This window comes from Mesorhizobium monacense (assembly GCF_056781675.1).
In genome coordinates, this window is the sequence record NZ_CM165567.1 from 5,640,229 (window position 1) to 5,861,305 (window position 221,077).

Here is a 221,077-nt window from a genome sequence, read left to right on the forward strand (position 1 = left end):
ATCGCCTCGCCCTCGGTGTCCATCCAGCCGGGCAGGACAGCGTTGCAACGGATGCGATTGGTGCGATAGGCACTGGCGACATTCTTGGTCAGCGTCATCAGCGCGCCCTTGCTGGTCGAATAGGGCGTCAGGAAGGACTGACCGCAATGCGCCGACATCGACAGCACGTTGACGATCGAGCCGGGCGCCTTGCGTTCGAGCAGATGCGCCACCAGGCCCTGCATCAGGAAGAACGGGCCGCGCACATTGGTCGCGAAGATGGTGTCGAAAAGCTCTTCGCTCGTTTCGACCAGCGATCCGCGCGCAGAGGTGGCGGCGGCGTTGACCAGCGCGTTGACAGTGCCGAAATGGGCGATCGCCGTGTCGACGGCGCGCTTGCAGTCGGCAACCTTGGCGACATCGGCGCTGATGAAGATGGCGTCGACGCCGGCCTTCTTGAGCGTGGCGACGGCCTTGTCGCCCTTCTCCTGCGAGCGGCCGATCAGCGCCAAAGCGCGGCAGCCTTCATCGGCCAGGGCCTCTACGACGGCGAAGCCGATGCCTTGCGCGCCGCCGGTGACGATGGCGCGCGTTTCGGAATTGCGACCGGTTGAACCGTTCATCGCTCTGCTCCTTTTCGAAATTCAACAGGCTTAATCGAGGCGGACGGTCTTGCCCGACTTCGCCGATTTCAGCGCCGCGTCGGCCAGCTTCAGTGCCACGAGGCCATCCGCTCCGCTTGGTGCCGCCTTCTTGCCCTTCGTTGCCGCGGCGATGAAGGACGCAATCTCGTTGGCATAGGCGTCGAGGTAGCGGGTCATGAAGAAGTCGTGCAGCGGCGGGCGCGTATAGCCCTTCTCATTGGCCAGTTCGATCGACACCGGCCGCTGGTTCTCGGCCGCGACCATGCCCTTCGAGCCATGCACCTCGATGCGCTGGTCGTAGCCATAGGTGGCGCGGCGCGAGTTGGAGATGACGGCCTGCTTGCCCGACGCGGTCTCGAGGATGACGCTGACCGAGTCGAAATCGCCGGCCTCGCCGATCTTCTTGTCGACCAGCACCGAGGCATGCGCGCTGACGGCAACAGGCTCCTCGCCGAGCAGGAAGCGGGCCATGTCGAAATCGTGGATGGTCATGTCGCGGAAGATGCCGCCCGAGCGGGCGATATAGTCGAGCGGCGGCGCGCCGGGATCGCGCGACGTGATGGTGACCATCTCGACCGTGCCGATGGCACCGTCGTCGATCGCCTTGCGCACGGCGGCGAAATGCGGGTCGAAGCGACGGTTGAAGCCGACCATCAGCGTGGCCTTGGCCTTGTCGACCACGGCCAGGCACTTTTCGACACGCTTCACATTCAGGTCGATCGGCTTCTCGCAGAAGATCGCCTTGCCGGCCTTGGCAAAGCGCTCGATCAGGTCGGCATGGGTGTCGGTCGGCGTGCAGATGATGACCGCGTCGATGTCCTTCGCCTTCTCGATCGCCTCGATGCTGCGCACCTCGGCGCCATAGGCCGACGCCAGATCCGTCGCCGCTTTCTCGAAGGCGTCGGCCACGGCAACCAGTTTTGCCTCAGGGTTGGAGCCGACGGCGCGGGCGTGGACCTTGCCGATACGACCGGCACCGAGAAGAGCGAAGCGGAGAGTCATCTGGTATTTCCTTTGGGGATGGGTTCGACAGGTTTCCGCGCCCATCGGGGCGCGGATGATTTTCGGATTGCAGCGGGCCGCTAGAGGCTACCGCCCGCCGCAAACAATACTAGGCTGCCGCAAGTTCCGCCTCTCCGGTCTTGCTGCCGGTGATGTAGGCGACGATATCGTTGCCGTCGGTGTCCTGCTTGCGCAGGTTGGCGACGATCTTGCCCCGCCGGAAGACGACGATGCGGTCGACGAGATCGAACACCTGGCGCATGTTGTGGCTGATCAGGATCAGCGGCTCGCCGTTTGCCTTCAGCGTGCGGATGATGTTTTCGACCTGCGCCGTCTCCTGCACGCCAAGGGCGGCCGTCGGCTCGTCCATGATGATCAGCTTGGAGGCAAAGGTCGCGGTCCTGGCGATCGCCACGCACTGGCGCTGGCCACCCGACATGTGGCGGATGGTGCTGGACAAATTGGGGATCTTCACCGCCGTGCGCACCAGTGCCGCCTCGGTCGCCTTGCGCATGTATTTGCGATCAAGGATCGAGAAGGGGCCGAGGTTGAACAGCACCTTTTCGCGACCAAGGAACAGGTTCGACGGCACGTCGAGGTCGTCGGCGAGCGCCAGGTTCTGGAAAACCGTCTCGATGCCCGCCTCGCGTGCTTCGATCGGGCCGGCGAAGTTCACTTCCTTGCCGTCGAACCACACCTTGCCGTCGGTGCGCTGCTCGACGCCGGTGATCTGGCGCACGAAGGTCGACTTGCCGGCGCCGTTGTCGCCCATGATGGCGACATGCTCGCCCTTGCGCAGCTCGAAATTGGCGCCTTCGAGCGCATGCACGCCGCCATAGCGTTTGGTCAGGTTTTCGGTCTTCAGAATGATGTCCGACATGGTCAAGCTCCTATCGCGCGGCGACGCTGGCGCCATTGATCGAGAACCACCGCGCCGACAATGATCACGCCCTTGACCATCTCCTGGTAGTAGGCGTCGAGGCGCAGGAAGGTGAAGCCGGAGATGATGACACCGAAGATCAGCGAGCCGATCACCGTGCCGATGATCGAGCCGCGGCCACCCGACAGCGAGACGCCGCCGATGACCGCCATGGCGATGGCGTCGAGTTCGTACATGACGCCCATGCCGGACTGGGCGGTTAGGTTCTTGGAGCACAGCACCACGGCGGCGAGCGAGGCGAGGATGCTGGCGATGACGTAGACGAGTATCTTGTGGTTGGCGATCTTGATGCCCGACATGCGCGCGGCGTCCTCATTGGAGCCGATGGCATAACAGTGCTTGCCGTATTTGGTGTAGGTCAGGATCAGCTGGAACAATATCGCCAGCGAGATGAAGATCACGACCGGCATCAGGCCCTTGCCGATGCCCGCGAAACTCTCGGTCGGAAACGAGATCGGCTGTCCCTTCGACCACCATTTGGCGATGCCGCGCGCGGTCACCATCATGCCGAGCGTGGCGATGAAGGGCGGGATGCGCGTGTAGGCGATCAAGGCGCCATTGACCAGGCCGGCCAGCAGGCCGCAGCCGATGGCGACCAGCACCGGAACGATCACCGGCAGGTCGGTCCAGCCGACGAACATCGCCTTGGGGTTGGGATTGCCGTTGACCGTCGCCACCTGGGCGAAGCTCATGGCAATCATCGCCGTGGCGCCGACGACCGAGCCCGAGGACAGGTCGATGCCGCCGGTGATGATCACCTGCGTCACACCGATGGCGATGATACCGACGATCGACACCTGCAGGATGATGATTTCGAGGCGCTGCTGGTTGAAGATCGCATCGACATTGTCGCGGGTGTTGAACAGGAAACTGTCTCCGAGAAAGACCCGGCCAATCAGTTCGAAAGCGCCGACGAGGATGACGAGCGCCAGGAAAACGTTGAACTCGGCAGGCCATGCACGCTTTTTCGCATCATAGGTGAGGCCACCGATGCCATGAGATGTCTGTGCCACGTCTTTTCCTCCGTCGGCCGCATTCATCCTCCCGCCCGCTGGGGCGGGAGGAAAGTGAGGAGCGGCGCTGTTTTTCTGATTTGATGCGCCGCCCCTTATCGAAGCGCCTGGCTCAGTTCTTCTTCAGGAACTTGTCGATGTTGGCCGGCGTGACGAGCTGGAAGGGGATATAGACCTTCCGTTCGACCTTCTCGCCCTTTGCCAGCTTGAGTGCTGCATCAAGCGCACCGGCACCCTGGCCGGCCGCATCCTGGAACACGGTCGCGTCAAGGTCGCCCGCCTGCATCGCAGCCAGCGCGTCCTGGGTGGCGTCGACGCCGCCGACGACAACCGTCTTCATGTCGATGTTGGCGGCCTTCATCGCCTGGATGGCGCCGATGGCGCTTTCGTCGTTGTTGGCGATGACACCGTCGAACGGCTTGCCGGTCGAGAGCCAGTTGGTCATCAGGTTCTGGGCCTCGTCGCGGTTCCAGTTCGAGGTCTGCTTGTCGATGATCTTGATGAAGCTGCATTCCGGCGTGGCGATCACGTCGTCGATGTCCTTGGTGCGCATCACCGCGGCCTGGTTGGAAAGCTCGCCCATGATCACATAGACATTGGCTTCCTTCTTGCCGGCTTCGGTAAACAGGCGGCAGACTTCCTTGGTCTCGAGCGTGCCGGAATCGGCCTCGTTCGAAGCGACGAAGGCCTGGTTGTCCGGCAGCGTGTCGACATTGACCGGCTCGCGGTTGACGTAGACCAGCGGAACCTTGGCCGCGGCCGCCGCATCCGACATCGCCTGGGTGGCCGAAGTGTCGACCGGGTTGACGATGATGGCGTCGACGCCCGATGCGACGAAGTTCTTGATCTGGTCGAGCTGCTTGGCGACGTCGTTCTGCGCGTCCTCGACCTGCAGCTCAACACCGTCCATGCCCTTGGCCTGCTCGATCATGCCGTTGCGCAGCACGGTCAGGAAGTTGTCGTCGAACTTGGCCATCGACACGCCGACCTTGGCCGCGAATGCCGACGAACTCATCAGCGCCGCAAAGGCGACGCCCAAAATCAGTTTCTTCATTGTATTTCTCCTCCACACATTGGTGTCCGGCTGCACCGATCTCGCCCGGAATCCCCGATCTCCCGAGGAATCTCTCCCACCTGCTCCCCTGCTCCGGATGGCGTTTCCCTGCGATTGGAACGCCAAGCCCTCTGTTTGAAACAGATGTTCCGGAACGAAAGGACCAAAATACCTAGTCAGTGAAATATTTATTCCATTTTGGGTGAGGCCGTCAAGGGCGATTCCAAAAACGGACGCCGGATTTTCGCGGCAGGGCCTTGCAATATTCTATCAGGGTGATGGATCCCATCATTGCGACCGGTTCCGCCGCGCCGGGGCGCCGGCTCACCGCCTAGATGTTTTCCGGCAGATAGATGTCGAAGGGCAGGAAGGTCTGGCCCGGCGCATTGGCAGCGCCGGTTTCGATGGCATGCGCCATCAGGCCGACAAGCTCGCGGCAGAGGGCCGGCAGCGGCGTGGAAATCACCATGGTGAGGATGTTGTCGGCGAGCGCCGCGCGCGATTCGGCGTTGATCTCGTTGCAGACGACCACCGGCATGTTTTCGGGCCTCGCTGCCCTGAGCGCCGAGACCGCGCCTTCCATGCCGCCGCCGGCGACGTAGCAGCCGGCAAGATCCGGATAGCGCGCCAGAAGATCGTTCATCGCATCATGGGTCACCTGGTTGGCTTCCAGGTTGACCAGCGTCTCCATCACCGTGAATTCCGGCGCATGCTCGCGAAAGAATGACCTGAAGCCGATCTCGCGCAGCTCATGGCCATGGAAGCGATGGCTGCCGACGAACAGAGCGACCTTGCCGGGCTTCCTCGCCGCCTTGGCGATCATCCAGGCCGCGCTGCGACCGACCTTGCGGTTGTCGAGGCCGACATAGCCTTCCCGGATGCCGGCGGCAAAGTCGGACAGCAGAGAGAACACCGGTTGCCCCCTCGCCTTCAGCGCCTCGACGGCCGCCGTCAATGTCGGATGGTCCGGGCCGACAACGGCGACAGCCCTGGATTTCGCCGCCAGCTTGCGCATCTGGGCGGCGATCTCGTCGGGGGCCAGCGAACTGGCGAAGTCGATGGTTGCGACACCGCGGAAGCGCTGCGACTGCGACACCGCCAGTTCGAGCTCCCGCGCGAAATCGCTGTAGAAAACATCATTGCCCCTCAGGAGCAGAAAGCCGAGCCGGTATTCCGGCAATTCCTGGCGCATGCGCTGCTTGATCAGCCCGGCGGCGTGATAGCCGATGCCGGTCGCGGCCTCATAGACACGGCGCGCTGTTTCCTCGCGCACCGGCAGGCGGTTGTTCAGCACCCGGTCGACAGTGGCAACGCTGACGCCGGAGATGCGCGCCAGATCGGTGATGGTCGGCCGTTTTGCCATGACTGCCCTCTGATGTGTCGAACCCTTTTACATCATCTTGATGGGAAATGATAGAAACTATCTTTGTGAGATTGATCCTATCATCCAGTGGCGCTATTTTGAATTCCGACGCCTGCGATCATACCCTTGGCATTCGCCGGGACGGGACCGCGAGGCGCTGGTGGAGGTTTCCAATGGCGGCAACGATGTCTGCAAAGCCATCCCGGCGCGACTACAGCCTGGTGGGCCGCGATACGCAGTTGGCCGTCGAGAACGGGCTGGCGGCGGCCGAGTGGTACCACACCGACGTTCCGCGCAAGCAGATGAAGGAGCTGATGCAGCGCTCCGACGGGCCGGCGATGCGCGACACCGTCATCTGGCTCGGCGTGCTCATCCTGAGCGGAGCCGGCGGCGCCTGGTTCTGGGGAACCTGGTGGTGCGTGCCGTTCTTCTTCGTCTACGGCACGCTCTACGGCTCCTCGACCGATTCACGCTGGCATGAATGCGGCCACGGCACCGCCTTCCGCACGCAGTGGATGAACGACGCGATCTATCAGATCGCCTGCTTCATGATCATGCGCAACCCGGTGACCTGGCGCTGGAGCCATACGCGCCATCATACCGACACCATCATCGTCGGCCGCGATCCCGAGATCGCCATCATGCGGCCGCCCGACCTCATCCGCGTCATCCTCGCCTTCGTCGGCGTCCTCGATGCCTGGCACGCTATGAAGGACATGGTCCGCCACGCGGCCGGCATCATCAGCGCCGAGGAAAAGACCTATGTCCCCGAGCAGGAACAGCCGAGGGCGATCTTCTTCGCCCGTATCTGGCTGGCGATCTATGCCGCGACGATCGCGCTGGCGCTCTATATGGGCTCGTTCCTGCCCTTCATGCTGGTCGGGCTGCCCCGCCTCTACGGCGCCTGGCACCATGTGCTGACCGGCATCCTGCAGCATGGCGGGTTGGCCGACAACGTCATCGACCACCGGCTCAACAGCCGCACCGTCTACATCAACCCCATCAGCCGCTTCATCTACTGGAACATGAACTACCATGTGGAACACCACATGTTCCCGATGGTGCCCTATCACGCGCTGCCCAGGCTGCACGAGCTGATCAAGCACGATCTGCCGGCGCCGACGCCGTCGATCCTGGCCGGCTACCGCGAAGTGATCCCGGCCTTCCTGCGCCAGTTGCGCAACGAAGACTATTTCCTCAAGCGCGAGCTGCCGCCAACCGCCAGGCCGTATCGCGAGGAATTGCACAACGACAACGCCGTCGCCGCGGCTGAATGACCGGCCTGACGGGCGTAGAGCAAATCCAATTTTTCCGGAGGAACCAATGAGCGACTGGGTCGAAGCCTGTGACGCCGAAGATATCGATGAAGAGGACGTGATGCGGTTCGACCATGGCGGCCGCACCTTCGCCATCTACCGAAGCCCCGACGACGAGTATTTCGCGACGGACGGGCTTTGCTCGCACGAAAAGGTGCACCTGGCCGACGGGCTGGTGATGGACGACATCGTCGAGTGCCCGAAGCACAATGGCCGCTTCAACTACAAGACCGGGCAGGCCAGGGGCGCGCCGGTCTGCGTCAACCTCAGGACATATCCGGTCAAGGTCGACGCCGGCAAAGTCCTCATTCAGATCGGATGACAGTGATGACAAAGGGAATGGTCATCATCGGCGCCGGCGAATGCGGCGGACGCGCAGCGCTCGCGTTGCGCGATCTCGGCTTCGAGGGCCCGGTGACGCTGGTCGGCGACGAGCCGCATCTGCCCTATGAGCGTCCGCCGCTGTCGAAAGAGGCCATGACCGGCGAGGCGCCCGCGATCAAGGCGATTGCCAGCGATGAAATCCTGGCCGAGCGGTCGATCCGGCATATCCATTCGGTTCAGGCGGTGGCGATCGACCGCGCCGCCCATGTCGTGCGCCTGTCGGATGGCTCGGCGCTGCCGTACGACAAGCTCCTGCTGGCGACCGGCTCGCTGCCGCGCAAGCTGCCGATGCCGGGCCTTGGAGCGCGCTGCGTGTATCTCAGGACCTTCAATGATGCGCAGGCCATCCGCGCCCATCTCAGGGCCGGAAACCGCGTGGCAATCGTCGGCGGCGGCTTCATCGGTCTCGAACTCGCCGCCTCGGCGCGCAAGCTGGGCGCTGCCGTCACCGTCGTCGAGGCGCAGCCGCGCATCCTGATGCGCGGCGTGCCCGCCGAAATCGCCGAAATCATCCACAAGCAGCACGAAGCCGAGGGCGTGACGATCCTCGCCGGCCAGGGCATCTCGGCCATCGCCGATGACGGCGCCGAGGTGCGCATCACGCTTGCCGGCGGCCTGGAGGTCGTTGCCGACCTCGCTATCATCGGCATCGGCGCGATGCCGGTAACAACGCTGGCCGCGGAAGCCGGATTGACCATCGACAACGGCATTGCCGTCGACGCCGAACTTCGCACCGGCGATCCGGACATCTTTGCCGCCGGCGACTGCTGCTCATTTCCGCTTGCCGTCTATGGCGGAAGGCGGGTGCGGCTTGAAGCCTGGCGCAACGCGCAGGAGCAAGGTGCGCTGGCGGCCAGGAACATGCTGGGCGCCGGCGAGGCCCATGCCGCCGTGCCCTGGTTCTGGTCTGATCAATATGGCCTGACCTTGCAGATCGCCGGGCTTTCGGACGAGGGGCGTAGCGTCGTGCGCCGCGACCTCGAAGACGGCGCCTTCATCCTGTTCCATCTGGCTGGGGACGGCCGTCTGGTCGCTGCAAGCGGCATCGGCCCCGGCAATGCGGTCGCCCGCGACATCAGGCTGGCCGAAATGCTAATTGCCAGACGAGCAACGCCGGCGCCGGAGGCGCTCGGCTCACAGACGGTCAAGCTGAAGTCTCTGTTGGCGGCGTGAGCCGCGCCATCCGGAAATCAAGGACATAGAGGGAAGAAGATGCCGCGCACCAGACCGACGGTCGCCGACCTGCAATCGCTGAAGGGCAAGCGGCAGCTTTCCAAGCTCAGGGTCTTCTCTATGGAAGAGGCCGAGGCTGCGGAGCGCGCCGGCATCGATATCATCTCCGTCCCCTATGATTTGATCTTCGACCCGCGCTTTCGCGATGCGGCACCGACCTGCTTTGCCATTCCCGGCGACGAGCAGTCCAAAATGGGCGCGACCACGGACGAGATCTTGCGCACGGCGGTGAAGCTGCGTGCGGCAAGCGCCGACGCGATGTATTGCTCGGCCAGCCTGCAGACGATCCGGCGGCTGCGCGACGAGCACATTCCGGTCTGCGGCCATGTCGGGCTGATCCCGGCGCATGCGACCTGGACGGGCGGGTTCAAGGCGGTGGGCAAGACCGCCGGAAGTGCCGCCTTCGTCTGGAAGCAGGTCAAGGACCTGGAAGCGGCAGGCGCCTTCGCCGCCGAAATCGAGGTGGTGCCGGCCGAAATGGCGAGCGCGATCTCCAGGCGCACGCCAATGATCATGATTTCGATGGGGGCCGGCGCCGGCTGCGATGCCCAGTATCTGTTCTCGGAAGATGTGCTCGGCACCCATCGCGGACACTATCCGCGCCATGCCAAACGCTATCGCGACCTGGCGGCGGAGTTCGACCGCATCCAGAACGAGCGCATTGCCGCGTTCAGTGAATATGCCGACGACATCCAGTCCGGCGCCTATCCAGCACCGCAGCACATGGTCGGGGTGGACGCCGAGGAATTGCGCAAGTTCGAGGCGTTCCTCGAATCCCAGGCCTGAGCGGCTTATTCCTCAGCTCTAAAAGAGTACCTTCAGCTCCGACAATTTGTCGTTGACCAGCCAGCCATAATAATTTTCCTCGGGCAGCTTTTCGGGCTCGCCGGCGGCGCGGCGCTTGTCGTTCTCGGCCTTCAGCGCATCGGCGCGCTGCTCGGGATTGCCGACATTGTAGAGCGTCGCGGTGAGGCCGGGATTGCCCGAAATGTCGAAACCGGCGATGCCCTTGTAGGCGTCGATCGATTTCCTGATCGTCGCCGCGACGTAAGGAAGCGTCAGGTCCGGATCCATGATGGTCTTGTAGACCCCGTTCGGATCGGCGACGTCGAGCTTGGGCAGGCCGGACACCTTGTGCACGAAATCGCTCATCTGCAGCGCGGTCAGCGGATTGAGCTGGCCGAGGCCGAAGGTCTGGCCGGCATAATAGGGCTGGAAGAAGGTGGCGCCGAAACGGTCGTTGGGAAAGCTCTCGCCACCAACACTCTTACCGCGGAAAGAATGGTTCCACACCTGCTCGCGGCACTCCCACAGATCGTAGCTGTCGGTCAGGCCAGCGCATTTCTTGAATTCCGGCCGCTGCACGAAATCCGTGATGTCCTCGCCGTCATAGGCGAAGGAGAGCCTGCTCGACAAATAGGAGATCGCCTTGACGTAGTAGGTCTGCAGCCGGTCGTAGGCGTCGACATTGTAGGTATGCTCGCCAACGATGGCGCCGACGATGTGAATGGGATCGATGCCATAGGCCGCCGCCTGCTGCTTGATCTTGCCGCGAAGATCGGCGTCGTTCTGCAGCAGCGCGTAGACCTTCCGGTACTTGGCCTGGAAGGTGGTGCTGGTGGCCTGGGTGCGGCGGCTCGAGGCGCCCGGTATGTCGGGCTGCTCGGCATTGCGGTTTCCCGGCGGCACCAGCGTCGCCGCATCGGCGGCGGGAACCGCTGCCGCCAGCACCAAGCCGAGAAGGAGAAGTATGCGTTTTTTCATGCGCCGCCGCCTGTGAGTCGCCGGGCAAACTAGGTAAAGCTCAATGGAGAGTCGAGAGAACCGCCTCGTCTCGCCGGACGAAAGCGGCCAGATGCTTCCATTTGGCCACACCCTGGTTCTTGCGCCGGAAGCCTGCCCGACGCCGCTTCTACAGGATGAATCTGGACAAATCCGTGTTCCTGGAAAGGTCGCCGACATGCTTTTGCACATAGGCGGCATCGATGGTGACCGCCGTGCCGTTGCGGTCCGGCGCGTCGTAGGAAATCTCGTCCAGCACCCGCTCCATCACCGTCTGCAGGCGCCTGGCGCCGATGTTCTCGACACTGGCGTTGAGATCGACGGCGATGCCGGCAAGCGAATCGATGGCGTCATCGGTGAAGCTGAGTTCGACGCCCTCGGTTTTCATCAGCGCGATGTACTGCTTGATCAGGCTGGCCTCGGTCTCGGTCAGGATGCGGACAAAATCGTCCTTCTCCAGCGCCCGCAGCTCGACGCGGATCGGCAGGCGGCCCTGCAGCTCCGGCAGCAGGTCCGACGGCTTGGCGACATGGAACGCGCCCGAGGCGATGAACAGGATGTGGTCGGTCTTCACCGGTCCGTATTTGGTCGCCACCGTGGTGCCCTCGACCAGCGGCAACAGGTCGCGCTGCACGCCTTCTCGGGAGACGCCGGCGCCAATGCCGCCTTCGCGCGACGCGATCTTGTCGATCTCGTCGAGGAAGACGATGCCGTCGTTTTCGGTCGATTCGAGCGCCCTGCGCACCACCTCGTCCTGGTCGAGCAGCTTGTCGGACTCGTCGCTGATCAGCAGCGCGTAGGATTCCTTCACCGTCGTCTTGCGTGTCTTGGTCTTGTGGCCGCCCATCGCCTTCGACAGCATGTCGTTGATGTTGAGCACGCCGATATTGCCGCCCGGCATGCCGGGAATCTCGAAGCCGGGCATGCCGCCGGTGCCGGTGTCGGCCACTTCGACCTCGATCTCCTTGTCGTCGAGCTCGCCGTCGCGCAGCTTCTTGCGGAAACTGTCGCGCGTGGCCGGGCTTGCCGTCTTGCCGACGAGCGCCTCAAGCACCCGTTCCTCGGCATTGAGGTGGGCGCGCGCCTTGACGTCCTCGCGCATCTTCTCGCGCACCAGGCCGATGGCGATCTCGACCAGGTCGCGGATGATCTGCTCGACGTCACGGCCGACATAGCCGACCTCGGTGAACTTGGTGGCCTCGACCTTGACGAAGGGCGCACCGGCAAGCCGCGCCAGGCGGCGCGAGATCTCGGTCTTGCCGACACCGGTCGGCCCGATCATCAGGATGTTCTTCGGCATCACCTCTTCGCGCATCTGGCCTTCGAGCTGCTGGCGGCGCCAGCGGTTGCGCAAGGCGATGGCCACGGCGCGCTTGGCGTCCTTCTGGCCGATGATGAAGCGGTCGAGTTCCGAAACGATTTCGCGCGGGGAGAATGTGCTCATATCACTCAAATTCCACTTTGCCACTGCCGGATGGACTCGAACGGATGCAGCAGCATGATCACGTTGAGCGTCAGATTGTCCCGGATGATGTAGCCGGTGCCCAGTTCGAAGATCACGGCAAGGCTGACGATCACCCATATAGGAAGCTTTCGCGCCATCACAAATCCCAGCACCATGGCGAACGTATCCGCCACAGAATTGATGATGCTGTCGCCGTAATAGTCGAGCGAGATGGTGCCGGCGCGATAGCGTTCGATGATGAAGGGGCTGTTCTCGAGCAGTTCCCAACCACCCTCGATGAGGACGGCGAAGGCCAGACGGAGGCCGACCGGCGAGCGCGGGAACAGGAACCGCGCCAGCGCATAGAACAGGAAGCCGTGGATGATGTGCGAAGGCGTGTACCAGTCGGAAATGTGCTGGGAATTTTCCGAGCTCTGGACGACGCCGTGCCACAGTTTGACATAGCCGCAGGTGCAGATCGGCGGATGGCCCATGCCGTAAAGGACACCGGCCTGGAAGATGACCAGGGCCAGCACGAGCATCAGCCCCATCCGCCAGCTGTCTTCATAGGCCGAGAGCGTCTTGTCTTCGCCGGTAGCGTTCATTTGGTCAGTGCCCCTCTTGCGCGTCGCCATCGGCCGCATCAACGGCCATCAGCACGGCGTCCCCATATTCCGATTGCCTGCGGCCGATCGCCCTGAAGCCAGCCTTCTCATAGGCGTGGATCGCGCGCGCGTTCTCCGGATGCGGGTCGATGATGACGCGCGGCACCCCTTCCTCGAAAAGCTGTTCGACGAACTGACGCACGATGGCCGAGCCATGGCCGACGCCGACCAACTCCGGCCTGCCTATGGAGAGATCGATGCCCAGCGTGCCGAACGGCTGGTCGGCATAGGGATGATCGTCCTCCAGATGCGGGTCGTAACTTTGCAGATAGGCGATCGGCTTGCCGTCCAACTCGACGATCAACGGTTCGACCGAAATCGAGTCGATATGCTCACGGATCTCGGCGATCTCTTTTTCGGGGTCGTCCCACCATTCGGCGACATGCGGCTCGGCCAGCCAGCCGGCGATCATCGGCAGGTCCTTTTCGGTAACCGGCCGAAATTCGTATATATCGCCCTGTTTGGCCCGCTCAGGCGGCATCGAGCGTTTCGATGACGAAGTTGTTGTTGGTGTAGACGCAGATGTCGGACGCGATCTGCATCGCCTTGCGGGCGATCTCCTCGGCGTCCTTGTCGGAGTCCATCAGCGCGCGGGCGGCGGCCAGCGCATAATTGCCGCCGGAGCCGATGGCCATGACGCCATGTTCGGGTTCGAGCACGTCGCCGGTGCCGGTCAGCGCCAGCGAGACCGACTTGTCGGCCACCAGCATCATCGCTTCCAGCCGGCGCAGATAGCGGTCGGTGCGCCAGTCCTTGGCGAGTTCGACGCAGGCCCGCGTCAGCTGCTCGGGATATTGTTCGAGCTTGGCTTCAAGCCGCTCCAGAAGGGTGAAGGCATCGGCGGTGGCGCCGGCGAAACCGGCAATGACATTGCCGCCCTTGCCGATGCGGCGCACCTTCTTGGCGTTGCCCTTCATGATGGTCTGGCCAAGGCTGACCTGACCGTCGCCGGCGATCACCACCTTGCTGCCCTTGCGCACCGTCACGATGGTCGTGGCGTGCATGGTCAGTTCATTCGACATTTTCTGCTCCGATCAGCACCGATCCCGATACGGCGATCCGGCGCGTTACGAGTGACTTGATCGGCCATATGTATGCATGGGTCAAGCGATTGCAAAGCGGCCTCCGGCAAGCCTCGATAGCGCCGCGCATGGCAACTGGCAATCGCCGGATCATGCTGCTAGAAGGCTCTCGCTTTCAAGCATGTGACGGCTTGGAAGGCGTGAAACCATGGACAAGGATGAGGTCATGTCGCCCCGTTCCGCCGAAGCAAGCCGCAAGACCAAGGAAACCGATATCTCCGTATCGATCCATGTCGACGGCTCGGGCAAGTCCGACATTGCGACCGGCGTCGGCTTCTTCGACCATATGCTGGACCAGCTGTCGCGCCATTCGCTGATCGACATGACGGTGAAGGCCAAGGGCGATTTGCACATAGACGACCACCACACGGTCGAGGACACCGGCATTGCGCTCGGACAGGCGCTGGCCAAGGCGCTCGGCGAGCGGCGCGGCATCATGCGCTATGCCTCGATCGATCTTGCCATGGACGAGACGCTGACCAGGGCGGCGATCGACGTCTCCGGCCGTCCGTTCCTGGTCTGGAACGTCTCCTTCTCGTCGCCCAAGATCGGCACGTTCGACACCGAGCTGGTGCGCGAGTTCTTCCAGGCGCTGGCGCAGAATGCCGGGATCACGCTGCACGTTACCAATCATTACGGCGCCAACAACCACCACATCGCCGAAACCTGCTTCAAGGCGGTGGCGCGCGCGCTGCGTGCGGCGCTCGAACGCGACCCGCGCCAGCCGGATGCGGTGCCCTCCACCAAGGGATCCCTGAAAGGATAGGCGATGGCCATCTATGTCGTGATGGAACCGCCGGGCCGCAGCGAAAAGGCCGACGTGACCTTTGTCCGCGACGGATTTGCCTGGCTCGGCTTCCTGGCGCCCCCGCTGTGGCTCGCCTGGAACCGGCTGTGGGTCGAGGCCGCACTGGCCTTTGTCGGCATGGCCATCCTGTCGATGCTTGGCGAGAAACTGGGGCTGGCCTGGGCCGGCTCGCTGCTCTCGTTGCTGGTCTCGATCTACATCGGGCTGGAGGGGCAGGCGTTGCGGATCGCAGCACTGCGCCGCCGCGGCTGGCATGAAAGGGGCGTTATCGCGGCCGACAGGCTTTATGACGCCGAGACGCGCGATGCGCTGGAGGCCGAAGCGATGGCGGAAGAGCAGGCGACGATGCAGCGCATCGTTCCGGACGCCGCCCTGGCGCGGCCGCCCCAGACCGGCATTGCATTGGGCCTGACCCACACGCCCGGAAAGCCCTGACATGCGGATAGCGATCATCGATTACGGGTCGGGCAATCTGCGCTCGGCCACCAAGGCCTTCGAGCGCGCGGCGCATGAGGCCGGCATCGCGGCGGCGATCGAACTGACGGCTGATGCCGAACGCGTCCGCACCGCCGACCGCATCGTGCTGCCCGGCGTCGGCGCCTATGCCGACTGCGCGGCCGGCCTCAAGGCTGTCGCCGGTATGTGGGACGCGGTGGAGGAGGTGGCGATCGTCAAGGGCCGGCCCTTCCTCGGCATCTGTGTCGGCATGCAGCTGATGTCGGAACGCGGCCTGGAAAAGACCGTGACCAAGGGTTTTGGCTGGATCGCCGGCGACGTCAAGGAGATCACGCCCACCGATCCGGCGCTGAAGATCCCGCAGATCGGCTGGAACACGATCGAGATGACGCGCAAGCACCCGCTGTTTTCCGGCATCGCCACCGGCGCCAAGGGATTGCACGCCTATTTCGTCCATTCCTACCATCTCGATGCGAAGAAGGCCGAAGAGGTGCTGGCGGTCGCGGACTATGGCGGCCCGGTCACGGCGACGGTCGCGCGCGACAATCTCGTCGGCACGCAGTTCCATCCCGAGAAGAGCCAGGCGCTCGGCCTTGCCCTGATCACCAATTTCCTGCGCTGGAGGCCTTAACCCATGAGCAAGAAGGGCTATTGGATGGTCATGCTCACGGCGACCGATCCCGAGGGCTACCAGCGCTATCGTGACGCCATTGGCGATGCCATTTCCAGCTTCGGAGGCCGCTATCTGGTGCGCGGCGGACAGGTCACAAACCCCGAAGGTTCGGACTTTGGCAGGCATGTGGTGGTCGAGTTCGACAGCTACGAAACGGCGCTGAACTGCTATCGGTCGGAGGCCTATCAGGCGGCGCTCAAGCATCGGCGGGCGGCTTCAACCGGGCATTTCGCCATCGTGGAGGGCGCCTAGATGATCCTGTTTCCGGCCATCGACCTGAAGGACGGCAAATGCGTGCGCCTGAAGCACGGCGATATGGCGACCGCGACGATCTACAATGACGATCCGGCCGCGCAGGCTAGAGCCTTCGAGGAGCAAGGCTTCGAGTGGCTGCACGTCGTCGACCTCAACGGTGCCTTCAAGGGCCAGAGCGTCAACAGCGCGGCGGTCGGCGCCATCCTCAAGGCGACGAAGAACCCGGTGCAACTCGGCGGCGGCATCCGCTCGCTGGCGCAGATCGAGGACTGGCTCGACCGTGGGCTTGCCCGCGTCATCCTCGGCACGGTTGCAGTGCGCGACCCCGACCTGGTCAAGCAGGCCTGCAAGGCGTTCCCGAGCAAGATCGCCGTCGGCATCGACGCCAAGGGCGGCAAGGTGGCGGTCGAAGGCTGGGCCGAGGCGTCGAGCCTGGGCGTCATCGAACTGGCGAAGAAGTTCGAAGGCGCCGGCGTCGCCGCCATCATCTACACCGACATCGACCGCGACGGCGTTTTGACCGGCATCAACTGGGACGCCACCATCGACCTCGCCGAAGCGGTGTCGATCCCGGTGATCGCCTCCGGCGGGCTCGCCTCGATCGCCGACATCGTGCGCATGACCATGCCCGACGCGAGAAGGCTCGAAGGCGCGATCTCGGGCCGCGCGCTCTATGACGGGCGCATCGATCCGGCCGAAGCGCTGGCGATCCTGAACGGCAAGCCGGTGGAGGCAACGCCGTGAACGTATCGATCATCCTGGCGTCCTATGACAGCGGTCACTATCACGGCGGCTGCGGCCAGGGGCCGGACGCGTTGATTGCCGGCGGGCTGACCGAGGCACTCAAGCTTGCCGGGCACGACATCGATGTTCACGACATCGGCAAGATGAGTGGTGAGCAGGAGCGCGAGATCGCTACCGGGTTCGCCGTCTGCAGCGCCGTGTCGGGCGAAGTCCGTATTGCCCGTGACCGTGGCCGGTTTCCCATTGTGCTTGCCGGCAATTGTCTGACCAGCGCCGGCGCGGTGGCCGGCGAAGGCGCCGATGCCATGATCTGGGCCGACCAGCATGGCGACCTCAATACGCCCGATACCTCGACATCGGGTTTTCTCGACGGCATGGCGCTGGCGGCCGTGCTCGGGCTTTGTTGGCGGCCGATGGCGGCACAGATCCTCGGATTCAAGGCAATCGATCCCGCCCGCTGCGTGCTGGTCAACGCGCGCGACCTCGACACGGCGGAAAAGCAATTGCTGGAGACGCTGCCGGTCATCCGGACGGAATGCCCGGACTGGGCCGGTGCAGCGCAGAGGCTGAAGAGCACCGGCGCCGAACGCGTCCATATGCATCTCGATCTCGACGTGCACGACCCGGAGGATCTGCAGGCCAACCGCTACGCCACTCCCGGCGGCCCGGCTCCGGAGCAGTTGCGCCAGGCGATGTGCGGCATGGCGGGCTTGCTGCCGATCTCCGGCCTCACCATCTCCGCCTACGATCCGGCATTCGACGCCAAGGGCGACGTGCCGCCGCTGGTTGGTCAGTTGCTGGTCGATCTGCTCGCGACCTTGGAGAAAAGCTGATGCTGAAGGCCCGCGTCATCCCTTGTCTCGACGTCAAGAGCGGCCGCGTCGTCAAGGGCGTCAATTTCGTCGACCTGGTCGATGCCGGCGATCCGGTCGAGGCGGCCAAGGCCTATGACACGGCCGGCGCCGACGAGCTCTGCTTTCTCGACATCGCCGCGTCGTCGGACAACCGCGAGACCATCTTCGACGTCGTCGCCCGCACCGCCGAACAATGTTTCATGCCGCTGACCGTCGGCGGCGGCGTGCGCCAGGTGGCCGACATCCGCAAGCTGCTTCTGGCCGGCGCCGACAAGGTGTCGATCAACACGGCGGCGGTGAAGAACCCGGATTTCGTCGCGGAAGCCGCCGACAAGTTCGGCAACCAGTGCATCGTCGTTGCCATCGACGCCAAGAAGGTATCCGCGGCCAATGAGGCCGACCGCTGGGAGATCTTCACCCATGGCGGGCGCGAAAAGACCGGCATCGACGCGGTCGAATTCGCTCGGCAGATGGTCGATCGCGGCGCCGGCGAGATCCTTTTGACGTCGATGGACCGCGACGGCACCAAGGCCGGCTACGACCTTGCGCTGACCCGCGCCGTTGCTGACGCGGTGCGTGCGCCGGTCATCGCGTCGGGCGGCGTCGGCACGCTCGACCATCTGGTCGAAGGCATACGCGACGGCCATGCCGGGGCCGTGCTCGCGGCCTCGATCTTCCATTTCGGCACCTACACAATCGCGCAGGCCAAGGCGCATATGGCCGCCGCCGGCTTGCCGATGCGGCTGGACTCCCTGGATAATCGGCTCTAAACGGCGCCCATGGCTGACTTTTCGCTGCCCGATCTGGAAAAAATCATCGGCGAACGCGCCCGGTCCGGTGACCCGGACTCGTGGACGGCAAGGCTGTTCGCGAAGGGCATCGACAAGGCGGCACAGAAGCTCGGCGAAGAGGCGGTCGAGACGGTGATCGCCGCCGTGAAGGGCGACAAGCAGGCCCTCGTTTCGGAAAGTGCTGATCTTATATATCATTGGCTTGTCGTTCTCGGCATCGCGGGGGTTCCGCTGGACGACGTGCTGAGAGAACTCGAGGGCCGCACCGGCCGTTCGGGCGTCGCTGAAAAGGCATCCCGGTCGAAGGGCTGACCGCGAGGAGGGCAGGAAACTCGATGGACCAGCTTGCTCCTACCGAGAAATATTCGCCCTATCGTTTCTTCTCGGCCGAGCAATGGTCACAGTTCCGCGCCGACACGCCGCTGACGCTGACGGAAGACGAGATCAACCGGCTGCGCTCGCTGAACGACCCGGTCAACCTCGAAGAGGTCAAGCGGATCTATCTGTCGCTGTCGCGGCTGCTGTCGGCGCATGTCGAGGCGAGCCAGCTGCTGTTCAGGCAGCGGCAGGCCTTCTTCAATGCCCAGGATGTGGTCAAGACGCCCTTCATCATCGGCATTGCCGGCTCCGTCGCCGTCGGCAAATCGACCACGGCGCGCGTGCTCAAGGAACTTTTGGCGCGCTGGCCGTCGAGCCCCAAGGTCGATCTCATCACAACCGACGGTTTCCTGCTGCCGAACGAGATCCTGCGCCGCGACAATCTGATGGAGCGCAAGGGCTTTCCCGACAGCTACGACGTCGGCGCACTGCTCAGGTTCCTGTCGGGCATCAAATCGGCGCAGCGCAATGTCCGCGCGCCTGTCTATTCGCATTTGACCTACGACGTCATTCCCGGCGAGTTCGTCACCATCGACCGGCCGGACATACTGATCTTCGAAGGCATCAATGTGCTGCAGCCGGGTAAATTGCCGAGGGACGGCAAAATCGTGCCGTTCCTATCCGACTTCTTCGACTTCGCCATCTATATCGATGCCGAGGAGGCGCTGATCCATCAATGGTATATCCAGCGCTTCATGCGGTTGCGCGAAACCGCCTTCCGCAACCCGGACTCCTTCTTCCACCGCTATTCGCAGCTGTCGGAAGATGCGGCGCGCGCCATCGCCGAGGGGTTGTGGGCCAACATCAACCTGAAAAACCTGCGCGAGAACATCCTGCCGACCCGGGCGCGCGCCGATCTCATCCTGCGCAAGGGCGCCAATCATCTGGTCGAGGAAGTGGCTCTCAGGAAGCTGTGAAATCTTGAGGCATTCCTTAAAGTCATCTTAACCGAGCTTTTCTATTGTCGGGGCCTGATCCGCGGGCTTCGGCAGGCAATGAACGCGCCATTCTTTCATATCGATCGACCGGCAACTGCCGGCGAAACGAGCCCGAAGAGCGGGACGGCCACGGTTGCGCTGATCGTGCCGGTGCACAATGAGGAAGCAGCGATCGCTCCGTTCCTGGCGGCTGTGCGTGAAAATACCGACCCGCTGAAGGACGCCGGTGTCGCCTTCGAATTCATCTTCATCAATGACGGCAGCAGCGATGCGACGCTCGAACGGCTGATCGAGGCACAGCGAACCGATCGGCGTATCCAGGTGATCGACCTGTCACGCAATTTCGGCAAGGAAGCCGCGCTCACCGCCGGTCTCGACTGCTGCGATGCCGATGCCGCGATCCCCATGGATGTCGACCTGCAGGACCCGCCGCATGTCATTCCGCTGCTCGTCGAAAAATGGCGCGAGGGCTTCGAGGTCGTGCTCGCCAAGCGCTCCAGCCGATCGAGCGACAGCTTCCTCAAGCAGCGCTCGGCGTCGATGTTCTACCGCGTCCACAACTGGATCGCGCAGCAGAAGATCCCGCACGATGTCGGCGACTTCCGGCTGATCGACCGGCAGGTGATCGAGGCGCTGCGCTCCTTGCCTGAACGGCGCCGCTTCATGAAGGGCCTGTTCGCCTGGGTCGGCTTCCGCACCGCGACCGTCGAATACAAACGCGACCAGCGCATCGCCGGACAATCGAAATTCTCGGGCTGGCGGCTGTGGAATTTCGCGCTGGAAGGCATCACCAGCTTCTCTACCGCGCCGCTCGAGATCTGGACCTATGTCGGCGCGACGATCTCGGCTTTGTCGTTCCTCTACGGCCTGCTGATCATCGCCAAGACGCTGGTGTTCGGCATCGACGTGCCCGGCTATGCCTCGCTGCTGGTCAGCGTCCTCTTCCTCGGCGGCATCCAGTTGCTCGGCATCGGCATCATCGGTCAGTACCTCGGTCGCGTCTATGCCGAGATCAAACAGCGCCCGATCTACATCGTGCGCCGCACATATGAGGGGACGGACTGATGGAGCTCGACGCTTACCGCCAGATGGCGGCCACCGAGGACGAGCATTGGTGGTTCTGCGGGCGGCGCGCCATCGCCGAAGCGGTCATCCGCAGCCTGGGCCTGCCTGGCGACGCCGATATCCTCGAGATCGGTGCCGGCACGGGTGGCAACATCCAGATGCTGGAGCAGTTCGGCGCTGTCACCGCGGTGGAGATGAACGATCTTGCCCGCCAGATCGCCCGCGAGAAGACCGGCCACGACTTCCTTGCCGGGCACCTCCCCGACGGCATGCCCGTCGCGTCGCAGGGTTTCGACCTCATCTGCCTGTTCGACGTGCTGGAGCACGTTGCCGAAGACGAAGCCTCGCTGGCAACGATCCGCCGCATGCTGAAGCCAGGCGGCAAGGTCGTGCTAACGGTTCCCGCCCACCAATGGCTGTGGAGCAAGCACGATGTCGGGCTGCACCATATGCGGCGCTATTCGCGCGAGCTGCTGAAGGCGCGCATCGAACAGGCCGGATACCGGATCGAGAAGCTGAGCTACACCAACGCGGCGCTGTTTCCTGTCGCAGCACTTGCCCGCCTGGCCGATCGCCTGCGCCGCTCGAACACCGCCTCCGGGCAGGCAATGCCGCCGAAGCCGATCAACAGCGCGATGAAGGCGCTGTTTTCGGCGGAAAGCCGGATCGTGCCTAACGCCGAACTGCCTTTCGGCGTGTCGCTGCTGGCCGTGTTCGGCAAGGATGCGGCTTTCGACGCGGCGCCCGAAGGTGGCAGACTGGCGGCCTGACCCCCAAGATGCTGAACATGCCCCGCTATGGCCGGATTTCGCGCTTCGCCGTCATCGGCGGCGCCTCGACGCTGATCTATGGCGCCTGCGCCTTGCTGCTTTCGCGAGGCGGCACCGGGGCGGCCATTTTGCCGGCGACCCTGGCGTCGGCGGTCGCCTATGCGGTCGCCGGGCTGTTCTCCTATGCCGGGCACAAATATTTCACCTTCGTGTCGGCGGGCGCCCACGCCTTCGAATTGCCGCGCTTTCTCCTGCTCAACGCGACAGGCCTGGCGACAGCCATCGCCCTGCCGGTCCTTCTCACCGAGAAACTGGGCATGCCCGTGGCCGTTCCGGTCGTTCTGACCTGCATCGCCGTGCCGCTGGTGAATTATATCGTGCTCGGCCGCTGGGTGTTCCGCAATGTCTAGCGCTGAACCTTTCGACAGGCCCCTGGCGGGGCTCGAGCTGTCGTCGCGACCTGTCTGGCTGACGGTGGTGCCGCTTTTCCTGACATTGGCGACAGCCGCCTACGCCGCATGGCTGGCGATCGCGATCGTGCCGACCAATGTCGATGTGTCGTGGCTGCTGGTCGTCTGCGACCGGCTGCTCGCGGGAGAGCGGCTGAACACGGACATATTGGAGACCAATCCACCTTTTTCGATCTGGCTATACATGCCGTTCATGCTTCTGGAAAAGCTGACCGGCATAGGGGCTGAACTCTGGTTGACGCTCGGGGTCGTCTGTCTCGGTCTGGCCAGCGTGTTCGTTTCCGCTCGAATTCTCATGCGCGTCGACCCGGTCTACCGGCAGCCCGGCGTCCTCTGGGTATTGCCGGCTGCAGTATTCATGATCCTGTGTTTCCTGCCGGACCAGTTTGGTCAACGCGAGCAATTCGCGCTGATAGGCGTCTTGCCCTGGCTGGCGTTGCAGTGCGCACGCCAGCGGACGCCGGATTTCGTCGCCGGAACTCTTGCCGAGCGCATCCTGGCCGGGCTGGGTGCGGGTGTCATGGTCATGGTCAAGCCGCCCCACTTCGCGCTGGCCCTGGTGCTGCCATCGCTGTGCCTTGCATTTCAACGACGCTCCCCAAGACCGGTCTTCGTCACGGAAAACCTCATCGGCGCAGCGATAGCCGTCAGCTATGTCGCCTGCATTGCGATCTTTGACCGCGCCTACTTCACGCAGATCCTGCCCCTTCTCGGGGATGTCTATCTGCCGATCCGTGCTCCGTTCATCAACAATTTGGCGAACTGGCCAAAGGTCGTGCTGCTGCTGTCCGCCGCCATCGTCATCGCCATGGGCGGGACGAGACATGTGCACTGGGACACCAGAATCCTGCTGACGAGCGCGCTCGGCCTGGTCATTGCATTCCTGCTCATGGGCAAGGGCTGGCCGAACCATGCGCTGCCTATGGTGGCGATCACGGTACTCGCGTCAGGCCGCCAACTCCTGCGGTTTGGTGATTTTCACAGGGCAGGGATCGTGCGCAGGGCCGCGCTGGGCTTCGGTTGCGCCCTCGTGCTGCAAACGACGGTCAGAGCGCAGTATATCGCGTTGGCGGCGGACAACGGGCCGATCGAGCGATCGGTCGCCGCAATCCGCGCCACGATCGAGCACCCTACGATCATATCGATCGCCTCCCAGATGCAGGCTGCGCACCCCCTGACCCGGTTGGTCGATGGCAGGTTCATATCGCGCCACCCGGGTGCGTGGATGGTGTCCAAGGCGGAGAAACTTGCGCGCAACGCCGATGATCCCGAACAGAAACAGAGACTGGAGACCATCCGCGATCGGACAATCGGCGAATTCGCCGCCGAGATATCGGCAAGGAAGCCCGATATCCTGCTGTCGGGCCCCGAAGCCGATCCCGCCTGGAATGCGCTCATGCTAAACGACAAGAGGATCGCGGCAGTCTTGAGCGACTATCGTGTGCTGCACACCGAGCCGGCAATCACTGTCTATGTTCGCTCCACCGCGCGTCAGGAGGCCGAGCGACTTCGGCGCAAGACGGCATGGTGAGCCCGGCGATCACCTTGCCGGTCCTTCTCACCGAGAAACCGGGTATGCGCGTGGCCGTTCCGGTCGTTTCGACCGGCATCGCCGTGCCTTTGGCGAACTCCATCGTGCCCGGCCGACGGATGTTCCGCAATGTCTAGGGCGGAACCGTTCGACAAGCCCCTGGCGCGCATGGCGCTGTCGTCGCGGCCCCTCTGGCTGACGGTGGTGCCGCTCTTCCTGACGTTGGCGGTGGCCGCTTACGCCGCATGGCTGGCGATCGCGGTCGTGCCGACCAATGTCGATGTGTCGTGGCTGCTGGTCGTCTGCGATCGGCTGCTCGCGGGAGAGCGGCTGAACGCCGATGTCATGGAGGTCAATCCGCCGTTCTCGATCTGGCTCTACATGCCGTTCATGGTTCTGGAACGGCTGGTCGGCGGCCGCGCCGAACTGTGGCTGGCCCTCGGCGTGATCGGCGCCGGACTGGCCAGCCTTGCCGTCTCCGCCCGCATCCTGGCGCGCGCCGATGCGGCCTATCGCCAGCCCCGCGCGCTTTGGGCGCTGCCGGCCGCACTCTTTGTCCTGCTTTGCTTCCACCCGGGCGAATTCGGCCAACGCGAGCATTTCGCGACGATCGCGATCCTGCCCTGGATCGCGCTTCAATGCGCTCGCCAGCGGGCGCCGGGATTTACCGCCGGCGCGGGTTGGGAACAGGTCGTCGCGGGCGTCTGCGCGGCCATCGTGGTCATGGTCAAGCCGCCGCATTTCGCGCTGGCCTTTGCCTTGCCCGCCATTTGCCTGGCTTTCCAGCGCCGATCCCTGAAACCGCTGTTCGTTGTCGAAAACATCATCGGCGCCGCGATCGTTGCGCTCTACATCGCCTATATCGTGGTTTTCCAGACGACATTCCTGACCGAGATCCTGCCGTTTCTGCGAGATGTCTATCTGCCGGCACGAGTGCCATTGCTCGCTCTGCTCTTGAACTGGCCGCGATTGCTGTTCTTTTTCGCGGCAGCGACGGTTCTTCTGGCCGGCGGTTTCAGGCAGATGCATTGGGACGCCAAAATCCTGCTGCTGGCCGCGCTCGGCTTCGTTCCAGCCTTTCTGATCATGGGCAAGGGCTGGCCAAACCATGCCTTGCCGATGATGGTTCTCGGCATCCTTGCCTTTGGGGTGCAATTGCTGCGCGCGGGCGACAATGGCCGCGTGAAGCCGCTCGGCTGGCTCGCCGCCGCCCTTGGCGGCTTTCTCATATTGCAGACCACAGCCGGCATCCAGCGGCTCTTCCTCACCGCCGACAACGGGGCAATCGAGCGGACCGTGGCCTCAATCCAGCGTATCGGCCCAAAGCCGACGATCACGTCGCTTGCGGCCCGACTGCAGGTAGCTCACCCTCTCGCCAGGCTGGTCCATGGCGACTTCGTCTCGCGCTATCCTGCGGCCTGGGCCGTCTACAACGCCAACCTGCTCGCCGCCAGCACCGATGATCCCGGGCAGCGGCACCGGCTGGAAGCCATCCGCGACGGCATTATCGGGCAATTGGCGTCGGAGATTGCCGCCAAGAAACCGGACATCGTGCTTTACAGCGCCGGGACCGGGCCGCTCTGGGACGAACTCATGCTGCGCGATCCGCGGATCGCGCTTGTACTGCAGCAATACGAGGTCCTGCATCGCGAGCCGACGCTCACCGTGTATCTGCGCAGCAATAGGGTTTCCACCCTCCAGGTCGGTACAGAACACGCTTCAAAGTAAGCGCAGTGCCCGGGCACTGGCTCTGTTGCGATGCCGCTCATAGGTCGCGACGCTGTCTTGACGACGGCGGCGACACTTCCTGCGCCTGCTTCTGGGACATGATTGCCGATACGGTTTAGAGCAATTCCAGGAAAAGTGCGTAGCGGTTTTCCGTCCGGAATTGCGTAAAAACAAATGCTTGGAGCGGGTCGGCGGTTCTATCAAAAACTGAACCGCTCTAGCCGGTCGAGGACGGTTTTGCGCCCGTAAGGCCGCGCTGGACCCATAGGCGCAACGCGCTTCCCGCCACCTGAGTAAGCTCAGCCCGATTCATCGCTCGCCGCACTGCCTGATTCATGCGGCCGCCTGATCGCAAGCCGTCGCCAACTTGCCCTGGCGCGGCGGCGATGGGCCACTCGCAACATGAAGCCATCCCGCCTGTTTTTGCTTCGAGGCGAGTTTCGCCGCGAAGGACTTGCTCTGCTAGTAACGGTCAAGTGAGCATGCACCAACATGGAATCTAACACGGGACCAGTTGCTTTTCATTTCTTGTTAATGGAGTCAGACCAAAACAAATACTTATCAATCATAGTAGATACATAGTACATGTATCTCTAATACAGAAATTTCTAATACAATGATGAGACCGGTAGCTTACAGCGAAGCCAGGCAGGTCCTGATTTGGACTGTAGGACTTTCTTATGTCCTTATGGTGCTTTGCCTTCTCGCCACCAAGGTAAGTCTCGACTATGAGCAGGCAGCTCACGCCTATATGACTGCCATACCCGTTCCGGCCTTGCTCTATGCCTATTGGCGCCGGATACGCCCAATCGATGCGGGCCTCGAGACACTGATCGCGGCTTTTCTCCTGACGATCCCATCGCTGGTGTGGACCTATGCGGGGATGAGCCTTGCCTTGCCGCTGGCCGACGCGAATCTGATTGCGATGGACAAAGCCCTGCACTTCGACTGGTGGAGTTTCATCACCTATGTCGACCACCGCCCGCGCCTTGCCCGCCTGCTTGGCTTTGCCTACGGATCTTTCTCCATTCAATATTTTCTGCTTCCGATGTGGCTCGCAATCTCCGGCAACGGCGTCCGAGCCTGCGCCCTCCTGTTCAGCTACGCACTGTTGTGCCTGTTCTCGAGCATTCTCGGAGCCTGGTATCCGGCGCTTGGCACCTATGTGGCCTATGGCGTCGGAAACGGCGATCTCGCAAACATCAATGCCAAATTCGGCTTCTTCTTCCTCGACCAGTTCCATGCGGTCCGCGACCAACACGAGTTCGTGCTGAGGATCGGCCAGGCCGCGGGTATCGTTACCTTTCCTTCCGTCCATGCCGGCGTGGCCGGCCTTTGCGCCTGGGCAGCCTGGGACAGCCGCGTCCTGCGTTACCCGCTCCTGGTGCTGAATATCCTGATGGCGACCTCGGCGGTCAGCCATGCGAACCACTATCTGGTCGACGTGATCGCCGGCCTCGGCATCGCCGCGCTCACGATCAGTATCGCGACCTCATTGTTCTACCGCCCGCGCGCGGCCGGGTCTTTTGTCAGCGCAGGCGCCGAAAGGTTTCGCCTTGCACTTGCCCGGCAGCGCCGGGCCATGACGCCGGCAGGGTCACCCGCCGCAGTGTCAGATTGATCCGGCCGCCATTTTTGAGCAGCGCCGAGGTCGACGGATAGATCCGGTCGACGCCGTGGAAGCAAAGGCGGCCTTCGCCACCGAGCACGACGACATCGCCGCTCTTCAGCCTGAACGATTTGGTACCGCCGTCGCGCGTCGTCTGGCCGACGCGGAACAGACAGTCGTCGCCCAATGACACCGAGACGACGGGGGCGGAGAAATCCGCCTCGTCGCGATCCTGGTGAAGACTCATTTTGGCGTCCTGCGCATAGAAATTGACGAGGCAAGCCTGCGGCGGATGTGGGTAAGCCGCCACCTCTTGCCACAGTTGCAGCAACGCCTCCGGGATCGGCGGCCACGGCAATCCGGTCACCGGGTGCGTCGGCTGATAGCGATAGCCTTGCTCCTTGTCGGTGACCCAGCCGAGTGCGCCGCAATTGGTCATGCGCACGCTCATCTCCTTGCCGGTGCGCGGCATGGCCGGCACGAACAAAGGTGCGGCCTGCACCACCTTCCTGATCTCCTCGACCAGCGCTTCCTGCGCGGGACGCGGCAGGTGGCCGGGCATATGGCGCACGCCTTTGGGCAGAACCAGCATCAGAGTTTCCGCCTCATTCGGTTTGTCTGGCAGAGAATGCCATCATCAGAAGAAAACGGCGACCCGAAAGCCGCTTTCGCCGGGCAAGGCAACCTCAGTCGTCGCCGACCCGGCCGCGCAGCTTCTTCACGGTGGATCGTCCCGCTTTGGTCTTGAGACGGCGCTCGACGGCGCCCTTCGACGGCCTGGTCTTCTTGCGCGGCGGTGGTGGCGGCTCGGCCGCCTTGGCGACGAGAGCCGTCAGCCTGGCGCGTGCGTCCGACCGGTTCTGCTCCTGCGTGCGGAAGCGTCCGGCCTCGATGACGACGACGCCGTCCTTGGTGGCGCGCTGGCCGGCGAGTTTTATGGTCCTTTCGCGCACGCGCTCCGACAGGCCCTGCGCGTTGGCGGCGTCGAAGCGCAGCTGCACCGCGGTCGCCACCTTGTTGACGTTCTGGCCGCCTGGGCCGGACGAGCGGATGAAATCCTCGTGCAGGTCGCCCGGGTGGATCACGGCGTCGTCGGCAATGATGATCTTGTCGTCGTTGGTCATGCCGCAGTCATGGCGCGGCGAGGCAAAAAAGAAAAGACCCGACCGAAGCCGGGTCTCGATACGCGAGCGGATGCCGAAAGGGCTATTCCGCGGCTTCCTGCAGACGTGGTGCGGCGCCCATGATCGTTGCATCGACATGGGCTTCGAACTTCTCGAAATTGGCGGCGAACATGCCGACCAGCCTTGCCGCTTGCCGATCATAGGCCGGCTTGTCGGCCCAGGTCGAACGAGGATCGAGAATGGCGCTGTCGACGCCGGCAACCGCCACCGGCACCGCGAAGCCGAAATTGGCGTCGGTGCGGAAATCGGCTGATTTCAGCGAGCCGTCGAGTGCGGCTGCGAGCAGCGCCCGCGTCACCTTGATCGGCATGCGGCGGCCGGTGCCATGGGCGCCACCGGTCCAGCCGGTGTTGACCAGCCAGCAATCGGCGCCGTGGCCGGCGATCAGCTCGCGCAGCAGATTGCCGTACTCGGACGGATGGCGCGGCATGAACGGCGCGCCGAAGCAGGTCGAGAACGTCGCTTCCGGTTCGGTGACGCCCTTTTCGGTGCCGGCCACCTTGGCCGTGTAGCCGGAGAGGAAATGGTACATCGCCTGCGCCGGCGTCAGCCTAGCGATCGGCGGCATCACGCCGAAGGCGTCGGCGGTCAGCATGATGATGTTCCTGGGATGGCTGGCGCGGCCCGTCTTGCTGGCATTGGGGATATAGTCGAGCGGGTAGGCGCAGCGCGTGTTTTCGGTCAGGCTGCCGTCATTGAAGTCCGGCACGCGGTCGGCGCCGAGCACGACATTTTCCAGAACGGTGCCAAAACGCTGCGTGGTGGCGAATATCTCCGGCTCGGCTTCGGCCGAAAGCCTGATCGTCTTGGCGTAGCAGCCGCCCTCGAAATTGAAGATGCCGTGCGGACCCCAGCCATGCTCGTCGTCGCCGACGAGCGTGCGCGACGGATCGGCCGACAGTGTCGTCTTGCCGGTGCCCGACAGGCCGAAGAACACCGCCGCGTCGCCGGCCGGCCCTTCATTGGCCGAGCAGTGCATCGGCATCACGCCCTTCGCCGGCAGCAGATAGTTGAGCATGGTGAACACCGACTTCTTCATCTCGCCGGCATAGGAGGTGCCGCCGATCAGCACGATCTTGCGCGTGAGATCGACCGCGATCACCGTTTCGGTGCGGGTGCCGTGGCGGGCCGGATCGGCGCGGAAGGACGGCAGGTCGATGATCGTCATCTGCGGCACGAAATGCTCGAGTTCGGCGCCTTCAGGGCGGATCAGCAGATTGCGGATGAACAGCGAATGCCAGGCGAATTCGGTGATGACCCTGGTCGGCAGCTTCAGCTCCGCATCGGCGCCGCCGACCAGATCCTGGACGTAGAGATCCTTATCCGCCGCATGGGCGCGGAAATCGGCAAGCAGCGTGTCGAACTCAGCCGGAGAAATCGCCTTGTTGTTGTCCCACCAAACATCCGGCGCGGTCGCCGCGTCGCGAACGACGAATTTGTCCTTCGGCGAACGGCCGGTGTGCTGGCCGGTCTCGGCGACGAGCGCGCCATGGGCGGTTAGCCGTGCCTCGCCGCGGCCGATTGCCTTCTCATAGAGCGCGGCGGCGCTAAAATTATAGCGCACCATGCCGGTGGTCTCGAGATCGATCGGGCATGCGGGATTGCGTTTGCCGGCTTCCGACATCAAGTGTCCCTTCAATGATTTGCCGCATCATGGCTGGTGAATTACCTATGCTCCGCGAAGGAGGCTGGGACGGTCAGAACCAGAAAACACGAATGATATCAAATCATTAATCGATTTAAAAATTTTGAAAGTTGTTTAAATCGTTTATATGTGCAAAAAGTCTGATGGTTGCCCAAAGGATTGGCAGTCGTTGATCGTCCAATCCGCGTAGGGGTGCGATTGTGGCCGCCGGCATGCCGTCCGTGACATCGGGCGGAGCCTATGCCACATTTTGTACCTAATTTGTCCTGCAAAAGCCCCTTCTCTACGAAAGAAGGGACAGCTCATGAGGGAGCCGCTTGAAATGGCAACAATCGCGCTTGTCGATGACGACCGCAACATTCTGACTTCGGTGTCGATTGCCCTCGAATCGGAGGGCTACCGCGTCGAGACCTATACGGATGGGGCGTCAGCGCTGGAAGGCCTGGCGGCGCGGCCGCCGAATCTCGCCATCCTCGACATCAAGATGCCGCGCATGGACGGCATGGAGCTGTTGCGCCGGATGCGCCAGAAATCCGACCTGCCGGTGATTTTCCTGACCTCGAAAGACGACGAGATCGACGAGCTGTTCGGCCTCAAGATGGGCGCCGACGACTTCATCCGCAAACCGTTTTCGCAGCGTCTTCTGGTCGAGCGGGTGCGCGCGGTGCTTCGCCGCACCAGCGCCCGCGAGGCGGCAGCCAAGGCGCCCAGCCAGCAGGCCCGCTCGCTGGAACGCGGCCAGCTGGTCATGGACCAGGAGCGGCATACCTGCACCTGGAAGGGCGAGCCGGTGACGCTTACTGTGACGGAGTTCTTGATCCTGCATTCGCTGGCGCAGCGTCCCGGCGTGGTAAAAAGCCGTGATGCGCTGATGGATTCGGCCTATGATGAACAGGTCTATGTCGACGACCGCACCATCGACAGCCACATCAAGCGGCTGCGCAAGAAGTTCAAGGCCGTCGACGATGACTTCGAGATGATCGAAACCCTTTACGGAGTCGGATACCGGTTCCGCGAGGCTTGATTTCAGCGGGAGCTGCTATTCGATGGCAGTGGACGTAGAGCGGAGCAGAAGGGCGGGCGCTGCCAGGCGCCCGTCGAGGATTCTGCCCGCATTCCTGTCGAAGATCACCGTGCCGATGCGCCGGTTCCTCGGCCATCACATCTTTTCCAGCCTGACCCGGCGCATCCTGTTCCTCAACCTTGCCGGCCTCGCCGTCCTGGTCACCGGCATTCTCTACCTCAACACCTTCCGCGACGGGCTGATCGATGCCCGTGTCGAAAGCCTGATGACGCAGGGCGAGATCATCGCCGGCGCGATCGCGGCGTCGGCGACGGTCGAAACCAATTCGATCAGCATCGATCCGGAAAAACTGCTGGAGCTGCAGGCCGGCGAAAGCCTCGGACCCGGCTCCGACCAGCTCGACAATCTGGATTTCCCGATCAATCCGGAGCGCGTCGCGCCGGTGCTGAGAAGGCTGATCTCGCCGACGCGCACGCGCGCCCGCATCTACGACCGCGACGCCAACCTGCTGCTCGATTCGCGCCATCTTTATTCGCGCGGCCAGATCCTGCGCTACGACCTGCCGCCGGTCGAGGAAGAGGAGCCGGACCTCCTTGAGCGGGTGCAGAAATTCGTCTTCGACTTCTTCCGCAACACCGACCTGCCGGTCTACCACGAACAGCCGGGTGGCAATGGTGCGGCTTTCCCCGAAGTGGTCAAGGCGCTGACCGGCAGCCCATCGACCATCGTGCGGATCAGCGAGCAGGGCGAGCAGATCGTTTCGGTGGCCGTGCCGATCCAGCGCTTCCGCGCCGTGCTTGGCGTGCTGATGCTATCGACCGAGGGTGGCGACATCGACAAGATCGTCGCCGCCGAACGCAAGGCGATCCTGCGCGTCTTCGGCATCGCCGCACTCGTCACTGCCATCCTGTCGATGTTGCTCGCCTCGACCATCGCCAATCCGCTGCGGCGGCTGTCGGCCGCCGCCGTCAGGGTGCGGCGCGGCGTCAAGAACCGCGAGGAAATCCCCGACTTTTCCGACCGCCAGGACGAGATCGGCAATCTGTCGATCGCCGTGCGCGACATGACCAATGCGCTCTATGCCCGCATCGAGGCGATCGAGAGTTTCGCGGCCGACGTCTCGCATGAGCTGAAGAACCCGCTGACGTCGCTGCGCAGCGCCGTGGAGACCTTGCCGCTGGCCAAGAACGACAATTCGCGCGGCCGGCTGATGGAGATCATCCAGCACGATGTCCGCCGGCTTGACCGGCTGATCACCGACATTTCCGACGCCTCCCGGCTCGACGCGGAGCTCGCGCGGGAAGACGCGGGAACGGTCGACCTGAAGAAATTCATCACCGATCTCGTTGCCGTGTCGCGTGAGGCGACGCGCAACAAGAAGGCGGTCGAGATCGAGTTCAAGGCTGCCAAGTTGCCGCAGGGCGTCAGAGGCTATTTCGTCACCGGCCACGATCTCAGGATCGGCCAGGTCATCACCAATCTGATCGAGAATGCCCGCTCCTTCGTGCCGGAAGACCATGGCCACATCGCCATTTCGCTGGCGCGCGCCGGCAAGGTCAACATCGTCACCGTCGACGACAACGGCCCCGGTATCCGGGCCGACAACATCGACCGCATCTTCGAACGCTTCTACACCGACCGGCCGGCCGGCGAGGCCTTCGGCCAGAATTCAGGCCTGGGCCTGTCGATCAGCCGGCAGATCGCCGAGGCGCATGGCGGCACGCTGACGGCCGAGAACATCCCGGGCACCAAGCCCGGCGAGATCAAGGGCGCGCGCTTCGTCGTCACCTTGCCGGCCGAAGGCTGATCCGGCCCGAACACGATCATGCTTGATGTCGCCGCGAAGCCTGAAAACATCCACGGAACCGCGATCCTGATCGGCGAGCGCGGCGTCCTCATCACCGGGCCATCCGGCGCCGGCAAGACGACGCTGGCACTGGTGCTCATCGACCATTGCCGGGCGCGCGGACTATTCTCGCGGCTGATCGGCGACGACAGGCTGCTGGCCGCGGCCCACTCCGGGCGGCTGGTCTGTCGCGTGCCGGCGACCATCGCCGGCCTCGCCGAAGTGCCTGGGTTCATGCCGCGCCCGCTGCCATTCGAAGCGGGCGGGGTAATCGACCTGCATGCGCGGCTGGTGCCGAAGGCGGAGATGGCCCGTTTCCAGGAGGAAATCAGCGAGCCGGTCGCAGGCTGCCCGGTGCCGCGTATTGACCTTGCCGAGCGCAACGCCGCCACCGCCTTGCCGGCGGTGATGGCGCGGTTGTCCATCGCGCCTTTTTTATGATCCGGTCCGGATTTTTTGTTGCAATGCGTCAAAATGGCCCGGGCCGGCGCAATTTTGGGCTTGTCAACGCGCCTCGCGTCGACAAGATAGCGCTCCCGCCGCCTGGAATGGCTGGCGAGCATAAAATGCGCCTGTGAAGCGGCGATGACGGGAGCCACCAACGAATGATCGGACTCGTGCTTGTAACGCACGGTCAACTGGCCACCGAGTTCCGACATGCCGTGGAACATGTCGTCGGGCCACAAGACAATTTCGAAACCGTGGCGATCGGTGCCGATGACGATATGGAGCAGCGCCGCCGCGACATCGTCGACGCCGTGGCGCGCGTCGACACCGGGGCTGGCGTCATCGTTTTGACCGACATGTTCGGCGGCACGCCTTCCAACCTTGCCATTTCGGTGATGGAATCCGGCCGCACCGAGGTGATTGCCGGCATGAACCTGCCGATGCTGATCAAGCTTTCCTCGATTCGCAAGGGCGACAACATGGCCGCCGCGCTCGACGAGGCGCAGGCGGCCGGGCGCAAATACATCAACGTGGCCAGTCAGCTCCTGAGCAGCAAATGACCGCGCTGTCGCCGGAGAAAGACCGGGTCGTGCGCGAGTTCCCGATCGTCAACCAGCGCGGCCTGCATGCGCGCGCCTCGGCGAAGTTCGTCCAGGTCGCCAGCGGCTTCGACGCCACGGTCGATGTCGAGAAGGACGGCGTCAAGGTCGGCGGCACTTCGATCATGGGGCTGATGATGCTGGCAGCGAGCCCCGGCTATTCGATCCGCGTCTCCGCCAGCGGGCCGGAAGCCTTGCAGGCGATGGACGCGCTGGAGCAGTTGGTCGCTTCGCGCTTCGGCGAGGAAAGCTGACGGCGCCTTGCCTGGCAGAGCCGACGGCGGCTTTCCTGGAAATGCTGACGCCGCCCCGCAAGGACATGCACGAATAAAGATTTCTTTATATCCCATTGTCGTTTGACGACCGATCTGCTAGTCAGGCCGGCAATTCGCGCCCCTCCATGCGCCTTCCGGCGCGGGCGCGTGCCACTGACATTTCACACCGGAGCACTGCCATGACGGGTAGCAAGGACTATGTGGTCGCCGACATCTCGCTTGCCGGCTGGGGCCGCAAGGAGATCGAGATCGCCGAAACGGAAATGCCGGGCCTGATGGCCTGCCGCGAGGAATTCGGCGACAAGAAGCCGCTCAAGGGCGCGCGCATCACCGGCTCGCTGCACATGACGATCCAGACGGCGGTGCTGATCGAAACGCTGAAGGCGCTGGGCGCCGACATCCGCTGGGCCTCGTGCAACATCTTCTCGACCCAGGACCACGCGGCGGCGGCGATCGCCGAAGCCGGCATTCCGGTGTTCGCCATCAAGGGCGAGACGCTCGAGGATTACTGGGACTACACCGACAGGATCTTCCAGTGGACCGATGGCGGTACCTCCAACATGATTCTCGACGATGGCGGCGACGCCACAATGTACATTCTGATCGGCGCCCGCGCCGAAGCCGGTGAGGACGTGCTGTCCAACCCGGGCAGCGAAGAGGAAGAGATCCTGTTCGCCCAGATCAAGAAGCGGCTGAAGGCCTCGCCGGGCTTCTTCACCAAGCAGAGGGAAGCGATCCGTGGCGTCACCGAAGAGACGACGACCGGCGTCAACCGGCTCTACCAGCTGCAGAAGAAGGGCCTGCTGCCGTTCCCGGCCATCAACGTCAATGATTCCGTGACCAAGTCGAAGTTCGACAACAAGTATGGCTGCAAGGAATCGCTGGTCGACGGCATCCGCCGCGGCACCGACACCATGATGGCCGGCAAGGTCGCGGTCGTCTGCGGCTATGGCGACGTCGGCAAGGGCTCGTCGGCCTCGCTGAAGGGCGCCGGCGCTCGCGTCAAGGTTACCGAGGTCGATCCGATCTGCGCGCTGCAGGCGGCGATGGACGGCTTCGAGGTCGTCACGCTGGAAGACGCCGCCCCCACCGCCGACATCGTCATCACCACCACCGGCAACAAGGATGTCGTCACCCTCGACCACATGCGCTCGATGAAGGACATGGTGATCGTCGGCAACATCGGCCACTTCGACAACGAGATCCAGGTGGCGTCGCTGCGCAACCTGAAATGGACCAACGTCAAGCCGCAGGTCGACATGATCACCTTCCCGGACGGCAAGCGGATGATCCTGTTGTCGGAAGGCAGGCTGCTCAATCTCGGCAACGCGACCGGCCATCCGAGCTTCGTAATGTCGGCCTCGTTCACCAACCAGGTGCTGGCGCAGATCGAGCTCTACAGCAAGCCCGGCCAGTACCAGAACCAGGTCTACGTGCTGCCGAAGCACCTCGACGAAAAGGTCGCGCGCCTGCATCTCGGCAAGCTCGGTGCCCGGCTAACCGAACTGTCTGGCGAACAGGCCGCCTATATCGGCGTGACGCCGCAGGGGCCGTTCAAGCCGGAACACTACCGCTATTAACCAAGGCGAAAATTCCTACCACATATTGAAGCCGGGCGATTGACTTTTCGCCCGGCTTTATTTTTGCGCCGATTGATTCTTCACGCCGATTCCAGCAAGCGCTATGTTGTGATTCGCGGTTCGGGGACGAGGGACGGCGCACGCATCAGGGCGGTCTTGCATTCAGGCGGCGAAGAGGACCACGACATGCCGGGGGAAAACCCGCGTCAGGCGGGACAGGCCGTTTCCGGCGGCCATGACGATTCGACAATGACCGGCCCCGCCGTTGCGGGCGGGCGGTTGTCATGGCGTGCCGGAGCACGCATCAGGGCATTTCTTGCCACCTCGGTGCTTTCCGGTCCGCTGCTTGTATTTGCCGCGCATGCCGAACCCGATGTCGCGCAAAAGGCCGGACTGGGGGTCAGCGCGGTCGAGGTCATGCAAATGGCCATGTTCGCCGGCGTCATGGGCGCGGCACTCGTCTCGGCGATCTTCCTGATCCGCGAAAGAGCCCGCACCTCGGCGCAGAATGCCGAACTCAGGACCCGCATAGCCGACGTCAACGCGGCGCTGCAGCGCTCGGAAGCGCTGCTCAACCTGCGCGACCAGCGCGTTGTCGTCTGGGCCTCGGAGAACAAGAAGCCCGAGCTCCTCGGCACCTTGCCGGTGGACAGCGGCGCCCCCGAGGACCGGGCCGCCTTCCTCGCCTTCGGCCGCTGGCTGATGCCGCGTTCGGCGGCGGCGCTCGAACATGCCGTGGCCGCCTTGCGCGAGCAGGCCAGGGCCTTCGATCTCGTCATCGAAACGCAGGCCGGGGTGCCGCTCGAAGTCTATGGCCGCAAGAGCGCGGCGCATGTGCTGGTGCGTTTCGTCTCGCTGTCGGAAACGCTGCGCAGCCAGGCGAGGCTCAAGATCGAGAACCAGCGGCTCAGCGCCGACTACGACACCATGCTCGGACTGCTCGACGCGCTGAAGATGCCGACATGGCTGCGCGCGGCCGACGGGCGGCTGAAATGGGTCAACCGCGCCTATGCCGAGGCGGTCGAGGCGCCAAACGCCGAAGCCGCGGTTCGCGACGCCAAGGAATTCCTCGGCGGCCAGGCGCGCGAGACGATCGCCGAACAGCACAAATCGCGCCCGATCTTCGAACAGACGCTGTCGACCGTGATCGAGGGCGACCGTCGTGTGTTCGCGGTGACCGACTTCGCCGGCACCGACGGCTCGGCCGGGCTTGCCTGCGACACCAGCGCCACCGAAACCATCCGCGGCGAATATGAACGCACGGTCCGAAGCCACGCCGACACGCTCGACCAGCTCAACACGGCGGTTGCGATCTTCGACACCGACGAGAAGCTGCGCTTCTTCAACCAGGCGTTCCAGAAGTTGTGGAACCTCGACAGCGGCTTCCTGCACAGCGCCCCGGACAACGCCCTGTTGCTCGACCGGCTGCGCAGCGAAGGCAAGATCGCCGAGCAGCCCGAATGGCGGCGCTGGAAGGAGGGCCTGCTCAGCGCCTACCGCGCGGTCGAATCGCAGGAGCATTGGTGGCATCTGCCCGATGGCAAGACGATCCGCGTGGTCGCCAACCCGCAGCCCAAGGGCGGCGTGACCTGGGTGTTCGAGAACCTGACCGAGAAGATGGATCTCGAAAGCCGCTACCAGACGGCGGTGCGGGTCCAGGGCGAGACGCTGGACAACCTCGCCGAAGGCGTGGCGGTGTTCGGACCCGACGGGCGGCTCCGCCTGTCCAATCCGGCCTTCGTCGCGCTGTGGGGGCTGAGCCAGGACGTGGTCAAGCCCAACGTCCACGTCCAGGCGATCCGCGATTTGTGCGACCAGCGCGCCGCGGACAGCCCGTGGGGCGGGTTCGTCGCCGCCATCACCGGCTTCGACGACGAGCGTCGCGACCGCCATGGCCAGACCGAGCTCACCAACGGCACCGTGCTGCGCTATGCCGTCATCCACCTGCCCAACGGCCAGGTGATGATGACCTTCGTCGACGTCACCGACAGCGTCAATGTCGAGCGGGCGCTGAAGGACAAGAACGAGGCGCTGGAGAAATCCGACCAGCTGAAGAACGATTTCGTGCAGCACGTTTCCTACGAGCTGCGCTCGCCGCTGACCAACATCATCGGCTTCACCGAGCTTCTATCGCTGCCGGCGACCGGGCCGCTGACGCCGAAGCAGCGCGAATATGTCGAGCATGTCGGCTCATCCTCCTCGGTGCTGCTCACCATCGTCAACGACATACTCGACCTGGCGACGGTCGACGCCGGCATCATGCAGCTGGACATTTCCGAAGTCAGCGTCGAACGGACCATCGCGGCAGCATCCGAGCTGGTCGCCGAGCGGTTGGAGGAGCATTCGATCAAGCTCAAGGTCGATGCGGCGGCGGCGCCGAAAAGCTTCCACGGCGACGAGACCCGCATCCGCCAGATCCTCTACAACCTCTTGAGCAACGCCGCCAACTACGCACCGGAGGCAAGCACGGTCACGCTTGCCTGCCGCCAGTTGGCAGAGGGCGTGGAATTCTCCGTCCATGACGACGGCCCAGGCATGCCGCCGGACGTGCTCGATTCGGTGTTCCGGCGCTTCGAGCCGAGGACCAATGGCGGGCGCCGGCGCGGTGCAGGCCTTGGCCTGTCGATCGTCAAGAGCTTTGTCGAATTGCATGGCGGCAGCGTCCGCATCCAGACCGGCAGGGACAGCGGCACCACGGTCATCTGCACATTCCCCGACGCGCCTTCGGGCATCCGCGCCGCGGCCGAGTAGCGCGCTTCATGGCAGGGCTGGAGCGCTTTCTCGCCGACGAGGCCGCGACCGCAAGGCTCGGCGAGGATCTCGCCATGGCGCTGCGCCCCGGCGATGTGCTGGCGCTGAAGGGCGATCTCGGCGCCGGCAAGTCGACGCTGGCACGGGCGCTGATAAGGGCGCTGGCCGACAATACGGCCCTCGACGTGCCGAGCCCGACCTTCACGCTGGTGCAGAGCTACAACACGCGCGTACCCGTGCATCATTTCGATCTCTACCGCCTGTCTTCGGCGTCCGAACTCGACGAACTCGGCTTCGACGATGCGCTGGCGCAAGGGGCAGCGCTGGTCGAGTGGCCGGAACGGGCCGAAACCCAGATGCCGGCAAGCACGCTCTGGATCGAACTCGTCCATCAGGGCGAGGGCCGCCGGGCAAGCCTGTCGGGGCAAGGTGCCGCCATCGAGCGCGCGGCACGGTCGATGGCGATGCGCGACTTTCTCGACTCGGCCGGATGGGGTGAGGCGAGCCGCCGTCATTTCGTCGGCGACGCCTCGGCCCGCTCCTACGAAATCGTCTCGCGCGCCGGCCTTGCGCCGCGCGTGCTGATGAATTCGCCACGACTGGTGCTGGGGCCGCCAGTGCGTGACGGCAAGCCCTATGCCGTGATCGCCCATTCCGCGCAATCCGTCACGGCCTTCGTCGCCATCGACAGGGCTTTGCTGGCCGCCGGCGTCTGCGTGCCGGAAATCCATGCCGAGGATCTCGAGCAGGGCTTCTTGCTGCTTGAGCATCTCGGCTCAGAGGGGTTTTTGGGCAGCGACGGCGAGCCGGTCGCCGAGCGCTACGCGGCGGCTGCCGAACTGCTGGCCATGATGCATGGCAAGGCCTGGCCCGAGCGGATGCAGGCAGCGCCCGGCATCTTCCACGACGTGCCGCCCTTCGACCGAGACGCGATGATAATCGAGGCCGATCTGTTGGTCGACTGGTATGTGCCGATGGTCACCGGCGGCCCGGCAAGCGAGGCCCTGCGGGCCGGCTACACCAGGGAATGGAACGCGGTTCTCGACCGGCTCGCGGCCAGCGAGTACACGCTGATGCTGCGCGACTTCCATTCACCTAACATCATCTGGCGCGGCGAGCGGTCCGGGCACGACCGCCTCGGCATCGTCGACATCCAGGACGCGCTGATCGGCCCGTCCGCCTATGACGTCGCCTCGCTGGCCATGGATGCCCGCGTCACAGTATCGCCCGAGATCGAGAAGCGGACGCTCGACGCCTATATCGCGGCGCGCCACACCGCCGGCGCTTTCGACGAAGCGGCCTTCAGGGAGGCCTATGCCATCATGGCGGCGCAGCGCAATTCGAAGATCCTCGGCATTTTCGTGCGGCTCGAGAAGCGCGACGGCAAGCCATTCTACCTCAAGCACCTGCCGCGCATCCGCGACTATCTAGGGCGGGCACTGGCGCATCCGGCACTTGCCGGGTTACACGCCTTCTATGTCGCCCATGGCCTGCTGGAAGAACGACCGCTGTGACCACTAACCCCAAGACCGCGATGGTGCTTGCCGCGGGGCTTGGAAAGCGCATGCGGCCGATCACCGACACGATGCCGAAGCCGCTGGTGAAAGTCGCCGGTAAGACACTGCTCGACTGGGGGCTGGACAGCCTGGCCATGGCCGGCGTCGAGAGCGCTATCGTCAACGTCCATTACCTTCCCGAGCAGATCGTCGCTCATGTCGCCGCACGGCGGGCGCCGAGAATCCTCATTTCCGATGAGAGCGAAGCCTTGCTTGATTCGGCCGGCGGCATCGTCAAGGCGCTGCCGGAGCTGGGCAAGGGTGCCTTTTACATCATCAATGCCGACACATTCTGGATCGATAGCGGCCAGCCCAGCCTCGAGCGCCTTTCCCTTGCATGGGACGGCTCGAAAATGGATATTCTGCTGATGCTAACCGATCTCGATTCAGCGACCGGACACTGCGTCGGCACGGATTTCCTGATGGCGCCGGATGGCGCCCTGCGCCGATCGAAGGGCGATCCGGCCGGGGTGATCTATGCCGGGGCGGCGATCATTCATCCGCGCATCTTCAAGGACGCACCGGCAGGGCCGCACTCGCTCAACGCCTATTTCGACACGGCCATCGCCGCTGGCCGCCTGTTCGGCATGAAGATGCAAGGCCACTGGATCACCGTCGGCACGCCCGACGCCATTCCGCAGGCTGAAGCGGCGGTCGCCGGCGCCCTCACCGAGTCGCAATGAGCGGCTCGCGCCGCGTCTTCTCGATACCATCAGGAGCGCCGTTTCTGTCGACGCTGGCGGAGGCGTTGCTGGCCGGCCGGCTGGTCCCCGGGTTCCGCTTCGACGGCGACCCACTGGCACTGGCCGACGTCACCATCTATGTGCCGACCCGCCGCGCCGCGCGCGCGCTGCGCGGCGCCTTCGTCGACCATCTGGGCGGCCGCTCGGCGATCCTGCCGGTGGTGCGCCCGCTCGGCGAGTTCGACGAGGACGAGGCCGCTTTCGATGCCGAGGCGGCTTTAGCCATCGATCTCGCGCCGCCGATCGCGGCGCAGGAACGTCTGCTGCTGCTGGCGCCGCTGGTGCGGCTGTGGAAGAGCCATCTGCCGGCGGCGGTCGCTGCCCGTTTCAACGAGGAGATCGTCATTCCAGCCTCGGCCGCCGATGCGATCTGGCTGGCGCGCGACCTTGCGCGGCTGATGGACGAGATCGAGACCGAGGGCACGGACTGGGCCAAGCTCGCCACGCTGGTGACCGGCAATCTCGCCGGCTGGTGGCAGGTGACGCTGGATTTTCTCGGCATCGTCACCGACAACTGGCCGAAGCTGCTGGAAGAGCGCCAGCGCTCGAACCCGGCCGCGCATCGCAGCGCGCTGATCCGGCTGGAGGCGGCGCGGCTGAAACGCAATCCGCCGGTCGGACCGGTGATCGCCGCCGGCTCGACCGGCTCGATCCCGGCGACGGCCGAACTGCTGGCCGCGATCGCCAGCCTGCCCAACGGCGCCGTCGTGCTGCCCGGCCTCGACAACGGGCTTGACGAGGCGTCCTTCGCCGCACTTTCGGCGCCCGGCGCGCGCCCGGCCCTGCTTGGGCACCCGCAATACGGCCTGGCGAAGCTGATCAACGGCGTCGGCGTGCTGCGGGCGGATGTCGAGGAGATCGCCGCCGCGGACCGGCCGCTGGCGCTGCGCGCGGCCTTGGTCGGCGAGGCGCTGCGACCGGCCGAGACCACCGAACTGTGGACCGAGACGCGCCTTGCCTTCCAAGCCGGCGATATCGCCGAGGCCCTGGCCGACGTGACCCTGGTGGAGGCCGCCAGCGAACGCGACGAGGCGGTGGCGATCGCGGTAGCGCTCAAACGCGCCGTCGAACAGCCCGGCCAGCGAGCCGCCCTCGTCACCGGCGATCGTGCGCTGGCGCGGCGTGTGTCGGCGGAGCTCAAGCGCTTCGGCGTCATCGCCGACGATTCCGGTGGCACGCCTTTAACCAACTCGCCCGCCGCCAGCCTGCTCAGGCTGGCGCTGCAGGCCGTGTTCCGGCCAGGCGACCCGGTGGGCCTGCTGTCGCTGCTCAAGCATCCACTGCTCGGCCTGGGTCGCGAACGCGCTGACGTCCGCCACGCGGCGGAAATCGTCGAACTGGTGGCGCTACGCGGCGGCACCGGACGACCGGATGTCGCTTCGCTTGCGGGCCTTTTCGAGGCCCGCCTCTCGGGCCTTGGCGACAGCCGGCCGCCTTTCTGGTTTTCGCGGCTGACAGTGCGCGGCATCGACAATGCACGGGATGTGCTCAATCGTCTCGTGGCCGCACTCTCGCCGCTGACCGCCTTTCGTGGCGAGCCCGATGCCGATCTTGCTGCGCTGACGCGGGCGAGCATCGTTGCACTGGAAAACCTCGGCCGGGCGGCCGATGGCGGCCTTGCCGAACTCTATGCCGGCGATGCCGGCGAAAAACTCGCCGAACTGTTGCGCGGTCTGGTCGCAGCGTCAGCGCCGTTCTCGTTTGCGGCGGCCGAATGGCCCGACGTGATGGAGGCGCTGATCGCGCCGGAAACGGTCAAGCCGGCGCAGGGCACCGACCGCAACATCGCCATCTGGGGCGCGTTGGAAGCACGACTGCAGAGCGTCGACACGCTGATCATCGGCGGGCTCAACGAAGGCGTGTGGCCGCGCAAGCCGGAAAGCGATCGCTTCATGTCGCGGCTGATGAAGACCGGTATCGACCTTGAGCCGCCGGAACGGCGCATCGGCCTTGCCGCGCATGACTTCCAGATGGCGATGGGGGCGAAAAAGGTCGTGCTGACGCGCTCGGCCCGTTCCGGCGACGCACCGGCGGTGCCGTCGCGCTGGCTGCAGCGCCTGCTCACCTTCATCGGCAAGGAGCATGCGGCGCCGCCCTTGCGACGCGGCGACGAGTTGCTGACCTGGGCGCGGGCGCTCGACGCCGGCGAAAAGCAGGATTTTGCGCCGCGGCCGCAACCGAGGCCGCCGCTCAGCGTCCGGCCGCAGCAATTCTCGGTCACCGAGATCGAGACACTGCGCCGCGACCCCTATGCGATCTACGCCAGGAAAATCCTCGACCTGAAGCCGCTCGATCCGGTGATCCGCGACCCGGGCGCGGCCGAGCGCGGCACGCTGTTTCACGCCATCCTGCATCTGTTCTCGCGCCGCGTACTGGACCCGCGCGAACCCGGCGCCCTGGACGGCCTCATCGAAGCCGGCCGCGTCAGCTTTGCCGAGGCCGCGCTGCCGCCCGACGTCGAGGCGGTGTGGTGGCCGCGCTTCGAAAAACTCGCCGCCAACATCATCGGATGGGAGCAGACCCGCGCCGATGCGGTGGCAAGGCGGCATTCGGAGGAGCGCGCCGAGAAGACCACCGTCGGCCGCACCGGCGTGACGCTGTCCGGCTATGCCGACCGCGTCGACCTGCTGGCCGGCGGCATGGCCGATATACTCGACTACAAGACCGGCTCCTCGCCCTCCAAAGTGCAGGCGCACACGCTGCTGGCGCCGCAGCTGGCGTTGGAAGGCGCGCTGCTCAGGCGCGGCGCCTTCAGGGATCTCGGCGCCCGCGAGCCGTCACAACTCGCTTTCGTCAGGCTGAAGCCGAATGGCGACGTGTTCGAGGAATCGATCCTCGAATACAACCGCAAGCCCAGGACCGCCGCCGATCTCGCCGAAGAGGCCTGGGCGCGGCTGGAAAACCTGCTCTTCCATTATGCCGACCCGACGACCGGCTATCTGTCGCGCGCGCTGCCCTTCCGCGAGGGCGAGGCGGACGGCGACTACGACCATCTGGCGCGCGTGCTCGAATGGTCGGCCGGCGGCGACACCGACGACGAGGTGGGGGAGGCATGAAGAAGGCCTACCCGATCCCGAGCGACACCGCCGCCAGCCAGGCGCGCGCATCAGACCCGCTGAATTCGGCCTGGGTGTCGGCCAATGCCGGCTCCGGCAAGACGCATGTGCTGGCGCAGCGTGTCATCCGGCTTTTGTTGCGCGGCACCGATCCGTCGAAGATCCTGTGCCTGACCTACACGCGCGCCGCCGCCGCCAACATGTCGAACCGGGTGTTCTCGAAGCTTTCCGAATGGACGTCGCTCGGCGACGCGGAACTGGCGGCACGGATCGAAGCGCTGGACGGCCGAGGGGCGGCCGATCGCGACACGATGCGCCGGGCGCGGCGGCTGTTCGCCGAGGCGCTGGAGACGCCGGGCGGGCTGAAAATCCAGACCATCCACGCCTTCTGCGAATCGGTGCTGCATCAGTTCCCGCTGGAAGCCAACATTCCGGCGCATTTCGAAATGCTCGATCCGCAGATGGAGGCGTCGCTTTTCGCCACCGCACGCCGCGACATGATTTCGGGCACCGCCGGCGACGCCGGACTGGCGGAGGCTTTTGCCACCGTGCTGGAGCGCGGCGGCGAAGCCGGTCTCGACGCGCTGCTTGCCGAGATCGTGCACAAGCGCGACGGCCTGCGCGCCTTCATCGGCGCGCTTGGCCGTGACGGGCTGGGCTTCCAGCCGCTGTTCGACGATTTCCGGTTCCGCGCCGGAGAAACGGGCGAAGGCATAGCCGCCTCGGCCTGGCCGCTGCCGGGCTTCCTGCCCGATTATTTTGCCGGCTTCGCCCAGGCTGCCGAAGCCACCGACGCCCGCACGGTCTTGAACAATCTGCTGCCCTATGCCCGTGCCGCCTTCGCCGAGAAGGATCCGATCCGCCGGCTGCAGATGCTCGGCAAGGCCTTCCTCAAGGCGGATGGCGACCCCTATGATCCGGCAAAAGCATTCAAGAAGGCGCTGCTCGACTGGCTGCCCGACCTTCCAGAACGCTATCTGGCGGCCGTCAATGCCATCCTCGAGGCTTCGGACAGGTTGGCGCTGTTCCGGATGCTGGAAGGCACGTGCGCCGCGCTGACGATCGCTGGCTGGCTGATCGCCCGCTACGAGCAGCTGAAGCGCGGCCGCGGCTTCCTCGATTTCAACGATCTCATCACCCGCACGGTCAGCCTGCTGGCGCGGCCCGACGCCGGACCCTGGGTGCAATACAAGCTCGACCAGGGCATCGACCATATCCTGCTCGACGAGGCGCAGGACACCAGCCCCGACCAATGGGAGGTGGTGAAGCGGCTGACGGAAGAATTCTTCGCCGGGCTCGGCCAGCGCGAGGCCGTGCAGCGCACGGTGTTTGCCGTCGGCGACGAAAAGCAGTCGATCTATTCCTTCCAGGGTGCCGCCCCGGACTCCTTTGCCGACAGCCGGCTTTTGTTTGCCGGACGCGTGCGCGACGCGGACGCCTCGTTCGCAGATCTCAAGCTGACCTGGTCGTTCCGCTCGACCGACGACGTGCTTTCCGCCGTCGACCGCGTCTTCGCTGAACCGGGCGTGCGGCGCGGCATCAGCCACGATCCCGACCCGCTGAACCACAAGGCGATCCGCACCGACGCGCCGGGTTATGTCGAGGTCTGGCCATCGATCGGCGCCGATGCGGTCGAGGAACCCGACGACTGGACCTTGCCGGTCAACCATGCCAGCGCGCCTGCGGTGCGCGTTGCCGAACACGTCGCGGCGACCATCCAGAGCTGGCTCCGGGACGGCGAGATCATCGAAGGCAAGGGCAGGAAGCTGACGGCCGGCGACATTCTTGTGCTGGTGCGCAAGCGCGACCGCTTCGTCCATGCCTTGTCGCGCAGCCTGAAGAACCGGCAAATCCCGGTTGCGGGCGCCGACCGGCTGAGCCTGCCCGGCCATATCGCGGTCAAGGACCTGATCGCGCTCGGCCATTTCCTCATCCAGCCGGAGGATGACCTGTCGCTGGCCGCAGTGCTGCGCAGCCCGATCTTCGACGTTTCCGAGGAGCGGCTGTTTGCGCTGGCAAGCGGGCGGACGCCGGGACTGTCGCTGATCGGCTCGCTGAGACTGCATGCCGGCGAAGACGCCGCGCTGGCCGCCATCGTTAGCCGGCTCGATGCCTGGGCGCACGAGGCGGCGTTCAAGCCGGTGTTCGAATTCTATGCCGCGGCACTCGCCCGCGACGGGCTGCGCAAGAAGATGATCGCGCGGCTCGGACCGGAGGCCGGCGATATTGTCGACGAATTCCTGAGCTTCTGCCTGGCCGAGGAGCGGACCGGCCTGCCGGGGCTGGAAGCCTTCCTGGCGACGCTGGAAAGCACCGGCCCCGAGATCAAGCGCGAGATGGACCAGACCCGCGACGAGGTGCGTGTCATGACGGTGCACGCCGCCAAGGGCCTGGAAGCGCCTGTCGTCTTCCTGGTCGATGGCGGCTCGGCGCCGTTCAGCGACCAGCATTTGCCAAGGCTGATGCCGTTCAATAGCTCGGGCGTGCATTTCGTCGGCAAGGGCTATCTCTGGCGCTCTGCCAGCGACGTCGCCAACGGCTTTTCGAAGGCAGCAGCAGCGCGTGCGCGCGAACTCGCCGACGACGAGTACCGCCGGCTGCTCTATGTCGGCATGACGCGGGCCGAGGACCGGCTGATCGTCTGTGCCTATCACGGCAAGCGCGCGCCAAGCACCGGCACCTGGCATTCGATCGTCAGCCGCGCGCTCGTCGGCGCGCCGGAAAGCGCCGAACGCCGGCATCCCGCCACCGGCGAGCCGGTGCACCGCTTCCACATGACCAAGCTGCCGCCGGTGGCCATCGCGGCAACCGGAGAGAACAGGCCGGCGCAGCGGTTCTCGCCGTTGCCGGAGAGCCTGTTCCAGCCACTGCCGCCCTACGAGGACCTGCCGCGGCCGCTGTCGCCGTCCGGTGCCTCGGCATTGATCGACGAGGGCAAGGAAACCGTGGCCGACACGCGCTCGCCGGTGCTGGATGCGGAGGCGGAGCCCGGTTTCGCTGTTATGCGCGGGCTGGCGCTGCACAAACTTCTGCAAATGCTGCCCGGCATCGCCGAGGGCGAACGCCGGAATGCCGCGCAACGCTATCTGGCCCGCGCCGGCGCCGAATGGCCCCCCGCCGAGCGCGACAAGGCGCTGGCCTCGGTGTTCTCGATCCTCGCCGACCCGCGCTTCGCACCGCTGTTCGGCGCCTCGTCGCGCGCCGAGGTTTCGATCATGGGCAGCCTCGAGGTGAAGGGCAGGAAACGCTCCATCTCCGGCAAGATCGACCGCCTGGCGGTGACATCGGGCCGCGTGTCGATCGTCGACTACAAGACCAACCGGCCGGCGCCGGCGACGATTGCCGAGGTGCCGGCGGCCTATGTGCTGCAACTCGCACTCTATCGCGCGCTGCTTCAGCCGCTTTATCCCGGCCACGAGGTGTCGGCAGCGCTGCTGTTTACCGAGGCTCCCCGGCTGATCGAGCTGCCGCCGGCGGCCATGGATGATGCCCTTGCCCGACTCACGGGAGCGTGACACAAGAACTGCTTGAAGAAGGGCGCGACAACCACCACATTTGGTGCAACTGAATTTTCGAGAGGATTTCCGCATGGCCACCGTCAAGGTCGACAAGAGCAATTTCGAGGCCGATGTGCTCAACGCCAAGGAGCCGGTCGTGGTTGATTTCTGGGCCGAATGGTGCGGCCCGTGCAAGATGATCGCGCCGGCGCTCGAAGAGATTGCCACCGAACTCGGCGGCAAGGTCAAGATCGCCAAGCTGAACATCGACGAGAACCCGGAACTGGCGGCGCAGTTCGGCGTACGCTCGATCCCGACCCTGATGATCTTCAAGGGTGGCGAACGCGCCGATATCAAGGTGGGTGCCGCGCCAAAGACCGCGCTGTCGCACTGGATCAACGGCAACCTCGCCTGAGCCAGTCAAAGTGTTTGAAGGACAAGCCCGGCCATCGCGCCGGGCTTTTTCTTTGGCGTCATCGCTCAATGCGCTCTGGCCCTCGCGCGCCGGTCGCCCATGTCTTCTGCTTGAAAAAGACAGGAGAACCCCATGACCGGATCCGCCAAGGCCACCGTCTTCATCGACAATGAGCGCGTCATCGTCACCGAATACCGCTTCCAGCCGGGCGACAACACCGGCTGGCATCGCCATGGCCACGACTATGTCGTCGTGCCGCTGATGGACGGCAAGGTGAAGCTGTTGACCAAGGACGGCAAATCCTTCGCCGAAATGAAGAAGGGCGCGCCCTATTTCCGCAAGGAAGGCGTCGAGCACGATGTCATCAACGCCAACGAGGGCGAATACGCCTTCATCGAAATCGAGCTGAAGTAAATCTCTCGCGGCCCGCGATCACCAATCGGCGATGCGGTCGCCACCGACGAATTGAGCGCTTTTTCCGGTGTACTCGAACAACTCGATCTTCACGCCGTTGGGGTCGCGGATCCAGGCCTGCCAGGTGTCGTCGCAGGCATGTTTCTTGGCCGTGACGTCGACCCCCCTCGACTTTATGTGAGTGATCGCCGCGTCGATGTTCTCCACTTCAAGGCAGAAATGGTTGATCTGGTTCAGGTCGTTGTAGCGAGCCTCGTCTTTCTGGAACACCTCGACGTGGCTGCAGCCGCCGCAATTGAGGTAGAAGCCAAAAACCTTGCCGTCGCGCAGGAAATTGAACTGGGTGTCCATGCCAAGCACGTCCCGATAGAAGCTTCGTGTCGCTTCCAGATCACGCGCAAAAATGCAGGCGTGAGCGAGTTGCTTTACCTTGATCATCACTGGCTCCTTGCGGTGATCGTCGCGCGCTCAGGCTGGCGGCGTGCCGTTCTCGGCCAATACGGCGCCGGCCAGGTACAATGAACCGCCGATCAGGATGCGCGGCGGCGGCCCGTCCCATGTATCGCGCAACAGCATCAGGGCGCTGGCGACGGAGCTTACCGGCTCTGCCGACAGACCGGCCTCGACGGCGCGAACGGCCAGTTCGTCATTCGGCACGCCGGCATCGCTCATGCTCACCGGCACCGTGTAGACATGCCGGGCAAGGCCGTTGAAGGCGCGGAAATAGCCGCTCTGGTCCTTGGTGTTGATCATGCCGGAGATCAGGAACAGCGGCCGCGGGTTCTTGTCCTCCTGCTCGGCCAGCGCCTCGGCGACGACGATGCCGGCGCCAGGATTGTGGCCGCCGTCGAGCCAGATGTCGGCGCCCTTCGGCGCAAGCTCCGCCAGCCGGCCCTGCGCCAGCTTTTGCATGCGGCCCGGCCAGGCAACACTGGTCATCGCCTTCTCGGCTGCGCGGTGGCTGATCTCGAAGCCCGCCGCCTTGACCGCGGCGATCGCGGCCGCCGCGTTGGCGAACTGGTGACGCCCTGGCAGGCGCGGCGGCGGCAAGTCCATCAAGCCGTCCTCGTCCTGATAGACCATACGTCCGTTCTCCTCATAGGCGAGGAAATCCTGGCCGTAGACGAAGGTCGGGCAGTCGAGCCGCTCGGCGGTTTCGATCAGCACCTGGAGCGCCGTTTCGGTCTCCTGGGCGCCGATGACAACCGGGCAGCCGGGCTTGATGATGCCGGCCTTTTCGGCGGCGATCAGTTCGACCCGGTCGCCGAGATAGGCTTCGTGGTCGAGCGAGACCGGCATGATCACCGATACCGCCGGCCTGGCAATGACATTGGTGGCGTCGAAGCGGCCGCCGAGGCCGACCTCGATGATGGCGGCGGCGGCCGGATGTTCGGAAAACAGGATGAAGGTGACGGCAGTGAGTATCTCGAAGACGGTGATCTTCTGGCCGCCATTGGCCTTGGCGACGCGGGCGATGGCCTCGGCGAAAACCTCGTCGTCGACCAGCCTGCCGCCGCCATCGGCGGCAAGACGGTAGCGCTCATGCCAGTTCACCAGATGCGGCGAGGTGTGCACGTGGACGAGATGGCCAGCGGCTTCGAGCAGCGCCCGCGAAAAGGCGGCGCATGAGCCCTTGCCGTTGGTGCCGGCGATGTGGATGACCGGCGGCAGCCGGTCCTGCGGATTGCCGAGACGTTCGAGCAACCGCGAAATGCGGTCGAGCGAAAGGTCGAAGCCTTTCGGGTGAAGCGCCATCAGGGCTTCGATTTCGCGGTCGGCGGCAAGCGTGGTCATAAAAGAATCCTAAGCGTGCGCGGAGTCTCGCGCAATCGCGGTTCGCGGCTAAGAATGTCGCGTCAGGCCTGCGGCCGTGCTTCCGGCTGGGCGAGCGCCGGCGGTAGGATTTCTGGCTCAAGCGGCTTCTGCTCTTCCGGCATCTTGAGCAGCATCTTCAACAGCCGCGAAATCGTCTGGCGCAATTCGAGCCTCGACACCACCATGTCGACCATGCCGTGCTCCATCAAATATTCGGCGCGCTGGAAGCCGTCGGGCAGTTTCTCGCGGATGGTCTGCTCGATCACGCGCGGCCCGGCAAAGCCGATCAGGGCACCGGGCTCGGCGATGTGGACATCGCCCAGCATGGCGTAAGACGCAGTGACGCCGCCGGTGGTCGGGTTGGTGAGCACGACGATATAGGGCAGGCCGGCCTCCTTCAGCCGGTCGACGCCGACCGTGGTGCGCGGCAACTGCATCAGCGAGAGAATCCCTTCCTGCATACGGGCGCCACCGGAGGCGGCGAACAGGATCAGCGGCCGCTTGCGCTGCAAGGCGACCTCGAAGGCGCGCACGATGGCGTCACCGGCGGCCATGCCGAGCGAGCCGCCCATGAAGGCGAAGTCCTGCACCGTGACCACCACCGGCAGGCCATCGATGCTGCCCAGCGCATTGACGATGGCATCCTCCAGGCCGGTCTTGGCCTTGGCATCCTTCAGCCGGTCGGTGTAGCGCTTCTCGTCGCGGAATTTCAGCGGATCCTGCACCACCTTGGGGTTCTCGAGCGTCTCGTATTTGCCGTCGTCGAGGAAGTATTTCAGCCGCTCCTTGGCCGAGATCTTCATGTGGTGGCCGGAGGACGGGATGACGAACTGGTTCTGCTCCAGGTCCTTGTGGAACACCATCTCGCCGGTTTCCGGATCCTTGATCCAGAGGTTTTCGGGCATGTCGGTACGGCGGCCGAGCATCGAATTGATCTTCGGGCGGACGTAATTGGTGATCCAGTTCATCGCTTCGGCTCCTGTCCTGGAAGAGACCTAGAGCAATTCCAGGAAAAGCGTGTGGCGGTTTTCCGTCCGGAATTGCGTAACAACAAATAGTCAGACTATTCGGCGGCAGCAAGGCGGGCCGAGCGCACGCCTTGCGACAGCCCGCTGACCAAAGTGGCGACCGCCTCGGCCGGGTCGGCGGTCTTTTCGCCCTTGGGTCCCAGCACATTGGCCACCGCATTGACGATCGCGGTGCCGACGACGACGCCGTCGGCATTGGCGCCGATGGTGCGCGCCTGCTCGGCGGTCTTGACGCCGAAGCCGACGCAGACTGGCAGGTCGGTGTGGCCCTTGATGCGCTTGACCGCCGCCGCAACCTTGCCGGTGTCCGCCAGTGCCGAACCGGTAATGCCGGTCATCGAGACGTAGTAGACGAAGCCGGAGGTGTTCTGCAGCACCTTGGGCAAGCGCTTGTCGTCGGTGGTCGGCGTCGCCAGGCGGATGAAGTTGATGCCGGCCTTGAGCGCCGGGATGCAGAGTTCCTCGTCCATCTCCGGCGGCAGGTCGACGACGATCAGCCCATCGATACCGCCGGCGATGGCGTCCTTGAGGAAGCGGTCGACGCCGTAGATGTAGATCGGGTTGTAGTAGCCCATCAGCACGATCGGCGTCTCGTTGTCGCCGGCGCGGAATTCCGCCGCCATTTGCAGCGTCTTGACCAGCGTCTGGCCGCCTTTCAACGCCCGCAGGCCCGCGGCCTGGATCGCCGGGCCGTCGGCCATCGGATCGGAAAACGGCATGCCCATTTCGATGATGTCGGCGCCTGCCTTCGGCAGCGCCTTCATGATCGACAAAGCGGTGTCATAGTCCGGATCGCCGCTCATGAAGTAGGTGACCAAAGCCGGGCGGCCCTCGGCTTTCAATTTCGCCATGCGGCGGTCGATGCGGGTGGTCATGATCAGATCTCCATGCCCAGCATCGAGGCCACCGTGTGCACGTCCTTGTCGCCGCGACCGGACAGGTTGACGATGACGATCTGGTCCTTGTCCATGGCCGGCACGATCTTGACCGCATGCGCGATGGCATGGGCCGATTCCAGCGCCGGGATGATGCCTTCGACGCGCGTCGTCAGCTGGAACGCTTCCAGCGCCTCATCATCGAGGATCGGCACATATTCGACGCGGCCGCTATCACGCAGCCAGGAATGCTCGGGGCCGACGCCCGGATAGTCGAGGCCGGCCGAGATCGAGTGGCCGTCCATGATCTGGCCGTCGGCATTCTGCAAGAGATAGGTGCGGTTGCCGTGCAGCACGCCGGGCGCGCCGGCGTTCATCGAGGCGCAGTGCTCGATGCCGTCGAGGCCGCGTCCGCCGGCCTCGATGCCGATGATGCGGACCTGCCTGTCGTCGAGGAAGGGATGGAACATGCCGATGGCGTTCGAACCGCCGCCGACGCAGGCGATGATGGTGTCCGGCAGCCGGCCTTCCTGCTCGAGGATCTGGGCGCGCGCCTCCGAACCGATGACCGACTGGAAGTCGCGGACCAGTTCCGGATAGGGATGCGGGCCGGCGGCGGTGCCGATCAGGTAGTAGGTGTCCTCGACATTGGTGACCCAGTCGCGAAGGGCTTCGTTCATGGCGTCCTTCAGCGTGCCGTGGCCGGCGGTCACCGGCCTGACTTCGGCGCCAAGCAGCTTCATGCGGAAGACATTGGGACTTTGGCGGGCGACGTCGGTGGCGCCCATATAGACGACGCACGGATAGCCGAAGCGCGCCGCGACCGTGGCCGAAGCGACGCCGTGCTGGCCGGCGCCGGTCTCGGCGATGATGCGCTTCTTGCCCATGCGCTTGGCGAGCAGGATCTGGCCGAGGCAGTTGTTGATCTTGTGCGAACCGGTGTGGTTCAGGTCCTCGCGCTTGAAATAGACCTTGGCGCCGCCCCCGAGGCCCTTCGCCGAGGAAACCTCACGAAGATGCCTGGTCAGGCCTTCGGCGAAATAGAGCTTCGACGGCCGCCCGGCATAGTGGGTCGACAGGTTCTGTAGCTCGGCCTTGAAATCCGGATCGTTCTTGACCTCGTTCCAGTTCCGTTCCAGGTCGAGGATCAGCGGCATCAGCGTCTCGGCGACGAAGCGGCCGCCGAAGATGCCGAACATGCCCTGCTCGTCGGGTCCGGTGCGGAAGGAATTGGGTGTCGCCGGCTTGTCCATCGCCGATCTCCTGCATCTTGTCTTGAGCATGTCCTTGTCGGAAAATCGGTTCCCACTTTTCCGGGACATGCTTTGGTTTAGAGCACGCTCAGGCGGCGCGGTCGTCGCGCGCGGCCCTGACGGCCCGGAAAAACTGCTCGATCAGCGCCGGATCCTTGACGCCCGGCGCGCTTTCCACGCCCGAGGAAATGTCTATTCCGGGCGGATTGGCAAGCTGAAGGGCATCGCCGATATTGGCGGCATTGAGCCCACCGGAAAGCATGTAATCGACGCCGGCGTCAAGGCCGGCCAGAATGCGCCAGTCGAAGGCGACGCCATTGCCGCCCGGCAATTCCGAACCTTTCGGCGGCTTGGCATCGAACAGGAAGCGGTCGGCAATGCCGATGAAGGGCTTTACCCGCTCGAGATCCGCGGCCTCGCTGACCGACAGCGCCTTCATGACAGGCAGCCCGTAACGGGCCTTGACCTCGGCGACCCGCTCCGGCGTTTCCGAGCCGTGAAGCTGCAGCATGTCGGGGTGCATTTTTTCGACGATCTCATCCAGAAACGCATCGCCGGCATCGACGGTGACGGCCACCGCTTTGGCCTTGCCGCTTGCCGCATGGCGCAGGCGCCCTGCCTCCGCAGGATCGACATAGCGCGGGCTTTTGGCGAAGAAGATGAAGCCGACATGACTGGCGCCGCCGGCCAGCGCCGCGGCCAATGCCTCATCGGTCTTCAACCCGCATATCTTGATGTCGAGCGCCATGGCGCGGGATTGGCACGAAACAGCATAAGAGTCGAGAAAAAGCATGCTGTTTGCCGCCAGGCCAGAAAGCACTACCTTTCAATTAGGGAAACACAGGCGGGAGCAGATAGTCATGACTGACCAGAGCGTTGCCCAACTCAGGCAAAAGATCGCGCAGGCGCGCGAGGTCATCGCGCATCTGATGGACAAGGCAGCCTTCAACGGCGCCGAGGCGCACCGCGCGCTCGACTATTTTGGCGGCGACGCCTTCGAGCGGAATTTCCTGCCGTGGCCGCGCCAGGGCGATGAGGGCTTAAGGCCCGAGGAGTTGAACGCGGCGAATGACGATTGAGTGGCTGGCGAGCCGGCCCGGACGCCCTAATCGAACACGATCGCCTGTAGCGCACCGCCATTGCGTTTCAGCCAGTCCTTGCAGCGCTCGGTGTCGGGACAGAGCTGTTCGCACAGTTTCCAGAATTTCGGCCCATGGTTCATCTCCTTGAGATGCGCCACCTCATGCGCGACGAGGTAGTTTATGACCGGCGCGGGCGCCATCATGATGCGCCAGGAGAAGGACAGATTGCCGTCGGAGGTGCAGGAGCCCCAGCGGCTCGATGTGTCCTTGAAGCGGATCGCCTTGGCGCGCTTGCCGATCGCCGCGCTGTGCTTGGCCACCAGGCGCTCGATCTCGCGCTTGGCCTCGCGCTTGAGATAATCGGCGATGCGGCGCGGCAGATGCACGCGCTCGCCATGGACGATCAGCAGCGGCCCGCGCTCGTCGCGCGACACGGTGACGGTGCCACGTTTTGCCGGCTCATGGACGATGCGGTGCGCCACGCCGCGCACCGGTATCTTGATGCCGGGCCGCACCTGCGGCCTTGTCGGCACCTTGGCCAGCCGCTGTTCCAGCCAGTCCTGGTGGCGGTCGAGGAATTTTTCGACCTCGCCGCGGCGCAGCCCCGGCGGCACGGTAATGCGCAGGCCCTGACCGCCGGAATCGATGCGCAGCGTCAGCCGCCGGGCCCTGGCGCTCTCGACGATCTTGAGCGGCAGCGTACGACCGGCGACGCAATGCTCGCGCTCGACGACGGGCGCCGGCTTGGGTTTTGTCAGGTTGCGGAAGAAGCCGAAGGACATGGCTGGACGATACGCGATTCGAGGAAAACGACCAGTGGAGCGAAGCCGAAAAGAGAACAAAAAAGAAACGGCGCCGCTTGCGCGACGCCGTTTGTCATGCCGAGACCTGTCGCAGGGGCTCAGTCGTCAAGCAGGTTCGAACCCTTGCCTCGCTTGGGGGTCGTCGACTTGCTCGACTCAGTCGTCGTCGGAGCAGTCGACTTGTTACGATTCGCCATGAAGCGGTCGAACTCGTCCTGGTCCTTGGCGCGGCGCAGTTCGCGAGCATAGTCGTCGAACTCGCTCAGCATCTCGTCGAGCTTGCGGCGCTCTTCGGCAAGGCGCTCAAGTTCCTGTTCGCGCCAGTCGTCGAAAGCGACGTTGCCGGTGCGGGCAGAGCCGTGGCCCCAGCGCGCGGCCTTGTCGGAACCGCGGCGGCAGCCGGCGAAGATGCCGTCCGTGGCGCGGTTGACGTCGCGCTTGAAGCCGTCGAGCCGGTCGCCCCAGATGATGTAGGCGAGCATGGCGAAGCCGAGCGGCCAGAACACCATGAAGCCGATCACCATCAACGCGATGGTCGCCGGCGTCCAGGCCGGACGGATCAATGCAGTCGTGTTCATTTTCTCCCAGTCCTTCCGTTGGAGACAGCCAGATCGGCTGCGTGGAATCGAAATGGGATGGGGAAAACGGCGATTCAAGACAGATCCGGCCAAAACCGGACAAAGGGCTGAAATGATTATCTCTTTTTGAGCATTTCGAGGAAAAGCACGGCCAGGCCGGCGACCAGGCCCCAGAACGCGGCGCCGACGCCGAACAGCGTCAACCCGGAAGCGGTGACGGCGAAGGTGACGGTGGCAGCCATGCGCTCGCCCTCTTCCTTGAGCGCGATCGATAGCGCGTTGGCCAAAGGGCTCATCAGCGCCAGGCCGGCGACCAGCACGATTAGGCTTTGCGGCAGCACGGCGAAGATCGCCACCAGCGAGGCGCCGAGCATGGCAAAGACCAGATAGGCCAGCGCATAGAAGGGACCGGTCTTCCAGCGCTCTGCGGGATCCGGATGCACGTCCGGCCCGGTGCAGATCGCCGCCGAGATCGCCGCCAGGTTGGTGGTCGAGGCGCCGAAGGGTGCCGACAGCAGCGAAAACAGGCCGGTGACGCCGATCAGCGGGCCGGGCTCGGGATGGTAGCCGGCGGCGCGCAGCACGGCCAGGCCAGACAGGTTCTGCGAGGCCATGGTGACGAGGTAGAGTGGCAAGGCCAGCCCGATGATCGATGCGGCGCTGAAGTGTGGCGCAACCAGCGTCAGGGTCGACAGTTCCGGCGCCGGCAGGCCGCCGACGCGGCCGGTGAGGAAGGCGGCGAGACCGCCGCCGATCAGAACCGCCAGAACCGACAGCGCCGGGTTGAACAGGCGGATGACGAAGAAGGCCGTGATCAGCGGCAGGATCAGCCAGGGATCGGCGGGAATGGTCTTGACCGCGCCGGTGGCGAAGCTGACGAGGATGCCGGCCAGCATGCCCGAGGCGACCGAGGCCGGGATCCTGGCGATCAGCTGGGTCAGCGGCTTGAACAGGCCGGTGGCGATCAACAGGATACCGGTGACGATGAAGGCACCGACCGCATCACTTATCGTAAAGCCGCTCGATGCCGCCATCAGCGCCAGGCCCGGCGTCGACCAGGCGGTGATGACGGGCATTTTCGTGCGCCAGGACAGCCACAGGCACTCGATCGCCATCGCCAGGCACAACGCCGTCACCCAGCTCGCGGTCTCGAGCTGCGTCGCACCGACAGCCTTGGCGGCGGCGATGACGACGGCCAGCGTGCCGCCAAAGCCGACGATTGCCGCGACGAAGGCGGATATCGGGATGGAAATGCGCATGACCTACCCTGCTCGCCGCACCATGTCGCCGACTGCCCGCAGCAGCATGTCGAGATCCTGGGGGCGGGACAGGCGGTGGTCGCCGTCGGGGATGAGCGACAGCGTCACGTCATCGGCCGGCATCAGGGCGGCCAGCTTCAGCGTATGGCTTGACGGCACATCGGCATCGGCCAGGCCCTGCAGGATGTGGACCGGACAATGGGTGTCGATCGGCCCGGTCATGACAAGGTTGTTGCGGCCGTCCTCGATCAGCGCGCGCGTGTAGATGTAAGGCTCGGCCGAATAGTCGGACGGCTCTTCGAAAAACCCCTTTTCCTGGAGATCGCGCTTCTGTGCCTCGGTCAGCACCGGCTCGACCAACTCGGCGGTGAAATCCGGCGCCGGGGCCAGCAGCACCAGACCGGCGATGCGGTCATCGCCCGCTTTGCGCAATTCCTGGATCATGCGCAATGCGATCCAGGCACCCATGGAGGAGCCGACCAAGATCTGCTTGCCCTGTGTAAAGCGACGGAAGACGGCGAGGCTTTGCCCGAGCCATTTCGAGATGGTGCCGTCGGCAAAGACGCCGCCCGACTCACCATGGCCGGAATAGTCGTGGCGCAGGAAGGCGCGGTCTTCCTTTGCCGTCCATTCAGCCAGCGCCTCGGCCTTCGTGCCCAGCATGTCGGATTTGTAGCCGCCGAGCCAGACGATGCCGGGCGCTGCCCCCGGCGCGCGCCTGACGGCGATATCGGTTCCCTCGACTTCCAGAAACTCAGGCGCAGTGGCGGTCATGGCTTTTCCCTCACGCCGGGTCTTTTGGCACAGCCAGGCGTTCAACGAAAAGCGGTCTGCAACTTTCTTTGCTTGGTGCAGGCCCGCGATCAGGTGATTTCCTGAGAAGGCTGTGCTATTGACTTGCGCCGCGCGCTCACCACATTGGCGCGTCCTGAACATCCGAACTGCAACAACCCTGAACGAAACGGCTCAAGGAGACCACGACCATTCGCAGACCTTTCAAAGCAGCGGCGCCCACCAAGGATGGGCCGCGCTCCAACCGCGACATCCGGGTTCCCCGGGTCCAGCTTATCGACGCAGAAGGCCAGAACCGCGGCGACGTTTCCATCAACGACGCATTGCTGCTCGCCGAAGAGGCCGGGCTCGATCTGGTCGAGATATCGCCCAATGCGGTACCGCCCGTCGTAAAAATCCTCGATCTCGGCAAGTTGAAATACGCCAACCAGAAGAAGGCGGCCGAGGCGCGCAAGAACCAGAAGGTCATCGAGATCAAGGAGATCAAGATGCGCCCCAACATCGACAGCCACGACTACGAGACCAAGATGAAGGCCGTGCGGCGCTTCTTCGAGGAGGGTGACAAGGTCAAGCTGACGCTGCGCTTCCGGGGCCGCGAGATGGCGCATATGGAACTCGGCATGCAGCTTCTGAACAAGGTTCGCGAGGAAGTGGCGCCGATCGCCAAGGTCGAAGCGGAACCGAAGCTCGAAGGCCGCCAGATGATGATGGTGCTGGCGCCTCGCTGATCACGATCAGTTCAGCGTGGTCATCGCGCTTTAAATCCGCCTGAATCATACCCCAGGGCGTCCCGGCGATCGGCGGGACGCCTTTTTTCTTGTCCAGACCCTGCGATCGCCGGCTGGAGCAAAGGATGTTCAGGTCGAAGCAATTTGCTTTTGAACTCCTCGACGATCGGATTCCGACATGGTCAATGAAGTGAAGCCTGACGACGTCAAGGACTTCAAATATGGACTGGGCAACTACCAGCACACGCGCCGGATGGTGCTTGCGGTGCTCGTCGTCGTCCTGTTCGCAGCGCTGCTGTTCGGGCAGTCGACCTTTCCGCCAGACACCCCGGTGCATGAGTCCATCGAAATGTTCGGCGTGCTTTTGATCTTCCTCGGCGTTGTCGGTCGCCTGTGGTCGACGCTCTATATTGGCGGGCGCAAATCCGCCGAGGTGGTGACCGGCGGACCTTATTCGATCACCCGCAACCCGCTCTATGTCTTCTCGAGCATCGCCGCAGCCGGGGTGGGTGCGCAGATCGGCTCGATCACGGCGACGATCGGCTTTGGGCTGCTTTGCGCCGGCGCCTTCTACATTGTCATCCTGCGCGAAGAGAAATTCCTCAAGGAGGCTCTCGGCGCGCCATACCAGGCCTATCTGGCAAAGGTGCCGCGCTTCTTTCCGAAGCTTTCGCTTTACGAGGAAGGCGATACCGGCAGCTTCAAGCCGCGCCTGCTCTTGACCACCTTGCTCGACGGGCTGGTGTTCCTGGTGGCGCTGCCTGTCTTCGAGACCATCGATGGCGCGCAGCAGTCGGGGATACTGCCGGTGCTGTTCCGGCTGCCATAACGTCGCATCCCGGCAGGTGTTGCGCGCAAGCCTGCTTTGACGTATAGGACCGCCGTTCCAAGAAAACCGCCCGGCAGGGCATGCCGTGGCGGTTTCATTTGCTTTTCGGGCTTTGGTCGGCCCGAAGCGAACAAAACAAGAGGCGCGGAGTGCCGAAGGCACGACAGGGACCTCATAGAAACGGAGTAGCAAAATGCCCAAGATGAAGACCAAATCGGCCGCCAAGAAGCGGTTCAAGATCACAGGTACGGGTAAAGTCCTGTCGGCTGCGGCCGGCAAGCGTCACGGCATGATCAAGCGTTCCAACAAGTTCATTCGAAATGCCCGCGGCACGATGGTTCTGGCTGAACCGGATGGCAAGAAGGTCATCAAGAATTTTCTGCCGAACGGCCTCTAAGGCATTCGGTCCGGACACGCATTTGTTTTACGCAATTCCGAACGGAAAACCGCCAGGCACTTTTTCCTGGAATTGCTTTTAAGGAGATCATGACATGGCACGCGTAAAGAGAGGCGTCACCTCGCACGCCAAGCACAAGAAGGTCCTGAAAGCCGCCAAGGGTTTCTACGGCCGCCGCAAGAACACCATCCGCATCGCCAAACAGGCGGTGGAAAAGTCGCTGCAGTACGCTTATCGCGACCGCAAGAACCGCAAGCGCTCGTTCCGCGCGCTGTGGATCCAGCGCATCAACGCCGCGACCCACGAGCACGGCCTGACCTATGGCCGCTTCATCGACGGCCTCAACAAGGCTGGCATCGAGATCGACCGCAAGATCCTGTCGGACATGGCCATCCACGAGCCGCAGGCGTTCGCGGCTCTCGTGGCCAAGGCCAAGGTCGCGCTCGAATACCTCAAGAACACCACGCCGAACGCTTTTGAAAGCGCTGTCGCTTAAGACCAGCGCTTCCCAAGCATTCGCAATTCTGATTTGGGGAACCCGCGCTGGCACGGCTGGCGCGGGTTTTCTTTGGCTCAATCGGGTCTGGAACATGAGCGATATGGAAACTCTCGAAAATTCCCTGATGACCGACATCGCCTCGGCCGCTGACGAGGCGTCGATCGAAGCCGTGCGCGTTTCGGCGCTCGGCAAGAAGGGCTCGGTCTCCGAAATGCTGAAGACGCTGGGCGCGATGAGCGCCGAGGAGCGTCAGATCAAGGGACCGGCGATCAACGGCCTGAAGAACCGCGTCACCGAGGCACTTTCGGCGCGCAAGGCCGAGCTGAAGGACGTGGCGATCGCCGCCAGGCTCGCCGCCGAGACGGTCGACGTGACGCTGCCGGTGCGGCAATCGCCGGCCGAGCGCGGCCGCATCCACCCGATCAGCCAGGTCATCGACGAGATCGCGGCGATCTTCGGCGACCTCGGCTTCGCCCTCGCCGAAGGTCCGGACATCGAAAGCGACTATTACAATTTCACCGCGCTGAATTTCCCAGAGGGACACCCGGCGCGCGAGATGCACGACACCTTCTTCTTCCAGCCGGACGAGAAGGGCGAGCGCAAGCTGTTGCGCACCCACACCTCGCCGGTGCAGATCCGCACCATGGAGCGGCAGAAGCCGCCGATCCGTATCGTCATCCCCGGCAAGACCTACCGGCAGGATTCCGATGCCACCCACTCGCCGATGTTCCATCAGGTCGAGGGGCTGGTGATCGACAGATCTGCCAACGTCGCCAACATGAAGTGGGTGCTGGAGGAGTTCTGCAAGGCCTTCTTCGAGGTGCCGAGCGTCAAGATGCGCTTCCGGCCGTCCTTCTTTCCGTTCACCGAGCCCAGCCTCGAGGTCGACATCCAGTGCGACCGCTCGCGGCCGGGCGAAGTGCGCTTCGGCGAAGGCTCCGACTGGATGGAGATCCTCGGCTGCGGCATGGTGCATCCCAATGTGCTGCGCCATGGCGGGCTCGACCCGGACGAATACCAGGGCTTCGCCTGGGGCATGGGCATCGATCGCATCGCCATGCTGAAATACGGCATGCCGGACCTGCGCGCCTTCTTCGACGCCGACGTGCGCTGGCTGTCGCATTACGGTTTCCGGCCGCTCGACATGCCGACGCTGTTCGGGGGCCTAAGCGCATGACAGCGCCCCACACCGGCGGTTGCCGTTGCGGCGCCGTGCGGTTCGAGGCTTCGGCCGAACCGAACCATGTCAGCTATTGCCATTGCGGCGATTGCCGGCGGGCGAGCGGCGCGCCGGTGTCGGCCTTTGTCGGCTTCATGGCCGATCAGGTCGCCTTCACCGGCAAGGCGCTGAAGATGTTCGAGAACGGGCCGGTGACACGCTCGTTCTGCGGCATTTGCGGCTCGCCGATCGCCTATGTCGACGAGCGGCTCGAAGACCACATCTATTTCATGCTCGGCGCCATGGACATGCCAGCCTATTTCAAGCCGACGCACCATGCCCATGTGCGCGAGCAGCTGCCCTTCCTGCACATGCCGGACGACTTGCCGCGCCATCTCAAGACCAGCGTGCCAAGACCATCATCGTCTAACCCGGACGGAACACAGTCATGAAATTCACCCTCTCCTGGCTCAAGGATCACCTCGAGACCGACGCTTCGCTGACGGAAATCGTCGAGCGGCTGACCTCGATCGGCCTCGAAGTCGAAAATGTCGACGACAAGGCCGGCCTGAAACCCTTCGTCATCGCCAAGGTGCTGACGGCCGTGCAGCATCCCGATGCCGACCGGCTGCGTGTGCTGACCGTCGATACCGGCGACGGCAAGGCCCCCATTCAGGTCGTCTGTGGAGCACCTAACGCCCGCGCGGGCCTGATCGGCGCCTTCGCCGCGCCCGGCACCTATGTTCCCGGCATCGACGTGACGCTGACGGTCGGCAAGATCCGCGGCGTCGAAAGCCACGGCATGATGTGCTCGGAGCGCGAGCTGGAACTGTCGGACGAGCATCACGGCATCATCGACCTGCCTGAAGATGCACCGGTCGGCACCAGCTTCGCCGCCTATGCGCATCTAGACGATCCGGTGATCGAGATCAATCTGACGCCGAACCGGCCGGACGCGACCAGCGTTTACGGCATTGCCCGCGATCTGGCCGCGAGCGGCCTTGGCCGACTCGTCGGCGGCGCGATCATGCCGCATGCCGGCAACGGCATGTGCCCGGTGAAGGTGACGATCGAGGCGCCAGAGCTTTGCCCCGGCTTCGCGCTGCGGCTGGTGCGCGGCGTCAAGAACGGCCCGTCGCCGAAATGGCTGCAGCAGCGGTTGATCGCCATTGGGCTCAGGCCGATCAGCGCACTGGTCGACATCACCAACTACGTCACCTTCGACCGTGGCCGGCCGCTGCATGTGTTCGACGCGAAGAAGGTTGCCGGCAACCTCACCGTGCGCCGGGCGAAGGACGGCGAAAAAGTGCAGGCGCTTGATGGCCGCGAATACACGCTGACGTCGGAGATGTGCGTCATCGCCGACCAGGATGGCGTCGAATCGATCGCCGGCATCATGGGCGGCGAACATTCCGGCTGCGACGAGAACACCACCGACGTTTTGATCGAATCGGCCCTTTGGGACCCGATCACCACGGCCCGCACCGGCCGTACGCTCGGCATCATCAGCGATGCGCGCTACCGCTTCGAGCGCGGCGTCGACCCGGAATTCATGGTGCCGGGCGTCGAGCTGGCGACGAAGCTGGTGCTCGATTTCTGCGGCGGCACGCCGACTGAGATGGAGGTGACCGGCTATGCCGGCCATACGCCGAAGATCGTTGCCTTCCCGCTGTCGGAAGTGAAGCGGCTGACCGGCATCGAGGTGCCGAGGGCGGAATGCCTCGATATCCTTTCGCGCCTCGGCTTCGAGCCGCAGGGCTCGGGCGAGATCGTCGATGTGAAGGTCCCCTCCTGGCGGCCGGATGTCGACGGCAAGGCCGACCTGGTCGAGGAAGTCATGCGTATCCACGGCGTCGACAACATCGCGCCGCAGCCGCTCGGCTCTCACGACGCGGTCAATTCCAAGATCCTGACCACGCTGCAGATCCGCACCCGCACGGCCAAGCGGGCGCTTGCCGTGCGCGGCATGATGGAGGCCGTCACCTGGTCGTTCATTCCGGCCAAACATGCCGAACTGTTCGGTGGCGGCCAGGCGACGCTGAAGCTCGCCAACCCGATCGCCGCCGACATGTCGGACATGCGGCCCTCGCTGCTGCCCGGCCTGATCGCCGCCGCGCAGCGCAATGCCGACAAGGGCATTGGCGACGTGGCGCTGTTCGAGGTCTCCGGCACCTATGAGGGCGACGGCGCCGACCAGCAGCGGCGTGTCGCCGCTGGCGTGCGCCGCGGCACCGCCAAGCTGGACGGCTCTGGCCGCAACTGGGCCGGCAATGCCGGTCCGGTCGGCGTGTTTGACGCCAAGGCCGATGCGATTGCCGCACTCGAAGCCTGCGGCGCGCCTGTCGAGCGACTGCAGATCGACGCAGGCGGCCCGGCCTGGTACCATCCCGGCCGTTCCGGCACGCTCAAGCTCGGGCCAAAGGTGGTGCTCGGCACGTTCGGCGAATTCCATCCGAAGACGCTGGAGGCGCTGGATGTTTCCGGACCGCTATGCGGTTTCGAGGTTTTCGTCGACGCAGTGCCGGAGCCGAAGGCCAAGCCGACGAAGACTAAGCCGAAGCTGGAGCTGTCCGCCTTCCAGGCGGTGAAGCGCGATTTTGCCTTCGTCGTCGACAAAGCGGTCGAGGCCGGTACGCTGGTGCGAGCAGCGCTCGCCGCCGACAAGAAGCTGATCACCGCTGTCACGGTGTTCGACGTCTTCGAGGGCGCTTCGCTTGGCGCGGCCAAAAAATCGATCGCCATCGAAGTGTCGATCCAACCGGTCGAAAAGACCCTGACCGACGAGGATTTCGAGGCTTTGGCCAAGCGCATCGTCGAGAATGTCGGCAAGCAGACGGGTGGTGTGCTGAGGACGTAAGGAATGCGGACGATGGATCACAAGCTCTCCATCACCTGGCTGGCGACGCATATCGGGACGATCGACGGTTTCCTGGACGACCTGGAATGCGCCGATCTGATCGCCGACAGCGAACGGCGTGGTTTTGAGGCTGCCAAGGTGAACAGCGCAGGCGGTGCAAGCGTGATGACGGAACTCCGCAACAACGACCGGGTCGTCTTCGATGACGAGGACCTTGCGGACCTGCTTTTCGCGCGCGCCCGGCCGATGCTCTATCGCGGCCTCGGCGACTGGCGGCTGATGGGGCTGAACGAGCGTTTCCGTTTCTATCGCTACGGGCCGGGCCAGAAGTTCGATTGGCACAATGACGGCTATTTCGAACGCAGCTCCTCGGAGCGCAGCCAGTTCACCTTCATGATCTATCTGTCGGACGATTTTGAAGGCGGCGGAACCTCGTTTCGCGGCGAGATGCCCGGCTATGCCGGCAGCAGCCTCATGGTGAAACCCCGAAAAGGCATGGCGCTGGCCTTCTACCACCCGATCGAGCACCGCGGCGACGAGGTGCTGTCGGGGCGCAAATATGTCATCCGCACGGATGTCATGTACAAGCGCCAATGATAGCGCAATGAGCTGAGGGATTGCGAGCAGATGGCGAATCGCCCTCCAAAGGGCGATGGACCATCTGCGCTATTCCGGCCTGCCCTTCGAAATACAACGTGCGGCGTTTCTCGACATCGTGTCGGGAGATGCGCTGATCCATGAGGCGCTGGTTCGGGCAAGCAACCTTGACCTGCCGGACTGGCTGATCGCTTCAGGCGCGCTCTACAACAGCGTCTGGAACCAGCTGACGGGAAAACCGTCGGGTTACGGCATCAAGGACGTCGACCTGTTCTATTTCCATGAGAATGACCTGTCCTACGAGGCCGAGGACGGTGTGATTGCCCGCGCCGTGCCGGTCCTCGCCGGCCTGACGCTGCCGGTTGAGGTGCGCAACCAAGCGCGGGTGCATTTGTGGTATCCGCAGAAATTCGGACGATCCTGCCCTCGCTATACGAGCTCCAGCCACTCGCTCCGCTTTTTTGCCTCGAGGACCCACGCGGTGGGCGTCCGCTACGACGCGGATGGGCAGCTTGAGCTGGTGGCGCCGTTCGGTCTCGACGACATCTTTTCGTTTCGCATCACGCCGAACCGGGTGATGGACAACCAGCAGACGCATGAGGCGAAGGGGGCTCGGGCGCGAGAGAACTGGCCGGAGATTAGTGTCGTGCCTTGGTAGGAAATGTCGGCGGGACCGCGCCCCCCTTGTAACTTGGAATCGACCACTTTTGGCGGCCACCAGAAGTTGTCGCGGAGCCAAGCCCGAAGCCCCAGTGATCTCGAAGATCGTGACAGAGCGTGGGCCAACTCCTCCATTTTCCCAAGCCCGAACAGTCGCTTGGGGAAATCCTCGGCCGAGGACCAACCCCGCCTCGCGCAAGGAGGGGCCAGTGAAAATGGAACCAGGACGTGTAGCTTCCGGGCAAAAACGCACTGGACTTCCAAGACAGTCGCTCTGCCCTGCCGGGCATCTCCCCCACTTTGGGGGGAGATTGGCAGCTTCGCCGATGCCGCGCTTCTTGAAACGTTGGCAATTGGCGAAAGCCGAGGTGACATCCGATCTCCCCACTTGTGGGGGAGATGTCCGGCAGGACAGAGGGGGGCGCTGGCCCGCGAACGTCTCGCACCCTTCGCACCGCGCGGCGCACGAAAAACGGGCGCCGAAGCGCCCCATCTCTGTCAGTTGCGATAGTCACCCATTCACCAGCGCCAGCAGCTCCTCTGTGTAGCGCTTGCCGACGACCTTGTCGGGCGACAGCGCGGCGCCAATCGCCGCCACCTCGGCCGCGCTCAGCTCGATCCCGGCTGCCGCTGTGTTCTGTTCCAGATGGCGTATCTTGCGCGCACCCGGGATCGGCACGATGAAATCGCCCTGGTGCAGCACCCAGGCCAGAGCCAGCTGCGCCGAGGTCACGCCCTTTTCAGCCGCCAGCCTTTCCAGCGTGGCGATAACCTTGGCGTTGGCGACCATGGCGTCGGCCTGGAAGCGTGGCAGCGTGCGGCGCCAATCGTCGTCACTCAAGGCCTCGGGTTTGGCGATGGTGCCGGTCAAAAGGCCGCGGCCGAGCGGGCTGTAGGGGACAAAACCAATGCCGAGTTCGCGGCAGAGGGCAAACACCTCGTCTTCCGGGTCGCGGCTCCACAGCGAGTATTCGCTCTGTACGGCCGATATCGGATGCACGGCATGCGCCCGGCGGATGGTCGCGGCACTCGCCTCCGACAGGCCAAGCGCGCGGACCTTGCCCTCACGCACAAGCTCGGCCATGGCGCCGACCGTGTCCTCGATCGGCACGTTGGGGTCGACGCGGTGCTGATAGTAGAGGTCGATGACATCGGTACCCAGCCGCTTCAGCGACGCCTCGGCGACGGCCTTGACGTGCTCGGGGCGACTGTCTACGCCGGCCATGCGGTCGATGCCCGTGCCTTCCTCCAAGATCTTGAAGCCGAATTTTGTGGCGATTGTCACCTTATCGCGCACCGACTTTAATGCCTTGCCGAGCAGGATCTCATTCTCGTAGGGGCCGTAGACTTCCGCCGTGTCGAAGAAATTGACGCCGATGTCGACGGCGCGATGCAAGGTGGCGATCGCCTCGGCTTCCGGCTGGCCGCCATAGACAAAGCTCATGCCCATGCAGCCGAGGCCGACCGGGAAGACTTCGAGTTCACTACCTAGCTTGCAGGTTTGCATCACGCATCTCCTTGTTGTGATGCGACAGAAATAGCGCCTTGCTTCCTGTTCGATAATCGGCTCTCACTTGCACAGCCTGTTCTATGAGATAGATCAATGAATCGAACCCATCTTTCCCAGCTGGCGGTGCTGGCAACCGTTGCCCAATGCGGCAGCTTCCGCGGCGCGGCCAGGGAACTTGCCATTGCGCCCTCGGCGGTCAGCCACGCGGTGTCCAGCCTGGAGACGCGGCTCGGCGTGCGGCTGCTGGCGCGCAGCACGCGCAGTGTCGCCCCAACCGAAGAGGGAGCGCAGCTTTTGGAGCGGCTCAGGCCGGCGCTGTCGGAGATTGACCTTGCGCTGGAATCGGCCGTCGAGGCGCGCGACCGGCCGGCCGGCAATCTCCGGCTGACCGTGCCACGCACCGCTGCCCATCTGGCGCTGACGCCACGGCTCGGCGCCTTTGCCCGGGCCTATCCCGACATCGTGCTGGAGATCGTCATCGAAGACCGCTTCACCGATGTGGTCGAAGGCGGCTTCGATGCCGGCGTGCGGCTCGGCGAGAGCCTGCAGCGCGACATGATCGCGGTGCGCATCGGGCCGAACATTCGCGGTGCCGTCGTCGGCGCGCCGTCCTATTTCGCGACCAAGCCCAAGCCGCGCCACCCGCGCGATCTCGCCGACCACCGCTGCATCCGCTTCCGCTTCTCCAGCGGCATCCTCTACCGTTGGGAATTCGAGAAGGACGGCGAGGAGATCGAGTTCACGGCGCAAGGCCCGCTGATCCTCGACGAGGATCATCTGATCGCCCAGGCGGCGGTCGATGGCGCCGGTCTTGCCTTTGTGTTCGAGGACTATGTGCGCGATGCCATAGGCGACGGCCGTCTCACCCGCGTGCTGGAGGACTGGTGCCCGTCCTTCGACGGTTTCTTCGTCTATTATCCGAGCCGGCGTCAGATGCGACCGGCGTTGAGGGCTTTTGTCGATTTCTTCAGGGTGAGTGGCTGACCGGACGAAAGTTGGTCCGGCAATCGTTGAGTGGCCATGACGACAATGATCACCAACAGCCCGACCCGCTATGGCTGGGCAACAATCATCCTCCACTGGCTGATAGGGATTATCTTCATCGGCCAGTTCGGGCTCGGCTTCGTCATGGTGCGGATCGAGAGCCAGCGCACCGCCTTCGAGCTGATCCAGCTGCACAAATCCTTCGGCTTTCTGCTGCTCGGCCTGGTGATCCTGCGCATCGCCTGGCGCCTCGGCAATGCGGCGCCAGCGCTGCCACGCTCGGTCGGAGCCTTGGAGCGGCGAACGGCACCGGTCGCGCATTTTGCGCTCTATGCGTTCCAGCTCGCCTTGCCGCTTTCCGGCTGGGCGCTGGTGTCGGTGTCGATGCTGGAAATCCCCAGCATGCCGTTCAATCTGTTCGTCATGCCGAACCTGCCGCTTGCCATGTCGGACGCTGCGGAGAGCTTCTGGACAGAAGCGCATTGGTACCTTGCCTATGCCGGCATCGCCCTTGTCGTGTTGCATGCGCTGGCGGCGTTGCGCCATCATTTCTGGCTGCGCGACGGCGTGCTCGTTCGCATGATCACGCCTTCGTCAGCGCAGGACGGGGAATAGGACGAGCGGCTGATACGTTCATGGGACGAGGACGCAGACAGTGCGTGTCTCCAGAAGGAAAAAACCCATGTATGCGCGCATCCTCGGATTGGCGGCTTTTGCCGCTTGCCTTGCCATGCCTGTTTTCGCGGCGGTCGCGCTTAGCAACGCGGCCGGCAGCTATACGATCAGCCCGGCGGGTTCCAGCATCCGCTTTACCATCGGCAAGGCCGGCGGCGGCGGGTTCGACGGCGCCTTCGCCCGTTTCAAGGGCTCGATCCGCATCGACAACAGCGATGTCGGGCGCTCCGCTGTCAATCTCACCATCTATCCGGAAAGCGTTGGCACCGGCCAGGGCCGCATCGATGCGTTCCTGCGCTCCGACGCGGTGTTCGACGCGGCCAACAGCCCGGAAATCCAGTTCCGCTCGACCAGCGTCAAACGCACCAGCGACACGACGGCTCTGGTCACCGGGCAGCTGACGGCGCGCGGCAAGACGTTTGCCGAAAAGTTCACCGCCGAACTCGGCGGCCTCAAGGGTGGCACGATCAAATTCCACGTCACCGGCAAGGTGCTCAGGTCTCGCTACGGCATGGATGTCGGCACGCCGATCTATTCCAACGTCGTCAACTTCGACATGACGCTGACGGGGATAAGGGGCTAGTCCCGGGGCGCAGACCACAGGATCCATGCCGTGACGCGTTGCAAGGATCCAGAATTCTGCTCCGTTGCATCCTTCGGCCGAAGTCACGGCATGGATCCTCGGGTCAAGCCCGAGGATGACGAAGGTGTGGTTCGAAGGGCTAGTCTCCAATTGGCTTTTCCATCGATTTCGGGCAAACCTCGACGCCTGCAATCTAGAGATGGAGAAGCCGGATGTTCCGATGGGGTGTTTTGTCGACCGCCAAGATCGGCCGCGAGCAATTGTTGCCGGCGATCGTCGAGGCAGAGAACGGCGTGCTGTCGGCGATCGCCAGCCGCGACCTGTCGAAGGCGCGTGCGCTGGCCGACCGCTTCGGCGCGCCGCATGCCTTCGGCTCCTATGAGGAATTGCTTGCCTCCAAGGACATCGAAGGCGTCTACATCCCGCTGCCGACCTCGCGGCATGTCGAATGGACGGCGAAGGCGATCGAGGCCGGCAAGCATGTGCTGGTCGAAAAGCCGCTGGCGCTCGACGCCAAGGACATCCTGCCGCTGATCAAGCTGCGAGACCAGAAGAAGGTGCTGGTCTGCGAAGCCTTCATGGTCACCTACCACCCGCAATGGATCAAGGTGCGCGACCTCATCGCCAGCGGCGCCATCGGCCGGCTGCGGCATGTGCAGGGCGCGTTTTCCTATTACAATGTCGACCCCAAGAACATGCGCAACCAGCTCGATCTCGGCGGCGGCGCGCTGCCCGACATCGGTGTCTATCCGACGGTGTCGACACGCTTTTCGACCGGCAAGGAGCCGTCGCGCGTGCAGGCGACGATCGAGCGCGACAAGAATTTCGGCACCGATATCTACTCTTCGATCCGTGCCGATTTCGGCGACTTCGAGCTGTCCTTCTACCTGTCGACGCAGATGGCGGCCCGGCAGGTGATGGTGTTCCACGGCGAGAAGGGTTTCATCGAGGTGTTCTCGCCGTTCAATGCCGGGCTCTACGACCACCATCGCATCGAGATGCACAACCAGAACCACACCGAGGCGCAGGTGTTCCGCTTCCCCGGCACGCAGCAATACCGGCTGGAGGTCGAGACCTTCGCGCGTGCGGCACAAGGCGGCAAGGAGCGCGTCTTCACGCTGGAGGAATCGGTGCTCAACCAGAAGGTCATCGACGCCATCTTCCGCGCCGGCGGCAAGGACGGCTGGGAGAACGTCTGATACTTTTCCAAAGCCTGGGGGGAGAAAAGATGGCTGACGATGCGGATGTGATCATTGTCGGGGCGGGGCTGGCCGGCCTCGTCGCCGCAGCAGAACTGGCCGAGGCCGGCAAGAAGACCATCATCGTCGACCAGGAGCCGGAGCAGTCGTTGGGCGGCCAGGCGTTCTGGTCGTTCGGCGGGCTCTTTCTCGTCGATTCGCCCGAACAGCGGCGCATGCGTATTCGCGACTCGCATGATCTGGCGCTCGAGGACTGGATGGGCACGGCGGCATTCGACCGGCCGGAAGATTTCTGGCCGCGCAAATGGGCGGAGGCCTATGTCGGCTTCGCTGCCGGCGAGAAGCGCTCCTGGCTCATCGAGCGCGGCATCAAGTTTTTTCCGGTCGTCGGCTGGGCCGAGCGCGGCGGCGGCAACGCCATCGGCCATGGCAATTCGGTGCCGCGCTTCCACATCACCTGGGGCACCGGCCCAGGCGTGCTCGAACCTTTCGTCCAGCGCGTGCGCGAGGCGGAAGAGCGCGGACTGATAAGCTTCAGGTTCCGCCACCGGGTCAACGAGCTGATCCGGACGGACAAGACCGTCACAGGCGTGCGCGGCGATATCCTCGAGCCAAGCAATGTCGAGCGCGGCCACAAGAGTTCGCGCGAGATTTCAGGCGATTTCGAACTCAGGGCGCATGCGGTGATCGTCGCCTCTGGCGGCATCGGCGCCAATCCCGAGCTTGTACGCAAGAACTGGCCGCAGCGGCTGGGCGCGCCGCCGAGGCGCATGATCACCGGCGTTCCCGACCATGTCGACGGCCGCATGCTGGCGATCACCGAACAGGCCGGCGGCTCGATCATCAACCGCGACCGCATGTGGCACTATGTCGAGGGTATCAAGAACTGGGCGCCGATCTGGACCGACCATGCCATCCGCATCCTGCCCGGCCCGTCCTCGCTGTGGCTCGACGCGCGCGGCAAGCGGCTGCCGGTGCCGCTCTATCCGGGCTTCGACACGCTGGGCACGCTCAGCCACATCATGAGCACCGGCTTCGATTATTCCTGGTTCATCCTGACGAAAAAGATCATCCAGAAGGAGTTCGCCCTGTCGGGTTCCGAGCAGAACCCCGACCTCACAGGAAAGAGTTGGCGCCAGGTGCTGGGGCGCGCCACCTCCGGCATTCCGGGTCCGGTCAAGGCGTTCATGGAAAAGGGCGAGGACTTTATTGTCGAGGCCGAGCTTCCGCCGCTGGTCGCGCGGATGAATGCGCTGGCCGGCGGCGAGCCCTTGCTCGAACTCGGGCAGGTCGAGCGCGAGATCCGCGCCCGTGACCTGCAGCTCGACAACCCGTTCTCCAAGGACATGCAGATCACCGCCTTGCGCGGTGCCCGTGCCTATCTCGGCGACAGGCTGATCCGCACGGCCAAGCCGCACAAGATGCTCGATCCGGCGAACGGGCCGCTGATCGCGGTCCGCCTCAACATCCTCACGCGCAAGACGCTGGGCGGCCTGCAGACCGACCTCGACAGCCGTGTTCTCGGCGCCGATGGTCAGCCTGTCGAAGGGCTCTATGCGGTCGGCGAAGCCGCCGGATTCGGCGGCGGCGGCGTGCATGGCTATGCCGCGCTCGAAGGCACCTTCCTCGGCGGTTGCATTTTCTCGGGCCGCAGCGCGGGGCGGGCGGCTGCTGGTGCGGTGGTCTGAACGATAGAACGGTGTTGCTGCACGCTCGTGAAGTCGGTGGCACCTCATATGCCACATCATTCCAGCAATTGATTCTTCCTCGACGAAGTCGATCCCCGAAAAAGCATTACGACGCCCGGAGACTCACAACGAGCCGCCTCCGGCAAGTTTGAATACTTTCCTAAGCAAGACCGTCTCATACGGTGGGTACCCACGCGCTTTAACAAATGCTAATATTCTTCGTTACTCGGGAACGTCGCAATGTCCAAGATTTGCTTGTTGTGCGCGTGCCTTCTTTTTCTGGCAGGATTGTCGACACCGGCATCTTCTCAGGTCGAAATCGGCCAGCGCAGCCACAGACATGCACTTGTTATCGGCAACTCTGCCTACCGCTATGCGCCATCGCTCGGCAACGGGGTGAACGACGCGAATGCGATCGCTCGAGTTTTGGAGGAGATGGGTTTTGAGGTCACCCTTGGCCTGGATGCTGACGCGTCAACGTTTAGGGAACTCATCGGAAAATTCAGGCGAAACTTGCAGCCGGGTGACGTCTCCCTTTTTTACTACGCCGGACACGGGCTCCAAGCGAACGGAGAAAACTACCTATTGCCTATCGATGCCGCACTTCAACGTCCGGCGGACTTGGCTCTAGAAGCTGAGCGCTTGCAAGATATTATTTCAGCCATGACGGCCGAGGAAAATACCGCCATCGTCCTTCTCGATGCGTGTCGGGACAATCCTTTCGTCAAGCAACTAAGTGGACAGAGTCAGAGTCGCGGCCTCGCAATAGGAGCGGGGCTGGGAGCGTTGGATGCTGGCAGGGGAGTCTTTATCGGCTTTGCAACACAGCCCGGCAATGTCGCTCTCGATGGAGCCGCCAATCATAGCCCTTTTGCAGACTCTCTCGTGAAGCGCATGAAGACTCCTTCAATCGACATTGAAATTCTTATGCGTCGCGTCCGGTTGGACGTCATGAACGCGACTTCTGGGAGGCAGGTTCCCTGGAGCAACTCGTCCTTGGTGGAGCCAGGGTTCTCATTCAACCCAGATGCCGCATCGAACCCCTCTCCATCAGAACTCCACAAGCCAGACATCAATACGGAGACAGAACTCGAATTTTGGAAATCGATCAAGGATACATCCGATGTCTCGATGTATCGTGCTTATCTGGCGGCATTTCCGAATGGTGCATTCATCCAAATTGCAAAGAGCCGAATTGCCAAGCTCGAGGCGCCCGCGCCGCCACGCAAAAAAATCCTGCCAAAGAAAGTCAGTCGTAAGCCGCAAGCGTCGCCGCCTATCAACGAGCCTTCTGCCAATCGTTCAGCGGAAACGACCGCACCTGCCAAACCGGAAGCCGCTGGACGATGCAGGGATGGCAATAAGGAGCAATGTCGCCAAAACTGCAGAGAAGGCAGGAAGCGTGCCTGTCGCAAGCTGCAGCAGCTTGGGGGTTAAAAACGCGGATGACTGCCTTGTGTACGACTTCGGGCGCGTCGTGGCGGGGAGTGGTTGACCCGAGATCCGACGACGCGATGTGAGGCCATGCCGCCGCCAGATTATCTGCTGGCCAGAACCATGCGGTTGCCTTCGCTGTCGCGGAATTCGGCGACGGTGCGGCCCGGCTGCCACGGCGCTTCCTGCGGCTCGGTGACGATCTCGACGCCTCGTGCCTTCAGCGTCGCGGTCGTTGCCTCGACATTGTCGTCGACCAGGACCAGCACCGGCTCCGCGCTCGGCGCACTATCTGCCCGCCTCACGAAATGCAGGTTAGTGACCGCATGGGGAAATGCCAGCTCGATCCAACGCCAGCCACTGTCGCCCATCGGCTGGTCGGCTATGAGCTGGCAGGCAAGGTGACCGGCGTAGAACGCCTTGGCGCGGTCCTGGTCGAACACGGGAAGTTCGGCAAACTGGATATGCATGATGTCTCTCCTCATCACAGAGGCCGCAGCGCAGCCTCGACGAATGAAAGACGATGGAGACGATCGAAAAGATTCGCAGGATGCCGAGAATCTTTTCGGCAATCCGGAACGTCTTTCTCGTGCAGACCCACCAATCAGGAGACGACCATGGGCTACAATCTCATCCGCTACGGCGTGAAAGACGCCAGCATCGCCGACAACCGGGCGCTGGTGGCAAAGGTGTTCGAGGCGCTCAACGAAACGAAACCGCAATCCGTGCGCTATCTGGTTCTGGAGCTGGAGACTGGAGAGTTCGTCCACCTCGTCGGCCAGGAGAAGGACAGTTCCGCTCTTACCGGGCTCGACGCCTTCAAGGCGTTCAGCGCCGACCATGCCGGGCGGCGCTCCGGGCCACTCAGCAGATCGGCGGCAAAAATCGTCGGCAGCTATCGTATGCTGACGGACGCCAACGAGGCCATGCCGGCCTGACTATAGGTGGCGGCGCGGTACTGGCGTCATGTCGGACCGGCCACGCGGAGCACGAGGACCATGAGCACACCAAAACTCGACCGCGCGGCACTGGAGGCGATCCTTGCTGGCCTGCGCCCGAAGCTGCATCGCTACTGCGCCCGCATGTCGGGCTCGGTGATCGACGGCGAGGACATCGTGCAGGAGACGATGCTGAAGGCGCTGCAGGCGCTCGACGGCAATGTCCTGGTCGAACGTCCCGAGCAATGGCTGTTTCGCATCGCCCACAATGCCGCGCAGGATCATCTGCGCCGGCGCCAGCGGGAGCGGTCGCGCATGACCGAGGCCGACATGACGACGATCGAGGATCCTTCCGCCGGTGCCGATGCGCGGCTCGCCGCTGCTGCCAGCCTGCGCAGCTTCATGCAGCTTTCGGTGGCGCAGCGCAGCGCCGTGATCCTCGTCGATGTGCTTGGCCTCAGCCTTGCCGAGACCTGCGAGGTGACGGGCGCGACGCTGGCTGCCACCAAGGCGGCGCTGCATCGCGGCCGGGGCGAGTTGAGCGCGCTGGCATCAATGCCGGACGAGACGGTCGCGCCAAAGCTCAACGATGGCGACGAGCGACGCCTGCGCCGCTATGTCGACCTGTTCAACGCGCGCGACTTCGATGCGGTCAGGGCGCTGATCGCCGAGGATATCCAGCTCGAGGTCGTCAACCGCACTCGCCTCAGCGGCAAGGCGCAGGCCTCGACCTATTTCGGCAATTACGACCGCGTCAGCGACTGGGCGCTTTCGCTCGGCTTCGTCGACGGCAGGCCGGCGATCCTGATCCGCGATCCGCAGGCGGACGGCGCCGTGCGCGGCTTCATGCTGGTCGAGTGGCTGGATGAGCAAGTCATCGCGATCCGCGATTTCCGTTATGCGCCCTATTGTGTCGCTGACGCGGATATTCGCCCCATCGACGACTGAGCCTAAGCGGGGCGATCACTTCCCGAACAGGTCGGGACGCGACGGATTGTGGTGCCAACCAGCGAAATTGCACGCGGGGTATCAGAGTACCGTGAGCCAATCGCGGAGAGCGGTTGCACTTGCCGTAAGCTTCCGGCCTTTGCGCGCCACGACATAGAAATCGCTTCCCGATGAGAATTCCACCGGCAACGGACGGACAAGTTCGCCGCGTTCCACCAGGCCGCTTACGACATGGTGCCAGCCCAGCGCCACGCCCTCACCGGCAATCGCCGCGTGCAGCACCAAAATGTAGTTGTTGTACATCAGCCTTGGCGAACTCTCATGGATCCCGACATCGAAATTGTCCAGGAAGTCGCGCCATGTAACCCCGTCGTGATGGGCCTCATCCAGATGCAACAGGGTTTGCCGGGGCAGAGCATCGAGGTCGCGTATCGGCCCGTACCGAGCAAGGTAGGATGGGCTGCAGATCGGATAGATCAGCTCTCTTGCGAAGAGCGACATGTCATAGCCGGGCCAGTCGCATCTTCCCCCTGTTACGGCGATCGATAGCCCGTCGGCCGGCAGGTCCAGCGTACGGTCCGAATTGTACAGGCGCAGTTCCATCTGCGTCTGGTGGTCCCGAAGGGTGGCGAGGCGCGGCAGAAGCGAATAGGTCGCGACGGTGATCGAGGCATAAAGCTTCACGATGCTAGAAGAATGGACCGTGTGGATCTCGTCGACGGTCTGTTCGATCCGATCCAAGCCGGAAGCGATGCTCTGAAACAGCTTGGCGCCCGCCCCCGTGATACGCAGTTGCCGGTGCCCGCGATCGAACAGCGAAACGCCGAGGCCAGCCTCCAATTGTCGTATCGAATGGCTGACGGCAGCAGGCGTGACGTTCAGCTCGTCCGCGGCCTTGGCGAAACTCTCATGCCTCGCAGCCGCGTCGAACACGTAGAGCAGGTTTCCCGAAGGGATGAGCCGGCGCAGGTTTCGCATGAATCCATTTTGTCGCAAGAATGAGAATTTTTGCAAGTCACACCAAGGAAACGATGCAGTAGCCTCCCATTCTCATCAAACACGCCTCATCTCAAAGAGATGGCGGGCGCGGCAGGAGTGGGCATGGAAAACAGGCTGGAAACCGCGCTTGAGGATGCGAGCAAGGCTCGCGCTGACCTGTATCGGGCGTTCTTCGTCGCAGTCGAGAAACGCCTGGGGCGCGAAAGCGCCATCGCTGTCGTGAAGGAGGCTGTGCGCAACTGGGGCGAGGGACTGGGCCACGGGCTGAAAGGATGCGGCATCGCTGACCTGCCAACCGTCTTCGCGATGCAGCCGGACGGCGGCAAGCTGTTCCAGCCACGTGTCGACCGCTTGGACGATGCCGGCTTTGATGTCCAGTTCGAAGCCTGCCCGCTGAAGCAGCGCTGGATCGAGGCCGGCCTGTCGGACGGCGATGTCGAACTGTTTTGTGAAATCGCGGCCGAGGCCGACTACGGCACGCTGGAAGCGGCCGGATTCGACGTGTCGATCGACCTTTGGAAACCCGGCGGCGCGGGCTGCTGCAACCTGAAGATCAGACCCGTCACGTGACGGCGAGGGAAGCGGAGCATTTTGCGGAGGGAGATGAAATGCCTGATACGTTTGAGCGCCTTGCAGCTGCCTATCTGAAAGGAAGCCTTTCGCGACGGAGCTTCCTGCGCCACGCCGCCGCTCTGGGCGTCGGATCGACGGCGGTCAGCTCGATAGTGGGTTCCGTCGCCTTCGCCTCCGCCCCACCCAAGGGCGGTCGTCTCAAGGCGGCGCTGGTGGGCGGTGCATCCACCGACACGCTCGATCCGGCGCTGTTCGCCAGCCAGGTGCCGCTGACATTCGGACGCTGCTGGGCCGAACAATTGCTGGAAATGTCCTCCGACGGGACCATAGAGCCCAGGCTTGCCGAGGCCTATGACCAATCCGACAAGGCGAAGAGATGGGCATTCCGTATCCGTAAGGACGTAACCTTTCACAATGGCAAGACACTGACGCCGAAGGACGTCGTCGAAACCTATCGACGGCATTCCGACTCCAAGTCCAAGTCAGCCGCCCTGTCGCTGGTGAGCAGCTTCGAATCGGTAGAGGCGGACGGCGACAATGTCGTCATCACGCTCAAAGAACCGAATGTCGACCTGCCGTACTTGCTGACCGACTTCCACTTGATGATCCAGCCCAACGGCGGCGTTGACGACCCAAACAGCGGCATCGGGACGGGACCCTACAAGGTTGCGGTGAACGAGCCGGGGATCAGGCACATCGGTGAGCGCTACAGCGACTATTGGGCGCCCGAGGAACGGGGTCATGCCGATCAGATCGAGATCCTCGTTGTCAACGACGCCAGCGCTCGCGTGTCGGCGATCCAGTCCGGCCAGGTCGACATGATCAACGGAGTGGAGCCCAAGATCGTTTCGCTGCTTCAGCGCACCCCAGACATCGCGGTCCGGAATGTGTCCGGGCGCGGGCACTACTATATGGTCGCCCGCTGTGACACGGCGCCCTTCGACAACAACGATCTGCGTATGGCGCTGAAATACGCCGTTGACCGCGAGGCGTTCGTCAAGACCATCCTTGGCGGTTACGGCAAGGTCGGCAACGATACGCCGGTGAACGCGGCCTATCCTCTGTTCTCCGCCGAGATCGAGCAGCGTGTCTATGATCCGGACAAGGCCGCATTCCACTACAGGAAATCGGGTCATAGCGGCGCCATCGCACTTCGCACGTCGGACGTGGCATTCCCCGGCGCGATCGATGCCGCACAACTCTACCAGCAGAGCGCTTTAAAGGCCGGGATGACCATCGATGTCAGGCGCGAGCCCGGCGACGGCTACTGGTCGAACGTATGGAACAAGCAGCCTTTCTGCATGACCTTCATTTTCGGCCGTCCGACACAGGATCAGGTCTACTCGCTCTCCTACCTGTCGACTGCAGAGTGGAACGACACGCGCTTTGTCCGCGAGGACTTCGACCGGCTAATACTTGGCGCCCGCGGCGAAATCGATCCTTCGATACGAAAGGAAATGTATCACGACGCGACCATGATCCTGCGGGACGATGGCGGAGCCATTATCCCCATGTTCGGCGACTTCATTGACGCCACAAGCCAGAAGGTCGGCGGCTGGGTGGACAATCCGAACGGCGAACTGATGGGGGGCCAGGCGTTGATCAAGTGCTGGATGGCGGCTTAGTCGCCACTCTCGGGCTTTGCCGCTTCGAATCTGCCAAGCTCAATCGGATTCGGCCTTCAGTCCATAGCTCCGGGTTGCCAAAAGCGGCTGCAAGCTTCGCATTGCGCGCCGGCTAGCACCCGCGGCCCGGCGCCTTGGAGCGGTTCAGCTTTTGATAAAATCTCCGTTCCCGTCGCTTTGGGCCCAACCCGAGACCGGACTTCAGCGGCGATTTCCATCCGGCGAGTCGCGAGATCAAGCAGGAACGTAGGTCAACCTGATCACATCCTCGCCAATCCGATCATTAGTCATAAGGCGGAGCGGCGGCCGGGGTCCGGCGAAATATGGTTTGCCGTGACCAAGCACGACGGGGTGCAGGTAGATTCGATACTCATCGATCAGGCCAAGTTCAGTGAGGCTTTGCGCCAAGTCCGGGCCAGCAACTTCGATCTCCCCGTCGCGCTCGGCCTTCAGCTCGCGTATCGCGCCCTCAAGATCATCCTTAACAAGCCTGGCGTTGGGGCCGACCGACTTCAACGAGCGCGAGACGACCCATTTCGGCTGGTTCCGCCACGCCACCGCGAAGGCGTATCGCTCTGCATCCCATTCAGGATGATCGTCGTCCCAGTAACGCATGACCTCATACATTTGGCGCCCGTAGACGCTGCCCGCCTGCCCCTGAGCCTCCTCGATGAAGTGGCGGAAGAGCGTGGGGCTTGGCGCAAACGCCATATGGTCGACGTAGCCGTCCAGGGACTGGTTCATTCCGAACACGAGCTTAGCCATACTCTCATTCTCCTCCCAAGCGCCGCGCGACCGAGGCGCAATGCAATATGGTCTGCGATAGGGCGCAGTCAGATTAATATGCGCTTGCCCCGCCCGCCCAGAGAGCGCCGGCGTGATGCCTTATACGGTGCGGGGTCGCCACGGCTCGTGCTCGTGCGCGAGCCAGACCAGCTCGGGGTCGAGCGCGCGCACCCGCAGCTGGCCTTCGGTGTGCGGCTCGTCAAGCTCGCCAAACCAAACCGCCACGTCGCCGCCAACGACGACCGGGCGCCCGCCAGTCTCGACGACGACGACCTGCATGCCGGCTGTGTGGCCCGGCGCCGGGACGAGCCAGAGGCCGGGAAGCAGCTCGAGTTCGCCGTCGACCGGCACATACCGCACGCCGGGCGCATCGACCCACTCGCGAATGGTGTAGTCGTCCTCGCTGTGGGCGTCGTCAAGCTCCCGACGCTGGACGTAGATCGGCTTGTCGGCGAAGAGGTGGTTGCCGCCGCAATGGTCGGCGTGCAGGTGTGTGTTGACGACGATGTCGATGCCGGCGAGGTCGAAGTCCTGCTTGCTCAGTGGATGGAGGCGGGGATCGAGGTCGGCCATCGCCGGGTGCAGCTCCGTCATGCCGGTGTCGACCAGTATGCGCGCGCCGTGATGGTCGATGACGTGCACGTAGACTGGCATCCGCTCGCCCTCGGCGAGCAGGTCGGCAACGAGGATTGGCGTGATGGTGATTGAGGCGTAGGCGTTCATCTTTTCATCTCCGTCAACATTTTTGCACGCTGCCGGCCGGGCCGCGCATGTCCCCGATGAAGTGGCGGAAGAGCGTGGGCCTGGCTCAAACGCCATATGGCCGACGTAGCCGTCAAGGGACTGGTTCATTCCGAACACGAGCTCGGCCATGCCACTTCCTTCCTCACGCGGCATATCCGCAGTTCTGCTTGCATAATGCAATCGGTTGTAAGTCAACTGATCTTATCTTGCAATCGGTTTTTGGGGTGCGCATAAACGACCCACGCTCGGGCTGCCCGATCAATCTGACTCTCGAGGCCCTGGGGGATCGCTGGAGCCTGACGGAAGGCGTGAAGTCTCGATCTGACCCGAAGCTGAGCAGCCCTAGGCTCAGGAGCAAAACTCGCCTAACATGACAGCGAGCGTGCCCCACGTCTGGAGCTGGCATGCAACGCAAACTTGCAGCGATTCTTGCCACCGACGTCGTTGGCTACAGCCGCCTTATGGAAGCGGATGAAGCCGATACATTGGCGCGCCTGAAGGGCACGCGCGAGAACCTGATCGATCCGAAAATCGCAGCTCACAATGGGCGAATCGTAAAGCTCATGGGTGATGGTGCGCTGGTAGAGTTCCCGAGCGTTGTTGATGCAGTCACCTGCGCCGTCGAAATCCAGCGCACCATGGCAGAGTGCAATGCCGAACTGCCGAAAGAAAAACAGCTCGAATTCCGCATTGGCATCAACCTTGGCGACATCATCATCGAAGGGGCGGACATCTACGGTGATGGGGTGAATGTGGCGGCGAGGCTCGAAGGGTTGGCGCCGCCGGGAGGCGTGTTGATTTCGGGAACAGCATTTGATCAGGTCGAGCGGAAGCTGGACTATGGGTTCGAGTTTTTGGGCGAACAGCGTGTCAAGAACATCGAGAAGGCCGTTCGCCTCTACCGAGTAGGCCCACGCACCCCGGTTATCTCAGGAAGTCGCAAACCTGACGGCACGCGGCGCTGGATCGCAGTCGCGGCCACAGTATTGATTCTGATTGTCGCGGGGCTGGCGCTTTGGCAGCGCTTTGGTGACGATCTCGTTCGACCCAGTGACGTGGCCTCGCGATCGAAGATGGCGTTGCCGCTGCCCGATAAGCCGTCAGTCGCCGTGCTCCCGTTCACCAACATGTCCGACGAGGCGGGGCAAGAGACCTTTACTGACGGCATGACCGATGACTTGATCACCGACCTTTCCAAGGTTTCCGGCCTCTTCGTGATCGCGCGAAACTCGACATTCGTCTACCGCGGCAAGCCGGTAAAAATCAGCCAGGTCGCCGAAGAACTTGGCGTGCGTTACGTTCTCGAGGGGAGCGTACGGCGAGCCGGCGAGCAGGTGCGAGTCAACGCCCAGCTCATCGATGCCCTCACCGGCGGGCATGTGTGGGCGGACAGGTTCGATGGAAACGTCGCCGATATTTTTGCGATCCAGGACGTTTTTGTCGCAAAGATCGTCGAAGCGTTGAAGGTCAATCTCACCACCACCGAAAAAACGGAAATTGCCCGCGCCAAGCCGGACAACATTGCAGCCAAGGAAGCTTTCGAAGAGGGTTGGAGCCTTTATCTCCGTTACAACGCCAAGGACACAGCTGCCGCCATCACTTCCTTGAAAAAAGCAACCGAGCTTGATCCCGAATATGGGCGCGCTTATGCCGCCCTGGCGCTGGCCTACTACCGCGTCGTTGAGTCACTCTGGGGTAAGGAACTCGGTAGGGACGAACCATATTTCTGGTGGGGAGCTGACGATTACGCAGAGCTGGCCAAGAAATATCCAACGTCACTGTCTTATACGGTCGAGGCATTGCGGGACGTTTATCAAGGTCTGGCCGAAGATGCACGCAGGAATGCCGGTCGAGCGATTGCATTGGATCCCAACGACCCCGAGGCACACATCGCAACGGCTTGGGCGCTGACGATCTCAGGCGAACCTGCCGAGGCGCTGAATTTCGTCGCGACCGCCATGCGGCTCAACCCGAACTATCCAAGCCACTACGTTCTCGCTCGTGGATTGGCGCTTTTTGCAATGGGCGATCTGAAACAAGCGGCTGAGGTGTTCGGAGAAGGCGTCAGGCGAAACCCAGACGCAACTGCGCTCTTTCTACCTCTCAGTTCCGTGCTGGCGCAGCTCGGTCGCCGGGAAGAAGCGAGACAGATGCTACTGAAGTTCCGACCGGGTGTAGATCAGAAAGGGCTCGAAAACCTTCCCGACACCTTACACCTCTCGTTCAAATGGGATCATGAACACGCAAGCGTCCGGGAGCGCCTGAATGACGGTGTCCGTGTCGCTGCGCTGCCGCTGGACGTCACCATTACGAGCCTGGAAGCAGAGCTTGAGACCGGCAATCCCTTTTCCCAGCTATACGCAACGAGGCGACTGGGCTGGTTTGGACCAGCGGCAGCACAAGCCGTTCCGGCTCTGGTTGCGGCGCTCAAGGTTGAGCATCTCCGCCGGGAGGCCATCGAGGCGCTGGGAAAGATCGGGTCTCCGGCACGAGCTGCGATACCTGCGCTCGTGGCACTCCAGAATGAAGCTCTGGTTGGCATTTACGCAAAGGACGCGCTGTCCAAAATCAGAGGCAATTGATGGACCTTGGACGCGCGCCAGGGATTGACCTGCTGCGATGTCCGCTCCGGAACCGCTGTTGGGGGACAAGGAGACATCAAACGCGTCCAGTCCGCCATCCCAATTTATGAGTACACGGCCTAGGCGAACCACCAGCGTTCGGCGATCTTCGTGCCGTCCATCGGCCAGTTCGACGCCACCTCGCCATGGGCGAGTGCCTTGGTGTGCGCATCGACATAGGAGTTGAAGACCAGGTTCACCAGCCCGCCGTCGTCATGCAGCAATTGCTGCATTTCGGCATACATGCCGGCACGCTTGGTATCGTCGGTCTCCGAGCGGGCGGCGACGAGCAGCTCATTAAAGCGCGGATTTTTCCAGAGCGTTTCGTTCCACACCGCTTCCGCCGCATAGGCGGTGGTGAACATCCAGTCGCAGGTCGGCCGGCCGGCCCAGTAGGAGGCGAAGAACGGCTTCTTGAGCCAGACATTGGCCCAGTAGCCGTCATTGGGCTCCCTGATCACATTCAGGTTGAGCCCGGCCGCCCGGGCATGCTCCTGCCAGAGGAGAGCCGAGTCGGTCGCACCCGCGAACGCGGCATCCGCGACCGACAGGTCGAACTGGGTGTTCTCGGCCCCCGCCTTCTTGAGGAGGCTCTTGACCATGTCGGGGTCGTAGACGTGCTTGGGCTGCGGATCGATCGCGAACTTGACGGTCGGTGCGATCGGATTGTCGTTGCCGATGGCGCCGTGGCCGAGAAACACCTTCTGCACGATCTCGTCGCGATTGAGCGAGTATTTGATCGCATTGCGCACATCGGGATTGTCGAAGGGCGCCTTCTGGACGTTCATGACATAGACGTAGTGGCCGTAGCCCGTCGTCTCCGAGATCACGAGATCGGGGTTCTGCTTCAGAATGTCGAGCGTCTTCAGATCGCAGCGATCCATGTAGTGGACCTCGCCGGTATAGAGCGCGTTGGTGCGCGCCGTTACATCATTGATCGCCAGGCATTCGACACGGTCGAACCAGCCCCTGTCGGATTTGAAGTAGTTCGGGTTCTTGTTGAAGGTGGCGATGACGCCGGGCTCGAATTTCTCGAGCATATAGGGGCCGGTGCGGATGCCCGACTCCCAGTCGATGCCGCTCTCTTTCGCCGGCACGACCGGGAGGTCCGACATGATGTAGGGGAAGTCGGCGTTGCCGCCGTCGAGTTTGAACACCACCGTCTCGGCACCGTCGGCGACGACATTCTTGACCGAAGCCAAGAGCGATTTCGTCACCGATTTCGTGCCCTCGATGGTGTGATGCCTGACCGAGGCCACGACATCATCGGCGGTAACCGTCTTGCCATTGTGAAAGGTGGCGCCTTTCCTCAGTTTGAACACCCACTTCTTGGCGCCGTCTGACGGCTCAAAGCTTTCGGCGAGGTCGGGGACCACGTTGCCCTTGGAATCGATCTCGGTCAGGCTGTTCGACAAGGTTCCAAATAGCGCGGTGCCGGTGAACGAGTTGAGGGAGAGACCCGGGTCCAGTGTATCGGTGGCGGAGCCCTCGCCCATGCCAATCTTCAAGGTGCCGCCCTTTTTGGGCTCGGCGCGCACCGCCTGGACGAACATCGCATTGGCGGCCGTACCGGTAAGGCCGGCGGCGAGCGCCAGTTGAACAAAGTCACGACGCGAAACCCTGCCTTTCGCGGCAAGCTTGGCGGCCGACTGCAGCTTCAACTCGAATTCCGTCATTTCCTGGTTTCTCCTTCAGATCCAGATGGAGAACGGGCATATCCAAGAAAAGGAAACGAGGCGGCGCATCCCCTCACGAGATGAGCGGGTAACCTCTTCTGTTCGTTCTTGTTCTTGTTTGCTTACTCCGTCGCGGGCCAACGGTTTCGGCCCGCGGCAGATCATAGCGCGCCCGAGTGTGGCGGGCAAACAGCCGACGCTCGCGACGCGTGCTACATGCAAGGGAGGCGGCGATCTGCGAAAATGCGCGTGATTCAGTCCGCTCCTTGGCGACCGCGAAAGAAATTCTGATGTGTGCCCCTGCAGGACGTGAAATGTCCACGTAAGGTTACAGTTAGTTACATTGCGAAAGGCGCCCAGAGCTGGAAGACTGAGCGCAATCGCTGTCACTTTGCAGCTTGGGACAAAGCGCGGGCAGCACGCACTCGCGACAAGAACTTTGCCGACATAAAGATTTACCATTCCTAGCGAGGAGAAGCCCCGATGAACAAGCCATTGAGCCGTGCGTTGTTGTTTTCAGCCGCCTCCATCTTACCCTTGATAGCCATTGCACCGGCACTCGCCCAAGATGCGAGCCCCAAATACTCAGCAGATGTCCCTGACTGGATCACGACGCCGGATAGCGTCGAGACGCGCATCGGCACGCTGAAATTCCACAATGGCGCCCCCGACGATGCGACTGTCAAACTGGTTTACGACCAGCTCGATTTCTCGCGCGGCGTCCAGGCCTTTTTCGATGGCATTCCCGCCACTTCGGTCCGTGCTGCCTGCAACGGATTTGAGAAGGCCGGCATCAAGGCGAACGCCGGGTTCGGCATGGCAGAGGACCTGCTCGATGCGCGCTCACTTTTCTTAACTGCCAACACAACGACGGTCTACACCTTCGCCTGCCTAGACCTGAGGGACGGCCCGATAGTGTTGGAAGTGCCAGCTGGCGTGCTCGGCCCAGTGGACGACGCCTATTTCCGTTGGGTGACGGATGTCGGCTTGACCGGTCCCGACGCTGGCAAGGGAGGGAAATACCTGTTCGTGCCGCCTGGCTACGCTGGCGAACTTCCCACTGAAGGGTATTTCACCGCCAAACCACGCACCAACACGTTGCTCGTTTTCTTTCGGGCTTTCGTGAAGGACGGCGACATGGCTGGAACCGTGAAGCGCGTCAAGGACGTAGCGAACATATATCCGCTGTTTGCTTTGTCCGAAACTGGAGAGCTTCCGCGGGTGCCATTCACCAATGTCTCCGGTTTGAAGTTCAACACCATCAGCGCGAATACCATCCGCTTCTACGACGAGTTGAATGAAGTCGTTCAGCGCGAACCGGCCGATTTCGTCGAACCCGATAAGGTGGGACTCTTCGCGGCGATCGGCATCAAGAAGGGACAACCTTTCGCACCAGACGATCGGATGAAGGCGCTGCTGACGGATTCAGTGGCCGTGGCCAATGCGACGGCCCGAACCGTCCTCTTCGCGTCGCGGGGAGATTTTGCCAAGTTCTATCCTGACCGGCAGTGGTTTACTGCGTTTGTCCACGGGAGCTACAAGTTCGAGGACGGCGCCGAACGCGTGCTCGACGCGCAAACGATGTTCTTCTACTACGCGACCGGCATCACGCCTGCGATGGCAATGGCAAAAGTGGGCTTTGGCTCCGCATATGCCGTTGCGGTGCGCGACTCGAAGGGGAGCTATTTCGACGGCGGCAAGACCTACACCGTCACCCTTCCGGGGCCGGTTCCTGCGAAGAACTTCTGGTCTTTTGTCGTGTATGACAATCAGACCCGGTCGCTGCTGGAGACGGACCAGAAGCTTGCTGGCTTGGACAGCACAATGGCCGGGCTCAAGCCCGACGCTGACGGCTCGACAACGGTCTGGTTCGGTCCACAGGCGCCGGCTGGCCACGAAGGCAACTGGGTGCAGACTATGCCCGGCAAGGGCTGGAACACGCTGTTGCGTCTCTACGGTCCGCTTGAACCCTGGTTCGACAAGAGCTGGAAGCCCGGAGATATTGAGCTGGTCGAGTAGGAAAAGCCGTTCGTGCCCTCAGAAGGTTTTGCGACATGTACACCTCAACACACCAAGTCTCGCGCCGGCTTTTGGGGCAACTGCCTTTGTCGTTGAAGACGGGCGGAATCTCTTCGTTCTTAGCGAACTCGATTGGCGCGATTTTTGTCGCCGGACTCGTGCTGTGGGCATCCTCAACAGTCGCGCCAGCCCAAACCGTCAAAACCGGTATCATCAAGCTGGCCGACGCCAACATCGAATACGTCAGTCGAGGCGAAGGCGAAGCGATCGTGTTGCTACCGGGCGCAACACTGACAGTCGATTACCTGGATGGTCTGGCCGAGGCGCTCGCTAAGGCCGGCTACCGGGTAGTCGGCATCAATTTCCGGGGCTCGGGCAACAGTACCGGTTCCAGCACAGGTGTCACACTCCAGACGCTGGCGGACGACGTTGCTGGTGTTATGCAAGCCCTGAAGCTAGGGCAGGCCCATGTGGCTGGAAACGATTTCGGCAACCGCGTGGCCCGCATGTTGGCCGCGTCTCATCCTGAACTGGCGCGAAGCGTCATTCTGCTGGCGGCGGGCGGGAAGATACAACCCAAACCGGCGGCCGGCCACGCATTGGCGATTCTCCTCAACCAGGCTTCCAGCGATGCCGACGTTCTGGCGATCATGCCGTATTTTGTTTCCAATGCGAGAGATTCCGCGCGGATCTGGGCAATGTTCAAACCGTCTCGTGCTCCCGAAGCGGGGCCGGTCGAAAAACAGGCCGCCGAAGCTACGCCACTCGATGCGTGGTGGGCACCTCCGGGGCAGATCCGGTATTTGATCCTGCAAGGTGCGGAGGATCAAATCGCGCCTCCTGAAAACGGCAAATCGCTGCAAAAGGAGTTGGGCGACCGAGCGACACTGATCAACGTGCCCGCAGCAGCCCATCTCATGCCCCTAGAACAGCCCGAAACAGCCGCATCGCATATGATCGATTTCATCCAGCAGCTTGGCGGCAAGCCGTAACCCGCTCTGCCGGATTAGAGCGAGCATAGCCAAACTTCTGAACTAGACGAAAAAGGTACTGATCGACGCCGCGAAGCGTTCGTCAACGCGATCTATTTGCTGATCATGATGGCGATCATGCCGACCAGCGTGCTCGCAGCTTTCATCTTCACCGCGCACATGATGCTGCGCAATGCGATCGGGCATTGCGGCTACGAGATCTTTCCGGCGACAGCCGACGGCCGCCCGCCAATTGACTGGATCACCACGGGCACGCATCACGACCTGCACCATGCCCGGCCGCGCACCAACTTCGGACTGTATTTCACCTGGTGGGACAAGATCATGAGAACCGAAGATCCGACCTACTACGAAGCGTTCAGGCGGGCAGTAAGCCGGTTTGCACTGCGCGCCCGGCGTTCCGCGAACTGACGGGAGAGATGCGGCGGATACTCAGACCGGGTGGGCAACTTCTCTTCGTCGAGCACGGCCTGTCGCCGGAGGGCTCGGTACAACTCTGGCAGGACCGCCTGACGCCGGTCTGGAAGCACATCGCCGGCGGTTGCCATCGCAACCGCCCGATTTGGACGCTTGTTGAGACCGTCGGCTTCAGCATCTCGCGGATCGAAGAGGGCTACGCAAAGGGGCCTCGGCCGATGGTGTACATGTATGAAGGCCGCGCCGTGCCGTAGAAACCAAACCGGTGCAACTGGTCGACACGACAGCCGTAGGCGCTCCCGATCGCGCCGTTGTGTTCATCCGTGACGTGCTGGCCGGCGCTGCTTGGCTTCCGCAGACTAAATCGCAGACTACTTCGTCTTTTTAGTCTGCGATTTCCCGCTAAGTCCTTGAAATGATGGCGCGCCCGAAGAGATTCGAACTCCTGACCCCCAGATTCGTAGTCTGGTGCTCTATCCAGCTGAGCTACGGGCGCGCAACAGGCCATGCTTTGCATAGCCCCGCGATCCGATCGTGAACGACCGGCCGCGACGAGACGTGTTCCCTAGCGACTGAATTTCCGAAAAGCAAGCCGATCCGGCAAAAGTTTTGTCGCAGGCGCTCCGCTAGTGCAGATCAGGTGCGTCGCGATTCAGGTCAGGCTGAGCCAAAGATGGTGGATTCCGAGAACCGGAGCGTAGCGTAGTTTTACTACGTGAGCACTGGAAGCGCAGGACACCGCCATCTGCAGGCCGGCCTCACCTGAATCGCGACACACCTTAGGCCGGGCGGCGCAGGCTGCCGCGGGCCTGGTCGAACCGGACCGGCTGGTCGGGGATGGTGACGGCGAAGGTGGTGCGGCCGCCGATCGATTCGACCAGCTCGACAGTGCCGCCATGGGCGCGGATCAGCTCGTAGGCGATGGCCAGGCCAAGGCCAGTGCCGCCGCTGCGCGCCGAGCCGCGGAATGCCGCGAACAGGTTTTCGCGCGCCTTAGGGGGCAGGCCAGGCCCGGTGTCGGTGACGATGATGCGGCTGACGCTGCCCATGCGCTCGGCCGATACCGCCAGCCGGCGCACCACAGCGCCCTCGGTGTCCGCCGCCATCGCCTGCACGGCGTTGCGGCAAAGATTGGTGAGCACGCGGAACAGCTGGTCGGAATCGGCGTCGACCTCGAAGGCCAGCTCGACGGCATTGACGAACTCGATGCCTTCCTCGATGTCGAGCAGGCCGTGCACGTCCTCGACCAGTTGGCGCAGCCGCACGCGCCGGCGCGAGGGTGGCGGCTCCTGGGTGCGGCCATAGGCCAGCACGCCTTCGGAGTAGGACACGGCGCGGTCCAGTGCGCGCAGCAGTTTTGGCGCGAAGGCCTGCACGGTTGGATCTTTCACCTGCCGCAAGCGGTCCGACATCAGTTGCGCGGAGGCGAGGATGTTGCGCATGTCGTGATTGATCTTCGACACGGCGAGGCCGAGATCGGCGAGGTGCTTCTGCTCGGTCAGCATCTTCTGCAGCCGTTCCTGCATCTGCGACAGCTCGCGCTCGGCGACGCCGATCTCGTCGGCGCGGGCGGCCGGACGAATGATCCGCCCGGGGTCATCGGGTGCCTCGGAGAAGGACAGCATCGAGCGGGTCATCGTGCGGATCGGGCCGATCATGATCAGGTCGATCGCGGCATAGACGAGCATGGCGGTGAACAGCGAGATCAGCAGCGAGACGAAGGCGACGTTGCGCGAATAGATGAGCATGGCGTTGCGCAATGCGTAGTCAGGCATGATCAGCTCGAACTCCTTGTCGCTCTCGCCCACCGGCCCGAAAACGCGCAGCATGCGGTTGCCGCCGAAGAACAGCGTGTCGAGTGCGCCTCTCATGCCCTCGACCAGGCCGACACTGGCAATGTCGATATGCTCGTCGACCTGCGGCGGCATGTCGGACACCACCAGGAGCCTGGAGACGCCGCCGTCGCGCACGGCGATCGCCTTGGCGCCGATCGCCATCAGCACGTCGTTCTGGGCGGTGCGCGACAGCGAGTTGGGCTCGCCCTGCACCAGCACGACCGATACCGCGGCCGCCGTGCCCAGCCTCTCCTTCAGCCAGCTTAACCGGTAGCTGGCGATCCAGGGCAGGAAAATCAGGACTTCGGCCAAGAGCACGAAGACGATGGTGAGCAGGAGAAGCTTCGTCGACAACCCACGCGACAGCGGCACCGTACGGGCGGCGGTGGTCGCCGGTCCGGCCTTTTCGTCCGTAGCTAGGGCTTCACTCATGCAGCGTCTTCACAAACACTTGAACAGCCAAGATTAGGCGATTGCGGCTTTTTTGCCAATTTCATCCTTGGGCGAACAAATATGGCCGCCCGAAAGACCGCGACAACCCGGCCCGCCGCCCGGATTGACTTCCAAAAGCCTTCTTTCTATAAGCCCGCTCACGCTCGGGCCATTCGTCCCGGCGCGGTTTCGATCGCGCCTAAACCGGCCCGGCAAAGCTCCTGTTACACAGTGACAGAATCAAGAAGGGCCGCACCCCGCGGTATTAAAACAAATGAAGCGTACCTACCAACCGTCTAAACTCGTCCGCAAGCGCCGGCACGGTTTCCGTGCCCGCATGGCCACCAAGGGTGGTCGCGGCGTCGTCGCAGCTCGCCGCAACCGCGGCCGCAAGCGGCTCAGCGCCTGAACGGAAGACGAGATCGTTGCCCGCAACCGGCAAGCCAGTGGGGCCAAATCCCAAGCGGCTTCTGAAGCGCGCGGATTTTCTGGCCGTCCGCCGCGGTGAAAAGCGGCGCGGGCGGCTTTTTCTCGTTGAAGTTCTCGACCGCGGCGACGGTCTCGCGCCGCGCGTCGGCTACACCGTCACCAAGAAGGTCGGCAATGCGGTCGTCCGCAACCGCGTCAGGCGGCGGCTGAGGGAAGCCGTGCGCACGCATGCGGCCGATGACATGGCGCCCGGCAATGACTATGTCATCGTTGGACGTGAAGATGTGCTTGCCATCCCGTTCGGCCAGTTGAAGGCCGAACTCTCACGCCGACTGCGCGGAACACGATAGGCCAAGGGCTTCGATGGAAAACAATCGTAACTTCTTCATCACCATCGCGCTGTCGGTGCTGATCCTGACGCTTTGGCAGGTGTTCTACATGAACCCGCGCGTCGAAGCCCAGCGCGAGGCGGCCCGCATCGAAGAGCAGCGGGCGGCCGAGCAGAAGAAGGCGGCTGAAGCGGCCAATCCCGGCGCCGCCACTACGCCGACTCCGGCTCCGGGCGCCATCCCCAACACGCCCGGCGGCGAAGCCGTGACCCCGGCCGGCCGCGAGCAGGCGCTGGCGGCGACCAGCCGCGTCAAGATCGACACGCCGAGCCTCGAGGGCTCGATCAACCTCACCGGCGCGCGCCTCGACGACCTCAAGCTCAAGCACTACACCGAAACGGTCGACAAGAATTCGCCCGAGATTGAGCTGCTCAATCCGGCGGCGCTGCCCAATGGCTACTTCGCCGAGATCGGTTTCGTCGGCAACGACAAGACCGGCGCGGTGCCGGGCGCGGACACGGTGTGGAAGGTCGACGGCAACGCGACGCTGACGCCGGCGACCCCGGTCACGCTGACCTATTCGAACGCCAACGGCCTGACCTTCAAGCGCACCTTCTCGGTCGACAACGACTACATGTTCACCGTTTCCGATACGGTGCAGAATTCCGGCGCCGCCGCCGTGTCGCTGTTCAACTATGGCCGTGTCACCCGCTTCGACAAGCCGGCCGTCGCCAGCATCTATGTGCTGCATGAGGGCCTGATCGGCTTCACCGGTACCGAAGGCCTGCAGGAGCACAAATACGCGTCGATCGAGAAGGACAAGGAATACAAACCGGGCAAATCGACCGACGGCTGGCTTGGCATCACCGACAAATACTGGGCAGTCACTCTGGTGCCGACCGAGAAGCAGCCGTTCCAGCCCAACTTCTCCTATTTCGAATTCAATGCCGGGCCGCACAGCCACAGCTACCAGGCCGATTTCCTGTCCGATGCGATCACGGTTGCGGCCGGGCAGTCGACGACCGTGGAGTCGGAAATCTTCGCCGGCGCCAAGGAAGTCGGCAAGATCAATGCCTATGCCGAAGGCCGCAACATCAAGCGGTTCGACCTCTTGATCGACTGGGGCTGGTTCCACTTCATCACCAAGCCGATGTTCTGGCTGATCGACACGCTCTACAAATTCTTCGGCAATTTCGGCCTGGCCATCCTCGCCACCACCGTCATCGTCAAGGCCATCTTCTTCCCGCTCGCCAACAAGTCCTACGCGTCGATGGCGAACATGAAGAAGGTGCAGCCGAAGATGCTCGAGATCCGCGAGAAATACGCCGACGACAAGATGAAGCAGCAGCAGGCGATGATGGAGCTCTACAAGACGGAGAAGATCAATCCGATCGCCGGCTGCTGGCCGGTGGCACTGCAGATCCCGGTGTTCTTCGCGCTCTATAAGGTGCTCTACATCACCATCGAGATGCGGCACGCACCGTTCTTCGGCTGGATCCAGGATCTGGCCGCACCCGATCCGACATCGCTGTTCAACCTGTTCGGTCTCATCCCGATCACGCTGCCGCATATGTTGATGATCGGCGTTTGGCCGCTGGTCATGGGCGTCACCATGTTCCTGCAGATGCGCATGAACCCGACGCCGCCGGACCCAACCCAGGCCGCGATCTTCACCTGGATGCCGGTGATCTTCACCTTCATGATGGCGGGCTTCCCCGCCGGCCTGGTCATCTACTGGGCCTGGAACAACCTGCTGTCGATCCTGCAGCAAGGCGTGATCATGAAGCGCCAGGGCGCCAAGATCGAGCTGTGGGACAATCTGGTGGCGTTGTTCCGCAAGAAACCCTCGCCCGCGGAATAGCGGGCGCCTCGACCCCAGAACGTTCTCAAAAACCCCGGTTCGTCCGGGGTTTTTGTTGCCGGGATCACATTTTGTACCCGGCGAAACTTCGGCGCGCCGCGCGCCGTAGCTGTTGTGTTGCGACCTCGCAGCGCGCGGCGGCACGCCGTCTTGAGGGAAGCGGCCACGGGTTTTGCCGATCGTCATGTTTCTTAGTCGCGGCAAGACACCACGCCACGGTGACGGCTTCCGGCGCAGAGGCACCGGTGTTTGGGAGGCCGTCCCGGCGACCGGGGTCCTGTCGTCCTTCACGGGGCCCCGGTTTATATCGCCCCAAATCACGCTATTTTGGACCTGCCCGAGATGAAACGGAGCCAGGCCATGAGCGGACCCAACCCAAACATCAAGCATCCGATCCCGATGCATATGCGTGTCGGTTTCCTGAAAGGGCTGGTCAACGCGCCGAACATCGAAATCGGCGACTTCACCTATTATGACGACCCGGACGGGCCCGACAAATTCGCCGAGCGGTGCGTGCTGCACCACTACCCGTTCATCGGCGACAAGCTGATCATCGGCAAGTTCTGCGCCATCGCCGAGGGCGCGCGCTTCATCATGAACGGCGCCAACCACGCCATGTCCGGCTTCTCGACCTATCCGTTCAACATCTTCGGCCATGGCTGGGAAGAAGGTTTCGACCCGAAGACCTGGTCGAAGGAAATACGCGGCGACACGGTGCTCGGCAATGATGTATGGATCGGCATGGACGCGGTGATAATGCCCGGCGTGACGATCGGCCACGGCGCCATCGTCGCGGCAAAATCGGTTGTCACGCACGACGTGCCGCCCTATGCGATCATTGCCGGAAATGCGGCCAAGGTGGTGAAAATGCGCTTCGACGACAAGACGGTCCGGCGGCTGCTGATGGCGGCATGGTGGAACTGGCCGGTGGACAAGATCAGCCGCAACCTCAACGCCATCAGGGGCGCCGACATTGCCCGGCTGGAGGCAGCCGTTTGAACGCCCTGGACAAGACCGTGATCGCGCCCGAACTGTTCACGCAGGCGTGGATCTTCATCCGCGGCGTGCCGGCGATGAAATTCCTGCCGCCGGAAGGGCCGCCGGAGATCGCCTTCGCCGGCCGCTCGAATGTCGGCAAGTCGTCGCTGATCAACGCGCTGGTCAACCAGAAGGGCCTGGCGCGCACCTCCAACACGCCGGGGCGGACGCAGGAGCTCAACTATTTCGTGCCGGGCGGGTTTTCCGGCGAAGGCACCGACCTGCCGCCGATGGCGCTGGTCGACATGCCGGGCTACGGCTATGCGAGCGCGCCGAAGGAAAAGGTCGACGACTGGACGAAGCTGGTCTTCGACTATCTCAAGGGCCGCGTCACGCTCAAGCGCGTCTACGTGCTGATTGACGCCCGCCATGGCATCAAGGCCAAGGACGACGAAGTACTGTCGTTGCTCGACAAGGCGGCGGTGTCCTACCAGATCGTGCTGACCAAGACCGACAAGATCAAGGCGGCCGGCGTGCCGCGACTGATCGAGGAGACGCTGGCGAAGATCAAGAAACGACCGGCGGCGTTTCCGTTCGTTCTGGCGACTTCGTCGGAAAAGAGCGAGGGCCTCGAGGAATTGCGCGCGGCGATCGTGCTCGCCGCCAACGGCGGCTAGCGCTTCGCCTCCAGCGCGATCAGCTGGTGGCTTTCCTCTTCGGCAAGCCTTTCGGTGCCGTAGGCCTTCAGGAACATGGCGACGCCCGACCTGACGACATGGTCGATTTCCTCCTGGCTCGGGGCCTTGGTGCGGTATGAGAATATGCACTGGCGGAAAAACCCGGCCAGGCAGAGTTCGGTGAATTGATAGGCGGCAAGATCGACATCGTCGACCTTGAGCAGGCCACGTTCGATCGCGGCATTGAGAAAAGCCACCATCCTGTCATGGCCGCGTTTTGGGCCGCGTTCGTAAAACCGCGCGCCCATGTCGGGTATCCTGTCCGCCGCGCCGATCACCGTGCGCTGCGCCTGGATGACCTTGGCCGAGGTGATCTTGAGCGACAGCACCTTGCCGAACTTCACCAGCGTCTGGCGAAGGTCGTCGGCGCGGTCGAGCATTTCGTACATGTTCTTGAAGATCGTGCCGCGCTCTTCCTCGATCAGCGCCTCGAACAGTTCTTCCTTGTTGGCGAAATAGACATAGATCGTGCCCTTGGAGACGCCCGCCTCGCGGGTGATGTCGTTCATCGATGCGGCTTCGAAGCCCTTGTCGATGAAGACACGGCGAGCGCCATCGATGATCTGGCTGCGTTTGACCGGATCCTGCCCGGCCGCCGGGCGGCCACGACGCAGGCTGTCCAGCACATCGCACTGGTCCTTGCCGGTGTCGGATAGTGTTTCGGCCATAAAAGTCACACCTCGCAAAATAATTCGAACCGAACGGTTCGATTGCCCCTTGATATGGGCCCGTTTTGGCGCTAAGTCAACGCCCATATCGAACCGAACGGTTCAGTCTAACAGGTTTCCCTTATATAGTACCGATAGAGAGATATCATGTCCTCGAACGCGCCTGTCACTGCCGAAGTCCGTCCATTCCCCAATGCGAAGGTCGCGCCGTCGACCGAAGCGCCGGAAGTGCCCTTGCAGCCCGTCACCGACGCACCGGCCGAGGCGCCGGCGAAGAAGAAGCGCTCGGTGCGCTCCCTGCTTTTGCCCATCATCGGGCTCGGATTGCTCGGCGCCGGCGCCTGGTACGGCTACGACTACTGGACCGACGGCCGCTTCATGATCTCAACCGACGACGCCTATGTCCAGGCTGACATGGCGTTCGTCTCGCCGAAGATCTCCGGCTATGTCGACCAGATCAAGGTGACCGAGAACCAACAGGTCAAGGCCGGCGACCCGCTGCTGACCGTCGATGACGGCGATTACAAGATTGCCGTCGCCCAGGCCGAGGCGCAGATCGCCACGCTGAGCAAGACGCTCGACCGCATAGACGCGCAGACCAAGGCCGCACAGGCCTCGCTGCAGCAGGCTGAGGCGCAGAAGACCGCCGACCAGGCCGCGGCCGACAATGCGGCCCGTGCCCAGCAGCGCGCGGCGCAACTCGTGAAGACCCATGTCGGCACGCAGGCGCAGCTTGACGACGCCCAGACCGCCCTCGACCAGGCCAAGGCCGCACTCGTCGGCGCCGACGCCCAGATCGCGGCGGCGGCGGCCAATATCGGCGTGCTCGAAGCGCAGCGCGCGGAGCAGGCAAGCACGCTGGCCTCGCTGCAGCTCAGCCACGACAAGGCCGCGCGCGATCTTTCCTTCACCGTGCTGCGCGCTCCCTATGACGGCGTGGTCGGCAACCGCTCCGTCGAGCAGGGCGACCTGGTCAGCCCCGGACAGAAGCTCGCTGTCATCGTGCCGATGGACAAGCTCTACATCGTCGCCAATTTCAAGGAGACGCAGCTTGCCCGGCTGGTGCCCGGCGAAAAGGTCCGGATTTCGGTCGATGCGACCGACGGCCAGGATTTCGAAGGCACGGTCTCGTCGCTGGCGCCGGCGTCGGGTGCCGTGTTCTCGCTGCTGCCGCCGGAAAACGCCACCGGCAACTTCACCAAGGTCGTGCAGCGTATCCCGGTGCGCATCGACGTGCCGGCTGACGTCCTGAAGACCGGCAGGCTGCGCGCCGGCCTGAGCGTCGTCGTCGCCGTCGACAGCCGCACCGCGCCGGCCGCCACGAAGTAAACCAAACCCGGGAGCAGTGTCATGGCGACCGCAACCCTGACCGCAGGATCGGTGCCGGCTGCGCCGGCAGTGCCGTCCGACCATATGCCGGTTCGCCGCGTCATCGCCTTCCTGGCGATGGTGTTCGGCATGTTCATGGCAATCCTGGACATCCAAATCGTCTCGGCTTCGCTGTCCGAGATCCAGGCGGGCCTCAGCGCCAGCTCCGACGAGATCCCGTGGGTGCAGACCGCCTATCTGATCGCCGAGGTGGTGATGATCCCGCTGTCCGGCTTCCTCAGCCGGATGCTGTCGACGCGCGTGCTGTTCACGGTTTCGGCGGCCGGCTTCACCGCCGCCAGCGCGCTGGCGGCGACGGCCACCAACATCGACCAGATGATCGTCTACCGCGCCATCCAGGGTTTCATCGGCGGCGGCATGATTCCCAGCGTCTTCGCGGCTGCCTTCACCATCTTCCCACCCTCGCGCCGCGCCTTCGTCTCGCCGATGATCGGCCTGGTGGCGACGCTGGCGCCGACCATCGGCCCGACCGTCGGCGGCTATATCAGCCACGCCATGTCCTGGCACTGGCTGTTCCTGGTCAATGTCGTGCCCGGCATCATGGTGACGGCAGCGGCCTGGACGCTGATCGACTTCGATAAGCCCAATCTCAAGCTGTTCAGCAAGTTCGACTGGTGGGGCCTTGCCGGCATGGCCGCCTTCCTCGGCTGCATGGAATATGTGCTGGAGGAAGGCCCGAGCAACGACTGGCTGCAGGACCAGGCGGTGTTCATCTGCGCCATTGTCATGACCGTCGGTGCGGTGCTGTTCTTCTGGCGTGTCTTCACCGCCGAGGAGCCGATCGTCGACCTCAGGGCCTTCAGCAATGTCAACTTCGCCTTCGGTTCGCTGTTCTCCTTCGTCATCGGCATCGGCCTCTACGGCCTGACCTACCTGTACCCTGTCTATCTCGGGCGCATCCGCGGCTACGATTCGATGATGATCGGCGAGGCGCTGTTCGTCAGCGGCCTGGCGATGTTCTTCACCGCGCCCATCTCCGGCATCCTGTCGCGCAAGATGGACCTCAGGCTGATGATGATGATCGGCTTCTTCGGCTTTGCCACCGGCACATGGTGGATGACGCATCTGACCGCCGACTGGGATTTCTGGGAACTGCTGATCCCGCAGATCCTGCGCGGCTGCTCGATGATGCTGTGCATGGTGCCGATCAACAACATCGCGCTGGGCACCTTGCCGCCCGAGCGGCTGAAAAATGCGTCGGGCCTGTTCAACCTGACCCGCAATCTCGGCGGTGCCGTCGGCCTCGCCGTCATCAACACCGTGCTGATCGACCGCAACGCCTTCCACTATGCGAGGCTTGCCGAGCACGTGCAGTGGGGCAGTGCCGAGGCGCAGCAGAAGCTGCAGAACATGACGCTCAACTTCGAGCAGACCGCCGGGCTCGATGCCTCCAAGGCGGCGATCTACAAACTGTCGGGCATGGTCCAGCAGCAGGCGGCACTGCTGTCCTTCATGGACGTGTTCTTCATGCTGACGGTGCTGTTCGCGACACTGGGGCTGTTCGTCCTGTTCATCCGCAAGCCGGCCGAACAGGGCGGCGGTAGTGGTGGCGGTCACTGATTTTCAAACGTGCGCAGCGGGTTTTCGGGGATGCTCCTCCAGTCCTGGCCCGAAGCTCCGATCCCGCAAAAAACTCCGGGCCGCAAGCCCGGAGTTTTTTGCCGCAGTTGGAATTGTCAGGCGGCGGCCGGCTTGAAGCTTAGCGCCACGCCGTTGATACAGTGGCGCAGGCCGGTCGGCGGCGGGCCATCGTCGAAGACATGGCCGAGATGACCGCCGCAGCGGCGGCAGTGGACCTCGGTGCGGGTCATGCCGAGCGAGCGGTCCACGGTCTTGCCGACGGCATTGGGGATCTCCTGCCAGAAGCTCGGCCAGCCGGTGCCGGAATCGAACTTGGTCTCGGACGAATAGAGCGGCAGGTCGCAGCCGGCGCAGGCGAAAACGCCCTTGCGGTGCTCGTTGAGCAGCGGGCTGGTGCCGGGATATTCGGTGCCTTCCTTGCGCAGCACGTTGTAGGCCGCGTCGGAGAGGATGGCGTGCCACTCGGCGTCGGTCTTGGTGACCTCGAAGGTCTGGGCCGCCAGCGCATCCTGGGAGCCACCCATGCGCAGCATTGCCGCCGCGCCGGCCACCAGTGCCACGGCAGCGGCGCCGCTCCAGAGAAAGTCGCGACGGGTCATGCCATTCCTCCTGAAATCAATTTGCCAGATTAGACCGCCAGCCGGAAATCAAAAGCCGGTGACGGTCCTGAAAACGAACACTCCGCACCGGCTCCATACCTGGAGCAACGCTGCGGAGCGGACGCTTGCCGATCGCGCGGGTCATTGACCCGCGCAATCGGCAGGGTGCTTCGAGCCTGTTGAGCATGATCTTTTCCGAAAACCGGTTCCCACTTTTCGGGATCATGCTCTAGCTGCCAGTTCGCCGGCAGCGGGCCCTTTGTTACATCTTCGGCAACAGAACCTTGTCGATGACGTGGATGACGCCGTTCGACTGCTCGACATCGGCGATCGTCACATTGGCGACATTGCCGTTCTCGTCGGTGACGGTGACTTTGCCGCCATCGGCCTTGAGCGTCAGCTCGCAACCGCCGGCGGTCTTGGCCTTGTGCGCGCCGCCATCATCGTTGACCATCTTGGTCACGTCAGCCGCCAGCGCCTTAGCACCGATGACATGGCAGGTCAGGATCTTGGTCAGCTTGTCCTTGTTCTCGGGCTTGAGCAGCGTTTCGACGGTGCCGGCCGGAAGCGCGGCGAAGGCCTCGTTGGTCGGCGCGAACACGGTGAAGGGACCGGCGCTTTGCAGCGTGTCGACCAAGCCGGCTGCCTTGACGGCGGCAACCAGCGTGGTGTGGTCCTTCGAATTGACCGCGTTCTCGATGATGTTCTTCTTGGCATACATCGGGGCGCCCCCGACCATCGGATTGGCGGCAAAGGCAGCGGCACCGAGCGCTGAAACGGCGAGCGTGCTGGCAAGCAAAAGGGTGGCGAGTTTACGCATGATTTCTGACTCCTCTTGAGATCGTTTCCCGTTTTTGGGAACGCAAGGATATACGGAGTAGAAATGCATGAGTTTCGGCGATCGGCGAAAAAAGTTTTATTTCGAACGCGCGGCGATCGGAATTTCTTCTATCGACCCTTTGCCATCTTAAATGCTTTCGGGATCGCTCCGACGCCGGAGATAGATTAACAATCTGCTTGCGCCGGCAAATCAGGACTTCGGAAGGAATCAGATGCCCTTGAGATCGCCGGCGGCGACGACCGGTCCGGTCGGCTGGCCGGTCGGCGAGCCACCTGTCGGCTCGACGCTGACGGCGAGCACGGCGCCTTGCGCGAGCTTCTGCTGGACGGCCGGCGTAACGGCTAGGTGCGTGGTCTGGCCGACCGGGATGACGCCCATCGAGACCGGAGCATTCTTGCCCTCGATCATCCACAGCTCGAAGTCCTTGCCGGCGGCACGCTCGCCGGAAACCAGCGACAGGCCGACATCGCGGCGGGCGGCGTCATAGACGACGAGATATTTGACGTCGCTGCCGTCGGCCGCCAGCGAGGCGACAAGCCGCTCCTGCGGCGCAACGACCGGCGGGTTGAGGTAGGGCACGGCGACGTAGATGGCGAGCGCGGCAACGGCCGCCGCGGCTAGGCCACGCCAGAAGCCAAGGCTCGACCAGAGGCCGGCGCGAGGCTGTGTCGCCGTCGACGAGGAGGCGAACAGCCGGCGGTCGACAGCCGGCTTGACCGAGGCCGGAGGCTCTATCTCGGGATAGGCGGCGGCCATCGGCGAAAAATGCACTTCCCAGTTGTCGACCAGGCGGGCGAAACCGGTTTCGGTGTCGATGCGGCGGGCCGCGATCTGGCGCTCGTCCGTGGCGAGCACGCCAAGAACGTATTCGGCGGCGAACAGGTCGTCGCCTCCACGTTCCGGTCCGTTGTCCTCTGCCAGCGTCATCTTTCCAGACATTCTCTAAGTTTGAGCAGGCTGCGCCGCAGCCAGGTCCGCATCGTGTTCAGCGGCACGCGATGGCGTTCCGCAAGTTCGGCATAGCTTTCGCCGTTGAGATAGGCGCCCCGGACGGCCGCCGCCCGGTCCTTTTCCAGTTCATCGAGACAATGGTAGATGCGTTCGGACTCGCCGCCCGCCACAACCATGGCCTCCGGTCCCGGCGCCGGATCGGCCACGTCGAGCGCGGCATCGATATGGGCGGCAGGCACGCGCCGCGCCCTGATGCGATCGATCGCATGATTGCGCGCAATGGCCACCAGCCAAGAAATCGGGCTCAGATCAGAGACAGCGAAACGGTCCGCCTTGGTCCATATCTTGACGAAGACTTCCTGAAGCGCTTCTTCCGCGTCTCCCCGGTCGTTCAATACACGAAGACAGACGCCGAAAAGTTTCGCGCTTGTCTGCCTGTAGAGCAGATCGAACGCGGCCCGGTCCTTCATCGAAGTCCGGACGATCAGCTTGCTGATGTCCTGCGGCGCCATGCCCGCAAACTAGGCGATTGCGTTATATTTGCAATCGCGGAAACGATGTTGTTCACCACCCCAGCGCTCCTGTTCGCCGCCGACAAATCATCCGCCGTTGCCAAGGAAATCGCCTGCCGCTAGCCTCCAGCCAGGCGGGAGAAGGCGGCGATGTCGGTTGAACGGGTGTTGTGGGAGCAGGATGCAACCGGCCTGGCCGGGCTGGTACAGCAAGGAGAGGTCTCGCCGCAGGAGCTTGTCGATGCGGCGATCGCCCGGGCCGAGGCGACCCGCCCCGATATCAACGCCATCGCCGAGCCGCTCTACGACGCGGCGCGATCGCGCGCCAAAACCGTCGACCGCAAGCTGCCGCTTGCCGGCGTACCCTTTGCGATCAAGGACCTCGGCATCGCCATCAAAGGCGTGCCGACCCATGGCGGCAGCCGCATTCCGGCTTTCACCGCCGACTTCAGTTCGGTGATGACCGAGCGCTACCTTGCCGCCGGCCTCATTCCGATCGCCACCAGCACTTCGCCCGAGCACGGGCTGAGGCTGATGACCGAGTCGGCCGCTTTCGGCATCACCCGCAATCCGTGGAATACGGGCCATACGACCGGCGGCTCGTCCGGCGGTGCCGCCGCGCTGGTGGCGGCCGGCGTGGTGCCAGCGGCGCACGCCTCGGACGGCGGCGGCTCGATCCGCGTGCCGTCGGCCTGCAGCGGGCTGGTCGGGCTGAAAACCTCGCGCGGCCGCGTGCCGCTGACGCCACTGGTCAGCGAGAGCTGGTACGGCATGGTCGTCGATCATGCCGTCAGCCGCTCGGTCCGCGATTCGGCGCTGCTGCTCGACCTGACCCACGGCGCCGATCCGCTGTCGCCTTATGCCGCGCAGGCGCCGAAAGGCCCTTTCGCCGCCGCCGCCGCGCGCGACCCCGGCAAGCTCAAGCTCGCCGTCTACCGGAAATCGCCGCTCGGCCTGCCGATTTCGGCCGAGACGTTGACGGCACTGGACACTGCGGTGGCATTGGCGCGCGAGGGTGGCCATACGGTGGAAGAAATCGACCTACCCTATATCGGTCGCGACTTCATGGCTGATTTCTGCAAGACGGTGACTTCAGCCGTGGCCGGCACGATGCGTGCCGAGGCCTTGCGCGTCGGCCGCCCGGTTGCCGGCGACATCGAGCGTGCCACGCGCGTGCTCAGCCGCTTCGGCGAGATCATTCCCGCTGGCGAGATCTATGAGATCCTGCAGCGGCTGCATGCCACATCGCGTCACCTGATCGGCGAGACCGCGCAGTACGACGCCGTGCTGATGCCGATCATTGCGCACCCGCCGCTCGCCTGCGGCGCCATGGACCCGAAGGGCGCCGATGAGTTCATCGAGAGCATGCTGGACAAGATGCACCTCACCCGGCTCTTGAAGATGAAATCGCTGTTCGGGCAATTGATGGACAAGAGCCTTTGGTTCACCCACTGGCCGGCGATCCAGAATGTCAGCGGCCAGCCTTCGATCGCACTGCCCGTCCATGTCACCGCGGCCGGCCTGCCGCTTGGCATCCAGGCCGCCGGACGCCCCGGCGACGAGGAGACGCTTTTGTCTTTGGCCGCGCAGATGGAGAAGATATCCGGCTGGCAGAAGCGGCGGGCACCGCTCAAGGCGCCGGCATAGGAACCCGCAGCAGGCGATTTCGAGATTGTGACAGCAAAGCCGTTTGCGGCCTGCGCCAATTCCCGCTAAGACGCCGCCGTTCATACCAAGCTGGGATCCATATCGATGACGGACATCGCCGCCACCGCCGAAATGCAGGCCGCGCTGCTCTCCAGGGCGCTGCCCTACATGCAGCGCTACGAAAACAAGACGGTGGTGGTGAAATATGGCGGCCACGCCATGGGTGACCACGAGCTCGGCAAGGCCTTCGCCCGCGACATCGCGCTGTTGAAACAATCCGGCGTCAATCCGATCGTCGTGCATGGCGGCGGGCCGCAGATCGGCGCCATGCTCAACAAGATGGGCATCGAATCGAAGTTCGAGGGCGGCTTGCGCGTCACCGACCAGAAGACGGTCGAAATCGTCGAGATGGTGCTGGCCGGCTCGATCAACAAGGAGATCGTGGCGCTGATCAATGCCGAGGGCGAGTGGGCGATCGGCCTGTGCGGCAAGGACGGCAACATGGTGTTCGCCGAAAAGGCGCGCAAGACGATGATCGACCCGGACTCCAACATCGAGCGGGTGCTGGATCTCGGCTTCGTCGGCGAACCGGTGGAGGTCGACCGCACGTTGCTCGATCTCCTGGCGCGCTCCGAAATGATCCCGGTGCTGGCGCCGGTGGCTCCCGGCCGCGATGGCCATACCTACAACATCAATGCCGACACATTCGCCGGCGCCATCGCAGGCGCCTGCCAGGCCTCGCGCCTCTTGTTCCTCACCGACGTGCCCGGCGTGCTCGACAAGAACAAGAAGCTGATCGACGAGTTGACGGTGGCCGAGGCCAAGGCGCTGATCAGGGACGGTACGGTGTCGGGCGGCATGATCCCAAAGGTCGAGACCTGCATCGAGGCGATCGAGCGCGGTGTCGAAGGCGTCGTCATCCTCAATGGCAAGACGCCGCATTCGGTGCTGCTGGAACTGTTCACCGAGCACGGCGCCGGAACGCTGATCGTGCCGTAACGGCTTGTCAGCCGGCTAATCTTTTCCCAGCCGGAGCTTCGAGATTGTCGATGACGGGAATGGCGGCTTTCGCGCCAGGCGTTGGACGATCATCGATTCCTCTTCGGCATCCTGCGGCGCGCCCCAGAATTCGGCCAGCGTCGGACCGTCCTTCAGGCGGCGGTCGCGGACGAGAAACCCCCAGACCTCGCGGAACCAGACGCGGCGGCCCATCTGCGTGTACCAGCGCATCGAATGGCGCTGCTCGGGATCCTTGTGGAACAGGATGCGCGCCAGCGCCTTCGGCCGCGACTGTACCGCCAGCTCGATCAGCTTGACGCCGAAGAACAGCATCCAGGGTTTGAGCCGGGTCATCTGCAGAACCTGGTGCTTGTAGTCCCACAGGCGGGCGTCCAGCTGGATCACCTTGCGGTCCCTGGCGATGCGGAAGAACGGTGTCCAGCGATGCGGCGTGACATAGAGCGCCTGGATCTGGTCGGGGTCATAGGCGATCAGCTGGCGGAAGCCGCGCCAGAGGTCGCGAAAGCCTTCGTCCTCGAAGCCGGCGACCCAGGTCGCCATCGACAGGATGCCATGCAGGCGCAGCAACCGGATCGCCTCGCGGTCGGATGAAGTGCTGCCGCCCTTGCGGATCAATTGAAGCGTCTGCTCGTCGGTGTTTTCCATGCCGAGCAGCCAGCGGATGACGCCTGCCTTGCGGTAGAGGTGCAGGATGTCGGCGTCGCGCACGATGTCGTCGGCGCGGGTGGAGCCGACGATCAGCACCGGCACGTTCTCGGCGATCATCGCGTCGAGGAAGATGCGCCATGCCTTCTTCGAGACGGTCGGGTTCTCGTCGGCGAGGTTGATCAGTTCGACACCGTGCTCGCGGTGCAGCCAGGCGATCTCTTGCGCAAATTTCTTGGGATCGCGATGCCGCCAGCGGGTCCAGAAACCGCGTTGGCCGCAATAGTTGCACAGATGCGGGCATCCTCTGGAAAACTGCATGACCACGGCGCGCTTGCCGCCCCAATAGCTGTAGCGGCCGTGGTCGATCAGTTCCCAGCCGATGCGGTAATCGTCGAGATTGGTGATCGTCTTCGCCGGCTGGGTGGCGAAGGGGCGGCGCAAATCGTCGCGAAAGGCAATGCCGGGCACATCGGACAGCGGCTGGCGCCCCTGCAGCGCCTCGATGAGTGCCGCAATGGTGGCCTCGCCCTCGCCGCGCACGATGAAGTCGAAGACATCCGTTTCCGCGAGAATGTCACGCCAGTGATAGGTCGGAAACACGCCGCCATAGATGACGATCGTCGCCGGGGCGTGAGCCTTGAGCATCTGCGCGATGCGCAAGGCCGTCGGATGCGCCGAGGTCGAGCCGGAATGGCCGATGAGGACGCAGTCTGGTTGCCCGCTCAGAGCGTCGCGGACGAGCACCGCAAGCGGCATCGGCCCGAACTCGGCATCGACGAGCCGCACCCGATGGCCGGCATCGAGCAGCGGACCGCCCAGCGCCAAGAGCCCGAGCGGCGGCAGATGGTCGTCAGGCACGCGGCTGCCGATGGCGGTGTGTGGCGGATTGATCAGGACGATGTTCATGGCGGACCCCTTGTGGTGACGGTCCGCAGGTTCCTAGCCGCCGATCTCGATCCGGACTTGGCGTCGTTGCGCAGTTTGTGTGCAGCTTTTCCGCAGAATTGGCGGGCAGGCTGTCTCGAGCATGATCCTGAAAAGTGGGAACTGGTTTTCAGAAAAGATCATGCCAAAAAAAGGATAGAGCCCCATCCCGATTCATCGGAATGGAACAGGCTCTAGCGTCGAAGGTGGGCGAGCGGCACATGGCCCGGGCCCTTGATGTTCTGCAGCACGAGTTGGGTGTGGACGTCGCGCACGCCATCAAGCCGCATCAGCCGGTGCATGACGAAGTGATTGAGCTCGTCGACCGACGGCACCATGACATGCAGCAGGAAGTCGTGGTCGCCGGTCATCGTCCAGCAGGCGGACACCTCGTCCATGCGCTGAACTGCTGCGATGAAGCTTTCCGGCGAGCCGTCGCTGTGGCTGACCAGCCGCACCTGGATGAACACCTCGACCGTCAGGCCGACGGCGCGACGGCTGATGGCGGCGGCAAAGCCCTTGATGACGCCTGTGTCCTGCAGGGCCTCGAAGCGGCGCGCACAAGGCGTTGTCGACAGGCCGATCTCCTGGGCGAGTTCCGACACCGGCTTGCGGCCGTCGCGCTGCAGGATGTCGAGCATCCTGATTTCGAACTCGTCAAACTGAGGCATTTTCACTCTCCAACAGCTTTCCGATAGTGCCTTTTACCTCAAATGCTACATTTAGGCCACCATCAAAGCGGATATGCCTCGCCGTCTCGGGCTAGAATTGCTTCACGATTGGCCATGAATTCATGAGGAGAACAGCCATGACGATGAGCGTTGCCGACTATGCAAGGGAATGTGCGGCGCAGGGCCTGCGCGGCGATTATTCGGTCTGCCGCGCCGATTTCACCGTGGCGCAAGGCTATGACTACAAAGCCGACGAACAGGCGGTGTGGCGCACGCTGTGCGACCGCCAGACGAAGCTGACACGCAAGCTCGCCCATCGCTCCTATCTCGACGGCGTCGCGGCACTTGGGCTTCTCGACAGGATCCCGGATTTCGGTGCGGTCAGCGAAAAGCTGCGCAAGCTCACCGGCTGGGAAATCGTCGCCGTGCCGGGGCTGATCCCCGCCGCGCCGTTCTTCGACCATCTCGCCAACCGCCGCTTCCCGGTCACCAACTGGCTGAGGACGCGGCAGGAGCTCGACTATATCGTCGAGCCGGACATGTTCCATGACTTCTTCGGCCACGTGCCGATCCTGACGCAGCCGGTCTTCGCCGATTTCATGCAGATGTACGGCCAGAAGGCCGAAGACGTGATCGCGCTCGGCGGCGACGAGATGATCACCCGCCTGTACTGGTACACCGCCGAATACGGGCTGATGCAGGAAGCCGGCCAACCGCTGAAGGCCTTTGGCGCCGGGCTGATGTCATCCTTCACCGAGTTGCAGTTCGCCGTCGAGAGCAAGGACGCGCATCATGTGCCCTTCGACCTCGAAACGGTGATGCGCACCGGCTACGAGATCGACAAGTTCCAACGCGCCTATTTCGTGTTGCCGTCCTTCGATGTCCTGCGCGATGCCTTCCAGACCGCCGACATGGCCGGCATCGTCGGACGCAACAAGGGCAAGCCGGCGCTCGACCCGGCAGCGGTCTAAGGCAATTCCAGGAAAAGTGCGCAGCGGTTTTCCTGGAACTGCGTAAACAAATGGCTCAGCCGGCCTCGGCCTTCAGACGGGCAAGCTGCTCACGCTGCAGGTCGAGTGCGGCGGTGGTGAAACGCAATATGGTGGCCAGCTCGGCATCGCCGAAGCTGGCCATCATTTTTTGCCCCTCCTGCGCAATGGCGCCGTAGTAGCGCGCCGACAGTTCCCGTGTGCGCTCCGTCGCCTCAATCACCACCTTGCGCCTGTCCTCCAGGCTGCGGGTGCGGGTCAAAAGGCCACGTGCCTCCAGCCGGTCGATCAGCGCGGTAACGGCGGCCGGGGTCAAGCCGGTCGCGGCCGCGACCGCGCCGGCCGATTGCGGGCCGCCATAGAGCAGTCCGAGGCAATGCCGTTCGGCCGCGTTCAGCCCAAGCTTGGCGCCCACCGCCTCGTCATAAGCCTGCGTCACGTCCTGCCAGCGCATGATGGCAAGGCTGATCGCTTCGGCCATTTCGGGACGATTTGTGCTTGACGAATTTATTTCGATCATCTAACTATCAATCTGTCTAACATTAAGACGATCGCAGCAATATGCGGCTGTGGCTCGCGCAAGGCAAGGACCAGTCGCCGACAAGGAGTGAAAAATGAGCCTGATTCAGCACCGTGCCCCTCTCTCGCATGAGGAGGAGTTCAAATACGCCAAGCTGGCCATGGAATGGTATGGCTGGGGTCGCCCATCGGCCTCGGCATCCTGCTGGTGGCGCTGGCCGCCGCGGCCGTGCTGGTGCGCGTTGCCGTGTACGGCCTGTAAACTCAGTACGATCTTCTCAAAGGCGCGCCAAGGCGGCGCCGGCCGCCATCACAGGCGCCGGCGCCGCCTGCTTTTGGACGTCAGACGGTGTGTGATGACTTCGTCACACCGTGATGACTTCGTCACACCGTGATGACCTTGCTCAGATGGTCACCCAGCCGGCAGGCCAGGGCGGTGATGGTCGTCGTCGGATTGCACTCGCCCGACGTGCAGAACACCGAGGAGCCGCCGACATAGAGATTGTCCATGCCATGGACCTTGCAGTTGGCATCGACCACGCTTTTGGTCACATCCGTGCCCACGCGCGTGCCGCCCATATGATGATGGCCGGCGGTCTCCTCGTTGGTCGGGTAGTCTTCGCCATTGACGATCCAATCGGTGATGCGCACGCGGCCGAGATTCTTCTGCGCCATCGTCGTGCCGAACAGCCTCAACCCCTCCAGCAAGGTGCGGCGTTCCAGTTCCGACTTTTTCCAATGCAGCTCGATGCGCGGCACGCCGGCATGGTCGACATCGGTCTTCGACAGTTCGATCTGGTTCGAGGCCAGGGGCGCCTGTTCCCAGGCGACATAGAGCTGGGCGGCGCAACGCAGGTTCTGGCTGAGTTGGGAGGACATCCATTCGGCCATGTCGGGCGCCGTGCAGGCCAGGTCGGCGATCAGTCGCTTGACGTGGGGATAGGGCGTCTCGATCAGCCTGATACCGAAATTCATGATCTGAAGCCGCTCCATCGCGGCCGGCGTCGGCGAGAAGAAGGCCTCGTTGACGGCATCGACCTCGAACTCGCCATAGTCGGCGAGGATGGCATTGCCGCCCTCGAAGGTCGGATGCTCCATCCAGTAGCGGCCGAGCGCGGCGGCGTTCGGCACGACGCCGCCATTCGAGCGCTGGTTCGACCACAAAAGCAGCCGCGAATTCTCCAGCCCGCCTGTGCAGGCGATGAAATAATCGGCACTGAAGGCGCCGGCGTCCTGGCCATTCGACCACAGCCTGGCGCCGGTCACCCGCCTGCCGTCGCCGGCGAGCTCGGTGGCATAGGTGTTGAGCACCACGGCGATGTTCCTGCTCGCGTCCAGCTCGTCGGCGAATTTCTCGCCAAAGCGCACAGCCGGGCTCTTGATCAGCTGCACCCAGCGGATGTCGTCCGAAATCGGCACATCCGGCCGGAAGTCGGGGAGCTCGAGGATCTCGTGCACCTCAGGCAGATAGGGCTCGATGTCGGCACGGCTGATCGGCCAGCCGGTGTCCGGCGCCCAGGCCTTGGGCTCGAAGTCCTGCTTGTCGAGCACGCGGCACCAGCCGGCCCAATGGTTCGAAGAGCCGCCCATGAAGCGCAGCCGCGTGATGTCGAGGTCGAAATAGGGATCGCCGACCGTGGTCCCGCGATAGAAATCCTGCAACTCGTCGCTGAATTCGCGCGAGCCCGCCTCCAGCACGACAACCGGAATGCCCGCGGCGCCAAGCTTCCTGGCGATCGTGGTGCCGGCGGGGCCGGAACCGAGGATACACACCTTGGCGGCAAAGTTGGCCGCGCGAAAGGCCTCGTAGCTGTCGAAGATCATGCAAGGTCGCCCCGCTTGAGGATCCAGCCTTTGACCTCGACGATCTCGTCAGGGTCGACGACGACAGCCTGGCTGCGGAACAGCGACAGCGCCGGCAGTGCGATGAGCACCTGCACGATCATGCGGCGCGGCATTTTTCTGGTGAAGAATTTCCCGGTGAAGAAGGTCATGTCACGTCTCTCGATGGGGGCTTCGATCCACGCATGGCGTTCCCTGAACGGCACACGCCCGCCAGGAAAAGCCAGTTTCGTGCCAAGCCTAGCCGGAAGGCTGCTACAACCGGGTAAACGGGCTGGTTGAGTGCAACCAGGGTTAGGATTTTCCTAACTGCTGCGGGCCTCAGGCGGCTTCCGGGACATCGCGGTCGAGGATCGCGAGATTGCGGCCACGATGCTTGGCCTCGTAGAGCCGGCGGTCGGCGGCGCGCATCAGGTCGGACACGCCGACGCCTTCGCCGCAAGTGGTGCCGCCGATGCTGACCGTCAGCGGAACTGTCCGCTCGTCGACGGGACGGAAGCGGATCAGTTCGACCTCCCGGCGGATGCGCTCGGCGACACGTTTGGCCTCCTGTTCGGCGGCGCCGACAAGAAAGGCGGCGAATTCCTCGCCGCCAACGCGACCGAGCACGTCGCCGCTGCGCACGCCGCGTTCGATGGCGGCGGCGATCAGCAGCAGCGCGTCGTCGCCGGTCAGATGACCGAAGCTGTCGTTGATCTTCTTGAAGTGGTCGGCATCGATGATCAGCAGCGCGCCGCGATCGGATTTGCGCCGCGAACCCTCAAGCGCCGCAAAGAAGCTCTCGCGGTTGAGCATGCCGGTCATGTCGTCACGGCTTGCCTTTTCCGACAGGCGCCGATGCGCGGCGGCAAGCTGGGCGTGTGCCCGGGCGAGTTCGCGATGCGCGCTTTTCAACCTGTCGCTCTGCCAGAAGGTGGTTGCGCTGGCGATCCAGGCGAGGACCAGCGGGCAAACTGTGGAGGTCAGCCAGATCGTGCGGCTGATCGGGAGGCCCAGTGCGGGGACGATGATCAGCGTCAACAAAAGTGAGGCTGCTACCGAGCCGAAAGCGACGGCGGCGGATTTCAGAATTAGGCGATTCATCGCTGGCTCCCACAGAACCGCCTCTGTGCCCAGCAAGCCCTGAAGACCACCTTTCGGCGATGCTTAAAATTTGAAACGAGGCGCCATTTTCACATCTTTCGACGCGCATAAGTTGTGGATAAACGCCTGGCCAGCGTGCCATAAGGAAGCATGACCACGCTGCCCGACCCCGCACGGTTCGCCCATGTCACCGACTGGGTATTCGATCTCGACAACACGCTCTATCCGCACCATTCGAACCTGTTCGCGCAGATCGACGTGAAGATGACCGCCTATGTCGGAGAGCTGCTGACACTGCCGCGCGACGAAGCGCGCAAGCTGCAGAAGGAACTCTACCTAGAGTATGGCACGACGCTGAACGGGCTGATGACGCGCCACGGCATCGACCCCGACGACTTTCTCGAAAAGGTGCACGACATCGACTATTCGTGGCTGGTGCCCGATCCGGTCCTCGGAGCCGCCATCCGCCAGCTTCCCGGCCGCAAGTTCATCTTCACCAATGGCGATCGCAGGCATGCCGAACGCACCGCGCGCCAGCTCGGCATACTCGAGCATTTCGATGCCATCTTCGACATCGTCGCGGCCGGGCTGAACCCCAAGCCGGCACGCCAGACCTATGAGCGGTTTGCCGAGCTGCACGCCGTCACCGGCCACAATGCGGTGATGTTCGAGGACCTGGCGCGCAATCTGGCCGTGCCGAAATCGCTCGGCATGACCACGGTGCTGGTGGTGCCGCGCAACTTCGAGCCGACCTTCTCGGAGATCTGGGAACGCGACCCGGCCAACGAAGACGACGTCGATTTCGTCACCGACGACCTTGCCAGCTTTCTCACGGCGATCGTCGAAGTGCCCGCCTGAGACGCGGGCCAGCTAAGCTCAGAGATTGTAGAAGCGGCTGATGATGCCCCAGGCCTCGTCGGCGGTGTCGACGAAGTCGATGATGTCCTGGTCGCCAGGCGTGATCGTGCCCTGTTCGGCCAGGAAATCGAGATCGATCGCCTTTTGCCAGAAGGACTTGCCGAACAGGATCACCGGCACGCGCTCCATGCGCCCGGTCTGGATCAGCGTCAGCGTCTCGAAGAATTCGTCCATCGTGCCGAAGCCGCCGGGGAACACCGCCACCGCCTTGGCGCGCATGACGAAATGCATCTTGCGGATGGCGAAATAGTGGAAGTTGAAGCAGAGTTCTGGCGTCACATAGGCGTTCGGTGCCTGCTCGTGCGGCAGCACGATGTTGAGGCCGATCGACGGCGCGCCGACATCGTCGGCGCCGCGGTTGCCGGCCTCCATGACGCCGGGCCCGCCGCCGGTGACGACGACGAATTCGCGGTAGTAGGAGGTGGCAGACTGCTGCGAGCAGAGGCGGGCGAACTTGCGCGCCTCCTGGTAATATCGGCTGTTCAGCTCGAGGTTCTTCTTCTGCGTCTCGTTCTTCGCCGCCCAGGCTTCGCCGCCGGGCTCGGGAATGCGCGCGCCGCCGAACAGGATCACGGTGGAACGGATGCCGCGCTCGGCCAGGATCATCTCGGGCTTCAGGAGCTCGAGTTGCAGCCGCACCGCACGCAATTCGCGCCGCGTCATGAACTCCGGATCGTTCCAGGCCAGCCGGTAGGTGTCGGCGCGCGTCTGCGGCGTGTCCGGCACGCTCTTTGCCCGCTCCAGATCCTCGTCCGAATGCGGCAGCGGCGTCCACCCCGCCTTTTCCATTGGCGTCATTTGCTCTACCCGTCCCAATAATTCACTTGCGCCGTCCCATGGCGCACTCGCGATTGACCCCCAATAAGCCTTAACATAGGGTCCGCGCGACTTTCAAAACAGGTTAAGGCGCTGCCCCTTAACAGCTTGGTAACGGAGCGAAATCATGTCGAAGCCCGATCTGGCGAGCCTCGAAAAGACCATCGAGAAGGCCTTCGAGGAGCGCGACACGCTTTCGACCGCGACTCGCGGCGAGACGCGCGACGCCATCCAGTCGGCGCTCGACCTGCTTGACCGCGGCGCCGCTCGCGTCGCCGAGCGCCAGGCCGACGGCAAGTGGCACGTCAACCAGTGGCTGAAGAAAGCCGTGCTGCTGTCGTTCCGGCTCAACCCGATGGAGATCATCAAGGGTGGTCCGGGCGAAGCGGTGTGGTGGGACAAGGTGCCGTCGAAGTTCGACGGCTGGGGTGCCGTCGACTTCGAAAAGGCCGGCTTCCGCGCGGTGCCGTCGTCGATCGTGCGCCGCTCGGCCTATGTCGCGCCGGGCGCGGTGCTGATGCCGTCCTTCGTCAATGTCGGCGCCTATGTCGACAGCGGCACCATGGTCGACACCTGGGCCTCGGTCGGCTCCTGCGCCCAGATCGGCAAGAACGTGCATCTGTCGGGCGGCGTCGGCATTGGCGGCGTGCTGGAGCCGATGCAGGCCGGGCCGACCATCATCGAGGACAATTGCTTCATCGGCGCGCGCTCGGAAGTGGTCGAGGGCTGCATCGTGCGTGAAGGCTCGGTGCTTGGCATGGGCGTGTTCATCGGCCAGTCGACCAAGATCGTCGACCGTGCCACGGGCGAGGTCTTCTATGGCGAAGTGCCGCCCAATTCGGTCGTCGTCGCCGGATCGCTTCCGGGCAAGCCTTTCCCGAACAACGAACCAGGACCGGGCCTCTACTGCGCCGTCATCGTCAAGCGGGTCGACGCCAAGACCCGCTCCAAGACCTCGATCAACGAATTGCTGCGCGATTGATCTTTTCCGGAAACGGACGCACCTTCCGCCGGCGCGACGATGCGTCGCGCCTTCAACGCGGAGGGGTAACATGGACTGGAAATACCTTCTGACAAGCTACGAGGGGCGTATCAATCGCGGCAAGTTCTGGGCTTGCGTTGGTGTGATAGTCGTCGGCGCCATTATCGCGATGATCCTCGACAACATAATCGGCACCACGTTCAACGGCATGCCTTATGGCTTCATCTATGCGATATACGGGCTCGCCATGCTCTACCCGGTCTTCGGTGTCTACGCCAAACGCTGGCACGACCGAGACAAGTCGGGCTGGTGGTCGCTGATCGGGCTGGTGCCGATCATCGGCGGCATCTGGATGCTGGTCGAGCTCGGTATTCTCGAAGGCACCAGGGGTGCCAATCAATATGGATCGGACCCGCTTGCCTGAAAAATCAGATCTCATTTGGCTTTTCTTCAAAACTTCAGGCCGCGTCAGCCGCGCGGCCTATTTTCTCGGTGGGCTGCTGGTGGCCATCGTGCAGGCCTTTCCGCTCTACCGCTTCACGCTGGTGGCGGAAGGCTCGCCCGAGAGCAACATGTGGTCGTTCATCTTCTTCGTCGCCTTCATCGCCTCGCTGTGGTCGAACATCGTGCTGGCGGTGAAGCGGCTGCACGATCTCGACAAGCCGGGCATCGCGGCGCTGGTGCTGTTCGTGCCGGTCGTCTCGATCATCGCCTTCCTGGTGCTCTGCCTGTTTCCCGGGCAACCTGGCCCCAACCGCTACGGCAGGCGCACCAACGCGCCGGCCGACTGACGAGGACCGGTCGATGCGCTACCGCACGCTTGACCCGAAACTGATCATCGAGACGGCCGAAAAACTGCACGAGCGCGTCGCCGAGCGTTTTCCCGATGCCGGCCTGCGCGGCGTCGCCGCCGAGCTGGTCTCCTTGTCGCGCGACCTGGCAAAGGGCGCCAAGGCGCTCGAAGCGCCGATCTGGTGGCTGCGCGTCCTCGTCGTCGCCGCCGTCGTCGCCGGGGCGCTGATGTTCCTGTTCGTCGGCACCGTCCTGCCGTTCGACCGCATTTCCAAGCCCGGCGACGCCGTCCAGTCGGTGCAAGGCATCGAAGCCTCGCTCAATATGGTCATTCTCGCCATTGTCGGCTTCCTGGCGCTGATCCGCTCGGAGGAACGCATCAAGCGCAAGCAGGTCTTTCGCCAGCTGCACGGCTTGCGCTCGCTGATCCATGTCATCGACATGCACCAGCTGACCAAGGACCCGGCGACGCTTTCCGCCAGTTTCAAGCCGACCGCGCATTCGCCGGCCCGCATCACCAACGCCGCCGACCTCGCCCGCTACCTCGACTATTGCTCGGAAATGCTGTCGATCACCGGCAAGATCGCCGCGCTGTTCGCCCAGTCCGTCAATGACGCCGTCGTCATCGACGGCGTCAACGACATCGAGAGCCTGGCCTCCAACCTGTCGCGCAAGATCTGGCAGAAGATCACCCTGATCGAAGGCCGGCCCCAGGATGGTCGACCGGGGAAAAAGCAACAACCCTGATCCGTCGGGACCGTTTCAGGCCCTGACCGCTTCCGGGCTCAGCCCGGGCGAGCCGCGCTTTTGCCGCTCTGCCTCGCGAACCAGGGCCAAGACGCGTCCTGTCACAGGCGCCGGCACGCCTGCCCTTTGCGCCAGGCTGAGCACCGCGCCCTGCAGCTCGCCGATCTCGGTCGGCCGGCCGCGTTGCAGATCGTCCCACATTGAGGAGCGCGCTTCGGGGTCGATGGCCAGCATGCGCCGCGCCAGACGCTTGAACAGCCAGTCCGGCAGGCGGAGCACTTTTGGCATCAGCGCGGGGGGCAGGCCGGCAATCCGTGCGGGCTTGATTCCGCAAGCCTTCATTGCCACCAGCGCCTCGCCGATCTGGCCAGCCAGGATCAGCCGCCAGCGGCGGTCTGCCAGTTCGGTGGCCAAAGGCAGGTTGGACAGTGCCACCAGCGCGTTGTTCAGGTTCATCAACAGCTTGCCCCACAGCACCGCCGTCATGTCGCCATGGGTTTCGACCGTCAGCCCCTCGACAGCGAGCAATCCGGCCAGGCCCGCCTGGCCGTCTTCGATCATCACCTTGCCTTCGCTGGCGCGGTGCACGCGCAGCGGCGCTTCGCCGTCTGGCGATTGCACCACGTTGAACGGCACCATGCCGGCAAGCACTTGCCGGCCGGCCAACCCGGCCCGCAGCCTGTCGGCATTGTCGACGCCGTTCTGCAGGCTGACCACAATGGCGTCCGGGCGGGCGTTGGCGGCAATCAGCGTAGCCATCTCTTCTGTCCCGCCGCTCTTGACCGTCACCAGGATCACCTCGGCATCGCGCAGGGCGGTCGCCGGATCGGCGGTGGCCGAAAGCGCCTCCGGCGCGACCCGCCGGTCGCGGCCGTCGAGATCGGTGACCCGCAGGCCGTCCTTGCGCACCGCCTCGCCGATGCGTGGCCGCGCCAGCAGATTGACCCGCCGGCCGGCCAGCGCCAGACAGCCGCCGGCATAGCAGCCGATGCTGCCGGCGCCGGCTATTGCGACCAGACTGTCGTTGTTGGCCATGCGATAGTCCTTTATTGGCCCGCAACTATACGGCATGAAAACCATATTGTCGGCGCCATGGCCGGCCATGATGTCTGGCCGTGACAGACCTTCCGCTTTCGACTATCGCTTTGCCCATGAAATTGCCGACCGACCCCGCCGCAAACCTTGCCGCCCTGATCCGCTGTGCCTCGGTGACGCCCGCCGAAGGCGGTGCGCTCGGCGCGCTGGAAGACATGCTGAAGCCGCTCGGCTTTTCGGTCGAGCGCCCGGTGTTTTCGGAAGACGGCACGCCGGACATCGAAAACCTCTATGCCAGGCGCTCCGGCAACGGGCCACATCTGATGTTTGCCGGCCATACCGATGTGGTGCCGGTCGGCGACGAAGCCGCCTGGACGCACCCGCCCTTCGCCGCCGACATCGCCAATGGTGAGATGTATGGCCGCGGTGCCGTCGACATGAAGGGCGGCATCGCCTGTTTCATCGCGGCGGTGGCGCGCCATGTCGAGGAGAATGGCGGGCCGAAGGGCTCGGTCTCGCTGCTGATCACCGGCGACGAAGAAGGCCCGGCGATCAACGGCACGACAAAGCTGCTCGAATGGGCCGCCGGCAAGGGCGAGAAATGGGACGCCTCGATCGTCGGCGAGCCGACCAATCCGGACGCGCTCGGCGACATGATCAAGATCGGCCGGCGCGGCTCGCTGTCCGGCAGCGTCGTCGTCAATGGCCGACAGGGCCACGCCGCCTATCCGCAGCTTGCCGACAACCCGGTGCGCGGGCTGATGAGCCTGGTCGATGCCTTGCTTTATCCGGCCTTCGACGAGGGAACGAAGGATTTTCAGGCGACCAATCTGGAGGTGACCTCCATCGATGTCGGCAACCCCGCCACCAACGTCATTCCGGCGAAGGCGACGGCGACCTTCAACATCCGCTTCAACGATACATGGACGGCCGAGACCATCCAGGCCGAGATCCACAACCGCCTCGACCAGGCGGCCGGCCGCACAAAGTACCGGCCGGGCAAGAAGACGCCGGTCGACTACGATATTGTCTGGCGCGACCGGCCGAGCCACGTGTTTCTCACCCGCGACGACCGGCTGATCGAAACGCTGAGCCAATCGGTCAAGACGGCCATCGGCAGGAAGCCGGCGCTGTCGACCTCGGGCGGCACCTCGGACGCCCGCTTCATCAAGGATTACTGTCCGGTGGTGGAGTTCGGGCTGGTCGGCAAGACCATGCACATGGTCGATGAACGCGTCGCACTTGCCGATCTCGAGACGCTGACGCAGATCTACCAGCGCTTCATCGAAGACTGGTTCGAGCGAGGCGCAGCCTAACCATGCTTTCGGTGTGATCATGCTCTCGGCCGATGAAACCTACGCTTCGCTGGCCGGCGCCTGGCGGCTGATGCTCGGCAAGGCCGACGGCCTGCGCCTGCTCGATCTTTCGGCGGACGGCTTCTGGAATTCCTTCTTCGCCATCGTCGTGGCGGCGCCGGCGCTGATCGTCGGTTGGGTCGGCATCGCCAACGAGATCGGCGATCCGAACGCATTCGCCGGGCGCTTCAGCATGCTTCTGCGGCTGGCGACCGTCGATATCGGCTCCTGGGTGCTGCCGCTGGTCGGCCTGGCGCTGCTCGCACCGCGCCTCGGCATTGGCGGCCGCTTCGTCCATTATGTCGTCGCCAGCAACTGGGCATCGGCGATCATCGCCTGGCTGATGCTGCCGTCGGCGCTGATCAGGCTTTTCCTGCCGTCGACCGACGAAGTCTCGGGGCTGGTGTCGCTGCTCCTGTTTGCGCTGTCGATAGTGCTGACCTGGCGCATGACCAATGCCGTCATCGGCAGGGGCGCAGCCGTCGGCACCGCTGTCTTTGCCGGCATGTTCGTGGCGTCGCTGGCCGTGCTGTTCGGGCTGCAGGCGCTGCTCGGCATCACCATACCGACCGAGGCTGGAACATGAAGCCGCGCGCCCTGCAAGAGTGTGATGCCGCCGCGGAGCGTTGGCTGCGCGAGGACGTCGCGCCGACATATGACGCCGGAAGGCAGACCCTGGCAGGGGTATTTCGGCGGAGGAGATGGCAGAACGTTCGCGCAAACGTGGCGCGGCTACTGCTAGCTGATCGGCGTACCTACCCGGCTTCTCCGGCAACCTGCGGGTAATCGACGCCGACGAGGAAAAGCCCGTCGGGCGGCGCCACCTGGCCGCAGGCGGCGCGGTCGTGCGCGTCGAGCGCTGCCTTGAGGTCGGCGGCGCTCCAACTGCCGTCGCCGACGCGCTTCAGCGAGCCGACCATCGAGCGCACCTGATTGTGCAGGAAAGAGCGCGCCGAGGCCCTGACTTCGATCAGGTCGCCCGAGCGGCTAACATCCAGGCGATCAAGCGTCCTGACCGGGCTGTCGGCCTGGCACTGGGTGGAGCGGAAGGTGGTGAAATCATGCCGGCCAAGCAGCAGCTTTGCCGCCTCGTGCATGGCGGCGGCGTCCAGCCGCTTCGGCACCCACCAGACCTTGCCCTTGTCCAGCGCCGCAGGCGCGCGGCGGTTGACGATGCGGTAGAGGTAGTGGCGGCCGGTCGCCGAGAAGCGTGCATCGAAACCGTCTGGCACGACCGCCGCCTTGAGAATGGCAATGCGGGCTCCGGCCATTTGCAGATGGGCGTTGACGGCATCGCGTACCTTGTCATCAGGCCACGCCTTGACGAGGTCGACATGCGCGACCTGGGCAGTGGCGTGGACGCCGGCATCGGTGCGGCCGGCGCCGCGCAGTGAAACCTGCTCGCCGCAGAATTTGCCAATCGCCTCTTCGATCGCCTGCTGTATCGAAGGCTGGCCGGCCTGGCGCTGCCAGCCAGCATAGAGGCTGCCGTCATATTCGATGTCGAGACGAAAACGCGGCATGACAGGCGGCTGTTCGCCGCTTAGGCGGCAAGCGCAGTGAAGGCCGAGGCGTAGACCAGCTTACCGGCCTCGGGCGCATCGCCCCAAGCGAGGGCCTGCAATGCCTCGCCCTGGTACTCGCTTTCGAAATTCTCGGCGCGGGCATGGGTGTAGCCGAAGCGGCCGTAATAGGCCGGATCGCCGAGCACCACGGCCAGGCTCTCGCCGGCGTCCTTGAGGCGGATATGCGCCTCGCGGATCAGCGCGCCGCCAATGCCTGAGCCATGGAAGGACGGTTCGACGGCCAGCGGCGCCAGCGCCACGGCCGGGAAGCTCTTGCCGCCGTTGCCCACGAAAAGCCTGGAAAACAGGATGTGGCCGACCACCTGGCCGTCCTCTTCCACCACCAGCTCGACGACGGCATCGCCGCCGGTGACCAGCGCGTCGACCAGTCCGGCCTCCGCCTGCTGGCCGAATGCATGCTCCTCGACGAGGCGGATTGCCTCGCGATCCCGCGGCGTCGCCACGCGTATCGACATCATGCTCATGAGAGTTTCGTTCCTTTTTCGATCTTGGCTCCGCGCAGAAACTCCTGCGCGGTGGTGGGCCTTCCGCCCGCCCGTTGAACTTCGACCAGCCTGATCGCGCCTGACCCGCAGGCAACCGTCAGTCGGTCATCGAGAATTCCTCCCGACTCGCCGACGCCATCCGTAAGCGTCGAGCGAAGCAGTTTCAGCCGCTCCATGCGGCCGCCAATGTCGACCTCGCACCACGCACCCGGAAAGGGCGAGAGGCCGCGAATGTGATTGTGGACTTCGCCGGCAGGCCGCGTCCAGTCTACGCGTGTCTCCGATTTATCGATCTTTTTGGCGTAGGTCACCCCCGCCGTCGCCTGTTGGGTAAATGTCAGACAATTTATCCCCAGCCGCGTCAATGCTTCCACGATCAGCGAAGCGCCTATGTCCATCAGCCGGTCATGCAACTCGCCCGCCGTCATATCGGGTTCAATGGCGCATTTTTCAACCATTGCCACCGGACCGGTGTCAAGGCCCTCTTCCATCCGCATCACCATCATGCCGGTCTCAGTGTCGCCGGCCATGATGGCGCGCTGGATGGGAGCAGCACCGCGCCAGCGCGGCAGAAGCGACGCGTGACCGTTGAGACAGCCGAGCCGGGTTGCTTGCAAAACCGCCTTCGGCAGCAAAAGCCCATAGGCCACGACCACTGCGACATCGGCGCGCAGGGCAGCGAACGCCTGCTGCTCCGCCTCGCCCTTCAGCGATGTCGGCGTCCGCACCTCGATGCCCAGCCGCTCGGCCTCGCGCTGCACCGGCGACGGCGTCAGCTCCAGCCCGCGCCGGCCGGCGGCGCGGGGCGGCTGCGTGTAGACGGCAGATATTTCGTGGCCGGCCTCGGCGATCGCCCGCAACACCGGGACGGAAAACTCCGGCGTGCCCATGAAGATGACGCGGAGGGGCATGCCCCTATCCCACCATCTTGCCCGGCGCCTTGTCCCTGGCGAGCTTCTTGAACTTCTTCACCACCATGTCGCGCTTCAGTTTCGATATGTGGTCGATGAACAGCACGCCGTTGAGGTGGTCGATCTCGTGCTGCAGGCAGGTCGCCATCAGGCCCTCGGCCTCCATCTCCTGCAGCTTCCCGTCGCGGTCGAGATATTTCACCCGCACCGAGGCGGGGCGTTCGACCTCGGCATAATAATCCGGGATCGACAGGCAGCCTTCCTCATAGACCGAGCGCTGGTCGGAACTTTCGAGGATCTCCGGATTGATGAAGACATGCGGCGCCGGCGGCTCGTCTTCCTTGGCAAGGTCGATGACCAGCATGCGCAGCGGCTCGCCGATCTGGATTGCCGCGAGACCGATGCCGGGCGCGTCATACATGGTGTCCAGCATGTCGCCGGCCAGCTTGCGCAAGGGCGCGTCGACGCGCTCGACCGGTTTGGAAACCTGGCGCAGGACGGGATCGGGAAGAATGATGAGCGGCTTGATCGACATGGCGTCTCACCTAAGACGTCATGCGAAAAGCGTCAACGGGGGGGCAGTTTAGGCTCGTTCACGTTTTGATCTGTGCCAGCAGACCGAATCATCTATGCTGGCACGATGAACGACCTGACCTCCATCCTTTCCGAACCCGTCGCCCGGCTCGGCGCCAGCACGTTCACGCTCGGCCATGCGCTGGCCTTCGGCACGGTGCTGTTTCTCGGCCTGTTCCTGGCGCTGGTCGTCGCGCTGTGGCGGTCGGCCAGGGCGCGCGCGGTGGCGGCTGCGGAAGCCGCTGACCACGCCCGCGATGCCGAGGCGCGGGTGGCCGGCATCCTGCAGAGCCAGGCCGAGATGCAGGGCCGCATGGGCGCGATCGCCGAAGTGTTCGGCGCGCGGCAGGCCGAACTCACCCAGTCGATCGGCCAGCGGCTTGATGCGATGACCGGGCGTCTTGGCCAGACCATGACCGAACAGACCAAATCGACGCATGAGAGCCTGGCCAAGCTGCAAGAGCGGCTGGCGGTGATCGATACGGCGCAAGGCAACATCCAGTCGCTTGCCGGCCAGGTGGTGCAATTGCAAGCGATCCTCTCCAACAAGCAGACGCGCGGCGCCTTCGGCCAATCGCGCATGGAGGCGATCGTCGCCGACGGCCTGCCGCATGGCGCCTATGAATTCCAGGCGACCTTGTCGAACGGCAGCCGGCCCGACTGCCTGGTGAGGATGCCGAACGGCGCGCCGTCGCTGGCCATCGACGCCAAATTCCCGCTGGAAGCCTGGAACGCCATCCGCGCCGCCGACGGCGCCGACCTGCAGAAGGTCGCCGCGCAAGCCTTCCGCCGCGATATCGAAATCCATGTCCGCGATATCGCCGAAAAATACCTGATCCAGGGCGAGACTCAGGACACCGCCTTCATGTTCGTGCCCTCGGAATCGGTGTTCGCCGAGATCCACGAGAATTTCGAGGCGGTGGTGCAGAAGGCGCATCGCGTGCGCGTCGTCATCGTCTCGCCGTCGCTGCTGATGCTGTCGATCCAGGTCATCCAGGCGATCCTCAAGGATGCCCGCATGCGCGAGCAGGCGCATCTGATCCAGGGCGAGGTCATCCGGCTGATGGAGGATGTCGGGCGCGTCGACGAGCGGGTGCGCCGGCTGCAGACGCATTTCGGCCAGGCGACGAAGGACATCGACGACATCCTCGTCTCGACGTCGAAAGTGACCAAGCGCGGCCAGAAGATCGAAGCGCTGGAGTTCGCGGAAGGCGAAGCCGAGGCGCCGGGCCCCGGTGCCGGAAAGGTCGAAGCCAGCGCGCGCGTCGCCGATTCCAAGACCGGTCAGCTGCGGCTGCGTGTGGTCGAAGACGGCGACTGACCGTCCGGCGCTACTGCTCCTCGACGGTCGTCATGCCGTCAAATTCTGGCAACCAGTGCAATGCCGAGCGGTGCCAAACCTGTTTTCTCGGCACAAGCTCCTCGCGCTGACGCGCCGTGCCGACCCTGATGCCGTAGATTTTCGGACCGTCGCCGACGGATGTCGCATAGAGATGCGATCCGCACTCGCCGCAAAAACCCTGGGCGCGCTTGGCGCCGGTGGATCCGGTCTTGATATAGACCTTCGGTGTGCCGCTGGTGATCCTGTAATTGCTTTCCGGTGCCGGAACCGTCACCCGGAAGGCAGTGCCGGTCAGCTTCTGGCAATCCGTGCAATGGCAGATCGAGGTCTTTTCCGGATCGATCTCCGCCTCGTAGGTGATGGCGCCGCAATGGCACCCGCCGTCGATTCTCATCTTCGTTCCTCCCGAAATCCAGCCGCAATCTTAGCGTGGCGCGGTCGCGAGGCAACGGGCCAGCGACTAGTCCAGAGCCTCTCCGGTTGCCGATACGATCGCCTTGCGCCGGCGCTCCCAGGTTCCTGTCGCCTGCGGCTTGACGAACAGCCGCGAAATCTCCGGCATTTCCGTTTTCAGCACGGCCTCCAGCCGCTCGACGCAAGCTTCGATCTCCGGTGCCGTCAGATGGTCCTCGAATTCGATGCTGAGGCCGGCGACAATTTCCTGCGGGCCGATATGGACGCTCAGTATACCATTGGCGCGCTGCACAGCCGGGTCCTGCTGGGCAATGGCCAGCACCTTCTTCTGCACTTCGGGCGAGGCCGGTTCGCCGAGCAGCAGGCCCTTGCTCTCGCGGGCCAGGAAGATCGCTGTCGCACCCAGAATCAGTGCGATGCCGATCGAGGCGGCGCCGTCGAGTTCAGGCATGGCGAATACCTCCGCCGCCAATATGCCGACAAAGGCGACGATCAGGCCGAGCAGCGCGGCGCTGTCCTCGAATAGCACCGTGTAGACGCTTGGATCCTTGCTGAGCCGCACCGCCTCGAACCAGCCGAGCCTGCCTTTCTCGCGGCGGAACTCCTTCAGCGCCACGTACCAGGAGCTACCTTCGAACAGGAAGGAGAGGCCAAGCACCGCATAATTGACCATGGCATTGGCGACCGGCTCGGGCGCCATGATGTGCACCACCCCTTCATAGAACGACACGCCGGCGCCGAGCGCAAAGACGAGAAGTGCGACGATAAAGCTCCAGAAGTAGAGCTCGCGGCCATGACCGAGCGGATGCGTGCGGTCGGGCGGCCGGGCGGCGCGGTGCATGCCGTAGAGCAGCAGCCCGCCATTGCCGGTGTCGACCAGCGAATGGACGCCTTCCGACAGCATTGCCGAGCTGCCGGTGAAGAAGGCGGCGGCGAATTTGGTCAGCGCGATGGCGAGATTGCCGGCGAGCGCCGCGTAGATGATCTTCCTCGACCCGCCATGCGCCGCCATGGTGTGCTGCCCTGTCCGATGCTCCCGAGAGCCTAGCGGCCAACCCGCCAAAGCTCCACAGGCATTCACAACGCGCGAACGGTCCAGTCGTTCAGAGGGAAGGTGACCACCGCGAGCCCCTACTCGACGACCTCGTCGGTCCATACTTTGAAGCCGGCGAGCGTGCCCGGCCCAAAGATATGGGTCAGCGGTACATCGGCCGCGTCGCGGCCGGAGGCGATCAGGATACGGCCGATGCGCGGGGCGTTGTTGCGCGGATCGAAAGCGTGCCAGCGGCCACCGAGATAGACCTCCATCCAGGCGGCGAAGTCCATGCTCGACCATGGTTTTGGCGTGCCTATATCGCTGATGTAGCCGGTGCAGTAGCGGGTCGGGATGTTCAGCGCCCGGCAGAAGGCGACCGCCAGATGCGCGAAGTCGCGGCAGACACCGCTTTGCTCGCGATAGGCCTCGGCTGCAGTGCGCGTCGGCCGCGCATTGCCGTAGTTGAAGACGATGTGGTTGTGAACGAAGTCGCAGACCGCCTGGACACGTCGAACGCCGAGCGGAGTGTGGCCGAACAGCCGCCACGCTTCGTTTGCCAGCACATCGCTCTCGCAATAGCGGCTGGGCAGCAGGAACAACAGCGTGTCCGACGGCAGGTCGCGCACCTCATGCTGCCAGGCCATCAGGTCGCCCATCTCGAAGGTGCCGGGGTCGCGGATCACCGCGTCGGTGCCGAAGGTGAAACGCCCGGGCGGGGCGACAAGACGGTTGCACCAATTGCCGAAGCTGTCGCGGTAGCTTTCGATCGGCACCGGTGGATTGGAGGTCAGGAAATCCGGCCGTTCGAGATCGGATGCCCTGGAATAGTGGACATTGAGCATCGCTATCAGCGGTGTTTCCTGCGGAAAGTCGAAGCTCATCTCGCAGCCGATGTGGATTCGCATTCTCGTCCTGACCGGCCTGCCTGATCGTCATCCGGCGAAAGCCGGATTGATGCTGCAGTGCAGCCAAGACCATCGCATGGTCCGGGACCGTTGACGAGGAAAATAGAAAATGCGTTGACAGCCCCTCAACTGGCGCGCCGAGATGCAACAGGCTCTTGCAGTCGGACCAATCTCTTGTTTCACTTCGGGGCCACCAATTGGAGGAACGAATCATGGCTAAAGGTGCGATGAAGGCGGGCAAGGAAGCCCGCAAGCCGAAGAAGGATGCGAAGAAGCCCGCCGCAGCCCCGGCGCTCAAGGCGCCACCGGTCAAGGCGATGAGGCTTAAGGAAAAGTAGGCCGCTCTGGGATATTCTAATCCCGGCAAATCCGTTTCGGCGCAGATTACAGACCGGCGGCATGAACAATGCTGCCGGTGTTTTGTTGATCGGGCAGGGGAAGCTTCCTAAATGGGAGCGGCGAGGACGACCTCGTGCTTTCTCCGAAATCCGGCCGGGACGACCCGCCATCAAGTGTTGCTGTGTGTGCGTGTCGTTATCCCAAATCGCGCGCACTTTTGGGCGACACGCAGCATTCCTGGGTGCGTGTCGTTGTCCCAAAACCGCTACGCACTTTTGGGCGACACGAAGCAATGGAGCGTTCCCGATGTCGTGGATTTTTTTGTTCTTCGCCGGCCTGTTCGAGATCGGCTGGGCGATCGGCCTCAAATACACCGATGGCTTCTCGAAGCCGCTGCCGACAGTCCTCACCATCGCCTCGATGATCGTCAGCCTGGGCTTGCTTGGCCTGGCGCTGAAGGCGCTGCCTGTGGGCACGGCCTATGCCGTATGGACCGGCATCGGCACCGTCGGCACGGCACTGCTTGGCATCTGGCTGCTCGGTGAGCCGGCGACCGCGATCCGGCTCGGCTGCATCGCGCTTATCGTCTGCGGCATCATGGGGTTGAAACTCGCAGCCTGATGCAGGCAGCCCGCCCGCTCCAATGCCTGACAAATTTTGCCAATGCCTGACAAATTTTGCATGCACAAACGCGTTCAGGGCCGCTGCGGGCGGCCCTGGCATTCGATCCGAGTCGATCGCGCCGAAAGCTAGCGGGCGGAGAAACCCGGAGGCGTCCTGCCGGTGCGCTGCTTGCGTGCCGCGTAACGTGCATCGCGCTTGGCCTTGCGTTCGGCTTCGTCGGCAAGCAGACGGGCAATGCGCTCGTTTTCTTCTGCCTCCCGAATCTTCGCCTCCGCTTGCGCCGCTTCTTCAGCAGCGATGCGGGCCACTTCCGCGGCTGCCTCGCGCTCGGCCTTCTCGATCGCTTCGCGCGCAAGCTTTTCCTGCCTCAGCCTGGCCTTTTCGGCCTCGCGCGTCGCACGTGCCTCGAGGATTGCCTTGCGTTCGGCCTGTCGCGCCAGCACCGCAGGATCATCTGCCGCCGGCTTTGACTTGAAGCGCTCCAGAAGCGCCTTCTTTGCCTCGTTCGCGGCATTGCGCCGCTCGAAAATGTCTTTTTCCCTGTAGATAGCCAAGTCCACTTCCCTGAAGTCAATTCGCGACGCTTACATACGCGCGAAAACCGAGAGTTCAAGCGCCAAAACGGTATGCCAGCCATGAAATTCTGGGCTGTTGCAGCCGGGAGACGCTCCTTTCGGCCGAAATCGACATGCACTGTTCACCGTCCGCCCCTCTGGCGGCACAGCCGGCCGATCGCTACCTCTAGCTCGAAAATCAAAACGCTGGGATGACATGCCATGGAACTTGGTCTCTACACTTTCGCCGACGTCAGCCCGGAATCGGGGCCCGGTTCGATCGGGCCGCATGAGCGTCTGCGCAATTTGATCGAGGAGATCGAGTTGGCCGACCAGGTCGGCCTCGATGTGTTCGGGCTGGGCGAGCATCACCGGCCGGACTATGCCGCATCGGCGCCCGTGGTGGCGCTGGCTGCGGCGGCAGAGCGCACCAAGCGCATCAAGCTGACCAGCGCGGTCACCGTTTTGTCCTCGGACGATCCGGTGCGCGTCTTCCAGGAGTTTGCGACGCTCGACCTTCTGTCCGGCGGCCGGGCCGAGATCATGGCCGGGCGCGGCTCGTTCATCGAATCCTTCCCGCTGTTCGGCTACAACCTCGAGGACTATGACGAGCTCTTCGCCGAGAAACTCGACCTTTTGCTGGCCATCCGAGACAGCGTCAAGGTTACCTGGCAGGGCCGGCTGCGGGCGCCGATCAACGGCCGCGGCGTCTATCCGCGTCCCTTCCAGGAAAAACTGCCGATCTGGATCGCGATCGGTGGGACGCCACAGTCTGCCGCCCGCGCGGGCGCGCTCGGCCTGCCCTTGGCGCTCGCCATCATCGGCGGTGAGCCGGCGCGCTTCGCACCGCTGTTCGAGGTCTACCGCGAGGCGGCAAGACGCGCCGGCAACGACCCGGCAAGCCTCGCCACGAGCCTCAACGTGCATGGCTTCATCGCCGAGACGACCGAAAAGGCGGCCGATGATTTCTACGGGCCGCAGGCCGAGGTGATGAACCGCATCGGCCGCGAGCGCGGCTGGGGTCCGACCTCGCGGGCGCACTTCGACCAGTCGCGCGGCCCGAACGGCGCGCTGTTCGTCGGCAATCCCGAACAGGTGGCCGAAAAGATCGTCGCCCAGCACAGGATCTTCGGCAATGACCGTTTCCTGCTGCAGATGGCGATCGGCATCATGCCGCACGACAAGGTCATGAAGGCGATCGAACTCTACGGCACCAAGGTGGCGCCGATCGTGCGCAAGGAAACAGCGAAATCCGCGCCAGCGGTGGCAGCGCCCGTCGCCTGAGCGACGGGCGGCTCGTCCAAGCCCGGCCGTCGCACTCTACCGGTTGCCGGCGGTCCCCATCATCTCCGCATGATGGATCTCGGTCGCCTCGTCCGCCGGGAACATGCACTCGATACGCAGTTCCTGAGCGGCGACGGTTTGGGGCGTGCCCACGGTGGTGACCATCGAAAAGTAGTTGAGAACCCGATCTCCTTTGACGAAACCTAGCGGAATGGTGGGCATGAAGCCGATCGCCACGGGGTTTTTCCATTCGCTTTTCACGTCCGGATAGGCGAGCAGCTCGGCCAGTAGGTCCTTCGTCTTCGGGTCGATGACGCGGCTGATGGATTCGCGATAGACACGTTCGAACAAACTCCTTCGCAACATCGGGCCAATTGGCGACGTACGGGCGCATGCCTAAGGGATCGAACATGAGGTGCAACATGTTACGCGGTCCCCGGCGGGCGGCCATGTCGATGAAGCAGCCAAAGAAGCGCGGTGCGGATTCATTGGTCATGAGCACGTTCCAGTATCGATCCATGACTAAGGCTGGAAATGGCTCGTGCTGTCGCAACATGCGCATCAAGGCATTGGTCACGCTCGTCATCTCGGCGGAGTCCCAGGCGCTCTCGGAAAACATCGGCGCGTAGCCCGCGGCCAGCAGCAATGTGTTGCGGTCGCGCAAGGGGACATCGAATGCCTGGGCGATGGCCATCAAGGTCTGGCGGCCCGGAACGCTGCGGCCGCTTTCGACGAAACTGATCTGCCTTTGCGAAATACCGGTGTCGAGCGACAGATCGAGCTGGCTTCTGCCGCGTAGATCACGCCAGTGGCGCAGGAGCACGCCAAGGTCTGGCGCCATGTTGGTCCTGAGATTCGACGGTGTCATCGATCATATCCTTGCAGCCCGCCTGAGCCATGCGCGGCGACCCGACCGCGCTTGGTGCCCGACATCGCCAATCCATGCGATGTCGTTTGGTTCAGGCCGCCGCGGACCACGCCTGCGGCTGGAAGCGTTCCTCGATCGGCGTGCCGGCCATATTGGTGGTGGTTGCCGCCATGGTGGAAACGCCGACTCCGGTTACCACTTCCAGCACCTGAGCCTTCGAGTAGCCCGCCGACACAAACGCATCGATGTCGGCGTCGGTCACGTTTCCCTTGTTCTCGATCAGCGCCTTTGTCAGCGCCGAGAGTGCCGCATATTTCGGATCTTTCGGCAACCTGCCTTCGCGGATCGCCTCGACTTCGCTTGCAGCAATCCCGTCTTCGATGGCAAACGTCGAATGCGCGGCGACGGTCCAGGGACATTTGATCGTGACCGCATTCGTAAGCAGCAAGACCTGCTTTTCGATCTCGTCGAAGCTGCCACCGTGAAAGCTTCCGAAGGTGCCGACGAAGCCATTGAGGAGAACCGGATTGTTCGCCATCGTCGCTATGGCGTTCGGAAGAAAGCCGAACCTCTCTTCCAGCGCCTTTAGCGCAGGCCTGGACTTTTCCGTCGCCGATTCGATTGTCTGAAGGTTGAATCTTTGCATTGTAACGTCCTCTTCCAAGGTTGCACGCACGCCTTCGCGTTGCACCAAAGCATTGCGATCAATTGGAAACCGCCGTGCATCTTTCGATCCGGTGCTTGCGTCTGGTTTCGCGAAAGTCTGCTCGTATTAGACCCGTCGGCAGCGCGGCCTCAATTACATGCCATGTAATATTGCCGTCGACGCGCCGAGGCCGGCGCGAGACTTCCGAGCTGGTCCAACGCTCAACAGCCACCTGCTTTCCCATTGGGTCTCCGCCACGGTGGCAGCGCCCGCCGCATAAGCCCTTGGCGAGGTCCGCATCGCGGTCATTGCCGGCTAACGGAACCTTGGCGCAGCCAGGGCGTTTCCGCCGATGAACCGCACCGATTGCGGTGCGTTCGAGGGGAAGCGATGAAGGCCGAACCGACCGCTTCGGGCGCTGGTGTTGCCGAAAGCCCGGACCCGCGCGCCGTGGCGCGCGCGGACACGCATCTGATGCGGTCGCTGCTTATCGGCATTTTCATCCTGATGGTCATCTTTGCGCTCTATTTTGCCCGCGCCTTCTTCATGCCGGTTATCCTCGCCTTCCTGCTGGCACTGACGCTGACGCCGATCGTGCGCTTCCTGCGCAAGCACGGCGTGCCCGACGTGTTGTCGGCGACGCTGCTGGTGCTGCTGTCGGTCGTCTTCCTCGCCAGCGCCGGCTATCTCTTGAGCGACCCTGTCATCGACCTCATCAACAACACTTCATCGATCGGCCAGCAGCTCACCGATCGCCTGGCGCAGCTCAAGCGGCCGCTCGAAAGGGTCATGCAGATTGCGCACCAGTTGGAAGGTTTGACCGAGACCTCGCAGGAACCGGGTGTGCAAAAGGTAACCTTCGCGCAGTCGGGCATCCTGTCTTCGGCTGCCGGCAACATCCTGTCGGCGGGCACCAGCATCACCATCGTCTTCGTGCTGTCGCTGTTCCTGCTCGCCTCGGGCACGATGTTCTACGAGAAGATCATCCAGTCCTTTGCCAGCCTTAGCGAAAAGAAGCGGGCGCTGCGTGTCGTCTACGACGTCGAGCGCGAGATCTCTTACTATTTGCTCACGATCACGGTGATCAATTTCGGCCTCGGCACGGTCATCGGCCTCGGCCTGTGGGGACTCGGCGTGCCCAATCCGCTGGTCTGGGGCGCGGCGGCGGCCCTGCTCAACTTCCTGCCCTATGTCGGATCGATGATCACCATACTGCTCGTCACGGTCATCGCGCTGATCAGCTTCGACAGCATCTCCTTCGCGCTGCTGGCGCCCGCCTTCGTGTTGCTGTGCGACCTCGTCGAAGGCCAGTTCGTGACGCCGATGGTGGTCGGCCGGCGGCTGGAGATCAATGCGGTGGCGGTCTTCATCGCCATTGCCTTCTGGTCATGGCTGTGGGGATTCGTCGGCGCGCTGATGGCGGTGCCGCTGCTGGTCGTCATCAAGGTGTTCTGCGACCATTTCGACGGTCTCAGCCATGTCGGCAATTTCCTGGCGGCGCAACACAGCGTCGTCGTCGAGGAGGATCCGGTCGAGGAGACCGACAAGGCCCGGGCATGACCGACAGGCAATTGTTTGCCGCCTGTTTGTCGTCTCGGGGTGGAGTGCCTATATCGACGCGGTCAAGCCGGACTTCCTTCCATGACCGACGCTTCCTTCAACATCGACGCCTATTTCGCCCGCATCGGCTACCGTGGTCGGACAGACGCTTCGCTGGAAGCGCTGACGGCGTTGCATCGGCAGCACCCGCAAGCGATCGCGTTCGAAAACCTCGACCCGTTCCTGGGCAGTCCGGTGAAGCTCGATCTCGCCTCACTGCAGGACAAGATCTTCGCGCGCGGCCGCGGAGGTTATTGTTACGAGCAGAATTTGATCTTCATGCATGCGCTGAAGGCGCTCGGCTTCGAGGCCAGCGGCCTTGCCGCGCGGGTGCTGTGGGGCCAGCCCGACGACACTATTACCGCGCGCAGCCACATGTTGCTGCGTGTCGAGCTCGACGGGCGCACCTATGTTGCCGATGTCGGCTTCGGCGGGCTGACGCTGACGGCGCCGCTGCTGCTCGAACCCGGGCTCGTGCAACAGACCCCGCATGAAGCCTTCCGCATCGTCGAGGCCGGCGACCATTTTCGCCTGCAGGCCGATATCGGCGGCGACTGGCGCACCATCTACCGTTTCGACATGCAGCAGAGCTACGAGGTCGACTACGCGGTCAGCAGCCATTTCCTGTCGACCCATCCGAGTTCGCATTTCCTGTCAACGGTGATCGCGGCGCGCGCCTTGCCCGACCGGCGCTACGCGCTGCGCAACAACCGGCTGTCGACGCATCATCTTGGCGGCCGCACCGAGCAAAGAGAAATCGCGACAGCCGCCGAACTGGCCGACATCCTCGAAAGCCAGCTCGAAATCGTCATCCCTGACCGGGCCGCCTTCGAGGCCAAGGTGCGGGACAAGAAAATCGTGGAGACTCAATGACCGCTCTTTCCGTCCTCGACCTGTCGCCGATCGTCGAAGGCAGCAATGCTTCGCAGTCGCTGGCCAATTCCCTCGACCTCGCCCGCCACGCCGAACGTCTCGGCTACAAGCGCTACTGGCTGGCCGAGCACCACAACATGCCGGGCATCGCCAGCGCCGCCACCGCGGTCGTCATCGCCCATGTCGCGGGCGGCACAAAAACCATCCGCGTCGGCGCCGGCGGCATCATGCTGCCCAACCATTCGCCGCTGGTCATCGCCGAGCAGTTCGGCACGCTGGCGGCGCTTTATCCCGGCCGCATCGATCTCGGCCTTGGCCGCGCGCCCGGAACCGACATGGGAACGGCGCGGGCCTTGCGCCGCAATCTGGAGGCCGGCGCCGACAATTTCCCGCAGGATGTCGTCGAGCTGATGGGCTATTTCCTGCCGGCCGAGGAGGGCCAGCGCCTGCGCGCCGTGCCCGGCGAGGGTCAGCAGGTGCCGATCTGGATCCTCGGCTCCAGCCTCTATGGCGCGCAGCTCGCCGCCATGCTCGGCCTGCCCTATGCGTTCGCCTCGCATTTCGCGCCGGCCGAGCTCGACCATGCGCTAGACATCTACCGCTCGCGCTTCCAGCCGTCGAAACAGCTCGACAAGCCCTATGTCATGCTCGGCCTCAATGTCTTCGCCGCACCTACCGACACTGAGGCGCGGCTGTTGTTCACCTCGCTGCAGCAGGCTTTCGTCAATCTGCGCACGGGACGGCCGGGCCGGCTGCCGCCGCCGGTCGAGGGCTATGAAGCCGGCCTCGATCCGATGGCGAAGACCATGCTTGGCCAGGCGCTGTCCTGCGCCGTCGTCGGCTCGCCGGAAACGGTCCGGCAAGGCATCGACGCCTTCGTGCGCCGCACCGGCGCCGACGAACTGATGGTTACGGCGCAGATCTTCGACCATGCAGCGCGGGTGCGCTCGTTCGAGATGCTGGCCGACGTCCACAAATCGCTGTCGCAAGCGGCCTGAGGCAGCTCGGCGCCTTTTGAGCCTTTTGCGCGCATCTGGCTTTTGCTACTTGCAGAGCGCCCTCTGACGATCGAGCTTTCCCGTGACCAACGACCTTGACGCGCGCATGCGCTTTGCCATCGACCTGGCGCGACGCGCCGGCGAACTCGGCTTGAAATATTTTCGCGACCTCGAGAACCTGACCATCGAGAGCAAGGGCCATCAGGACCTGGTCTCGGATGGCGACCGCGAGGTGGAATTGTTCATTCGCGCGGCAATTGCGGCCGACTACCCGCAGGACGGCATCGTCGGCGAGGAACATGAAGCGGTGGCCGGGTCGACCGGCTATGTCTGGGTGATCGATCCGATCGACGGCACGGCGAATTTCGTGCGCGGCATTCCAGCCTGGTGTGTGGTGATCGCCTGCGCCCGGGATGGCGAGACCGTCGTCGGCGTGATCCATGAACCCTCGACCGGTGAAACCTTCCACGGCCATCGCGGTGGCGGCGCCTTCGTCAATGGCCGGCCAATCAAGGCCAGCCAAGCCTCCAGCCTCAGCGAAGGCTCGGTCGGGACCGGGCTTTCGAACCGGGCGGCGACCGAACATGTCGCCGTGCTCATCCGGCTGATCATGGCGGAGGGCGGCGTCTTCTTCCGCAATGCCTCGGGCGCCCTGATGCTGGCCTATGCCGCTTCCGGCAGGCTGCTCGGCTATGTCGAGGAGCACATGAACGCCTGGGATTGCCTGGCCGGCATGCTCCTGGTGGAGGAAGCTGGCGGCACGGTTCTCAAGCCCGATCCGACGACCGTGCTGCGGGATGGGACGCTGGTGATTGCATCCGGAACAGCGATCTACCCCAAGTTGCAGACACTCTGCTCCGAGGCTTTTAGGCCGTGACCCGGCTGTAATGTTTCTTGATTTTGCGCCTGGCGCCCGGCGCGGACCACGGGCGGCGACAATTGGTCCGCTGCCTGCCCACCGGTATGATGGTGGAAGCCTTGCGCAGAATGCTTGCGCGCCGTGCAGCCTGTTCTTATATACGCGCCAAGCCGTTCGGCGCCGGAACGCCGGTTGCCGGAACGGAATTTCTTGTGAACAGGGGCTTTCGTCGGAACGCCTTCACGGGTCCTGAGAGCCTGCTTAGCGGAGAGAACCAGAACAATGGCAAAAGTAATCGGTATCGATCTTGGAACGACCAACTCCTGTATCGCCATCATGGATGGCAAGGAGCCGAAGGTCATCGAGAATGCGGAAGGCGCGCGTACGACCCCTTCCATCGTCGCCATCAGCGGCGACAGCGAGCGCCTCGTCGGCCAGCCGGCCAAGCGCCAGGCGGTCACCAATCCTGAAAACACCATCTTCGCGGTCAAGCGCCTGATCGGCCGCCGCTATGACGATCCGGTCACGGAGAAGGACAAGAAGCTTGTCCCCTACAAGATCGTCAAGGGCGACAATGGCGATGCCTGGGTCGAGGCCGGCGGCAAGAAACAGTCGCCCTCGCAGATCTCGGCCATGATCCTGCAGAAGATGAAGGAAACGGCGGAAGCCTATCTCGGCGAGAAAGTCGAGAAGGCGGTCATCACCGTTCCGGCCTACTTCAACGACGCCCAGCGCCAGGCGACCAAGGACGCCGGCAAGATCGCCGGCCTCGAAGTGCTGCGCATCATCAACGAGCCGACTGCGGCAGCGCTTGCCTACGGCCTCGACAAGAAGGATGGCAAGACCATCGCCGTCTATGACCTTGGCGGCGGCACGTTCGACATTTCGGTGCTCGAGATCGGCGACGGCGTGTTCGAGGTGAAGTCGACCAATGGCGACACCTTCCTCGGCGGCGAGGATTTCGACATGCGCCTGGTCGAATACCTGGCGACCGAGTTCAAGAAGGAACAGGGCATCGACCTGAAGAACGACAAGCTCGCTTTGCAGCGCCTCAAGGAGGCGGCTGAAAAGGCCAAGATCGAGCTGTCGTCGACGACCCAGACCGAGATCAACCTGCCCTTCATCACCGCTGATGCGACCGGACCGAAGCACCTGACGCTGAAGCTGACCCGCGCCAAGTTCGAAAGCCTGGTCGAGGATCTCGTCCAGCGCACGATCGACCCCTGCAAGGCAGCGCTCAAGGATGCCGGCCTGAAAGCCGGCGAGATCGACGAAGTGGTCCTGGTCGGCGGCATGACCCGCATGCCCAAGATCCAGGAGATCGTGAAGCAGTTCTTCGGCAAGGAGCCGCACAAGGGCGTCAACCCGGACGAGGTCGTGGCCCTTGGCGCCGCCATCCAGGCCGGCGTGCTGCAGGGCGACGTCAAGGACGTGCTGTTGCTCGACGTGACGCCGCTTTCGCTCGGCATCGAGACGCTGGGCGGCGTGTTCACCCGCCTGATCGAGCGTAACACGACGATCCCGACCAAGAAGAGCCAGGTGTTCTCGACGGCCGAGGATTCGCAGTCGGCGGTGACCATCCGCGTCTTCCAGGGCGAGCGCGAAATGGCGGCCGACAACAAGATGCTCGGCCAGTTCGATCTCGTCGGCATTCCGCCGGCACCGCGCGGCGTGCCGCAGATCGAGGTCACCTTCGACATCGACGCCAACGGCATCGTCAACGTCTCGGCCAAGGACAAGGGCACCGGCAAGGAGCACCAGATCCGCATCCAGGCGTCTGGAGGCCTTTCGGACGCCGACATCGAGAAGATGGTGAAGGACGCCGAGGCCAACGCCGAGAGCGACAAGAAGCGGCGTGCGCTGGTCGAGGCCCGCAACCAGGCCGAAGCGCTGGTGCATTCGTCGGAGAAGTCGCTGAAGGAATATGGCGACAAGGTCTCTGAGGCCGACCGTACGGCGATTGCCGATGCGATCGCGGCGCTGAAGACGGCGGCCGAAGGCGACGACGCGGCGGAGATCGAGGCCAAGTCGCAGGCGCTTGCCGAAGTCTCGATGAAGCTCGGACAGGCCATGTACGAGGCTTCGCAGAAGGAAGCCGCGGAGGCCGACGCCAAGGCGGACGCCGCCAAGGACTCGGATGTGGTCGACGCCGATTTCGAGGAAATCGACGAGGACGACGACAAGAAGAAGTCGGCCTGAGCCGTCCGACGGCAGATAAGGCGAAACAGCCCGGCGCAAGGCCGGGCTTTTTTGCAACCTTCGCCGAAAAAGTGACGGAAAAACACGGGCTGCCCCCAAGTCGGCACTGGCATCCGGGCAGCATCGCTCCTAAATCGAAGCAACATGCCGGCAAACGACGCAAAGTATGCATCAAGACGTTGAGCATCCGGACAGCGGGAAAAGATGAAAGCTGATTTCTACGAAACGCTGGGCGTGCAAAAGGGGGCCGACGAGAAGGAGCTCAAGAGCGCTTTCCGCAAGCTCGCCATGCAGTTCCATCCCGACCGCAATCCAGGCGATCATGCCTGCGAACACAAATTCAAGGAAATCAACGAAGCCTATGAGACGCTGAAGGACCCGCAGAAGCGCGCGGCGTATGACCGTTTCGGCCACGCCGCCTTCGAACAGGGCGGCATGAATGGCGGCGCGCAAGGCTTCGGCGCCGGCGGCTTCGCCGATATCTTCGAGGATATTTTCGGCGACATGATGGGCGGCCGCCAGCGCCGCTCGTCGGGCGGTCGCGAGCGCGGCGCCGATCTGCGCTACAATATGGAAATCTCGCTGGAAGAGGCCTTTTCCGGCAAGACCGCGCAGATCCGCGTGCCGGCCTCCATCTCGTGTGCGGAATGCTCCGGCAGCGGCGCCAAGCCCGGCACCCAGCCTGTCACCTGCGCCATGTGCAACGGCCACGGCAAGGTACGGGCCACGCAAGGCTTCTTCTCGATCGAGCGCACCTGCCCGCAATGCCAGGGCCGTGGCCAGACGATCAAGGACCCATGCCCGAAATGCGCCGGCCAGGGCCGCGTCACCGAGGAGCGCTCGCTGTCGGTCAACATTCCAGCCGGGATCGAGGATGGAACCCGCATCCGGCTTGCCAATGAGGGCGAGGCCGGCCTGCGCGGCGGCCCGTCGGGTGATCTCTACATCTTCCTGGCGGTCAAGCCGCATGAATTCTTCCAGCGCGACGGCGCCGATCTCTACTGCAAGGTGCCGATCTCGATGACAACGGCAGCGCTTGGCGGCTCGTTCGAGGTGACGACGCTGGACGGCACCCAGACCAAGGTGAAGGTGCCGGAAGGCACCCAGAACGGCCGCCAGTTCCGGCTCAGGGGCAAGGGCATGCCGGTGTTGCGCCAGCCCAATGTCGGCGACCTCTACATCCAGACCGCGGTCGAGACGCCGCAGAACCTGTCGCGCCGCCAGCGCGAGCTGCTGGAGGAGTTCGAGCAGCTGTCGTCACAGGATAATTCGCCCCAGTCGAGCGGCTTTTTCGCCCGCATGAAGGACTTCTTCGAGTCCTTCGGCGATCGCTGATGCCCTTTGCTTCATTGTCGCTATCCCAAAACCGCTACGCACTTTTGGGCGACATGCACCGCGACGCTTCCCAAGCGTCATCAACACCTTATGCCGGCTCGAGCCTTGTCTTGAAACCCGTAGCTGCTAAGTAGCGTTTCGGGGGAGCCGTTGAGGAGAGCTCGCATGGCACGTGGACCCGGATTGCGCAAGTCGCTGGCGGAGAAGTTCGACGACGAGCTGAAATTCTTCAAGGGCTGGATCGACAAGCCGAAGGCGGTCGGCTCCATCGTGCCGACCAGCTCCATCACCGCCCGCAAGATGGCGTCCATCGTCAACCCGAAATCCGGCCTGCCGGTGCTCGAAGTCGGACCCGGCACCGGCGTCATCACCCGCGCCATCCTGGCGCTCGGCGTGAAACCCGAAAATCTCTATGCCGTCGAATATTCGACCGATTTCGTGCGCCATCTGCGCCAGCTCTATCCGGGCGTCAACGTCATCGAAGGCGACGCCTTCAATCTCAACGCGACGCTCGGCGACAAGCGCGACATGATGTTCGATTCCGTCGTCTCCGGCGTGCCGCTGCTCAACTTCCCGGTCGCGCAGCGCATCGCCTATATCGAAAGCCTGCTCGACCGCATCCCGGCAGGCAGGCCGATCGTGCAGCTGACCTATGGCCCGCTGTCGCCGATCCCGCCCGGCCGCGGCGACTACACGGTCAAGCATTTCGACTTCATCATCCGCAACATCCCGCCGACGCAGCTATGGATCTACCGGCGCGAGGCACATTAGGGTATGCCGATATTCAGGTGAGGCCGGCCTGCAAATGGCAGCTTCCTGCGCTTCCGGTGCTCGCGTACTTTGAGTGCGCTCCGCTCAGGTTCTCGGACCCCACCATTTTCGACTCGGCCTGACTTGAATCTCAACACACCCTGAAGCGGTCCGCTTCCCCCGGATGCCAATGGCAGTGATCCCGAAAATCCTCGTCTTCGCCGGCTCGGTCCGGTCGGGCGCGTTCAGCGGCAGGACCGCCGATGTGGCGCAGAAAGAGCTGGCCGTGCAGGGCGCCGAGGTGACCCGCATCTCGCTCGGCGACTATCCGCTGCCGATCATGGACGAGGACCTGGAAACGCAAAAAGGTATCCCTGAAAACGCCCTGAAGCTCGGCCGGCTGATCGCCGCGCATGACGGGCTGCTGATCGCGACGCCGGAATACAATGGTTCGCTGCCGCCGCTGCTCAAGAACAGCATCGACTGGGTGAGCCGGATACGCAGGGATGGTGGCCGCTCTTTCCGACCTTTCCCCGGCAAGCCGGCCGGCCTGTGTTCCTCCTCCGACGGCAAGTTCGCCGGCATACGCTGCATCAACCATCTGCGCGCCGTGCTGGTGCGCTGCCAGATGGAGGTGGTAACACCGGAATGCTCGGTGTCGGGCGCCAGCGAGGCCTTCGGCGACGATGGACATTTCAGGGATGAGAGACTACGCCAATCGATGGAGCGCCTATGCCGCACACTGATCGAAACCTCGCGCATGCTGTCCACCCGGATCGAGGCGTGATCGACGCCGAGGATGCCATGCACGCCGAGACGATGCGAGACAGGCTGATCGTCGGCCTCGACCTGCCGACGCTGCGCGAGGCCGAGCAGGCGGTGCGCGAGCTCGACGGCGTCGTCTCCTTCTACAAGATCGGCTACCAGCTCGCCTTCGCCGGCGGGCTCGATTTCGCCCGTGAGCTCGCCAGCGGGGGCAAGAAGATCTTCCTCGACATGAAGCTGCTCGACATCGACAACACGGTGGCAAAGGGCGTCGAGAACATCGCCAAGATGGGCATGACCATGCTGACCATCCATGCCTATCCCAAGGCGATGCGGGCGGCCGTGGAAGCCGCCAGGGGCAGCGAGCTTTGCCTGCTCGCGGTCAGCGTGCTGACCTCTATGGACGAACAGGATGTGATCGACGCCGGCTACGAATACGACCCGCACACGCTGGTGCTGCGCCGCTCCGAACAGGCGCTGCATGCCGGCATGGGCGGCGTCGTCTGTTCCGCCGAGGAGGCGGAAGCGGTGCGCCGGATCGTCGGCCCCGGCATGGCCGTGGTGACGCCGGGGATACGGCCGAAGGGCAGCGACCATGGCGACCAGAAGCGCGTCGTGACGCCGGCGCAGGCGATCCGCAACGGCTCCAGCCACCTCGTTGTCGGGCGGCCGATCGTCGGCGCCGCCGACAGGCGAGCGGTCGCAGAAGCGATCCTCGACGAAATGCGCTCGGCGTAACAGACAAGGACCAATTCGGGAGAAGACGAATGCCGAAAGGATACTGGGTCGCCCGCGTCGATGTGCGTGACGCGGAAGGCTACAAGGACTATGTCGCCGCCGCCAAGCCGGCCTTCGAGCGGTTCGGCGCGACATTCCTGGCGCGCGGCGGCGAGCATGAAAAGGCGGAAGGCCCCGGTCGCGCACGCAACGTGATCATCGAGTTTCCGTCACTTGCCGCGGCGCACGATTGCTACCACTCGCCGGAATATCAGCGCGCCGTCGCGATCCGGCAGAAGGTGGCCGATGGCGAGATCGTGCTGGTCGAAGGGGTCTGAAGCCTATCCCGGTGACCACCAGAGCTGGCAGCGTTCAGACGAAGTCCTGAAGGTTCACGTCCCGCAGTTTCGCCCCGCCAAGCAGAGCCCCGACCAGTTGGTGCTTGAGGGCGAGGCATTGCGAACGGGCAAGTTTCACGATTGCGGGGACGTCGCTCTTCTCGCAGGCCTGCAGCAACTGCTTCTGCTGTTCGATGATCAGCTGCATGAAATCGCGTGACTTGAAGCCGAGGTGGAGCGCCCGTTCCGACTGATCGAGAATTTGGCTGAGCAGCTGAGCCAGCCGCAGGTTCCCGGAAAGCTCGGCAATCGCCAGGCGGAAGGCACGGTCGGCCGCCAGGAATGCAACAGGGCTGCGCAACGTCTCGGGCTTGAGCACCTTTCTGGCCGCCAGCCTGATCTCATCCAGTCCGCGTTCGGTGATGCCTGAAGTGGCAACCCTGAACACTTCGGGCTCGATCAGGCTGCGGACGTCGAAGATCTCGTTGACGTCGCGCAAGGTCAGCGTCGTGATGACATAGCCACGGCGCGGCTCGCTCCTGACCAGTCCTTCCTGCATGAGGCGGGCGAGCGCCGAGCGGATCGTCGCCTTCTTGATCCCGTAGCGAGCCTCGATCTGCTTCTCGGTCAACGCTTCACCGGGCGACAGGACGCAAGCGACAATATCGCTCTTCAATTGTTCGTAGGCCTGTTCGCTGCGCAGCACGTCCGCTGTCGATAGCGCTGTTGGCCCGTCTGCGGGCGCCATCGACGGCGTCAATTTCGTCGATTTCATAATTCTCTCGCTTTGGCCCCGGTTGACGTTGGCATCGGCATTGGCTAGCGTTGATCGTCTTAGATACGATCTCTGAGCATCTCACATTGGAGTTGTGGAATGCCTCTATCCGCTGACTCTCCTCTCTACCCTGCCATCAAAGATATCGTCAACGCGGCGGCGGGTCCCGATCCCTTCGGACAGGTCAAAGCCGTGCTCAGCGACTATACCAGTCGCTTCCACGCGCTCGGTGGCCTCGTTCACGAAGAGGACGACGACGAGCTGTTGCTGCACGCAAGCCCGAACCTGACGATCTATCACATCACGCTCTCGCCTGGCGTGCAGTATCCGCCGCACAACCACCTGATGGATGCGTTGATCGGCATTTACAGCGGCAGCGAGACGAATTTCATCTACCCGCTCGCCGGCGATCAGGTCGATGAGCCGGAGCGGCAGGATTTTTTGGCGCCCGCGGTGGTGCACATGTCGTCCAGCACCATTCACTCGGTCGCGAATGCGGGCAGCGCCCGTTCCGGGGCCATGCATGTCTATCTGGGTGACCTGCCAGGGACCAGCCGGCAGCTATGGAGCCTGGCCGACAACCGGCCGGAGCCGTTTGACAACAACCGATACATGGCTGGCGCGCGACCCATCCGGCAATCGACGTCCAGGTCCGAATAACCTCATCGAACAATTGCAAGGCCGTACGATCGGCGATTGACATGCAGGTATTTACCTGCATATTAGCCTTATAACAGAGTGAGGCCGATGGACGCCGACAAGGTTTTCAAAGCACTGGGCGACCCGACACGCAGAAAGCTGCTTGACCTTCTGTGCGAGCAGAACGGGCAGACGCTCGGCCAGCTTTGCGAAAACCTGGAGATGGCAAGGCAATCCGCCACCCAGCACCTCGACCTGCTGGAGGCGGCCAACCTGGTGAGCACGGTCAAGCGCGGCCGGGAAAAGCTGCACTTCATCAACCCCGTGCCGCTGCACGACATCTACGAGCGGTGGGTGCGAAAATTCGAACGGCAGCGGCTCAGCCTGCTGCACGACCTGAAGCAAGAACTCGAAGGAGATGACCAATGACCAGTGAGACGACCAGTTTTGTCTATGTGACCTACATCCGCTCGACGCCGCAAAAAGTGTTCGAGGCCATAACCAGGCCCGATATCGCCAGGCGCTACTGGGGCCACGAGAACGTCTCCGACTGGAAGGCGGGATCGAAATGGGAACATATCCGCGCCAATGACGAGCGCACCGTCGAACTCGTCGGCAAGGTCGTCGAAATCTCGCCACCGACCCGTCTCGTGATGACCTGGGCGAACGCCTCGCAGGCCGACGACCCGTCGAAATACAGCCGGGTGACGTTCGGCATCGAGGAATACGACACCATGGTGCGGCTGACCGTCACCCACGACGAGCTCGAAGCCGGCAGCGGCATGGCGAAAGGCATCAGCCAGGGCTGGCCGGCGGTGCTGTCCAGCATGAAATCCTTCCTCGAAACCGGCAGCGGCATCGACCTTTTCGCCAAGCCCAAATCGGCCTGATCCCAGCGGGAGAGTGACAATGACCAAGCGTTATAGCGGCGGATGCGCATGCGGCGCGATCCGCTATGAAACAAGCGGCGAGCCCATCTTCCAGAACCACTGCCAATGCCTCGATTGCCAGAAGCGCAGCGGCACTGGTCACGGATCCTATCTGACCTTCGGCCGGCGCGCCGATATGGCAATTACCGGCGAGGCGAGCACCTGGCACGTGGCGGGCGCCAGCGGCAACGAAAAGGTGCATGCCTTCTGCCCAACCTGTGGAACGCCGGTCTATCTGACATTCGTCGCGATGCCGGAGCTGATAGCAATTCACGCGACCAGCCTCGATAACCCCGGCGATTTCGAGCCGCAGGCGGTGACCTACACGATCCGCGGCCATGGCTGGGACATTATGGATCCGTCATTGCGGGCATTCGAGCGAATGCTGCACGGATAGTTCCTCTGGAGGCCATCCGGCTAGAGCAATTCCAAAAGAAGTGTGAAACGGTTTTCCGTCCGGAATTGCGTCAAAACAATGAGTTAGGGCCGTGTCGAGTGCTCGCCGCTTGCGAGCGCTTCCGCCTGATGGCGGTGTCCGAGCGCTTCGTAGCCGACGACAGTCACGGCCGGCGCCAGCATCAGAATGATCAGGCAGACCGCCATGTCGACGCCGCCAAGCGCGGAGAGAATGGCAAGTGCGACGACGGCCGCGGTCGCAAGCAGCAGCCAGACGTGCAGGAGATCGAAGCGCGGAACGAGATAGTAGTAGAGCGCATAGATCAGCCCCAGGAAAACACCCACGGGAACAGCGGCCGTAAGCAGCGTCGCGAGCGGACCGATGTGAGCCTTGTGCTCGATGAATAGGCCGCGACGTGGAGGCCGGCGCCGGTCGCCACGATGGCGGTCACAATCAGCATCTGACCATAACCCCAGACGAATGCGCGATCGCGGTGGGCGTGAAGCGTCCGGGCTGAAGGCAGTATGTAATAGACCCACCACATGCCGAAGGTCAGCCCGGTGCCGGCGATGCAAACCAATGCCGCATCCATGGTCCAGCCCTGTTCCTCGACCACGGCCGACAGCGACGCGAGTGTGCCGACGACCCCCTCGCCCAGCGCGATGATGGCGAACAGGCTGTGACGCTCGGCAATATGATGGGCATGCCAGGGCGTGCCGCCATCCTTGCGTTCGGCGACCACCGGCCGCGCCAATTCGACCAATGCGAGGACGCAGGCGAGTATGAGGCTGACGCCGACCGAGAAATCGGCGAGGATCTGCACCACCCAGCCGACCTGGGCCACCGAGATGGCTGTGGCGTAGGTCAGGCAGGCCCGGCGCCGATCAGGGTCCTGTCGGGCAGCGCGCAGCCATTGGAACACCATGGCCAAGCGCATGATCACGTAGCCCAGCACCATGACCGAATTGTCGAGGTGCTCGCCATGCTCGATCGAGGCGAACATGCGCGGCAGGCCGATTGCCAGCACCAGCACACCAATCATCTGCACCATGGTGACAAGGCGGAAAATCCAGTCATCGGTGTCGTAGGCCGAGGAGAACCATGAGAAATTGACCCAGGCCCAGCAGATGGCGAAGCTTGCGAAGCCGAAGCCCAGCAGGGCCGCCGCATAGTGGCCCTCAGCCAGCGCATGCGCGAGCTGGGATGAGGCAAGGCCGAAAGCTGTTACGAAAGTAAGGTCGAACAGAAGTTCGAGCGGGGTTGCGACGCGATGCTCCTCATGCGGATGGCGTCCAGCCATGCGCCTGACATGATGGTGGAGCGTCTCGGAACTGACGGGCGTGGTGTTCATCGCGCGGTCTTCGTTGGGCCTCGCCGACCGACACTAGAGGCATGACAGAAAGCGTCAAGGCGCGCAGCCGACTGCACGCGGCCAAAGGCCAGCGGGTTTGTAGCCTCGCGCCGTTCAAACGGCCTGGGCAGGCAGCCGGCTCACCGCCGTCTCGGCCATGGCATCCGCCAGGCTCAAGCCCCATTGCTGGCGGCAATAGTCGCGGAAGTCGAAGCAGGGCAGGCCGGGACAGACCTCGAACTCGATCAGGTGAACGCGGTCGTTGGCCTCGATCCTGAAATCGATGGAAAACACGTCTTTCAGGCCAAGCCCGGCGATCAGCCTTTGCGCGATCGCGCGGATCGCCCGATCTGCCGCCGGCTGGCTGGCGGCGACCGGCGCCAACTCCGGCTCAACATAGGCCCCCGCCGCCCTTGCGGCCTGGCCGGTGTCACCATAGAGAGCGAGGCTGTCCGCCATGGTCTGGAAGTCGCCGACGGAATCGACAAAGGCGATACCGAGCGCCTCGACGCCGGTGTCCGGCTTCAGGCCAAGGAAGCTGGCGCGCCCATTGCGGCCGGAGACATAGGGCTGGACGACGACATCGTCGCGATAGGCGGCAAAAACACGCCGGCTAAGCTCCAGCGCGTGGCCGAGATCGTGGCAGCGGGACTCCGGCCAGATGCCGATCTTGGCGCCGAGCCGGTTCGGCTTGACGAACCAGCCGGCCGCCGAGGCCGGCGGCTCGACCAGCCAGCTTCCGTCGCGCGCAAGTCCGGCCTGCGGCACCGGCAGGCCGAGCGCGCCGAGCACGGCGCCGGAGCGAAACTTGTCCTGGCAGAGCGCGAACAGCGCGTCGTCGGCGCCGATCGTCCCCAGGCCGTTCAGCCGCGCCTGTGTAGGGGCGGCGCCGCCGCGAAAATAGGCGATGCCGTCTGTCAGCGTCCATACCAGCGTCGTGCCCGGATCGGCTCCGGAGAGCACACCTGTCGCATCGTCGAGCGCCACCGGCACGAAGCCGAGGCCACGTTTGTCGCAGGCGGCGGCAAGCGCATCGAATTCGCGGGCGAGATCGGTCGACTGCGCCAGATAGGACGAAATCTCGGCGGCGCGTTCCGGCGCATGACCATCGGCGACCAGCCGGTCAAAACAGGCTTGTTCCGGCTCGTAGACAAGGATCAGTTTTGGTTGGCGGCTCGACATTGATCAACGCTCCCGGCAATGCGCCCACCTTCGCATGGCGCCTGCCATCGGCTTTCGCGAAACCGACCGCTCCGGACGGTTGCGTGACAGCGTCCTCCGATCAGGAGATTCAGGCGATCAGCACGCGCGGCTCGAAGCGGCCGTTGACGGGAATATCGATCAGGAAGGTCATGCCGGCCTGCGGGTCGAGCTTGCGCTGCTTGTCGTCCTTGCCCTTCCAGGCCGAGGTCACCGCCAGCCTATCGGCCTTCGCGCCGACAAAGGCGGGGCAGGACGGTTGCGTCACCGGCATCGAAACCGCGCGCAGCAGCGTGCCGTCGGGTGCATAGGCCTTGACCGCCTTGCCGCCCCAGACGGCGTTCCACAGCACGCCGTCGCGGTCGACGACCGAGCCGTCGACATAGCCCTTGGCCGAGCGATGGTCGACGAAGACCTTCGGCTCGCCGAGGGGCAGGCCGGTTACCGGGTCACAGGCGACGCGCATCAGCAGCCCGGTGCCGGTGTCGGTGTAATAGGCGACCGTTCCGTCCTCGGAAAAGCAGATCGAGTTCGACACGGTGATGTCGGAATACAGCCGGCGGAGCTCACCCTTGAAGAACCAATAGATGGAGCCTGCACCTTTTTCCTCGCCCTTGCCCATCGTGCCGACCCAGAAGGCACCACAGGGATGGACGCGCGAATCGTTCGAGCGCGTCAGCGGATTGTCGGCTTCGATCGGCGTGTGCGGCGTCAGCCTGCCGGTCGCGACATCGCGGATATGCAGGCCGGTTTCGGTGGCGATCAGCTGGCGCTGGTCGTCGATGATGGCGATGGCGCTGGCCATCAGGCCAAGCGCATGGATCTTCAGCGCGCCGGAGGTAACGCCCTTCTCCAACAGCAGGCCATTGACGATGTCGAACCAGAACAGAGCATCGGTGCCGGGATCGTAGCTCGGGCCCTCGCCGAGCTGACAGATGTGGTCGCAAAAGACCGAAACAGTGTCCATCATGCGCCCCCGAAAGCCATGTCCCAGGCCACCACCGCGGCACGGGCGCGAGCCGCCACCTCGTCGACGCGCATGCCCGGTTTGAACAGGCTGGAGCCGAGGCCGAAGACGGTGACGCCAACCGCTTTGTAGCCGGCAAAATCTTTTTCCGAGACGCCGCCGACGGCGCCGATCAGCGTGTCCGCCGGCAGCACCGCGCGCACGGCCGAAATGCCGCCCGCACCGAGCACGCTGGCCGGGAAGAATTTGAGCGCCGACGCGCCGAGCCGGATGGCCTGGAACGCTTCGGTCGGTGTGAAGACGCCAGGCATCGTCACCATGCCGTGGTCCATGGCGCGGCGCATCACATCGGCGTCGATGTTGGGGCTGACCAGCAGCCTGCCGCCGGCCTTGTGCAGGCCGTCGACATCGGCCGGTGTCAGCACCGTGCCGGCGCCGACCAGCGCGGCGGCCGGAAGCGCCCCGGCGATGCCGGCGATCGAGGAAAACGGGTCTGGCGAATTGAGCGGCACCTCGATCGCCTCGATGCCGGCCTCGAAGACTGCCGTGCCGATGGCCACCGCCTCTTCGGGCTTCAGCCCGCGCAGGATGGCGACCAGGCCGCGCTTGAGCTTCGGGAACGGTGCGGTCTGGGTCACGCTGCAACTCCACTTCTGGCGATCATGCCGTTTTCGCGCGCGGCTTCGACCAAGCCGACCCGCACCGCATCATCGGCGTCGACGGCTCTTACGTCGAACCCGGCAAGGCCGAGTGCCTCTCCATAGAGCGTCGCAAGCGCGCCGGAGGCGACCAGCACGACGGGTGCCGCGCCTGCCCCATAGCAGCGCTTGGCCGAGGCGATCTCGCCGCCGATCAGCAGGCCGGACAGGCAGGCGGCGGCATCGTCGGGCTTCAAGTCCTGCAGAAGGCCGGCGGCGCGGATCGAAAACAGCTTTGAGGTGACATCGCCGCCTTCGGCCAGCGCCCTGCGGCACCAATCCTGGAAAAACGGACTGTCCGACGCGACGGGCTTCGGCTGCTCGCCCAGCGAATGGCGCAGGATCGAGTGCGCCGCCAGCACCGAGAACAGTTCGCCGGTCGGCCAGGTGCCGAAGCCGGCAACCGCGCCGTCCTCGACCAGGACCCATTTCGAATGCGTGCCCGGCATGCAGACGAGATGGCGGCCGTTTGCCGGCAAACCGGAGCCGGCAAGCTGGGTTTCCTCGCCGCGCATAACATCGGGCGCATCGGCGAGGCGCTGGGCGAGGCCGGGCACGATACGGATATCCCGCTGCTGGCCGGGAATGCGGGCAGCACCGGCAAGGATGGCGCCGATCGGCGCCGGCACGGTGACATAAGGCGCCTCGAGCCAGCCCTGGCGGGAGCCGGCCATGCCGCATACGATGACCGGCAGCGCTTCCGGCGCGCCGAGAGCCGCCAGATGTCCTTCGAGAATGGTCGAAAACCCTTTCTGCTGCGCGGTGATCAGCCCGTCGTCGCCGCGACGCTCGGCGAGAACCTTGCCTTTCTCGTCGATCAGCCAGACCCGCATGCGGGTGGTGCCCCAATCGACCGCCGCGACCGCTGGTAGCGTGCTCACAGGAAGCCTCCGTCGACGATCAGCATCTGGGCGGTCAGCATGCGCGAAGCGTCCGACGCCAGGAACAGCACCGTGCCGACGATGTCGTCCGGCTGCATGACCTCCTTGATGCACTGCTTGGCGAGATGGGCGGCGAGCCCCTGTTCGGTGACCCAGAGCTCTTTTTGCCGTTCGGTGATCACCCAGCCGGGCGCCAGCGCGTTGACGCGGATGCGGTCGGCGCCGAGCTTGCCGGCGAGCCCCTTGGTGAGGCCGAGGATGCCGGCCTTGGCGGCCGTATAGGCCGGCATGTCCGGGTGGTTGATGAGATAGGAGGTCGAGGTGAAATTGATGATCGAGCCGCCGCCGGCCCGCTTCATGCCCGGCGCCACAGCCTGCGCGGTGAAGAAATGCGGACGCAGATTGACCGCGTGGTTGTTGTCCCAGAACTCGACGGTGACGTCCTCGACGGCATGGCGGTCGTCGAGCGCGGCGTTGTTGATCAGCACGGTGACATCGCCATGCGCAGCAGCCGCTTTGGCGACCGAGGCCCGCAGCGCTTCGATATCGCGCAGGTCGGTCTTGAGGTAGAGCGGCCGCCGGCCAAGCTCGTTTTCGATGCGATCGGCAAGTGCTGTGCTCGGGCCATCGGCGATATCGATGAAGGCGACCTTCGCGCCCTGCCGGGAGAAGCCCTCGGTCAGCGCGGCGCCGATGCCGGAGCCGCCGCCGGTGATCAGCACCGAGGCGCCTTCAAGGTCGGCAAAGCGCGCCGATGGCATCATGTTTTTTCTCTCCGCTATGGACGGCGCGCATCCTATCCAGCGATCTCTGGCGAGCAAGGGCGAAAAACGGATTTTGGCGCTTATGTCTGACAAAATGAAGGGAGCGCCCTCACCGGGGCCGCCGGATGGGCGACGCTTTGGCGGTAACCGCCGTCAGATCGCCTTGGCGCGCAAGGCACCGCGATAGGAATCGCGCAGATAGCCGAGCGTGGCGTCGGCATCGACCGGCTTGCCGAACAGATAGCCCTGCCCGCCGGCGCAGCCGAACTGGACGAGGCGGTCCGCCTGCGCCTCCTCCTCGATACCCTCGGCGACCACGTCCATGCCAAGCCCCTCGCACATGGCGAGAATGGCGCGGATGATGTGTTCCGACGGCCGGTCGTCGAGGATGGAGGAAACGAAGGCGCGGTCGATCTTGAGCTTGTCGAAATGGAACTCGCGCAGCCGACCGAGAGAGGACTGGCCGGTGCCGAAGTCGTCGAGCGAAACGCGGATGCCGACGCGGCGCAGATCCTCGACGATCTTCTCGGCCGAGGCCGGATCGTTCATCAGGCCGGTTTCGGTAATCTCGATCTCCAGCCGGCGCGGGTCGAAGCCGGTGCGGTCGAGGATCGCCAGTATGTGCAGGCCGGTGTTCTGGTCGACAAGCTGCGACGGCGACAGGTTGAAGGACAGGAACAGATCGCTCGGCCAGCTGCGGGCCGCCTCGGTGGCCTTGCGCAGCACCAGCTGCGACAGCGGGCCGATGATGCCGCGTTCCTCGGCGATGGGGATGAAGACGCTCGGCGGCACCATGCCGAGATCGCGATCGGTCCAGCGCGCCAGTGTCTCGAAGCCGATGGTGCGGCGAGTGGTGAGATCGACGATTGGCTGGAAATGCGGCTCCACCTCGCCGGCCGAAACGGCGCGGCGCAGTGCCTGCTCGATGCGGGTGACGCGCTTGGCGGCTTCTTCCATCTCGCGGGTGTAGACGACGACCCGGCCACGGCCGGAGCGCTTGGCATGGTAGAGCGCGGTTTCGGCCTTGTTGACCAGGATCTCGGTGGTCTCGTCGCCGGAGTAGAACAGCGAGCAGCCGACGGAGGCCGAAAGCCTGGCCGTGCGCTCACCGACATCGTAGGGCGCCGAAAGGATCTCGATCAGCATGCGCGACCTTTCCGCCGCCGCCTCCTCGCTGAACACCATCGGATAGAGGTAGGCGAACTCGTCGGCACCGATGCGGCAAACGGTGGAATAGCTGTCCATCGACGCGCGCAGCCGCATCGCCACCTGGATCAGGATGTCGTCGCCGGCCTTGTGGCCGAACAAATCGTTGATCGGCTTGAAGCCGTCGAGGTCGAGAATGCCGACGGTGAAGGGCGCCGGGTCCTCGGACCGATCGCTGATCAGGCGGTCGACCTTGTCGAAGAAACGGCGATGATTGCCGAGCCCGGTCAACGCATCCGTGAACGCCAGATCCGTGTTTTCCTTAGCTGCCTGCCCGGTGCCAAACGTCGTTTGCATCGGTGTCCCTGTTTGCACGTCCGAATTCACGCGCAGACTGGCAGCAAACCCTTTAGGAAACGTATCGCAAATCGATTTTTTCGCCGGCTGAAAAAAAGGCCGCCGATCGCATCAAATGTCCGGCCCTTTCAGGGACGGATGCCTTCAGGCGCCTTGCCGGACACGATAGAGTTCGATCGGGGTTCCCTTGGTCTCCGCCACCAGCTCGAGCCAGTCCGGCACGCTACCGTGCATCAGCCCGGCGAGAAAGCCCTGCGGCGCCTTCTCGGCCAGAAGCTCGCTTTCGGTGCTGCCGCGGCAAAGCGCGACCAGGCCGACGTGATGATCCGCCACGATCTTGCGCGCATCGTCGGCAGATCCCAGGAAGGCATCGAGCGCCAAGAGGTTGCCGGCGATGTTGCGATGATAAGGCCCGGCGAACACGCGATGTCCCGAATAGGCCAGGATCGGTGCGCCGAGATTGGAGATCGCCAGCACGGTGGTATCAGGCATGTGGCCGAGCGGCGCAAAGGTCGCCATGCGGTAGCAGCGATTGTCGGTCTCGCTGTCGGCCGCCACAGTGTTCTTGGAATCGAGCGCCACCGAGGTTGCCGCCGCGGCACCGGTCCAGACGGCGTTCACCGACACCAGCCAGGCAGCGGCCATGCGCAGGACGACGCCGCGTGAGGAGCTGACCTCGGCGCGCTGTCGCCATTTGGCGATCCAGGCCGAGAGCGGGATGACGGCGAAGCCGATCGAGAATGTCGAGCCCCGCACCTGCCAGACGCTCACGGCGAAAGCAACGACGAGCAACGCAGCCACGAGGCCTTCCTGTCGCCGCCAGTTGCCGCGGCCAAAGCTGATCGCCATCAGCACGATGGCCACCAGCGGCGTGGCGTAGCGGGCCGCCACGCGGGCCGGCGCATGGGCGAGAAGCGTGAACAGCGACTGGGCTTCGTCGATGTGATCGAGCCACAGTTCCTTGAGGCGCGGATCGAGATTGGCATAGGGAGCCGCCAGGCATTGCGGGAACAGCGCCACGACGACCGCGGCAATGGCTGCGGCGAGCAGGCCGAGCGACACGAGACGCCGCTGCCAGCTGCGACCGGCGGCATCGATCGACGCGATGGCCGCAAGGCCGGTGCCTGCAAGTGCCGCCACGACGAACTGCACGGTCGAGAAGGCATCGCATTGCGCCTGGCCCCATGCCGAGAAGGGGATGGTGGCAATGAAGACCAGGGCCGAGACACCGGCAAAGCCGAGGCCGAAATCCCTGGCGATCCGGCTCTCGCCCGACCTGTCGACGACAAACAGCAGAGCGACCGAGACGCCGATGGTGGCGACATAGGGGACGGTTTCCATGCCGACGGCGAGCGTCAGCGCGGCGCAAAGTCCGGAGAAAAGCGCTGCCGTCCGTCGCACCGGCGCCTCCAGCAACAGGCAGAGGCTTGCCATGGTCAGCATCAGCTGGACGTTGTGATGATCGAGCGCCCCCGGCGAATAGATGCCGATGAAATGATACGCCGCCGCGCCGACGACGACGGAGGGCAAAACCGCGCTCTCGCCGGCGACATTGCGCGCCGCGCGGGTGGTGAAGAACACGGTCAGGCAGAAGAGCAGCGACGGCCAGGCAATCTGCGCGACATCCTCGGCAAGAGCGGTGCTGCCGGTCAAGGCCTGCACGACAAGAATGATGGCGGCGATCGGCGTGTCGACCAGCCGCGACCAATGCATGACGAAGCCGCCTTCCAGCCCCATCCGGTACTGGTGCAGGTCGAACCAGCCCTGGCCGCTGAGCAGGTCGCGGACCTCGACCAGACGCAGCAGATTGTCATTGTCGCCGCCGGCATCGGTCAATTCGCGGAAGCCGGTGCCGGCATTGACGGCCAGCGCCACCAGCATGGCAAGCAGCGCCAGCATCAAATCGGGCTTCCAGGAGGAAGCGCCGGCCTTGCCTGAGCTCATCGTCGTGACCCTTGTGGGAAGAAATGCGGCTTAAACCTAGCCTTAACGGCTTCAATAAATAGTAAAGCCGCTTGAACGGGCTGGCACTCAACGCGGCCAGCGTGCCAAAACAGGCCTCCGGAGACGAAAATGCCGCATGAAGTTCGCCACGAGCCCGATATTGCCGTGCTCCTGCCTTGCTACAATGAGGAGCCGACGATCGCCGAGGTGGTGCGGCGGTTCCGCGAGGCGCTGCCTTCGGCCGCGATCTATGTCTACGACAACAATTCGCGCGATCTGACGGCGCTGCGAGCCCGCGCGGCCGGTGCCACCGTCATCCGCGAGCCGCGCCAGGGCAAGGGCAATGTCGTGCGGCGCATGTTCGCCGACATCGAGGCCGACATCTATCTGATGGCCGACGGCGACGGCACCTACGCGCCGGAGGACGCGCCGCAGCTGATCAACACGCTTCTGACCGAACGCTGCGACATGGTGGTGGGCACCAGGCGAGGCGTCACCGACGACGCCGGCCGCTCCGGCCATGCCTTCGGCAACCGCATCTTCAACAGCCTCTACAAGCGGCTGTTCGGTTCGGATTTCACCGACATCTTCTCCGGTTACCGCGTCTTCACCAGGCGCTTCGTCAAGAGCTTTCCAGCCGTTTCGGGCGGCTTCGAGATCGAAACCGAAATGTCGGTGCATGCCTCGCAGCTCAAATTGCCGGTCAGCGAGATCGCGCTCGATTATGGCCGCCGGCCGGAGGGCTCATCGTCGAAACTGTCGACCTATCGCGACGGCGCCAGGATCCTCTGGATGTTCGCCATGCTGATGAAGGAGACGCAACCGCTGCGCTTCTTCGGCGCCTTTGCCGTGTTCTTCCTGGGGGCGAGCCTCACCCTGATGACGCCGGTGCTGATCGAATTCGCCGAAACCGGCCTCGTGCCCCGCATGCCGACCTGGGTGCTGTCCGTCGGCCTGCTGCTGCTCTCCATGCTGGCGGTGGTGACCGGGCTGATCCTCGATTCGGTCTCGCGCGGCCGCGCCGAACAGAAACGCATCTTCTATCTGTCGATGCCGTCCGGCCGCGTCGAACGGCGTGAACGGGCCGCTGAGCAGACTGCCCTGAAACCCTCACCGGGCAAGACTCCCCGGGCGGCGTAGAACCGTGAGCCGTCTCCTCCACTTCATCCTTGCCGGCGGCGTCGGTTTCGTCGCCGATGCGGCGGCCCTGTGGCTGCTGCTGGCCGTCACGCCGCTTGGCCCGCTGGTCGCCCGCGTGCTTTCGATCGGCTTTGCGCTGGCCGTCACCTGGCAGTTCAACCGCCATTTGACCTTCTCGCCGTCGAGCCGCGGCATCGCGACGGAGGGCGCGCGCTATGGCGGCGTCGGCATCGCCACCAGCATCGTCAACTATGCCGTCTATTGCGCGATCCTGGTTGCCCTGCCGGCAATGCCGCCGCTGGCGGCGCTCGCTATCGCCTCGCTGGTCGCCATGGCGCTTTCCTTCATCGGCTATTCCCGCCTCGTCTTCGATCGATAGGCTCTGGCTGATTGGCAGAAGCCGCCGAGTTCCTTATATCGGCGACAAGGATCGCGCCGGAGACCCAAGATGCCCTTGAAAATCGCCGTCCAGATGGACCATGTCTCAACGGTGTCGATCGCCGGCGACACGTCGTTTGCGCTGTCGCTGGAGGCACAGCGGCGAGGCCACCAGCTGTTCCACTACACGCCCGACCGGCTGTCGATGCGCGACGGCAAGGTGTTTGCCCGCATCGAGGAAATGCAGATCCGCGACGAGAAGGGCAGCCACTATTCGCTGGGCGAGAAGGTGCGCACCGACCTGTCCGAGATGGATGTCATCCTGCTCCGTCAGGATCCGCCCTTCGACATGAACTACATCACCACCACGCACATCCTCGAGCGCATCCACCCGAAGACGCTGGTGGTCAACGACCCGGCCTGGGTACGCAACAGCCCGGAAAAGATCTTCGTCACCGAATTCCCGGACTTGATGCCGGAAACGCTGATCACCAAGGATCCCATGGAAGTCGCCGCCTTCCGCAAGGAGTTCGGCGACATCATCGTCAAGCCGCTCTACGGCAATGGCGGCGCCGGCATCTTCCATTTGCATGAGGCCGACCGCAACCTCGCCTCGCTGCTCGAAATGTTCGGCCAGATGTTCCGTGAGCCCTATATCGTGCAGCGCTATCTGAAGGACGTGCGCAAGGGCGACAAGCGCATCATCCTGATCGACGGCGAACCGGTGGGCGCCATCAACCGGGTGCCGGCCGAGCACGATTCGCGTTCCAACATGCATGTCGGCGGCCGCGCCGAAAAGACCGAGCTGACGGAGCGCGAACGCGAGATCTGCGCCCGCATCGGCCCGTCGCTGAAGGAGCGAGGCTTCATCCTCGTCGGCATCGACGTCATCGGCGACTACATGACCGAGATCAACGTGACTTCGCCGACCGGCGTGCGCGAAGTGCAGCGCTTTGGTGGCGCCGACATCGCCAGCCTGTTCTGGGATGCAGTTGAGAACAAGAGGCGGTAGTCCACGTAACTGCGCCCCACCGATCCTCTAACTCTTTGTTTTTACGCAATTCCTGACGGAAGACCGTTGCACGCTTTTCCTGGAATTGCCCTAGACCACGAAGCAGTCGTCGGCGGTGAGCCAGGTGCCTGGGCGCACGGTGGCGAACTGGACAGCCGCCGCTCCGCCCACGCCGTCCACATCGAACAGCAGAGCGCCTGTCGCGTCGTCGTAAAGGATGTGGTCGCTGTCATCGGTGGCTTTGTTGTCGAGCCCGAAGACCGCAGCGAAAAGCGGGCCGGCCGACAGCCCGACGAATACGGAACTGTCCAGCCGGAACATATCATCCAGCGCATTGAAGTCGTCGATACTGTCGTAGTTCGCCGGTCCAAGCGCGTCGAACACGAAGACATCCCTGCCCGCGTCGCCGGCCAGTCGGTCGCGGCCGGCGCCGCCATTGAGGCTGTCGTCACCAGCGCCGCCCCGCAGGTCGTCGGAGCCGGTCGCGCCGTCGAGGACATCGTCGCCCGTGTCGCCGCGGATGGCGTCTGTGCCGGCACCGCCGCTCATCTCATCATTGCCGCCGCCCCCCTTCAGCCAATCGGTGCCCGCACCCCCGATGATCGTGTCGGCGCCTGCGCCGCCGAACAGCTGGTCGTGGCCGGCGCCGCCGTCGAGCGTATCGTTGAACGGGGTGCCGCTGACGCGGTCGTCGCCGCCCAGTGCGGCGACGAGAACGGCATGATCGTAGCTTCCATAGCTCACGGTGCTTGTGGCGTCGCTCATCGTGATCGATTCGGCCGGGGGTGTGACAGTGACCGCAATCGTCGCCACATTGCTGTTGCCCTGGCCGTCGGTGGCGTAAACCGTAAAGCTGTCGGTGCCGACGAAGCCGGCCTCGGGCATGTAGTCGAACAGATTGTCGCTCAGAAAGCCCGGATGATAGTGCAGGCTGGTGCCGACGTGACCTTGGTGAAACGGATAGTAGTTGCCGTCGAAATTTGTGCTCGGCTCGAGGGTGCCATGGTCGGGCCCGTCCAGGATGACAAAGCTCAGGAGATCGTAGTCGGCATCCGCCGCGCTGAACTTGATGTCGTCGAGAAATTGCCCCTGCGAAACCGACAAATTCAGATTGGCCACCGTGGGCGCATGATTGACGAAGGTGTTGGGCTGAAGCGCGCCGCCTTCCAGGGTGATCTGATGCTGGCCGTACTGGGTATTTTCGCCGCCGAAATATTCGTTCGCCCCGATCCATGTCACCGTGACGGTGTCGGGGCCGTCGGCGTTGACCGAGACGATCCGGGCCGACAGGTAGGCCGCCTGGTCAGTCAGGGTGCGGACGAAATTGCCTTCATTGTCGAAAACCTGCGTTTCCACCGTCGTCCAGGTCTCGGTCCTGCCCTCGTGGGTGAGACTGGTGATGGTGAAGAAGCCGTCGAAGACATCAACCGAAGCCAGGTCGATCCCACCGAATGGGAAATCCGCCTTTGCCCCTATCGGTCCGATCACGTCGCCGTCGGTTTCGGTAATGCTGAAAAGCACCGCGTCAGGGCTCGGATTGGGAAATTCGGGTTCTTCCCATACGGTGAGCTCACTGCCATTGCTTAAGGTCGGCATCCTGTCTTCCTCGCGTTTGCGCCTGGACGCGCTGCGGATGTCCCCCGTTTCCAACCATAACATCGTATGCGAGTCGGATCGGTGACAAACCCCTTCGCCTTTTCCATGTTGGTTAATTCTACTCCGGGCGGAGGCAGTCCGATGGAGTTCTGCGCACTGCGTTGACATTTCGCCGGAAGGCGACTGACCATACGTTCCCGTAATGTTCTTGATTAACTCGGAAATCTGTGCTTGTCTTGCTCGACGTCGCTCACGGCCTGATTGCATCGGCTTTGAGCGAGTCAGGTCCGGGGGTGTTGAAAAATATGGTGGCGCGGGTTCGCACGGTTGCTTTCCAGGGCATCGAGGCCGTGCCGGTCGACGTCCAGGTGATGATCGCGCCGGGCAAGGTCAACATGCATATCGTCGGCCTGGCCGACAAGGCGGTGGCTGAAAGCCGCGAGCGGGTGCAGGCGGCATTGCATGCCTCGGGCCTGTCGATGCCGTCGAAGAAGGTGACAGTCAATCTGGCGCCGGCGGATCTCCCCAAGGAAGGCAGCCACTACGATTTGCCGATCGCGCTCGGCCTGATGGCGGCACTTGGCGCCATTCCGGGCGACATGCTGGCCGGCTATGTCGTGCTTGGCGAATTGTCGCTCGACGGCACCATTGCCGCGGTGGCCGGCGCGCTGCCGGCGGCGATCGGCGCCAATGCCGAAGGCAAGGGCCTGATCTGCCCGTTCGCCTGCGGGCCGGAAGCGGCCTGGGCCGGCAAGGATTTCGACATATTGGCACCGCGCAGCCTGATTGCCATCGCCAATCATTTTCGCGGCACGCAAGTGCTGTCGCGGCCGGAAGCCGGCATCCACGCCTCGGCACGCGACCTGCCCGACCTTGCCGACATCAAGGGCCAGGAGAGCGCCAAGCGGGCGCTGGAGGTAGCGGCGGCCGGCGGGCATAATCTCTTGATGGTCGGCCCGCCGGGCTCGGGGAAATCGATGCTGGCGCAAAGGCTGCCGTCGATCCTGCCACCGCTGGCGCCAAAGGAATTGCTCGAAGTCTCGATGATCGCGTCGGTCGCGGGCGAACTCGGCGAAGGCAAGTTGACCGACCGGCGGCCGTTCCGTGCCCCGCACCATTCTGCCTCGATGGCGGCGATGGTCGGCGGCGGGTTGCGGGCCCGGCCCGGCGAAGTGTCGCTTGCCCATCACGGCGTGCTGTTCCTCGACGAGTTTCCCGAATTCACGCCGCAGACGCTCGACGCGCTGCGCCAGCCGCTCGAGACCGGCGACTGCATGATCGCGCGCGCCAACCATCGCGTCACCTATCCGGCGCGCATCCAGCTGGTGGCGGCGATGAACCCGTGCCGCTGCGGCATGGCCGGCGAGCCGGGCTATCGCTGCCTGCGCGGCGAGCGCTGCCGCACCGACTACCAGGCGCGGATATCAGGCCCGCTGCTCGACCGTATCGATCTCCGCATCGAGGTGCCGGCGGTTTCGGCCGGCGATCTGATCCGGCCCGACAAGGCGGAGAAGAGTGCGGCCGTGGCGTTGCGCGTGGCGCGCGCCCGCACCATCCAGCGCGAGCGTTTCGAGCGGCTGGGCGTCACCAGCGCCACCACCAATGCGCATTGCTCGCCCTCGATCATCGAGGAGATCGCCGTGCCGGATACCGCCGGCCTGGCGCTGCTCAAGGACGCCAGCGAAAAACTCGGCTTTTCCGCGCGCGCCTACCATCGCGTCTTGAAAGTGGCGCGCACGCTCGCCGACCTCGACGCCAGCGAGACCGTCGGCCGCATCCATCTGGCCGAGGCGATCTCCTATCGCATGATGTCGGAGCGGATGGCGCAGGCGGCGTAGACTTCTGCCGCTCGCTGGAAGTGCTCATACGGGTTCGCGCCCGATAGTCGCGTATGTTACGGTCATGGACCTAACCTGGAGCTGAGGCGGGGGATGATTTCGGTTTCGCCGGCGCGCAGCGCCGAGGACTTCCGTGTCATGGCCGGGCTTTGCCGCAATCTTGCGCAATGGGACGCCGATGCGGTGCAACCTTACGGCGTCTCGGCAGAAGACGTGATGGCGATTTTCCACCCGGAGATAAGCAGCAGCCAACTGGCGGCGACGTTCGGCGCGCCGGATGCCATGCCGTTCATCGCGCGATCGGAGAGCCTGCCGGCGGGTTGCCTCGCCTTCGACCCGTTCGACGACAAGTCGGTGGAGATCCATAAATTCTTTGTCGATGAATCGTTTCGCGGAAAAGGAATCGGCCGTGCGCTGATGGGGGCAGCACTGGCGGAAATCGCGAAGGGCCGGAGCCGAACAGTGTTGATCCACACGACGTTCTACATGACGCACGCCATTGCCGTGTACGAGTCGTTCGGCTTCACACCGTGCCCGTCCTTCCGCGAAACCCCGGAGCATGTCAGACATACCGACATCTTCATGTCGTGCTCGATCTCGCCTGCGTGAGACGAGGGGTAAGCGGCGTAGTCCCTTGAGGGGAGGGGCGCTGGCGCCTGGCCTTCGGTTCAGGCCTGCCCGCGCGCCTTCAGCTCCAGCCGCCGCTTGTGCAGCACCGGCTCGGTGTAGCCGTTGGGCTGGACGCTGCCCTTGAAGACCAGATCGCAGGCGGCCTGGAAGGCGATGGAGCTGTCGAAATCGGGCGCCATCGGCTGGTAGAGCGGATCGCCGACATTCTGGCGGTCGACGATGGCCGCCATGCGTTGCAGGGCATCCATGACCTGGATCTTCGAGCAGACATCGTGGCGCAGCCAGTTGGCGATGTGCTGCGAGGAGATGCGCAGCGTGGCGCGGTCCTCCATCAGGCCGACGTCGTTGATATCAGGCACTTTCGAGCAGCCGACGCCCTGGTCGACCCAGCGCACGACATAGCCCAGAATGCCTTGCGCGTTGTTGTCGAGTTCGCGCTGGATCTCGTCGGGCGTCCAGTTCGGCCGTACCGCCACCGGCACCGACAAGATGTCGTCGAGCTTGGCCTTGGGCCGGTTCTTCAGCGCCGCCTGCACGGCGTGCACATCGACCTTGTGGTAGTGGGTGGCGTGCAGCGTCGCCGCCGTCGGCGACGGCACCCAGGCGGTGTTGGCGCCAGCCTTGGGATGGGCGATCTTCTCGACCAGCATCGCCGCCATCAGGTCGGGCATCGCCCACATGCCCTTGCCGATCTGGGCGTGGCCGGCCAGCCCGCATTCGAGACCGGTGTCGACGTTCCAGGCCTCATAGGCGGAAATCCAGGCGGCCTGCTTCATGTCGCCCTTGCGGATCATCGGGCCGGCTTCCATCGAGGTGTGGATCTCGTCGCCGGTGCGGTCGAGGAAGCCGGTGTTGATGAACACCACACGCTCTTTTGCCGAGCGGATCGCCTCCTTGAGGTTGACGGTGGTGCGCCGCTCCTCGTCCATGATGCCCATCTTGATGGTGTTCTTGGCCATGCCGAGCAGCGCTTCGACGCGGTCGAAAATCTCGACGGCGAAGGCGACTTCCTCCGGCCCATGCATCTTCGGCTTCACCACATACATCGAGCCGGCACGGGAATTCATCCGCCGCCCGCCCGGGCCGACATCGTGCAGGGCGACCAGCGCCGTCAGCGCCGCGTCCATGATGCCTTCCGGCACCTCGTTGCCGTCGCGGTCTGTTATTGCCGGATTGGTCATCAGGTGGCCGACATTGCGCACCAGCATCAGCGAGCGACCGGGCAGCGCAAGCTGGCCGCCGTTGGGCGATGTGTAGCCGCGGTCCGGATTGAGCTTGCGGACGAACGTCTTGCCGCCCTTGCTGATCTCTTCGGCGAGGTCACCCTTCATCAGGCCGAGCCAGTTGCGGTAGACGACGACCTTGTCCTCGGCATCGACCGCCGCGACCGAATCCTCGCAATCCTGGATGGTGGTCAGCGCCGATTCCAGGATGATGTCGGCGATGCCCGCCGGGTCGGTGCGGCCGATCTGGTTGGCGCGGTCGATCGATATCTCGATATGCAGGCCATTCTTGACCAGCAGCACGGCTTCGGGGTTCGCTGCATCACCGCGATAGCCGGCAAACTGTTTCGGATCGGCCAGCGTGGTGCCGCCGGCGCCGGCGCTGAGCTTGAGCGCGCCATTCGCGACCGACAGGCCGTTGACCCCGGCCCATTTGCCGGAGGTGAGCGGCGCCGACTGGTCGAGGAAGTCCTTGGACCAGGCAACGACCTTGGCGCCGCGCACGGGGTTGAACCCCTTGCCTTTTTCCGCGCCGCCCGTTTCGGGGATGGCATCGGTGCCGTAGAGCGCATCATAGAGCGAACCCCAGCGCGCATTGGCGGCGTTGAGCGCATAGCGCGCATTCATCACCGGCACGACCAGCTGCGGTCCGGCGACCACGGCGATCTCGGGATCGACATTGTCGGTGGAGGCGCTGAAGGCGGGTCCCTCAGGCACGAGATAGCCGATCTCCTTCAGGAAGCCTTTGTAGGCCTCCATGTCGAGCGGCGCGCCATTGTCGCGATACCAGCCGTCGAGCTTTTCCTGCATAGCGTCGCGTTTTGCCAGCAGCGCCCGGTTCTTCGGTGCCAGATCGTGGACGATGGCCGAAAACCCGTTCCAGAACGCATCGGCGGCAATGCCAGTGCCGGGCAGCGCTTCGTTGACGACGAAGTCATGCAGTTCGCGGGCAATCCGCAATCCGGCGATCTCAATGCGATCGGTCATCAGGGCGTCTCCAGATGAAAGGCTAGGCCGGGCCTTTGGCATGTCGAGGTGGTACGGTCAATTCAGCTTAGGGTGAAGGTGGGCGTTTTAAGCATCAAGGACTCGGACAGCGCTGAGGGCCAATGCAGAGCTGGCGGTTGGCGAAACCGGAGGTCCGGGCGCCCTTCGCCCCGTTTACGGGGAGAAGGTGCCGGCAGGCGGATGAGGGGCGGCGCCAACGCTGAAGTGATTGCCCTCTGAATGGGCTACCTGGCTTGACGCCCTCCGCTCCATCGCCCTAGCTTGCCTTCCATCACAGGAGACCTACCCATGGCAGGCACGGTCGAAGGCGAGAACATCGATGTCGGCTTTTCCGGCCGGCGCTGCATCCATTCGCGCAACTGCGTGCTGGGCGACCCGCATGTCTTCGTGCCCAACGCCAAGGGCGAGTGGATACATCCCGAGGCGGCCAGCGTCGAGAAGATCGTCGCCATCGCCGAGAGCTGCCCGTCCGGCGCCAACACCTACCGTCGCAAGGATGGCGGGCCGCAGGAACAGCCGCCGGTGGTCAACACCGTGCGGCTCAGGGAAAACGGCCCGTTGGCGGTGCATGCCGAGATCGTGCTTGGCGAAGAGACCTTCTACCGCGCCACGCTCTGCCGCTGCGGCGCCTCGGCAAACAAGCCGTTCTGCGACGGCAGCCACAACAAGACCGGCTTCGCCGCCACCGGCGAGCCGTCGCTCAAGGATACGCCGGCGCTGGAGGCGAGGAACGGGCCGCTGAAAGTGACGCCGACCACCAACGGCCCGCTCAAGCTCGAAGGCAATGCCGAGATCGTCACCGGCACCGGGCACACGATCGACCGCACGACGCGGGTTTTCCTCTGCCGCTGCGGCCATTCGGAGAACAAGCCGTTCTGCGATAACACGCATAAGAAGGTGGGGTTCGTGGGGTAACTCCCTTCTCGTACGAAGGTAGCGTTCCGTCACACCCCCCTCTGTCCTGCCGACTTTCGTGGCCCAGCGCTCGCTGCTTTATCGGCCGCGCCGTATCGGCTAAGGGCTTCGCAGCAAGAACCCTCGCCGTCCGGACCGCCGAAGAAAATGACCGCCAAGCCAAAACCCCTCCCTCTGTTCCTCGGCATCGACACCGGCGGCACCTATACGGATGCCGTGCTGTGGTCGGAAACCGGCAGCCCGCGCGGCAAGGTGCTGGCCAAGGCCAAGGCGCTGACGACGCGGCACGACCTCGCCGTCGGAATCTCCGGCGCGGTCGATGCGGTGTTGGAAAAATCCCGCACCGATCCCACGGCGATAAAACTGGTGTCGATGTCGACGACATTGGCCACCAATGCGCTGGTCGAGGGCCAGGGCGGCCGCGTGGCGCTGGTCATGATCGGCTTTTCCGAGGCGGACCTTGCGCGTGACGGGCTGAAGACGGCTTTGGGCACCGATCCGGTCGTGTTCTGCCCCGGCGGCCATGATGTCCACGGCAATGCCGCAAAGCTCGACCTGTCCGGGCTGGAGGCGGCCCTGCCCGAACTCGGCGGCTCGGTGTCCGGCTTTGCCGTCTGCGCCTATTTCGCCACCCGCAACCCGGCGCATGAGATCGCCGCCCGCGAGTTGATCCGCGAGAAGACCGGCCTGCCGGTCACCGCCAGCCACGAACTGTCGGCCAAGCTCGGCGGCCCGCGCCGGGCGCTGACCACGCTGCTCAACGCAAGGCTGATCTCGATGATCGACCGGCTGGTGGCGGCGACCGAAGGCTTTTTGGAAGCGCGCAAGATCGCTGCCCCCTTGATGGTGGTGCGCGGCGACGGCGCCCTGGTGTCGGCGGCATTCGCCCGCCAGCGGCCGATCGAGACCATTTTGTCGGGCCCGGCCGCCAGCCTGGTCGGCGCCCGCCACATGACCGGCCTCGACGATGCCGTCGTCTCCGACATCGGCGGCACCACCACCGACGTCGCCGTGCTCGACGGCGGCCGTCCCCGGCTCGACCCGGAAGGCGCCACCGTCGGTGGCTTCCGCACCATGGTCGAGGCGGTGGCCATGCGCACTTACGGCCTCGGCGGCGATTCCGAAGTGGCGCTGGAGGAGGGCGCGCTCAACCCGAAGATCCTGCTCGGTCCGCGCCGACTGGTGCCGCTGGCGCTGGCCGGCATGATGCACAGCGAGGCGGTAACCGTCGAACTGGAACGCCAGCTGCGCGCGCCGAACCCCGGCCGCATGGATGGCCGCTTCGCGGTGCGCACCGGCGTGCCGGAGCGACTGGCGGCCGGGCTGACCGGCGCCGAGGCCAAGCTCTACGAAGTGATTGGCGCCACGCCGCTGCCGCTCGACAGGCTGCTCACCTCCAACGCCCAGAACGCCACCTTGAACCGTTTGGTGTCGCGCGGGCTGGTGCATATTTCGGGCTTCACGCCGTCGGATGCCGCCCATGTGCTGGGCAAGCAGGCGAACTGGGCCGCCGCCCCGGCCCGTCTCGGCGCCGAGCTGTTCGCCCGCAAGCGCGACGGCCGGGGACAGGCGATTGCCGCCACGCCGGAGGCGATTTCCGAGCGCGTGCTGCTGACACTGACGCGCTGGTCGGCCGAATACATCCTCGAAACCGCCTTTGCCGAAGATGGGCTCGATGGCGCCGCCACCGTGGCGCATGCGCTGGTGCAGCGCGCGGTCGATTTCCACCCCGGCATCGCCCGCCTCAGCGTCGCGCTCGACCGTCCCGTCATCGGCCTCGGCGCCTCGGCGCCGTTGCACTATGCCGGGCTGCCGCCGCTGATCGGCAATGGCTGCGTGGTGCCCGACGATACCGACGTCGCCAACGCGCTCGGCGCCGTCGTCGGCCAGGTCCGCGTCTCGGCCGAGGCCCGCGTCAGCCAGCCCATGGAAGGCCTGTTCCGCCTCGCGTCGGGTGAAAGCGTGCGCGATTTCACCGACGAGGCGGCTGCGGTCGCAGCGGCGGAGGCCGATGTGCGGGCCATCGCCGCCAAACGGGCGAAAGACGCCGGCACCGACAGCGCCGAGATCGAAGTCGCCACCGAATTCAGCGTCTCCACCGTCGAAAGCCAGCGCATGTTCATCGAAGCGCATGTGGTGGCGGTGGCCTCGGGAAGGCCAAGGATTGCGGTGTAGCCCCCTTCTCCTCGTTCACGGGGAGAAGGTCCCGGCAGGGGGATGAGGGGCAGCGCCGACCATGGGAGTTATGGATAGGCGAGGCCGAGTGCCGCGAGTTCTGACAGACGCCGCGCCGCCCCTCATCTGGCTGCCGCCACCTTCTCCCCGTGAACGGGGAGAAGCCCGCTGACCGCAATCAGGGCGCTTCATTTTTGCAACGCTCGCGATTGGAGAAACCGTCGATGAGGGCGTCCTTCTCCCCGTCACCATACGGGGAGAAGATGCCGGCAGGCAGATGAGGGGCAGCGCCGACATCGGTGGGTAGGTCACCTCACACGAAGCGCCGCCATCACTTTGCCTTGCAGCCCTGCGCCCTACTCGACCAGGTCGATTTCCTCGGTCTCGCCGCCGGTGCAGGTGTAGCAGCAGTCGTCGCATTTTTCCTTGTTGCCGGGGCCGACGCCCCAGTAGGTCGCCTCGTCGCCGTCGACCCAGGCGCCGTAGCAGATCGATTCACCCTCCTCGCAGGAGATCGGCAGTTGCTTGGTCTCGCCGTCGTCGAGATAGAAATCCTTGCCATCGCCCGGCCAGACATAGTCGCGGTCCTGGCTGTAGAGTTCGACGCGCATGGCGTTGGGATGGCTGTTCTTGATTTCGAAAGTGACGTCGCCGGCATGGGCGGCGGGTGCGAACAAGGCTGCGAGCGAAAGCGCGACGACGATGCGACGCGGAAAGGCGAAGGACATAAAACCCCCTGGGATGAGAATCGGCCCCCACGGCCGAGGGGAGAATCATCGCATGCGATGCCGGAGGGAGGAAGGGAGGATTGGGGTAATCCCCGGGGTGATTTTTGGGTGTAGCGGGGCGTCTCTGCCTTCTCCCCCCTGTGGGAGAAGGTGGATCGGCGCGCAGCGCCGAGACGGATGAGGGGTGCTCCAGCTTGGCAAAAACGCCCCAACGGCGTCATCGCCAGGGCTGCAAACTTTCATCTCGGACAAAGGCGATGATTGTGTCGCAAACTGCGTTCAAGTCCTTCAGGACGTCGTCGTTCCAGAAGCGCAGCAGGCGAAAGCCCCTCGCCTTCAATTCGGCATCGCGCTCCCGGTCATGGTGCGAATCGGCGTGCTGGCTGCCATCGATTTCGACGATCAGCCCAGCCTCGGCGCAGATGAAATCGGCGACGAACCGGCCAACCGGAACCTGACGCCGAAACTTGATGCCATCGAGCCGGCGGCCGCGCAATTCTTGCCACAGGCGGTCTTCCGCTTCCGTTGGCTCGCGCCGCATCAGGCGGGCGAAACGACGTTTGGCCGGAGCTACTGGTTGATGCGGCATGGCGCAAGACTAACCAATCCCGGCACTCCGTCCAGCACCCCTCATCCGTCTCGGCGCTGCGCGCCGATCCACTTTCTCCCACAGGGGGAGAAGGGAAGTCTCGCCTGCCCCGCTACGGCACCAGGTCAATCGTCTCGGTGGTCTTCTCCACGCAGATGAAGCAGCAATTGTCGCAGGGCTGGTCATTGTCCGGGCCGACGCCGGCGGAGATCTGGTCGTTGCCGTTGACCCAGGCGGCGTAGCAGATGTTTTCGCCCGGATTGCAGGAGATCGGCACCGACTTCTGCGAGCCCGGCTGGATCAAAAACACCTTGCCGTCGCCCGGCCAGACCGTCTCGCGGTCGCGGCTGAACAGCTCGACCGCCACCGACTGCTGCCGCAGGTTTTTCACGAAGAACGCCATGTCGGCGGCATGCACCGGGGCGGCGAGGAGAAGGGCAGCGAGGGTGAGGCGAATCATGGCGGCGTTTCCGGGGAGGAGACGGGCAGGCTCGCACGATCAGGGGCTGACCGCCACATGCGGCGCCAGCCGCCGGATCGCGTCGATCATGTCCTCACCACGGACATCGAGCGACGAGACCTCCATGTGCACGATGTTCTTGCCGAAGGGCAGGATCAGGCTCAGCGCATTGGCCGGCGCATACTTGATTGCATCGGGCGGCTCCTCGGTGAGCTCGAAATTGAGCATCGCCGAGCCCTTGCCGGAGGTGAGGCGCACGCTGCGCACCTCGTGCCAGGGCACCAGCACGTCGCCGGCGCGGCGGTCGCGAAAGCCCTTCTCGTCGAGCACGACCTTGACCGAAGTGTCGAAGGCGCCGCGCGCGATGAAGAAACCGAGCCCAAGGCAGACCACCGCCAGCAGCGCGATGACCAGCACGTGCCCGCCATCGGCGCCAGACGCCAGCCCCTGCAGCGCGCCGAAGCCGAACATCGCGCCGATGATGAACGGCCCGATGGAAGGAAAGATCTTTCCGGTGACGCTGTTGCGGAGTTCGAGCGGCGCGGACATGTTTCCCGCTCACCGCTCCGGCTTCATCAGCGTCCAGATCCAGCCGATGAAGGTCAGCACCAGGAACGGATAGCCGGCGGCCGGCAGCGGCGCGGAGGTTGGCAGCAAGGGCGCGCCCCAGAGGACCATGGCCACCGTCACGGCAAACAGGATGGCGGCGATGAGGCCGGTGATGCGCATCCACAGGGCAAAGGTTTTCGGCGCGCTGATCAGGACGAGTGCTGCCGCCCAGAGCGAGATGCCGCCGACATAGGAAGGGACGCTGGCCTCGAGGCCCGCCGCATTACCTGACAGCAGCAGGCTCTCGCCGGCGACGAAGGTGAGGAACCCGGCCGCGACGCAGTCATTGCCGAGCCGCTGGTACTTCATCGTCAAAAGTGCTGCCGCCACTACGAGTGCCACGCCGTCGATCGCCCAGAGCGTTTCGCGCAGCGGCGCGCTCTCGACGAAGGTGCCGGCAAGGCCAAAAGCGCCGCCGATGGCGAGGCCGGTTGCGGCGATGGTGTCCAGAGTTGAGCGCATTTGATGTCTCCCCAAGCTGGCTCAAGGATACTGCAGGGCGGCGTCTGATCCAATACTCGCCGATGGCGAGGCGCTCTCGCCTATTTGACTTCCCCACGCGGCTCCGGTGTCAGTTCGAAATTGACAAGGGAGTGAAGGAGAAAAAGCGGAGACTATCGAGAGAGCGGCCCGCAGCGCCCACAGTCGACAAAGTTAGCCTTGCCCGAGAACCGATATCGGCGCATCGCAGCGACAGTAAGCACCTTTGCGCTTGCCTTGAAGGCATCCTATTCTGGAGGGTAGTAGCCGCTCGTGGGCATAGAATGTCGGTACTGCCTTTCTTAAGAATTCACGCGCCGCTCAACGCGCTGCTGGCTGCGACTGGGCTTGTGGCGGTGGCTACGCTCACGACACAGGACATGTCCGGACGAAGCAGACTGGCTCTGGCTGCCGTGCTCGCGGTCATTTGGGGCGCCTATCTCCTGCAACTGGCCGGGACGCTGCTCAAGCGCCGGACGGGAGACGTTCGGGACAGGACGCCGGCAATCGCCATTGATGTGCTCGCGGTTTTGGTTCCACTCGCCGCATTTCTGCTCGTCGACACGCCCGACCGGAGCCTCTACTGTGCTGTCTGGCTGCTGAAACCGCTGCGCGACTCGACTTTCTTCCCGCTGCTGGGCAGGGTCCTGACCAACGAAGCGCGCAACCTGATCGGCGTCACCACGGTCTTCGGCATCGTTCTGTTCGGTGTCTCGCTCGCGGCCTATGTCATCGAGCGCGACGTCCAACCGGAAAAGTTCGGCAGCATCCCCCAGGCAATGTGGTGGGCGGTGGTCACGCTTTCCACCACCGGCTATGGCGACGCTATTCCGGAAAGCTTCGCCGGCCGCGTCCTTGCCGGGGGGGTCATGATGTGTGGCATCGGCATCTTCGCGCTCTGGGCTGGCATTCTTGCCTCCGGCTTCTATCAAGAAATCCGTCGCGAGGATTTCGTCCGCAATTGGCAATTGGTCGCCGCCGTGCCGTTGTTTCAGAAGCTCGGCCCAGCCGCGCTAATCGAGATCGTGCGCGCGTTAAGACCTCGCATCGTGCCGGCGGGTGCCGTGATCTGTCGCAATGGCGAGACCGGTGATCGGATGTTCTTCGTCGTGGAGGGGCTCGTCAGCGTCGCGATGCCGAACCCGGTGGAGCTTGGCCCTGGCGCCTTCTTCGGCGAGATGGCGCTGATCAGCGGCGAACCGCGTTCGGCGACCGTCAGCGCCGCAACGGCGGTCTCACTCCTGTCGCTGCACTCGGCGGATTTCCAGATGCTGTGCAGCAGCAGCCCGGAGATCGCGGAAATCATCCGCAAGACCGCGCTCGAGCGGCGCGGCGCGGCACCGATGGCTTGATCGTGCAGCTTTAGCGTCGCGCTGGCGGGGGCCCGCTGCCTCCGGCAGCTCCCCCGCTTTCGAAGCCGGCCATCGATTCACTGGATCGTTGGGTTGGCGCGCTGCGCGCGCCAACCGGGGTCACCGCACTGCCGCAACCCCCGGGGTGGGACCCGCTGCCTTCGGCAGCTCCCACCCGGACTTGCGCTCGCATCGACCCACCGGGTCGATGCGTCCGGCCAGAGGCCGGACCGCTTAGTCCCCCATCTTCAGCGCCTGGATAAACGCCTCCTGCGGAATATCCACCTTGCCGAACTGGCGCATCCGCTTCTTGCCCTCTTTCTGCTTGTCGAGCAGCTTGCGCTTGCGCGAGACGTCGCCGCCGTAGCACTTGGCGGTGACGTCCTTGCGCAGCGCCGAGATGGTCTCGCGGGCGATGACCTTGCCGCCGATGGCGGCCTGGATCGGGATCTTGAACAGATGGTGCGGGATCAGCTCCTTCAGCTTCTCGCACATCTGGCGGCCGCGCTTTTCCGCCGCCGTGCGGTGGACCAGCATGGACAGCGCGTCGACCGGCTCCTCATTGACCAGGATCGACATCTTCACCAGGTCGCCTTCCTTGTAGTCGGTCAAATGATAGTCGAAGGAGGCGTAGCCCTTGGAGATCGATTTTAGGCGATCATAAAAATCGAAGACCACTTCGTTGAGCGGCAGGTCGTAGGTGAGCATCGCGCGCTTGCCGACATAGGACAGGTCGGCCTGGATGCCGCGCCTGTCCTGGCAGAGCTTTAGAATGCCGCCGAGATAGTCGTCCGGCGTCAGGATGGTGGCGCGGATCCATGGCTCCTCGATGGCCGAGATTTTCACCACGTCGGGCATGTCGGCCGGGTTGTGCAGTTCCTTGACCGAGCCGTCATTGAGAGCCAAGCGGTAGACGACGCTGGGCGCGGTGGCGATAAGGTCGAGGTTGAACTCGCGCTCCAGCCGCTCCTGGATGATTTCCAGATGCAGCAGGCCCAGGAAGCCGCAGCGATAGCCGAAGCCCAGCGCGGCACTGGTTTCCATTTCATAGGAGAAGGAGGCGTCGTTGAGGCGCAGCTTGCCGACCGCGGCGCGCAGATCCTCGAAATCGGCGGCGTCGACCGGGAACAGGCCGCAGAACACCACCGGCTGCGCCGGCTTGAAGCCGGGCAGCGCATGCGCGGTGGAGCGCCTGTCCTCGGTGATGGTGTCGCCGACGCGGGTGTCGGCCACTTCCTTGATCGAGCCGGTGAAGAAGCCGAACTCGCCGGGGCCGAGCTCGTCGACATTGATGCGGGCCGGGGTGAAGACGCCGGTGCGCTCGACCAGGTACTTGGCGCCGGTGCCCATCATGCGGATGGTCTGGCCCTTCTTCAGCACGCCGTCGATGATGCGCACCAGCACGATGACGCCGAGATAAGCATCGTACCAGCTGTCGACCAGCATCGCCTTCAAGGGGGCGGCGACATCGCCCTCGCGCGGCGGCGGCAGTTGGTGGACGATGGCCTCGAGCACATCGGGGATGCCGAGACCGGTCTTGGCCGAGATCAGCACGGCGTTGGAAGCGTCGATGCCGATCACTTCCTCGACCTGCTCGCGGATGCGCTCGGGCTCGGCGGCCGGCAGGTCGACCTTGTTCAGCACCACGACGATCTCGTGGTTGTTGTCGATGGCCTGGTAGACATTGGCCAGCGTCTGCGCCTCGACGCCCTGGCTGGCATCGACGACCAGCAGCGAGCCCTCGCAGGCGGCCAGCGAGCGCGACACTTCGTAGGCGAAGTCGACATGGCCGGGCGTGTCGATGAGGTTGAGGATATAGTCCTCGCCATTGTTGGCGCGGTATTTCAGCCGCACCGTCTGCGCCTTGATGGTGATGCCGCGCTCGCGCTCGATGTCCATCGAGTCCAGCACCTGCTCCTTCATGTCGCGCAGCTCCAGCCCGCCGGTGGACTGGATCAGCCGGTCGGCAAGCGTGGATTTGCCATGGTCGATATGGGCGACGATGGAGAAATTGCGGATGTGGTCGAGCGGGGTGGTCATGCGGCGGCCTTTAGCAGGGGCGGGTTGCAGGGGCAAGCGGGGGCGCCGACGCTCCCAGCAATGCAACCGCCGCGAACATGCGGAACTGCTTAAACTTTAATCCACCCCTTTAGGGCATAATCCGCGCCTTGCGTGATAGCCCGGCATGCTGCCGTGGTTTCGGGGGCTCAAAATGTTCGTCCATCCATTCAGATCAGCGATTCGCTTTTTCCGCTCGACGAGCGGCTCGCTCGTGCCCGTTTTCATCATGGCCTTGATCCCGCTGGCGCTCGCCGTCGGCTTTTCGGTCGACTACACGTCGGCCGTGCAGACAAGGGGCAACATGCGGAACGCCCTGGATGCGGCGATCCTGACGATCACCACGATGCCGGCCGGCACGGCCCTCGCCGATCGCCAGACGGCACTTGAGCAGTCCTTCGCCGCCAATGGCGGGCAAGGCACCGCCAAGCTCGACAGCTTCGACATCGCCGCCGACGGCACCGCCACCGCCAGGGCGTCGGCGAGCTATCCGATGCCGACCAACTTCATGCAGATCGCCAGGATCGACACGGTGAACGTCGCCGTCGGCTCGGCGGTGCGCAAGCGGCCGGCGCTGGTGGAGACCACGTTCAAGGTCACAAAGGTGTCGGGCTACTGGGGCAAGACGATGACGCTCTTCGGCACGAAGTTCGGTGCAACCACCGCCAAGGCGCTGATGACGATCACCTATACCTATGGCAACACCGGCGATCCGAAGGGCTACGGCACGACCCTTGTGAACACCATCACCAATTCGGGCGGCGCGGAAGTCGCCACGACGGTCCAGAAGCAGGTCTGCGTGGTCGGCAAGACGAAGGACCTCCAGAAGAGCCTGCCCGCCGGAACGGCCATCCAGACGGACTCGAGTGGCACCAAATATGGTTGTGTCGATACGATGTATCCCGCCAATGGCTCCGGCGCCGTGGTCGACGTCAGCCAGATGAGCAGCCTCTATCTGCAGATGGACGTGCCGTCCGGCTCGCCGAAGATCCTGAAGTCGAACGATCCGGCCACCTCCAACCGGCTCTATATCGGCACGAGCCCGACCGACATGCCCGAGATCGCAACCGGCCAGACCGTCGACATCTTCACCGCCGTGCCCTGCGGCCAGCCGGGCTACCAGGCCTGGGAGGACGGCGGCAATCCCGTGCCGGCCGCGGTTTCCAACGCCGACTTCTTCTACACCGTGACCGGCAAGTGCGACTTCAACCAGCGGCCTTCGGATACGGTGCTGACGCAGTAGGGGGCAAGTCGCAGACGCCCTATGCCAACGCCGTCCGGTTTACCGGGCGGCGTTTTAGCTTGTCGGCCGACTGCGAATAATCAATTTTCGAAGCTGGCGCTGCCCCTCATTGCCCTGCCGGGCATTTCTCCCCGTGAACGGGGAGAAAGAGGCTGACCGCGACCTCGGCACCCCTTCCTGCAATGTCGGCGGTTGGCGAAACCATTGACGAGAGCGCCCCTCTCCCCGTCACTATACGGGGAGAGGATGCCGGCAGGCAGGTGAGGGGCGGCGCAAACGTCCGGAGTCTGGCCCAAACCGAGGCAGCCATTCACGAAGCGGTGAACGATGTAACGAAGCTCCCCGCGCCGGCGAAACCGTGTCATGGCCCCAGCTTGCAACGGAGACCCAAGATGACTGGATCAAAGGCGAAAAGGGGCGCGATGTGGTTGGGCGCCGGTGCCGCGCTCCTTGTCCTCGCCGCGACAAGCGCCTCCGCGCAGCCGCTCACCGTGGTCGAGCTGTTCACCAGCCAAGGCTGCTCGTCCTGCCAGCCGGCCAATGCCAATCTGATCAAGGTCAAGGACCGGTCCGGCGTGCTGGCGCTGTCGTTCAACGTCACCTACTGGGACTATCTCGGCTGGAAGGACACGTTCGGCAGAGAAGAATTCACGCAGCGCCAGGTGAACTATGAGCCGTCGCTCGGCCGCTCGGGCCCGTTCACGCCGCAGGTTGTGGTCAATGGCGATGCCGATGCGGTCGGCGCCCGTCCCGGCGAGATCGAACAGCTGATTGCCAGCAGCGGCCGCATAAAGGGCCCATCGCTGTCGCTCAGCGGCGGCAAGATCGCCATCGGCGCCGGCAAGGCGCCCGCTGGCCGCGCCGATGTCTGGCTGGTGCGCTACCGCCAGGGCGTGATCGAGGTGCCGGTGGCTCGAGGCGAAAACACCGGCCGCACCTTGCCGCATGCCAATGTCGTGCACGCGTTGACGAAGCTTGGCAGCTGGACGGGCGAGGCGACGACGTTTTCCCTGCCAGCCGATTCAAGCGGCCTCAGCACCGCGGTGCTGGTGCAATCGCCCGGCGGGTCGATCCTGGCCGCCGCCGCCAACTAATCGTTCAAAAGTTTCGCGACGCCGCATGGAGCGGCGGCGCACTTCCCGGCCCTCGCGCCATCAACCCTCCAGAGGAGACCATCATGACCCATTTCTCTCGCCTGACGCTGCCGGCGCTCGCCTTCGCGCTGTGCTCGACGGCGCTGTATGCCGGCGGCATCGCGCGCGCCGAGGATGCGATGAAGCCGGCCAATGCGATGGCCACGGACGCGATGAAGCCGGCGACGGATGCGATGAAACCGGCCGGCGCCATGGCGACCGACGCAATGAGCACAAACGCGATGAAATCGACCGACCCGATGGCGGCTGATGCGATGAAGAAGGACTGCATGGACAAGGCAGCCATGGAAACCGACGCCATGAAGAAGGACGAGGCGACCAAGGCCTGCGACGCGATGGGGGCGGCCAACTAGCTTCGGCTCGCCTCCGGCCGTCCCTGGCCATGGCCGTTCCCTGTCCAGGTCAGGGACGGTCCCCTTACGGACTGGGCCGGGCAGGAGCGCGCGGTGCACGGCAATGTGAGACAAGGGCGGTGCGATCCGCCATATAATAGGACACCATCATGGGAGATCAGACATGACCGGCATTCACGAAAAAGCCGCGCGGCGATCGGCCAATTTCGCCAGGGGCGCGCTGGCCGCCCTCATCCTGGCGGCGGCGGGGGCCGCGCTGTGGCAGAGCCCGGCCGTCTCGGCCCAGGACGCGGTGGTGATCCCGCCGCCGGCGCTGGACGAGAAGGCCACCAGCGGCAGCGAGAAGGCGGTCTTCGCCGGCGGCTGCTTCTGGGGCGTGCAAGGCGTGTTCCAGCACGTCAAGGGCGTCAGCAGCGCCGTTTCCGGCTACGCCGGTGGCAGCCAGGAAAACGCCGTCTACGAGACGGTCGGCACTGGCCGCACCGGGCACGCCGAATCGGTCGAGATCACCTACGATCCGTCCAAGGTCACCTATGGCCAGCTGCTGCAGGTGTATTTCTCGGTGGCGCACAATCCGACGCAGCTCAACTACCAGGGCCCGGACAGCGGCACCCAGTACCGCTCGACCATCTTTGCCGAAAACCAGGAGCAGCAAAAAATCGCCGAGAGCTACATCGCCCAGCTCGACAAGGCCAAGGTGTTTTCGAAGCCGATCGTCACCACGCTGGAGACCGGCAAGGCCTTCTATCCGGCCGAGACCTACCACCAGGATTTTCTGACGCTGAACCCGACCTATCCCTACATCGTCTACAACGACCTGCCCAAGGTGGCGAATTTGAAGGCGCTGTTTCCGGCGCAGTACAGTGACAAGCCGGTGCTGGTGCTGGCAAGCAGCAAGAGCTGAGGCCTGGCAGGGAGGGCGGGGCGAACCTTCCACCCTCCCTCCAACCCACCCTTTGTCGTCTCAATCATACGTCAGATCCGTCGCCTTGCCGCCAAAGACGCGGTAGGCGTAGAAGGAATAGAAGATGATGATCGGCAGCACGACGACGGTGCCGGCGAGGATGATGGCGAGGCTTTCGGGCGCCGACGCCGCCTGCCAGATGGTCAGCTTGTCGGGCACGACGAAAGGGTAGAACGACCAGGCCAGCCCGGCAAAGCCGAGCGCGAAAATGGCGGCCAAGGTCAGGAACGGCGTCAGCGCATGGCGGTCGTCCGGCCTGGGCAGATGGAAGGTCTGCCGCCACAGCCAGACGAACAGCAGCGCCGACAGGATCGGCAGCGGCGACAGATAGAGCATTTGCGGCCAGACGAACCATTTGTCGAAGATGCGCGGGCTGGCGAAGGGCGTGGCGAGCGACACCGCGACCATGCCGAGTGCGGCCAGCACCAGCGCCGTGCGCAGCCAGACCACCGCCTTCTTCTGCAATGCGCCTTCGGTCTTGTAGATCAGCCAGGCGGCGCCCATCGCCGCATAGGCGGCGGCGAGGCAGAGCGCCACCAGCGCGCCGAAGGCCACGCCGCCAAAGCCGACATCGAGGCCGAGCACATAGACGCCCAGCATATAGCCCTGCGCCAGCGAGGCGATGATAGAGCCGAGGAAGAAGATGCGGTTCCAGCGATGCTTCCTGCCGGCCGGCACCTTGGCGCGGAAATCGAACGCGACGCCGCGCAGGATGAGGCCGACCAGCAGCAGGAACACCGGAATATAGAGCGCGGTGAGGATGGTGCCGTGCGCCAGCGGGAAGGCGACGAGCAGCAGGCCGACGGCCAGCACCAGCCAGGTCTCGTTGGCGTCCCAGAACGGGCCTATCGCGGCGATCATCGTGTCATGCTCGGCGTCTTCAGCAGCGGCGAACAGGATGCCGATGCCAAGGTCGAAGCCGTCGAGGATGACGTAGATCAAGATGGCGAGGCCCATCAGGCCGGCGAAGATCAGGGGGAGCAAGGTTGGCCAGTCGAAGGTCATTTTCTTCTCCTCACTCCCCGGCTGCCGGTTGCGACAATGCCGCATTCATGACGCCGGGCAGCGGCGAGGCGTCGCCATCCTTGGCCGCCTTGAGCGCCAGGTGCACCAGCACGCCGAGATAGGCGATCAGAAGCAGCACATAGAGGATGAGATAGACGGCCAGCGTCAGCGCGACATGGCTGCCGGCGACCGGGCCGACGGCGTCGGCGGTCTTCAAGACGCCGGTGACCAGCCAGGGCTGGCGGCCGATCTCGGTGGTGTACCAGCCGGCAAGCGTCGCCAGCCAGCCGGACAGTCCCATCGGCACCATGAGCAGGGCCAGCGGCTTCGGCAGGCTGTGGCGGCGCTTGAGGAAGAAGGCGGCCGACCAGGAGACGAGCAACATCAGGACGCCGGTGCCGACCATGATGCGAAAGCCCCAGAACACCGGGAAGACCGGCGGATGGTTGCCGGGATAGTCGTTGAGGCCCGGCACCACGCCGCTGGTGCTGTGGCGCAGCACGAGGCTGGCGCCGTCGGGGATGGCGAGCTCGAATCTGTTTTCCCTGGCCGCCTCGTCGGGAAGCGCGAACAGCACCAGCGGCACGTTGGGGCCGGTGTTCCAGTTGGCCTCCATGGCGGCGATCTTCTGCGGCTGGTGCTCCAGCGTGTTCAAACCGTGCTGGTCGCCGGCGAAGATCTGGATGGGAATCAGGATCGCGGCGGTGAAGACGCCGGTGCGCAGCGCCTTCCACATCGATTCCGAACGGTCGCCGTAGAGATAGCGCAGCGCCGACAGGCCGGCGATCAGGAACGAGACCGTCAGGCCCGACGCAAGCAGCATGTGGACGAGCCGGTAGGGCATCGACGGGTTGAAGACGATCGCCCACCAGTCGACGGCGTGCGCCACGCCGTCGCGCATCTCGAAGCCGGCCGGGGTCTGCATCCAGGAATTGAGCGCAATGATCCAGAAGGCGGAGACCGTCGTGCCGCCGGCCACCAGCACCGTTGCCAGCGTATGGATGCGGTTGGAAACGCGGCGAAAGCCGAACAGCATGATGCCAAGGAAAGCCGCCTCGAGGAAGAAGGCGGTGAGGATCTCGTAGGCGAGCAGAGGGCCGGCGATGTTGCCGACCGTCTCCATGTAGCCCGGCCAGTTGGTGCCGAACTGGAAGCTCATGGTGACGCCGGAGACCACGCCCATGGCGAAGGATAAGGCGAACACCTTCACCCAGGTGAAATAGGCCCGCATCCAGGCGGAATCGCCGGTCGCGTTGTAGCGCAGCTTGAAGAACAAGAGCACCCAGCCAAGCGCGATGGTGATCGCCGGAAACAGGATATGGAACGAGATATTCGCGCCGAACTGGATGCGCGACAGAATGAGCGGGTCCATGGCGGGCTCCGGCTGCTGCTTGTTGTCAGAGGATAAGGCGCAAGCCCGACTGGGTCAAAGCGGCTTGGCGCCACGCGGGGCGCGTTGTCGCAGCATCCGGCTGCAAATCGTCAGTTGTACACACTGTCAATGGCCAGAAACTGTCAGGAGCGGCATTGACTTCCGGCCGCGCGCACCGACATTCACCGGATTCCGCTCAACAACACGTTTCAAGCAGCCGTTTTCAGCCATGCCATCAATCATATCGATTTCCGGGGTCACCAAGACCTATGCCACCGGTTTCAAGGCGCTCAAGGAAATCAACCTCGACATCGAACGCGGCGAGATATTCGCGCTGCTCGGGCCGAACGGCGCCGGCAAGACGACGCTGATCTCGATCGTCTGCGGCATCGTCAACCGCTCGTCGGGCTCGGTCACGGTGGACGGGAACGATATCACCAAAGATTATCGCGCCGCGCGCAGCCTGATCGGGCTGGTGCCGCAGGAACTGACCATCGATGCCTTCGAGAGCGTGTGGGCGACGGTCAATTACAGCCGCGGCCTGTTCGGCAAGCCGGCCAACCCGGCATTCGTCGAGAAGGTGCTGCGCGATCTTTCGCTGTGGGACAAGAAGGATGCCAAGGCGATCACGCTGTCGGGCGGCATGAAGCGCCGGCTGATGATCGCCAAGGCGCTGTCGCACGAGCCGCGCGTGCTGTTCCTCGACGAGCCGACGGCCGGTGTCGACGTCGAACTGCGGCAGGACATGTGGGAGATGGTGCGCCGGCTACGCGAGGACGGCGTCACCATCATCCTGACCACGCATTACATCGAGGAGGCCGAGGCGATGGCCGACCGCGTCGGCGTCATCAACCGCGGCGAGATCATCCTGGTCGACGACAAGGCCGAATTGATGCGCAAGCTCGGCCGCAAGCGCCTTTTGGTGGAGCTGCGCAGCCCGCTCGAGGCCATCCCCGAGAAACTGTCGCGCTATGCGCTCGAGCTGTCGCCGGGCGGCCAGCAACTGACCTATACCTATGACAACCAGAGCGACCGGCCAGGCGTCGCCTCGCTGCTGCGCGACCTCGAGGCCGCCGGCATCCATTTCCGCGACATGGACACGGAAAACAGCTCGCTCGAGGAGATATTCGTCAATCTTTTGAGGCAAGAGCCATGAACCTGCGCGCCATGAATTTTCGTGCAGTATGGGCAATCTACCGGATGGAAATGGCGCGCGCCTTTCGCACCGTGCTGCAGAGCATCATCTCGCCGGTCATCTCGACATCGCTCTATTTCGTCGTCTTCGGCTCGGCCATCGGCTCGCGCATCACCGAGATCGACGGCATCAGCTACGGCGCTTTCATCGTGCCCGGGCTGATCATGCTGTCGCTTTTGACGCAGTCGATCTCCAATGCCTCCTTCGCCATTTATTTCCCCAAATTCGTCGGCTCGATCTACGAGCTGCTGTCGGCGCCGGTGTCCTATCTGGAGATCGTCATCGCCTATGTCGGCGGCGCGGCGACCAAGTCGATCATCCTCGGCCTCATCATCCTGGCGACGGCGTCGCTGTTCGTGCCTCTTCACATCGAACATCCGGTCTGGATGCTCGCCTTCCTGGTGCTGACGGCGGTGACCTTCAGCCTGTTCGGCTTCATCATCGGCATCTGGGCCAAGAGCTTCGAGCAGTTGCAGCTGGTGCCCCTGCTGATCATCACGCCGCTGACCTTCCTGGGCGGCAGCTTCTATTCGATCAACATGCTGCCCGACATCTGGCGCACGGTGACGCTGTTCAATCCGGTCGTCTATCTGATCAGCGGGTTCCGCTGGAGCTTTTACGGCAAGTCGGATGTCTCGGTCGGCATCAGCCTCGGCATGACGGTCGTCTTTCTGCTGATCTGCATAGCGATCGTCGCCTGGATCTTCAGGACGGGCTACCGGCTAAGGAACTGACCGGGCGGCCGCTTCAGATTGCTTTCACGAGCCGCAGCAGGCCGAGCATCTCGACCAGCCTCCCCTTGCGGAAGGCGACATAGGTCGGCTGCTCCTGGCCGTGGAAGCGGCGCTTGAATGCCGCCTGGCCCTGCAAATTGAACTTCGAGCGATTGACCCAGGGCGAAACATAGGCGCGCTGGAAAGCACTGCGCCAGAAGCTATTTTCGGCAAAGCCGCTGGCTTCGATGCCGACCAGGGGCGACAGACCCAGCGTGACGACGGAAATGCCTTCCTCGCGAAAGCGGTCGACGGCGAATTTGGTCAGGCCGATCTCGGCATGCGCGGTGGCGTCGACATGCTTGCGCTTGAAGGCCGTGGTGTAGCCGATGACCTTGCCGTCGCGAAACAGAGGATCGAAGTCGAGCAGGGCGACGAGCTCGCCATCGGGGCCGCGCAGCACGAAACGGCGCATGTCGGCGCCGAGATGGTCGGCGAAGGGCCGGTTAAGGAAGCCCATCTCCCAGCGCTTGACGATGCGTTCGCCGCGCCAGTTCTCGGACAGCCTGGCGATCTCGTCGAGGAAGATGCTGCGCCTGTCTTCCTCGAAGGAATAGCCCTTCTTCAGCAGCCAGCGTTCGGAATAGCGTACCGTCTCGTTGCGCTTGCCGGAGAAATCATGGTCGGGCAGCGGCAGCCTGGTGTCGATGCCCAGGCGGTTGACCTGATAGCCGAGCGAGGCCAGCACGCGCGCGGTCTCGGCGCCGATCTGCACGAACCAGGGGCCGCTGGCGGCTTCGACGAAACGTCTGATGTAGTCGGGTCGGTCAGGCGCCACCGGGTCGCCGAGCGCGAAATGGTGCTTCATCTTGGTACCGAAGGCGATGTAGCCGTCGCTGTCGCCGAAATAGGACAGTTTCTGCTGCACGGCGGTCGAGTAGGCGAGCGAGAAATCGCCATGCCGGCGAACCAGCGCCAGGCGCTCGACATGCGTCAGTTCCTGGCGCGGAACCTTGGGTGCTGCGCCTTCAAGAAACCTGTCGATGGTGATGCGCAAGGAGGGCATGGCCGGTCCGCGTGTCGAAAGGAAGACCCGCCAGCCCACGGGCCTCGAATCAGTCGCACTGACGCGACCTGATTATCGATCATATCGCGCATGCGCCATAGAGGGCGCATCGGTGCCATCTGCAGGGCAATCTCGGCCAAAAGGCGGCAAAGCCAAGCCGAGCCCGTACGATCGGTCTCCCGACATGGAGTGCCGCCGTCAAAAAAAGGAGGGCCGTCTCCAGGCCCTCCTTCGTATCGCGCATTGTCGCCGCCTGGTCAGACCGCGATCTTGCCGCCGCCCTGCTTGGTGATGGCGACGACCGACGGCCGCACCGGCATGTCCGGCTTGAAATCGGGCCAGCGGGTCGACAGATCCTCGTAGTAGGAGGGCCGGCCAAATGGCTTCCAGTCTTCGCCGCCGTCGCCCGGATGCTGGACGGAGACGAAAGCGGTCTGGTCGTCCGGCGCGAACAGCGGGCCGCACATTTCGGCGCCGATCGGCACGCGGAAGAACAGCTTTGAGGTCGCGCGCGCCGAGCCTTCGGTGTCGACCGCCCACAGGCCGTCGGTGCGGCCGGTGGCCTTCGGGCCCTGGCCGTCGGTGGCGACCCACAGGCGCCCGGCCGAATCGACGGCGCAATTGTCCGGCATGCCGAACCAGCCATTGGCTGTCGTGGCCGTCGAGAAGGTGGCGCCGACTTCGGCCACCGAGGGATCGCCGCACTTCAGCAGCACTTCCCACTTGCCCTTGGTGGCGGTGAAGTCGCCGCCGTCCTCGACGATCTCGATGATGTGGCCGAAGGCATTCTCGGCGCGCGGATTGGCGGCGTCGACCTGCTCGGCCTTGCGCTTCGAATTGTTGGTCAGCATGACATAGACCTTGCCGTTGCCGGCATTGGGCTGGATGTCCTCGGGGCGGTCCATCTTGGTGGCGCCGAGCAGGTCGGCGGCGCGGCGCGTTTCGATCAGGACGTCGGCCTGATCGGCAAAACCGTTTTCGGCAGTCAACGGGCCTTGGCCGAAGACGATCGGCAGCCATTCGACCGAGCCGTCCTCGGCAAACTTGGCGACGTGCAGCGTGCCGTCGTCGAGCAGGTTCATGTTGGCGGCGCGGTCGTTCGGGTTGAACGTGCCCTTGGTGACGAATTTGTAGACATAGTCGAAGCGCTCGTCGTCACCGAGATAGAAGACGACACGGCCATCCTTGGCGATGATCGATTCAGCGCCTTCATGCTTGAAGCGACCCATTGCGGTGCGCTTCCTCGGCGTCGAAGTGGGATCGTTGACGTCGACCTCGACGATCCAGCCAAAGCGATTGGCCTCATTCGGCTCCTTGGCGAGGTCGAAACGGTCGTAGTGCGCGCCCCACTCATAGGCACCTTCGGGAATGCCGAGGCGCTTGTAGTTGGCGGCTTCCTTGTGGTCGGCCGGCAGTTCGCCGGAGAAGTAGCCGTGGATGTTCTCCTCGGCCATGACATAGGTGCCCCAGGGCGTGACGCCGCCGGCACAATTGTTGAAGGTGCCGATGACCTTGGTGCCGGACGGGTCGGCGGTGGTCTTGAGGCGGTCATGGGCGGCGGCAGGGCCGGACAGTGCCATTTCGGTGTTGGAGGTGATGCGGCGGTTAAGCTTGCCGTCGCGCACGACCTGCCATTTGCCCGCTTCCTTGCGGATCTCAACGATGGTGCCGCCGTGTGCTGCCATCTCGACATCGACCTGCTCCTTGCTGAGCGGTGCGACTTCGAGCGCCTTCTTGCCCTCCTTCTCGACGACTTTCACGATGCCCGGAAACATCAGATGCGAGTTGGTGTATTCGTGGTTGACGACCAGCAGGCCGTGCTCCGCCGAGCCGTCGATCGGAATGTAGCCGACATAGTCGTTGTTGTAGCCGAACTGTTTCAACTGGGCCTCGGCCGACTGTTTCGTCGGGTCGAATTCAGGCGAATCGGCAAACAGCGGATCGCCCCAGCGCAACAGAACATCGGCATCGTAACCGGGTGCGACGTGATGCTTGTCGTCGATGCCGGCCTCGAGCTCGTCGAAGCTGAAGGCGGAACCTACGGCGGCACGGGCGTTGTCGGCACTGACCAATGCCAGCGGGCTGACGGTGGCGGCGATGGCCGAGACGGCGAGCGAGCCTTTCAGAAAACCGCGGCGCGAAAAGCGCGAGGCGATAATCTCGCCCATGGTGCGGTTGTCGGTGGGATTGATGGCCGGGCCGTCATTCTCCTCGAGCAGGCTGGTGCGGAAACGGGCGTCGGTCGAGCGATGTTCAGTCATGGGGGCTTGCCTCTGGCTTTTTGGAGTGGCTGGAGCATGGGTACCTGTTCGACCCTTACAGTCGGCTGATCACACTTTCGTGACATTGTAAGCCGGTTTCAATCACGAGCTGGACCTTGGTGCGATGGACGTTGCTTGACGTCCCGGCACGCTTCGGAAACAAGGGCTGCCACAAACGTCATTCAGGGACAAAAAGTGAGTCTTTCCGGATTACTTCAGCTCGGCATTTCGACCGTGATCTTCCTCTTGGCGGCAACGGCGGCCAAGCAATGGGGGCTGGCGCCAAGCCTGGGCAAGATCGTGGTGACGCTGGCGCTCTATTCGCTGGGCAATCTTATCATGCTCAGGTTGATCCGCGAATTCGGCATGTCGGTGTCGTTCAGCCTCTCGGCGGTGATCCAGCTGGTATCGGTCAATGTCGTCGCGCTGGTGTTCTTCGGCGAGCGCGTCAACGCGCTGCAAGCGACCGGCATCGTGCTGGCGGTCGCGGCGGTGGGGCTGATCATGCTCGGGCCCCATCTGCAACCGCGCCTCTAGCGAGACCCCATGAAGACCTTCGCTCGCACGCTGCTCAACCGCATCGAATTCCCGGTCCTGCTGGCCGGCCTGGTGATCGCCGGCGGGCTGTGGGGGTTCGAGGAATTGATGGAGGTGGCGCGGGCGAGCACGCCGCATGCCTTCGACACCGAAATCCTGCTTGCCTTCCGCAAGGCGGGCCAACCCGACAGCCCAATCGGGCCGCCCTGGCTGGAAGGGGCGATGCGCGACATCACCAGCCTCGGCAGCGCCAGCGTGCTGGTGCTGATCGTAACGGCGGTGATCGTCTATCTTTTGATGATCCGCAGGCCGGCAACGGCCCTGCTGATCTTCGTCGCCGTGGCCGGCGGCCAGGTGCTGTCCAGCCTGCTGAAGGCCGGTATCGACCGACCGCGGCCGGATCTCGTCTCGCATCTCGTCAACGAGACGTCGTTCTCCTTCCCGAGCGGCCACGCCATGCTGTCGGCGGTGACCTATCTGACGCTCGGCTCGCTGGCGGCGCGCTTCCTGCATGGGCGGACGACGAAGATCTTCGTGCTCTGCCTGGCGGTGCTGACCACGGTGCTGGTCGGTATCAGCCGCGTCTATCTCGGCGTCCACTGGCCCTCCGACGTGCTGGCCGGCTGGTGCGCCGGCTTCGCCTGGGCCATGCTGTGCTGGCTGGTGGCGCGCGTGCTGCAGCGGCGCAAAGCGGTGGCGGATAGCGAATGACCCATGTTTCATCCGTTCATAATGACGCTTGAAACATCATGATCCTTATATTATCCATTGATACTGCAGACTCAGACCAGGGTTCTGGCCGATGATCACCGCCGCGCAGATGCGCGCCGCAAGGGCGCTGGCCGGCATCGATCAGAAGACGCTAGCCGAGCGCGCCGGGGTTTCGCTTCCGACCATTCAGCGCATGGAAGCGAGCGACGGCGTCGTCAGGGGCGTGGTCGACACGCTGATGAAGGTCATCCAGGCTCTCGACGAGGCCGGGGTGGAGCTGATCGGCGAGAACCAAGCCAGCGAGCGCGGCGGCAGGGGCGTACGCCTCGAGCCGGTCGCGCCGCCCAATCCGAAAGCTGAGCCGGCATAAGTCGCGACGGCGACCGCCGACAGTCCTGCCGACGATCCCCGCGCCTAAAGCGCGTCGCGCCTTAGGTCTTTGTTTTATGCATGTCGTTGTCCCAAAAGCCGCTGCACACTTTTGGGCGACATGCATAGGGAGCGGAAGGCAGTCCATGGATCAAGCGCGGAGGGCAACGCATCAACCGGCCCGAAAACCGGCAAAGCCGACATTTGCCGAACTGTTCACGCCCAAACTGGTGACGGTGCTGCGCGAGGGCTACACGCTCGAACATTTCAGGGCCGATGCCATCGCCGGGCTGACCGTCGCCATCGTGGCGCTGCCGCTGTCGATGGCGATCGCCATTGCATCGGGCGTGACGCCGGAGCGCGGCCTCTACACCTCGATCGTCGGCGGCTTCATCATCTCGGCGCTCGGCGGCAGCCGCTTCCAGATCGGCGGGCCGGCCGGCGTTTTCATCGTGCTGGTGGCGGCGACCACGGCGCGCGTCGGCGTCGACGGGCTGCTTTTGGCGACGATGATGGCCGGCGTCTTCCTGCTCGCCATCGGCTATCTCAGGCTCGGCACCTACATCAAGTTCATCCCTATCCGGTGACCGTCGGCTTCACCGCCGGCATCGCCGTCATCATCTTCTCCGGCCAGATCGTCGAACTGTTCGGGCTGAAGCTTGCCGGCAAGGAACCCGGGCCATTGGTGCCGAAGCTGATGGCGGTCGGCGAGGCCGCCGGCACCATCAATTTCGCCGCGACCTTCGTGGCGGTGCTGACCATCGTCACCATCGCCTGCCTGAAACGCTGGCGCCCGAAATGGCCGGCTATGCTCATCGCCATCGGGCTGGCCTCGCTGGTCGTGGCGCTGCTTTCGCTGCCGGCCGAGACGATCGGCACCCGCTTCGGCGGCATCCCGCGCAGCCTGCAAATGCCGTCCCTGCCGCCGGTAAGCCTCGACAGGATGATCGACGTGCTGCCTGACGCCATCGCCTTTGCGCTGCTCGGCGCGATCGAATCGCTGCTGTCGGCCGTGGTCGCCGACGGCATGACCGGACGGCGGCACCGCTCCAACTGCGAGCTGGTGGCGCAAGGCTTCGCCAACATCGCATCGGCGCTGTTCGGCGGCATCTGCGCCACCGGCACCATCGCCCGCACCGCCACCAATGTGCGGGCCGGGGCGCACTGGCCGGTGTCCGGCATGATCCATGCGGCGATCCTGCTGGCGCTGATGCTGGTGGCGGCACCCTTAGCCAGCTACATCCCTCTGGCAGCGCTGGCCGGCGTACTGGCGGTGGTGTGCTGGAACATGGTCGAGAAGCAGGCCTTCGCCACGCTGCTGCGCACGTCGCGCGGCGACGCGCTGGTGCTGCTGGCGACCTTCCTGATCGTCGTCTTCCGCGATCTTACCGAGGGCATCGTCGTCGGCTTCGTGCTCGGCTCGATCCTGTTCATCGACCGCATGGCCAAGAGCATTGCGGTCGAGGCCGATCAGTCGCTGGTGCCGGAGGACGTCGCCGACAGCGCCAGTGCCTATGATTCCAGCGAGGCCAGCGATGCCGACACCGTCGTCTACCGGATCTCGGGCGCCTTCTTCTTCGGCGCCGCCTCGACCGTCGGCACGGTGCTGGACCGCATCGCCGACCAGCGCAAAAACTTCATCCTCGACTGCTCGGCGGTGCCGTTCTTCGATTCGACGGCGGCCAATGTCATCGAAGGCGCCGCCCACAAGGCCAGGCGCGCCAGCGTGCGCTTCATCATCGCCGGCGCTTCGCCGCAGACAAGGCGCATGCTGATCAACCACGGCGTCAAACGGCCGCTGGTGACCTATGCCGCCTCGATCCGGGACGCGCGGGCGCAATTGAAGGGGCCCGTATCTGGAGCCTGAGCCGGCCGGTCGAAAACGATACGGCCGGCTGCCTCTCTCAGTCGAGGCTCAGCGCGACAACTTCGCCCTCGTTCATCAGAGGCACGTAGATGGTCGATTTGCCGTCGGTGCCGATGTCGGCGCTGCCCGGCTTGAAGGTCGCGACCACCTCCGGCGTAGTGCCCTCGTGATAGCGGTAGAGCGTGCCGGTCATGTAAGCGGTGGCATAGATGCCGTCGCCGATGGCGATGACGCCGTCGAGGTCGGCGAATTTTTGGGCATTGGGCAGCAGCGTGACCGCCTTGGTGGCGAGATCGACCGACAGCAGGCCGCCGGGCTCGGCGGTGCTGAAATCGGGTTTGATGCCCTTGCCCCAGGAGGCGACGATCAGCCTGTTGCCGTCGGCGAAGACGCCATTGGGCGAGGCAAGCACGGCGTCCTTGACGAACAGCTCCGGTTTGTCACCGTCGATGCGGTAGATCGTGTCGCCCAGCATGTCGGTGACATAGACCTTGCCCGAAGCGTCGGCGGCCATATCGTTGAGGAAGACCGCGTTCGGAACATCGATACTTGAAACCAGTTTGCCGCTGGCGAGGTCGACGACGCGGACCTTGGTTATGTCGGCGACGTAAAGCTTGCCGCCCGAAATCGCCATGCCCTTGGGCGCGTCCATGCTGTCGGTCCAGTGCCGGGTGACGATCTTGCCGTCAAGCGACAGCACCGACAGATAGCCGTTGCCGTCGGCCTCGCCGGGATTGCCGACGATGTTGGAGACGATGATGCGCTTGTTGGCGGCGTCGAAGAGGGCCGACTCGGGCTGCTCGAAGCCGGAAGCGCGCCAGATCTCGCCGGCCTGGGCAGCGGGCACCGCCGTGGTACCGACAATGGCGAGGAGTATCGAAGTGACGAGGGTCTTCATGGTTGCTCTCCTGTGGTGACGGTGGAGAGCTAGTTTTTTCGATACTTTTCCGAAAGGCCTCTTGGCGTTAGTATCGAAGATCGATACGAAATCGCGCGAAAGAGGTGCATTCCATGAACGGCCCGATCTTCGAGGCGCTGAAACGAACGCTGAAGGCAAAAGGCCTCACCTATCGCATGCTGGCGGAGCGCATGGGCGTTTCCGAGCCGACGGTGAAGCGCATCTTCCATGAGCGCAACTGCAAGCTCGACCGTCTGGTCGAGATCTGCACTGCTGCCGAGGTCGAGCTGGAGAACGTGCTGGGCTCGATGAACCGGGGACCGGGGCCGGCCAACCATGTGGCGCCGGAGATCGAGCGCAAGCTCGCGAGCCGGCCGGCGCTGCTGTTCGTCTTCATCATGCTGTCCGAGAAATTCACGCCCGAAGGCATCATGCGCTCGCAAGACCTGAGCGAAGCCTCGATGTTCCTCTATTTGCGCGACCTCGAGGAGCTCGGCCTGATCGCGCTCGGCCGCGGCCTCTCGGCGAGGCTGCTGGTCGAGACGCCGATCCAATGGAATTTCGACGGCCCGCTCAGGCCGTTGTTCGAGACGACCAACAAGAATTTCATCGGCTGGGCGATCAACCATCTGGAGCGTGAGGCGACATTCGTCAGCTTCTCCCGGCGGATGCGGCCGGAGACGGCTGAGATGGTGCGGCGAGAGGCGGAAGAGTTGGCGGAACGCGCAAAGCTGCTTGCCCATCACGACCAGCACACGACGCCCGAAGAGGCGCTTATCGGCTACAAATGGACCTTTGCGTTCGGCGCGACGCCGTTTCCGGCGATCATGCCGGTTGGCCCGCACGCACGAGATGCCGCTGCGAAAGCAAAAGATCCGGCCTCCAGGGCACGGCGACCGATGCCCGCTTAGCTATTCGGCCACCTTCGCTTCTGCGTCGGCAGCCTTGTCGCCCCAGGTCACCGCCCGGTAGTCGAAGCCATATTCCAGCGTCGGCTTGACGATGCGGAAGAAGGGCGACAGGTCGAAGTCGCGCGGCGTGTAGAGAGAGTGGTGGCGGATGTGCAGGATTTCCCGGCGCATGTAGCTCGACTGCGCCGAAGCGCGGCCGGGCGCGCGCGTGACCTCGGGCAGGATCGGATAGCGGATCTGGCCATAGGCCTCGGCAATCAGCGTCGAGCAGATGGCCCGCGTCGGATCGCCGGAGCCGAAGGCCAGCATGCGGCGGCGCCAGCGCACCGGCACCGGCGGCGTCGGCAGGAAAAAGCGCAGCATGTCGAAAATGTTCTTGAGATCGTATTTCAGACCGAGCTTGCCGATCATGAAGGCGACGACCTTGTCGCGGTCTTCCGGCGCCAGGCCGCTCGCCCGGCAGATGCGGGTGTTATAGGTGCGGTAACGCGACAGCGGCACGGCGACGCAACCTTCGCCGAGCGTGACCTCGATCAGGCAGCGCCGCTCCGATCCATCCTCGGGTTCAGCCAGAGCGTCGCCGACATAGAAAGCCGCATGCGACCAGGTCGACTGCGTCAAATACTTGATGACAGCCGAGATCTTCTGGTTGCCCTCTATGAGCAGGACGTCACCTGGCTGGAGCGTGCGCCGCAGCGTTTCGGCGTCGGACGGCGTGTACGGCTCGTAGCCGGAGGATTCGTCCAGCAGCCGGCCGGCAAGCCAGCGGCCAAGGCGGTCGAGAAACGTTTCGGCGGGCGCGGTCATCGTAGATGGCGATTAGCACAGACCGGCGGTCTGGACCATGATCAGCTGGCGACGGGCAGGCCTGCATCTTCCTGAGCAGCGCCGGCCAGGTCGTCGCGCACCTTGCGCGCCAGTTTTTTCGTCGACCGCTTGGGACTGTCGCCGAACAGTTCGGCCGCATCGGCGAGGCAAGTCTTTTTCAGGCTCTTTTCCGAGCGCTTCAGCAGCTTGGCGAGAAGCTTTGTGTCCTCCGGCGAACCGAGCGGCTCACCATCGGTATCGAGAAGGGCGCGCATGACGAACACATCATGCAGGTCGCCCAGCCGCTCGCCCAGTTCGTCGACCGCCTTGCGGCGGGCCTTGATCGGCGTCGGCCACAGCCGGCCGAGCAGCGACAGATGCATGCTGTGGGTCTTGGCCGCCTTACGCAGATCGTGGAAATCATCGGCCGCGCCGCGGGAACCTGCCTTGTCCAGCGCCTTGCGAGCCCGGCGCAAGGTGGTACGGGCGCCGTCGGCCAGGATATCAGCGGCCTGTTCCGGTTGATCGGGCAGGACCAGCCTGTCGATGTGGCCGAGACCTTCCGCGCAAGCGGTGGTCGCAGCACCTATGGCGGCGTCGAGGCCGGCGCCCGCATGCATCTCGTGCTGGCGCACCACCAGCCTGTCGCGGACGGGATCAAGACCGCCGCCGGCGGTTTGCTCGGGAAAGCTTGTTGCAAGACGGTCGATGGTCTCGATCAGCGCCGTCGCCTCGCGCGGGCCGGCGAGCAGGGCCGATACATGGCGATAGCACTCGTTCTCGGTCTTGCAGAATGTTTCGTCACCGGAACGGACCAGTCGCAGCAACGCGCGGGCGTTCTTCAGCCGCTTGCGGCATTTGTGCAGCGCCTTCTCGGGATTGTCGCGCGCTGCATCCAGATGGGCGAGCGCCTTGCCAACCTCTTCGGCGAGGATACGTCTGACCTCGCCGGTCAGCGGCAGGCGCGGATCGATGCGAAAGCTCATGCGGCGATCTCCGGAATCCCCTCAAGGGCGAGCGACGCGTTGTAGAACCTGTGCTCGCCGGTGACTTCACGGTCGAGCCAATCTGGCAGCATTTCGTCCGGCACGTCTTCCGGCGTCTCGAGTTCGGCAACCACAAGCCCCGCCAGCATTCCGCCGAATACATCGACTTCATAGAGATAGCCGCGATGCCTAACATGGTGGCGTGTCTTCTCGATGACATGGCCGATGGCGAACGCCAGCATCTCCTCGGCCTCGGCGAGCGGGACCGGATATTCGAACTCGTCGCGCTCGCGCGCCTTGCTGCCGAATTTGAGCGTCAGCTTGGCCGAGGTGCCGTCGCTGATGCGCACGCGCACCGTGCGGCCGGGCGCGGCGGCAAGGTAAAATTGTCGAATCCGGATATGCGCCTCGACCAGCTCACGCCAAGCGGTGCTGGAGACCAGGAATTTGCGCTCGACTTCCTTGCCCATGGCCGCGCACTAAAGCGCGAGAGGCTCGGGATGGCAAGCCGAAGCTGAGAATCAATTTGACCTTAATCAATCGATTGATTAAATCAATCTCATGGGCAGGAAAACGAGCGCCAAACCTTTGCATCGCGAAGCTTCGCCTGCCGACCAAACACGTGCTGCACTGGTGCATGCGGCACTCAAGCTGTTCGGGCGGCAAGGCTTCGACGGCACTTCGACACGCGAGATCGCGGCCGAGGCGAAAGCCAATATCGGCTCCATCGCCTACCACTTCGGCGGCAAGGAAGGGCTGCGGGCCGCCGCCGCCGACTATATCGTCGACACCATCCAGGTGATAGCCGGGCAGGCCACCGGCGCGGCCCAGGCGGGCTCACCGTCCACTCCCGAGGCGGCGCGGGCGCAGCTCTTCACGGCGTTGGAGCGGATGGTGGGCTTCATCGTGGCAAGCCCGCAGGCCGGCGAGATCGTACAATTCGTACTTAGAGAGCTGTCGCATCCAACGGCGGCGCTCGATCGCATCTATGGCGGGGTGTTCGAGCCGACGCATCGCCGGCTCTGCCAGATGTGGGAACAGGCGACGGGCGAGGCGGCCGAAAGCGAGGCTACCCGGCTCACCGTGTTCACGCTGATCGGCCAGGTCATCTATTTCCGCATCGGCCGCGAGGCAGTCATGCGCAGGATGGGCTGGCGCGAGATCGGCGAGACCGAAGCCGCCAAGGTGGTGGCGGTGACGGCGGACAATCTCGGCGCGATTCTTACCGCCCATAGTCTGGCCGCCCGCAAGGAGGGCAAATCATGAGTTTTCTCTGTTCGCTGCCGCTTGCCGCCCAGCTGTTCGGCGCCTGCGCGCCCGCCGCACCTTTAGCCGTCGGCTATGTCGAGGGCGACTATGTGCTCCTGGCGCCAATCGAGGTGGCGCAGGTCGAGACGGTCGCGGTCAAGCGCGGCGACCGTGTCGCGCCGGGCACGCCGGTGGTGACGCTGGAAAGCGCCGACGCAAAGATCGCCGTGGCGCAGGCCGAAGCGGCGCTCGCGCAGGCTGAGGCGCAACTTGCGGACCTTCAGGTCGGCAAGCGTCCGGAAGAGATCGCGGTGCTGAAGGCGCAGGTCGACATGGCCAAGGCTCAGGCCACCAACGCCAGGCGCAGATACGACCGCGCCAGCGACCTGTTCAAGCGCGGCACCGGCACGCAGGCTGACTACGACACGGCCTCAGCGACGCTGGAGACCGCCAATGCGCAGGTCGGCCAGGCGGAGGCCAATCTCGCCGTCGGCGGTCTGCCGGCGCGCCCCGAAACGATCAAGGCCGCCGACAACCAGGTCAAGCAGGCGCAGTCGGCGCTGGAGCAAGCGCAATGGCGGCTGTCGAAGCGCGTGCTGGCGGCACCCTCGCCCGGCCGCGTCAACGACGTGATCCGCAATCCGGGCGACACCGCCGGGCCGACCGCGCCGGTGATTTCGATGCTGCCGGACGGCGCCTTGAAGCTCAGCGTCTACATTCCGGAAAGCGCGTTCTCGTCCGTCAAGGTCGGCACGCTGCTCGGCGTCCATTGCGACGGCTGCGGGCCGGATGTGAAGGCGCGCGTCAGCTATGTCTCGCCCGACCCGGAGTTCACGCCGCCGGTGATCTACTCGCTCGAGAACCGGCAGAAGCTGGTCTATCTGGTCGAGGCGCGGCCGGAGGGCGATGCGGGTGCCCTGCAGCCCGGGCAGATCGTCGACGTCGATCTGGCGGATGGCGCTAAATGAACGCCATCGACGTCCATGGCCTGGTCAAGCGCTTCGGCGACAAAACCGTCGTCGACCATGTGACGATGACGGTGGCCGAGGGCGAGATCGTCGGTTTCCTCGGGCCGAACGGCTCGGGCAAGACGACGACCATCCGCATCATGTGCGGTCTGCTGACGCCGGATGAGGGCGAGGGCACGGTGCTCGGCTTCGACATCCGCACCGACAGCCTCAGCATCAAGCGCGAAGTCGGCTACATGACGCAGAAATTCTCGTTCTACGAGGATCTGACGATCGGCGAGAATCTCGAATTCGTCGCCCGGCTCTACCGGCTGAAGCCGGTGGAGGAGCACGTGGCGCGAACGCTGGAAGACCTTGGTCTGACCACGCGCCGCAACCAGCTCGCCGGCACGCTGTCGGGCGGCTGGAAGCAGCGGCTGGCGCTTGCGGCCTGCATCATGCACAAGCCGAAGCTGCTTCTGCTCGACGAGCCGACCGCGGGCGTCGACCCGAAGGCCCGGCGCGAATTCTGGGACGAGATCCATCGCCTCGCCAGCGGCGGGCTGACCGTATTGGTCTCCACCCATTACATGGACGAGGCCGAGCGCTGCCATCGGATCAGCTACATCTCCTACGGCAAGATGCTGGCCACCGGCACGGTGGAAGAGGTGGTGAAGAATGCCGGGCTGACGACTTTCGTGCTGCAAGGTCCGCGCCTCGACCAGGTGGCCGAAGCGCTGCAGGGCCGGCCCGGCGTCGACCAGGTGGCGCCGTTCGGCGCGACTCTGCATGTCGTCGGCTCCGACAGGAGGGCGCTGCAGGCAGCACTCGCCGATGTCGAGAAAAAGCATAAGGGTGTGACGGTGGCGCCGGGCGAGACCAGCCTCGAGGATGTCTTCATCCAGTTCATGTCCGGCTCGAAGGACAATATGGCATGAACAGCGTCTTTTCCTTCGCCCGGCTCGGCGCGCTGCTGATCAAGGAGTTCATCCAGATGCGGCGCGACCGCATCACCTTCGCCATGATGCTCGGCGTGCCGCTGATGCAGCTGGTGCTGTTCGGCTATGCCATCAACAACGATCCGAAGAGCCTGCCGGCCGCGCTCGTGGCAACGAGCAGCGATCCCTATACACGAGCCATGGTTTCGGCGCTGCAGACCACCGGCTACTACCGCTTCGACCATGTCGCGCAAAGTGCCGCCGAAGCCGAGTTCCTGATGTCGCGCGGCGACGTCGCCTTCGTCGTCACCATTCCCGCCGATTTCGCCCGCCGGGTCGAGCGCGGCGACAGCCCGCAGATCCTGATCGAGGCCGACGCCACCGACCCGGCGGTGGCCAGCGGCGCCATTTCGACGCTCGGCACCGTCGCCAACCAGGCGCTGCTTCGGGCGCGCGGCATGCAGGAGGCCGCCGCCGAGAGCGCCAAGGGCCAGCTCGAAGTGGTGGTGCATCGGCGCTACAACCCCGAAGGCATTTCGCAATACAACATCGTGCCCGGCTTGCTCGGCGTCATCCTGCAGATGACGATGGTGATGATGACCTCGATCGCGCTGACGCGCGAGACCGAGCGTGGCACGATGGAGAACCTGCTCGCCATGCCCACCAGCCCGCTCGAAATCATGATGGGCAAGGTGTTGCCTTATCTGGTGGTCGGCGCGGTGCAAGTGGTGGTGGTGCTGGCGGCGGCAAAACTTCTGTTCGCCATTCCCTTCACCGGCTCGATATCGCTGCTCTTGACCGCCGTGCTGATCTTCGTGCTGGCACTGGTGCTGCTCGGCTACACCATTTCGACCATTGCCCGCACGCAGATGCAGGCACTGCAGCTGACCTTCTTCTTCTTCCTGCCGTCGATCATGCTGTCCGGCTTCATGTTCCCCTATCGCGGCATGCCGGACTGGGCGCAGATCTTCGGCGAGATCCTGCCGCTGACGCATTTCCTGCGCATCATCCGCGCGGTGATGCTGAAGGGCGCCGAATTGCCGGCCGTGGCGACCGAGATCGGCTGGCTGGTGGTGTTCGTGGCGCTGTTTGCCGGCGTGGCGCTGGTGCGGTTCAGGCGGACGCTGGATTAGGGTCAGGAAATGCATAGGCTCTGGATGCCGATCGGAGCTGTGCGCGGCACCAGAATTGGATAGAATGGCGGCCCCTATGCATCGTCAGGCGGGCCGCTCCCATGAAAGCCGTCGATACTGCAGAGATCATCTTTCTGGTCGACAACGCGACCGACAGTCTCTCGTCGAATCCTGGTTTCGTCGAGACCGAGTTCGCCCGCCACCGCCGACAGGGGATGCAATGGCTAACCGGGAAATGCCTGTGCTGCGCCGCGCATGGGCTGTCCTGCTTGATCACCGCCCGGACTGGACCCGCCAGCCGCTCACTCCTGTTCGACACCGGGCCCGAGGAATGGGTGTTTGAGCGCAACGTGGTCAGGCTCGGCGTCGATCTAGGGGAAGTCGGCGCGGTGATGCTGTCGCATGGTCACTGGGATCATGCCGGTGCAATGCCGCGCGCCCTCCAAATGATCACGATGAGCAATGGCGGGCAGCGTATCCCGACCTACATGCATCCCGATATGTTCGCCTTGCGCGCGACCAAATCCGGCGATGGGCAGTTTCGGCCGATGGAACTGGTGCCGAGCGTGGATGTCCTGTCCGGAAACGGCGCCGATGTCATCATTACCCGAGATGAGCTGCTGCTTTTTGACGAGACGTTCTATGTGAGCGGCGAAATCCCTCGCGTGACCCGGTTCGAACGCGGGTTTCCCGGCCAGTATCGCCAGACCGCGGCAGGCAGTTGGGAGCTGGACGAAGTAATGCCGGACGAGCGTTTCGTGGCGATCAACGTGGCCGGCAAAGGGCAAGTCGTCTTCACCGCCTGCTCGCACGCCGGCCTGATCAACGTTCTGACGCACGCCAAGGCACGGTTTCCGGATATCCCGCTCTACGCCGTGTTTGGCGGCTTCCACCTCTCCGGGATCACCGAGCCAAATATCCCGGAGACGGTCGAAGCGCTGGCGCAGTTTGACCTGCAATTGATTTCACCCGGGCACTGCACGGGTTGGCGCGCCATGAGCGCACTTGCGGCCGCCTATGGCGAGAGGGTCGCTCCATCTGCGGTCGGCAAGACGTTCGTGCTTTGACGACTCCCGTGGGCAGAGCTATTTGGCCCCACGCCCTCCGATCCTTGCAAGGTGAAAAGAGGCGCGCGACCCCGAACCCGTCTTCACCCTAGGCCGCCGACATGATTTCCGCATAGGTGCCGAAATCGACATTGCCGCCGGAGAGCACCACGGCGACGCATTTGCCAGCAAGGTCGATCTCGCCCGACGACAGTGCCGCCAGCCCGACGCTGCCGCCGGGCTCGACGACCAGCTTGAGATGGGCCATGGCGTCGCGCATCGCCTGTCGCGTTGCCTGGTCGGAGACGGCAATGACGCCGGAAAGGTTTTTGCGGTTGATCTCGAAGGTGATCGCACCCGGCTCGGCGACGAGCAGCGCATCGCAGATCGATTGATGACCGGGCTCGTTCATGACCCTGGCGCCGTTGGCCAGCGAGCGGCGGGTGTCGTCGAAATGCTCGGGCTCGACGCCCCAGACCGAGGTGCCCGGGGAAGCGTCCTTGACCGCAATCGAAATGCCGCTGGAGAGGCCACCGCCGCCGCAGGGAATGACGACGGCGTCGAGGCTTGCACCAAGCGCCTTTGCCTGGCGTATCAGTTCGAGGCCGATGGTGCCCTGACCGGCGATGATCCTGGGATCGTCGTAGGGCGGCACAAGCACCATGCCCTGCTCGATGTAAGGGCGAACGACGGTCATGCGGTCCTCGCGGACGCGGTCGAATGCAACCACCTCGGCGCCCATCTTGCGGACATTGGCGATCTTCATTGCCGGCGCGTCGGCCGGCATGGCGATGATCGCCTTGACACCGAACATCGCAGCGGAAGCAGCGACGCCTTGCGCATGGTTGCCCGACGAAAACGCGACGACGCCGCGGCTGCGCTCCTGTTCGCTGAGCGACGACAGCTTGTTGTAGGCGCCGCGGAACTTGAACGAGCCCGTGCGCTGCAGCGTCTCGGGCTTGAACAGGATGCGCCCGCCGAAGCGCTTGTTGAGTTCTTGCGATTCGATCAGCGGCGTTTCAACGATCAGGCCGGAAAGGCGGGCAGCAGCGTGGTGGATGTCGGCAATGCCGGGAAGGGTAGCGGTCATGGGGATGGCCTTGCAGGAAGGTGGGTCCACTCATGGTGCACGGAAAATGCGGCAGCATGCCAACGAAAAAATGTGACCGTTACAAAATCGCCTTTGCCTCAGACGGGGCCTGCTGCCTCCGGCAGCTCCCCGGTTCGAACCCTTTGAAAGGTCCACAGAACCTTTCAATTCGCCTGCGGCGAACCTGGTCCTCACCCCAGCAATGTCTTCCGTCGCTTGCCGCCACCAGCCTTGCGCCAGGCGTTGAAGCGGTGGGTGGCGGCGGCGAAGGAGATCTTCATCTGCTGGGCGACCGAATAGCGCGACTTGCCCTCGTCGAACATGCGGTAGCAGCATTCGACGCCCTCCTCGGTCAGCTTGCCGTCGGGCGTCTTGTTGTGCGGGTTGGCGGGATCGAATTTTTCGACCTGCTGCTCGACCAGGCCTTTGAGGCGCTGCAGATCGGCCTCGATGCTGGCGATGAGGTCGAGGACGGGCTTTGGGTCAAATGTATATGCGTGCGGCCTATCGGTCATCCATGGCTTCCTTCTTTGGCTTAGGTTTACCTATATAAGTGAACGTTCGCCGATAATGAAGGGCTGGCGACACTGGCCCGGTTCAACATTTTTTGAACCTTCCCGGTGATGCGTGATTGACCGGCGATGCCCAAACCCCTAGTTTAGAATGGTTCTAAACTAGGGTGACTTCCTCATGCTTTCCCGTGTTTTCGGCTTCGGCCGCCGTTCCTTCGATTCGCTGTCCGAGCAGGAGATCCTGGCGCTGGCGATTTCTTCCGAGGAGGATGACGGGCGCATCTACCGCGCCTATGCCGACGGACTGGCGGAAAGCTTCCCGCAATCGGCCAAGGTGTTCGAGGCGATGGCGGAAGAGGAGGACGGCCACCGCGATTCGCTGATCGAGCTTTATAGAAAACGCTTCGGCGAGCGCATTCCCCTGATCCGGCGCGATCATGTGCGAGGCTATTACGAGCGCAAGCCCGACTGGCTGGTCAGGCCGCTCGGCATCGACGCCGTGCGCCGGCAGGCCGAGGCGATGGAGCGGCAGGCCTATCTGTTCTATGTCGAGGCGGCCAAACGCACCACCGATGCCTCGACCAGAAAGCTGCTCGGCGATCTGGCGGCGGCCGAGCAGGGCCATGAGAGCTCGGCGCATCAGCTGGAACAGGAACATGTGCCAGGCGAGGTCAAGATCGAAGAGGCAAGCGCCGAGCAGCGCCAGTTCATCCTGACCTATGTGCAGCCGGGGCTGGCCGGGCTGATGGACGGGTCGGTGTCGACGCTGGCGCCGATCTTTGCCGCGGCGTTTGCCACGCACGACACGTTCCAGACTTTTTTGGTCGGGCTTGCCGCCTCGATCGGCGCCGGCATCTCGATGGGTTTTACCGAGGTCGCCTCCGACGACGGCAAATTGTCGGGCCGCGGCTCGCCGGTGAAGCGCGGGCTGACCGTCGGCATCATGACCACGCTGGGCGGCTTGGGCCACGCGCTGCCCTATCTCATCCCGTTCTTCTGGACGGCGACGGTGGTGGCGGCCGTAGTGGTGTTCTTCGAATTGTGGACGATCGCCTTCGTGCAGAACCGCTACATGCAGACCCCATTCTGGCGCGCCGCCTTCCAGGTCGTGCTGGGCGGCGCGCTGGTGTTCGCGGCCGGCGTGCTGATTGGGAATGCTTAGCTATCCTTCAGCCATTCACCGCCCGGCTATCCGCAGGCGCCTCGGCCCTCTCAGTCAACCCATAGTCACGCACGACATGCGCAATCCGCAAACGGTAGCCGGCAAAGATTCCGCCGCGGCCGGCCTTCTGCGCCTGCCGGTGCTCCTCTGTGTTGCGCCAGGCCTTGACCGCCTCCTCGTCGCGCCAGAACGACAGCGACAGGATGCGGTTCGGATCGACAAGGCTCTGGAAGCGCTCGATGGAGATAAATCCGTCGATGCCGTCGAGCAGCGGGCGCAGTTCGGCCGCGATGCCGAGATAGGCGTCGCGCTTGCCCGCTGCAGGCTCGACCTCGAAGATGACGGCGATCACGGCAGCACCAATTTGGCGTGCGGCCCGGAAGCGAGCTTCAGGAACATGCGATCCTCCTTCAGGATGAATTTTTCCCGCCTGGCGAGTTCGTAGTTTGCCTTGCCGGCCGGATCGGCGGCAAGCCTGGCGCGGTAGGCTTCGTAGGCCGCGAGGCTGTCGATGTTGTAGGCAGCGTAGGCGGTGGTGGCCGAGCCTTCATGCGGCGCGAAGTAGCCGATCAGGTCGGCGCCGCAGCGCGGGATGACCTGACCCCAGTTGCGAGCATACTCCTCGAATGCCGCCTTGCCGAACGGATCGATCTCGTAGCGGATGAAGCATGTGACGGTCATTTTTGTCTCCTCGTCAGCTTGGGTCTGTTACGGCGACGCTTCGAGCACGGTCGAAACATTGCGCGCTTGCCTATGCTAGGCAATTCGATGTCAGGAGCGTTGTGGCGCTCATCGCCATCTCCTTGATCTGATCGCAGGATAGTGGTTTCCTCGCGAGAATGCTTCGATGAGGAACGAACTATGCGTGAAGGACCGGATATTGCCCGCATCGCCAGCCTGGTCGGCGATCCGGCACGGGCAAACATGCTCTCCGCGCTGATGGGCGGCACGGCGCTGACGGCAAGCGAACTGGCGCTGGAGGCCGGCGTGTCGCTGCCGACCGCCTCTTCGCATCTGTCGAAACTGATGGAGGGCGGCTTGCTGACGCTGGCGAGCCAGGGGCGGCACCGCTACTACGGCCTCGCCGGCCCGCAAGTGGCCGGCATGATCGAGGCGATCACCGGCGTCGCGGAAGCCGTCGGTCCAAAGCGGGTGCGGCCAGGCCCGCGCGACGCGGCGATGCGCCTGGCGCGCGTCTGCTATGACCATCTCGCCGGCGAGCAGGCCGTGGCGATGCTCGATCGCCTCGTCGACAGGAACGTTCTGGTTCGCGAGGAAAAGGAAATCCGCCTCGGGCCGTCGGCCGCCTCGCATTTCGCCGCGCTCGGCATCGACGTCGAGACCAAGGCGCGGCGGCCGGTCTGCCGCGCCTGCCTCGACTGGAGCGTGCGGCGCTCACATCTCGCCGGCACGCTGGGAGCAGCGATCTTCGACAAGATCCTCGCCGAAAAATGGGCGCGACGCGAAAAGGACAGCCGGGCGGTGGTGTTTTCACCGACGGGCAAGCAGGCGTTCGAGAAGGTGTTTTTGGGCTGACGGGCTAGAGCAATTCCAGGAAAAGTGTGAAACGGTTTTCCGTCCGGAATTGCGTCAAAACAAACAGATAGAGCGGTTTTGCGTTTCCGCGAAACGATGAACCGCTCTAGCCGCGCTTGAGTGGCTTACCCAGCTTGAAGAAGTCCTTCCACGGATCCGCTTCCGCCAGCCGCTTCAGCGTCGCCTTGTCGCCGATGGCAAAAGCGTTCGGCGCCAGCCGTTTCTCGATCTCCGGCCATGTCACCGGCATCGACACCGTCGCTCCCTTCTTGGCCCGCGACGAATAGGGCGCGACCGTTGTCGAACCGCGGCCGTTGCGCAGATAGTCGACGAAGATTTTTCCCGTGCGCGCTTTCTTCGACAGTGTCGCCGTGTAGCGGTCGGGTGCGGCCTGTTCCAGCGCACGGGCGAAATCATGGGCGAAGGTCTTTGCCTCCTCCCAATCTGCCGACGGTTTCAGTGGCACGACGACATGATAGCCCTTGCCGCCGGATGTCTTGACGAAGTTTGGCAAGGACAGCTCGTCCAGCCGGGCGCGGATGTCGAGCGCTGCCTCGCGCACCGCCTTGACGTCGACGCCCTCGTCGGGATCGAGATCGAAGATGATCTGGTCGGGCTTCTCCAGTTCGTCAACGGTGCAGCCCCAGATGTGGACCTCGACCACGCCGTATTGGACCAGCGCGGCGAGGCCGTCGAAATCCCGGATGAACAGGATCTCCTCGCCGTCCGTCGGATCCTTCATCCTCAAAATCTTGTCGTGCATGCCGGCCGAAGCATGCTTCTGGAAGAAGCGCGGGCCACCGATGCCGTCCGGCGCTCGCACCAGGCTGAGCGGCCGGTTGACGACGAACTTCTGCATGCGCGGCCAGACCAGCGCGTAGTGATCGAGCAGACCCTGCTTGGAAATCTTCTCGTCCGGCCACAGCAGCTTGTCAGGGTGCGACAGCTTCACCGAGGTCTTCGCGGTTCCGGCCGAAGTGGCCCTCGGTGCCACCTTGGCGCCATCCGCCTTCAAGTCGCTCCCGGCCTTGCCGGTGGCTTGCTTCGGCTTTTCCTGCACGACTTCCTCCGCCGGCTTGTCCTCACGCAGTCCCTGGAACGAGGCGTGGCGGATTATACGGTCGGATGTCCAACTGCGGAACTCCACTTCGCCGACGAGTTCGGGCTCGACCCAGACCAGTCCCTTGCCTTTCGGCACGGCGGCGGAGAAAGGCGAGGTTTTGGCCTTGAGGCCGTCGAGCCGCTTCTTCAGATCCGCGGCCACCTTGCCGGAGAAGCCGGTGCCGACGCGGCCGGCATAATGCGCAGGTGACCAGCGAAAGCTTCAGATAACCCTTCCAGGCGGGACGCGGCGCCATGGCGAACTCCCTCTGCGATACGGCTTAACCCGAGAACGGACAGAGCCCATTCCGGTTCCGGCGGGACGCGCGGCAAGGCTGGAAGCCTTTTTTGGGCGCGCGCACGGAAATTTCGTCTGGGGGCCAAGCGTTGAAACAGAACCGCGCCCAAGCGACATCCAAGCGAAACATATGTGATGCAAAAGTCACACAAGCCGAAATGCCGACAGACTGCACGGAAACACCGCGAATCAGCCGCATTCCGGCCACGAACCAGGGCGTTTCGGACCAGAAATTAACATCACGTTCACCGACTATTCACGCCTCAACGCTATCATCCCAGGCAATTCGGAAGGGACATCCGAAATCGGGACAGGGACAGGGAAAATGAAGTTCTGGAATCACATCGCCGGCTACGCCGTCGCCCTCCGCGAGTTCGTCGCGCCGACCTACCGGCCGGAGCGCTATTACATGCGCGGCCCGGGCCCGGCCTGCGCACGCCGCGGCAATTCGCTGGGCATCAGCGCGCACTGATCATGACCGTCGAAAGCCGTCATGACAGCCGGATCTGCAAACCGGCCGACAATCATCGCGCAACCACCTACCGCGCCGAGCGCCCCGCGCTGGCCGACGGACGGCGTGCGACAACGCCAGGGCTTTGATGCAGCCATCGGCTGGCTTAGTGTCCAAGGACATGAGCAGCCGAGGCAATCGTGACCGACGTCATCAAGCCAACCTCCGTTCCTGAACCAGCCCCTCTTCCTGAATCCTTCGACGCAAGCCATCCGCTGATCGTCTTCGACGGCGTATGCGTGTTCTGCTCGGGTTTTGTCCGGATGGTGATCCGGCTCGACCGCAAGCAGCGCTTCCGCTTTGCCACGGCGCAGTCGCCGTTTGGCGAAGCGCTGTTTCGCAAGCACGGCCTGCCGACCGACAGCTACGAGACCAATCTGGCCCTCATTGACGGCGCCGCCTTCACCCGCCTCGATAGTTTCGTCGTCGTGATGGCCGAACTGGGCTGGCCGTGGCGGGCGGCCAAGCTCCTGCTGCTTTTGCCACGCCCGCTGCGCGATTGGCTCTACGATCGCATCGCCAAGAACCGCTATGCCCTGTTCGGCAGACGGGACAGCTGCGAGATTCCGTCAGCGGCGATGCGGGAGCGGCTGATTGGCTAGGCATCGGAACCCAGGAGCATTCGTATGAAGGTTCTGATCGTCGGCGGTTACGGAACCTTCGGCGGCCGCATTGTCGAATTGCTGGACAGCGAGCCGCGCCTGACGCTGATCATCGCCGGACGTTCGCCCCCCAAGGCGGAGGCCTATTGCAAACGCCGCGCCGGCGCCGCGCAAGGGCGCGCCAGTGTCGAGCGCGGCCCGGAATATCCTTAGCCGGCTAGCGGCCTGGTTGGTCGGATTTCCCAAAGCGAATGCCGATGTCCCGGTGCGGGTCCGTTTCGAAATAGATTCGAACGGCGAGACCTGGACGCGGACTTTCGGCACGCACAGTTTTTCCAGCCGCCAGTTCGCCGGGCGTGGCCGCTCCGAGCGGTTGCTGTGCGAGCGCTTCGGGCCGCTGAGCTTTGCGATGGCGCTGGTTGCCGAGGAGAACCGGTTGTCGTTGGTGCTGCGCCGCTGGAGCCTTCTTGGCCTGCCGTTCCCGATGTGGCTCTGCCCGCGCTCGACCTCCTACGAGACGGTCGAGGATGGCCGCTTCCGTTTCCATGTCGAGATCTCGCACCCGCTCACCGGATTGATCGTGCGCTATCGAGGCTGGCTTGAGCCCAAAGCCTGATCCATCCCGACAGGATCGGGTTGGATCGGGCTTTATCCTTTTGTTTGACCATGATCCTTGCCGAAAAACCGGGTTCCACTTTTTGCTGCGCTGACCTTCGGTTCGGGATCATGGCCCGGCGCACGATTCCAGCACGATCGTGTCGCCAGCCGCCTTGCCCAGTTCGCGGCAGCCCTGATCCGTGCACAGCGTCCAGCCTTCGCCGGTCGCGCCGGATGCGGCGAGCACGAGGCGCGGCTGCAGCCCGATCCCGGGCCTGTAGGACCACCAGCCATCCCGCAACACCGCGCCCTCGGGCGGCTCCATGCCGGCGCCGGACCCTTTCACGCGTGCTTCGACGATCTGTAGGCCGGAGGGCGTCACCGTCCAGTCTTCCTGCCAGCGCGTCCTTTCCACCGAGTGCGTCCAGGACAGGGTGAAGGCGGTGACGGCCAGCGTCACTGTTTTGCCGGCGGCGAGGATGCAGAGGCTCATGCGGTGCCGGAGGCCTGGCGTGCGCGCCAGACATGCCAGCCGATCCAGATCAGGGAAAGCGTCCAGCCGGCTTCGTCGGTGAGCGGCAGTGCCGCGACCAGCAGCACGCCGGCGGCAAAGGCGACCAGGCGTTCCCACCAGGCCATGCGCCGGACGAGGAAGCCGACGGCGGCCGCACCCCAGAGCACGATGCCCATGCAGGCCTTGACGACGACATAGGCGACCTCGACCGGATAGCCGAACTGGGCGGCGAGCGGGCCGGCATCCTGCAGCATCAGCGCCGGCGTGTAGACCGCCATAAACGGCACGACGAAGCCGGCAATGGCTAGCTTGGTCGCCTGGACGCCGATCTTGAGGCCGCTCTCCTTGGCCATGGGTGCGGCGGCGAAGGCGGCCAACGCTACGGGCGGGGTGAGGTCGGCCATGATGCCGAAATAGAAAACGAACATGTGGCTGACCAGCAGCGGCACGCCGAGCGACAGCAGCGCCGGCCCGGCCAGCGACGAGGTGATGATGTAATTGGGGATGGTCGGGATGCCCATGCCCAGCACCAGGCAGGTGAGCATGGTCAGCACCAGCGACAGGAACAGGTTGCTCTCGCCGATCGAGATGATCCAGCCGATGAAGGTGGAGGCGATGCCGGTAAGCGTCAGCGTGCCGATGACGATGCCGACGATGGCGCAGGCGATGCCGACCGGCAGCGCGTTCTTGGCGCCCTCGGCTAGCGAGTCGATGCAAATGACAAGCGTCTCACGACCGCCCTTGAAGGTGACGCAAGCGACGATGAGCGCGGCGATGACGAGGCTGAGGATGTTGACGCCGAACTTCATAAAAGAGGCGGCGGCAAGCCCCAGAGCCATCCAGAAGACGACACGGAAGGCAAGCGGGCCGATCAAGGCCGCCAGGGGCGTGCCGAGGATGAGCACGATGGTCAGCGCCAGGCCCATCGTGCCGGCGAAGATCGGCGTGTAGCCGGCAAACAGGAGATAGACGAGCGCGGCGAGCGGCAGCACCAGCGGCCAGTGTTTCTTCACCGCGTCCCAGGGGTTTGGCAGGTCGGCCTTGGCCATGCCGTGCAGGTTCGCCTTGCCGGCCTCCAGATGCACCTGCCAGAAACAGGCGCCGAAATAGAGCAGCGCCGGGATGATCGCCGCCTTGACCACCTCGGCATAGGGGATGTTCAGCGTCTCGGCCATGATGAAGGCGACCGCGCCCATCACCGGCGGCATGATCTGGCCGCCCATCGAGGAGGTCGCCTCGACGGCGCCGGCGAAGGCCGGGCGGAAGCCGAAGCGCTTCATCAGCGGGATGGTGAACTGGCCGCTGGCCACGACATTGGCGACGCCGGAACCGGAGATGGTGCCCATCAGCGCCGAGGACAGCACGCAGACCTGCGCCGGGCCTCCGCGCCACGAGCCGACCAGGCCCAGCGCGAAATCGTTGAACAGGGCGATCATGCCGGCGCGTTCGAGAAAGGCGGCGAAGACGACGAAGATGAAGATATAGGCGGCCGAAACATAGACCGGCGTGCCGTATATGCCTTCGGTGCCGAAGGCGAAGGTGTCGACCAGCTGGGCGAAATCATAGCCGCGATGGATAAAGGGCGGCGGCAAATGATTGCCGACGAAGCAATAGCCGAGGAAGACGAAGGCGATGACGGCAAGCGGCAGTCCCATCAGCCGCCTGGCGGCCTCGAAGACCAGCACCACCAGCAGCGAACCGACGATCAGGTCCGGCGTGGTCAGGAAGCCGGAACGGCGTATGAGGTCGGCATAGAACACCCAATTGTAGAGGCCGGTGCCGAAGCCGAGCAGGCCGAGCGCCCAGAACGCCGCTTTCGCCGGCAGGGTGCTGGCGCGCAGATTGGCGATCAGGGCAAAACCGAGCAGCAGCAGGAAGCCGACATGCATGGCACGCACCACCTGGCTGGGCAGGCTGCCATAGGCGGCGACATAGATCTGGAAGGCAGAGAAGGCGATGGCGATGAGAAAGGCGGCCTTGCCGGCGATGCCTTCGCCAAAGCCCGGCGGCAGGCCTTCGATGGGCTCTTCGGCGGTTGGGGAAAGAACGGTCGGGGTTTCGGTCATTGGCGGGCTCCTGGCGAGGCGTTCCCCTCCCCCACGAGGGGAGGGTGGACAGCCGCCGAAGGCGGATGGACGGGTGGGGTAGCCTCAACCGCCTCGACCTTTGCCTAAAGGTGGAGCGTGTCGCCGAGAACCCCTCCCGGCCCTGCGGGCCACCCTCCCTCAAGGGGGGGAGGGGGGCGGGCTTACTTGATGAGCCCTTTCTCCTTGTAATACTTCTCCGCACCCGGATGCAGCGGCACCGGCATGCCGTCGAGCGCCTTGGCCGGATCGATCGCCTTGGCGGCGGCGTGGGCGGCGGCAAGCTGGTCGAGATGCTCGAACATCAGCTTGGTCATCTGATAGGCGGTCTCGTCGGAGACGTCGGCGTGGGTGACGAGGAAATTACCGACGGCGGCAGTCGCGACATCCTCGCTCTGGCCTTCATAGGTGCCCTTGGGGATAACCACCGAAAGATAGGGCGAGCCGATCTTGGCGACGGCATCCGCCGGCACGGCCACGACGTTGATCGGCATGGAGGTGGCGAGGTCGCGGATCGAGGCGACGCCAAGGCCGGCCGATTGCAGCGTGGCGTCGAGCTGGCGGTTCTTGATCAGCTCGACCGATTCGGCAAAGGGCAAATACTCGACGCGGCCGAGGTCCTCATACTTCAGCGCGGCGGCGGCGAAGATGGCGCGGGCGTTGAGCTCGGTGCCGGAGGCCGGTGCGCCGACCGACAGGCTCTTGCCCTTCAAATCGGCGAGCGTCTTGATGCCGGACTCCTGGCTGGCGACGATCTGGATGTAGTTGGGGTAGATGGCGGCGATGCCGCGCAGCTTGTCGAGCTTGCCCGGGAAGCCGGCTTCGGTGTTGCCCTCGGCGGCCATCTTGACGGAATCGCCGAGTGCGAAGGCGATCTCGCCCTTGCCCTGCTGCAGCAGATTCAGGTTCTCGACCGAGGCCTTCGTCGCCTGCACCTGGGTGCGGGCGCCCTCTATACCCTTGCCGTAGATCTCCGACAGCGCGACGCCGAGCGGATAGTAGACGCCGGAGGTGCCGCCGGTCAGCACGTTGATGAATTCCTGCGCCCCGGCCGGCATCGCGCCAAGGCCAAGCGACAGCGCCATTGCGCCGACAGCAACAAGTTTCGTCCTGAAATTGAGCATCGTGATTTCCTCCCTTAAATAGCGGCGCCGCACTGCCCTCCTCGGCATGAGCGGGGCGAGTTTAGACGGCAGACGGCAAATGCCAACCCGCAATTGCAGCCATTAGACGAACGGTTGAGTGCTGCCGCGGTGGGCGCCGGCTTGCGCATGATGCGACCAAGGCCGAAAGAGTTTTCCGGCGCCTGTCGAAATCGGGCGAGGCCGCGCGACATAGGGTCGGCCCGCAACGAAGCGGCCGTTCGGAAAAACGGGAGAAGACCATGCGTTACATGCTGTTGATCTACAACGACGAAGCCGCAATGGCGAATGCGCCGCGCGAGAGCACCGAGCAGATCCTCGCGGCCTATGGCGCCTATACCGAAGCGTTGAAGAAGTCCGGCGCATGGTTGGCCGGCGACCGGCTGCGCCCGACCCAGGCGGCCGCCTCGGTGCGGATGGCTGACGGCAAGACCAACGTGCTCGATGGCCCCTATGCCGACACCAAGGAGCAACTTGCCGGCTTCTACATGATCGAAGCGACGGACTTCGACAGGGCCACCGAATGGGCTGGGCGCTGTCCGGCAGCCAGCACCGGCACGGTCGAGGTGCGCCCGATCTGGGAAATGACCGAGTACCTGTCTGAGAAATGATCGAAACGCCGTGACGAATCCGAAGATTTTCGCGGCGCCTGTCGAAATCGAGCGAGGCCACGCGACATAGGGTCGGCCAGCAACGAAGCGGCCTTCGAGAAAACGGGAGAAGACCATGCGATACATGCTTTTGATCTACGTCAACGAAGCCGCGATGGCGGCAGCGCCAACCGAGAAGACCTACGAGATCAGCGCGGCCTATGGCGCCTATACCGAGGCGTTGAAGAAGTCCGGCGCCTGGCTCGCCGGCGACCGGCTGAAGCCGACCCAGGCCGCCACTTCGGTGCGGATGGCCAACGGCAAGACCAACGTGCTCGACGGTCCCTATGCCGACACCAAGGAGCAGCTCGCCGGCTTCTACATGATCGAGGCTGAGGACGCCGATGCCGCTATCGCCTGGGCGGCACGCTGCCCCGCCGCCAGCGCCGGCACGGTTGAGCTGCGGCCGATCTGGGAACAGACCATGTGATGGAAAATAGCCTGGAGATCGCGCGGGCGGCGGCGGAAGCGGCCGCCCGGCAGAGCTACGGCAAGCTGGTCGCCTGGCTCGCCGCCCGCACGCGCGATGTCGCCGGCGCCGAGGACGCGCTGGCCGATGCCTTCGCGGCGGCGCTGGAGCGCTGGCCGAAGGCCGGCGTTCCGGACCGGCCGGAAGCCTGGCTGCTTGCGGTGGCGCGACGGCGCCGGGTCGACGCGATCCGGCGGCGGCTGACCGGCGAGGCTGCCCGCGACCATCTCAGGCTGGTCGCCGAGGAAATGGAGGCGAACATGACTGACGAGGAGCTGCCCGACGAGCGTCTGCGGCTGATGTTTGCCTGCGCCCATCCGGCGATCGAATCGAGTGTACGCGCGCCGCTGATCCTGCAGACCATTCTCGGTTTCGATGCGGCGACGATCGCCTCGGCATTTCTGATCTCGCCGGCAACGATGAGCCAGCGCCTGGTGCGCGCCAAGAGCCGCATCCGTGAGACCGGCATTCCCTTTCGCGTGCCCGAACGGGCCGAGCTTGGCGAGCGGCTCGACGCGGTACTGGAAGCCATCTATGCGGCCTTCGCGGAAGGCTGGTCCGATCCGGCCGGCACCGAGACGCAGCGGCGCAACCTCGCCACCGAAGGCATCTGGCTCGGCCGGCTGGTGGCCTCGCTGATGCCGGAGGAACCCGAAGCGCTCGGCCTGCTTTCGCTGATGCTGTTCGCCGAGGCCCGCCGCGCCGCGCGGCGCAGCCCCGAAGGGGATTTCGTGCCGCTTGCCGAACAGGACATCGGGCTGTGGGATGACACGCTGATCGACGAGGCGGAAGCGCTGCTTTCCCGCGCTGCCGCCAAGGCGGTGATCGGCCGCTACCAGCTCGAGGCGGCGGTGCAATCCGCCCATACGGCGCGGCGTCGGAGCGGCCGCACCGACTGGGCGGCGATCCGTCAGCTCTACGACGCCCTGCTGGCGATTGCCGGTTCGCCGGTGGTGGCGATCAACCGTGCCGTGGCGATTGCCGAGGCCGATGGTGCCGCAGCGGGATTGGCAGCACTATACGTGCTGGGTGACGACAAGCGGCTTGCCGACTACCAGCCCTTTTGGGCGGCGCGTGCCGGCCTGCTGGCCAGGCTCGGCCAGACCACGCAAGCCGCACAGGCCTACGACCAGGCGATCGGCCTGGAACGCGACCCGGCCGTGCGCCGCTTCCTGCAACAACGGCGCGCGGAACTCGGCGATGGCGCGACGAAGGGCTGAGCCCTTCGCGCGTTGGTCAGGTCGGCCACATGTCATGTGCAACGTTAAGCTTCTGCATCAGCTCATGATCGCGCAATCTGGCCCACAGCCTCTCGAGATCAGGCCAGGCGGCGTGAGCCTTCTCGACATCGGGATGCCAGGCCACCAGCATGATGAGATAGATATCGGCCACCGACAGCCGCTCGCCAACCAGCCAGTCACGGCCGGCGAGGGCCTTGTCGAGGATCGCAAAGCCGCGATCCATCTCGGCGACCGCTGCCTGCTTCACTGCTTTCACCCCCTCGGCGTCGGCGGTGTAGCGATGGGCGTAGTAGAACCGCAGGATCGCTGGATAGAGGGCCGACGACATGAACGCCATCCAGCGCAGAAAGTCGGCGCGGGCTGGCGAACCGGCTGCCGGTGCCAGGCCCGCCTCCGGGTGGCGTTGGGCGAGCAGGATGCAGATCGCCGCCGATTCGGTGATCGAGCTGCCATCCGGCAAGGTCAGCACCGGAACCTGGTTCAGCGGGCTGATGTCGAGAAAGGCCGGATCGGGCGGGTCCTTCTTCGGCACGTCGATCTGGTCGAACGGAGCGCCGGCTAGAGCCAGCGCTGCCTCGACGACAAAGCCGCCGCTGCCGGGGCGTGTGTAGAGCTTGTACATAGAATCCTCCGCCGGTCTGCGCAAAGCAGGCGACGGCTATTGGATACGCAAGCCGCATCCCGCTCAAGCGAGCGGCGGCTGTCACAGAGGTTTTTTCGGCAGTCCAGAAAATTCCTCGCGAATCGTCCAGCCCGAGTTCCAGCGGTTTGCTGAACTACCGCATCAGGACCTCGCGTTGGAGAGCCTTGTGGACCGTGTGGGGCAAGCCGCTCGCTGGGCATGCCCACCCCGTGAAGGTGAGCGCTCGTGTCTCCATCCCGGTAGAAACTGGTCCGCTGTCGCTCGCGCGCATGACAGCTAAGAGTGCCCCACCATGCCACGATGCCTGTGATGAAAGCGCCAGCACAGGAGGAAGCCATGGATATCTACAGTCTTGTCGCCACGAACATTCGTTCGAAGGGCCATCCGGTGCCGATGGCCGCCAAGGCCGAAGACCGCTACTACCGGGACCAGGTCGCTCTGCCGCGCTTGAACCCGGGCCTGCTTGGGTCGATCGTCGCGACAACCTGCGCAATCCTGATCCTCGTGGGCATGACTCCGACCTGAGGCTGGTGGCATGCTGCGAGATATCGGCCGTGTTATGCTGCGACCGGACGTTACCGGAGCGCGCACGATGGACGAAAGCGAGGCTGACAAAGCCGCGATCCTGGCGGTGATCCGTGCCGAGACCGAGGCCTGGCTGCAGCGCGACTTCGAGGCACTGGCGAGCCACTGGGTGCAGTCGCCGCAGACCCGGCGGATGGAATCTTTCGCCTCGCTCGGCGTTCGGGTGGACGAAGGCTGGGACGTGATCGCCTCGCGGATCAAGAAGATCGTGGAGCGATTCCCAGAGAAGCAAGCCTTCGAGGGGCGCGTCCGTTGGGAAAAAGTCAACGTCGTCGTGGACGGCAACGTGGCGTGGATGACCTTCGATCAGATCGGCAGTGACACGGGCGAGGATCGCAAGCGCCAGCTCCGGATCCTCCACCGGATCGAGGGCGCCTGGAAGATCGGCTGCATGGTGATGATGGAGAGCAGCGCCGATGAGGCCAACAGCCCGCTGATCGAGGTCGACATGGATGCGCGCATACTCTGGACGAACCGGCTGGCGCAGGAGCGGATGCACGGCCATCCGGGACTGGTCGCCGCTGCCGGCAGCCTGCGTGCCCGGCGACGCGAGCGCGACGCAGCACTTCGCGACGCGGTGCGCTTGGCATTCTGCGAGCTGCAGAGCCAGAGGCCACTAAACGTCGCACCGAAACAGGCCTGGGTGGTGGCGCTCGGCGAAGACACAGCGGGGGTACGGCTCCATTGCTGGGTTCTGCTTGAGGACGGCAAGGTGTTCGTTTCATTCGACGATGCCGCGACGGTTGCGCGCCGGATCACAGCGGCGCAGGAAGTCTACGGACTCTCCCCGGCGCAGGTCAGGCTTGCCCGTCTGATCGTCGAGGGCCATGATCTTGCGGCCGCCGCCGATCTCCTGGCGGTTAGCGTCAACACTCTGCGAACCCAGCTACAGCGCATTTTCGACAAGACCGGCGCGCGCAGCCAGGCTGCATTGGTGCGTTCGTTGCTCAGTACTGACGCGCCAAACAGATAAGGCCTGGCGAGCGAATCGCTTGATGCTGGCGGGACAGTGCGCCCCTCTGTTCTGCCGGACATCTCCCCGCAAGGGGGAGATTGATGGCTTCGGCGTCGCGCTCTTGCGTCGAGAAGCCTAAGCGCCCAACCCGTCGAACAAAATGGTCGACAGATAGCGCTCGGCGAAGGAGGGGATGACCACCACCAGATTCTTGCCCTTGTTCTCCGGCCGCGAGCCGACGACGATCGCCGCCTGAAGGGCCGCGCCCGAGGAGATGCCGACCGGCACGCCTTCGAGACGGGCGACGAGGCGAGCATTGGCGACCGAATCCTCGTTCGAGACCTTGACGATCTCGTCATAGATCGAAGTGTCGAGGATCTTTGGCGCGAAGCCGGCGCCGATGCCCTGGATCTTGTGCGGGCCGGGCTGGCCGCCGGACAGAACCGGCGAGGCTTCCGGCTCGACGGCGACGACATGCACCGAAGGCTTGCGCTGCTTCAGCACCTGGCCGACGCCGGTGATGGTGCCGCCGGTGCCGATGCCGGCGACGAAGATGTCGACCTCGCCCTGGGTGTCGTTCCAGATCTCCTCGGCCGTGGTGCGGCGGTGGATCTCCGGATTGGCCGGGTTCTCGAACTGCTGTGGAATGACGGCGTCGGGCAGCGTGGCGGCCAGTTCGTCGGCCTTGGCGATGGCGCCCTTCATGCCTTTGGGACCTTCGGTCAGCACCAGTTCGGCGCCGAGCAGCGCCAGCATTTTCCTGCGCTCCACTGACATGGTCTCCGGCATGGTCAGGATCAGCTTGTAGCCCTTGGCGGCGGCGGCGAAGGCGAGCGCGATGCCGGTGTTGCCGGAGGTCGGCTCGATCAGCGTCGTCCTGCCGGGCGCGATCCGGCCCGACGCCTCCAGCGCCTCGATCATGGCGACGCCGATGCGGTCCTTGACCGAAGCGATCGGGTTGAAGAATTCGAGCTTGGCCAGGAGATTGGCGACAACGCCCTTCTCCTTGGCGAATTTGTCGAGCCGCACCAGCGGCGTGTCGCCAATCGTCTCGGTGATCGAATTGTAGACCCGGCCGCGGCCGGGCACGCGCGTGGAAGAGACGGGCTTGTTCATTGGTTTCGCTCCCAGAAGTCAGGCAATTGACATGGTCGGACTAACATAGGCGGACAGAATAGGGCTTTCGGTCGCGCAAGATAGGCTGCGGCTCGAAAATATCCGAGTGGGGTGCTTGCTGAAAACGCTCTCATCCCGGAAACGCATTTTCCGGATAGCCCGATTTGCGGAATGGATTGGCCGAAACCAGTCTACTGGCGGGCGGCAATGGCCGCCGCAGCCCCGACCATGAAGCCGGCGGCGGTACGGTTCAACGCCTTCAGCGCCCTTGGCGACTTGAGGAACCAGCGCGCCTTGGCGGCGAGCGCCAGATAAGGCACCAGCACCACCAGGAGCACGACGACGGTGAGCGCGACGAGGATGCCGTAGTCGACCAGCGTGATGGTCTTCAGGTCGACGATGGTCGGCGTGATGGCGAGATAGAAGATCATCGTTTTCGGGTTGCCGAGCGTGACGGTGAGGCCGGCTAGGAAGCTCGCCAGCAATCCGCCCTTGCCCTTCTTCGCCTCGACGGTCTCGGGCGTGATGCCGCTGGTCCAGAAACGCCAGCCAAGGAAGGCGAGATAGGCGACGCCCAGCCATTTGATCGCCACGAAGACCATGCCGAAGCTCTGGGCGACGAAGGCAAGGCCGAGCACGACGGCGGTGAGATAGGTGAGGTCGCCGAGCATCAGGCCGAACGACATGGCCAGCGACGACCGGAAGCCGGAACCGAGGGCACGCGCGACAAGCGCCGTGACGCCAGGGCCGGGAATGGCGGCGGCGATGCCGAGGGCGGCGCTGTAGGCGATGAAACCGGTGAGGGTCATGGGTCCAGCCTTTGAATGAAGGCTCCTTTTTCGCACGAAAGCGCCTGGGCTGTGAACCGGATTCGATTGCGCCAGAGGGCGAGCGCCTCAGGTCGGGTCTTCGCCGTAGGTAACGCGCCAGATGGTGCCGTTGCCGTCTTCGGTGACGATCAGCGAACCGTCTTTAGCCACCGCAACGCCAACCGGTCGACCCCAGACCGCGTCGTCGGCGATGACGAAGCCGGTCATGAAATCCTCATACTCGCCGGTCGGCTTGCCGTCCTTGAATTTCAATCGCACCACCTTGTAGCCCGTCCTGATGTCGCGGTTCCAGGAGCCGTGCAGGGCGACGAACGCATCCCCCTGATACTCGGCCGGAAAGCTCCTGCCGGCGTAGAAGGCGATGTTGAGCGGCGCCGAATGCGCCTGCATCAGCACGTCAGGCACGGTCACCTTGCCGGCGAGGTCGGGACGCTCGCCCTGGTGGCGCGGATCCTCGTTGGAGCCGATGTAATACCAGGGCCAGCCGTAGAAGCCGCCGTCCTTTACCGTCGTCGCATATTCGAACGGGACATTGTCGCCGAGTTCGTCTCGCTCGTTGACGACGCACCAGAGCGCGCCGGTGGCCGGCTGCACGGTCATGCCGGAGCAGTTGCGCAGCCCGGTGGCGAAGCTGCGCCGGTTCTTGCCGTCGGGATCGAAGGCGAGAACGTCGGCGCGGCCTTGCTCGGAGCCCCAGGCCGCGCCCAGCGGCTGCGATTTCGCCCATTGCTCGAGCCCGCCCTCCGGTTCCTTGCCGATATCCTCGGCAGCATTGGAGCCGGAGCCAACCGACAGATAGAGCGTCTTGCCGTCGGGCGAGAAGACGATGTCGCGGGTCCAGTGGTGGCTGGAGGGGATGTCGGCGACGATGGTTTCCGGCTCGCCGGACGCCTGCAGGTCGCCGTCACGATAGGCGAAGCGCACGACGCTGTTGCTGTTGGCGACATAGACCCATTGCGGCTTGTCTCCCGGCGGGTAGAAGGCAATGCCATAGGGCCGGTTGAAGCCCTTGGCGAAGGTGGTTTCGTCGGCAGGCTTGGCGCTGCCCTCGGTGAGACGGTAGACGCGTATCTGGTTGACCTTGCTGTCGGCGACGAAGAGGTCGCCGTTCGGCGCCATGCGCACGACACGCGGATTGTCGATGCCGGAGGCAATCAACTCTACCGAAAAGCCCGGCGGCAGAATTGGCTTGGCGCCTTCGGGACGATCGGCCAAGCCGGCGCCGTTGGACGCGGATTCGGTGAGGTAAGGGGCCTGCAAATCATCAGGCCTGATCAGTCGACGCACGCCCGGCCTGTCGGCCTTCCAGTCGCCGAAGGCGGCTTTCCCCGTCAGCACCGGCTGGTCCGACTGTAGCGCGAAGCTGCTGGGGACGACAAACAGAGTGGCGACAAATGCCGCCAGACCGACACGTCGGATCATGGCATTCTCCGGTTCACCTTGACCAGCGAAACGGGCAGACCCGCCTGCTTGTTCCGAGCAGGGCCTCGGCACACAGGGATTTGAAGGATCGCCGGTTCAGGTCCCGGCAGCGTAGAAATCGTCGTCGAGACGCTTTTCCAGTTCAACGAGATCGGCCGGCAGCGGCAGGCCCATGGCGCGCAGCTCCCTCAGCTTTTCGCGCAGCTGTTCCTGCACCTCATGCTGGTCCTCGGGCTGGTTGATCATTTCCTCGAGCAGCAGGCTGATCTGGGCCTTCAATGATTCCAGCGCCATTCTTTTTCTCCTCGGCAGCCTGTTCGTTCCAAGGTGTGTTGAGATTCGGGTCAGGCCGCGCCGAAAATGGTGGTTTCCGAGAACCGGAGCGGAGCGTACTTTTGGGTACGTGAGCACCGGAAGCGCAGGAAACCGCCATTTGCAGGCCGGTCTCACCCGAATATCGATACACCTAGCGCAGCATGCGCGAAATGAGCTGCGCCGTATAGTCGACCATCGGCACTATGCGGGCGTAGTTCAGGCGCGTCGGGCCGATGACGCCGAGCGCGCCGACGACGCGGGCGTCCTTGTCGCGATAGGGCGCGACGACCAGCGACGAGCCGGACAGCGAAAAGAGCTTGTTTTCCGAGCCGATGAAGATGCGCACGCCAGGCCCTTCCTCGGCAAGGTCGAGCAGCTGGACCAGCCCGTCCTGCGTCTCCAGGTCCTCGAACAGATGGCGCAGCAACTCGATATCGGCCTGGGCGGTGACGTTTTCCAGCAGATTGGCGCGGCCGCGCACGATGAGACGCGCCGGCAGGCCGCTGTCGGCGCCTGCCCAGACCGCCAGGCCCTTCTCGACCAGGTCCTGCGACAGCGTGTCGAGGGCGGCCCTGGTCTCTTCCTTGATACGGGCGATCTCGATGCGCGCCTCGGCCAGCGTCCGGCCACGGATATGGGCGTTGAGGAAGTTCGAGGCCTCGTGCAATTGCGAGACGGTGGTGCCGGCGGGCAGGTCGACGACGCGGTTCTCGACATCGCCGTTCTGCGACACCAGCACGGCCAGCGCCTTGGTCGGCTCGAGCTGGATGAACTCGATGTGCTTGAGCGCCACTTCGTTCTTGGCGGCGAGCACCAGGCCGGCGCCGCGCGACATGCCCGACAGCATCTGGCTGGCCTCGGTCAGCATATGCTCCAGCGTCGCGCCCGAGCCGGAGGCCCGCACCTGCGCCTCGATGATGCGGCGCTCCTCGTCGGAAAGGTCGCCAAGCTCCATGAAGGCGTCGACGAAGAAGCGCAGGCCGGTCTGCGTCGGCAAACGTCCGGCCGAGATATGCGGCGCATAGATCAGGCCGAGATGCTCGAGGTCGCTCATCACATTGCGGATGGTCGCCGGCGACAGCGACGAGGGCAGTATGCGCGACAGGCTGCGCGAACCGACCGGCTCGCCATCCCTCAGATAGGAATCGACGATGCGCCGGAAAATGTCGCGCGAACGCATATCCAGTGACTGGAGCACCGGCGACTGCGACGCGGGATCGACTGCCTTGGTCATTCGGGCCAAAAACCTCCGGTTCAAATATAGACTTAGGCCGTGCCCGCGCAACCCGGTCCATTTTCCTTTGCGCCATGGGCCGCATGCGTCTACAAGCCGCCCACGATTCCGGAAAACCAGAAGAAAGAGGCCTGAATGCGCCCCTCCAAACGCCAAGCCGACGAAATGCGCGCCATCTCCTTCGAGCGCGGCGTCTCCAAACACGCCGAAGGCTCGTGCCTGGTGAAGTTCGGCGACACGCATGTCCTGTGCACGGCGAGCCTGGAGGAAAAAGTGCCGGCCTGGATGCGCAATTCCGGCAAGGGCTGGGTGACGGCCGAATATGGCATGCTGCCGCGTTCCACCGGCGAGCGCATGCGCCGCGAGGCCTCCGCCGGCAAGCAGGGCGGCCGCACGCTGGAGATCCAGCGGCTGATCGGCCGCTCCTTGCGCGCCGTGGTCGATCTGCAGGCGCTGGGCGAGCAACAGATCACCGTCGACTGCGATGTCATCCAGGCCGATGGCGGCACCCGCACGGCGTCGATCACCGGCGGCTGGGTGGCGCTTTACGACTGCCTGCGCTGGATGGAAGCCCGGCAGATGGCCAGCGTCGCCAAGGTGCTGAAGGACCATGTCGCGGCGATTTCCTGCGGCATCCATGACGGCCAGCCGGTCATCGATCTCGACTATCTCGAGGATTCCTCGGCCGGCACCGACGCCAATTTCGTCATGACCGGCAAGGGCGGCATCGTCGAGATCCAGGGCACGGCCGAGGGCGAGCCCTTCTCCGAAGACCAGTTCGCCGCGCTGATGGGCCTGGCCAAGAAGGGCATCCAACGCCTGGTCAGCCTGCAGCAGATGGCTGTCGTATAGGCTTTCCATGAGACCTCCCGCCATCCTCGAATCGGCCCTCTACGTCACCGATTTGGCTGCCGCGGAAGCCTTCTATCGCGACATGCTCGGCCTCGAGGTGCTCGGCAAGGTCGAGGGCAGGCATGTGTTCTTCCGCTGCCGTTCCGGAGTGCTCCTGCTCTTCAACGCTGAGGCCACCAAGGTACCGCCGGCGCCCGACGCCAGGCTGAAGGTGCCGCCGCATGGCACAGTCGGCGATGGCCACCTCTGCTTTGCCGCGAGCGCTGACGAGATCGCCGGCTGGCGGCAACATCTCGCGACGAAGAAGATCGCCATCGAAAGCGAGTTCGAGTGGCCGCAAGGCGGGCGTTCGATCTATATACGCGACCCCTCCGGCAATTCGATCGAATTCGCCGAAGCAAGGATCTGGGGCCTCTGATGCATTCGCTCAACGGACAAAAGATCGTCGTCGCCAGCCACAATGAAGGCAAGCTGCGCGAATTCTCCGACCTGATGGCGCCGTTCGGCTTCGAGGCGAAATCCGCCAAGGAGTATGGCCTGCCGGAGCCGGACGAGACCGGCACCACCTTCGAGGAGAACGCCTACATCAAGGCCTTTGCCGCCGCCAAGGCGACCGGCCTGCCGGCGCTGTCGGACGATTCCGGCCTCTGCGTCGACGCGCTCGACGGCGCGCCCGGCGTCTACACCGCCAATTGGGCAGAGACGCCGGACGGTTCGCGCGATTTCGGCATGGCCATGCAGCGCACGGAAGTCGCGCTGCAGGAAGTCGGCGCGGTCGATCCGGCACAGCGCAAAGGCCGCTTCGTCGCTGTCATCTGCCTGGCCTTTCCCGATGGCGATGCCGAGTATTTCCGCGGCGAGGCCGAAGGCACGCTGGTGTGGCCGCCACGCGGCACGCTCGGTTTCGGCTACGACCCGGTGTTTCTGCCGGACGGTTTCGAAAAGACTTTCGGCGAAATGAGCGCCGAGGAGAAGCATGGCTGGAAGCCCGGCCAGCCGACGGCCCTGTCGCACCGCGCCCGCGCCTTCCAGAAATTCGCGCGCGCCCGGCTCGGTTCGGAATGATGGGCACGGCATGATTGGGCACGGCACCACCATGCAGCTCGACCGCGGCCCCGGCTTCGGCGTCTACGTCCATTGGCCGTTCTGCGCGGCCAAGTGCCCCTATTGCGACTTCAACAGCCATGTTCGCCACCAGCCGGTCGACCAGGAGCGTTTTGCGCGCGCCTTCGAAACGGAGCTGGCGACAATGCGCGCCCGCACCGGGCCGCGCGAGGTGACCAGCATCTTCCTCGGCGGCGGCACGCCTTCGCTGATGAAGCCGGAAACCGTGGCGACGGTGCTCAACGCGGTGGCGAAGAACTGGACGGTGCCTGAGGGCATCGAGGTAACGCTGGAGGCCAATCCTTCGTCGGTCGAGGCCGAGCGTTTTCGCGGCTATCGCGCGGCCGGCGTCAACCGTGTGTCGCTCGGCGTGCAGGCGCTGAACGACAAGGATCTGCGCTTCCTCGGCCGGCTGCACAATGTCGAGGAGGCGCTGCATGCCATCGGGCTCGCGCGGGAAATATTCCCCCGCCTCTCGTTCGACCTGATCTATGCGCGGCCGGGCCAGACGCCGGAGGCCTGGCAGGCAGAGCTGGAACAGGCGATCGGCCATGCCGCCGACCATCTGTCGCTCTACCAGCTGACCATCGAGGAAGGCACGCCGTTCCATGCGCTGCATGCGGCCAAGAAATTCACCATTCCGGACAACGACCACGCCGCCGACCTCTACGCGCTGACGCAGGAGGTGACATCGGCGCATGGCTTGCCGGCCTACGAGATATCCAACCACGCCAGGCCGGGTGCCGAGAGCCGGCACAATCTGACCTACTGGCGCTATGGCGAATATGTCGGCGTCGGCCCCGGCGCGCATGGCCGCTTCGTCGAACACGGCCACCGCGTGGTGACGATCGCCGAGCGGATGCCGGAGACCTGGGCCAATCTGGTCGAAGCCAAGGGCCATGGCGTTACCGGCGGCGAGATCCTGACGCGCTCGGAAGAAGCCGACGAGTTCCTGCTGATGGGGCTGCGGCTGGCCGAGGGCATCGACCTTTCCCGCTACGAGGCGTTCTCCGGGCGCGGCCTGTCGAGCGCGCGGCTCTCGGTGCTGCAGGGCGAAGGGCTGGTGGCGCCGATCGGCAATGCCCGGCTGCGCGTCACGCCGGCCGGCATGATCGTGCTCGACGCGGTGGTGGCGGATCTGGCGCGGTAAGCCGTTGAAAAACGTCCTCTTCGTCTGCAGCCAGAACCGCTTGCGCAGTCCCACGGCGGAGCAGGTGTTTTCGAAGCGCAGGGATATCGAAGTCGCTTCGGCCGGCACCAATCACGACGCCGACAATGCGCTGACGCACGAACTGGGTCGCCTGGGCCGACATCATCTTCGTCATGGAGAAGGCGCACCGCGCCAAGCTGCAGAAGAAATTCAAGGTGAGCCTGAAGCGGGCCCGCGTCATCTGCCTCGACATTCCGGATGATTACGAATTCATGGATCCGGAGTTGGTCCGGCTGCTGGAGGCGAAAGTACCGCGATATCTCGGCTGAAGGATGAGAGCCCCGCTACCGCGCCGCGTCGCTTCCTGCTTCGCCTTGGGATGAAGCGAGAGCGGTCTCTGCCAATCGCAAAGGTTTGCTGGTCAGGCGTCGTGCTTGAAACGACGCTTGCCGCGATCCTTCTCGGCATGCGCCTCTCCGTTTCGGGCCGGCTGGCGTCGGCCTTGTCGCGGCGGACGCTGTGCTGGTCGTTCATCGGATGCGGCGGTACGGCTTCTCTGGCGCTTTTCGTTTCAAGGCGGGTGATGAAGATATCGAAGCGATTGGGCATCGTCCGGTCAGTGCTCCGTCGTGCTGTCGGTTTCGGTCTCGATTATGGTCTTCGGCTCGGCCAGCAGGCGGCGCAAAAGCCGCTGCCTGACTTCCGCGCTATCGGCATCGTTTTGAGCGTTGACCGGCCGGCTTTTGTCTCGCCTCGCGGCAAAGCGCTTGCGCCCGGCATAGTAGGGCTCGAAAGCGTCCTGTATCTTCAGGCTGTCCATCCTGTCCTCCTCCCGAGACGTTTGGACCAACAGTGCTAGAGCGTGCTCTGCGCGCCCAAGGCACGCGCGGCGCTCTAGCCGATAAATTCGCCGGGCTTGGTTTCGTTCCGCACTATGGCAAAGGCATGGCGGTCTCATTACATCGGCATCACGTTTTGCAACCGGGCGTGCGCCGTGCCAAACAGGACCAAATGCACGCAAGAGGGTACCGGTGACCGGCGACAAACGCAGCTATGTGATCGGGCAGACCGAGATACCGGCGCGGCCGCTCGAGCCGGCGCTCTATCTGGTGGCGACGCCGATCGGCAATCTTGCCGACATCACGCTGCGCGCGCTGGAGACGCTGGCCGCCGCCGATATCGTCGCCTGCGAGGACACGCGCGTCTCGCGCGTGCTGCTCGACCGCTACGGCATCCGCCGCCGCACCACCGCCTATCACGAGCACAATGCCGGCGAGGCCGGGCCGAAGTTGATCGCGGCGCTCGAAGCCGGGCAGAGCGTGGCGCTGATCTCGGACGCCGGCACGCCGCTGATCTCCGATCCCGGCTACCGGCTGGTCGGCGAGGCGCTGGACCGCGGCCTCCGCGTCGTGCCGATCCCCGGGCCGTCGGCGGCACTCGCCGCACTGACGGCGTCCGGCCTGCCTTCCGACGCCTTCCTGTTCGCCGGATTCCTACCCGTAAAGACCGGGCAACGGCTGACGCGGCTGGAGGCGCTGAAAGCCGTGCCGGCGACGCTGATCTTCTTCGAATCGCCGCGCCGGCTGGCCGAGACGCTTGGCGCCATGGTCGCGGCGCTGGGCGGCGCCCGCAAGGCGGCGATCGGCCGCGAGCTGACCAAGACTTTCGAGGAGATGCGGACCGGCACGCTGGAAAAGCTCGCCGATCACTATGCGGCGGCCGACACGCCGAAGGGCGAAATCGTCATCTGTGTCGGCCCGGCCGAGGCCAGGGCCGACGAGCCTGAAGACATCGACAGGCTGCTGCTGTCCCTCGCCGCCGAAATGCCGGCCTCGAAGGCTGCGGCGGAAGCGGCGAAAATGACCGGTGGCCAGAAGCAGGCGCTGTACCGGCGGCTGCTCGAGCTCCGGGATGCCGGTGGAGGCGAGGGTGGCGACTAAGCGCCAGGCTCTTCACCGCCGGCAGGCCTATCGACGCGGCCATCGCGGCGAATGGCTGGCGGCGGCGGCACTGATGCTGAAAGGCTACCGGATCCTCGCCCGCCGACATCGCACCAAACTCGGCGAGATCGACCTGATCGCCCGGCGCGGCGACCTGGTGCTGTTCGTCGAGGTCAAGGCACGTCGCTCGCTGATGGAGGCGATGGAGGCGATCGCCCACAGTTCCGAGCGCCGCATCGAGGGCGCGGCCGACCTCTGGCTGTCGCGCCAGCCCGATTATGGAAAACTGTCGGTGCGCTTCGACATGGTGGCGGTGCTGCCCTGGCGCTGGCCGGTGCATGTCGAGAATGCGTTTTACGGGCGGAATTGAGGTTGCTCGCCCCTCGCATGGCTCCCTGCCCTTCGAGCGTTCAGTCTCCTCCAAAAGGTCCACTGGACCTTTTGATCCGCCCGAAGGCGGACCGGGCCTTCACCGTTCGTCGTTCGGAAAGCCAAGCAATTGGCTTTCCGTCCGCTACGCGGACCACTCCTTACCCCCAGATCATCAACGCCACCAACCCGACGCCGCCGACCACCAGCCGCCACCAGCCGAACAGCGAATAGCCGTTGCGCGAGACGTAATCGAGCAGGAAGCGGACGACGATCAGCGCGGTGACGAAGGCGGCGACGAAGCCGACGGCGATGATCGGCAGGTCGGCGCTGCTCAGCACGTTGCGGTTCTTGAACAGGTCGAAGGCGAAGGCGCCGACCATGGTCGGGATGGCGAGGAAGAAGGAGAATTCCGCCGCCGCCCGCTTGTCGACGCCGAGCAGCAGCGCGCCGACGATGGTCGAGCCGGAGCGCGACGTGCCGGGGATCAGCGACAGGCACTGGAACAGGCCGATCTGCAGATAGAGCCGGGTCGGAAAACGTTCGACGTCACGGTAGGCGGGCTTGAGGTTCATGCGGTCGACCGCCAGCAACACGACACCGCCGATGATCAGCATGATGCAGATCAGCCGTGGCGATTCGAACAGGATGGTCTTGATGAAATCGTGCGCCAGCGCGCCGATGATGGCCGCCGGCAGGAAGGCGATGAGGATGCCGATGACGAAATGCCGCGTCAGCCGGTCATGCGGCAGGTCGAGCAGCATTTGCCACAGACGCCGGAAATAGACGCTGAGGATCGCCAGGATGGCGCCGAGCTGGATCAGGATCTCGAAGGCCTTGCCGGTCGAGTGGAAGCCGAGAAAATGGCCGGCAAGCAGGATATGGCCGGTCGAGGAGACCGGTATGAACTCGGTCAGGCCCTCCAGAAGACCGAGCAACAGGGCTTCGACGATGGTCTGGCTTTCCATGGCAACCTCGGGATTTGCGGGCGGGCTTGGGAGAAGGGCTTGCTTGTCATGGCGCGGAAGTCCCCCTATAGGTCGCAGCACCCTGACGGTCCGCTTTGCGGGCGGCCAAGACTTACCGGCGCGGCCGGCGATTCGCCAGTGCGCCTTATTATCGCGGGACCATGCTGACGCTCTTCCACCATCCGATGTTCGCCACCTGCCGGTTCGTCCGCCTCGCCTTTGGCGAATATGGCGAGGAGCTGGCGCTGATCGAAGAAAAGCCGTGGACGCGGCGCAAGGAGTTTTTGGCGCTGAACCCGGCCGGAACCTTGCCGATCCTGCTTGCCGAAGGCGACGTGCCGATCGTCGGCGCGATGGTGATCGCCGAATATCTCGACGAGACGCGCGGCGTCCTGAAGCGCGACAAGAGGCTGTTTGCCGAAGACCCTATGGAACGTGCCGAAATCCGGCGGCTGACCGACTGGTATCTCAGCAAGGCCGAAGGTGAAGTCACAAGACACCTGGTGCGCGAGCGCGTGCTGAAGCCGGTGATGCCGGAGACAGCGGGCGGCGGTTCGCCCGATTCGGGCGCGATCCGGGCTGCCCGCGCCAACATCCGCCAGCACATGAAATACACCAACTGGCTGGCCGGCACCCGCCACTGGCTGGCCGGCAACAAGGTGACCTATGCCGACCTCGCGGCGGCGGCGGCGCTGTCGGTGCTCGACTATCTCGGCGAGATCGACTGGCGCGAACACGCAGCGGCGCGCGAATGGTATACGCGGGTGAAATCGCGGCCATCGTTCCGGCCGCTTCTGTCCGACCGGGTGCGCGGCCTGTCGCCGGTGTCACATTATGCGGACCTCGACTTCTGACGCCGTAAAACTGCGCGCGCTGATCGACCGCGAGGCGCAGCGCGCCGGCTTCGATGCGGTCGCCGTCACCACGCCCGACGCGATCCCTCTAGCGCCGGCCCGGCTCGCCGAATTCATCGCCGACGGTTTCCATGGCTCGATGGGCTGGATCGCCGAAACGCTCGAGCGCCGGGGCGAACCGGCGGCGCTGTGGCCCGAGGTGCGCTCGATCGTCGTGCTGGCGATGAATTACGGCCCGGAATTCGATCCGCGCATGCTGCAGGAAAAGCGCGACCGTGGCGCGATCTCCGTCTATGCGCAGAACCGCGACTATCACGAGGTGATGAAGGGGCGGCTGAAGGAGATCGCCGGCAAGATCGTGGCGCGCGCCGGCGGCGACGTGAAGGTGTTCGTCGATACCGCGCCGGTGATGGAAAAGCCGCTCGCCGAAGCCGCCGGGCTCGGCTGGCAGGGCAAGCACACCAACCTGGTCAGCCGCGAACACGGCTCGTGGCTGTTTCTCGGTACCATCTT

At 64.0% G+C, this 221,077-nt stretch carries 232 protein-coding genes, 1 tRNA gene and 4 pseudogenes (2 of these 237 running past the window's edge); 139 read left to right on the forward strand and 98 right to left on the reverse strand.

Annotation, left to right across the window (positions count from 1 at the left end; all coding sequences use genetic code 11):
- The 6 genes from AC1RUK_RS26865 to AC1RUK_RS26890 form a co-directional block, all read right to left on the reverse strand.
- Positions 1–602: the 5' portion of an SDR family oxidoreductase gene (locus tag AC1RUK_RS26865; protein WP_481838212.1), read on the reverse strand. It extends 193 nt beyond the left edge of the window; only the first 602 of its 795 coding nucleotides appear in the window; the start codon lies at positions 600–602; its stop codon lies off the left edge, out of view.
- 30 nt (positions 603–632) lie between these two features.
- A complete protein-coding gene (iolG, locus tag AC1RUK_RS26870; protein WP_481838211.1) occupies positions 633–1,625 on the reverse strand; it encodes an inositol 2-dehydrogenase in 993 nt (330 codons plus the stop codon).
- A gap of 109 nt (positions 1,626–1,734) precedes the next feature.
- On the reverse strand, positions 1,735–2,505 hold the full coding sequence (locus AC1RUK_RS26875) for an ATP-binding cassette domain-containing protein (protein ID WP_192178314.1): 771 nt from the start codon (positions 2,503–2,505) through the stop codon (positions 1,735–1,737).
- A 2-nt stretch (positions 2,506–2,507) separates the two neighbouring features.
- Positions 2,508–3,578 carry an ABC transporter permease gene (locus tag AC1RUK_RS26880; RefSeq protein WP_436246455.1) on the reverse strand — a complete coding sequence of 357 codons (1,071 nt, stop codon included), beginning with the start codon at positions 3,576–3,578 and terminating at the stop codon, positions 2,508–2,510.
- Positions 3,579–3,690: 112 nt separating this feature from the next.
- Positions 3,691–4,632, reverse strand: a complete 942-nt coding sequence (locus AC1RUK_RS26885) for a sugar ABC transporter substrate-binding protein (protein ID WP_481838210.1) — start codon at positions 4,630–4,632, stop codon at positions 3,691–3,693.
- A gap of 331 nt (positions 4,633–4,963) precedes the next feature.
- Complete coding sequence (locus AC1RUK_RS26890) at positions 4,964–5,995, reverse strand: LacI family DNA-binding transcriptional regulator (RefSeq protein WP_481838209.1); 1,032 nt, start codon at positions 5,993–5,995, stop codon at positions 4,964–4,966.
- A gap of 173 nt (positions 5,996–6,168) precedes the next feature.
- Between AC1RUK_RS26890 and AC1RUK_RS26895 the strand changes: the two genes are divergently transcribed.
- Genes AC1RUK_RS26895 through AC1RUK_RS26910 form a run of 4 tightly spaced genes read left to right on the forward strand, consistent with a single transcriptional unit; the run spans position 6,169 to position 9,714 of the window.
- Positions 6,169–7,272 carry a fatty acid desaturase family protein gene (locus AC1RUK_RS26895; RefSeq protein WP_481838208.1) on the forward strand — a complete coding sequence of 368 codons (1,104 nt, stop codon included), beginning with the start codon at positions 6,169–6,171 and terminating at the stop codon, positions 7,270–7,272.
- Positions 7,273–7,318: 46 nt separating this feature from the next.
- Positions 7,319–7,633 (forward strand): Rieske (2Fe-2S) protein, encoded by a 315-nt coding sequence (locus AC1RUK_RS26900; RefSeq protein ID WP_481838207.1) that lies wholly within the window; start codon positions 7,319–7,321, stop codon positions 7,631–7,633.
- Positions 7,630–8,868, forward strand: a complete 1,239-nt coding sequence (locus tag AC1RUK_RS26905; protein WP_481838206.1) for an NAD(P)/FAD-dependent oxidoreductase — start codon at positions 7,630–7,632, stop codon at positions 8,866–8,868. Before AC1RUK_RS26900 ends, AC1RUK_RS26905 begins: the two co-directional genes overlap by 4 nt.
- Positions 8,869–8,907: 39 nt before the next feature.
- Positions 8,908–9,714 (forward strand): 3-methyl-2-oxobutanoate hydroxymethyltransferase, encoded by an 807-nt coding sequence (locus tag AC1RUK_RS26910; protein WP_481838205.1) that lies wholly within the window; start codon positions 8,908–8,910, stop codon positions 9,712–9,714.
- A gap of 18 nt (positions 9,715–9,732) precedes the next feature.
- On the opposite strand, the gene AC1RUK_RS26915 is transcribed toward AC1RUK_RS26910, so the two are convergent.
- The 5 genes from AC1RUK_RS26915 to hslV all read right to left on the reverse strand — a co-directional run bounded on the left by AC1RUK_RS26915 (position 9,733) and on the right by hslV (position 13,841).
- Positions 9,733–10,692, reverse strand: coding sequence for a DUF1402 family protein (locus AC1RUK_RS26915; protein ID WP_481838204.1), 960 nt, complete (start codon positions 10,690–10,692; stop codon positions 9,733–9,735).
- 148 nt (positions 10,693–10,840) lie between these two features.
- Positions 10,841–12,154: an ATP-dependent protease ATPase subunit HslU gene (gene hslU, locus AC1RUK_RS26920; protein WP_436170228.1), complete on the reverse strand. Its 1,314-nt coding sequence runs from the start codon at positions 12,152–12,154 to the stop codon at positions 10,841–10,843.
- Positions 12,155–12,159: 5 nt separating this feature from the next.
- Entirely contained in the window at positions 12,160–12,759 is a 600-nt protein-coding gene (locus AC1RUK_RS26925; protein ID WP_481838203.1) for a DUF2585 domain-containing protein, read from the reverse strand.
- Positions 12,760–12,763: 4 nt separating this feature from the next.
- Complete coding sequence (locus AC1RUK_RS26930; protein ID WP_481838202.1) at positions 12,764–13,300, reverse strand: GNAT family N-acetyltransferase; 537 nt, start codon at positions 13,298–13,300, stop codon at positions 12,764–12,766.
- Positions 13,290–13,841 carry an ATP-dependent protease subunit HslV gene (gene hslV / locus AC1RUK_RS26935; RefSeq protein WP_006201294.1) on the reverse strand — a complete coding sequence of 184 codons (552 nt, stop codon included), beginning with the start codon at positions 13,839–13,841 and terminating at the stop codon, positions 13,290–13,292. The genes AC1RUK_RS26930 and hslV overlap by 11 nt, the downstream gene beginning before the upstream one ends.
- Positions 13,842–14,067: 226 nt before the next feature.
- Between hslV and hisB the strand changes: the two genes are divergently transcribed.
- The 16 genes from hisB (at position 14,068) to AC1RUK_RS27015 (ending at position 26,983) form a co-directional block, all read left to right on the forward strand.
- On the forward strand, positions 14,068–14,667 hold the full coding sequence (gene hisB / locus AC1RUK_RS26940; RefSeq protein ID WP_481838201.1) for an imidazoleglycerol-phosphate dehydratase HisB: 600 nt from the start codon (positions 14,068–14,070) through the stop codon (positions 14,665–14,667).
- Between the two features lie 3 nt (positions 14,668–14,670).
- On the forward strand, positions 14,671–15,144 hold the full coding sequence (locus AC1RUK_RS26945) for a DUF2628 domain-containing protein (protein ID WP_481838200.1): 474 nt from the start codon (positions 14,671–14,673) through the stop codon (positions 15,142–15,144).
- Between the two features lies 1 nt (position 15,145).
- On the forward strand, positions 15,146–15,796 hold the full coding sequence (gene hisH / locus AC1RUK_RS26950; protein ID WP_481838199.1) for an imidazole glycerol phosphate synthase subunit HisH: 651 nt from the start codon (positions 15,146–15,148) through the stop codon (positions 15,794–15,796).
- Between the two features lie 3 nt (positions 15,797–15,799).
- Positions 15,800–16,090 carry a DUF1330 domain-containing protein gene (locus AC1RUK_RS26955; protein WP_481838198.1) on the forward strand — a complete coding sequence of 97 codons (291 nt, stop codon included), beginning with the start codon at positions 15,800–15,802 and terminating at the stop codon, positions 16,088–16,090.
- On the forward strand, positions 16,091–16,837 hold the full coding sequence (gene hisA, locus AC1RUK_RS26960; protein ID WP_481838197.1) for a 1-(5-phosphoribosyl)-5-[(5-phosphoribosylamino)methylideneamino]imidazole-4-carboxamide isomerase: 747 nt from the start codon (positions 16,091–16,093) through the stop codon (positions 16,835–16,837).
- A complete protein-coding gene (locus tag AC1RUK_RS26965) occupies positions 16,834–17,670 on the forward strand; it encodes an arginase family protein (protein WP_481838196.1) in 837 nt (278 codons plus the stop codon). The genes hisA and AC1RUK_RS26965 overlap by 4 nt, the downstream gene beginning before the upstream one ends.
- A complete protein-coding gene (gene hisF / locus AC1RUK_RS26970; RefSeq protein ID WP_481839383.1) occupies positions 17,667–18,461 on the forward strand; it encodes an imidazole glycerol phosphate synthase subunit HisF in 795 nt (264 codons plus the stop codon). Before AC1RUK_RS26965 ends, hisF begins: the two co-directional genes overlap by 4 nt.
- Positions 18,462–18,470: 9 nt before the next feature.
- Positions 18,471–18,794 (forward strand): phosphoribosyl-ATP diphosphatase, encoded by a 324-nt coding sequence (locus tag AC1RUK_RS26975; protein WP_481838195.1) that lies wholly within the window; start codon positions 18,471–18,473, stop codon positions 18,792–18,794.
- A gap of 23 nt (positions 18,795–18,817) precedes the next feature.
- Positions 18,818–19,777, forward strand: coding sequence for a type I pantothenate kinase (coaA, locus tag AC1RUK_RS26980; RefSeq protein WP_120011716.1), 960 nt, complete (start codon positions 18,818–18,820; stop codon positions 19,775–19,777).
- Positions 19,778–19,855: 78 nt separating this feature from the next.
- Positions 19,856–20,863 carry a glycosyltransferase family 2 protein gene (locus AC1RUK_RS26985; protein ID WP_436170219.1) on the forward strand — a complete coding sequence of 336 codons (1,008 nt, stop codon included), beginning with the start codon at positions 19,856–19,858 and terminating at the stop codon, positions 20,861–20,863.
- Complete coding sequence (locus AC1RUK_RS26990; protein ID WP_436170218.1) at positions 20,863–21,633, forward strand: class I SAM-dependent methyltransferase; 771 nt, start codon at positions 20,863–20,865, stop codon at positions 21,631–21,633. The genes AC1RUK_RS26985 and AC1RUK_RS26990 overlap by 1 nt, the downstream gene beginning before the upstream one ends.
- 8 nt (positions 21,634–21,641) lie before the next feature.
- Positions 21,642–22,043 (forward strand): GtrA family protein, encoded by a 402-nt coding sequence (locus tag AC1RUK_RS26995; RefSeq protein WP_436170217.1) that lies wholly within the window; start codon positions 21,642–21,644, stop codon positions 22,041–22,043.
- Positions 22,044–22,170: 127 nt separating this feature from the next.
- Positions 22,171–23,634: a hypothetical protein gene (locus AC1RUK_RS27000; RefSeq protein ID WP_481840139.1), complete on the forward strand. Its 1,464-nt coding sequence runs from the start codon at positions 22,171–22,173 to the stop codon at positions 23,632–23,634.
- The gene (locus tag AC1RUK_RS27005) at positions 23,628–23,771 is read left to right on the forward strand and encodes a hypothetical protein (protein ID WP_481838193.1); all 144 of its coding nucleotides are present in this window, start codon (positions 23,628–23,630) and stop codon (positions 23,769–23,771) included. The genes AC1RUK_RS27000 and AC1RUK_RS27005 overlap by 7 nt, the downstream gene beginning before the upstream one ends.
- Positions 23,764–25,362 (forward strand): hypothetical protein, encoded by a 1,599-nt coding sequence (locus tag AC1RUK_RS27010; protein ID WP_481838192.1) that lies wholly within the window; start codon positions 23,764–23,766, stop codon positions 25,360–25,362. The genes AC1RUK_RS27005 and AC1RUK_RS27010 overlap by 8 nt, the downstream gene beginning before the upstream one ends.
- 895 nt (positions 25,363–26,257) lie before the next feature.
- The gene (locus AC1RUK_RS27015; RefSeq protein WP_481840140.1) at positions 26,258–26,983 is read left to right on the forward strand and encodes a phosphatase PAP2 family protein; all 726 of its coding nucleotides are present in this window, start codon (positions 26,258–26,260) and stop codon (positions 26,981–26,983) included.
- On the opposite strand, the gene AC1RUK_RS27020 is transcribed toward AC1RUK_RS27015, so the two are convergent.
- The 3 genes from AC1RUK_RS27020 to AC1RUK_RS27030 form a co-directional block, all read right to left on the reverse strand.
- On the reverse strand, positions 26,892–27,563 hold the full coding sequence (locus AC1RUK_RS27020) for an alpha-ketoglutarate-dependent dioxygenase AlkB family protein (protein ID WP_481838190.1): 672 nt from the start codon (positions 27,561–27,563) through the stop codon (positions 26,892–26,894). The genes AC1RUK_RS27015 and AC1RUK_RS27020 overlap by 92 nt on opposite strands.
- A gap of 94 nt (positions 27,564–27,657) precedes the next feature.
- On the reverse strand, positions 27,658–28,095 hold the full coding sequence (gene arfB, locus AC1RUK_RS27025; protein WP_481838189.1) for an alternative ribosome rescue aminoacyl-tRNA hydrolase ArfB: 438 nt from the start codon (positions 28,093–28,095) through the stop codon (positions 27,658–27,660).
- Positions 28,096–28,177: 82 nt separating this feature from the next.
- A complete protein-coding gene (locus tag AC1RUK_RS27030) occupies positions 28,178–29,779 on the reverse strand; it encodes a phosphoenolpyruvate carboxykinase (protein WP_481838188.1) in 1,602 nt (533 codons plus the stop codon).
- Between the two features lie 343 nt (positions 29,780–30,122).
- Between AC1RUK_RS27030 and AC1RUK_RS27035 the strand changes: the two genes are divergently transcribed.
- The 13 genes from AC1RUK_RS27035 to AC1RUK_RS27095 all read left to right on the forward strand — a co-directional run bounded on the left by AC1RUK_RS27035 (position 30,123) and on the right by AC1RUK_RS27095 (position 48,003).
- Positions 30,123–30,824: a response regulator transcription factor gene (locus AC1RUK_RS27035; protein WP_006201274.1), complete on the forward strand. Its 702-nt coding sequence runs from the start codon at positions 30,123–30,125 to the stop codon at positions 30,822–30,824.
- Positions 30,825–30,846: 22 nt separating this feature from the next.
- Positions 30,847–32,631, forward strand: a complete 1,785-nt coding sequence (locus tag AC1RUK_RS27040) for a stimulus-sensing domain-containing protein (RefSeq protein WP_481840141.1) — start codon at positions 30,847–30,849, stop codon at positions 32,629–32,631.
- Between the two features lie 18 nt (positions 32,632–32,649).
- Positions 32,650–33,111, forward strand: a complete 462-nt coding sequence (locus tag AC1RUK_RS27045) for an HPr kinase/phosphorylase (RefSeq protein ID WP_481838186.1) — start codon at positions 32,650–32,652, stop codon at positions 33,109–33,111.
- A gap of 164 nt (positions 33,112–33,275) precedes the next feature.
- Positions 33,276–33,677 carry a PTS sugar transporter subunit IIA gene (locus AC1RUK_RS27050; protein WP_010912939.1) on the forward strand — a complete coding sequence of 134 codons (402 nt, stop codon included), beginning with the start codon at positions 33,276–33,278 and terminating at the stop codon, positions 33,675–33,677.
- The gene (locus tag AC1RUK_RS27055; protein ID WP_481838185.1) at positions 33,674–33,970 is read left to right on the forward strand and encodes an HPr family phosphocarrier protein; all 297 of its coding nucleotides are present in this window, start codon (positions 33,674–33,676) and stop codon (positions 33,968–33,970) included. The genes AC1RUK_RS27050 and AC1RUK_RS27055 overlap by 4 nt, the downstream gene beginning before the upstream one ends.
- A 200-nt stretch (positions 33,971–34,170) precedes the next feature.
- Positions 34,171–35,571 (forward strand): adenosylhomocysteinase, encoded by a 1,401-nt coding sequence (gene ahcY, locus AC1RUK_RS27060; RefSeq protein WP_436170206.1) that lies wholly within the window; start codon positions 34,171–34,173, stop codon positions 35,569–35,571.
- Between the two features lie 186 nt (positions 35,572–35,757).
- Positions 35,758–38,322, forward strand: coding sequence for a sensor histidine kinase (locus AC1RUK_RS27065; RefSeq protein WP_481838184.1), 2,565 nt, complete (start codon positions 35,758–35,760; stop codon positions 38,320–38,322).
- An 8-nt stretch (positions 38,323–38,330) separates the two neighbouring features.
- A complete protein-coding gene (tsaE, locus tag AC1RUK_RS27070; protein ID WP_481838183.1) occupies positions 38,331–39,836 on the forward strand; it encodes a tRNA (adenosine(37)-N6)-threonylcarbamoyltransferase complex ATPase subunit type 1 TsaE in 1,506 nt (501 codons plus the stop codon).
- The gene (locus AC1RUK_RS27075) at positions 39,833–40,561 is read left to right on the forward strand and encodes a nucleotidyltransferase family protein (protein ID WP_481838182.1); all 729 of its coding nucleotides are present in this window, start codon (positions 39,833–39,835) and stop codon (positions 40,559–40,561) included. Before tsaE ends, AC1RUK_RS27075 begins: the two co-directional genes overlap by 4 nt.
- Positions 40,558–43,677: a double-strand break repair protein AddB gene (addB, locus tag AC1RUK_RS27080; RefSeq protein WP_481838181.1), complete on the forward strand. Its 3,120-nt coding sequence runs from the start codon at positions 40,558–40,560 to the stop codon at positions 43,675–43,677. Before AC1RUK_RS27075 ends, addB begins: the two co-directional genes overlap by 4 nt.
- A complete protein-coding gene (gene addA / locus AC1RUK_RS27085; RefSeq protein ID WP_481838180.1) occupies positions 43,674–47,192 on the forward strand; it encodes a double-strand break repair helicase AddA in 3,519 nt (1,172 codons plus the stop codon). The genes addB and addA overlap by 4 nt, the downstream gene beginning before the upstream one ends.
- Positions 47,193–47,265: 73 nt before the next feature.
- Positions 47,266–47,589: a thioredoxin gene (gene trxA, locus AC1RUK_RS27090; RefSeq protein ID WP_436170200.1), complete on the forward strand. Its 324-nt coding sequence runs from the start codon at positions 47,266–47,268 to the stop codon at positions 47,587–47,589.
- Positions 47,590–47,721: 132 nt separating this feature from the next.
- Entirely contained in the window at positions 47,722–48,003 is a 282-nt protein-coding gene (locus AC1RUK_RS27095; protein ID WP_481840142.1) for a cupin domain-containing protein, read from the forward strand.
- Between the two features lie 18 nt (positions 48,004–48,021).
- Here AC1RUK_RS27095 and AC1RUK_RS27100 read toward each other — a convergent pair whose 3' ends face one another.
- The 6 genes from AC1RUK_RS27100 to AC1RUK_RS27125 form a co-directional block, all read right to left on the reverse strand.
- Entirely contained in the window at positions 48,022–48,441 is a 420-nt protein-coding gene (locus AC1RUK_RS27100) for a VOC family protein (protein WP_481838179.1), read from the reverse strand.
- Positions 48,442–48,471: 30 nt separating this feature from the next.
- A complete protein-coding gene (locus AC1RUK_RS27105; RefSeq protein ID WP_481838178.1) occupies positions 48,472–49,797 on the reverse strand; it encodes a bifunctional folylpolyglutamate synthase/dihydrofolate synthase in 1,326 nt (441 codons plus the stop codon).
- A 62-nt stretch (positions 49,798–49,859) separates the two neighbouring features.
- Positions 49,860–50,786, reverse strand: coding sequence for an acetyl-CoA carboxylase, carboxyltransferase subunit beta (accD, locus tag AC1RUK_RS27110; RefSeq protein WP_481838177.1), 927 nt, complete (start codon positions 50,784–50,786; stop codon positions 49,860–49,862).
- 95 nt (positions 50,787–50,881) lie between these two features.
- Positions 50,882–51,721: a tryptophan synthase subunit alpha gene (trpA, locus tag AC1RUK_RS27115; protein ID WP_481838176.1), complete on the reverse strand. Its 840-nt coding sequence runs from the start codon at positions 51,719–51,721 to the stop codon at positions 50,882–50,884.
- A 2-nt stretch (positions 51,722–51,723) separates the two neighbouring features.
- Positions 51,724–52,974, reverse strand: a complete 1,251-nt coding sequence (trpB, locus tag AC1RUK_RS27120) for a tryptophan synthase subunit beta (protein WP_481838175.1) — start codon at positions 52,972–52,974, stop codon at positions 51,724–51,726.
- An 88-nt stretch (positions 52,975–53,062) separates the two neighbouring features.
- Complete coding sequence (locus AC1RUK_RS27125; RefSeq protein WP_481839382.1) at positions 53,063–53,722, reverse strand: phosphoribosylanthranilate isomerase; 660 nt, start codon at positions 53,720–53,722, stop codon at positions 53,063–53,065.
- Between the two features lie 112 nt (positions 53,723–53,834).
- Here AC1RUK_RS27125 and AC1RUK_RS27130 point away from each other — a divergent pair, with 112 nt between their 5' ends.
- Positions 53,835–54,053: a hypothetical protein gene (locus AC1RUK_RS27130; RefSeq protein ID WP_120011696.1), complete on the forward strand. Its 219-nt coding sequence runs from the start codon at positions 53,835–53,837 to the stop codon at positions 54,051–54,053.
- A 26-nt stretch (positions 54,054–54,079) separates the two neighbouring features.
- Here the strand turns inward: AC1RUK_RS27130 and AC1RUK_RS27135 are convergent, their stop codons facing one another.
- From AC1RUK_RS27135 to AC1RUK_RS27150, 4 genes are all read right to left on the reverse strand, one after another.
- On the reverse strand, positions 54,080–54,838 hold the full coding sequence (locus AC1RUK_RS27135) for a M48 family metallopeptidase (RefSeq protein ID WP_436170193.1): 759 nt from the start codon (positions 54,836–54,838) through the stop codon (positions 54,080–54,082).
- 119 nt (positions 54,839–54,957) lie between these two features.
- Positions 54,958–55,437, reverse strand: a complete 480-nt coding sequence (locus AC1RUK_RS27140; protein ID WP_481838174.1) for a DUF2852 domain-containing protein — start codon at positions 55,435–55,437, stop codon at positions 54,958–54,960.
- A 116-nt stretch (positions 55,438–55,553) separates the two neighbouring features.
- On the reverse strand, positions 55,554–56,696 hold the full coding sequence (locus AC1RUK_RS27145) for a benzoate/H(+) symporter BenE family transporter (protein WP_481838173.1): 1,143 nt from the start codon (positions 56,694–56,696) through the stop codon (positions 55,554–55,556).
- 3 nt (positions 56,697–56,699) lie between these two features.
- On the reverse strand, positions 56,700–57,470 hold the full coding sequence (locus AC1RUK_RS27150) for an alpha/beta hydrolase (RefSeq protein WP_481838172.1): 771 nt from the start codon (positions 57,468–57,470) through the stop codon (positions 56,700–56,702).
- A gap of 209 nt (positions 57,471–57,679) precedes the next feature.
- On the opposite strand from AC1RUK_RS27150, the gene infC reads away from it, so the two are divergent.
- From infC to AC1RUK_RS27195, 9 genes are all read left to right on the forward strand, one after another.
- Entirely contained in the window at positions 57,680–58,216 is a 537-nt protein-coding gene (infC, locus tag AC1RUK_RS27155) for a translation initiation factor IF-3 (RefSeq protein WP_081482097.1), read from the forward strand.
- A gap of 178 nt (positions 58,217–58,394) precedes the next feature.
- Entirely contained in the window at positions 58,395–59,045 is a 651-nt protein-coding gene (locus tag AC1RUK_RS27160) for a methyltransferase family protein (RefSeq protein WP_481838171.1), read from the forward strand.
- 193 nt (positions 59,046–59,238) lie between these two features.
- Positions 59,239–59,442: a 50S ribosomal protein L35 gene (rpmI, locus tag AC1RUK_RS27165; RefSeq protein WP_006201248.1), complete on the forward strand. Its 204-nt coding sequence runs from the start codon at positions 59,239–59,241 to the stop codon at positions 59,440–59,442.
- 94 nt (positions 59,443–59,536) lie between these two features.
- On the forward strand, positions 59,537–59,938 hold the full coding sequence (gene rplT, locus AC1RUK_RS27170) for a 50S ribosomal protein L20 (RefSeq protein WP_006201247.1): 402 nt from the start codon (positions 59,537–59,539) through the stop codon (positions 59,936–59,938).
- A 94-nt stretch (positions 59,939–60,032) separates the two neighbouring features.
- Complete coding sequence (pheS, locus tag AC1RUK_RS27175; protein WP_481838170.1) at positions 60,033–61,118, forward strand: phenylalanine--tRNA ligase subunit alpha; 1,086 nt, start codon at positions 60,033–60,035, stop codon at positions 61,116–61,118.
- Positions 61,115–61,552, forward strand: a complete 438-nt coding sequence (locus AC1RUK_RS27180) for a GFA family protein (RefSeq protein ID WP_481838169.1) — start codon at positions 61,115–61,117, stop codon at positions 61,550–61,552. Before pheS ends, AC1RUK_RS27180 begins: the two co-directional genes overlap by 4 nt.
- Positions 61,549–63,957: a phenylalanine--tRNA ligase subunit beta gene (pheT, locus tag AC1RUK_RS27185; protein WP_481838168.1), complete on the forward strand. Its 2,409-nt coding sequence runs from the start codon at positions 61,549–61,551 to the stop codon at positions 63,955–63,957. The genes AC1RUK_RS27180 and pheT overlap by 4 nt, the downstream gene beginning before the upstream one ends.
- A 12-nt stretch (positions 63,958–63,969) precedes the next feature.
- Positions 63,970–64,554, forward strand: a complete 585-nt coding sequence (locus tag AC1RUK_RS27190; RefSeq protein WP_481838167.1) for a prolyl hydroxylase family protein — start codon at positions 63,970–63,972, stop codon at positions 64,552–64,554.
- A 55-nt stretch (positions 64,555–64,609) separates the two neighbouring features.
- The gene (locus AC1RUK_RS27195) at positions 64,610–65,212 is read left to right on the forward strand and encodes a nucleotidyltransferase family protein (RefSeq protein ID WP_481838166.1); all 603 of its coding nucleotides are present in this window, start codon (positions 64,610–64,612) and stop codon (positions 65,210–65,212) included.
- 513 nt (positions 65,213–65,725) lie between these two features.
- Here AC1RUK_RS27195 and AC1RUK_RS27200 read toward each other — a convergent pair.
- The gene (locus AC1RUK_RS27200; protein WP_481838165.1) at positions 65,726–66,721 is read right to left on the reverse strand and encodes an aldo/keto reductase; all 996 of its coding nucleotides are present in this window, start codon (positions 66,719–66,721) and stop codon (positions 65,726–65,728) included.
- Between the two features lie 96 nt (positions 66,722–66,817).
- On the opposite strand from AC1RUK_RS27200, the gene AC1RUK_RS27205 reads away from it, so the two are divergent.
- From AC1RUK_RS27205 to AC1RUK_RS27230, 6 genes are all read left to right on the forward strand, one after another.
- The gene (locus tag AC1RUK_RS27205) at positions 66,818–67,708 is read left to right on the forward strand and encodes a LysR family transcriptional regulator (protein ID WP_481838164.1); all 891 of its coding nucleotides are present in this window, start codon (positions 66,818–66,820) and stop codon (positions 67,706–67,708) included.
- Between the two features lie 36 nt (positions 67,709–67,744).
- A complete protein-coding gene (locus tag AC1RUK_RS27210; RefSeq protein WP_481838163.1) occupies positions 67,745–68,323 on the forward strand; it encodes a cytochrome b in 579 nt (192 codons plus the stop codon).
- A 67-nt stretch (positions 68,324–68,390) separates the two neighbouring features.
- Positions 68,391–68,966: a YceI family protein gene (locus AC1RUK_RS27215; protein ID WP_481838162.1), complete on the forward strand. Its 576-nt coding sequence runs from the start codon at positions 68,391–68,393 to the stop codon at positions 68,964–68,966.
- 212 nt (positions 68,967–69,178) lie between these two features.
- Entirely contained in the window at positions 69,179–70,165 is a 987-nt protein-coding gene (locus AC1RUK_RS27220; protein WP_481838161.1) for a Gfo/Idh/MocA family protein, read from the forward strand.
- Positions 70,166–70,194: 29 nt separating this feature from the next.
- Positions 70,195–71,853 (forward strand): FAD-binding dehydrogenase, encoded by a 1,659-nt coding sequence (locus AC1RUK_RS27225; RefSeq protein WP_481838160.1) that lies wholly within the window; start codon positions 70,195–70,197, stop codon positions 71,851–71,853.
- Positions 71,854–72,093: 240 nt separating this feature from the next.
- Positions 72,094–73,290 carry a caspase family protein gene (locus AC1RUK_RS27230; RefSeq protein WP_481838159.1) on the forward strand — a complete coding sequence of 399 codons (1,197 nt, stop codon included), beginning with the start codon at positions 72,094–72,096 and terminating at the stop codon, positions 73,288–73,290.
- Between the two features lie 101 nt (positions 73,291–73,391).
- Here the strand turns inward: AC1RUK_RS27230 and AC1RUK_RS27235 are convergent, their stop codons facing one another.
- Positions 73,392–73,757: a VOC family protein gene (locus AC1RUK_RS27235; RefSeq protein ID WP_481838158.1), complete on the reverse strand. Its 366-nt coding sequence runs from the start codon at positions 73,755–73,757 to the stop codon at positions 73,392–73,394.
- A 147-nt stretch (positions 73,758–73,904) separates the two neighbouring features.
- Between AC1RUK_RS27235 and AC1RUK_RS27240 the strand changes: the two genes are divergently transcribed.
- Entirely contained in the window at positions 73,905–74,225 is a 321-nt protein-coding gene (locus tag AC1RUK_RS27240) for a hypothetical protein (protein ID WP_481838157.1), read from the forward strand.
- 60 nt (positions 74,226–74,285) lie between these two features.
- Positions 74,286–75,173 (forward strand): sigma-70 family RNA polymerase sigma factor, encoded by an 888-nt coding sequence (locus AC1RUK_RS27245; RefSeq protein ID WP_481838156.1) that lies wholly within the window; start codon positions 74,286–74,288, stop codon positions 75,171–75,173.
- An 81-nt stretch (positions 75,174–75,254) separates the two neighbouring features.
- Here the strand turns inward: AC1RUK_RS27245 and AC1RUK_RS27250 are convergent, their stop codons facing one another.
- On the reverse strand, positions 75,255–76,106 hold the full coding sequence (locus tag AC1RUK_RS27250; RefSeq protein ID WP_481840143.1) for a LysR substrate-binding domain-containing protein: 852 nt from the start codon (positions 76,104–76,106) through the stop codon (positions 75,255–75,257).
- 168 nt (positions 76,107–76,274) lie between these two features.
- Here AC1RUK_RS27250 and AC1RUK_RS27255 point away from each other — a divergent pair, with 168 nt between their 5' ends.
- On the forward strand, positions 76,275–76,742 hold the full coding sequence (locus AC1RUK_RS27255) for an L-2-amino-thiazoline-4-carboxylic acid hydrolase (protein WP_481839381.1): 468 nt from the start codon (positions 76,275–76,277) through the stop codon (positions 76,740–76,742).
- 38 nt (positions 76,743–76,780) lie between these two features.
- On the forward strand, positions 76,781–78,370 hold the full coding sequence (locus AC1RUK_RS27260) for an ABC transporter substrate-binding protein (RefSeq protein WP_481838154.1): 1,590 nt from the start codon (positions 76,781–76,783) through the stop codon (positions 78,368–78,370).
- A gap of 234 nt (positions 78,371–78,604) precedes the next feature.
- Here AC1RUK_RS27260 and AC1RUK_RS27265 read toward each other — a convergent pair whose 3' ends face one another.
- Positions 78,605–79,135, reverse strand: a complete 531-nt coding sequence (locus AC1RUK_RS27265; protein ID WP_481838153.1) for a dihydrofolate reductase family protein — start codon at positions 79,133–79,135, stop codon at positions 78,605–78,607.
- Between the two features lie 120 nt (positions 79,136–79,255).
- A complete protein-coding gene (locus tag AC1RUK_RS27270) occupies positions 79,256–79,879 on the reverse strand; it encodes an MBL fold metallo-hydrolase (RefSeq protein WP_481838152.1) in 624 nt (207 codons plus the stop codon).
- 425 nt (positions 79,880–80,304) lie between these two features.
- Between AC1RUK_RS27270 and AC1RUK_RS27275 the strand changes: the two genes are divergently transcribed.
- Positions 80,305–82,482, forward strand: coding sequence for an adenylate/guanylate cyclase domain-containing protein (locus AC1RUK_RS27275; RefSeq protein WP_481838151.1), 2,178 nt, complete (start codon positions 80,305–80,307; stop codon positions 82,480–82,482).
- A 119-nt stretch (positions 82,483–82,601) separates the two neighbouring features.
- Here AC1RUK_RS27275 and AC1RUK_RS27280 read toward each other — a convergent pair whose 3' ends face one another.
- The gene (locus tag AC1RUK_RS27280) at positions 82,602–84,197 is read right to left on the reverse strand and encodes an ABC transporter substrate-binding protein (RefSeq protein WP_481838150.1); all 1,596 of its coding nucleotides are present in this window, start codon (positions 84,195–84,197) and stop codon (positions 82,602–82,604) included.
- 483 nt (positions 84,198–84,680) lie between these two features.
- Between AC1RUK_RS27280 and AC1RUK_RS27285 the strand changes: the two genes are divergently transcribed.
- The 4 genes from AC1RUK_RS27285 (at position 84,681) to AC1RUK_RS27300 (ending at position 87,879) form a co-directional block, all read left to right on the forward strand.
- The gene (locus tag AC1RUK_RS27285) at positions 84,681–86,216 is read left to right on the forward strand and encodes a DUF1254 domain-containing protein (protein WP_481838149.1); all 1,536 of its coding nucleotides are present in this window, start codon (positions 84,681–84,683) and stop codon (positions 86,214–86,216) included.
- Between the two features lie 35 nt (positions 86,217–86,251).
- A complete protein-coding gene (locus AC1RUK_RS27290) occupies positions 86,252–87,208 on the forward strand; it encodes an alpha/beta fold hydrolase (protein ID WP_481840144.1) in 957 nt (318 codons plus the stop codon).
- Between the two features lie 105 nt (positions 87,209–87,313).
- On the forward strand, positions 87,314–87,619 hold the full coding sequence (locus AC1RUK_RS27295; RefSeq protein WP_481839380.1) for a sterol desaturase family protein: 306 nt from the start codon (positions 87,314–87,316) through the stop codon (positions 87,617–87,619).
- Positions 87,620–87,627: 8 nt separating this feature from the next.
- Complete coding sequence (locus tag AC1RUK_RS27300) at positions 87,628–87,879, forward strand: hypothetical protein (protein WP_481838147.1); 252 nt, start codon at positions 87,628–87,630, stop codon at positions 87,877–87,879.
- 165 nt (positions 87,880–88,044) lie between these two features.
- Here the strand turns inward: AC1RUK_RS27300 and AC1RUK_RS27305 are convergent.
- Positions 88,045–88,121, reverse strand: a tRNA-Arg gene (locus AC1RUK_RS27305).
- Positions 88,122–88,404: 283 nt separating this feature from the next.
- Positions 88,405–89,892 carry an ATP-binding protein gene (locus AC1RUK_RS27310; RefSeq protein WP_481838146.1) on the reverse strand — a complete coding sequence of 496 codons (1,488 nt, stop codon included), beginning with the start codon at positions 89,890–89,892 and terminating at the stop codon, positions 88,405–88,407.
- 274 nt (positions 89,893–90,166) lie between these two features.
- Here AC1RUK_RS27310 and rpmH point away from each other — a divergent pair, with 274 nt between their 5' ends.
- The 5 genes from rpmH (at position 90,167) to yihA (ending at position 94,166) form a co-directional block, all read left to right on the forward strand.
- Entirely contained in the window at positions 90,167–90,301 is a 135-nt protein-coding gene (rpmH, locus tag AC1RUK_RS27315) for a 50S ribosomal protein L34 (RefSeq protein ID WP_008833937.1), read from the forward strand.
- A 16-nt stretch (positions 90,302–90,317) separates the two neighbouring features.
- Positions 90,318–90,671: a ribonuclease P protein component gene (gene rnpA, locus AC1RUK_RS27320; protein WP_436170140.1), complete on the forward strand. Its 354-nt coding sequence runs from the start codon at positions 90,318–90,320 to the stop codon at positions 90,669–90,671.
- Between the two features lie 13 nt (positions 90,672–90,684).
- Complete coding sequence (gene yidC / locus AC1RUK_RS27325; protein ID WP_436170139.1) at positions 90,685–92,511, forward strand: membrane protein insertase YidC; 1,827 nt, start codon at positions 90,685–90,687, stop codon at positions 92,509–92,511.
- Positions 92,512–92,871: 360 nt separating this feature from the next.
- The gene (locus tag AC1RUK_RS27330; protein WP_436170138.1) at positions 92,872–93,510 is read left to right on the forward strand and encodes a CatB-related O-acetyltransferase; all 639 of its coding nucleotides are present in this window, start codon (positions 92,872–92,874) and stop codon (positions 93,508–93,510) included.
- A gap of 74 nt (positions 93,511–93,584) precedes the next feature.
- Positions 93,585–94,166 (forward strand): ribosome biogenesis GTP-binding protein YihA/YsxC, encoded by a 582-nt coding sequence (yihA, locus tag AC1RUK_RS27335; RefSeq protein ID WP_425312836.1) that lies wholly within the window; start codon positions 93,585–93,587, stop codon positions 94,164–94,166.
- Here the strand turns inward: yihA and AC1RUK_RS27340 are convergent.
- A complete protein-coding gene (locus AC1RUK_RS27340) occupies positions 94,163–94,894 on the reverse strand; it encodes a TetR/AcrR family transcriptional regulator (RefSeq protein ID WP_481838145.1) in 732 nt (243 codons plus the stop codon). The genes yihA and AC1RUK_RS27340 overlap by 4 nt on opposite strands.
- A 147-nt stretch (positions 94,895–95,041) precedes the next feature.
- On the opposite strand from AC1RUK_RS27340, the gene AC1RUK_RS27345 reads away from it, so the two are divergent.
- On the forward strand, positions 95,042–96,223 hold the full coding sequence (locus AC1RUK_RS27345) for an HlyD family secretion protein (protein WP_481838144.1): 1,182 nt from the start codon (positions 95,042–95,044) through the stop codon (positions 96,221–96,223).
- A gap of 21 nt (positions 96,224–96,244) precedes the next feature.
- A complete protein-coding gene (locus AC1RUK_RS27350) occupies positions 96,245–97,843 on the forward strand; it encodes a DHA2 family efflux MFS transporter permease subunit (protein WP_481838143.1) in 1,599 nt (532 codons plus the stop codon).
- A gap of 116 nt (positions 97,844–97,959) precedes the next feature.
- On the opposite strand, the gene msrB is transcribed toward AC1RUK_RS27350, so the two are convergent.
- The 4 genes from msrB to AC1RUK_RS27370 all read right to left on the reverse strand — a co-directional run bounded on the left by msrB (position 97,960) and on the right by AC1RUK_RS27370 (position 100,767).
- Positions 97,960–98,463, reverse strand: coding sequence for a peptide-methionine (R)-S-oxide reductase MsrB (gene msrB / locus AC1RUK_RS27355; RefSeq protein WP_481838142.1), 504 nt, complete (start codon positions 98,461–98,463; stop codon positions 97,960–97,962).
- Positions 98,464–98,725: 262 nt separating this feature from the next.
- Complete coding sequence (locus tag AC1RUK_RS27360; protein WP_481838141.1) at positions 98,726–99,283, reverse strand: fasciclin domain-containing protein; 558 nt, start codon at positions 99,281–99,283, stop codon at positions 98,726–98,728.
- A 228-nt stretch (positions 99,284–99,511) separates the two neighbouring features.
- Positions 99,512–100,231, reverse strand: a complete 720-nt coding sequence (locus tag AC1RUK_RS27365; RefSeq protein ID WP_481838140.1) for an anti-sigma factor — start codon at positions 100,229–100,231, stop codon at positions 99,512–99,514.
- The gene (locus tag AC1RUK_RS27370) at positions 100,228–100,767 is read right to left on the reverse strand and encodes a sigma-70 family RNA polymerase sigma factor (RefSeq protein WP_006200641.1); all 540 of its coding nucleotides are present in this window, start codon (positions 100,765–100,767) and stop codon (positions 100,228–100,230) included. The genes AC1RUK_RS27365 and AC1RUK_RS27370 overlap by 4 nt, the downstream gene beginning before the upstream one ends.
- 150 nt (positions 100,768–100,917) lie before the next feature.
- Between AC1RUK_RS27370 and AC1RUK_RS27375 the strand changes: the two genes are divergently transcribed.
- Together AC1RUK_RS27375 and argB are read left to right on the forward strand one after the other, a co-directional pair.
- On the forward strand, positions 100,918–102,414 hold the full coding sequence (locus AC1RUK_RS27375; protein WP_481838139.1) for an amidase: 1,497 nt from the start codon (positions 100,918–100,920) through the stop codon (positions 102,412–102,414).
- 105 nt (positions 102,415–102,519) lie between these two features.
- Positions 102,520–103,413, forward strand: a complete 894-nt coding sequence (argB, locus tag AC1RUK_RS27380) for an acetylglutamate kinase (RefSeq protein ID WP_481838138.1) — start codon at positions 102,520–102,522, stop codon at positions 103,411–103,413.
- Between the two features lie 15 nt (positions 103,414–103,428).
- Here argB and bchE read toward each other — a convergent pair whose 3' ends face one another.
- Together bchE and AC1RUK_RS27390 are read right to left on the reverse strand one after the other, a co-directional pair.
- Positions 103,429–104,988, reverse strand: a complete 1,560-nt coding sequence (gene bchE, locus AC1RUK_RS27385; protein WP_481838137.1) for a magnesium-protoporphyrin IX monomethyl ester anaerobic oxidative cyclase — start codon at positions 104,986–104,988, stop codon at positions 103,429–103,431.
- A 212-nt stretch (positions 104,989–105,200) separates the two neighbouring features.
- Positions 105,201–105,677 (reverse strand): Lrp/AsnC family transcriptional regulator, encoded by a 477-nt coding sequence (locus tag AC1RUK_RS27390; RefSeq protein ID WP_436170127.1) that lies wholly within the window; start codon positions 105,675–105,677, stop codon positions 105,201–105,203.
- Between the two features lie 137 nt (positions 105,678–105,814).
- On the opposite strand from AC1RUK_RS27390, the gene phhA reads away from it, so the two are divergent.
- Complete coding sequence (phhA, locus tag AC1RUK_RS27395; RefSeq protein ID WP_481838136.1) at positions 105,815–106,648, forward strand: phenylalanine 4-monooxygenase; 834 nt, start codon at positions 105,815–105,817, stop codon at positions 106,646–106,648.
- A 55-nt stretch (positions 106,649–106,703) separates the two neighbouring features.
- Here the strand turns inward: phhA and AC1RUK_RS27400 are convergent, their stop codons facing one another.
- From AC1RUK_RS27400 to AC1RUK_RS27415, 4 genes are all read right to left on the reverse strand, one after another.
- Positions 106,704–107,186 (reverse strand): MarR family winged helix-turn-helix transcriptional regulator, encoded by a 483-nt coding sequence (locus AC1RUK_RS27400; protein WP_481838135.1) that lies wholly within the window; start codon positions 107,184–107,186, stop codon positions 106,704–106,706.
- Positions 107,187–107,569: 383 nt separating this feature from the next.
- Positions 107,570–109,009 (reverse strand): GMC oxidoreductase, encoded by a 1,440-nt coding sequence (locus AC1RUK_RS27405; protein WP_481838134.1) that lies wholly within the window; start codon positions 109,007–109,009, stop codon positions 107,570–107,572.
- On the reverse strand, positions 109,006–109,179 hold the full coding sequence (locus AC1RUK_RS27410) for a hypothetical protein (RefSeq protein ID WP_481838133.1): 174 nt from the start codon (positions 109,177–109,179) through the stop codon (positions 109,006–109,008). Before AC1RUK_RS27410 ends, AC1RUK_RS27405 begins: the two co-directional genes overlap by 4 nt.
- Positions 109,180–109,348: 169 nt before the next feature.
- On the reverse strand, positions 109,349–110,110 hold the full coding sequence (locus AC1RUK_RS27415; protein ID WP_481838132.1) for a GGDEF domain-containing protein: 762 nt from the start codon (positions 110,108–110,110) through the stop codon (positions 109,349–109,351).
- 150 nt (positions 110,111–110,260) lie between these two features.
- Here AC1RUK_RS27415 and AC1RUK_RS27420 point away from each other — a divergent pair, with 150 nt between their 5' ends.
- Positions 110,261–110,968 carry a pyrimidine 5'-nucleotidase gene (locus AC1RUK_RS27420; RefSeq protein WP_006200628.1) on the forward strand — a complete coding sequence of 236 codons (708 nt, stop codon included), beginning with the start codon at positions 110,261–110,263 and terminating at the stop codon, positions 110,966–110,968.
- Positions 110,969–110,986: 18 nt separating this feature from the next.
- Here the strand turns inward: AC1RUK_RS27420 and AC1RUK_RS27425 are convergent, their stop codons facing one another.
- On the reverse strand, positions 110,987–111,826 hold the full coding sequence (locus tag AC1RUK_RS27425) for an LOG family protein (RefSeq protein WP_481838131.1): 840 nt from the start codon (positions 111,824–111,826) through the stop codon (positions 110,987–110,989).
- 145 nt (positions 111,827–111,971) lie between these two features.
- On the opposite strand from AC1RUK_RS27425, the gene dapD reads away from it, so the two are divergent.
- From dapD to AC1RUK_RS27445, 4 genes are all read left to right on the forward strand, one after another.
- Positions 111,972–112,826, forward strand: coding sequence for a 2,3,4,5-tetrahydropyridine-2,6-dicarboxylate N-succinyltransferase (gene dapD / locus AC1RUK_RS27430; RefSeq protein WP_481838130.1), 855 nt, complete (start codon positions 111,972–111,974; stop codon positions 112,824–112,826).
- A gap of 70 nt (positions 112,827–112,896) precedes the next feature.
- Entirely contained in the window at positions 112,897–113,250 is a 354-nt protein-coding gene (locus AC1RUK_RS27435; protein ID WP_481838129.1) for a DUF805 domain-containing protein, read from the forward strand.
- Positions 113,243–113,617 (forward strand): DUF805 domain-containing protein, encoded by a 375-nt coding sequence (locus tag AC1RUK_RS27440; protein ID WP_167480895.1) that lies wholly within the window; start codon positions 113,243–113,245, stop codon positions 113,615–113,617. The genes AC1RUK_RS27435 and AC1RUK_RS27440 overlap by 8 nt, the downstream gene beginning before the upstream one ends.
- 13 nt (positions 113,618–113,630) lie before the next feature.
- Positions 113,631–114,365: a hypothetical protein gene (locus AC1RUK_RS27445; RefSeq protein ID WP_481838128.1), complete on the forward strand. Its 735-nt coding sequence runs from the start codon at positions 113,631–113,633 to the stop codon at positions 114,363–114,365.
- Positions 114,366–114,380: 15 nt separating this feature from the next.
- On the opposite strand, the gene AC1RUK_RS27450 is transcribed toward AC1RUK_RS27445, so the two are convergent.
- Positions 114,381–115,400 carry a 2-dehydropantoate 2-reductase gene (locus tag AC1RUK_RS27450; protein WP_481838127.1) on the reverse strand — a complete coding sequence of 340 codons (1,020 nt, stop codon included), beginning with the start codon at positions 115,398–115,400 and terminating at the stop codon, positions 114,381–114,383.
- Between the two features lie 116 nt (positions 115,401–115,516).
- On the opposite strand from AC1RUK_RS27450, the gene dapE reads away from it, so the two are divergent.
- Both dapE and AC1RUK_RS27460 read left to right on the forward strand, forming a co-directional pair.
- A complete protein-coding gene (gene dapE, locus AC1RUK_RS27455) occupies positions 115,517–116,716 on the forward strand; it encodes a succinyl-diaminopimelate desuccinylase (RefSeq protein WP_120017624.1) in 1,200 nt (399 codons plus the stop codon).
- 19 nt (positions 116,717–116,735) lie between these two features.
- Positions 116,736–117,341, forward strand: a complete 606-nt coding sequence (locus AC1RUK_RS27460) for a transporter (RefSeq protein ID WP_481838126.1) — start codon at positions 116,736–116,738, stop codon at positions 117,339–117,341.
- A gap of 169 nt (positions 117,342–117,510) precedes the next feature.
- Here AC1RUK_RS27460 and truA read toward each other — a convergent pair whose 3' ends face one another.
- The 4 genes from truA to def are packed head-to-tail and all read right to left on the reverse strand — an operon-like array spanning position 117,511 to position 120,272.
- Positions 117,511–118,278: a tRNA pseudouridine(38-40) synthase TruA gene (gene truA, locus AC1RUK_RS27465; protein ID WP_481838125.1), complete on the reverse strand. Its 768-nt coding sequence runs from the start codon at positions 118,276–118,278 to the stop codon at positions 117,511–117,513.
- Between the two features lie 20 nt (positions 118,279–118,298).
- Positions 118,299–118,805 (reverse strand): GNAT family N-acetyltransferase, encoded by a 507-nt coding sequence (locus AC1RUK_RS27470; protein WP_481838124.1) that lies wholly within the window; start codon positions 118,803–118,805, stop codon positions 118,299–118,301.
- Positions 118,802–119,737: a methionyl-tRNA formyltransferase gene (gene fmt / locus AC1RUK_RS27475; protein ID WP_481838123.1), complete on the reverse strand. Its 936-nt coding sequence runs from the start codon at positions 119,735–119,737 to the stop codon at positions 118,802–118,804. Before fmt ends, AC1RUK_RS27470 begins: the two co-directional genes overlap by 4 nt.
- A gap of 4 nt (positions 119,738–119,741) precedes the next feature.
- Complete coding sequence (def, locus tag AC1RUK_RS27480) at positions 119,742–120,272, reverse strand: peptide deformylase (RefSeq protein WP_481838122.1); 531 nt, start codon at positions 120,270–120,272, stop codon at positions 119,742–119,744.
- A 105-nt stretch (positions 120,273–120,377) separates the two neighbouring features.
- On the opposite strand from def, the gene AC1RUK_RS27485 reads away from it, so the two are divergent.
- Positions 120,378–121,631, forward strand: a complete 1,254-nt coding sequence (locus tag AC1RUK_RS27485) for a DNA recombination protein RmuC (RefSeq protein ID WP_481838121.1) — start codon at positions 120,378–120,380, stop codon at positions 121,629–121,631.
- Positions 121,632–121,641: 10 nt separating this feature from the next.
- Here AC1RUK_RS27485 and AC1RUK_RS27490 read toward each other — a convergent pair whose 3' ends face one another.
- From AC1RUK_RS27490 to AC1RUK_RS27500, 3 genes are all read right to left on the reverse strand, one after another.
- Positions 121,642–122,046: a GFA family protein gene (locus AC1RUK_RS27490; protein WP_436170109.1), complete on the reverse strand. Its 405-nt coding sequence runs from the start codon at positions 122,044–122,046 to the stop codon at positions 121,642–121,644.
- Between the two features lie 66 nt (positions 122,047–122,112).
- Positions 122,113–123,078 carry a cation diffusion facilitator family transporter gene (locus AC1RUK_RS27495; RefSeq protein ID WP_481838120.1) on the reverse strand — a complete coding sequence of 322 codons (966 nt, stop codon included), beginning with the start codon at positions 123,076–123,078 and terminating at the stop codon, positions 122,113–122,115.
- Between the two features lie 119 nt (positions 123,079–123,197).
- Positions 123,198–124,007 carry a transglutaminase-like domain-containing protein gene (locus tag AC1RUK_RS27500; protein ID WP_481838119.1) on the reverse strand — a complete coding sequence of 270 codons (810 nt, stop codon included), beginning with the start codon at positions 124,005–124,007 and terminating at the stop codon, positions 123,198–123,200.
- A 212-nt stretch (positions 124,008–124,219) separates the two neighbouring features.
- Here AC1RUK_RS27500 and AC1RUK_RS27505 point away from each other — a divergent pair, with 212 nt between their 5' ends.
- Positions 124,220–124,345: a hypothetical protein gene (locus AC1RUK_RS27505; protein WP_006200611.1), complete on the forward strand. Its 126-nt coding sequence runs from the start codon at positions 124,220–124,222 to the stop codon at positions 124,343–124,345.
- Between the two features lie 307 nt (positions 124,346–124,652).
- Positions 124,653–124,967 (forward strand): quaternary ammonium compound efflux SMR transporter SugE, encoded by a 315-nt coding sequence (sugE, locus tag AC1RUK_RS27510; RefSeq protein ID WP_436170107.1) that lies wholly within the window; start codon positions 124,653–124,655, stop codon positions 124,965–124,967.
- Positions 124,968–125,095: 128 nt separating this feature from the next.
- Here sugE and AC1RUK_RS27515 read toward each other — a convergent pair whose 3' ends face one another.
- On the reverse strand, positions 125,096–125,524 hold the full coding sequence (locus tag AC1RUK_RS27515) for a DUF6481 family protein (protein ID WP_481838118.1): 429 nt from the start codon (positions 125,522–125,524) through the stop codon (positions 125,096–125,098).
- A gap of 222 nt (positions 125,525–125,746) precedes the next feature.
- Between AC1RUK_RS27515 and AC1RUK_RS27520 the strand changes: the two genes are divergently transcribed.
- Positions 125,747–126,808, forward strand: coding sequence for an LLM class flavin-dependent oxidoreductase (locus AC1RUK_RS27520; RefSeq protein ID WP_481838117.1), 1,062 nt, complete (start codon positions 125,747–125,749; stop codon positions 126,806–126,808).
- Here the strand turns inward: AC1RUK_RS27520 and AC1RUK_RS27525 are convergent.
- Positions 126,711–127,328 carry an MmyB family transcriptional regulator gene (locus AC1RUK_RS27525; protein WP_481840319.1) on the reverse strand — a complete coding sequence of 206 codons (618 nt, stop codon included), beginning with the start codon at positions 127,326–127,328 and terminating at the stop codon, positions 126,711–126,713. The two genes, AC1RUK_RS27520 and AC1RUK_RS27525, sit on opposite strands and share 98 nt — an antisense overlap.
- On the opposite strand from AC1RUK_RS27525, the gene AC1RUK_RS27530 reads away from it, so the two are divergent.
- Positions 127,258–127,437: a hypothetical protein gene (locus tag AC1RUK_RS27530; protein WP_481840329.1), complete on the forward strand. Its 180-nt coding sequence runs from the start codon at positions 127,258–127,260 to the stop codon at positions 127,435–127,437. The two genes, AC1RUK_RS27525 and AC1RUK_RS27530, sit on opposite strands and share 71 nt — an antisense overlap.
- A 77-nt stretch (positions 127,438–127,514) precedes the next feature.
- Here AC1RUK_RS27530 and AC1RUK_RS27535 read toward each other — a convergent pair.
- Both AC1RUK_RS27535 and AC1RUK_RS27540 read right to left on the reverse strand, forming a co-directional pair.
- Positions 127,515–127,676: pseudogene (locus AC1RUK_RS27535) on the reverse strand (helix-turn-helix domain-containing protein); the annotation flags it as partial.
- 91 nt (positions 127,677–127,767) lie between these two features.
- Positions 127,768–128,322: a carboxymuconolactone decarboxylase family protein gene (locus AC1RUK_RS27540; protein ID WP_481838116.1), complete on the reverse strand. Its 555-nt coding sequence runs from the start codon at positions 128,320–128,322 to the stop codon at positions 127,768–127,770.
- Positions 128,323–128,712: 390 nt separating this feature from the next.
- Between AC1RUK_RS27540 and AC1RUK_RS27545 the strand changes: the two genes are divergently transcribed.
- The 10 genes from AC1RUK_RS27545 (at position 128,713) to AC1RUK_RS27590 (ending at position 138,755) form a co-directional block, all read left to right on the forward strand.
- Positions 128,713–129,882, forward strand: coding sequence for an AI-2E family transporter (locus tag AC1RUK_RS27545; protein WP_481838115.1), 1,170 nt, complete (start codon positions 128,713–128,715; stop codon positions 129,880–129,882).
- 81 nt (positions 129,883–129,963) lie between these two features.
- A complete protein-coding gene (locus AC1RUK_RS27550) occupies positions 129,964–130,794 on the forward strand; it encodes an arylamine N-acetyltransferase family protein (protein WP_481838114.1) in 831 nt (276 codons plus the stop codon).
- A complete protein-coding gene (locus AC1RUK_RS27555) occupies positions 130,791–131,792 on the forward strand; it encodes an LLM class flavin-dependent oxidoreductase (RefSeq protein ID WP_481838113.1) in 1,002 nt (333 codons plus the stop codon). The genes AC1RUK_RS27550 and AC1RUK_RS27555 overlap by 4 nt, the downstream gene beginning before the upstream one ends.
- An 82-nt stretch (positions 131,793–131,874) precedes the next feature.
- A complete protein-coding gene (locus AC1RUK_RS27560; RefSeq protein WP_481838112.1) occupies positions 131,875–132,669 on the forward strand; it encodes an inositol monophosphatase family protein in 795 nt (264 codons plus the stop codon).
- Between the two features lie 264 nt (positions 132,670–132,933).
- Positions 132,934–134,850 carry a molecular chaperone DnaK gene (dnaK, locus tag AC1RUK_RS27565; protein WP_481838111.1) on the forward strand — a complete coding sequence of 639 codons (1,917 nt, stop codon included), beginning with the start codon at positions 132,934–132,936 and terminating at the stop codon, positions 134,848–134,850.
- A 204-nt stretch (positions 134,851–135,054) separates the two neighbouring features.
- Positions 135,055–136,185, forward strand: coding sequence for a molecular chaperone DnaJ (dnaJ, locus tag AC1RUK_RS27570; RefSeq protein WP_436170099.1), 1,131 nt, complete (start codon positions 135,055–135,057; stop codon positions 136,183–136,185).
- 165 nt (positions 136,186–136,350) lie between these two features.
- Positions 136,351–136,956, forward strand: a complete 606-nt coding sequence (gene pmtA / locus AC1RUK_RS27575; protein ID WP_481838110.1) for a phospholipid N-methyltransferase PmtA — start codon at positions 136,351–136,353, stop codon at positions 136,954–136,956.
- A 169-nt stretch (positions 136,957–137,125) separates the two neighbouring features.
- Positions 137,126–137,722: an NADPH-dependent FMN reductase gene (locus AC1RUK_RS27580; protein WP_481838109.1), complete on the forward strand. Its 597-nt coding sequence runs from the start codon at positions 137,126–137,128 to the stop codon at positions 137,720–137,722.
- A 17-nt stretch (positions 137,723–137,739) separates the two neighbouring features.
- A complete protein-coding gene (gene pyrF / locus AC1RUK_RS27585) occupies positions 137,740–138,438 on the forward strand; it encodes an orotidine-5'-phosphate decarboxylase (protein WP_481839378.1) in 699 nt (232 codons plus the stop codon).
- A gap of 29 nt (positions 138,439–138,467) precedes the next feature.
- The gene (locus AC1RUK_RS27590; protein WP_436170097.1) at positions 138,468–138,755 is read left to right on the forward strand and encodes a DUF1330 domain-containing protein; all 288 of its coding nucleotides are present in this window, start codon (positions 138,468–138,470) and stop codon (positions 138,753–138,755) included.
- A 34-nt stretch (positions 138,756–138,789) separates the two neighbouring features.
- Here the strand turns inward: AC1RUK_RS27590 and AC1RUK_RS27595 are convergent, their stop codons facing one another.
- Positions 138,790–139,530 (reverse strand): GntR family transcriptional regulator, encoded by a 741-nt coding sequence (locus tag AC1RUK_RS27595; RefSeq protein WP_481838108.1) that lies wholly within the window; start codon positions 139,528–139,530, stop codon positions 138,790–138,792.
- 99 nt (positions 139,531–139,629) lie between these two features.
- Here AC1RUK_RS27595 and AC1RUK_RS27600 point away from each other — a divergent pair, with 99 nt between their 5' ends.
- From AC1RUK_RS27600 to AC1RUK_RS27615, 4 genes are all read left to right on the forward strand, one after another.
- On the forward strand, positions 139,630–140,190 hold the full coding sequence (locus AC1RUK_RS27600) for an autotransporter (protein WP_481838107.1): 561 nt from the start codon (positions 139,630–139,632) through the stop codon (positions 140,188–140,190).
- A gap of 87 nt (positions 140,191–140,277) precedes the next feature.
- Positions 140,278–140,598, forward strand: a complete 321-nt coding sequence (locus tag AC1RUK_RS27605) for an ArsR/SmtB family transcription factor (protein WP_481838106.1) — start codon at positions 140,278–140,280, stop codon at positions 140,596–140,598.
- Complete coding sequence (locus AC1RUK_RS27610) at positions 140,595–141,059, forward strand: SRPBCC family protein (RefSeq protein ID WP_481838105.1); 465 nt, start codon at positions 140,595–140,597, stop codon at positions 141,057–141,059. Before AC1RUK_RS27605 ends, AC1RUK_RS27610 begins: the two co-directional genes overlap by 4 nt.
- A gap of 19 nt (positions 141,060–141,078) precedes the next feature.
- A complete protein-coding gene (locus AC1RUK_RS27615) occupies positions 141,079–141,495 on the forward strand; it encodes a GFA family protein (protein WP_436170092.1) in 417 nt (138 codons plus the stop codon).
- An 83-nt stretch (positions 141,496–141,578) separates the two neighbouring features.
- On the opposite strand, the gene AC1RUK_RS27620 is transcribed toward AC1RUK_RS27615, so the two are convergent.
- The 9 genes from AC1RUK_RS27620 to AC1RUK_RS27660 all read right to left on the reverse strand — a co-directional run bounded on the left by AC1RUK_RS27620 (position 141,579) and on the right by AC1RUK_RS27660 (position 150,803).
- A complete protein-coding gene (locus AC1RUK_RS27620) occupies positions 141,579–141,839 on the reverse strand; it encodes a hypothetical protein (RefSeq protein ID WP_481838104.1) in 261 nt (86 codons plus the stop codon).
- Entirely contained in the window at positions 141,818–142,846 is a 1,029-nt protein-coding gene (locus AC1RUK_RS27625; RefSeq protein ID WP_481838103.1) for a low temperature requirement protein A, read from the reverse strand. The genes AC1RUK_RS27620 and AC1RUK_RS27625 overlap by 22 nt, the downstream gene beginning before the upstream one ends.
- 114 nt (positions 142,847–142,960) lie before the next feature.
- Positions 142,961–144,028, reverse strand: coding sequence for a D-alanine--D-alanine ligase family protein (locus AC1RUK_RS27630; RefSeq protein WP_481838102.1), 1,068 nt, complete (start codon positions 144,026–144,028; stop codon positions 142,961–142,963).
- A gap of 109 nt (positions 144,029–144,137) precedes the next feature.
- Positions 144,138–145,013 carry an SMP-30/gluconolactonase/LRE family protein gene (locus tag AC1RUK_RS27635; RefSeq protein ID WP_481839377.1) on the reverse strand — a complete coding sequence of 292 codons (876 nt, stop codon included), beginning with the start codon at positions 145,011–145,013 and terminating at the stop codon, positions 144,138–144,140.
- Positions 145,013–145,651: a 2-dehydro-3-deoxy-6-phosphogalactonate aldolase gene (locus tag AC1RUK_RS27640; RefSeq protein ID WP_481838101.1), complete on the reverse strand. Its 639-nt coding sequence runs from the start codon at positions 145,649–145,651 to the stop codon at positions 145,013–145,015. The genes AC1RUK_RS27635 and AC1RUK_RS27640 overlap by 1 nt, the downstream gene beginning before the upstream one ends.
- Positions 145,648–146,592, reverse strand: coding sequence for a 2-dehydro-3-deoxygalactonokinase (locus tag AC1RUK_RS27645; RefSeq protein ID WP_481840145.1), 945 nt, complete (start codon positions 146,590–146,592; stop codon positions 145,648–145,650). The genes AC1RUK_RS27640 and AC1RUK_RS27645 overlap by 4 nt, the downstream gene beginning before the upstream one ends.
- The gene (locus AC1RUK_RS27650; RefSeq protein WP_436170087.1) at positions 146,589–147,356 is read right to left on the reverse strand and encodes an SDR family NAD(P)-dependent oxidoreductase; all 768 of its coding nucleotides are present in this window, start codon (positions 147,354–147,356) and stop codon (positions 146,589–146,591) included. The genes AC1RUK_RS27645 and AC1RUK_RS27650 overlap by 4 nt, the downstream gene beginning before the upstream one ends.
- A gap of 153 nt (positions 147,357–147,509) precedes the next feature.
- Positions 147,510–148,859, reverse strand: a complete 1,350-nt coding sequence (locus AC1RUK_RS27655; RefSeq protein WP_481838100.1) for a putative bifunctional diguanylate cyclase/phosphodiesterase — start codon at positions 148,857–148,859, stop codon at positions 147,510–147,512.
- Positions 148,860–149,003: 144 nt separating this feature from the next.
- Positions 149,004–150,803: a GtrA family protein gene (locus AC1RUK_RS27660; protein WP_481838099.1), complete on the reverse strand. Its 1,800-nt coding sequence runs from the start codon at positions 150,801–150,803 to the stop codon at positions 149,004–149,006.
- A gap of 129 nt (positions 150,804–150,932) precedes the next feature.
- On the opposite strand from AC1RUK_RS27660, the gene AC1RUK_RS27665 reads away from it, so the two are divergent.
- The 3 genes from AC1RUK_RS27665 to gshB all read left to right on the forward strand — a co-directional run bounded on the left by AC1RUK_RS27665 (position 150,933) and on the right by gshB (position 153,333).
- Entirely contained in the window at positions 150,933–151,943 is a 1,011-nt protein-coding gene (locus tag AC1RUK_RS27665; protein WP_436170084.1) for a glycosyltransferase, read from the forward strand.
- 4 nt (positions 151,944–151,947) lie between these two features.
- Positions 151,948–152,322: a GtrA family protein gene (locus AC1RUK_RS27670; RefSeq protein ID WP_481838098.1), complete on the forward strand. Its 375-nt coding sequence runs from the start codon at positions 151,948–151,950 to the stop codon at positions 152,320–152,322.
- 69 nt (positions 152,323–152,391) lie between these two features.
- Entirely contained in the window at positions 152,392–153,333 is a 942-nt protein-coding gene (gene gshB / locus AC1RUK_RS27675) for a glutathione synthase (RefSeq protein WP_481838097.1), read from the forward strand.
- A 90-nt stretch (positions 153,334–153,423) separates the two neighbouring features.
- Here gshB and AC1RUK_RS27680 read toward each other — a convergent pair whose 3' ends face one another.
- On the reverse strand, positions 153,424–155,097 hold the full coding sequence (locus AC1RUK_RS27680) for an Ig-like domain-containing protein (protein WP_481838096.1): 1,674 nt from the start codon (positions 155,095–155,097) through the stop codon (positions 153,424–153,426).
- A gap of 137 nt (positions 155,098–155,234) precedes the next feature.
- Here AC1RUK_RS27680 and AC1RUK_RS27685 point away from each other — a divergent pair, with 137 nt between their 5' ends.
- The gene (locus AC1RUK_RS27685) at positions 155,235–156,767 is read left to right on the forward strand and encodes a YifB family Mg chelatase-like AAA ATPase (protein WP_481839375.1); all 1,533 of its coding nucleotides are present in this window, start codon (positions 155,235–155,237) and stop codon (positions 156,765–156,767) included.
- Between the two features lie 138 nt (positions 156,768–156,905).
- On the forward strand, positions 156,906–157,376 hold the full coding sequence (locus AC1RUK_RS27690; RefSeq protein ID WP_481838095.1) for a GNAT family N-acetyltransferase: 471 nt from the start codon (positions 156,906–156,908) through the stop codon (positions 157,374–157,376).
- A gap of 59 nt (positions 157,377–157,435) precedes the next feature.
- Here AC1RUK_RS27690 and AC1RUK_RS27695 read toward each other — a convergent pair whose 3' ends face one another.
- Positions 157,436–159,607, reverse strand: coding sequence for a malate synthase G (locus AC1RUK_RS27695; RefSeq protein WP_481838094.1), 2,172 nt, complete (start codon positions 159,605–159,607; stop codon positions 157,436–157,438).
- Positions 159,608–159,916: 309 nt separating this feature from the next.
- Between AC1RUK_RS27695 and AC1RUK_RS27700 the strand changes: the two genes are divergently transcribed.
- Together AC1RUK_RS27700 and AC1RUK_RS27705 are read left to right on the forward strand one after the other, a co-directional pair.
- A complete protein-coding gene (locus tag AC1RUK_RS27700) occupies positions 159,917–160,543 on the forward strand; it encodes a CDGSH iron-sulfur domain-containing protein (RefSeq protein ID WP_481838093.1) in 627 nt (208 codons plus the stop codon).
- Positions 160,544–160,690: 147 nt separating this feature from the next.
- The gene (locus tag AC1RUK_RS27705) at positions 160,691–162,718 is read left to right on the forward strand and encodes a hydantoinase/oxoprolinase N-terminal domain-containing protein (protein ID WP_481838092.1); all 2,028 of its coding nucleotides are present in this window, start codon (positions 160,691–160,693) and stop codon (positions 162,716–162,718) included.
- Between the two features lie 356 nt (positions 162,719–163,074).
- Here AC1RUK_RS27705 and AC1RUK_RS27710 read toward each other — a convergent pair whose 3' ends face one another.
- The 5 genes from AC1RUK_RS27710 to AC1RUK_RS27730 all read right to left on the reverse strand — a co-directional run bounded on the left by AC1RUK_RS27710 (position 163,075) and on the right by AC1RUK_RS27730 (position 165,566).
- Positions 163,075–163,446, reverse strand: coding sequence for a hypothetical protein (locus tag AC1RUK_RS27710; protein WP_436170076.1), 372 nt, complete (start codon positions 163,444–163,446; stop codon positions 163,075–163,077).
- 217 nt (positions 163,447–163,663) lie between these two features.
- Entirely contained in the window at positions 163,664–164,035 is a 372-nt protein-coding gene (locus AC1RUK_RS27715; protein ID WP_481838091.1) for an endonuclease domain-containing protein, read from the reverse strand.
- 112 nt (positions 164,036–164,147) lie between these two features.
- Positions 164,148–164,495: a hypothetical protein gene (locus AC1RUK_RS27720; RefSeq protein WP_481838090.1), complete on the reverse strand. Its 348-nt coding sequence runs from the start codon at positions 164,493–164,495 to the stop codon at positions 164,148–164,150.
- A gap of 39 nt (positions 164,496–164,534) precedes the next feature.
- Complete coding sequence (locus AC1RUK_RS27725; RefSeq protein ID WP_481838089.1) at positions 164,535–165,044, reverse strand: hypothetical protein; 510 nt, start codon at positions 165,042–165,044, stop codon at positions 164,535–164,537.
- A 9-nt stretch (positions 165,045–165,053) separates the two neighbouring features.
- On the reverse strand, positions 165,054–165,566 hold the full coding sequence (locus AC1RUK_RS27730) for a hypothetical protein (RefSeq protein ID WP_481838088.1): 513 nt from the start codon (positions 165,564–165,566) through the stop codon (positions 165,054–165,056).
- A 302-nt stretch (positions 165,567–165,868) separates the two neighbouring features.
- On the opposite strand from AC1RUK_RS27730, the gene AC1RUK_RS27735 reads away from it, so the two are divergent.
- Positions 165,869–166,936: a cyclic nucleotide-gated potassium channel gene (locus AC1RUK_RS27735; protein WP_481839374.1), complete on the forward strand. Its 1,068-nt coding sequence runs from the start codon at positions 165,869–165,871 to the stop codon at positions 166,934–166,936.
- A 234-nt stretch (positions 166,937–167,170) separates the two neighbouring features.
- Here AC1RUK_RS27735 and lepA read toward each other — a convergent pair whose 3' ends face one another.
- The gene (lepA, locus tag AC1RUK_RS27740) at positions 167,171–168,976 is read right to left on the reverse strand and encodes a translation elongation factor 4 (RefSeq protein ID WP_481838087.1); all 1,806 of its coding nucleotides are present in this window, start codon (positions 168,974–168,976) and stop codon (positions 167,171–167,173) included.
- Positions 168,977–169,148: 172 nt separating this feature from the next.
- Here lepA and AC1RUK_RS27745 point away from each other — a divergent pair, with 172 nt between their 5' ends.
- The 4 genes from AC1RUK_RS27745 (at position 169,149) to msrA (ending at position 172,648) form a co-directional block, all read left to right on the forward strand.
- A complete protein-coding gene (locus AC1RUK_RS27745; RefSeq protein ID WP_481838086.1) occupies positions 169,149–170,237 on the forward strand; it encodes a TadE/TadG family type IV pilus assembly protein in 1,089 nt (362 codons plus the stop codon).
- Between the two features lie 392 nt (positions 170,238–170,629).
- A complete protein-coding gene (locus AC1RUK_RS27750) occupies positions 170,630–171,331 on the forward strand; it encodes a DUF1223 domain-containing protein (RefSeq protein WP_481838085.1) in 702 nt (233 codons plus the stop codon).
- Between the two features lie 83 nt (positions 171,332–171,414).
- Positions 171,415–171,744 (forward strand): hypothetical protein, encoded by a 330-nt coding sequence (locus AC1RUK_RS27755; RefSeq protein ID WP_481838084.1) that lies wholly within the window; start codon positions 171,415–171,417, stop codon positions 171,742–171,744.
- Positions 171,745–171,907: 163 nt separating this feature from the next.
- Positions 171,908–172,648, forward strand: a complete 741-nt coding sequence (gene msrA / locus AC1RUK_RS27760; protein ID WP_481838083.1) for a peptide-methionine (S)-S-oxide reductase MsrA — start codon at positions 171,908–171,910, stop codon at positions 172,646–172,648.
- 60 nt (positions 172,649–172,708) lie between these two features.
- On the opposite strand, the gene AC1RUK_RS27765 is transcribed toward msrA, so the two are convergent.
- The gene (locus AC1RUK_RS27765; protein ID WP_481838082.1) at positions 172,709–173,713 is read right to left on the reverse strand and encodes a cytochrome d ubiquinol oxidase subunit II; all 1,005 of its coding nucleotides are present in this window, start codon (positions 173,711–173,713) and stop codon (positions 172,709–172,711) included.
- Between the two features lie 10 nt (positions 173,714–173,723).
- Positions 173,724–175,085, reverse strand: coding sequence for a cytochrome ubiquinol oxidase subunit I (locus AC1RUK_RS27770; protein ID WP_481838081.1), 1,362 nt, complete (start codon positions 175,083–175,085; stop codon positions 173,724–173,726).
- Positions 175,086–175,314: 229 nt separating this feature from the next.
- Here AC1RUK_RS27770 and AC1RUK_RS27775 point away from each other — a divergent pair, with 229 nt between their 5' ends.
- A complete protein-coding gene (locus tag AC1RUK_RS27775; protein ID WP_481838080.1) occupies positions 175,315–176,241 on the forward strand; it encodes an ABC transporter ATP-binding protein in 927 nt (308 codons plus the stop codon).
- Positions 176,242–176,252: 11 nt separating this feature from the next.
- Positions 176,253–177,014 carry an ABC transporter permease gene (locus AC1RUK_RS27780; RefSeq protein WP_481839373.1) on the forward strand — a complete coding sequence of 254 codons (762 nt, stop codon included), beginning with the start codon at positions 176,253–176,255 and terminating at the stop codon, positions 177,012–177,014.
- Positions 177,015–177,027: 13 nt separating this feature from the next.
- Here AC1RUK_RS27780 and AC1RUK_RS27785 read toward each other — a convergent pair whose 3' ends face one another.
- A complete protein-coding gene (locus AC1RUK_RS27785) occupies positions 177,028–178,059 on the reverse strand; it encodes a phosphatidylglycerol lysyltransferase domain-containing protein (protein WP_481838079.1) in 1,032 nt (343 codons plus the stop codon).
- Positions 178,060–178,316: 257 nt separating this feature from the next.
- Positions 178,317–180,320 (reverse strand): PhoX family protein, encoded by a 2,004-nt coding sequence (locus tag AC1RUK_RS27790; protein WP_481838078.1) that lies wholly within the window; start codon positions 180,318–180,320, stop codon positions 178,317–178,319.
- A 195-nt stretch (positions 180,321–180,515) separates the two neighbouring features.
- Between AC1RUK_RS27790 and AC1RUK_RS27795 the strand changes: the two genes are divergently transcribed.
- From AC1RUK_RS27795 to AC1RUK_RS27810, 4 genes and pseudogenes are all read left to right on the forward strand, one after another.
- The gene (locus tag AC1RUK_RS27795) at positions 180,516–180,857 is read left to right on the forward strand and encodes a hypothetical protein (protein WP_481838077.1); all 342 of its coding nucleotides are present in this window, start codon (positions 180,516–180,518) and stop codon (positions 180,855–180,857) included.
- Positions 180,858–180,866: 9 nt separating this feature from the next.
- The gene (locus AC1RUK_RS27800; RefSeq protein ID WP_481838076.1) at positions 180,867–181,568 is read left to right on the forward strand and encodes a phosphatase PAP2 family protein; all 702 of its coding nucleotides are present in this window, start codon (positions 180,867–180,869) and stop codon (positions 181,566–181,568) included.
- Positions 181,569–181,659: 91 nt separating this feature from the next.
- Positions 181,660–181,938 (forward strand): helix-turn-helix domain-containing protein, encoded by a 279-nt coding sequence (locus tag AC1RUK_RS27805; RefSeq protein ID WP_481838075.1) that lies wholly within the window; start codon positions 181,660–181,662, stop codon positions 181,936–181,938.
- A 145-nt stretch (positions 181,939–182,083) separates the two neighbouring features.
- Positions 182,084–183,804 (forward strand): annotated as a pseudogene (locus AC1RUK_RS27810) (SulP family inorganic anion transporter).
- A 37-nt stretch (positions 183,805–183,841) separates the two neighbouring features.
- On the opposite strand, the gene AC1RUK_RS27815 reads toward AC1RUK_RS27810, so the two are convergent.
- Complete coding sequence (locus AC1RUK_RS27815) at positions 183,842–184,702, reverse strand: SMP-30/gluconolactonase/LRE family protein (RefSeq protein ID WP_481838074.1); 861 nt, start codon at positions 184,700–184,702, stop codon at positions 183,842–183,844.
- 113 nt (positions 184,703–184,815) lie between these two features.
- Here AC1RUK_RS27815 and AC1RUK_RS27820 point away from each other — a divergent pair, with 113 nt between their 5' ends.
- Positions 184,816–185,613 (forward strand): helix-turn-helix domain-containing protein, encoded by a 798-nt coding sequence (locus AC1RUK_RS27820; protein ID WP_481838073.1) that lies wholly within the window; start codon positions 184,816–184,818, stop codon positions 185,611–185,613.
- Here the strand turns inward: AC1RUK_RS27820 and AC1RUK_RS27825 are convergent, their stop codons facing one another.
- From AC1RUK_RS27825 to AC1RUK_RS27835, 3 genes are read right to left on the reverse strand one after another with little or no spacing between them, the layout of a single operon-like run.
- Positions 185,614–186,420 (reverse strand): C40 family peptidase, encoded by an 807-nt coding sequence (locus tag AC1RUK_RS27825; protein ID WP_481838072.1) that lies wholly within the window; start codon positions 186,418–186,420, stop codon positions 185,614–185,616. It lies immediately after the preceding gene.
- 41 nt (positions 186,421–186,461) lie between these two features.
- A complete protein-coding gene (locus AC1RUK_RS27830; RefSeq protein ID WP_481838071.1) occupies positions 186,462–187,406 on the reverse strand; it encodes a CHAD domain-containing protein in 945 nt (314 codons plus the stop codon).
- Positions 187,403–187,876 (reverse strand): CYTH domain-containing protein, encoded by a 474-nt coding sequence (locus tag AC1RUK_RS27835; protein ID WP_436170054.1) that lies wholly within the window; start codon positions 187,874–187,876, stop codon positions 187,403–187,405. Before AC1RUK_RS27835 ends, AC1RUK_RS27830 begins: the two co-directional genes overlap by 4 nt.
- Positions 187,877–187,967: 91 nt before the next feature.
- Between AC1RUK_RS27835 and AC1RUK_RS27840 the strand changes: the two genes are divergently transcribed.
- The 5 genes from AC1RUK_RS27840 (at position 187,968) to AC1RUK_RS27860 (ending at position 192,739) form a co-directional block, all read left to right on the forward strand.
- Entirely contained in the window at positions 187,968–188,672 is a 705-nt protein-coding gene (locus tag AC1RUK_RS27840; protein WP_481838070.1) for a CerR family C-terminal domain-containing protein, read from the forward strand.
- On the forward strand, positions 188,669–189,622 hold the full coding sequence (locus AC1RUK_RS27845) for an HlyD family secretion protein (protein WP_481838069.1): 954 nt from the start codon (positions 188,669–188,671) through the stop codon (positions 189,620–189,622). Before AC1RUK_RS27840 ends, AC1RUK_RS27845 begins: the two co-directional genes overlap by 4 nt.
- A complete protein-coding gene (locus AC1RUK_RS27850) occupies positions 189,619–190,539 on the forward strand; it encodes an ABC transporter ATP-binding protein (RefSeq protein WP_436170051.1) in 921 nt (306 codons plus the stop codon). The genes AC1RUK_RS27845 and AC1RUK_RS27850 overlap by 4 nt, the downstream gene beginning before the upstream one ends.
- Positions 190,536–191,672 carry an ABC transporter permease gene (locus tag AC1RUK_RS27855; protein WP_481838068.1) on the forward strand — a complete coding sequence of 379 codons (1,137 nt, stop codon included), beginning with the start codon at positions 190,536–190,538 and terminating at the stop codon, positions 191,670–191,672. Before AC1RUK_RS27850 ends, AC1RUK_RS27855 begins: the two co-directional genes overlap by 4 nt.
- Positions 191,673–191,773: 101 nt before the next feature.
- Complete coding sequence (locus AC1RUK_RS27860) at positions 191,774–192,739, forward strand: MBL fold metallo-hydrolase (protein WP_481838067.1); 966 nt, start codon at positions 191,774–191,776, stop codon at positions 192,737–192,739.
- 88 nt (positions 192,740–192,827) lie between these two features.
- On the opposite strand, the gene AC1RUK_RS27865 is transcribed toward AC1RUK_RS27860, so the two are convergent.
- Both AC1RUK_RS27865 and AC1RUK_RS27870 read right to left on the reverse strand, forming a co-directional pair.
- The gene (locus AC1RUK_RS27865; RefSeq protein ID WP_481838066.1) at positions 192,828–193,808 is read right to left on the reverse strand and encodes a threonine ammonia-lyase; all 981 of its coding nucleotides are present in this window, start codon (positions 193,806–193,808) and stop codon (positions 192,828–192,830) included.
- 191 nt (positions 193,809–193,999) lie between these two features.
- On the reverse strand, positions 194,000–194,323 hold the full coding sequence (locus tag AC1RUK_RS27870) for a hypothetical protein (RefSeq protein WP_481838065.1): 324 nt from the start codon (positions 194,321–194,323) through the stop codon (positions 194,000–194,002).
- Between the two features lie 175 nt (positions 194,324–194,498).
- Between AC1RUK_RS27870 and mbfA the strand changes: the two genes are divergently transcribed.
- A complete protein-coding gene (mbfA, locus tag AC1RUK_RS27875) occupies positions 194,499–195,482 on the forward strand; it encodes an iron exporter MbfA (RefSeq protein WP_481838064.1) in 984 nt (327 codons plus the stop codon).
- 7 nt (positions 195,483–195,489) lie between these two features.
- Here mbfA and AC1RUK_RS27880 read toward each other — a convergent pair whose 3' ends face one another.
- Both AC1RUK_RS27880 and AC1RUK_RS27885 read right to left on the reverse strand, forming a co-directional pair.
- Positions 195,490–195,834, reverse strand: coding sequence for an antibiotic biosynthesis monooxygenase family protein (locus AC1RUK_RS27880; protein ID WP_481838063.1), 345 nt, complete (start codon positions 195,832–195,834; stop codon positions 195,490–195,492).
- Positions 195,831–196,163, reverse strand: coding sequence for an NIPSNAP family protein (locus tag AC1RUK_RS27885; RefSeq protein WP_436170044.1), 333 nt, complete (start codon positions 196,161–196,163; stop codon positions 195,831–195,833). The genes AC1RUK_RS27880 and AC1RUK_RS27885 overlap by 4 nt, the downstream gene beginning before the upstream one ends.
- Positions 196,164–196,343: 180 nt before the next feature.
- Between AC1RUK_RS27885 and AC1RUK_RS27890 the strand changes: the two genes are divergently transcribed.
- Positions 196,344–197,018: an ArsR/SmtB family transcription factor gene (locus tag AC1RUK_RS27890; RefSeq protein WP_481838062.1), complete on the forward strand. Its 675-nt coding sequence runs from the start codon at positions 196,344–196,346 to the stop codon at positions 197,016–197,018.
- A gap of 106 nt (positions 197,019–197,124) precedes the next feature.
- On the opposite strand, the pseudogene ligD reads toward AC1RUK_RS27890, so the two are convergent.
- Positions 197,125–198,321 (reverse strand): annotated as a pseudogene (ligD, locus tag AC1RUK_RS27895) (DNA ligase D); the annotation flags it as partial.
- 421 nt (positions 198,322–198,742) lie between these two features.
- On the opposite strand from ligD, the gene AC1RUK_RS27900 reads away from it, so the two are divergent.
- The 4 genes from AC1RUK_RS27900 (at position 198,743) to AC1RUK_RS27915 (ending at position 200,146) form a co-directional block, all read left to right on the forward strand.
- Positions 198,743–198,889: a hypothetical protein gene (locus AC1RUK_RS27900; protein WP_006200592.1), complete on the forward strand. Its 147-nt coding sequence runs from the start codon at positions 198,743–198,745 to the stop codon at positions 198,887–198,889.
- 179 nt (positions 198,890–199,068) lie between these two features.
- Positions 199,069–199,530, forward strand: a complete 462-nt coding sequence (locus tag AC1RUK_RS27905; protein WP_481838061.1) for a thiol-disulfide oxidoreductase DCC family protein — start codon at positions 199,069–199,071, stop codon at positions 199,528–199,530.
- 24 nt (positions 199,531–199,554) lie between these two features.
- The gene (locus tag AC1RUK_RS27910) at positions 199,555–199,743 is read left to right on the forward strand and encodes a hypothetical protein (protein WP_481838060.1); all 189 of its coding nucleotides are present in this window, start codon (positions 199,555–199,557) and stop codon (positions 199,741–199,743) included.
- Positions 199,715–200,146 (forward strand): DUF4166 domain-containing protein, encoded by a 432-nt coding sequence (locus AC1RUK_RS27915; protein ID WP_481840146.1) that lies wholly within the window; start codon positions 199,715–199,717, stop codon positions 200,144–200,146. Before AC1RUK_RS27910 ends, AC1RUK_RS27915 begins: the two co-directional genes overlap by 29 nt.
- A 108-nt stretch (positions 200,147–200,254) precedes the next feature.
- Here AC1RUK_RS27915 and AC1RUK_RS27920 read toward each other — a convergent pair whose 3' ends face one another.
- The 3 genes from AC1RUK_RS27920 to AC1RUK_RS27930 all read right to left on the reverse strand — a co-directional run bounded on the left by AC1RUK_RS27920 (position 200,255) and on the right by AC1RUK_RS27930 (position 203,849).
- Positions 200,255–200,620 (reverse strand): DUF1850 domain-containing protein, encoded by a 366-nt coding sequence (locus tag AC1RUK_RS27920; RefSeq protein WP_481838058.1) that lies wholly within the window; start codon positions 200,618–200,620, stop codon positions 200,255–200,257.
- Entirely contained in the window at positions 200,617–202,707 is a 2,091-nt protein-coding gene (locus tag AC1RUK_RS27925) for a TRAP transporter permease (RefSeq protein ID WP_481838057.1), read from the reverse strand. Before AC1RUK_RS27925 ends, AC1RUK_RS27920 begins: the two co-directional genes overlap by 4 nt.
- Before the next feature lie 182 nt (positions 202,708–202,889).
- Positions 202,890–203,849 carry a TAXI family TRAP transporter solute-binding subunit gene (locus AC1RUK_RS27930; protein WP_481838056.1) on the reverse strand — a complete coding sequence of 320 codons (960 nt, stop codon included), beginning with the start codon at positions 203,847–203,849 and terminating at the stop codon, positions 202,890–202,892.
- A gap of 260 nt (positions 203,850–204,109) precedes the next feature.
- On the opposite strand from AC1RUK_RS27930, the gene AC1RUK_RS27935 reads away from it, so the two are divergent.
- The 3 genes from AC1RUK_RS27935 (at position 204,110) to AC1RUK_RS27945 (ending at position 206,206) form a co-directional block, all read left to right on the forward strand.
- Positions 204,110–204,478, forward strand: a complete 369-nt coding sequence (locus AC1RUK_RS27935; RefSeq protein ID WP_481838055.1) for a YciI family protein — start codon at positions 204,110–204,112, stop codon at positions 204,476–204,478.
- Positions 204,479–204,593: 115 nt separating this feature from the next.
- Entirely contained in the window at positions 204,594–204,947 is a 354-nt protein-coding gene (locus AC1RUK_RS27940) for a YciI family protein (RefSeq protein ID WP_404282113.1), read from the forward strand.
- Positions 204,947–206,206: an RNA polymerase sigma factor gene (locus AC1RUK_RS27945; protein WP_481838054.1), complete on the forward strand. Its 1,260-nt coding sequence runs from the start codon at positions 204,947–204,949 to the stop codon at positions 206,204–206,206. Before AC1RUK_RS27940 ends, AC1RUK_RS27945 begins: the two co-directional genes overlap by 1 nt.
- A 16-nt stretch (positions 206,207–206,222) precedes the next feature.
- On the opposite strand, the gene AC1RUK_RS27950 is transcribed toward AC1RUK_RS27945, so the two are convergent.
- On the reverse strand, positions 206,223–206,849 hold the full coding sequence (locus AC1RUK_RS27950; RefSeq protein ID WP_481838053.1) for a glutathione S-transferase family protein: 627 nt from the start codon (positions 206,847–206,849) through the stop codon (positions 206,223–206,225).
- Between the two features lie 357 nt (positions 206,850–207,206).
- Between AC1RUK_RS27950 and AC1RUK_RS27955 the strand changes: the two genes are divergently transcribed.
- Positions 207,207–207,395, forward strand: a complete 189-nt coding sequence (locus AC1RUK_RS27955; RefSeq protein ID WP_436170034.1) for a hypothetical protein — start codon at positions 207,207–207,209, stop codon at positions 207,393–207,395.
- Between the two features lie 10 nt (positions 207,396–207,405).
- Complete coding sequence (locus AC1RUK_RS27960) at positions 207,406–208,428, forward strand: LuxR family transcriptional regulator (RefSeq protein ID WP_481838052.1); 1,023 nt, start codon at positions 207,406–207,408, stop codon at positions 208,426–208,428.
- Between the two features lie 117 nt (positions 208,429–208,545).
- Here AC1RUK_RS27960 and cysK read toward each other — a convergent pair whose 3' ends face one another.
- From cysK to hrcA, 5 genes are all read right to left on the reverse strand, one after another.
- Positions 208,546–209,526 (reverse strand): cysteine synthase A, encoded by a 981-nt coding sequence (cysK, locus tag AC1RUK_RS27965; protein WP_436170032.1) that lies wholly within the window; start codon positions 209,524–209,526, stop codon positions 208,546–208,548.
- A gap of 191 nt (positions 209,527–209,717) precedes the next feature.
- Positions 209,718–210,335, reverse strand: coding sequence for a LysE family translocator (locus AC1RUK_RS27970; protein WP_481838051.1), 618 nt, complete (start codon positions 210,333–210,335; stop codon positions 209,718–209,720).
- Positions 210,336–210,422: 87 nt separating this feature from the next.
- Complete coding sequence (locus tag AC1RUK_RS27975) at positions 210,423–211,778, reverse strand: PQQ-dependent sugar dehydrogenase (protein WP_481838050.1); 1,356 nt, start codon at positions 211,776–211,778, stop codon at positions 210,423–210,425.
- Between the two features lie 96 nt (positions 211,779–211,874).
- Positions 211,875–212,072 (reverse strand): hypothetical protein, encoded by a 198-nt coding sequence (locus AC1RUK_RS27980; RefSeq protein WP_436170029.1) that lies wholly within the window; start codon positions 212,070–212,072, stop codon positions 211,875–211,877.
- 172 nt (positions 212,073–212,244) lie between these two features.
- Complete coding sequence (gene hrcA / locus AC1RUK_RS27985; RefSeq protein ID WP_436170028.1) at positions 212,245–213,327, reverse strand: heat-inducible transcriptional repressor HrcA; 1,083 nt, start codon at positions 213,325–213,327, stop codon at positions 212,245–212,247.
- A 135-nt stretch (positions 213,328–213,462) separates the two neighbouring features.
- On the opposite strand from hrcA, the gene rph reads away from it, so the two are divergent.
- The 6 genes and pseudogenes from rph to AC1RUK_RS28015 all read left to right on the forward strand — a co-directional run bounded on the left by rph (position 213,463) and on the right by AC1RUK_RS28015 (position 216,762).
- Positions 213,463–214,179 carry a ribonuclease PH gene (rph, locus tag AC1RUK_RS27990; protein WP_481838049.1) on the forward strand — a complete coding sequence of 239 codons (717 nt, stop codon included), beginning with the start codon at positions 213,463–213,465 and terminating at the stop codon, positions 214,177–214,179.
- 7 nt (positions 214,180–214,186) lie between these two features.
- Entirely contained in the window at positions 214,187–214,597 is a 411-nt protein-coding gene (locus AC1RUK_RS27995) for a VOC family protein (protein WP_481838048.1), read from the forward strand.
- Positions 214,597–215,244, forward strand: coding sequence for an RdgB/HAM1 family non-canonical purine NTP pyrophosphatase (rdgB, locus tag AC1RUK_RS28000; RefSeq protein ID WP_481838047.1), 648 nt, complete (start codon positions 214,597–214,599; stop codon positions 215,242–215,244). Before AC1RUK_RS27995 ends, rdgB begins: the two co-directional genes overlap by 1 nt.
- 10 nt (positions 215,245–215,254) lie before the next feature.
- Positions 215,255–216,433, forward strand: coding sequence for a radical SAM family heme chaperone HemW (hemW, locus tag AC1RUK_RS28005; protein WP_481838046.1), 1,179 nt, complete (start codon positions 215,255–215,257; stop codon positions 216,431–216,433).
- A 64-nt stretch (positions 216,434–216,497) separates the two neighbouring features.
- Positions 216,498–216,581, forward strand: a pseudogene (locus AC1RUK_RS28010) (low molecular weight protein tyrosine phosphatase family protein); the annotation flags it as partial.
- 25 nt (positions 216,582–216,606) lie between these two features.
- On the forward strand, positions 216,607–216,762 hold the full coding sequence (locus AC1RUK_RS28015) for a hypothetical protein (protein WP_481839629.1): 156 nt from the start codon (positions 216,607–216,609) through the stop codon (positions 216,760–216,762).
- Positions 216,763–217,049: 287 nt separating this feature from the next.
- Here the strand turns inward: AC1RUK_RS28015 and AC1RUK_RS28020 are convergent, their stop codons facing one another.
- Positions 217,050–217,253, reverse strand: a complete 204-nt coding sequence (locus tag AC1RUK_RS28020) for a hypothetical protein (RefSeq protein WP_481838045.1) — start codon at positions 217,251–217,253, stop codon at positions 217,050–217,052.
- Between the two features lie 211 nt (positions 217,254–217,464).
- Here AC1RUK_RS28020 and rsmI point away from each other — a divergent pair, with 211 nt between their 5' ends.
- Positions 217,465–218,373 (forward strand): 16S rRNA (cytidine(1402)-2'-O)-methyltransferase, encoded by a 909-nt coding sequence (gene rsmI, locus AC1RUK_RS28025; RefSeq protein WP_436170020.1) that lies wholly within the window; start codon positions 217,465–217,467, stop codon positions 218,371–218,373.
- The gene (locus AC1RUK_RS28030; RefSeq protein WP_436170019.1) at positions 218,345–218,743 is read left to right on the forward strand and encodes a YraN family protein; all 399 of its coding nucleotides are present in this window, start codon (positions 218,345–218,347) and stop codon (positions 218,741–218,743) included. The genes rsmI and AC1RUK_RS28030 overlap by 29 nt, the downstream gene beginning before the upstream one ends.
- A gap of 160 nt (positions 218,744–218,903) precedes the next feature.
- On the opposite strand, the gene AC1RUK_RS28035 is transcribed toward AC1RUK_RS28030, so the two are convergent.
- The gene (locus AC1RUK_RS28035) at positions 218,904–219,710 is read right to left on the reverse strand and encodes an undecaprenyl-diphosphate phosphatase (protein ID WP_481838044.1); all 807 of its coding nucleotides are present in this window, start codon (positions 219,708–219,710) and stop codon (positions 218,904–218,906) included.
- Between the two features lie 161 nt (positions 219,711–219,871).
- On the opposite strand from AC1RUK_RS28035, the gene AC1RUK_RS28040 reads away from it, so the two are divergent.
- Together AC1RUK_RS28040 and queG are read left to right on the forward strand one after the other, a co-directional pair.
- A complete protein-coding gene (locus AC1RUK_RS28040) occupies positions 219,872–220,564 on the forward strand; it encodes a glutathione S-transferase family protein (protein ID WP_436170017.1) in 693 nt (230 codons plus the stop codon).
- Positions 220,545–221,077, forward strand: the beginning of a protein-coding gene (queG, locus tag AC1RUK_RS28045; protein ID WP_481838043.1) for a tRNA epoxyqueuosine(34) reductase QueG. Its footprint extends 628 nt past the window's final position; 533 of the gene's 1,161 nt are visible here — the first part of the coding sequence; its start codon is at positions 220,545–220,547; its stop codon lies off the right edge, out of view. The genes AC1RUK_RS28040 and queG overlap by 20 nt, the downstream gene beginning before the upstream one ends.

Coding starts and splice junctions, on each gene's coding strand:
- AC1RUK_RS27665 (WP_436170084.1), top strand. CDS start 150,933: ATGCCGCATGAAGTTCGCCACGAGCCCGATATTGCCGTGCTCCTGCCT.
- AC1RUK_RS27870 (WP_481838065.1), bottom strand. CDS start 194,323: ATGACCGATAGGCCGCACGCATATACATTTGACCCAAAGCCCGTCCTC.
- AC1RUK_RS27975 (WP_481838050.1), bottom strand. CDS start 211,778: ATGATCCGACGTGTCGGTCTGGCGGCATTTGTCGCCACTCTGTTTGTC.
- AC1RUK_RS26955 (WP_481838198.1), top strand. CDS start 15,800: ATGAGCAAGAAGGGCTATTGGATGGTCATGCTCACGGCGACCGATCCC.
- AC1RUK_RS26895 (WP_481838208.1), top strand. CDS start 6,169: ATGGCGGCAACGATGTCTGCAAAGCCATCCCGGCGCGACTACAGCCTG.
- AC1RUK_RS27295 (WP_481839380.1), top strand. CDS start 87,314: ATGATGGCGATCATGCCGACCAGCGTGCTCGCAGCTTTCATCTTCACC.
- AC1RUK_RS27140 (WP_481838174.1), bottom strand. CDS start 55,437: ATGAACACGACTGCATTGATCCGTCCGGCCTGGACGCCGGCGACCATC.
- AC1RUK_RS26885 (WP_481838210.1), bottom strand. CDS start 4,632: ATGAAGAAACTGATTTTGGGCGTCGCCTTTGCGGCGCTGATGAGTTCG.
- AC1RUK_RS27005 (WP_481838193.1), top strand. CDS start 23,628: ATGGTGAGCCCGGCGATCACCTTGCCGGTCCTTCTCACCGAGAAACCG.
- AC1RUK_RS27755 (WP_481838084.1), top strand. CDS start 171,415: ATGACCCATTTCTCTCGCCTGACGCTGCCGGCGCTCGCCTTCGCGCTG.
- AC1RUK_RS27630 (WP_481838102.1), bottom strand. CDS start 144,028: ATGTCGAGCCGCCAACCAAAACTGATCCTTGTCTACGAGCCGGAACAA.
- hisH (WP_481838199.1), top strand. CDS start 15,146: ATGCGGATAGCGATCATCGATTACGGGTCGGGCAATCTGCGCTCGGCC.
- AC1RUK_RS27695 (WP_481838094.1), bottom strand. CDS start 159,607: ATGACCGATCGCATTGAGATCGCCGGATTGCGGATTGCCCGCGAACTG.
- AC1RUK_RS27525 (WP_481840319.1), bottom strand. CDS start 127,328: ATGGATCGATACTGGAACGTGCTCATGACCAATGAATCCGCACCGCGC.
- AC1RUK_RS27725 (WP_481838089.1), bottom strand. CDS start 165,044: ATGTCCGCGCCGCTCGAACTCCGCAACAGCGTCACCGGAAAGATCTTT.
- AC1RUK_RS27705 (WP_481838092.1), top strand. CDS start 160,691: ATGACCGCCAAGCCAAAACCCCTCCCTCTGTTCCTCGGCATCGACACC.
- AC1RUK_RS27830 (WP_481838071.1), bottom strand. CDS start 187,406: ATGAGCTTTCGCATCGATCCGCGCCTGCCGCTGACCGGCGAGGTCAGA.
- trxA (WP_436170200.1), top strand. CDS start 47,266: ATGGCCACCGTCAAGGTCGACAAGAGCAATTTCGAGGCCGATGTGCTC.
- AC1RUK_RS27580 (WP_481838109.1), top strand. CDS start 137,126: ATGGCAGTGATCCCGAAAATCCTCGTCTTCGCCGGCTCGGTCCGGTCG.
- truA (WP_481838125.1), bottom strand. CDS start 118,278: ATGCCGCGTTTTCGTCTCGACATCGAATATGACGGCAGCCTCTATGCT.
- AC1RUK_RS27910 (WP_481838060.1), top strand. CDS start 199,555: ATGAAGGTTCTGATCGTCGGCGGTTACGGAACCTTCGGCGGCCGCATT.
- rph (WP_481838049.1), top strand. CDS start 213,463: ATGCGCCCCTCCAAACGCCAAGCCGACGAAATGCGCGCCATCTCCTTC.
- cysK (WP_436170032.1), bottom strand. CDS start 209,526: ATGAACAAGCCCGTCTCTTCCACGCGCGTGCCCGGCCGCGGCCGGGTC.
- AC1RUK_RS27815 (WP_481838074.1), bottom strand. CDS start 184,702: ATGAAGACCCTCGTCACTTCGATACTCCTCGCCATTGTCGGTACCACG.
- AC1RUK_RS26985 (WP_436170219.1), top strand. CDS start 19,856: ATGAACGCGCCATTCTTTCATATCGATCGACCGGCAACTGCCGGCGAA.
- AC1RUK_RS28015 (WP_481839629.1), top strand. CDS start 216,607: ATGGAGAAGGCGCACCGCGCCAAGCTGCAGAAGAAATTCAAGGTGAGC.
- AC1RUK_RS27035 (WP_006201274.1), top strand. CDS start 30,123: ATGGCAACAATCGCGCTTGTCGATGACGACCGCAACATTCTGACTTCG.
- trpA (WP_481838176.1), bottom strand. CDS start 51,721: ATGACCACCCGCATCGACCGCCGCATGGCGAAATTGAAAGCCGAGGGC.
- AC1RUK_RS27065 (WP_481838184.1), top strand. CDS start 35,758: ATGCCGGGGGAAAACCCGCGTCAGGCGGGACAGGCCGTTTCCGGCGGC.
- pyrF (WP_481839378.1), top strand. CDS start 137,740: ATGCACGCCGAGACGATGCGAGACAGGCTGATCGTCGGCCTCGACCTG.
- AC1RUK_RS26900 (WP_481838207.1), top strand. CDS start 7,319: ATGAGCGACTGGGTCGAAGCCTGTGACGCCGAAGATATCGATGAAGAG.
- AC1RUK_RS27970 (WP_481838051.1), bottom strand. CDS start 210,335: ATGACCCTCACCGGTTTCATCGCCTACAGCGCCGCCCTCGGCATCGCC.
- AC1RUK_RS27930 (WP_481838056.1), bottom strand. CDS start 203,849: ATGCTCAATTTCAGGACGAAACTTGTTGCTGTCGGCGCAATGGCGCTG.
- AC1RUK_RS27920 (WP_481838058.1), bottom strand. CDS start 200,620: ATGAGCCTCTGCATCCTCGCCGCCGGCAAAACAGTGACGCTGGCCGTC.
- AC1RUK_RS27415 (WP_481838132.1), bottom strand. CDS start 110,110: ATGAATCGCCTAATTCTGAAATCCGCCGCCGTCGCTTTCGGCTCGGTA.
- AC1RUK_RS27105 (WP_481838178.1), bottom strand. CDS start 49,797: ATGACCACGCTTGCCGCCGACCGCGAAATCGAAGCCCTGATGGCGCTT.
- AC1RUK_RS27300 (WP_481838147.1), top strand. CDS start 87,628: ATGCGGCGGATACTCAGACCGGGTGGGCAACTTCTCTTCGTCGAGCAC.
- AC1RUK_RS27735 (WP_481839374.1), top strand. CDS start 165,869: ATGTCGGTACTGCCTTTCTTAAGAATTCACGCGCCGCTCAACGCGCTG.
- AC1RUK_RS27605 (WP_481838106.1), top strand. CDS start 140,278: ATGGACGCCGACAAGGTTTTCAAAGCACTGGGCGACCCGACACGCAGA.
- AC1RUK_RS27690 (WP_481838095.1), top strand. CDS start 156,906: ATGGCCGGGCTTTGCCGCAATCTTGCGCAATGGGACGCCGATGCGGTG.
- AC1RUK_RS27220 (WP_481838161.1), top strand. CDS start 69,179: ATGTTCCGATGGGGTGTTTTGTCGACCGCCAAGATCGGCCGCGAGCAA.
- argB (WP_481838138.1), top strand. CDS start 102,520: ATGACGGACATCGCCGCCACCGCCGAAATGCAGGCCGCGCTGCTCTCC.
- AC1RUK_RS27125 (WP_481839382.1), bottom strand. CDS start 53,722: ATGGCGCTCGACATCAAGATATGCGGGTTGAAGACCGATGAGGCATTG.
- yidC (WP_436170139.1), top strand. CDS start 90,685: ATGGAAAACAATCGTAACTTCTTCATCACCATCGCGCTGTCGGTGCTG.
- AC1RUK_RS28020 (WP_481838045.1), bottom strand. CDS start 217,253: ATGGACAGCCTGAAGATACAGGACGCTTTCGAGCCCTACTATGCCGGG.
- AC1RUK_RS27200 (WP_481838165.1), bottom strand. CDS start 66,721: ATGCAAACCTGCAAGCTAGGTAGTGAACTCGAAGTCTTCCCGGTCGGC.
- dapD (WP_481838130.1), top strand. CDS start 111,972: ATGTCGAAGCCCGATCTGGCGAGCCTCGAAAAGACCATCGAGAAGGCC.
- AC1RUK_RS27055 (WP_481838185.1), top strand. CDS start 33,674: ATGACCGCGCTGTCGCCGGAGAAAGACCGGGTCGTGCGCGAGTTCCCG.
- arfB (WP_481838189.1), bottom strand. CDS start 28,095: ATGACCAACGACGACAAGATCATCATTGCCGACGACGCCGTGATCCAC.
- AC1RUK_RS27365 (WP_481838140.1), bottom strand. CDS start 100,231: ATGACGCTGGCAGAGGACAACGGACCGGAACGTGGAGGCGACGACCTG.
- AC1RUK_RS27285 (WP_481838149.1), top strand. CDS start 84,681: ATGAACAAGCCATTGAGCCGTGCGTTGTTGTTTTCAGCCGCCTCCATC.
- AC1RUK_RS27460 (WP_481838126.1), top strand. CDS start 116,736: ATGCTCTCGGCCGATGAAACCTACGCTTCGCTGGCCGGCGCCTGGCGG.
- AC1RUK_RS27280 (WP_481838150.1), bottom strand. CDS start 84,197: ATGACGGAATTCGAGTTGAAGCTGCAGTCGGCCGCCAAGCTTGCCGCG.
- AC1RUK_RS27885 (WP_436170044.1), bottom strand. CDS start 196,163: ATGACCGTCACATGCTTCATCCGCTACGAGATCGATCCGTTCGGCAAG.
- lepA (WP_481838087.1), bottom strand. CDS start 168,976: ATGACCACCCCGCTCGACCACATCCGCAATTTCTCCATCGTCGCCCAT.
- AC1RUK_RS27530 (WP_481840329.1), top strand. CDS start 127,258: ATGTCGATGAAGCAGCCAAAGAAGCGCGGTGCGGATTCATTGGTCATG.
- AC1RUK_RS27270 (WP_481838152.1), bottom strand. CDS start 79,879: ATGAACGCCTACGCCTCAATCACCATCACGCCAATCCTCGTTGCCGAC.
- AC1RUK_RS27425 (WP_481838131.1), bottom strand. CDS start 111,826: ATGACGCCAATGGAAAAGGCGGGGTGGACGCCGCTGCCGCATTCGGAC.
- pheT (WP_481838168.1), top strand. CDS start 61,549: ATGAAATTCACCCTCTCCTGGCTCAAGGATCACCTCGAGACCGACGCT.
- AC1RUK_RS27520 (WP_481838117.1), top strand. CDS start 125,747: ATGGAACTTGGTCTCTACACTTTCGCCGACGTCAGCCCGGAATCGGGG.
- AC1RUK_RS27390 (WP_436170127.1), bottom strand. CDS start 105,677: ATGCCTCAGTTTGACGAGTTCGAAATCAGGATGCTCGACATCCTGCAG.
- AC1RUK_RS27750 (WP_481838085.1), top strand. CDS start 170,630: ATGACTGGATCAAAGGCGAAAAGGGGCGCGATGTGGTTGGGCGCCGGT.
- AC1RUK_RS27450 (WP_481838127.1), bottom strand. CDS start 115,400: ATGGCCAACAACGACAGTCTGGTCGCAATAGCCGGCGCCGGCAGCATC.
- AC1RUK_RS27255 (WP_481839381.1), top strand. CDS start 76,275: ATGGAAAACAGGCTGGAAACCGCGCTTGAGGATGCGAGCAAGGCTCGC.
- AC1RUK_RS27400 (WP_481838135.1), bottom strand. CDS start 107,186: ATGATCGAAATAAATTCGTCAAGCACAAATCGTCCCGAAATGGCCGAA.
- AC1RUK_RS27650 (WP_436170087.1), bottom strand. CDS start 147,356: ATGATGCCATCGGCGCGCTTTGCCGACCTTGAAGGCGCCTCGGTGCTG.
- AC1RUK_RS27230 (WP_481838159.1), top strand. CDS start 72,094: ATGTCCAAGATTTGCTTGTTGTGCGCGTGCCTTCTTTTTCTGGCAGGA.
- AC1RUK_RS27040 (WP_481840141.1), top strand. CDS start 30,847: ATGGCAGTGGACGTAGAGCGGAGCAGAAGGGCGGGCGCTGCCAGGCGC.
- AC1RUK_RS27780 (WP_481839373.1), top strand. CDS start 176,253: ATGAATTTTCGTGCAGTATGGGCAATCTACCGGATGGAAATGGCGCGC.
- AC1RUK_RS27765 (WP_481838082.1), bottom strand. CDS start 173,713: ATGACCTTCGACTGGCCAACCTTGCTCCCCCTGATCTTCGCCGGCCTG.
- dapE (WP_120017624.1), top strand. CDS start 115,517: ATGAAATTGCCGACCGACCCCGCCGCAAACCTTGCCGCCCTGATCCGC.
- AC1RUK_RS27195 (WP_481838166.1), top strand. CDS start 64,610: ATGGACCATCTGCGCTATTCCGGCCTGCCCTTCGAAATACAACGTGCG.
- AC1RUK_RS28030 (WP_436170019.1), top strand. CDS start 218,345: ATGCCGGTGGAGGCGAGGGTGGCGACTAAGCGCCAGGCTCTTCACCGC.
- AC1RUK_RS27800 (WP_481838076.1), top strand. CDS start 180,867: ATGAAGACCTTCGCTCGCACGCTGCTCAACCGCATCGAATTCCCGGTC.
- AC1RUK_RS27995 (WP_481838048.1), top strand. CDS start 214,187: ATGAGACCTCCCGCCATCCTCGAATCGGCCCTCTACGTCACCGATTTG.
- AC1RUK_RS27545 (WP_481838115.1), top strand. CDS start 128,713: ATGAAGGCCGAACCGACCGCTTCGGGCGCTGGTGTTGCCGAAAGCCCG.
- msrB (WP_481838142.1), bottom strand. CDS start 98,463: ATGACCCGTCGCGACTTTCTCTGGAGCGGCGCCGCTGCCGTGGCACTG.
- AC1RUK_RS27960 (WP_481838052.1), top strand. CDS start 207,406: ATGCTGCGAGATATCGGCCGTGTTATGCTGCGACCGGACGTTACCGGA.
- AC1RUK_RS26930 (WP_481838202.1), bottom strand. CDS start 13,300: ATGCCGCCTGAGCGGGCCAAACAGGGCGATATATACGAATTTCGGCCG.
- AC1RUK_RS27805 (WP_481838075.1), top strand. CDS start 181,660: ATGATCACCGCCGCGCAGATGCGCGCCGCAAGGGCGCTGGCCGGCATC.
- hisB (WP_481838201.1), top strand. CDS start 14,068: ATGTCGCCCCGTTCCGCCGAAGCAAGCCGCAAGACCAAGGAAACCGAT.
- AC1RUK_RS27370 (WP_006200641.1), bottom strand. CDS start 100,767: ATGGCGCCGCAGGACATCAGCAAGCTGATCGTCCGGACTTCGATGAAG.
- iolG (WP_481838211.1), bottom strand. CDS start 1,625: ATGACTCTCCGCTTCGCTCTTCTCGGTGCCGGTCGTATCGGCAAGGTC.
- AC1RUK_RS27145 (WP_481838173.1), bottom strand. CDS start 56,696: ATGCGCATTTCCATCCCGATATCCGCCTTCGTCGCGGCAATCGTCGGC.
- AC1RUK_RS27950 (WP_481838053.1), bottom strand. CDS start 206,849: ATGTACAAGCTCTACACACGCCCCGGCAGCGGCGGCTTTGTCGTCGAG.
- AC1RUK_RS27330 (WP_436170138.1), top strand. CDS start 92,872: ATGAGCGGACCCAACCCAAACATCAAGCATCCGATCCCGATGCATATG.
- AC1RUK_RS27855 (WP_481838068.1), top strand. CDS start 190,536: ATGAACAGCGTCTTTTCCTTCGCCCGGCTCGGCGCGCTGCTGATCAAG.
- AC1RUK_RS27715 (WP_481838091.1), bottom strand. CDS start 164,035: ATGCCGCATCAACCAGTAGCTCCGGCCAAACGTCGTTTCGCCCGCCTG.
- AC1RUK_RS27235 (WP_481838158.1), bottom strand. CDS start 73,757: ATGCATATCCAGTTTGCCGAACTTCCCGTGTTCGACCAGGACCGCGCC.
- AC1RUK_RS27625 (WP_481838103.1), bottom strand. CDS start 142,846: ATGAACACCACGCCCGTCAGTTCCGAGACGCTCCACCATCATGTCAGG.
- AC1RUK_RS27890 (WP_481838062.1), top strand. CDS start 196,344: ATGCGTGAAGGACCGGATATTGCCCGCATCGCCAGCCTGGTCGGCGAT.
- AC1RUK_RS27730 (WP_481838088.1), bottom strand. CDS start 165,566: ATGCGCTCAACTCTGGACACCATCGCCGCAACCGGCCTCGCCATCGGC.
- AC1RUK_RS27010 (WP_481838192.1), top strand. CDS start 23,764: ATGTCTAGGGCGGAACCGTTCGACAAGCCCCTGGCGCGCATGGCGCTG.
- AC1RUK_RS28040 (WP_436170017.1), top strand. CDS start 219,872: ATGCTGACGCTCTTCCACCATCCGATGTTCGCCACCTGCCGGTTCGTC.
- AC1RUK_RS27785 (WP_481838079.1), bottom strand. CDS start 178,059: ATGCCCTCCTTGCGCATCACCATCGACAGGTTTCTTGAAGGCGCAGCA.
- AC1RUK_RS27190 (WP_481838167.1), top strand. CDS start 63,970: ATGGATCACAAGCTCTCCATCACCTGGCTGGCGACGCATATCGGGACG.
- AC1RUK_RS27435 (WP_481838129.1), top strand. CDS start 112,897: ATGGACTGGAAATACCTTCTGACAAGCTACGAGGGGCGTATCAATCGC.
- AC1RUK_RS27375 (WP_481838139.1), top strand. CDS start 100,918: ATGTCGGTTGAACGGGTGTTGTGGGAGCAGGATGCAACCGGCCTGGCC.
- AC1RUK_RS27900 (WP_006200592.1), top strand. CDS start 198,743: ATGAAGTTCTGGAATCACATCGCCGGCTACGCCGTCGCCCTCCGCGAG.
- AC1RUK_RS27260 (WP_481838154.1), top strand. CDS start 76,781: ATGCCTGATACGTTTGAGCGCCTTGCAGCTGCCTATCTGAAAGGAAGC.
- rdgB (WP_481838047.1), top strand. CDS start 214,597: ATGCATTCGCTCAACGGACAAAAGATCGTCGTCGCCAGCCACAATGAA.
- AC1RUK_RS27865 (WP_481838066.1), bottom strand. CDS start 193,808: ATGACCGCTACCCTTCCCGGCATTGCCGACATCCACCACGCTGCTGCC.
- AC1RUK_RS27275 (WP_481838151.1), top strand. CDS start 80,305: ATGCAACGCAAACTTGCAGCGATTCTTGCCACCGACGTCGTTGGCTAC.
- AC1RUK_RS27720 (WP_481838090.1), bottom strand. CDS start 164,495: ATGATTCGCCTCACCCTCGCTGCCCTTCTCCTCGCCGCCCCGGTGCAT.
- AC1RUK_RS27540 (WP_481838116.1), bottom strand. CDS start 128,322: ATGCAAAGATTCAACCTTCAGACAATCGAATCGGCGACGGAAAAGTCC.
- hslU (WP_436170228.1), bottom strand. CDS start 12,154: ATGAGCACATTCTCCCCGCGCGAAATCGTTTCGGAACTCGACCGCTTC.
- AC1RUK_RS26925 (WP_481838203.1), bottom strand. CDS start 12,759: ATGAACGCTACCGGCGAAGACAAGACGCTCTCGGCCTATGAAGACAGC.
- ahcY (WP_436170206.1), top strand. CDS start 34,171: ATGACGGGTAGCAAGGACTATGTGGTCGCCGACATCTCGCTTGCCGGC.
- AC1RUK_RS27835 (WP_436170054.1), bottom strand. CDS start 187,876: ATGGGCAAGGAAGTCGAGCGCAAATTCCTGGTCTCCAGCACCGCTTGG.
- AC1RUK_RS27745 (WP_481838086.1), top strand. CDS start 169,149: ATGTTCGTCCATCCATTCAGATCAGCGATTCGCTTTTTCCGCTCGACG.
- AC1RUK_RS27350 (WP_481838143.1), top strand. CDS start 96,245: ATGGCGACCGCAACCCTGACCGCAGGATCGGTGCCGGCTGCGCCGGCA.
- AC1RUK_RS27600 (WP_481838107.1), top strand. CDS start 139,630: ATGCCTCTATCCGCTGACTCTCCTCTCTACCCTGCCATCAAAGATATC.
- rpmH (WP_008833937.1), top strand. CDS start 90,167: ATGAAGCGTACCTACCAACCGTCTAAACTCGTCCGCAAGCGCCGGCAC.
- AC1RUK_RS27945 (WP_481838054.1), top strand. CDS start 204,947: ATGGAAAATAGCCTGGAGATCGCGCGGGCGGCGGCGGAAGCGGCCGCC.
- AC1RUK_RS27100 (WP_481838179.1), bottom strand. CDS start 48,441: ATGATCAAGGTAAAGCAACTCGCTCACGCCTGCATTTTTGCGCGTGAT.
- AC1RUK_RS27495 (WP_481838120.1), bottom strand. CDS start 123,078: ATGGCGGCGCATGGCGGGTCGAGGAAGATCATCTACGCGGCGCTCGCC.
- AC1RUK_RS27045 (WP_481838186.1), top strand. CDS start 32,650: ATGCTTGATGTCGCCGCGAAGCCTGAAAACATCCACGGAACCGCGATC.
- AC1RUK_RS27940 (WP_404282113.1), top strand. CDS start 204,594: ATGCGATACATGCTTTTGATCTACGTCAACGAAGCCGCGATGGCGGCA.
- yihA (WP_425312836.1), top strand. CDS start 93,585: ATGAAATTCCTGCCGCCGGAAGGGCCGCCGGAGATCGCCTTCGCCGGC.
- AC1RUK_RS27210 (WP_481838163.1), top strand. CDS start 67,745: ATGACGACAATGATCACCAACAGCCCGACCCGCTATGGCTGGGCAACA.
- AC1RUK_RS27405 (WP_481838134.1), bottom strand. CDS start 109,009: ATGATCTTCGACAGCTACGAGGCCTTTCGCGCGGCCAACTTTGCCGCC.
- AC1RUK_RS27590 (WP_436170097.1), top strand. CDS start 138,468: ATGCCGAAAGGATACTGGGTCGCCCGCGTCGATGTGCGTGACGCGGAA.
- AC1RUK_RS27685 (WP_481839375.1), top strand. CDS start 155,235: ATGGTGGCGCGGGTTCGCACGGTTGCTTTCCAGGGCATCGAGGCCGTG.
- AC1RUK_RS26990 (WP_436170218.1), top strand. CDS start 20,863: ATGGAGCTCGACGCTTACCGCCAGATGGCGGCCACCGAGGACGAGCAT.
- AC1RUK_RS27470 (WP_481838124.1), bottom strand. CDS start 118,805: ATGAGCATGATGTCGATACGCGTGGCGACGCCGCGGGATCGCGAGGCA.
- AC1RUK_RS27825 (WP_481838072.1), bottom strand. CDS start 186,420: ATGACCGCGCCCGCCGAAACGTTTCTCGACCGCCTTGGCCGCTGGCTT.
- AC1RUK_RS27850 (WP_436170051.1), top strand. CDS start 189,619: ATGAACGCCATCGACGTCCATGGCCTGGTCAAGCGCTTCGGCGACAAA.
- AC1RUK_RS27130 (WP_120011696.1), top strand. CDS start 53,835: ATGACTGACCAGAGCGTTGCCCAACTCAGGCAAAAGATCGCGCAGGCG.
- AC1RUK_RS27550 (WP_481838114.1), top strand. CDS start 129,964: ATGACCGACGCTTCCTTCAACATCGACGCCTATTTCGCCCGCATCGGC.
- AC1RUK_RS27610 (WP_481838105.1), top strand. CDS start 140,595: ATGACCAGTGAGACGACCAGTTTTGTCTATGTGACCTACATCCGCTCG.
- AC1RUK_RS26975 (WP_481838195.1), top strand. CDS start 18,471: ATGGCTGACTTTTCGCTGCCCGATCTGGAAAAAATCATCGGCGAACGC.
- AC1RUK_RS27160 (WP_481838171.1), top strand. CDS start 58,395: ATGGTCAATGAAGTGAAGCCTGACGACGTCAAGGACTTCAAATATGGA.
- hrcA (WP_436170028.1), bottom strand. CDS start 213,327: ATGACCAAGGCAGTCGATCCCGCGTCGCAGTCGCCGGTGCTCCAGTCA.
- AC1RUK_RS27095 (WP_481840142.1), top strand. CDS start 47,722: ATGACCGGATCCGCCAAGGCCACCGTCTTCATCGACAATGAGCGCGTC.
- AC1RUK_RS27790 (WP_481838078.1), bottom strand. CDS start 180,320: ATGACTGAACATCGCTCGACCGACGCCCGTTTCCGCACCAGCCTGCTC.
- addA (WP_481838180.1), top strand. CDS start 43,674: ATGAAGAAGGCCTACCCGATCCCGAGCGACACCGCCGCCAGCCAGGCG.
- AC1RUK_RS27595 (WP_481838108.1), bottom strand. CDS start 139,530: ATGAAATCGACGAAATTGACGCCGTCGATGGCGCCCGCAGACGGGCCA.
- AC1RUK_RS27245 (WP_481838156.1), top strand. CDS start 74,286: ATGAGCACACCAAAACTCGACCGCGCGGCACTGGAGGCGATCCTTGCT.
- AC1RUK_RS27135 (WP_436170193.1), bottom strand. CDS start 54,838: ATGTCCTTCGGCTTCTTCCGCAACCTGACAAAACCCAAGCCGGCGCCC.
- AC1RUK_RS27660 (WP_481838099.1), bottom strand. CDS start 150,803: ATGAGCTCAGGCAAGGCCGGCGCTTCCTCCTGGAAGCCCGATTTGATG.
- accD (WP_481838177.1), bottom strand. CDS start 50,786: ATGAACTGGATCACCAATTACGTCCGCCCGAAGATCAATTCGATGCTC.
- AC1RUK_RS27615 (WP_436170092.1), top strand. CDS start 141,079: ATGACCAAGCGTTATAGCGGCGGATGCGCATGCGGCGCGATCCGCTAT.
- trpB (WP_481838175.1), bottom strand. CDS start 52,974: ATGGACAAGCCGGCGACACCCAATTCCTTCCGCACCGGACCCGACGAG.
- AC1RUK_RS27770 (WP_481838081.1), bottom strand. CDS start 175,085: ATGGACCCGCTCATTCTGTCGCGCATCCAGTTCGGCGCGAATATCTCG.
- pheS (WP_481838170.1), top strand. CDS start 60,033: ATGAGCGATATGGAAACTCTCGAAAATTCCCTGATGACCGACATCGCC.
- AC1RUK_RS27490 (WP_436170109.1), bottom strand. CDS start 122,046: ATGAGAATCGACGGCGGGTGCCATTGCGGCGCCATCACCTACGAGGCG.
- AC1RUK_RS27225 (WP_481838160.1), top strand. CDS start 70,195: ATGGCTGACGATGCGGATGTGATCATTGTCGGGGCGGGGCTGGCCGGC.
- AC1RUK_RS27555 (WP_481838113.1), top strand. CDS start 130,791: ATGACCGCTCTTTCCGTCCTCGACCTGTCGCCGATCGTCGAAGGCAGC.
- AC1RUK_RS27505 (WP_006200611.1), top strand. CDS start 124,220: ATGGCTAAAGGTGCGATGAAGGCGGGCAAGGAAGCCCGCAAGCCGAAG.
- AC1RUK_RS27290 (WP_481840144.1), top strand. CDS start 86,252: ATGTACACCTCAACACACCAAGTCTCGCGCCGGCTTTTGGGGCAACTG.
- AC1RUK_RS27485 (WP_481838121.1), top strand. CDS start 120,378: ATGAACGACCTGACCTCCATCCTTTCCGAACCCGTCGCCCGGCTCGGC.
- AC1RUK_RS26890 (WP_481838209.1), bottom strand. CDS start 5,995: ATGGCAAAACGGCCGACCATCACCGATCTGGCGCGCATCTCCGGCGTC.
- AC1RUK_RS27700 (WP_481838093.1), top strand. CDS start 159,917: ATGGCAGGCACGGTCGAAGGCGAGAACATCGATGTCGGCTTTTCCGGC.
- hisA (WP_481838197.1), top strand. CDS start 16,091: ATGATCCTGTTTCCGGCCATCGACCTGAAGGACGGCAAATGCGTGCGC.
- AC1RUK_RS27840 (WP_481838070.1), top strand. CDS start 187,968: ATGGGCAGGAAAACGAGCGCCAAACCTTTGCATCGCGAAGCTTCGCCT.
- tsaE (WP_481838183.1), top strand. CDS start 38,331: ATGGCAGGGCTGGAGCGCTTTCTCGCCGACGAGGCCGCGACCGCAAGG.
- AC1RUK_RS27180 (WP_481838169.1), top strand. CDS start 61,115: ATGACAGCGCCCCACACCGGCGGTTGCCGTTGCGGCGCCGTGCGGTTC.
- AC1RUK_RS27680 (WP_481838096.1), bottom strand. CDS start 155,097: ATGTCAACGCAGTGCGCAGAACTCCATCGGACTGCCTCCGCCCGGAGT.
- hemW (WP_481838046.1), top strand. CDS start 215,255: ATGATTGGGCACGGCACCACCATGCAGCTCGACCGCGGCCCCGGCTTC.
- AC1RUK_RS27935 (WP_481838055.1), top strand. CDS start 204,110: ATGCGTTACATGCTGTTGATCTACAACGACGAAGCCGCAATGGCGAAT.
- addB (WP_481838181.1), top strand. CDS start 40,558: ATGAGCGGCTCGCGCCGCGTCTTCTCGATACCATCAGGAGCGCCGTTT.
- AC1RUK_RS26915 (WP_481838204.1), bottom strand. CDS start 10,692: ATGAAAAAACGCATACTTCTCCTTCTCGGCTTGGTGCTGGCGGCAGCG.
- AC1RUK_RS27020 (WP_481838190.1), bottom strand. CDS start 27,563: ATGCTGGTTCTGCCCAAAGGCGTGCGCCATATGCCCGGCCACCTGCCG.
- AC1RUK_RS27240 (WP_481838157.1), top strand. CDS start 73,905: ATGGGCTACAATCTCATCCGCTACGGCGTGAAAGACGCCAGCATCGCC.
- AC1RUK_RS27030 (WP_481838188.1), bottom strand. CDS start 29,779: ATGTCGGAAGCCGGCAAACGCAATCCCGCATGCCCGATCGATCTCGAG.
- mbfA (WP_481838064.1), top strand. CDS start 194,499: ATGCTTTCCCGTGTTTTCGGCTTCGGCCGCCGTTCCTTCGATTCGCTG.
- sugE (WP_436170107.1), top strand. CDS start 124,653: ATGTCGTGGATTTTTTTGTTCTTCGCCGGCCTGTTCGAGATCGGCTGG.
- AC1RUK_RS27635 (WP_481839377.1), bottom strand. CDS start 145,013: ATGGACACTGTTTCGGTCTTTTGCGACCACATCTGTCAGCTCGGCGAG.
- AC1RUK_RS27955 (WP_436170034.1), top strand. CDS start 207,207: ATGGATATCTACAGTCTTGTCGCCACGAACATTCGTTCGAAGGGCCAT.
- bchE (WP_481838137.1), bottom strand. CDS start 104,988: ATGAACATCGTCCTGATCAATCCGCCACACACCGCCATCGGCAGCCGC.
- def (WP_481838122.1), bottom strand. CDS start 120,272: ATGTCGATCAAGCCGCTCATCATTCTTCCCGATCCCGTCCTGCGCCAG.
- AC1RUK_RS26875 (WP_192178314.1), bottom strand. CDS start 2,505: ATGTCGGACATCATTCTGAAGACCGAAAACCTGACCAAACGCTATGGC.
- AC1RUK_RS27775 (WP_481838080.1), top strand. CDS start 175,315: ATGCCATCAATCATATCGATTTCCGGGGTCACCAAGACCTATGCCACC.
- coaA (WP_120011716.1), top strand. CDS start 18,818: ATGGACCAGCTTGCTCCTACCGAGAAATATTCGCCCTATCGTTTCTTC.
- dnaK (WP_481838111.1), top strand. CDS start 132,934: ATGGCAAAAGTAATCGGTATCGATCTTGGAACGACCAACTCCTGTATC.
- rpmI (WP_006201248.1), top strand. CDS start 59,239: ATGCCCAAGATGAAGACCAAATCGGCCGCCAAGAAGCGGTTCAAGATC.
- AC1RUK_RS27360 (WP_481838141.1), bottom strand. CDS start 99,283: ATGCGTAAACTCGCCACCCTTTTGCTTGCCAGCACGCTCGCCGTTTCA.
- rplT (WP_006201247.1), top strand. CDS start 59,537: ATGGCACGCGTAAAGAGAGGCGTCACCTCGCACGCCAAGCACAAGAAG.
- AC1RUK_RS27820 (WP_481838073.1), top strand. CDS start 184,816: ATGAACGGCCCGATCTTCGAGGCGCTGAAACGAACGCTGAAGGCAAAA.
- AC1RUK_RS26910 (WP_481838205.1), top strand. CDS start 8,908: ATGCCGCGCACCAGACCGACGGTCGCCGACCTGCAATCGCTGAAGGGC.
- msrA (WP_481838083.1), top strand. CDS start 171,908: ATGACCGGCATTCACGAAAAAGCCGCGCGGCGATCGGCCAATTTCGCC.
- AC1RUK_RS26945 (WP_481838200.1), top strand. CDS start 14,671: ATGGCCATCTATGTCGTGATGGAACCGCCGGGCCGCAGCGAAAAGGCC.
- AC1RUK_RS27410 (WP_481838133.1), bottom strand. CDS start 109,179: ATGACCTTCTTCACCGGGAAATTCTTCACCAGAAAAATGCCGCGCCGC.
- AC1RUK_RS27845 (WP_481838069.1), top strand. CDS start 188,669: ATGAGTTTTCTCTGTTCGCTGCCGCTTGCCGCCCAGCTGTTCGGCGCC.
- AC1RUK_RS27050 (WP_010912939.1), top strand. CDS start 33,276: ATGATCGGACTCGTGCTTGTAACGCACGGTCAACTGGCCACCGAGTTC.
- fmt (WP_481838123.1), bottom strand. CDS start 119,737: ATGCCCCTCCGCGTCATCTTCATGGGCACGCCGGAGTTTTCCGTCCCG.
- AC1RUK_RS27980 (WP_436170029.1), bottom strand. CDS start 212,072: ATGGCGCTGGAATCATTGAAGGCCCAGATCAGCCTGCTGCTCGAGGAA.
- phhA (WP_481838136.1), top strand. CDS start 105,815: ATGACGATGAGCGTTGCCGACTATGCAAGGGAATGTGCGGCGCAGGGC.
- AC1RUK_RS27215 (WP_481838162.1), top strand. CDS start 68,391: ATGTATGCGCGCATCCTCGGATTGGCGGCTTTTGCCGCTTGCCTTGCC.
- AC1RUK_RS27655 (WP_481838100.1), bottom strand. CDS start 148,859: ATGCAAACGACGTTTGGCACCGGGCAGGCAGCTAAGGAAAACACGGAT.
- AC1RUK_RS27420 (WP_006200628.1), top strand. CDS start 110,261: ATGACCACGCTGCCCGACCCCGCACGGTTCGCCCATGTCACCGACTGG.
- AC1RUK_RS27925 (WP_481838057.1), bottom strand. CDS start 202,707: ATGACCGAAACCCCGACCGTTCTTTCCCCAACCGCCGAAGAGCCCATC.
- hslV (WP_006201294.1), bottom strand. CDS start 13,841: ATGTCGAATGAACTGACCATGCACGCCACGACCATCGTGACGGTGCGC.
- AC1RUK_RS27500 (WP_481838119.1), bottom strand. CDS start 124,007: ATGCGAATCCACATCGGCTGCGAGATGAGCTTCGACTTTCCGCAGGAA.
- AC1RUK_RS27345 (WP_481838144.1), top strand. CDS start 95,042: ATGTCCTCGAACGCGCCTGTCACTGCCGAAGTCCGTCCATTCCCCAAT.
- AC1RUK_RS27710 (WP_436170076.1), bottom strand. CDS start 163,446: ATGTCCTTCGCCTTTCCGCGTCGCATCGTCGTCGCGCTTTCGCTCGCA.
- AC1RUK_RS27310 (WP_481838146.1), bottom strand. CDS start 89,892: ATGAGTGAAGCCCTAGCTACGGACGAAAAGGCCGGACCGGCGACCACC.
- pmtA (WP_481838110.1), top strand. CDS start 136,351: ATGGCACGTGGACCCGGATTGCGCAAGTCGCTGGCGGAGAAGTTCGAC.
- AC1RUK_RS27445 (WP_481838128.1), top strand. CDS start 113,631: ATGCGCTACCGCACGCTTGACCCGAAACTGATCATCGAGACGGCCGAA.
- AC1RUK_RS27205 (WP_481838164.1), top strand. CDS start 66,818: ATGAATCGAACCCATCTTTCCCAGCTGGCGGTGCTGGCAACCGTTGCC.
- AC1RUK_RS27150 (WP_481838172.1), bottom strand. CDS start 57,470: ATGACCGCCACTGCGCCTGAGTTTCTGGAAGTCGAGGGAACCGATATC.
- dnaJ (WP_436170099.1), top strand. CDS start 135,055: ATGAAAGCTGATTTCTACGAAACGCTGGGCGTGCAAAAGGGGGCCGAC.
- AC1RUK_RS27860 (WP_481838067.1), top strand. CDS start 191,774: ATGAAAGCCGTCGATACTGCAGAGATCATCTTTCTGGTCGACAACGCG.
- AC1RUK_RS27340 (WP_481838145.1), bottom strand. CDS start 94,894: ATGGCCGAAACACTATCCGACACCGGCAAGGACCAGTGCGATGTGCTG.
- AC1RUK_RS26905 (WP_481838206.1), top strand. CDS start 7,630: ATGACAGTGATGACAAAGGGAATGGTCATCATCGGCGCCGGCGAATGC.
- AC1RUK_RS26995 (WP_436170217.1), top strand. CDS start 21,642: ATGCTGAACATGCCCCGCTATGGCCGGATTTCGCGCTTCGCCGTCATC.
- AC1RUK_RS28035 (WP_481838044.1), bottom strand. CDS start 219,710: ATGGAAAGCCAGACCATCGTCGAAGCCCTGTTGCTCGGTCTTCTGGAG.
- AC1RUK_RS27265 (WP_481838153.1), bottom strand. CDS start 79,135: ATGGCTAAGCTCGTGTTCGGAATGAACCAGTCCCTGGACGGCTACGTC.
- gshB (WP_481838097.1), top strand. CDS start 152,392: ATGCCCTTGAAAATCGCCGTCCAGATGGACCATGTCTCAACGGTGTCG.